We start from the raw sequence: 205559 nt of genomic DNA, 5'->3' as shown, positions 1-205559 counted from the left end.
TACATCCACTGGTACAACACCAAAAGAATCTCAACAAAGCTAAAGGGCCTGAGCCCGGTGGAATACCGTGCTCAGACCCTCGCGGCCTAGCATCTATTTAGCGGTCCAACTTTCGGGGACCACTTCAAAGAGGTGGGGCCCGCTTTCACGACTAAGGGCTATGCCTTGGTCTTGGACTTCTTTTCAGGCCATGGGCCAACGGGCTCCTTGCGGGCACCGTCGTCGGTCTTGGAGGTGTCGGCAAGGTCGCCTACCTTGTGGACCTTCAGGGAGTTGGTGGAACCGGCCTGTCCGGGAGGGGAACCGGCGGCGATCACAACCAGGTCGCCTTCGTCCACCAGGTCCATTTCCAGCAGGCTCTTGTCTACCTGTGCGGTCATTTCGTCGGTGTGGCCCACCGACGGGACCAGCACCGGCTGGATGCCCCACGTGAGGGCGAGCTGGTTCCAGACGTGCTCAACCGGGGTGAAAGCGAAGACCGGCTTGACCGGGCGCAGGCGCGAGAGGCGGCGTGCCGAGTCACCGGACTGGGTGAAAGTACAGATGTACTTTGCGTCCAGTTGGTCGGCGATTTCGACGGCGGCACGGGTGATGGCGCCACCGCGGGTCTTGGGCTTGGTGCCCAGCGGGGGGACGCGCTCGAGGCCGTGAACTTCGGTCGATTCGATGATCCGAGCCATCGTCTTGACGGTTTCGATCGGGTACTGGCCCACGGAGGTCTCGCCGGAGAGCATGACTGCGTCGGCGCCGTCGAGCACTGCGTTGGCGCAGTCGGAAGCCTCGGCGCGCGTCGGGCGCGGGTTGTCGATCATGGATTCCAGAACCTGGGTGGCCACGATGACCGGCTTGGCCCAACGGCGTGCCAGTTCAATGGCGCGCTTCTGGACGATCGGCACCTCTTCGAGCGGCAGCTCGACGCCGAGGTCGCCACGGGCAACCATGATGGCGTCGAAGGCGTCGATGATTTCGTGGAGCTGGTCCACGGCCTGCGGCTTTTCGATCTTGGCGATCACCGGCACGCGGCGGCCTTCTTCGTCCATGATCTCGTGGACGCGGGTGATGTCGGAAGCATCGCGCACGAACGAGAGTGCGATCAGGTCCGCGCCCCGCTTGAGGGCCCAACGGAGGTCGTCCTCGTCCTTTTCGCTCAGCGCGGGGACGTTGACTGCAACACCAGGCAGGTTGATGCCCTTGTTGTTGGACACCTTGCCACCGACGGTGACAACGGCGACGACCTTGACGTCGTCCACCTCAACGGCGCGCATTGCTACCTTGCCGTCGTCGATCAGCAGGGCGTCGCCGACGTTGACGTCTTCGGTAAGGCTCTTGAGCGTGGTGGAGCAGATGTCCTTGGTTCCCGGGACGTCTTCGGTGGTGATGGTGAACGTGTCGCCGACAGCCAGTTCGTGGGGGCCGTCAACAAAGCGACCCAGACGGATCTTGGGTCCCTGGAGGTCGGCCATGATGGCCACAGGCTTGCCCAGCTGGGCCGCGGCCTTGCGGACGTTCTCGTAGGTGTTGTCGTGGACGGAGTAGTCGCCGTGGCTCATGTTCATACGGGCAACGTCGACGCCGGCCTCCAGCACCGCGAGGGTGTTGTCGAAGCTGGAGATAGCCGGGCCGAAAGTTGCCACAATTTTCGCGCGTCTCATATACCTACCCTAAGTAGTTCATGCTGATTGAGTAAAAGAAACGTTCCTGCCGGCGCTATAAGACCGCTATCGCCCGGTCGGTGGGGGCGACCGGTGCCGGGAGAATGGTGCTTCCCATCAGGAACTTGTCCACTGCGGCCGCGCATGCACGGCCTTCCGCAATGGCCCACACAATCAGTGACTGGCCACGTCCGGCATCGCCGGCGACGAACACACCCTCGGTGTTCGTCATGTAGTAGCCGTCGCGGGCAACGTTGCCCCGACCGTCGAACTCTGCGCTGACCTGTTCTGTGATCCCTGCCGGCTCAGCACCGGTAAAGCCAAGGCTCAAGAACACAAGATCAGCAGGAATAACCCGCTCAGTACCGGCCTTGGGCAGGCGTTTGCCGTCCACGAACTCGGTTTCAGCAACCTTGACGCCGGTGAGTTTGCCGTTTTCACCGACAAATTCAACGGTGGATGCAAGGTAAGTACGTTCGCCGCCTTCTTCGTGGGCGCTGGCGACCTCGAACAGGGTGGGGAATGTTGGCCAAGGCTGGTGGCTGGCACGCTCCGCCGGCGGCTGCTTGCCGATCGCGAGCGTGGTCACCGACGCTGCCTGGTGGCGGTGGGCGGTACCGATGCAGTCGGCACCAGTGTCGCCACCACCGAGGATCACCACGTGCTTGCCGCGTGCGTCAATGTGGTTCTCGGGGGTCTCCCCTGCGACGGCCCGGTTCGACGGAACCAGGTAGTCCATGGCGAAGTGCACGCCGTCAAGGTCACGGCCGGGGATGGGAAGATCACGCGGAACGGTCGCGCCGGTTGCAACAACTACCGCGTCGTAACGGCGGCGCAGCTGCTCCCAGGTGACGTCGGTGCCAACTGCGACTCCAGTACGGAACCGGGTTCCCTCTGCCTTCATCTGCTCCAGGCGGCGGTCAACCTGTTCCTTCTCCATCTTGAAGTCGGGGATGCCGTAGCGGAGCAGGCCACCGATTTTGTCATCGCGCTCATAGACGGCAACCGTGTGGCCCACGCGGGTCAGCTGCTGTGCGACTGCCAGGCCGGCCGGACCCGAGCCAACCACGGCCACCGTCTTGCCCGTGAGGCGCGTCGGCGGAAGGGGCTGGACCCAGTCGTTCTCGAAGGCCTGGTCGATGATCGAAACCTCAACCTGCTTGATGGTGACGGCGGGCTGGTTGATCCCCAGCACGCACGAGGCCTCGCAGGGCGCCGGACACAGGCGGCCGGTGAACTCCGGGAAGTTGTTCGTGGCGTGGAGGCGCTCAATCGCTTCTTCACCCTTGTCACGCCACACGAGGTCGTTCCACTCCGGAATGAGGTTACCCAAAGGGCAGCCCTGGTGGCAGAACGGAACGCCGCAATCCATGCAACGGCCGGCCTGGCTCTTCAGGACACCCTTTTCCTGGGCCTCGTACACTTCTTTCCAGTCCATGATGCGGACGGGAACGGGACGGCGTGGCTGCGTCTCGCGCTGCCGGACTTTCAGAAATCCGCGTGGATCAGCCACCGGTTACCTCCAGGATTCGGGACCATACTTCTTCGCCATCGGGGTCAAGGCCCTCTTCAATGGCGTCGAGACGGGTCTGCAGGACTGCGGCGTAGTCGCGCGGCAGTACTTTGGTGATGCGGGCGGCGGTGTCGTCGAAGTTCTCGAGCAGACGGCCGGCCAGGACGGATTCGGTTTCCTCGACGTGCTTGGTGAGCAAGCCGTGGACAATGTCGCGGTCCTCGGCGTCGAGCTCCAGGAGTTGGAGTTCGCCGGTGTCGAGGGCCAGCTTGTTGACGCGCTCGGGCTGGAGGTCCAGCACGTAGGCGGTACCACCGGACATGCCGGCACCGAAGTTACGGCCGGTGCGGCCGATGATCAGCGTCTGGCCACCGGTCATGTACTCGCAACCGTGGTCGCCAATTCCCTCGACGACGGCGGTCGCACCGGAGTTGCGGACCAGGAAGCGTTCGCCCACCTGGCCGCGCAGGAACATCTCGCCGCTGGTGGCACCGTAGCCGATGACGTTGCCGGCAATGACGTTGCGCTCAGCCTGGAACACGTTGGTGCGGTCCGGACGGACGATGATGCGTCCACCCGAAAGGCCCTTGCCAACGTAGTCATTGGAATCGCCGAACATGCGCAGCGTGATTCCGGCAGGCAGGAATGCGCCGAGGGACTGGCCCGCGGTGCCGTTGAGCGTGATGTCGATCGTGTCGGTTGCCAGCACATCGACGCCGAAGGTCTTGGTCACTACGTGGCCGAGCATCGTACCCACGGAACGGTCCGTGTTGATGACGTCCAAGGTGATCTTGACGGGCATGCGGTCGCTGAGCGCTTCCTGGGCCATGGTGATCAGGCGCTGGTCGAAGTGCTTGTCCAGCTCATGGTTCTGGCCGGTCATGTTGCGCAGCGGCACGTCGTCGTCGAACTCAAGGCCGTGCAGGATCGGATCCAGGTCCAGCCCTTCGGCCTTCCAGTGGTTGATCGCTTCACGGGTGTCCAGTACCTCGGCGTGGCCGATTGCCTCTTCAAGGCTGCGGAAACCAAGCTCGGCGAGGATTTCGCGGACTTCTTCTGCGAGGAACTCGAAGAAGTTGACTACGAACTCGGGCTTGCCGTTGAACCTGGAGCGAAGCTCGGGGTTCTGCGTGGCAACGCCCACCGGGCAGGTATCCAGGTGGCAAACGCGCATCATGATGCAGCCCGAAACCACCAGCGGTGCGGTTGCGAAGCCGTACTCCTCGCCACCCAGAAGGGCAGCAATGACGACGTCACGCCCGGTCTTGAGCTGGCCATCGACCTGGACCACTACGCGATCACGGAGACCGTTGAGCATGAGGGTCTGCTGGGTCTCGGCCAGGCCGAGTTCCCACGGCACACCCGCGTGCTTGAGCGAGTTCAGCGGCGAAGCGCCGGTACCGCCGTCGTGACCTGAAACAAGCACGACGTCGGCCTTCGCCTTGGTGACGCCGGACGCCACAGTGCCGATCCCGACTTCCGAAACAAGCTTGACGTGCACCCGTGCCGAGGGATTCGCGCGCTTGGCATCGTAGATGAGCTGCGCGAGGTCTTCGATCGAGTAGATGTCGTGGTGCGGGGGCGGGGAAATGAGCCCCACGCCGGGAGTGGAGTGACGGGTCCGGGCTACCCAGGGGTAGACCTTCTGCGCCATCAACTGGCCACCTTCGCCGGGCTTGGCGCCCTGGGCCATCTTGATTTGGATGTCCTCGGCGTTGGTCAGGTAGAGGCTGGTCACGCCGAAGCGGCCCGAAGCGATCTGCTTGATGGCAGAGCGGCGCTCCGGATCCAGCAGGCGGTCAACGTCCTCGCCGCCTTCACCCGTGTTGGACTTACCGCCCAGACGGTTCATGGCGATGGCCAGGGTCTCGTGCGCTTCCTTGGAGATTGAGCCGTAGCTCATGGCCCCGGTGGAGAAACGCTTGACGATGCTGGAGACCGGTTCGACTTCCTCGAGCGGCACAGCCGGGCGAACACCGTCCTTGAACTTGAGGAGACCACGCAGGGTCATCAGGTTCTCGGACTGGTCGTCGATGCCCTTGGTGTAGGACTTGAAGATGTCGTAGCGGCGTTCGCGGGTAGCGTGCTGGAGGCGGAACACCGTCTCGGGGTTGAACAGGTGCGGTTCGCCGTCGCGGCGCCACTGGTATTCGCCGCCGCCAAGCAGCGGCTGGTGCGGGTGTTCGATGCCGCCCTCCGGGTACGCCATCTGGTGGCGTGCCGAAACTTCGGCGGCGATAACGTCCAGGCCAACACCACCGAGCTGGGAGTGCGTGCCGGAGAAGAACTCATCCACCAGTTCCTGGGACAGGCCCAGGGCCTCAAAGGTTTGTGCGCCCGTGTAGGAAGCCACCGTGGAGATGCCCATCTTGGACATGATCTTCAGGACACCCTTGCCGAGGCCCTTGATGAGGTTGTAGACACCATCCTCGGGCGTGACGCCAACGACGTCGCCGTTGGAGATCAGCTGTTCCACCGATTCCATGGCCAGATACGGGTTCACGGCCGACGCACCGTAGCCGATCAGCACAGCCACGTGGTGCGTCTCGCGGACGTCGCCGGCCTCGACCACCAGGGCGGTCTTGGTGCGGTTGGCGCTGCGAAGCAGGTGGTGGTGGACAGCGCTGACAAGGAGCAGCGACGGAATCGGCGCCCACTGGGCGTTCGAGTCACGGTCGGACAGCACGACGTACTGCACGCCGCGGTTGATCGCACCGGAAACCTGCTCGCAGATTTCGGTCAGGCGGGCACGCAGGGCCGCTTCCCCGCCCTCGGGGCGGTACAGGCCGCGGACCTTCATGGCGATGCGGTCGCCGTCGGGCGTTTCAATGTTGGCGATCTTGGCGAGCTGATCGTTATTGATCACCGGGAACGGCAGCGAAATCTGCGGCTGGCGGACCTGCTTGCCATCCAACAGGTTGCCGTTCGGGCCGATGGCACACTTCAGTGAGGTGACCAGTTCCTCGCGGATGGCGTCCAGGGGCGGGTTGGTGACCTGGGCGAACGACTGCACAAAGTAGTCGAACAACAGCCGCGGTCGCTTGGAGAGCACGGCGACGGGCGTGTCCGAACCCATGGCGCCAAGCGGCTCGGCACCAGTGCGGGCCATCGGACCAAGCAGGATCTTGAGCTCTTCGGTGGTGTAGCCGAAAGTGCGCTGGCGGATGTTCACCGACGCTGCAGTGTGGAGCACGTGCTCGCGCTCGGGGAGCTCGTTGATGTCGATCAAGTTGTCCTTGAGCCACTCGGCCCACGGATTGGCCGCAGCAACTTCCGCCTTGACCTCGGCGTCGTCGATGATGCGGCCGGCCTCGGTGTCCACCAGGAACATCTTGCCGGGAGCAACGCGGCCCTTCTTGACCACGTTGGAAGGCTCAACCTCGATCACGCCAACCTCGGAAGCGAAGATGACCAAGCCATCTTCGGTGATCCAGTAACGTCCCGGGCGCAGCCCGTTGCGGTCAAGGGTGGCGCCGACCAGGCTACCGTCGGTGAACGACACGGCTGCCGGACCGTCCCACGGCTCCATGAGCAGGGAGTGGTACTCGTAGAAAGCACGGCGGGCCGGATCCATGGTGGCGTGGTTCTCCCAGGCCTCCGGGATCATCATCATGATCGAGTGCGTGATGGGGCGGCCGGAAAGCCAAAGGAGCTCAGCCACCTCGTCGAAGGAGGCCGAGTCCGAGGCGCCCGGGGTACAGATCGGGTACAGCTCTTCAGGCACGGAGCCCAACAGGGGGCTGGCCAGCTGTGACTGGCGGGCACGCATCCAGTTGCGGTTGCCCTTGACCGTGTTGATTTCGCCATTGTGGGCGATGGTGCGGAACGGCTGCGCCAAAGGCCACGAAGGGAACGTGTTGGTGGAGAAGCGCGAGTGCACGATCGCAAGCTTGGTCTTGAAGCGCTTGTCCGAAAGGTCCGGGTAGAACGGCTCAAGTTGCGCGGTGGTGAGCATGCCCTTGTAAACGATGGTGCGCGAGGACAGCGAGGGGAAGTAGACGCCGAACTTGTTCTGCGCCCGCTTACGGATACGCCAGGCACGGGAGTCCAGCTCATTGTGATCGAGCTGTTCACCGTTGGCAGAGGCGAAGAACGGTTGTGAGAAGTACGGCATGCACGCACGAGCCATGGCACCGACGAGGTCGGCGACCACGGGAACCTCGCGCCAGCCGAGAACCGTCAGGCCCTCGTCAGCGGCAAGTGCTTCGATTCCGGCCTTAGCGTTGTCGGCTTCGCGTGATTCAGCGGGGAGGAAAGCTGTACCCACCACGTATTGGCCGGGGGCGGGCAGCTCGAATTCTGCAACTGCACGGAAGAACTCGTCCGGGACCTGCATGAGCAGTCCGGCGCCGTCTCCGGTGCCTTCATCGGCGCCAACAGCGCCGCGGTGTTCGAGATTGCGGAGGGCGGTCAGTGCCGCTTCCACGATGTCGTATCCCGGTTCCCCGCGGAGCGTGGCAATAATTGCCAGGCCGCAGGCATCCTTCTCCTTGTCAGGGTTGTAAAGACCCTGGGCCTCCGGGAGCGCAGCAAAGCGCTTGAACGGAGACATGGCACCCTGAGGTTCGATATTTTCGGACCAACCGGGGTTATGAAGATGGGTCATGGGAGACGTCCTTCCTCGAGATCGTGCGTATGGAAGGGACAACGTTGGCCCCACCTTGCCTACCCTGTGACGGGCATAACAAAGCGCTAGTACTTGGAATTGTAGGCCAGCCGATCCAGCGCAACGAACAGTTACGCAGACCACTGGCCCCGGCTTGACCAGCGAACATCGGTATGCTGCGGTCCGGTTTCCGGGGTGCCACGACGCTGTGGACTGGGCCCTACGAGCGGTGACTCTGTTGCCCCTGTACCGACGGCGACTACTTGGTGTCGTCTGCCTTCGGCGAGGATCCGGGGGCCTTCCTTACGGCAGTTGCGGCAGGTGTCGCATCCGCGGCGGACGTAGTGTCCTTGGCGGCGTGCCCTGCAGCATCCTGCGGCTCGTCAACGTGGCCCGGATCGCTTTGGTTATCACGGAGATTATCACGCGAACCAGTATCTGAGACAGATGCGTCCACATCATGACTGGTGACGCTCGTCACCGTAGCCGGTTCCTTTTCGACGCTTTTTTCCGGCTCCCGGCCCTTCAAGTACGGCGAGTCCGGCACCGGACGACCCAGACGTCCGAGGGCGACGAAGATCAGCAGCGCTGCGATGAAGACAAAAATACTGGTCCAGACATTGAGCCTGGTAGTAATACCGAAGAGGGTGATCTGTTCGGCATCGTCAATCCGGAGGGCTTCGATCCACACCCGGCCGAGGGTGTAGTAGACGGCGTAAAGCCAGAACAGGCGGCCCCAGCGGAACTGGAACTTCTTGTCGAGGAGCAGCAGAATGCCGACGCCGGCGAGGTTCCACAGCAGTTCGTAGAGGAATGTTGGGTGGAACAGGGTGTCCGCAGGCATGCCGGCCGGGAAGTTGGCGTTTGCGGGATCAATCTGGAGACCCCACGGGAGCGTGGTCGGGGCCCCGAAGAGCTCCTGGTTGAACCAGTTGCCCAGGCGGCCGATGGCCTGGGCCAGGAGTAGACCGGGAGCTGCAGCGTCCAGGAAGGCCGTGAGTTTCACCCCGGTGCGACGGCAGCCGATCCAGGCACCCACAACACCGAGAATCACGGCACCCCAGATCCCCAAACCGCCCCGTTGGATCTGCGGAATCAAGGAAAGGTCGCCAGTGCCGTCAAAACCAGGGCCGAAGTACGCATCCGGCGACGAGAACACATGGTAGAGGCGGCCACCGATGATACCGAAGGGAATCGCCCAGATGGCAATATCCCACAGGCTTCCCTCCGGAGCACCCCGCCGCTTCCAGCGCGCCGACGTCAGCCAGAGGCCAACGATGATGCCCGCAAGGATGCACAGGGCGTACGCGTGGATACGCAGCGTCCCCCACGGCAGCGGAATGTCGAAACCCGACCACGAAGGGCTCGGGATACTCAGGGGGACCATTGCCGCTGCGTGGAGGACGGTCTGCATTCGGTTCGCTGTTTCCTTTTCCTAGGCTTCTGCAGCCGCGCGGCCCAGACCGGCGCTGAGGTTCTTGGTAAGTTGCCCGACGGCGTCAACCCCGCCGTCGCGCAGTGCCGCCACCAACGCGGTACCGACGATCACACCGTCCGCGTAGGCGGCGATCTCGCGTACGTGGTCCGGGTTGGAGACTCCGAGACCAACGCAGACCCGCTCGGCTCCGGCCGCGTGGGCCCGGGCCACCACGTCCTCGGCACTGCTGCTGACCGAGGTGCGCGTTCCGGTGACACCCATGATCGAGACAGCGTAGACGAAGCCGCGGCTTGCCTTGACAGTCATGTCCAGGCGTTCGGGCGTGGATGAAGGTGCCACAAGGAACACCCGGTCGAGGCCGTACTTGTCGGAGGCTTCAAACCACTCATGGGCCTCGTCCGGGACGAGGTCCGGCGTGATAAGCCCCGCTCCCCCGGCTTCCGCCAGGCGACGCGAGAATTCATCTACGCCCATGCGCATGACGGGGTTCCAGTACGTCATCACCAGGACGGCCGCATCGGTGGCAGCGGTAATACCGGCCACGACGTCGAAGACGTTGGCAACACGGAATCCGTTGGAAATCGCCTCGGTCGTGGCGGCCTGGATGACCGGGCCGTCCATCACGGGATCAGAGTAAGGGATGCCGATTTCGATCAGGTCGGCGCCGTTGCGTGCCAGGGCGATGCCGGCCTCGATGCTTTCCTGCACTGTCGGGTAACCCGCCGGGAGGTAGCCTACCAAGGCCGCACGGCCCTCAGCTTTGGCGCGGTCAATGGCTTCAGCCGATTTGCTGGCGAATTGTTCAGTCATTACTTCTGGTCCTCGTTTCCGTCCGCATCAGCTTCGGCGGCGCGTTCGCTGGGCCCCTTTGGCTTACGTGTGGACAGGGTGGTGCCCTTGACGTGCCCTTCCTCGTCCAACATGTTGAACCAGGCAGCGGCAGTCTCCACGTCCTTGTCACCACGGCCGGAAAGGTTGACGATCACGGTCACCTCAGACGGGTTGTCCTTGCCCTCGGTGAGCCGGTGGCCAATCTTGATGGCGCCAGCCAAGGCATGCGAGGACTCAATGGCAGGGATAATGCCTTCGGTCCGGCACAGAAGGCTGAACGCGTCCATGGCTTCGGTGTCGGTGATGGCTTCGTAGGTAACGCGCCCGATGTCAGCAAGGTAAGAGTGCTCCGGACCCACGCTGGGGTAGTCCAGGCCCGCCGAGATGGAGTGGGACTCGATGGTCTGGCCGTCCTCGTCCTGCATGAGGTAGGACCGGGCGCCGTGCAGCACGCCGGGACGTCCCAAGGAGATGGCAGCCGCGTGACGGCCGGTTTCGACACCTTCTCCGCCTGCTTCAAAGCCATAGATCTTCACGGATGAGTCATCCAGGAAAGCGTGGAACAAGCCGATCGCGTTGGAGCCGCCGCCGATACAGGCAGCAATGGCGTCCGGCAGCTTGCCGGTCTGCTCAAGGATCTGGCTGCGGGCCTCTTCACCGATGACTTCATGGAAGTAGCGGACCATGGCAGGGAACGGGTGCGCACCTGCAGCGGTACCCAGCAAGTAGTGGGTGTGTTCCACGTTCGAAACCCAGTCGCGGAGGGCGTCGTTGATGGCGTCCTTCAGCGTCTGGGATCCGTTGGTCACGGGCACCACAGTGGCACCGAGCAACTGCATGCGGGCCACATTGAGCGCCTGGCGGCGGCAGTCCTCAGCCCCCATGTACACAACGCATTCAAGTCCCAACAGGGCCGCGGCCGTGGCGCTGGCAACGCCGTGCTGTCCGGCACCCGTCTCTGCGATGACGCGGGTCTTGCCCATGCGCTTGGCAAGCAGGGCCTGGCCCAGGACGTTGTTGATCTTGTGGGAGCCCGTGTGGTTGAGGTCCTCGCGCTTCAGGAAGATCCGCGCGCCGCCTGCATGCTCGGAGAAGCGCTTGGCTTCGGTCAGCAGCGACGGTCGGCCGGAGTAGTTCTTGTTGAGGTCCTTCAGCTCCGCGATGAAGTCGGGATCAGCCTTGGCCTTCTCAAAGGTATCCTGGACTTCGTCGAGGGCGGCGATGAGAGACTCGGGCATCCAGCGTCCGCCGTAGCTGCCAAAGTAGGGCCCCGATGCGTTGCGCAGCGAAGGGCCACCTTGCAGGAATGCGTCAGCCACATTCTCTTCTGAGCCGGCTGTTGGCGCGTCGACCATCAGTCTCACCGTCCTGTTCCAGTTAGTTCATTGGGTAGTTCTACTTGCCACAAGGCAGCCGCAGGCACATGCCCGGGCTGCCCTATGACTGTTCGCCGTGATTCAGTAACTGCCTCAGTTCCTGACGGCGATGGCGGCAGCTCCCGCTGCCTTGAATTCAGCAATGCGTTCGCGCGGCGTGGAGTCGCTGACCAGCGCCTCCCCCACCAGGATGGCGTTGGCGCCACCCGCTGCGTAGTGCGATACGTCATCGGCGCCCCTGACACCTGACTCGGCGACAATGACGGACTCAGCCGGAATCAAACCGGCCAGCGATCCGAAAACCGAGCGGTCGACGTCGAGCGTCTTGAGGTTGCGGACGTTGATGCCAATAATCCTGGCCTGTGCCGCAACAGCACGCTCAATTTCTTCCTCGGTGTGCGTTTCCACCAGCACGTTCATGCCAAGTTCGTGGCTCAACGCGCTGAACTCTGCGAGTTCGGAGTCGGACAGAGCTGCAACGATGAGCAGGATGAGGTCGGCGCCGTGGGCACGGGCTTCCCAAATCTGGTACTCGTCAACGGTAAAGTCCTTGCGCAGCAAGGGTGTTCCGACGGCGGCACGCACGGAATCGAGGTCGGCCAGCGAACCGCCGAAGCGGCGCTGTTCGGTCAGGACGCTGATAACGGAAGCTCCGCCGTCGGCATACTGGACCGCGAGGGACGCAGGATCCGCGATGGGCGCAAGATCACCTTTTGAAGGGCTGCGGCGCTTGATTTCAGCGATGACTTTGAGGTCGTTGCGAACAGATGAGGTACCGCCGAGGGCGGCCCACGCGTCACGTGCCGGAGCTGCGTCGGCAGCACGTTCCTTCAGCTCCACAAGGGATACGTGACGGCGACGGCCGTCCATGTCCTCCTTGACGCCAACAATGATGTCATCAAGAACGGTCACGGTTAGTGGCCGTTGTTCTGCAGCTTGCTGCCACCAACTCCATAGCCCGCGCGGCGCATTACCAGGCCCACGATGAGGCCAATGACCATGACGACCAGGCCGCCGACGAAGATCGGGGTGCTGGCAATCACGAAAGCGATGGAGGAAATCAGGGCGCCAACGAGCATCACAATCACGCAGGTCCAGGCAGCCGGGCTATTACCGTGGCCGATGGCGTCAGCGTGGCTCGCCATCTTGGATTCAGCTTGGTGTGCGGACACTGTGGTTTTGCTCATGTGAAATCTCCTCAGGATGAATACTGCTTACATTCTGCCATTTATTGACGGCGGCCGGGACATTGTCCGACGCCATGACGCGCTACGTGGGATCTTCACCCCGCGAGAGGCTGTCCCAGCTGTCGATCTCGTCCACCGGCCCGTTACCGCCTTGCTGACCTCCGGTACGGGTGTCGTACTTGGTCCGCGACTTCCAGTGGCGCCCGGCAACGGGCAGCACTACAGCGCAGACCGCCAGGAGCGCGCCCGCCACGACAGCCAGGATGGGGAATGCCGTGGTGGTGACACTGGCCTGCCCGCCGGAGACGCCTGTTGCTGCAGCGATGGAACCCTGTGCCGCGCCGAGCGGATCCACCGCCACCGTAATGGCGGCCAGGATGATGCCCACTGCGGACAGCCCGATGATGGCGGCAATGACCAGTCGCGCGATCTTCCCGGCGATGGAAGCAGCCAAGCCGCCCGCCAGGGCCACCAGGGCCAATGCCGTCACGGCAGTAGCAGCTTTGTTTCCTTGGACGTGGAGGTTGCTGTTGGATGCTCCGTTAGGGTCCAGCTGGACCTCGACCCAGGTCTGGGTGGTGGCCCCAAAGACCAGGAGGGCGAGCACCGTCATGGCCAGGACCAGGGTTGCCTTTCGGGCCCAACGGGGTGTCGTCGCCGTGCTCATGGTGCGGTTGTCCCGCCGTCGACCTTGTCAGTGTCGGGCACCGAGTCACCGGAGATGTTGTGCAGCGAGCCGGCTGTGTGGACGGCCCGCAGGGGTGCTGCTGCCTTGTTCACTGTTTCCAGCGCTTCTGAGGGTTTGTGCGAATCCGCCACAATCCCGCCGCCTGCCTGCACATAGGCGCGTCCTTCGCGCAGCAGGGCGGAACGGATGGCGATGGCCATGTCCATGTCCCCGGCAAAGTCCAGGTAGCCTACAACGCCACCGTAGATGCCCCGCCGGTGTGGTTCGAGCTCGTCCAGCAGGCGCAACGCTCGCGGCTTGGGCGCACCGGAGAGCGTGCCGGCCGGGAACGTGGCTTTGAGGACGTCGTAGGCCTTTGCATGCGGGGCGAGCTCGCCCACCACCGTGGACACCAGGTGCATGATGTGGCTGAACCGCTCCACTTCCATGAATTGCGTGACGTCCACGGTGCCTGCGACGCATACCTTCGAGAGGTCGTTCCGCGAAAGGTCAACCAGCATCAGGTGCTCGGAGCGTTCTTTCTCGTCGGCCAACAGTTCAGCAGCCAGGGCCTTGTCGGCCTCAACTGTCTTGCCACGGGGGCGTGAGCCGGCGATCGGGTGGGTGATGACTTCCTCACCGGTTACCGTCACCAGGGCCTCGGGCGAAGAACCCACAATCGAGTACTCGCGGCCGTCGGCATCCTCAAGGCTGAAGAGGTACATGTACGGGCTTGGATTGGTATTGCGCAGGACCCGGTAGACGTCCAGGGGGTCGGCCGCGCACTCCATTTCGAAGCGCCGCGAGATCACCACCTGGAAAACTTCACCGTCAACGATCGCTTCCTTGCCGCGATCAATCGCTTCAAGGTACTTGGCTTCGTCCCAGCGTTCCTGCACGCTCAAGCCGAAGTCCAGGGCTGCTTTTTCCAGCACGGAGACGGGCTGGGCCACCGGAGTGCTGATCTGGTCAAGCAGCCCCTTCACCCGCGCTACGGCGTCGTGCCAGGCGTCGTCCACGCGCTCGGAGCTGTCGTCAAAGTTGATGGCGTTGGCGATCAGGAGGACTGTTCCGTCCACGTTGTCGTGGACTGCCATGTCGGTAACGAGGTTCAGTGCCATCTCAGGCAGCTGCAGGTCGTCCTCCGGCGGGGACGTCAGCCGCTCCCAGTGGCGCACGGCCTCCCAGCCCAGAAAACCAACCAGGCCGGACGTGAAGGGAGGCAAGCCGTCAAAACGGTCCGTCTGGAGCGCAGCGATGGTGTCCCGGACGGCTTCAACCGGGTTACCGGTGACCGGCACGCCGACGGGTGGTTCGCCGATCCAGTGGGCCTGGCTATCCTTGGTGGTCAGCGTGGCCCGGGATTTGGACCCAATGAAGGAGTAACGGGACCATGCCCCGCCTACTGCTGCCGATTCCAGCAGGAATGTTCCGGGCTGCCCCTTGGCAAGCTTCCGGTACAAACCAATGGGGGTCTCGGCGTCGGCCAGGACTTTGAGTCGGACGGGTATGACACGGCTGTGGACGGCGAGTTCGCGGAACTCTTCCAGGCCCGGGCTGATGATTCCAAGGTCCTGCATGGCTATTTTCTCCGCCTTTTGGTCTGAGGTGGTGCGTCAGTGGAAAGTGGTGGGTGCCTTAGTCGCGGTGGCCCGTAACGACGCTGAAGTCGCGGCCGTCGAAGCACGTCCGGGTACCGGTGTGGCAGGCTGCGCCGATCTGGTCCACGCGGATCAGGAGGGCATCGCCGTCGCAGTCAAGGGCGACTGACTTCACGAACTGAACGTGTCCGGAAGTGTCGCCCTTGCGCCAGTACTCCTGCCGGGAACGGGAGTAGAAGGTGACGCGTCCGGAGGTCATGGTGCGGTGCAGCGCTTCGTCATCCATCCAACCGAGCATGAGGACCTCGTGGGTGTCGTACTGCTGAATGATGGCGGCTACCAGGCCAGCGGAATCGCGTTTGAGGGCGCTTGCTATCTCCTGGGGCAAGGGGCGCGTGGGGTCGCTGGAAAGCTCCGCGGCGGGAGAGGGGCTGGGGGCGGACTGCTCTGACATCAGATCAAGTCTAGTGCCTTTGGCGGGACCCGGATTCTGCGGCGGTTCCACTGCGCAAGAGAGCCCTGATCGTGCTAGTTTCACAAGTGATGCATTTCGTCGATCCTTCCCGAGAAGTACTGGCCGAGACCCTGCTTGCGGCCGGCCCTGACTCCCCCACGCTCTGCGAAGGGTGGCAGACACGGGATCTCGCTGCGCATTTGTATCTGCGCGAGCGGAAGATCGCCGTAGGACTGGGGCTGTTGATCCCCAGTCTTGGCAAGGCCTCCGAGAAGGCGACCTCCACTTTGGCCGCCAAGCTGAAGGACTCCGACGCGTACGCGGAACTTGTGAAGACGTTTCGGGCGGGTCCGCCGGCCCTCTCCCCTTTGAGGATCAAGGCGCTGGATGAGACGTCAAACCTCATCGAATACTTCGTCCACACTGAGGACATCCGCCGCGCCGGTGACCGCTGGGCTCCCCGCGCACTCGACGAAGCCTACTCTGACGCGCTTTGGGATGAGCTGATCAAACGCGCCGCCTTCCTTTATCGCGGCGTGGACCTTGGAATCGTCCTGGTCCGGCCCACCGGACCCCGACACGTGGCCAAGCGCGCGCCTGTTTCCGTTGCCATTGTTGGCGACCCCGGCGAACTCCTCATGCACGCCCACGGACGCACCAGCCAGGCCCTGGTCACCTACGAGGGCCAGCCGGACGCCGTCGCGCTTTTGCAGTCAGCGGACATCGGCCTTTAAGCAACAACGCGGGGTCACTTCCGGCCCATCCTCAAGGGGATCATGGGCCGGAAGTGACCCCGCGTTCGTGTCTGGAGAAGCTAGCGGACCTCGAAACCGGCCTCGCGGATGGCGGCTTTCACCTGGGCAATCATGTCGTCCGGGCCAAAGTGGAAGACCGAAGCCGCCAGGACAGCGTCCGCGCCTGCTTCCACCGCAGGCGGGAAGTGTGCAGGTTTTCCCGCGCCGCCGGAAGCGATGATCGGAATGTTCACCGCTGAGCGGACCAAGCGGATCAGTTCGAGATCGAATCCGTCCTTGGTGCCGTCAGCATCGATGGAGTTGAGCAGGATCTCCCCGACGCCCCGGTCGGCCGCTTCCTTTGCCCAGGCAATCGCGTCGATGCCGGTCCCCGTGCGGCCACCGTGGGTGGTGACTTCAAAACCGGACGACGTCGGGACGTCGCCTTCCCGGGTCCGGCGGGCGTCCACGGAGAGCACCAGGACCTGCGAACCGAAGTGTCGGGTGATCTCATCGATGACGTCGGGCCGCGCAACGGCAGCGGTGTTGATGGAGGCTTTATCCGCACCAAAGCGCAGGAGCTTGTCCACCTCCGCAACGCCACGGACGCCGCCGCCCACGGTGAGGGGAATGAAGACTTCCTCGGCGGTCCGACGAACGACGTCGAAGGTGGTCTCGCGGTTGCCCGATGAGGCCGTGACGTCGAGGAACGTGAGTTCGTCTGCCCCGCCATTGTCATAGCGGTGTGCCAGTTCCACGGGATCACCGGCATCCCGGAGGCCTTCGAAGTTGACGCCCTTCACGACGCGACCGGCGTCGACGTCCAGGCAGGGAATGACGCGTACGGCTACAGCCATGTGCTGCTCCTCAATTCTGCTGGGTCTGCTCGATGAATGCGGTGATCAGATCCGGCAGGCGTGGATGCTGCTGACCAGGATGGCTCGGGCCCCGAGGTCGTAGAGCTCGTCCATGATGCGGTTGGTTTCCTTCTTGGGAACCATGGACCGCACCGCAACCCACTCGGAGTCACGCAACGGCGATACCGTGGGCGATTCAAGCCCCGGGGTCAGCGCGGCAGCGTCTTCCACCAGGTCCTTGCGGATGTCGTAGTCCATCAGCACGTACTGGCGTGCCACGAGGACACCCTGCAGGCGGCGGATGAGGATGTCGATTTCCTTGGCGGTCCCGTTGGCGGCACCACCTGAACCGGATCGGCGGATCAGGACGGCTTCGGACTTCAGGATAGGGTCCCCGAAGATCTCCATGCCGGCAGCTTTGAGGGTGTTTCCCGTTTCAACGACGTCCGCAATGGCGTCAGCGACGCCGAGGCGCACCGACGATTCCACGGCACCATCGAGGCGGACAACCGTGGCGTTTACGCCGCGCTCGGCAAGGTAGTCACGCAAGAGGCCGTCGTAGCTGGTGGCCAGGCGTTTGCCTTCAAGCTGTTCGACGCCGGTGAAGTCACCGACGGGGCCGGCGAACCGGAAAGTGGACGGCGCAAAGCCCAGGGGAAGCAATTCTTCGGCTTCGACCTTGGCGTCGAGCAGGAGGTCCCGGCCGGTGATGCCAACGTCCAAGGTTCCCTGACCGACGTAAACAGCAATGTCGCGGGGACGGAGGAAGAAGAACTCGATGTCGTTGTCGGGGTCCACCATGACCAGTTCGCGGGAGTCGCGGCGCTGGCGGTAACCGGCCTCGGACAGCATGGCCGAGGCGGCTTCGGACAGGGATCCCTTGTTGGGGACTGCTACACGGAGCATTGGGGAGACTTTCTTTTTGGAATGGAGGTTTCAGGCACATCGGCCACGCAGCTGACTCCGCGACTGGGTCGCGGAGTGGCGTGGCTAGAGATGCTTGTAAACGTCTTCCAGGCTGAGGCCCTTGGCGAGCATGAGGACCTGCAGGTGGTACAGCAACTGGGAGATTTCCTCAGCGGCGGCTTCGTCCGATTCGTACTCCGCGGCCATCCACACTTCGGCGGCCTCTTCGACCACTTTCTTGCCGATTCCGTGGATTCCGGAGTCCAGTTCGGCAACCGTGCGCGAACCTGCCGGGCGGGTCGCTGCTTTCTCACTCAGTTCTGCGAACAGCGTCTCGAAATTCTTCACGCCCTCCAGACTACTTGCTCTGAGGCGGCCGCCGCTTGTTGGGGCGTTGCATGACGAAGGGGATGTGAGTGAAGACACACCCACATCCCCTTCAGCCGGCGGTTCTAGCTGTACTGCTTCAGCGTCACTGCCGTTGCGAGGGCAGCAGTTACTGCCTCGTGTCCCTTGTCCTCCTGCGAACCCGGCAGGCCGGCGCGGTCCAGGCCCTGCTGCTCGGTGTCACAGGTGAGGACGCCAAAGCCCACAGGCACGCCGGTGCGGACGCTGACGTCGGTGAGTCCCGACGTCGCTGCCTGGCAGACGTAGTCGAAGTGCGGGGTTCCGCCGCGGATGACCACGCCAAGCGCCACTACAGCGTCAAAGTGCGGAGCGAGCCTGGCCGCTGCGACGGGAAGCTCGAAACTGCCCGGGACGCGCACCAGGGTGGGCTCTGCGATGCCGGCTTCCTTGGCGGCGCGGAGGGCACCGTCCACCAGGCCGTCCATGATCTGGGTGTGCCAGCTGGCCGCGACAATGGCGAGCCTGAGCTGCGAGGTTTCCTCGGGGTTGAGGGTGGTGAGGTCGATAGTGGGCGCGCCGTGTCCGCTCATGGTGTTCCGTGGATCCGTTCAGTCGTGGTTCTTGTCAATGGGGCGTGCTGCCGGGGTTTTGCCGTTGCTGACGGGCTCTACATCAAGGGCCAGCAGGTGGTCCATCCGGTCTTTCTTGGTCTGCAGGTACCGCAGGTTCTGTTCGCGGGATGGAACCTCGGTGGGAACCATCTCCACAACTGACACTCCGGCCTGGGCAAGGCGGTTTTGCTTGTCGGGGTTGTTGCTCAGCAAGCGGACCTCGTGCAGGCCCATCTCGGCCAGGATCTGGCCTGCCGCACTGTAGGAGCGTGCATCCACCGGGAGGCCGAGCTGCTCGTTGGCCTCGACGGTATCGAAACCGGCTTCCTGAAGGGCATAGGCCTTGATCTTGTTGGCCAGCCCAATCCCACGGCCTTCCTGCCCGCGCAGGTACAGCAGGGTTCCACCCTCGGCGTGGATGAGCTCCAAAGCGAAGGCGAGTTGCTCACCGCAGTCGCAACGGTAGGATCCGAACACGTCTCCGGTGAGGCACTCGGAATGAAGGCGCACCAGCGGTGCCTTGCCGCCCTTGGGCGGGTTCGGTGAGCTCACGGCCAGGTGTTCATGACCCGTCTCATGATCGGTCCAGGCCTGGGCGATGAACTCGCCGAAAGCCGTAGGCAGCTGCACGATTGGCCCGCCGCTTACAGAAGGCGGAACGGGGTCCGTGTGGTCGCTGCTGCGTGTTGTCGATGCGGTCATCGCTTCTCCTCGTCTGCCTGTGAATGATGTGCCGTGCCGGACTCTGCCTTCCCAACATATGACACCAGGTCCTCAATGGAGATGAGGGGGCATCCATGTTCGGAGGCGAAGTCGCGCAAGCTGTCCAAGCGCATCATTTCACCGTCGTCATGTACCAACTCTGCGATCACACCCACCGGGGCAAGCCCGGCGAGACGACATAAGTCCACGGCAGCTTCCGTATGTCCCGGACGTTCACGCACTCCTCCCTTAACGGCCCGCAGCGGGAAAATATGCCCGGGCCGGGTGATGGAGGCCGGGGAACTGCCCGGGTCAGCCAGGATCCTGGCGGTAAGGGCGCGGTCGGTCGCCGAAATGCCCGTGCTGACACCGATGGCGGCGTCACACGAAACGGTGTAGGCGGTGCCTTTGGCGTCTTCGTTGATTTCCACCATGGGCGGCAGGATCAAGGCATCAGCCCGTTCGCCTTCCAAGGGGACGCAAATGACGCCCGACGAATACCTGATGGTCCAGCCCATCAGCGCTGGCGTGGCGTGTTGGGCAGCGAAGATGATGTCGCCCTCGTTCTCGCGGTCTTCGTTGTCCACCACAATGACCGCCTTGCCTGCGGCCATGGCAGCGACAGCGGCCTCCACCGGATCGAGGCCGGTACGACGGTTCGCCGGGGTTTCGGAGTGCGTGGGGACGCTCATCGCGCACTCCCCTGCTGGGGCGCAAAGGACAGCAGGCGTTCGGTGTACTTGGCGAGCACGTCCACTTCCAGGTTGACGCGGCCACCCACGGGCTTGGCCCCCAGTCCGGTCTCCTCCAACGTGGTGGGGATGAGTCCCACCTCGAACCATGGCGCGGTCTCTGCCGCCGCGCTGACGGCGGTCACCGTCAGCGAAACACCGTCGACGGCGATCGACCCCTTCTCGGCGATGTACCGTGCCAGCGGGGCGGGTACGCCGAAGCGGAGGCGGTCCCAGTTGCCCAGTGCTTCACGTTCGACGAGCTCGCCCACCCCATCCACATGGCCTTGCACCACATGGCCGTCGAGGCGGCCACCGGCAGGAACGCAGCGCTCCAGGTTGACGGTGTCCCCCGGCGCCAGCTCACCAATGGTGGTGCGGACGAGGGTCTCGCCCATGACGTCGACACTGAAATCCTGGCCGTCGATCCGGGTGGCAGTCAGGCACACCCCGTTGACGGCAATGGAACCGCCCAAGGCGAGGCCGTCGGTGGTGGTGGGTGCCTTCAAGCGAAGGGTCGCGCTGGCATCGCCTTCGTGTTCAATGCCCAGCACAGTGCCTTGTTCGGCAACGATTCCCGTAAACATCAGTGTCCTCCTGTGACATATTCCGCAGCTTCCCGGCGCGGAACGGAATTCTTGGTGGTGACGGCCCGGGTGGGCCGCAGGTGAAGGCGAAGATCATTGCCCAGGGTTCGGACAGCTCCGCCGCCGGCGTCGTCCCACGACCACTGCTGGGCGTCGGCCAAGGTAGTGATCCCCAGGTCATTCAGCGCGGCCGTTCCGGAACCCAGCAGTGTTGGCGCCAGGTAGATGATCAGTTCATCCACCAGGCCGGCGGCCAGGAAGGTGCTGAGGATGCTCGAGCCGCCCTCCACCATCACGTGCCGGGCGCCTTCAGCGAAGAGTCGGCCAAGGGCCTCGGCTGGATCCCTGGTGGGCAGGTGCACGAATCGTCCGTCGCTTCCCCGTACGGCGGCGTCCTCGGGAACTTCCCTCAGTCCCATGACTGCCCGCAAAGGCTGGTGCTGCGACAACTCCCCGTCCGGTGTGCGTGCCGTAAGCCGCGGGTTATCAATCAGCACCGTTCCGGTGCCCACCAGAATCGCGTCAATCAACTCACGGAGGCCGTGGTTGTCTGCCAGTGATTCCGGGCTGGAGATCCATTGGCTTGTGCCGTCGACGGCGGCGATCCGGCTGTCCAGGGTCTGCGCAATATGCAACGTGACGAAGGGACGCTTGGCGGCAACGGCGTCGAACCATTCCCGGTTCAGGTCCCGCGCCTGCTCGGCCGCCAGACCTGAGTGGACCTCAACTCCGGCGGCGCGCAACGTCCGGGCGCCGCCCGCGGCGGGGTCGTGGGGATCGTCGACGGCGTAAATCACCTTGGCGATTCCGGCGGCGATGATGGCCTGCGCGCAGGGGCCGGTGCGGCCTTCGTGGTTGCACGGCTCGAGGGTCACCACCATGGTGGTCCCGGCCGTGTCGATGCCCTGCCGGCGGGCTTCGGAGATGGCGTCGGCTTCGGCATGTGCCGTCCCGGCGCCACGATGGTAGCCGGTAGCCAGGTGCTCGCCTTCCGGGCTGAGGATCACTGCACCCACCAGTGGATTCGCTCCCCTTGGGCCGCGAAGCGCGGCGGCCAGTGCGGCTTCCATGGCCTGCTGCCCGGCGGCGTTTTTGAGCATGTCCAGGTGGTTCATCGGGCCGCTCCCACCCGGGCAGCCCCGGGTTGAAGGAGTGTCCGTTCGCGCTTCTCAGCACGCCACCACACGAAGAATCCGGTAAGGGTGAAGAATCCATAGAAAAGGTACATGACCGCGCTGGCGTAGTAACCGGCACTAAACAGGAGCGGTACGCCCACGATGTCCACGGCCACCCATATGAGCCAGAATTCGGTCCACCCCTTCGCCATGCCGTAGGTAGCCAGCAGCGAGCCCATGAAGGTCCACGCGTCGGCCCACACCGGCGGGTAGGAACCCAGGGAGTCGAACAGCGGCGTCAGGGCCGCGGTTCCGGCGATCATCGCGGCCACCAGAGAGAGACGGACCTTGTTGCTGGCCCACCCGGGAACTACGGCACGCCCCATGCTGCTGGACTGCCGACCCTGCCTCCACCGCTGCCAGCCGTAGATGGCCACAGCAATGAACATGATTTGACGCCCCGCCTGTCCCCACAAAGTCGCAGGCGCAGCGGCACCAAAGACATTGCCCAGGAAGACCGTCAGCAAAAGAAGGTTGCCGATAATGCCGATTGGCCAGGCCCAGACTTTCCGGCGCATTCCGCCGAGGGCGCTGAGCAGCCCAAAGATGTTTCCAAGCACTTCGCGTAAGACAAGAGCAGATCCTCCAACGGGGATCTGAGCTTCGAAGAGCCATCGCAGTAAGTCCATGCCGTTCCTTCCCAGTAAGCCGCGATGACTCCGGGGGTGTACGACAGCGCAACGCCGGGCGTTCACTGATGGAACGCCCAAGGCATGACTGTACGTGCTTCTCCCATCCAGACTTTAACTGTCGGTATCGGAATTTCACCGATTCAACCGTTCGCCTCCAAGGCCCAACAATCTGGGCCCTGACGGCTTACGGGTCGCGGACTATAACCGCCGGTTCGGACTTACACCGACCCCGGAGCACGTATGTGTGTTGTTATTCTGCCACAACTACAAAGAAGCCCAGGCTATTCCCAGCCATCTTCGTAACATCCGTGACAGGTGTCAGATGTTCTGTACAGCGGCCTGGCCGGCAGCCCGGAGACGGTCGATTGCTTCCGCCGGATCCTGGTGTCCGTAGACGGCGGATCCCGCCACGAAGACGTTCGCGCCGGCTTCAGCCGCGCGGACGATGGTCTCTTCGGTGATTCCGCCATCCACCTGGATGGCCACGCCAATGCCCGATCCCTCAATCGCCGCCCGGGCGCGCCGGATCTTGGGCAACGTGATGTCGAGGAACGACTGACCCCCAAATCCCGGCTCCACGGTCATGATCAACAGCATGTCCAGCTCACTGAGCATGTCCAGATAAGGCTCCACCGGGGTGGCCGGGCGCAACGCCATCCCCGCCTTCGCCCCACGGGCGCGCAGCTCGCGCGCCAGCTTGACCGGTGCCATCGCCGCTTCTGCGTGGAAAGTCACTGAGGCGACGCCTGCATCAGCGTAGGCAGGGGCCCAGCGGTCGGCGTCGGAGATCATGAGGTGGGCATCCAGCGGAACCGGGCTGACTGCCTGGATCCTCTCAACCACGGGCAAACCCAGAGTCAGGTTGGGCACGAAATGGTTGTCCATGACGTCGACATGAACGGCGTCGGCGTTGCTGATGCGCTTCAGCTCCGACTCAAGGTTGACGAAGTCCGCGGACAGGATGCTCGGGTTGATACAGCACTGGGACAAGGCAGGCCCTTCGGGTAGATGGTGAACGGGCTGCCGCAACGGACACATCGTCCGTTGCGGCTGCATGTATGTGACTAGGCTTTCTTGCGGATAACCGCCATGAACATCGCGTCCGTCTGGTGGATATGCGGCCACAGTTGGGCCGTCTGCTCGTGGCCGGCACCGAGGCTGCCGGTGAGGCTGACATGGTCGAGTGCCAGTCCGGCGTCGAGCAGTTCAAGATCCTCACGCTTGCCCAGCACGTCGCCCACAACAGCGGTTGTTTCCGCCGGGTGCGGCGAGCATGTCACATAAGCCACCACACCGCCGGGCCTGACCGCGTCAATTGCCGACTTTAAGAGGTCGCGCTGCAGTGGGCCGAGGTCGCCGATGTCCTTCGGTGAGCGGCGCCAGCGCGATTCCGGCCGCCGTCGCAGAGCTCCCAATCCGCTGCAGGGGACGTCCACCAGTACACGGTCGAAGGCCTCGGGCTGCTCCGTACCAACCTCCCGCCCATCGCCGGTCCGCACAGTCCAGCTCTCAGCGGGGACAGCTGATAGCGCTTGTTGGACAAGCTTCGCGCGGTGCGGTGCGGGTTCATTAGCCAGAAGGGTGGCCCCGTCACGATGGGCCAAGGCGGCAAGCAGCGCAGCTTTGCCTCCGGGTCCGGCACACAAGTCCAGCCACCGTTCCCCGTCCTGCGAAGCACCGTCGAGGTCTACGCCGGCCAAGGCGCGGGCAACCAACTGCGAGCCGACGTCCTGGACCCGGGTGGTGCCGCGGCGGACAGATTCGAAGCGGCCCAGGTCGCCACCGGCCGAGAGGGCAGAACCTTCCACCAGCTCGCCTGCAGTGGCACCGTTATCAAATGCTTCGTCCAGGTCTCCCAGTCCGGGCAGCGCCACCAAATTAACCACGGGCGCCGCATTGTCGGCCTCAAGGAGTGCGTCAATCTCGGACTTTGGACGACCATGGTTCACCAAGGACTGGCGCAGCGCACGAACAATCCACTCCGGGTGTGCATGGCGCAGGGCGGCGATCCGCGTCTCATCCGTTTCCTGGTCGAGGAGCGTATCCAGCCACTCATCCCAAGTGTGTGCCGTGACCTTGCGGAGCACGGCATTGATAAGCGCCGACGGACCGGCACCGATGACCGCACGGGCCAAACCGACCGTCTGGTCCAAGGCTGCGTGGGCAGGCACCCGCATGGACAGCAGTTGGTGCGCGCCAATTCGCAGCGCATCCAGGATGGCCGGATCAAGCTGTTCGAGTGGCCGGTCCACGCACCGGGCCAGGATCGCGTCGTAAGTACCCTGGCCGCGCAGCGCGCCGTAGCTCAGCTCTGTGGCGAAACCGGCATCGCGACGATCCAGGCGGTGCTCGCGGATACGGGCCGGGAGGACAAGATTCGCGTAGGCGTCCTCGGAAGCGACCGCCCGGAGGACTTCGAAAGCCACCAGTCGCGCCGGGTCGGCGCGGCGCGTGCGCTGTGCGGGAGCATTGGTGGAGAACCCGCGCTGCGGTCCCCTGTTGCGTTCCCTGCCCTGGGCATTGCGCTTGCTCCCCTGTCCGCCACGGTTCGCTTGCCCGTCACGGTTGCCCTGTCCGCCACCGTCCCGGCTCCCGCTGTTGTTGGGGCCTCGCCGGCCGGACTCGCTCATTCGAATACCACTCTCTCGGGTGCTGCCAAGCCGCGGGCCCAATCGGCCGGCGACATCATTTTCTTACCGGCCGGCTGAATCCGGCCAAGCTCTACGGCGTGGGAACCCGTTCCCACCAGAACAGATTTTGCTTCCACACGGATGGTCCCCGGCGCCAGGTCCTTCACATCGGGCCTTGGCAGCACGGGTTCAAGTTTGACCCGCTGGCCGTCCAAGGTGGTCCAGGCCCCCGGTTCCGGTGTGACACCCCTGGCCCTTCGATTCAGGGCAAGGGCGGGCTGGCTCCAGTCCAGACGCCCATCATCCAATGTCAGCTTGGGAGCCAACGACACTTCACCGGTCTGCGGGTGGGCCACGGCCTGCCCGGCTTCAATCGCGGAAAGCGTCTGGCTGAGCAATACGGCACCGCTCACGGAGAGCCGGTCCAAAAGGTCGCCGGCGGTGTCTTCCGGGCGGACGGTTTCAGTGAGCGTCCCGAAAACGGGGCCGGTATCCAGCCCTTCCTCAAGTTGGAATGTCGCCGCCCCGGTGATGTCGTCGCCGGCAATGATGGAACGCTGGACAGGTGCAGCACCGCGCCACGCCGGCAGCAAGGAGAAGTGCAGGTTTATCCAACCGTGGGTGGGTACGCCCAACGCTGCGCGCGGGACGATTCCCCCGTAGGCAACAATCGCGGCCACGTCGGGAGAAAATTCCGCGATGCGTGCTGTTGTATCAGCGTCTACCTTCGCCGCCTTGATGACGTCCAGTCCCAGTTCCGCGGCACGTGCCGCCACCGGCGATGGAGTCAGGATGCGTTTGCGGCCCACCGGCGCGTCGGGTCGCGTCAGGACTGCCACGACGTCGAACCCGGCTTTGACAAGAGAATCCAAGGACGGGACGGCGACGGCGGGTGTGCCCGCGAAAAGTACCCTCACTCGGAAACCCCAAAGCTGCTGCCACCGAAACTGGAACCAACCGAGTTGGCACGCTTGGACGTGGTTTGCTCCGTGATGGCGTGGTAGTTGGCGTTACGGATGGCCCTGAGGGCCGCTTTCCGGTCTTCGCCCTCCAGCCGGTCGGTGTACAAGATACCGTCCAAGTGATCGGTTTCATGCTGGAAGCACCGTGCCAACATACCTTCGGCTTCCACCGAAACGGGGTTGCCATTCAGGTCCACGCCGGTTGCCCGGGTGGTCCGGTACCGACGCACCGGGAAGCCCAAACCGGGGATGGAGAGGCACCCTTCAACTTCGTCGGGCTGGAAATCCTCACTGTTTTCCAGGACGGGGTTGATGATGTGGCCCTCCACGCCACCGATGCGGTACGTGAAAACGCGCTGACTAACTCCAACCTGGGGTGCGGCCAGGCCTGCGCCCTCAACGTCTTCCATGGTTTCGGTCATGTCTGCTACCAGCTTGGCGAGCTCCGGACCGAATTCAGTAACGGGATCGGCTACGGTGCGCAACACCGGATCCCCAATGATTCGGATACTCATAATTGCCATGTGCTGTCAGTCCTCACGTTCGTCAAACCCGGCTCCGGGTGATGCGGAGCCTAAGCCAGTTTAGTTGAGGTCACCGTGCCGCTGCTGTTCCCTGCCCTGCTCCGGCCGTCGCGAACACAGGCGGGGCGATGGGCAGCAACGCCTGTCCGGCGGCAGCAACTTCCGCCGACATCTCCCACACCCGGCGCAAAGCGCAGAACTTCCACCAGTGATGCTTGAGGATCTCAGGGTTGGCCCGTTGCGGCCGCACTTCAGTTTCGCCTACTGCGACAGCGAGCAGCATGGGATTGTCACCATACTTCCAGGGCTCCCATTGGCCAGCCACGGGGTCCACCAGGCTTTCTTCGGCCTTCATTCCGGCCGTGAGCTGCATGACCACCTTGTCATCAAGGGCTTTGACAGTCCCATCACGGGTTGTCCCCTTGGTCTTGTAGTCGATGAGGCAAATGCGCCCATTGATACGGGCAACAAGGTCCAAAGTCCCCGCGTAGCCCACGGTCGAGTTCCAGACCGTAATCTCGGGAGCCAGCGGCTCAACCTGGTAGAGATCCCACCACTCGTCAAACCGGGCCGCGAAGGCCTGTTCGCCGTGTGCTGCCAGGTCTTCCCGGCATTCCTCCATGCGGTGCGGCCGCCCCATCGCCCTCAACGCCACCTGCTCGCAGTATGTATGCACCCTGTCACCGCGGGCAGCGGCCTGGTCCCGGTAAAGCTCCGCAGACTTGGATGCTTTGTTGATCGCTTGCCGGATTTTGGCCGGACTTCCGAGTATGGCGGGAAGCTCAGGGTCGGCAGCCAGGCTGCTTGCGCCCATGTAACTGAACCATCCGTCCAAGGTGTGGGCCTGTTGGCCGATCACTGTGGTGATGGATGGCACGGAGAATTGCTCAGTGGTGGAGCGGGCGTACATCCGGCCATAGTCAGTAGCGTGGGCAAGCAGTGGAGCAGTCATATAAAGACTGTGTCATAAAGGACCGACATTCTCCGAGGGGAAGAGAATGGCGAGCTGCTCCGGCGGCAGTCGCCGCAGCTTTGCGGCAAGGATCGGGGCAGTCAGAGCCAGGTCTCCCAGGCACAGGGAAGACTCTGGATCTGTGTGGGGCTCTTCGGGTACTTCTTGTATGCGCACGTTGGGGAAGTGCGTCGGGTGCGTATTTCGTGTCGCATCTGTCCGGACTACAAAGAAACCCAAGACAGCAAGAAACCCCCCGGACAAAAGTCCAGGGGGTTTCTCTTGGTGGGCGATACTGGGTTCGAACCAGTGACCTCTTCGGTGTGAACGAAGCGCGCTACCACTGCGCCAATCGCCCGGTGCATAGAAAACACTAACGGACCAGCGCCGGAATGCAAAACGGGTCCGGCATTCGCCGCCGCACCCTAACTACAGCCGTGGAATTACAGCCGTGAAACTCGCCAGGAACCGCGTAGTTGCAGGGATCCGGCCACGTCCAGACCCAAAAGCAAGCGACCGATTTGGAGTTTGCAGGAACCTCCTATAGAGTTTTTACTCGTCGGAAAGCGACGGAATGCCTGAAGGGCTGCCCGCCAAAACGACACTGCGGACGTAGCTCAGCTGGTAGAGCACCACCTTGCCAAGGTGGATGTCGCGAGTTCGAATCTCGTCGTCCGCTCGCAAGGCACTGTCAAGGCAAGAATTCCCCGGAATCCTGCTTACACGGTGGGTTGGCCGAGAGGCGAGGCAGCGGCCTGCAAAGCCGTATACACGGGTTCGAATCCCGTACCCACCTCGGTGAAAACCATGTCTTCCGGCTTTTGTCGGATGCATGGGCGATTGGCGCAGCGGTAGCGCGCTTCCCTGACACGGAAGAGGTCACTGGTTCGATCCCAGTATCGCCCACCAGAACAAGGCAACTTGTTTGTTGTTGAAAGCCAGGCATCAGCTTGGCAGGCAACATGTGCGGACGTAGCTCAGCTGGTAGAGCACCACCTTGCCAAGGTGGATGTCGCGAGTTCGAATCTCGTCGTCCGCTCTCCTTCGATGAAGGACCCGGTAACGGGCGATTGGCGCAGCGGTAGCGCGCTTCCCTGACACGGAAGAGGTCACTGGTTCGATCCCAGTATCGCCCACCAGAACAAGGCAACTTGTTTGTTGTTGAAAGCCAGGCGTCAGCTTGGCAGGCAACATGTGCGGACGTAGCTCAGCTGGTAGAGCACCACCTTGCCAAGGTGGATGTCGCGAGTTCGAATCTCGTCGTCCGCTCCACATAAAGAAGCAGCTCTTCGGAGCTGCTTTTTTTGTGCCCATTTTTCGTTGAATTCCCATTCATTATTTGAAGTAACCGATACACCTCAGAAGAAGTCGCTTTATCTAATGTGATTGGGCTCGCATAATGTACTGCGAGCTCATCACCGTTCCACGCCAACCGGCAGGAGTACCCCCATGAACCAATTGACGGCATCCAAGTCCGTCCTGAGGCGCAAGCCCATTGACGACATCGAAGAAGAAAGCAAGCACAGCGGACTTTTTAAAAGTCTTGGCCTCTGGCAACTGACTGCCATCGGCGTCGGCGGAATTATCGGCGTCGGGATTTTCTCCCTGGCGGGCCTGGTGGCCCACGGCAGCGAGGGAAACCCGGGTGTCGGTCCTGCCGTCCTCTTTTCCTTCCTGATCGCCGGGCTGGCCTCGGGAGCGGCAGCGCTCTCCTACGCAGAGTTCGCCGGCATGATTCCCCGCGCAGGCTCGGCCTACACATACGGGTATGTAGCCCTCGGGGAGATCATCGGCTGGTTCATTGGCTGGGATCTTTTGCTTGAATACATTGCCATTGTGGCCGTTGTGGCGATCGGCATCTCCGGCTACTTCGACGCCTTCCTTTCGGGCATCGGAATCCACATGCCCACGTGGATGACTTCCACCGCAGACGAAGGCAAGGGCGGAATCATCAACTTGCCGGCCATTCTGGTCTGCCTCCTCGTCACCTGGATCCTGAGCCGGGGCACCAAGGCGTTCGGCAGGTTCGAGCTCGTCGCGGTCGCCATCAAGGTGATCCTGATCCTGTTCATCATCGGCTTGGGCATCTTCTACGTGAACACCGAGAACTACAACCCATTCATGCCCAGCGGCTTCGGACCTGTCGTGGCAGGCGCTGCGACCGTCTTCTTCGCAGTGTTCGGCTACGACGCCATGAGTACCGCCGCTGAGGAGGCCAAGGACGGCAAGAAGCACATGCCGAAGGCCATCATCCTGTCCCTGATCATCGCCATGCTGCTCTACGTAGCCGCAACCCTGGTCCTCACGGGCATGCAGAACTACAAGGACATCAACCCCACGGCCGGGTTTGCCTCCGCCTTCACCGGCGTGGGACTTCCGGTCATCGCAACCATCATCTCGGTGTTCGCTGTCCTGTCCATCCTGACCGTGATGCTGACCTTCCTCCTGGGCGTCACCCGCGTGTGGTTCTCCATGAGCCGCGACGGACTGCTGCCCGGATGGTTCGCCAAGACCGACCGGAACGGCACTCCCCAGCGTGTTACCTGGATTGCCGGCATCGCCTCGGCATTCCTGGCCGGCGTCTTCCCCATCAAGGAAGTCGCCGACCTCACCAACATCGGTATCCTCGCCGCCTTCGTGGTGGTCTGCGTTTCGGTGATCGTGTTCCGCTACACCAAGCCGAATGCACCCCGTACGTTCCGTCTGCCGCTGATGCCCCTCGTCCCGGCATTCGGCGTCCTGGCTTCGGCCTTCCTGATGTTCCAGCTCCACTGGGAAACCTGGGTTCGGTTTGGGGTGTGGCTGGTCATCGGCTTGGTGATCTACTTCTCCTACGGCCGTAAGCACTCACTCATGAACCCGGACAGCCCCCGCCACAAGACGGTAACTACGCCCTCGGCGTAGTTTGTCCACAGGCCTGCGTTTAAGCCTTGGCACCTCTGTCAACTGGTGTTAGGGTCGGACGCGGAGGAGCGAACTGGCTCCGCGAAGGAAGGGAGGTGCCCGTGGGTATAATTGACGACCTGAAGGGCAAGGCTCAGGGTCTCATTCAAGGCAACGAGGAAGCCATCAAGAATGGCATCGAGAAAGCCGGGGACTTCATCGACGAGAAGACAGGCGGCAAGTTCGCCGGTCAGGTCGATTCGGTCCAGAATGCCGCTTCCGACTTCGTGGCTAAAAATGACGGCGAGCCACAGGCTCCCGTCGCGGATGAGCCGAAGCAGCCGTAGCTGCCTGAGCCGCCGTACCAGATACGTCAAGGGGGCACCGGTCCCGCCGAGAGGCGCCACCGGTGCCCTTGGCGTTTAACAACTCCGATGGTCGGGTATTTTTGTGCCTATGCCTTCCCCTTCCCCGACGACCACTGAACGCCATGTCCGCAAGGAGGCCTTGGGACCGCCGGTGACCGCAGGAATTGTCACGGCACTGGTTGGTTTCACCTCATCATTTGCCGTCGTCCTGGCAGGGTTGAAAGCCGTCGGCGCCAACCAGGGGCAAGCGTCCAGTGGCCTGCTGGCGCTGACACTGACTTTCGGGCTCGGTATCCTATGGCTCTCCTGGAGGTCCAAAATGCCGGTCACCCTGGCCTGGTCCACGCCCGGAGCAGCGCTTCTCGCCTCCGCTGGGATGGTCGACGGCGGCTGGCCGGCAGCCGTGGGAGCGTTCCTGCTGGTGGGGGTGCTGATCCTCCTGACCGGATTGCTCCCTGTTCTTGGCAGGATCATGGCAAAGATCCCCACGGCTCTGGCACAGGCCATGCTGGCTGGCGTTCTGCTTCCCCTCTGCCTGGCCCCTTTCAAGTCCCTGGGCTCGGCGCCACTGCTGGTCGCCCCGGTGCTCCTGTGCTGGATCGTCCTGATGAAATTTGCACCCCGCTGGTCTGTTCCAGGGTCGCTGCTGGTGGCCTTGGCCGTCATCGGCATCCACATCGCCTCCAGCGGTGCCAACATCCCCGCTGAGGGCTTCCTCCCCCGGCTTGAGTGGACAACGCCCGCGTTCACCGTGGAAGCTGCCGTGGGGCTGGCCCTGCCACTCTTCATCGTGACCATGGCCTCACAGAACATCCCAGGGGTGGCCGTCCTGAAATCATTCGGCTACACCACGCCGTGGCGGCCGTCCATGCTGGTGACGGGGGCCGGAACCGTTGCTGGAGCCCCTTTCGGTGGCCATGCCATCAACCTGGCAGCCCTCAGCGCGGCACTGGCAGCCGGCGAGGAAGCCGGAAAGGACCACGATCGGCGCTGGATCGCGGCCTTTGTCTCGGGACTGGCCTACCTGGCTTTGGCAGCTGGTTCTGCCGCACTCGTCACCATCGTGGCAGCGGCCCCGCCCGGACTGCTTGAAGCGGTGGCAGGGCTTGCGCTCCTGGGCACGCTTGCCTCGTCGATTTCTTCGGCACTGGCCGCAGCGGAAGAACGCATACCGGCGTGCATCACGTTCCTGCTCGCAGCGTCAGGCTTGAGCTTCGCTGGAGTGGGCGCCGCGTTCTGGGCACTGGCCGGTGGCATCCTGGTGCGGTGGATGCTGAAGAGCCGGACACCACTTCCGAAGGACTGACTCAGGCAGGTTCGTGGTTTTGTGCCTCACGGGCCAGCGCCGTGAGCCTGGAGACCGCCCGGAAGTACTTCTTCATGTAACCGCCGGTCATCATCTCTTCCGTAAAGAGCTGATCGAACGGGACTCCGCTGGCGAGAATTGGAACATCCTTGTCGTAGAGACGGTCCGCGAGCACTACGAACCTCAGTGCAACGGCCTGCTCAGTGATGGTTTCGACATCGCTCCACACCACTGCCTCCACCCCGGAAAGCAACTGGCGGTACCGGCTCGGGTGGACCGCGGCCAGGTGGTTGACCAGGGTGCGGAAATCGTCGACAGCCACTGTCTTGCCGTCGAATTCGGCACGCATGCGATGCTTCAGCTCTTCGGTCTTCAGGGGTGCAGGTGCCGCAGGAAGGCCACGGTGGCGGAAGTCCTCGCCGTCGATCCTGACGACGTCGAACTGGTCGGCGAGCACCTGGATCTCGCGCTGGAAGTCGACGGCGGCAAAACGGCCTTCACCCAGGGAACCGGGCAAGGTGTTCGACGTCGCGGCGAGCTTGACCCCGGCGTCGGCCAGTTCGCGCATGAGGCGCGACATCAAAACGGTGTCGCCTGGATCGTCGAGTTCGAATTCGTCGATGCAGACCAGTTTGTAGCTGCTCAGCGCTTCCACGGTCTTGCGGAACGAAAGAGCGCCAACAAGGTTGGTGTACTCCACAAAGGTTCCGAAAGCCTTAGGCCCCGGTGAGCGGTGCCACAGCGACGCCAAGAGGTGTGTTTTGCCAACACCGAATCCGCCGTCAAGGTAGATGCCCGCCCTGGTGGCAGGGGCCTTTTTGGCGAACAACTTCTTGAAAAGCCCACCACTATCGTCCGAGCCCACGCCATCGGCAAAGGCGGACAGCAGTTTCACGGCGTTGGCTTGGCTCGGCTGCGAAGGGTCCGGCCGGTAGCTGTCGAACGATACCTCTCCGAATCGCGGAGAGGGGTAGAAACCCTTGAGGAGTTCCTCCACGGAGACTGCCGGTGTGCGGGCAGCCAGTTGTTCGATCTGTACCACTGTGATCCGTTCCTTCGGTTGTGGGTCCCCAGCAAGAATACCGGCATAAGGAACGGCAGAACGGCCACGTGACCAAAGCCATGTTTCACCATGTGACCGCTGGGGAAGCAATCGCACCGGGCCGTGGTTAGTGTTGGAAAGGCCGGGCGGCCACCTGATGAACCAAGGCCCGGCTCCGTCCGTTGTCAGTGAAAGGCCATCAAATGTCCTACCCCGTTGAACAGAATGAAAAGTTCGCCGCCTACGCGAACCCTGAACGCCTCGTCTCCACTGAGTGGCTTGCGGCAGCACTTGCCGATGGCGCCATCGCCGACGGCAAACTGGTAGTCGTGGAGTCCGATGAAGACGTCCTGCTGTACGAAACCGGACACATCCCGGGCGCAGTGAAGATCGACTGGCACACAGACCTGAATGACGAAGTCACACGCGACTACGTAGACGGTGCCGCTTTCGCCGCCCTCGCCGCATCCAAGGGCATCTCCCGCGACAGCACCGTTGTCATTTACGGTGACAAGTCCAACTGGTGGGCCGCCTACGCGCTGTGGGTCTTCACCCTCTTCGGCCACAGCGACGTCCGCCTCCTCGACGGCGGCCGTGACAAGTGGATCGCCGAGGGCCGCGAGCTGACCACCGATGCATCGCAGCCGGCCCCAGGCGAGTACCCCGAAGTCGAACGCAACGATGCTCCCATCCGCGCCTTCAAGGAAGACGTCCTGGCGCACCTGGGCAACCCGCTGATCGATGTCCGCTCCCCCGAGGAATACACCGGCCAGCGCACCCACATGCCCGCCTACCCGGAAGAGGGAGCCCTGCGCGGCGGCCACATTCCTACTGCTGCTTCGATTCCCTGGGCACGTGCCGCAGCCGAAGACGGCACCTACCGCAGCCGCGAAGAGCTCGAAGCACTTTACCTTGGCGAGGCCGGCCTTGAACCCGGTGACGACGTTGTGGCCTACTGCCGCATCGGCGAGCGGTCCAGCCACACCTGGTTCGCCCTGAAATACCTCCTGGGCTTCGACACCGTACGCAACTATGACGGTTCCTGGACTGAGTGGGGCAATGCCGTCCGCGTTCCCATCGCCAAAGGCTCCGAGCGCGGTTCGGTTCCAGCGGCACTGGTCCGCAACTAACGGCATCCCATGGCCCCCGTAGTGTTCCGGCCGGCACGATGCATTTGCCGTTGTTGTGCGTAAGCTGGAAAAGATGAGTACCCATACCTTGCCCGCCGCGCTGGCGGAAATCGTCGATGACTTCCAGGCCCTGACGGAGCCTGACCGCCTGCAGCTGCTCCTTGAGTTCTCCAGGGGTTTGCCGGAGCTTCCTGAGCGCCTGAAAGACCACCCGGAGCTGCTGGAGCAGGTAGTCGAGTGCCAGTCCCCCTTGTTCCTGACCATTGAGTCGGAGAAGAACGGGGAAAACCCTGGCGGCCCCCGCGCCTACCGGTTGTTCTTCAAGGCTCCGCAGGAAGCACCCACAACGCGCGGCTTCGCTGGCGTGCTCCATGAAGGCCTGGACGGACTGACGGCCGAGGAGATCCTTGCGGTTCCGGATGACATGCCGGAGCTTCTCGGGTTGACGCGGGCCATCACGCCCCTGCGCATGCGCGGAATGACCGCCATGCTCGGCCGGATCAAGCGGAAGGTCTCGGCGGCGCACCGCCTGGAACACTGAAAGGCACCCTCACACGGTATGGCCAAGAAAATGGCTTCACAGGGAACGCCGGCCACTGCAGCACTCGCTGCGGCCGGCGTTCCTTTTGTCCTGCACCCCTACGCCCATGATCCGTCGGCCCCCAGTTATGGACTGGAAGCGGCCGAAGTCCTGGGGATCGATCCCGCACGTGTCTTCAAAACACTCATGGTGGAGGTCGAGGGGCGTTTGGCGGTCGCCATCGTGCCGGTATCCGGGAATCTTGACCTGAAGTCGGTAGCTGCCTCCCTGGGCACCAAGAAGGCAGCAATGGCGGACCCCAAAGCGGCCGAACGCCGCACAGGCTACGTTCTCGGCGGCATTTCGCCGTTGGGGCAGCGCCAGCCCTCCCCCACTGTCCTTGACGACTCAGCCTTGGCTTTCGAGACCATCCTGGTTTCAGGGGGCCGAAGGGGTTTGGACATCGAACTTTCACCCTCTGACCTTGTCAGCTTGACCAAGGCCATTACCGCATCGATCGGCACGGGCAAGTAGCCTCGTTCAGCCAACCGGCCCTGACCCGGTGCCGTGCCCTGTTGAACCGCTCCGGCCGGGGTTGTTCCGGGGTGCCAGTTGCCGTCGCAGCCAGGACCGGACCAGCCGCTCCCAGCGTTCGGGATCAACGTTCCACTCTTTCGTGTGCCTGGCACCGTCAAAAGGCTCGAAGGTGACCATTTCCGGGTTCTTCTCCGCAAGGCTGGCTGATGGCCCGAACGGTACGTAGTCGTCGTCCACGCTGTGAATGAGCAGGGTGGGCGTGCGCAGCTCAACGGCGCGGGCCTCCCAATCCATGGCCTTCAGGTCCACCGGGGCAGCCAGCCCGGTGAGCCGGCGGCCCAGGGGGTGGGTCAACATCATCTGGCCGTAACGTCCCACGGTGTAGGGGATCCTGTTCATCTCGGCATGGTGGGCCATCACATTAACCCAATTGATGACCGGGGCATCCAGCACCATCGCCCGAATAGCCAGGCGATGCTTGGACAGATCCGCGGTTTGCAGGCTGATGGCACCACCCATGGACCAGCCGAACAACACGATTTCACGTGCGCCGTTTTCCAGGGCGTAGTCGATGGCGGCCTCCACGTCGCGCCATTCCGTGGATCCCAGGCCATACCGTCCGTCCAGAGCCGAAGGAGCAAGCCCGTCATTTCGGTAGGAAATCAACAGGCTGTCCATGCCAAGCTCCCGTGCAACGGGCACCGCACGGAGCCCTTCAATGCGGGTGGCACCCCTGCCGTGGACCATGATGGCCCAGACCGGTGCCGGCGCCGAGGCTTCGGCGCGGATCAACCACGCAGGCGCCTTGCCGCCGTCGACCTCTATGTCCACATTTTCGGCCTTGAGGCCCATGGCAGCCGGGTCCGGATAGGTAGCACCGCTCCACCAGGCCCGGCGGGCTTCGGAAAGGTTGCCGCTGTAGACTTCCTCGACTTCCCGCAGCACGGTCTGTTCGGCGGGCGAATACGAGACGATCCGCCCAATCCTCGCGTGCCCTGCACCCCCTGAAAAGAAGAGGCTGTAGGTGCCGTCGATAATGCTGTCCGGGGTGGCCGCAAGGATGACTTGGGGCCCGTCGTCACCGCGGATGACGGCCAGGACTTCCTGGTCTTCGTGACGGGCTGCGGGGGTAATGACTCGACGGGCAAAGTAGACGGCGAGCGCCGAGGAGCCGGCCCCCAGCAAGCCAGCAACGGTCCCGCCTGCCAGGAAGCCGCCAATGGCCCATTTGGTGCGGGGGGACAGTTTCTTCTCTGCAGCGTCGCTCGCTGACCGGGATGTCGATGCCATGGTTCCATTGTTGCCTTTTCCGGGCACCGTCCAGTGCAGGCAAGGACCGCGCGGCGTCCTGTTCGGGATGTTGGGCGCCGAAAGCCTGCGGGTCAGGTTGCCCGGGACTACGCTGTAGCCATGAGCGATCCCATAGTCATCCTGACAGAAGAGCCCCTTGGCCCCGAAGACCGTGTAAATATTTCCAAACTGCTCGACGGCGGTGACTCGCCATTGGTTGTGTTGGTCCCTTCCAATACCGAACGGCATCTCCTGGTGGACTTCCTGGAGAACCTCTCGTTGCTTGATATCGCCAAGGCGTTCCGCGACCTCACTGCGCAGTCGCCTGACCCCGAGGTGGAGCGGGCGGAGGCTTCGGAGACATTAGCGGCCTCTCTGGCGGCTTTGGCCGGCTTGGGCGGTGGCGTGGCCGGGGAGGTAGTCGACGGCGATGCCGTGGCCGGCTTGGTGTCGAAGGTGCGTTCGGTGAACGCTGCCCAGGCCGTTGTCGTGACGCGGCCGCATGCCATTGCGGACACCTTCCACACGGACTGGGCCAACAAAGCACAGGATCAGCTGGGCCTCCCCGTATTGCACCTGTACGCAGGTTCGGGATTTATCGGCGACTCGTGAGCGTTGGAGAAGACATGAACACTCCTGAGAACACCAGCAAGACATCATCTGCGGCCGTGGAGAAGACCGACGCCCAGTGGCGTGAGGCGTTGACGCCGGAGGAATTCCGGGTCCTGCGGCAGGCGGGTACCGAACGCCCCTACACCGGCGAGTACTGGGATACGCATACCGAAGGCGTCTATCAGTGCCGGGCGTGTGGCAGCCAGTTGTTTACCAGCAAGGAAAAGTTCGATTCCCACTGTGGCTGGCCGTCCTTCTGGGCCCCGTTGGCTGAGGGCACTGTCCGGTATCTCCATGATCGGACCATGGGGATGGACCGGGTGGAAGTACGCTGCGCCACGTGCGATTCCCATCTGGGGCACGTTTTCGATGGCGAGGGTTACGACACCCCTACGGACCAGCGCTTCTGCATCAACTCCATCTCGCTCCGCCTGGTAAATCCGGAAGAGAGCTGACCGGGCTCCGGACGGATCGCCGCGGCGGTCCGTCCGGAACTTCACTGGCCGGCTTCAACTGTTGTGTCCTTGACCTCAAATGCCTTTCACTGATGCCATGACCAAGAGTTTCTTACGCTCAGCCTATTTTTGAATTAGCAATACTTTTCGCTTGCTACGCTCGGCCCAGAAGCAATTACTACTTCGAAAGGGCCGAGTTCCATGACGATTACCGCCACCCCCACCCTCCCGCGTGTCACCGCCGACAACGCCGAGTGGACTTCACTCAAGACTGCGGCCACCGCCCTGCAGGCGCACCAGGAACAGGACGGCTCCATTGCCGATCCTGCAGCCCACGGCGAAGCCGGCCGCCTCATAGCCACGATCTCGGAGGCCATCACCGCACTGGCCCCACACTTTCCCCATGACGCCCGATACCTCCAACTGCTGGTCGAAGACTTCGGCCGGTGGGCAGCCGAAGGCTTCGGCGTACCGGACTTCCTGGACTCACTCCAGGCCTTCCAGCCGCAGGAGCAGCGCGTTGACGGCCTGCAGCACCTGGTGGTCTTCCCCATGTACACGCAGAACGGCAGCACCAACCGGCTGGTCGAAGCAGTCCTGATCGAGGTCATTTGGCCGGAGTTCATTGGTGGCCTGGAAGCAGGCGACTACTCGAACAAGCTCTTCGTCCCCATCCGCTTCGTGGACTTCACCCCGGGCTACGACACCAACTCGGCGGTCCTCTTCCCCGAGACCGTCGCCGTCCGCGAGACGCCCACCTTCACATGGGGGGCCATTTTCGCCGACCGCGAGGCCGCCCGCTTCCGCCGCGTGCTCAAAGCCGCTGCCGAGACCACGTCCCTGGAATTGCCGGCTGACGCAGCCCAGCTGATCTCCGACCAGGAGCTCACCCAGCGGACGTTCGTGATGTGGGACCTGATCCACGACCGCACGCACATGCGCGGCGACCTGCCCTTCGACCCGTTCATGATCAAGCAGCGGATGCCTTTCTTCCTCTACTCGCTCGAGGAACTGCGCTGCGACCTCACCGCTTTCCGGGAATCCGTCCGCATCGAAAAGGACGAGACCGCCGATCCCGATGCCCGCAAGCACGCAAAGCTTGTCCAGTACGCCGTGATTTTCGACCGGATCTTCCGCTTCGCCATCACCGGCAGCCGTGTACGCAATTACGACGGACTCGGCGGCCAGCTCCTGTTTGCCTGGATGCACCAGCACCGGGTCCTGCACTGGACGGACAGCAAGCTCAGCATTGACTGGGACGAAGCAGCCGCCGTCGTAGTGGAGCTTGGCGCACAGATCGAGGAACTATACTGGCGTTCCATTGACCGTCCCAAGGCAGCGCACTGGCTGGCCGCTTACGAGCTCATTTCGAGCACCGTGACCCCGCACCCGGCGTCCGTTTGGACGAAGGGCCCGGACGCCCTTCCCCTGGATGGACCGCCGCGTGGCCTCACGGACCAGGTCCTGGACGATGAATTCCCGCTGTCCATGTTCTACGAAGCACTGGAGAAGAAAATGCGCCCCGTGATCGAATCCACCACCGGCATCACCGGTTCGACGGCGGCCTGATGACCGCATTGACCATTTTGGTGACGGGCGGCAGCAGCGCTTCGGGCGTTGCCGCCGCCCGTGCGCTGGCTGCAGCAGGGCACCGTGTCATCACGGTGGGATCGGATGAAGCCCGCATCAAGGCCGCCGCGGCTGAAACCGGCCAGGACGTCACCCCCTTGGTGTGCGACCTCGCCAGCCTTGAGGCGGTTCGCGAACTGAACTCCGATATCGAAAAGCTGCACATTGGGGGCGTCGACGGAGTGATCCACCTCGTCGGCGGTTGGCGCGGCGCAAAGGGTATCGAGGATCAAAGCGACGACGACTGGGACACGATGGAACGCAATGCCGTCACGACCCTGCGCAACGTCTCCAGGGTCTTCTACGGCCAACTCGAAGCATCTGCGCACGGACGGCTTGCAATGGTGTCATCCACAAGCGCCTCGGCCCCAACCGCTTCAGCCGCCAGCTACGCTGCCGCGAAAGCTGCAGCGGAAGCCTGGACCCTGGCGGTAGCCGATGGATTCCGCCGCGAACAGTCGGGCACCAAGGACGCTCCCACCGAGCAGCACAGCGCCGCGGTGGTCTTCGTGGTGAAGGCCCTCGTCGACGCCGGCATGCGGGAGGCGCATCCCGAACGGCGATTCCCCGGGTACACGGACGTCGAAGACCTGGCTGCTGCCGCCGTCGGCCTTTTTGAACAAGCCGCCAGCGAACTGAACGGCCAGCGCATCCTGCTGGCCAAATAGACTTGAAAGCGTGAACGAACCAGTGACAAGCACAACAGAGGCAATCCTCAGCGCGCCCGGCACGGCCGGGCCGGTACAACTGCACGATCCGGCGGTCCGTGGATTTGCATCGGATAACTATTCCGGCGTGCACCCCGAAATTCTTGCTGCCTTGGCCGCCGCCAATGGCGGACACCAGGTTTCCTACGGCGAGGACGTGTACACGGCCAGGCTCCAGGAGGTCCTGGAGCAGCAGTTCGGGCCTGGTATCGAGAGCTTCCCCGTCTTCAACGGCACGGGCGCCAACGTCCTGTCCCTGCAGTCCCTGCTCCCACGGTGGGGCGCTGTTATCTGTGCATCCACCGCGCACATCAACATGGATGAGAATGGGGCGCCGGAGCGCATCGGTGGAATCAAGCTCCTCCAGGTGCCTACGGACGACGGCAAGCTCACTCCTGAGCTGATTGACCGCGAAGCATGGGGCTGGGGCGATGAGCACCGCGCCCAGCCCCTGGTCGTCTCCATCACCCAAACCACTGAGCTGGGCACCTGCTACACGCCCGAGGAAGTACGCGCCATTGCCGACCACGCCCACTCCAAGGGCATGAAATTGCATATGGATGGAGCCCGGCTGGCCAACGCAGCGGCCCACCTTGGGGTGCCCCTGCGCGCATTCACCCGCGACGCCGGCGTGGACATCCTCTCCTTTGGCGGCACCAAGAACGGGCTGCTCTTCGGTGAGGTCGTGGTGGCTTTGAACCCCGAGGCAGCGGACGGCCTGAAGTTCCTGCGCAAGATGAACATGCAACTCGCATCCAAGATGCGGTTCATCTCCGCCCAGTTCATCGCCTTGCTCGAAGATGGACTCTGGCTGCGCTCCGCTGAACACGCCAATGCCATGGCGGCCCGCCTCCGCGCCGCCGTGGAAGAGATCGACGGCGTTGAACCTACCCAGGCGACGCAGTCCAACGGGGTCTTCGCTATCCTCCCCGAGGGCGTAGCCGACCGGCTTCGGAAGTCATTCGCGTTTTATGACTGGGACGCCGCCCGGCGCGAGGTCCGGTGGATGTGCTCCTTCGACACCACGCCAGAGGACATCGATGCCTTCGTTGAAGGGATCCGGCGCGAGCTTGGGTCCAAGTAACCCTTGCGCTTCGGGGCGGCGAGCCTGCACAGAATCGCCGCCCCGAACGCATAATCTGCGAGGGTGAACGCCCTCGCACAGGTTCCCGCGGATTTTCTCTTCGCCCTGGGAACGCTACGCAAAGCACAATGCCGCAGCGAATTGCGGCTTGAGGAGATCCCTGCCCCGGCCCGGCTGGCGCCCTATGCCGTGGCCTTGGGCGCGGAAGTGTTCAGTCCCACCGCAGCCACCCGGCAGGTTCCAGTCCACGGGCCAGCCGCCAAAGCCTTCGCCCAAAGCCACGCCAACAGTCCGTCCACGGACGACGACGACGAGCTCGCCACGGGCCGCTTCATCCTCCTGCACGACCCCGACGGATCCGCAGTGTGGGAGGGCGAGTTCCGCATTGTCACATACATCCGGGCCCAAATGGACGCCGAAATGGGCAATGATGCCATGCTGGGCTCCGTAGCGTGGACGTGGCTGGTGGATGCGCTCGAGAACCATGCGGCTCCCCATCGTGCGGCCGGAGGCACGGCCACCAGGATTCTTTCCGAGAGCTTTGGCACCCTGGCAGAACGACCGGACACCATCGACATCGAACTCCGCGCCTCCTGGACGCCGGCCAGCGCCGACGTCCAGGCCCATCTGGAAGCCTGGTCCGACATGGTCTGCACCTTCGCGGGACTGCCGCCCCTGCCCCCAGGGGTTACCGGACTACCCAACAGGAGGCTCAATTGACCCCGGAACATTCCACTGGCCACCTCACCGGCGCCCGCGAAGCATACCGTTGTGACGGGAATCGGTAAGCTTAAGCCACCATGACCCCTGAAAATCCGGAAAACACCACAGCCGGCGATCCGGCTGCTGAAACCACCACCCACATCAAGGTCGACGGCTTCGACAGCCACGTCCCCGAAATCATTGATCTTGACACCCCGCGCGAAGGCGTGCCCCTGGTTATCGACACCCCGGCGGGATTGGAGCGGTGCGCCGCTGCAATCGCCGCGGGCACTGGACCGGCAGGAGTGGACGCGGAGCGCGCCTCAGGCTTCCGCTACGGCCAGCGCGCCTTCCTGGTCCAGATCCGGCGTGAAGGCGCCGGTACCTGGCTGATCGACCCCGAGCCCTTTGACGACCTGACGATCATCAACGACGCCCTCCGGGGCGTCGAATGGATCCTGCACGCTGCAACCCAGGACCTGCCCTGCCTGTCAGAGCTGGGCATGTGGCCTGACAAACTTTTTGACACAGAACTGGCTGCCCGCCTGGCAGGCCTCCCCCGCGTCGGGCTCGCCGCAGTGATCGAGCAACTCCTCGGGTTCGGCCTCGCCAAGGAGCACTCCGCTGCTGACTGGTCCACCCGCCCCTTGCCCGAACCGTGGCTGCGATACGCCGCCCTGGACGTCGAGGTCCTCGCCGAACTCCGCGAAGAACTGATCGAACTCCTCGAAGCGGACGGCAAGCTCGAGTACGCCGAACAGGAATTCGCCGGGATCCTCGCTGCAGGCATTTCCCCGCCGCGGGTCGACCCTTGGCGCAAGACCTCCGGCCTTCACCAGATCCGCGACCGCCGCCAACTGGCCGCAGTCCGTGAACTCTGGCAGGAACGCGACCAGCTGGCCCGCAAGCGCGACGTCGCACCCGGCCGGCTGATCCCCGACTCCGCCCTCGTGGCCGCCGCCAAGGCGATGCCCACCACAGTCCCCCAACTGCTTGCAACCAAGGGATTCCATGGCCGCTCCGCCCAACGCGAGGCACCCCGCTGGCTGCGATGCATCACCACCGCCAGGACCCTCACGGACCTCCCTCCCCTGCACCTGCCTACCAACGCACCCCCGCCCCCCAGGGTTTGGGTAGACCGGGATCCCGAGGCGGCCGCACGCTTGGCTACCGCGCGGCCCGCGCTGCAGGCCCTGGCAGAGGAACTCAATCTTCCTGTCGAGAACCTCCTGACCCCCGACTACCTGCGCCGGATCACCTGGCGTCCACCGGCGGACGTTTCACTCGAATCGGTCTCCTCTGAGTTGCGGACACTTGGCGCGCGGGAGTGGCAAATCTCCTTGACGGCCCCGATCCTTACCGCCGCGTGCCTGAATCCGGATCCGCTTCCAGCCAAGGAATCAAAACCCAAGGAAGCCAGCTGAACATGCCGCTGAAAGGCCCGCCACCCGAACCACGGTTCGGGTGGCGGGCTTTTCGTTTTCCCGCACCGGGCTTCGAGCAGCCTTGCAAGCTAAGTTACCCACGAGTAACATTGCCATCAATGCCAACCGGATGTCCGCAGTGCGGGCTCCGGCGCCATGTCTCAACGAGGAGTTAATACATGAGTCCAGCACGCAGCGCCCAGAGGAACATCCGCGACGTCGTTTTCGTCGACGGAGTCCGTACCCCCTTCGGCAAGGCCGGGGAAAAGGGCATCTATGCAGGAACCCGCGCCGATGACCTCGTGGTGAAATGCATCCGTGAACTGATGCGGCGCAATCCGTCACTGCCCGCCGACCGTGTGGACGAGGTCGCCATAGCGGCAACCACCCAGACCGGGGACCAGGGACTTACCATCGGCCGCACTGCCGCCCTGCTGGCCGGACTCCCCCGCACAGTTCCCGGTTTCGCGATCGACCGCATGTGCGCGGGAGCCATGACAGCAGTCACGACGACGGCGAGTGGCATCGGCTTCGGTGCCTACGACGTCGTCATCGCAGGCGGCGTCGAACATATGGGAAACCACCCCATGGGGGCTGGAGCGGACCCCAATCCGCGGTTCATGTCCGAGCGCCTCGTGGACCCGGCGGCCCTGAACATGGGAAACACTGCCGAGAACCTGCACGACCGCTTCCCCGCCATTACCAAGGAGCGGACCGACGCCTACGCCGCCGGATCCCAGGCGAAGCTGGCAGCCGCCTACTCCAACGGCCAAATCCAGCACGACCTGGTACCCGTCGCGACCATAAAACCCGGACAGGGCTGGGCCCTCCACACCACCGACGAGCCCCCGCGCCCCGGGACCACGGTTGAGGACCTTGCAGGGCTCCGCACACCATTCCGCGCGCATGGGCGCGTCACCGCAGGCAACGCCGCAGGGCTCAACGACGGCGCCACGGCCGCGGTGCTCGCCTCGGCCGATGCTGCCGAAGAACTGGGGCTCCCGGTCAAGATGCGCCTCGTCTCCTACGCCTTTGCCGGCGTCGAGCCTGAAGTCATGGGCATCGGCCCGGTTCCCGCAACGGAGAAAGCACTCCGGAACGCCGGCCTCGGCATCGAGGACATCGGATTGTTCGAAATCAACGAAGCGTTCGCCGTCCAGGTCCTGAGTTTCCTTGACCACTTCGGCATTGCCGACGACGATCCCCGGGTCAACCGCTACGGTGGCGCGATCGCCGTCGGCCATCCGCTGGCTTCCTCGGGCGTTCGGTTAATGAACCAGCTCGCACGCCAGTTCGAGGAAGACCCGTCGGTCCGCTACGGCATCACCACCATGTGCATCGGACTGGGCATGGGTGCCACCGTGATTTGGGAAAACCCGCACCACGCCGAGTACGAATCTTTTGCCACCGACCAGGCCACCACTGCCACCACCGAAGGAGCCGCAGCATGAGCGCCGCCGAATTCCAGAAGCTCGCCGCCCTCTTCCCCGACGAAGTCGTCACACATTCCTACGTCCAGGACATCGACCTCCCGGGCGGCGTGGGAAAGTTCGCCCTGATTACCCTCGACAACGGGTTGGACCACTCCAAGCCCACCACTTTGGGCCCCAACACGCTGGTTGAGCTCGGCGGCGTCCTGGACGGCCTCAAGGATCGGGCATCCAAGGGCGAAATCGTGGGCGTGGGCGTAACCGGCAAGCCATACTTCCTGGTGGCAGGTGCGGACCTTTCAGCTGTGAAGACGCTGAAAGAGCGCGAGCATGGACTATGGATGGCCCAGCTCGGCCACGCCGTCTACGCCACCCTCGCCGACCTCGGCGTTCCAAGCTTCGCCTTCATCAACGGCCTCGCCTTGGGCGGCGGGCTCGAGATCGCACTGCAGTCCACCTACCGCACAGTCTCCACCGGCGCTGGTGCCCTTGCCCTTCCTGAGGCCTTCATCGGACTGGTCCCCGGCTGGGGCGGCGTGTACATCCTCCCGCGCCTCATCGGTCCGGAGAACGCCGTCAAGGTGATGATCGAGAACCCCCTGAGCAACAACAAGACGCTCACCGGACCTCAGGCCTTCGAGCTCGGAGTTGCCGACGCGATCTTCGAACCTGCCGACTTCGTTGAACAGTCGCTGGCATGGGCGGCGCGCGTTATCTCCGGCGAGGTCACGCCTGAGCGGAAAAACTCGGTGGACGCCACCGAAGAAAGCGTTGCCACCCGGTGGGCGGCGTCGGTCGCAGCAGGACGTGCCTTCGTCGAGGCGAAGACCTCCAATGCCTCCCCCGCGCCGGCCAAGGTCCTGGATGTCATGGAAGCCAACCGCACCATGACGCAGGCCGAGTCCGCCGCACTCGAATGTGAGACACTCGCCGGACTCATGCAGACCGACGAGTTCCGTTCCACGGTGTACGCGTTCCTGGATCTGGTGCAGAAGCGCTCCAAGCGTCCTGCCGGTGCCCCTGACCGTAAGCTCGCCCGTCCTGTAACCAAGATCGGCGTGGTCGGCGCCGGACTGATGGCCAGCCAACTCGCATTGCTGTTCGCCCGGCAGCTCAAGGTGCCCGTAGTGATGACCGACATCGACCAGGCCCGCGTGGACAAGGGCGTGGCGTACGTCCACGCCGAGGTGGACAAGATGCTGGCCAAGAAGCGCATCAAGCCCGACGCCGCCAACAGGACCAAGGCACTGGTGACCGGTTCCGTTTCCAAGGAAGCCTTCGCCGACGCCGACTTCGTCATTGAAGCCGTCTTCGAAGAACTCCACATCAAGAAGCAGGTCTTCGCCGAGGTAGAGGAGATCGTCTCCCCCGAGTGCATCCTCGCCACGAACACGTCTTCTCTGTCCGTGACCGCCATGGCCGAAGACCTGAAGCACCCTGAGCGCCTGGTGGGCTTCCACTTCTTCAACCCCGTGGCCGTGATGCCGCTCCTGGAGATCGTGCGGGCGCCCAAGACCGACGACGCCGTCCTGGCCACTGCTTTCGAACTCGCCAAGGGACTGAAGAAGACCGCTGTCCTGGTCAAGGATGCCGCCGCTTTCGTGGTGAACCGGATCCTCCTGCGCCTCATGGGCGAGGTCATCGCAGCGTTCGACGAAGGAACCCCGGCAGAGGTGGCCGACACGGCGCTGCGGCCGATGGGCCTGCCCATGTCACCGTTCACCCTGAGCGCCATGGTGGGCCTGCCAGTGGCCCAGCACGTCCAGGAGTCCCTGCATGCCGCCTTCGGCGACCGATTCCCCGTATCGCAGAACCTGCAGAAGCTCATCGACAACGGCGTGAAGTCCCTGTGGGTCACTGGCCCCGATGGAACCCCCTCCATCCCAGCCGAGACCCTCGCAATCATGTCCTTTGGAAACACCCCGTCCACGGGTGAAGAAGTCCTGCGACGTACCCAGGACGCCTTGGCCGAAGAGATCGGGCTCATGCTGGCAGAAGGCGTCGTCGCCGGCCCCGAGGACATTGACCTCTGCGTGATCATGGGCGCAGGTTGGCCGATGTTCCTGGGCGGGATCACCCCGTACCTGGACCGCGTTGGCGCCTCGGAGCGAGTCAACGGCAAGCGCTTCCTTGCTCCGGGAGTTGCTTCAGCCCCCGCCTAAAACAGAACGCTCAGGCAATCCCGAGGCAAAAAACGGAACGCTCCCTCACCACGGTGAGGGAGCGTTCTGCTTTTAGGGCTGTTTTGTGAGCGAGGGATGCAAGATAGCGGGCGGGATGTGAGCGAGGGCTAGAAGAGGGCGACCTTCGGGGCCCTCGGGAAGATGTCGTCCAGTTCTGCCCGGTCGTCCTGAGTGGGGACCCAGCGTACGGCTTCGGCGTTCTGGCGGATCTGCTCGGGACGCGTGGCCCCGGCGATGACGCTGCTGACACCAGGCTGGGCGGCCAGCCAGGAGAATGCGAGCTGAAGTTCGGTGATGTCCCGCTCCTTGGCGAACTGGCCGAAGCGACCCAGCTGCTCCCAGTCCGCGTCGTGGACCAGATTGGTGCGTGTATGGCTCAGCCGCGAGCCTTCGGGTGCCTTCCCCGCCGAGTACTTTCCGGTGAGCAGCCCGTTGGCCAACGGGAAGTACGGCAGGACACCCAGGGAGAAAGCTCCGGCCGCGGGGAGGACTTCGAGCTCGGCACGCCGGTCCAGCAGGTTGTAGTGGTTCTGCGTGGAAATGAAGCGGGTTCCGCCGGCCTGGCGGGCAACATACTCTGCCTCGGCGATCTGCCAGCCGGCAAAGTTGGAATGGCCGATGTAACGGACCTTGCCGCTGGAAACCAGGTCATCCAAAGCAGCCAACGTTTCGTCGATGGGAGTCCGGGGGTCCGGGGTGTGGAACTGGTAGAGGTCGATCCAATCCGTGCCCAGCCGGCGAAGCGATGCCTCGGCGGCCTTCACGATGTACCGGCGCGAACCGCGGGCGCCAAAATCGTTGCCGTTGACTCCGCCCATGTCCATGCCGAACTTGGTGCCGATCACGACGTCGTCGCGGCGGCCCTTCAAAGCCCTGCCCAACATGGTCTCGCTCAGTCCGGGCTCACGGCCGTACACGTCGGCAACATCGAAGAACGTCACCCCCGCGTCCAGGGCAGCATGGACGACCGCGTCCGTGCCTTCCTGCGTCTCCGTAGGTGTGTTGGCACGGCCCAGGTTGTTACAGCCCAGTCCAACTACTGACACGGTCAATCCGGAATGGCCAAGGCGTCGGTATTCAGTCATGGGTTCAGCCTATATCGGCGATCCAAGCAGCTAGTAACCCCAGGCAACAAACACCCTGCCCGCTAGCTCCGGCCGTAGGTGATTCCCGATTCCTCCATGGCGTCCTCAAGCTGGGCAATGGCCACGGGTCCCATCCCATGGAGTTTGGTGGCTTTCAACTCGCCGAATTCGGCCAGCTGCTCCAGAGTCTCGATCCCCTCGTGGGCCAACGCACGCTTCGCCGGCGCCGCAAGGCCTTTGGGCAAGGGGGTATGGCCGGGCCAATTGCTTTTGGACGACATGGAGTGATCCCTTCTGGGCGCAATGGTGCTTACTTAGAGAGTAAAGCCCACACCTTGCTTCGGCGAGTGCTTAATCTTGAAAGCGCTCGGGTCACTGTGCGGGGCCGCAGCGATGGTGAGCTTGGTGAAGTCCAGGTCTTCACCGCGGACACAGATCTTGATGGCGTTCACGGCTTTGTTGACGTCCGGGCAGAGGCAGAAGATGTTCAGCCGGGAGTTGCCGATTTCAGAACGGTCCACCACACCAAGGCCCCGCCACGCCAGTTCGGCGGTCAGCGCAGTCTTGGCCTTGCGTTCGAGGTGGCGGTCCCGCTCGGTACCCTCCTTGGTCTTGAGGGCCAGCTGTGCCACCACCCAGAACTGTTCGGATTCGGGAATTTCCGCATAGCCGTCTTCTTCGCATTGCGCGGCAAAGGCCGCCATGAGACCTTCCACGGAGGAATCGTCGTCGACGGCGGTTTCATCGGTGCTGCTCTGGTGGCCGACCACTCCGTGATTGATGACGAACTGCTGGTCCTCGTCGTCGTACCAGGCTTCCCGGAAGTGAAGAACCCCGTCGTCGTCGCGCTTGTACGTGCGGATAATGCCGCTCATGCTCGTCCTTTCCTGAACCACTCTGCGCTGGTGCTGCCGGCACCGGCCATGTCGAAGGGGGCTTCCATTTGTTGTACCGCCTGGAAAAGGGCAGCGCATTCCGCCCGCATGGCCGCAACCGTGGTTTCCGGGTACGCCATGTCGGTCCGATGCTGTTCGAATTCGTCTTCGTCATCCACGAAAACGCCGTGCTTGGTGGAGCGGATGACGTCCAGGTCCATGTCGATCATATGAAACTCGGTCACGCCCGGTTTCAGTTGATTCCAGCCATGGGCAGTGGCGAGGTCCACGTAGATCCGGAAATCGCCGGGGTAGCTGTCGTCATAGAAGGTCGCCACGTACTCCCCCGTGCGGGGGATGAGCAGGACCGCGTCCGACGCCGTATAGAAGGCCGCGCCCGGACGGGAACAGAATTCCCCAGCCCCTTGGAAGACCCACCAGCCGTGGATGTCCTCGCCCAGGTAGGTTCCCGGGACCACCCAGTGGGCCTTGCCGTTCCATTTCCGGTTCCTCGACACCACGAGGTCGCCGGGCTGCAGTGAGCCCGGCCCGCGGTCCCCGCTCACAGGGTGGGCATACTTCCGGTGGTGGGGTGCTCCTGGCCCGGCAACGGCCGGGCAAACGGGACCTTTGTCCCCAAAACCTGGGCTACGACGTCGTGGGTTATTTTCTGGGCAGTGAGTCCCACGCGCTCCAAAACCTGGCTCCGCGCTCCATGCACCAGGAACTCGACAGGAAGCCCAACCTCGTTGAGGGCGGTATCAACGCCCGCGGCGCGCATTTCTTGCCGGATCCGGGAACCGACCCCCCCGGCCCGTACGCCGTCTTCGATGCAGATGACCAGTCGGTGGCGGGCGGCCAGGGCGATGATGGACTTGCGGACCGGCAATACCCAACGGGGGTCGACCACCGTGGAACTGATGCCTTGGGCGCCCAGGCGATCGGCGACGTCGAGAGCGATTTCCGACATGGCACCAACGCTGACGATCAGGACGTCGTTCTCGGTTGAACCCTCGGGTCGTCGGGCGAGGATGTCCACGCCGTCATGCAGGCGCTCAATGGCCTCGACTTCAGAACCGACGCTGCCCTTGGAGATCCGGACCACGGTGGGGGCGTCGTTAATGGCCACGGCTTCGCGGAGTTCCCCACGGAGCCGGGAAGCGTCGCGTGGAGCAGCCAAGTGAAGTCCGGGAACAATCTGGACCATAGCCATATCCCACATGCCGTGATGGCTGGGCCCGTCCGGGCCGGTGACCCCAGCCCGGTCCAGGACGATGGTCACGCCGGCCTTGTGAAGCGCCACATCCATGAGGAGCTGGTCGAAGGCGCGGTTGAGGAACGTGGCGTACACCGCCACAACGGGGTGGAGACCGCCAAAGGCCATGCCCGCGGCGGAAGTCAGTGCGTGCTGCTCCGCGATACCGACGTCGATGACGCGCTCCGGATGGCGCTCAGCAAACTTGTGCAAGCCGACCGGAATGAGCATGGCTCCGGTGATCCCCACGATGTCGGGGCGTTCGTCGGCGATGTCGGCGATCTCCTCAGCGAACACCGACGTCCAGGACCTGGCACCGGGCATCTCAGTGGATTCGCCCGTTTCGGGGTCGATGATGCCCACCGCGTGGAATTGGTCAGCCTCGTTGGCGAGGGCCGGCGCGTAGCCGTGGCCCTTCTCCGTCATGGCGTGCACGATCACAGGGCCCCCGTACGCCTTCGCCGTGCTGAGCGCATGTTCCATGGCCTGGAGGTTATGCCCGTCGACAGGGCCGATGTATTTCATGCCCAGGTCTTCGAACATGCCTTGCGGGGCCCACCAGTCCTTGATGCCCTTTTTCATGGCATGCAGGCTCTTGTAGGTGAACTGGCCCGCCGGGCCGCCGTTCTGCAGCCTCTTCTTCCACCAATCGAGCATGCCCTCATAAGCCGGGGCTGTCCGCAGCGAATCGATGGTGGGGCGCAGGGACGCCAGGTAATCGGCAAAGCCACCGACAGTGGGGGCGTAGGAACGTCCGTTGTCGTTGACAACGATGACGACCCGACGCCGCTTGTCCGCGGCAATGTTGTTGATCGCTTCCCACGTCATGCCGCCGGTCAACGCGCCGTCACCGACCACCGCGACGACGAACCGGTCACCTTCGCCGGTCAGTTGGCGGGCGCGCGAAATACCATCAGCCCACGACAGAGACGAGGAAGCGTGCGAGCTCTCCACGATGTCGTGTTCGGATTCGGCGCGTTCCGGATAGCCCGAGAGTCCGCCTTGCTGGCGGAGCGTGCTGAAGTCCTGCCGGCCCGTGAGGAGCTTGTGCACGTAGGACTGGTGACCGGTGTCAAAAACAATGCTGTCCCGCGGGGACTCAAAGATCCTGTGGATAGCGAGCGTCAGTTCCACAACGCCCAGGTTGGGTCCCAGGTGTCCACCTGTGGCGGCTACGTTGGTGATCAGGAATGCCCTGATTTCTCCGGCCAGTTGTTCCAGCTCGGTGCCGGACAGTTTGGCCAGGTCCTGTGGATCCTTGACGGCTTCCAAAAGTCCCAACGGCCCTCCTTAGGGTGTATGACGTGCTTGTTAACTTTAGCGCGTGCCCGGCTTCCGCGCGTTTCACGCGCAGGCGGCTCGCGGACGGGTGTGTTCCGGACGCCAACAGCCCCGGCTGGTCAGGCGACCGGCCGGGGCTGTCTGGCACTCGGAATCAGCTGAAAACCAGCGTGTTCCTTATGCGGAGATCTGGCGGAGGACGTACTGCAGGATGCCTCCGTTGCGGTAGTAGTCCGCTTCGCCCGGGGTATCGATACGCAGTACGGCATCGAAGGACTTGGCGGATCCATCTTCGGCCGTGGCCGTCACCTTGAGCGTCTTCGGCGTGGTGCCGTTGTTCAGCTCGGTGACGCCCTCGACGGAGAACGTTTCCGTTCCGGTCAAGCCCAGCGTTGCTGCCGACTCGCCAGCGGGGAACTGGAGCGGGAGGACACCCATACCGATCAGGTTGGAACGGTGGATGCGCTCGTAGCTTTCGGCAACGACAGCCTTGACACCCAGGAGCGCGGTACCCTTGGCTGCCCAGTCGCGGGACGAACCGGAGCCGTATTCCTTGCCTGCCAGGACTACCAGCGGAGTGCCGGCTGCCTGGTAGTTCTGGGCGGCGTCGTAGACGTATGCCTGCGGTGCGCCTTCCTGGCTGAAGTCGCGGGTGAAGCCACCCTCAACACCGTCCAGGAGCTGGTTCTTGATGCGGATGTTGGCGAACGTACCGCGGATCATGACCTCGTGGTTGCCACGGCGTGAGCCGTAGGAGTTGAAGTCCTTGCGCTCCACGCCGTTGGCCAGGAGGTACTGTCCAGCCGGGGTGTCCGACTTGAAGGAACCTGCCGGGGAGATGTGGTCCGTGGTGACGGAATCGCCAAGCTTCAGGAGCACACGTGCGCCCGAGATGTCCTGGACGGGATCCGGCTGGGCCTTCATGCCTTCGAAGTATGGGGGCTTCCGTACGTACGTGGAATCCTCGGCCCACACGAAGGTGTCGCCGGCGGGCGTGTCGAGCGCCTTCCAGCGCTCGTCGCCGTCGAAGACGCCTTCGTAACCCTTGGCAAACATGCCCTCGTCGATGGAGGAGTCGATGACTTCCTGCACCTCAGTGGGGTTCGGCCAGATGTCCTTGAGGAAGACCTCGTTGCCCTCGGAGTCGGTGCCCAGGGAATCGGTGTCGAAGTCGAAGTCCATGGTACCGGCCAGGGCGTAGGCGATGACCAGCGGCGGAGAGGCCAGGTAGTTCATCTTGACGTCCGGGTTGATACGGCCTTCGAAGTTGCGGTTGCCCGAGAGCACTGCGGTGACGGAGAGGTCGTTGGCCTGGATGGCTTCGGAGATTTCCGGCTCCAGCGGGCCGGAGTTACCGATGCAGGTGGCGCAGCCATAACCAACGATGTAGAAGCCAAGCTTCTCCAGGTACGGCGTGAGGCCAGACTTCTCGTAGTAGTCCGTGACGACCTTCGAGCCCGGGGCTACGGAGGTTTTGACCCACGGCTTGGACGTCAGGCCCTTGTCCACGGCGTTGCGGGCCAGGAGGGCAGCCGCAAGCATGACCGAAGGGTTGGACGTGTTGGTGCAGGACGTGATCGAAGCGATCGACACTGCGCCGTGGTCCAGTTCGAACTCACGGCCGTCAGCCGTGGTGACCTTGACCGGGGAGGACGGACGGCCATGCGCACCGTTGGCGGCCGAGAAGACCCGGCTGGTTTCCGTGGTGTGCGAGTCGGCGTGCGTGAAGGATGGGGCGTCCGAAGCCGGGAAGGATTCGTCCAGTGACTCGTCCACGCTGCCGTCTTCGATGGCGACGTAGTTGTGGATGTCCTTGCGGAACTGTTCCTTGGCATCCGTGAGCTCGATGCGGTCCTGGGGACGCTTGGGGCCCGAGATGGACGGAACAACGGTGGACAGGTCCAGCTCGAGGAACTCCGAGAAACGAAGTTCGCGGGAAGGATTGTGCCAGAGGCCCTGTTCCTTGGCGTATGCCTCCACGAGGGCGACATTCGCTTCGGAGCGGCCGGTCAGGCGCAGGTAGTCCAGCGTGACGTCGTCGATCGGGAACATGGCAGCCGTGGAACCGAATTCCGGGCTCATGTTGCCGATGGTGGCGCGGTTGGCCAGCGGCACAGCTGCGACGCCTTCGCCGTAGAACTCGACGAACTTGCCCACGACGCCGTGCTTGCGCAGCATTTCGGTGATGGTCAGGACGACGTCAGTAGCGGTGGCGCCTGCGGGGATGCTGCCGTTGAGCTTGAAGCCTACAACGCGGGGAATCAGCATGGAGACGGGCTGGCCGAGCATCGCCGCCTCGGCTTCGATGCCGCCAACGCCCCAGCCCAGGATGCCCAGGCCGTTGACCATGGTGGTGTGCGAGTCCGTACCGACACAGGTGTCGGGGTAGGCGCGGAGGACTCCGTCGACCTCACGGGTCATGACGGTGCGTGCCAAGTACTCGATGTTGACCTGGTGGACGATGCCGGTTCCAGGGGGAACGACCTTGAAGTCGTTGAAGGCGGTCTGGCCCCAGCGAAGGAACTGGTAGCGCTCACCATTGCGCTGGTATTCGATCTCCATGTTGCGCTCCAGCGCGCCGGAGTTACCGAAGGCGTCGATCTGGACGGAGTGGTCGATGACCATTTCTGCAGGCGCCAACGGGTTGACGCGCTTCGGATCCCCACCGAGTTCCTTGACGGCTTCGCGCATGGTGGCGAGGTCGACGATGCAGGGAACACCGGTGAAGTCCTGCATGATGACTCGTGCCGGGGTGAACTGGATTTCCGTGTCGGGCTCCGCATTGGGATCCCAACCGGCCAGGGCGCGGACATGGTCGGCCGTAATGTTGGCCCCATCCTCAGTCCGCAGGAGGTTTTCAAGCAATACCTTAAGGCTGAACGGAAGGCTGTCAGCGCCTTCTACGGAGTTCAACCGGAAAATTTCATAATCGGTGCCGGCTACATTCAGTACGCCTTTGGAACCGAAGCTGTCCACAGTGCTCATGGCAGGACTCCTCTCGCAACAGTTTCATCTTTGTCGCGTGGTTGGCCGCTAGCCAGTTAGGCGGACCTTACTTAGCCGGGCGGCATCATTGTTGGTCATCCCGGTCCGCCGCCGTGTTTCCAGCGGAGCGGGACTACTAAGCCCATCGTAGTGGCATAAATCCCGCCAGGGGCAGGTGCCCGGACAAAGCCAGTGCCGCCCGCACTGATCCAGCAGGCGGGCGGCATCCGGCTTACTGGGCCGGAACGATAAGCCCCACGGTCTCCAGGTGGTGGGTGTTTGGATAGAGGTCGAAGGCCCGCAACGACTCGAGCCGCCACCCACCCTGCTGGAAGTAACCCAGATCACGCGCAAAGGAGGCTGGATCGCAGGACACATAGGCGATCGCACGGGGTCCGGAGGCCATGAGTTGCTTGACCACGGCTTTGCCGGCTCCGGCGCGGGGCGGATCCAGCACCAGGGAATCGAAACTGCGTGGACGCTGGTGCAGCACCCGCTCTACCCGCCCCTGGACGATCTCCACCTGCGGTTGGCCATGCAGGTTCTTTCGGGCATCGCGGCTTGTTCCGGGCGATCCTTCCACCGAGAGTACAGATCCGGTGACCCCGACGGCGTCGGCCAGTGGGGCGGTAAACAGCCCTGCACCGGCATAGAGGTCTGCAACGGTGGAGCCAGGTTGCAGGTATCCCCCGCCGGAGAGGAAGTCTGTCACAGCACCTACCAGGGTCTCCGGAGCGTCCTTATGGATCTGCCAGAAACCCTCGCCGGACACCCGGTACTCGTGACCTGCCGCGCTTTCCTGCACCCACGTCCGTCCCCGCAACTGCAGGACTTCGCCCTTGCCGGGATCGAAACTGGCGACCGAGACGTCGTGGGGCAACTGCGAAATGATGCTGTGCAGCCGTTTGGGACCAGTTCCTTCCTCCGGGGCAAGGAGGATCAGGGGCCGCGACCCGTTGGCAGGCACCGCGACTTCGACGCGGGCGATGCCTGACAAGTCCACATCCCACAACCGGAGTTCGTTAATTCCGTGAAGAGCCAGCGGCATCTCCTTGACGGGGACCACCACATCGGAGCGGTGCGCATGCATGCCCAACCGTCCTTTGGAGGTCACCGCAAAGCCGGCGCGTGTACGCCAGCCGAGTCCGCCGTCGTCGTTCCGGCCGACCGCCTCCACCTCGGTTGTGAGGTCCCTACCAGCCAGCCGCTTGAGCTGTTCGGCCAGGACCTCCGACTTGAGTGCGCGCTGCCGCGCAAGCGAGATATGGCCGAGCTCCGCGCCGCCTACGGGCGGTACGCCCCGCCGCCAGGAACCCAGCGAATCGGCCGGCTTCCAGAAGTGCGGAACACGGTTCGGCGAAGCCTCCAGGACCTCGACGACGTCGGCGCGCCAGAAGCGCGACGAGTCGCCGGAGTCGGTCAGCCGGACCCGGACCTTCTCGCCGGGGATCCCGTGGCGGACAAAGATGACACGACCCTCATGGCGCGCAATGAAGTGGCCGCCGTGGGCGATGGGCCCCACATCCACCACGAGTTCACGCCCGGGCCCTGCCTCTTCCTTGCTGTCTTGGTCATGGGGGGAATTGCTGTGGGACGTCATTTAGGTATCCTGCAGTGCCTTTGCTTCTTCGGACGACTTCAGCTGCCACGGAACGCTGGCAACCATGACTCCAGGTTCAAAGTGGAGCCGCGTCTTGATTCTGAGTGCTGTCTGGTTATGGACCAGTTGTTCCCACCATTTACCCACGACGTACTCCGGGATGTAGACCACGATCAGGTCCCGGGGCGAATCGCGGCGCATGTTCTTGATGTAGTCCATGATGGGGGTCACGGTTTCACGGTAGGGGCTCGCGAGAACGGTCAGTGGAACCGGAATTTCAAGCTTCTCCCAGTCCCGGACCGTGTGTTCTGTCTCCTCGGAGTTGATGTCAACGGTGATGGCGTCCAGGCGCGATGGCCGTGACGCGCGGGCGTACGCCAATGCACGCAGCACCGGCTTGCGCACATGCGAGACGAGGAGGACAGCGTGCACCCTGGTGGGAAGCGCCCGTGGTGAGGAGTCTTCGTCCACCGCGAGTTCCTTGGCCACATTGTCATAGTGGGCCCTGATGCTCCACATGATCAGGAACAGGATGAACATGGCGAGCAGCGCGATCCAGGCGCCCTGTTCGAACTTGGTGATGAGGACGATCACCAGCACCAAACCCGCCATGCCGAAGCCCACCATGTTAATGGTGCGGGACTTGATGATGCGCCGGCGGATGGCCTTGTCGCGGGCAAGTTTGAGCTCGCGCCCCCAGTGCCGGATCATGCCGAGCTGGCTGGCGGTGAAGGAGATGAAGACGCCAACGATATACAGCTGGATCAGCTTGGTGACATCTGCGTTGAAGGAAAGAATCAGCACCAGCGCTCCGGCAGCCAGGGCCAGGACACCGTTGCTGAACGCGAGCCTGTCGCCGCGGGTCCGGAGCTGGCGGGGAAGATAGCCGTCCTGGGCCAAGATGGATCCAAGTACAGGAAACCCGTTGAACGCCGTGTTGGAGGCGAAAACCAGGATCACGCCGGTGGCAGCAACCACGATGTAGAACGGAATGGAGCCGGCACCAAAAATGGTGTCCGCGATCTGGCTGATGGCAGGATTCTGGATGTATCCCTCCGGCAGCGGCTTGCCATCAACCAGGAACTCGGTGGCGGGGTCCAACACAATGTGGACCTTGGTGGCGTTGGCCAGGAAAAGGATGCCGGCAAGCATCGCCGCCGCGATGGCACCGAGCAGCAGCAAGGTAGTGGCTGCGTTCTTGCTCTTGGGCTTCTGGAAGTTGGGCACGCCGTTGCTGATGGCCTCGACGCCGGTCAAGGCTGCGGCGCCCGAGGAAAACGCCCTCAGCAGGAGGAAGGCTCCGGCCAGGCCCACCAGGCCTTCGTCAAAGCCGGATTGCGGGACGATGGTGAAGTTCGCTGACTGCGCTTCTCCCAACTGCCCTGTAGCAAACTGGAAAATGCCGACGGCTGTCATGCCCAGAATTGAGGCCATGAAGATATAGGTGGGGACGGCGAAAACCGAGCCGGCTTCCTTGATTCCCCGCAGGTTGACCAACGCCAGGATGACCACGCCCACGGTCGCGATGAGGGCCTGCTGGCCGTGCAACGAGGGGATGGCGGTGGTGACATAGGCGGCGGCGGATGACATGGACACCGCCACGGTCAGGACGTAGTCCACCAGCAGCGCCGAAGCCACCGTCAGTCCCGCGTACTTGCCAAGGTTGACGTTGGCGATTTCGTAGTCGCCGCCACCTGAAGGGTAGGCGTGGACATTTTGGCGGTAGGACGCCACAACTGTGAGCAAGACCACCATGACGGCGAGGCCCACCAGCGGGGAAAACGCTACTGCGCTGACCCCGGCAAGGGCCAGCGTCAGCAGGATTTCATCCGGGGCGTAAGCCACCGAGGACAAGGCGTCCGAGGCGAAGATCGGCAAAGCAATGCGTTTGGGCAACAAGGTGTGGGACAGTCGGTCGTTCCGGACCGGCCTGCCCACCAACACCCGCTTCGCGGCATTCAAAATTGTCAGCACTCCGCAAAGCTACTCTGAATCCCCAGGGATGTCATGACGGTCGGAGCGGGCTTAGGCCCGTCTCGGCGGTAAAGTCATACCGAGCGGCACGGACAACACACATAAGGAGACATGGTGGCTCACTTCGTGATCATGGGTTGCGGGCGTGTTGGCGCCACCCTGGCACATACTTTGGAGGATGCCGGCCACTCAGTGGCCATCATCGATCAGGATGAGCGGGCCTTCCGCCGGTTGCGCCACACTTTCGGCGGCCGGAAGGTCACCGGCGTTGGCTTCGACCGGGACACCCTCAAGCAGGCGGGCGTGGAAGACGCGTACGCTTTCGCAGCCGTTTCCAGCGGCGACAACTCGAACATCCTGGCTACCCGGGTGGCCAGGGAGACGTTCCATGTGGCCCACGTCGTGGCCCGTATTTACGATCCCGGCCGCGCCGAAATCTACCAGCGGCTGGGCATCCCCACCGTTGCTGCCGTGCGCTGGAGCGCGGACCAGGTGCTGCGCCGGATACTTCCCGAGCAGCACTTGGCCGGCGACTACCGCGAACCGTCCGGCCGGCTCATCCTTGCCGAAGTGGACCTGCACGAGGCCTGGATCGGACACAGCTTGTCCTCCATCGAGGCAGCTTCGGGGATCCGCATCGCCTTCCTGACGCGCTTTGGCGAAGGCCTCCTCCCCCACCCAGGTACGGCTTACCAGGAAGGCGACACCGTCCACGCCATGGTGAGCCTGGACCGAACATCCGAGATCACCCGGATCCTCGCCAAAGCACCCGCCAAGGAGTCTTAGTGAAAGTTGTCATTGTTGGCGCAGGCAGCGTCGGCTCATCCATTGCCCGTGAGCTGCTGTCCCACAAGCACCAGATCCTGCTCATTGACCTCAAGCCCGAGGTCATCGGCCGCAGCGGGCTCCGGGGTGCGCGTTGGCTGGTGGGTGATGCTTGCGAACTCAGCACGTTGCAGGACGCCAAACTGGAGGATGCCGACGTCGTGGTTTCCGCCACGGGTGACGACAAAGTGAACCTGGTGGTCTCCTTGCTCGCCAAGACCGAATTCGGCGTCGGGCGCACAGTGGGACGGGTCAATAACCCCAAGAACGACTGGATGTTCAACGATTCCTGGGGCGTCGACGTCGCAGTGAACACCCCGCAACTGATGACCGCACTGGTGGAAGAAGCGGTGGAGATCGGCGACATCGTGCGCCTGCTGACCCTCCAGACCGGCGTTGCGTCGATCGTCGAGTTCACCGTTCCGCATGACTCCCACGTCATTGGAAGCACCGTGGGCGACATCGACTGGCCGGATGACTCCACTTTGGTGGCCATCCTGCGCGATCAGGCCCCGATCACACCCACCCGCGACGACGTCCTTGACGGCGGCGACGAACTGTTCTTCGTCACCACCATCGCTGCGGAGGATGGCCTGCGCGCCCTCCTGTCACCGGGCTCGGAGCTCGGCGGCCAGGACGGCAACGGTGTGCTGGATCATTCAGCCGACGACGACGGCTTCGACGGCTGAGTTGCCGGTTTGGTGACCAGCCAGGCTACCCAAAGGCCGAGGATATACAGGGGCGCACCCATCAGGAGCCTGGTGGTGGCCAATGCCGTCAAGCCTGCTTCGCCCATGAAGTAGAGGGGCACCTGGACCACGAGGCGCAGTGCCAGCACTGCTACCACGATCCAGGTTCCCAGTTGGTAGGCACGAAGCCGTTCCGGGTCCTTGCGCCAGTCCAGGCCCTCGTTGCGCACGAAGCCGAAGAGCAGGCCAGCCACGGGCCACTTGAAGGCGATCGACAGCACCATGGCCGCAATGTAGGCGATGTTGGTGAAGAAACCAAGAACGTAGAAGTCTTCAGCTTTGCCGGTGGTGTTGGCCAGCCAGGCCGAAATACCGACGCCGACGATGCCGGCAACGGCCTGCGTCAGGGGGCGCCGTTGAACCAGCCGAACCACGGTGAAAATCGCTGCCGACGCCAGGGCGGCAATGAGGGAAGGACCCAGGTCCCGGGTGATGGTGAACACCACCAGGAAGACCAGTCCGGGCAGAATGCTCTCGGCGATCCCTTGGATTCCTCCGGCGGACTTGAGCATGTCCACGTGGCCCGCACTGTTCCGCTGGAGGCCCGCTTTTCCCGCGTAGCCTGCAGCGAGGTCGGACATGCTGGGCCGGTCGTCGGGGGTCACGGCCGGCGTTTCATCGCCGCGCGGCGTCGCCCCTGCGTTGTCCTTCGGCTCTGAACCGTTGGCCACGGTCATAGGTGCTCCTGACGGGAGAGAATTTCGTAGCGTGGATTGAACATGGCCGGCAGGCCGTCGAGCTGGGTCACCATACCGTTCAGGCGAAGCCGTACACCGGCCTCGATGCCGGGAACACGTGTCCTGCCCAACCAAATGACCCGGAGTCGGTCAAACGGCCTCCGGGCGCCCTTGGACGGGAGCAAGGACTCGCTTCCATGCTCCAGTGCGTCCACGACCACTGCGGAGAAGAAGGGCTGTTCGCTGGGTGGCTGGTGCGTAACCGACTCGATGTAACCCGTACAGCTTGCCCTGCCGCGGGTGGGCAGGTCCCGCACGCCCTCCCCCAGCGGCGAGCGATCTGCAAACCCGTTTCGGGCGGGCTTGTCAGCCAATCTGGGTAATCTCCGGACCACGTTCGGGCTGCTGCAGGCCGGGTGCACCGTGCGGAACCCCGGGCTGCCCGGCCGCGGTCGCGTCCTTTGGCAGGCGAAGCTGCAGCAACTCACGCGGGGGCATCGGGTTGTCGCCCCGGACTACGACAACACGCCGGAAAAGCTCTTCAAGGCCAGCCGCTGCGTCGCGGTCCAGGGCCGCTTCTCCTCCGAGCACTCCCCGGAGGAACCAGCGGGGACCGTCCACTCCCATGAAACGCGCCGCCCGGAACCCTTGGCTGCCGTCAGAGGCTTGCGCCGGAAGCTTCGCTACCAGTTCCGTGCCGAACGCCCCGGAGATCTCCTCGGTTTCGCCGCCCTGGCTGACGACGGATTGGGTGATCTGCTCACGGATTTCATCCCACAGGCCCTCTGACCGCGGGGCGGCAAAAGCCTGGAGCTGCAGGCTGGACCCGGCAAGGTCCATGGTGACGGCGACGACGCGCTGGGTGGCTTCTTCCACCTCGAGCCGCAGCTGCAGCCCTTCGGCGGGCGCGATCAGCAACGCGCCGAGGTCTACGTATCCGTCACGGTCCTCGATTTCATCGATATCCAGTGGACCCTTGCCGAGCCGGAAGTCACCGGGCGTGCCAGCTTCCGGGCTTTCTTCTGCCGTGCCGGTTTCATCGACGGCGGCAGCGGTTTCCGCTTGCTCGTCCTTGGACTTCTTGCCGCGCCCAAAAAGCATGGGGTTTTCTCCTTAGTAGTGGTCTATCCCCAAGTAAACCGCAACCACGTAAAACAACTGCAATGCGGGGATTCAGATGCCAGCGCTTGCCAGGTTCAGTGGTTTGCAGGGGTGGTCGGTGCGTTGAAGCCGCCGGTGGAACCGAAACCGCCGGTTCCCCGAACGGAATCAGAGAGCTGGTCGACAGCCACGAACCGCGCATATTCGACGCGCTGAATCACCATTTGTGCAATTCTATCGCCGCGTTTGAGGTCGATGGCGTGGTTCTGGTCGGTATTGAGCAGGGTCACGGCGATTTCGCCGCGGTAGCCCGCGTCCACCGTTCCTGGGGCGTTAACGACTGTCAGTCCGTGCTTGGTGGCGAGGCCCGAGCGCGGGTGGATAAGGGCCACGAATCCGTCCGGCAGCGCAATGGACACGCCCGTCGGCACAAGCTTCCGCTCACCGGGGGCCAGGTGCACATCCTCGCGGGACCGCAGGTCGGCTCCCGCGTCTCCGGGGTGGGCGTACGAGGGTGCTTCCAACCCGGCGTCGAGCATTTTAAGCTGCACCTCCAAAGTGGGGGCGCCGTAGGAAGGGGCGGTGTTGCCGCTGTCCGCGTTGACGGAGGCGGCCTCTGAACTGAATACTGCGGTCTCGTTGCTCACAGTCGTCCATTCTACGGGGACCGGGCCCGGCGGGAAGGTCCCCGTCCATGGGCACCGTTGCCTGTGAACCCGCTGGGAGTCGATCGCCCGATAAGCTGGTCCCATGCCTACGCCTGACCAGTCTTCACCCGTGCCTGCCCGGAACACCCCCTCATCTTCCGGGGTCCTGTACAGCGAAAAGCTGTGGCCGTCACCGTGGATCTGGATTGTCGTTGTTGGCCTTTCCAGCGCAGGCCTTCTCATGTTCGGCCCCATCAGCGTGGCGACCGGAATCATCGCAGCTATCGCACTCCTGGCCATCATGACCGTGATGCTGGTGCTCTCGACCCCCACCATCACCGTTACCGCGGACACCGTGCGCGTAGGCCGGGCAAGCATCGACCGCAGGTTCGTCGGCACCGTGGAGGCCTTCAGGAAGGGCGAAGCGACGGCGGAACGCGGCCCGCGCCTCAACGGCCTGGCGTACATGTGCTTCCGCGGCTGGATCGACCCCGTGGTCAAGATCGAGATCACGGATCCCGCAGACCGCACCCCCTACTGGCTCGCATCGTCCCGCAGGCCGGAGGAACTGGTTTCTGCCCTCACGGCGCGCCCGTCCTGAGAAACGGGCGGCCGGCCCCTCAGCTTTCGCACTCCGTGCAGTAGAGGTGACCGCCCCGTTCTGCGGCAATTTGTGACCTGTGCTTGACCAGGAAGCAGTTGAAGCACGTAAATTCGTCAGCCTGGGGAGGCATGACCTGAATCAGGAGCTCCTCCCCCGACAGATCGGCTCCCGGGAGCTCGAAGCCATCGGCGAGCTCGGCCTCGTCGACGTCGACCGCTGAGGATTGCTTCCCTGACTGGCGCGTCTTGAGCTCCTCAAGGGAGTCCTCGCTGGCGTCTTCCTCGGTCTTGCGAGGGGCATCATAATCCGTTGCCATGGTCCTGCTTCATCCTCCGTACCTGCTCCGGTTGGGTTCCCGGTCGGGCGGATCAGTCCCCGCCGCCGGTAACGGTGCAACGCCGGACGCCTTGGTTTTGTGCCCGATATCGGGCAGATTTTCCTCCCCCCACCACTGAATGTCCAGAGGTCCGGCCTTGGGTCAACCTCTTCGCCGGGGCTGATTCAGGGGAATATCACGGCACGCCCTTTGTCCTAGTAGGAAAAGAGCGTGACGGGTGGCAGAGTTTCGAATGTCAGTTATGCCATGTGGTGGAGGGTGTTATGCAGGATCTACGACTGGTAGGAGTCCACGACGACGGCGGGCATCTCCTGCTCAGCGGCCCCGGTGGGGCGATGTTCCAGCTTCCGATCGACGAGGCCCTCCGGGCCGCGGCGAGCCGGACCCCTGCCCAGGTGGCGGCGCGGGCCTCGAATACTCCCATTGCCATGTCCCCCCGGGATATCCAGGCCAGGATCCGGAGCGGGGCCACCGCAGCGGAGGTCGCCGAACTCTCCGGGCTCCCCCTGGCGAACGTACAGCGTTACGAAGGCCCCGTCCTTGCCGAGCGTGAGTATGTGGTCCGCCAGGCACGCGGAATCGAAGTCGCTTCGCCCGCCCCCGGTCACGACATGTACCGTTCGGTTTTTGGCGACCAACCGGCCACGCTTGGCGACATGGTGGATCACCGGCTGTCCGCCCACGGCATTGACTCGGCCACGGTCGAATGGGACTCCTGGCGCCGTCCGGACGGTTCCTGGACCGTCGTCGCGCGTTTCGAAACGGTCCCTGGAACCCACGGAAACATCGGCGAAGAGCCGCCCCCCATGTGGACCTTCAGCCCCCAACGCAAGTCACTCCAGAACGCCAACCGTTGGGCCCAGCAGCTCAGCGAGCTCGAGCCCCTGGACGGACCGGTTCCTGCCCGGCGCCTGGCCGCGGTTTCGGACCGGCCCTTCGATTTTGAGAACGACGCCGATTCCGCAGCGCGTGCCTCCGCCAAGGAATCAGACAGCCTGCTGGAGATGCTCCGCTCACGCCGTGGGCAGCGATTGGGCGTGGACGAAGACGGCGATGACGCCCTGGCAGTCCTCCTGAGCAATGTTCCGGCGGCCCACCCGCGGCCAGGCGAAGAAGTTGAGGAAGTCCTCGCAGAAGCCGCCGAAGATGCCCCTGAACCGGTCCCTGCAACCCCGGAAGAACCTGCCCGCAAGGACGGCCGCCCTTCCATGCTTTCCCGTCTGAGCCTGGCGCCACGGCATGCTGGTTCCGAGGATGACGACGATGTCTTGAAGCTCCACCAGGGCGTCAGCACTGATACCCGTGAGATCACGGTCGTGGCCAGTCCCCTGCGCCCTGTCACGTCCTTGACGGCACGCAAGCCCGCTGGGCTGGATGAACTGTTGGGCGGCAGCACCCAGGCCCCTTCAAGGAGCGATGAGGGGTCCACCGGCGATGAGGCGGAAGGCAGCCTTGTGCAGCCGGCACCGGCTGACGACGCCAAGGACCGTGAGGGCGGCAAGGACGTTGAGGCTCCTGCTGAACGCCAGCCGTCACGACCCAAGAGGTCCAGCATCCCGAGTTGGGACGAGATCGTCTTTGGAGCCCGGGGAGACTGACTGCTCAGGCACCTACGGCCGCGGAAGCTCCCCGGCCCCGGGCCACAGGCAGGCGTCGACGTCGAACGGAAGCGGCTGGTCCCCTCCCGCCATCAGGTTGGCACCGTGCGCTGTGACGCGCCGCATGTAGTGGCGGCGGCACAAGGTTTCATAGCCCACGACGCCCGCAAAAGGTGCATCGTCAGCGGCAGCAACGTCACCCACCATCACCTGCTCACCTTCGACCACCATGATGCCGTTCACGGTGCGTGCGTTTTGGGTTGCCCGGCGGCCGCACCAGCACAACGCTTCGACCTGCAGGACCTGCACTTTGTCGGCAAGCTCTATGAGCCGCTGTGAACCGGGAAACAAGCGCGTGCGGAAGTCGGATGTGATTCCGAAAGCGAAAACGTCCACATCCATCTCGTCAACAACGCGCGCCAGTTGCTCAACCTGGGAGGGTGAGTAGAACTGCGCCTCGTCACAGATGAGGTAGTCGACGCGGAGTCCGCTGGTACGCCGGACCACCACTTCGTCCCAAAAATCCGTAGCGCTTTCCACCTCCACGGCATCGGTACGCAGTCCCAGGCGGCTGGAAATTGTGGAGTCGCCGGCACGGTCATTGCAGCTGAAGCGAATGCCGCCGCGGCCGCGTGCGCGGTGGTTGTGGTCCATTTGCAGAGCGAGCGTGGACTTTCCGCAGTCCATGGTGCCCGAGAAGAAGACCAGCTCAGCCACGCTTGCCCTTCCTGCCGGCAGCGGTAAAGCACAGCAGTGGCACTTCCCGCTCCGTTTTGGTCAGCGATCCATGCTGCCCTACGACTTCAAGGGACGCGGGGCGGACTCTGCGGGTGTCGTACAGTGCCAGGGTGTCGCGGGCCGCGATCATCACATCACCGATGCGGGGAGCGACGTCCGGACGCACTGCACCGAACAAACCGGCATCCACTGCCTGTTTTCTGGTGAAAGCCCAGATACGCTCGCCAAACCGCTTCCGCCAGGCGGCAAGGAGCGCGTCCCGGTGGGCCTCGGTGGCGTCGGGTTCGAGGTAGAGATGCACCATGCGGGGTTCACCGGCTGTGTGCCGGACACCAGCTACCAGCGACTCATCGGCAGAGTAGTCGATCCGTTGGGATTCGGGAACGTCCAGCATGCCGTGGTCACCGGTGAGCAGGATGGTGGTTCCTGCAGGAAGAGTTGCGGAGAGCCTTTTCACGGTGGAGTCGAGTTCTTCGAGCTGATGCTCCCAGCGGTCCGACTGGCAACCATAGCGGTGTCCGGCCTTGTCGAGCTCGTTGAGGTAGAAGTACATCAACGACTTTCCACCTCCGGCCATGGCTTCCGCCGCGGCGGCAGTCCGGGCATGCAGGGTGGTGCCGCCCACGAAGCGGCTGCCACGGAGTGCCGCCTGGGTCATGGGAGAATTGCCAAACTGTGGCAGGCTGACGGTCACGACGTCCAGCTCGGACGCCACGCGCTCAAAGACGGTGGGATTGGGCTGCCACTGCCCCGGATCCACCTGGGCATCCCAATTGCCCAGGAGATTGACCACTTTGTCCTGTGCGGGGTCAAGGACGTCGTAGCCCACCATCCCGTGCTGACCCGCGGGCAACCCTGTACCAAGGCTCGCCAGGGAGGCCGCCGTGGTACTGGGGAACGCGGAGTCGATCCATTGCGGGACATTGCGCTGGCCCCCGGCAATGACGGACCGGAGAAAGGGAGTGTGGGAGGCCTTCTGCTTCAACAGGCTCCGGCCCAATCCGTCTGCGAGGACGACGCAGACCCGCTGTGAGGCGGGCAATTGAAGCTGGTTGGTGAAGCCCGGCAAGCCAAGCGCAGCGGCGGAACTGGTGAGAACCTCGGCTATCGACTTGGTCCCGAACAAGGGGGGTGCGGGAATGTCGATGGATCGGCCTGTCTGTGCCGTTTCGCTCAACGCTGGTGTCCGCGGCTCAAGCGGTTGCTGAAGACCCCTGAACGGGGCCTCGGAGCGGGGATGGTGGCGTGCTGGACGGGAGCAGGGTTGCCGGTGTTCACTGCGCGCAGGGCACGGGCAAACAGCTTGGCGTCCTGGACTGCCTGCAGGCCGTCGGCTTCGGCGCTGATGCGCAGGACGATGTCCTCCTGGGCGATGGTTCCGCTGTAGCCGTGATCAGCCTCGCACTGTGGATCCCCGCAGCTGGCGGGTCCCATGTCGAGCCTTTGTCCGCCTGACCAGGCAATCGAGACGGTCAGTTCGCGGACGGGGTCCGAGGACTTGTAGTTCTGCGGCTGGGAGTACATGTAACTTAGGACCACAGAGCGGATCTGTGCTACGGGCACGGACTCGGTGGAGATCTGGGCTACGATCTGCTCCCCCGCTTCGTCCAGTTGCTGATCGTCAACGTGCGTGATGACCAGCATGTCCTCGGTCAGCACCAGGACGGTGATGTGGCGGCGGACCTCTGCCCGGTCGAAGTGCGTTTCCAGGTGGACCAGATGGGACAGGCACTCACGGCCGTCCAGGGCATCATCAACGACGTCGGCCACCAACCGCGGATAGAACCCCGCCTGCTGCAACGCCTGGTCCAGGCTTTGTCCCTGCGTGGCGTGGTTGTGCGCGGCAGGGTTCCCGGTGGTGGACGGGCGGGATTGAGGCGTCGGAGACTGGGTGCTCATACCCCCATTTTCACAGATCGCCGGGTGACTTCCTAACCGCGATGGCCGTCCCTGTGGCTAACCCCGCATGGCCCGCCGGGCACTGTCCGTGCGCTGGGCCGCGTTGCCTATCCAGACATCGGCAGCCAGGATCGTGGCCCCTGACGGCCCGGCCAGCACCGGATTGAACTCAACGAGCGCAATGCCCGGGTGGTCGTCCTTGAGCTTGGCCAGGCGGGCGGCAACGTCCTCCAACGCTTCAACGTCCACTGCCGGCAGCCCCTGGTAACCGAAGAGTTTCCGGGACGCGCGTGGTGAACGGATCACGTCATGCAGGTCCGCCGCGGAAAGAGGTGGGACCCTGTGTGCCCAATCGTCAAGCAGGTTCACGGCATCACCGGCAAGCCCAAAGGAGAGCACCGGGCCGAGCAGGGGGTCTTCCATGGCACGGAAAGTGCACGCCTGCCCCACCGGTGCCATGGCCTGCACTTCCAGCGCCGGTGAACCGTAGGGTTCGAGCGCGCGACGCATCTGGGCAATGTTTTGCCGCAGCGATTCAGGGTCCTGGATGTCAAGCCGGACGCCGCCCAGGTCCAGCCGATGCCGCAGGGCTGGATCCGTGGTCTTCAGGACCACAGGCCATCCGGCCTTGTCCGCTGCGGCCACGGCCTCGTCCGGCGTACCGAAACCGTAGGTGGGGACCACCTCAATGCCGTAGCCGCCCAGCAACGCGGCGGCAGCACCGGCGTCGAGCTTCCGCAGTTTCTCGCCGGTCACTCCGGCGAGCATCGCTGCGAGGGTCTCGCGCGTGCCATCCACGTCGCAGCCAACAGGTTCGACGAAAAGCCCCTGGTCACGGTCACGCCATTGCGCGTACCGGACGATAGCCGCCAAGGCAGCGACGGCGGCGCCGGCGTTGGAGAAGCACGGCAGCGCCGGTTTCCCCGACAAACCCACCATGCCCTCCACATGAACCGAAAAATCCAGGATCCCCGTGAAGGCCGCCACCACCGGCTTGCCCGCCTCGGCGCTGCATTCGGCCAGTACTCCCGCCAAGGCCTCCACTGTGAGGCCACGGGCCGGGAGGAGGGCTGCAACCACTGCGTGGACGGACTCGTCCGCCAAGCTCTCCTGGAGGCTGGCCCGCAGGGCCGGCAACGCCAACGACATGCCGGCGTCAAGATCGACGTCGGTCACCAGGCGGTTGACGTCCAATCCGAGCGGAACCGCGGTGTCGGCGACCACTTTGCCGAGCGCCACGGAATTCGAATACACAGCAAGTCCCGGCCCTTTGGGCAGCGCCTGCGTGGACACGATCTGGGCGATGTCCATGAGCTGCTCGATGGTCTCGACACGAATGACGCCCGCCTGCCGCATCATGGCGTCCACCGCCGCTCCCGGTGCCTGCGTGGTCCGGACCTCGTGGCCCGGCGGCAGGCTGAGCCCGGTGACGTCGGACTTGGACACAATGACCGGTTTGCTGCGGGACAGGCGCCGTGCCAGACGGGAGAACTTTCTGGGGTTGCCGATCGATTCCAGGTAGAGGCCCACAGCGGAGGTATCGGCGTCGTCTTCCCAATACTGCATGGCGTCGTTGCCTGAAACGTCCGCGCGGTTGCCGGCGGAGAGGAAGGAGGACAACCCGAGCCGACGGCGGCTGGCTGCCGCGTAAACCGCCACTCCGACCGCTGCCGATTGGCTGAACAAGCCCAGGCTGCCCCTGGGCGGCATGGTGGGGGCCATGGAAGCGTTCAGCGACACGGACGGGTGGGTGTTCAGGATCCCCAGGGACTCCGGACCGATGACGCGCATGCCATTGGCCCGGGCGCGCCGGACCAACTCGTGCTGGCGGAGCAGCCCTCGTTCGCCATCGTCGGCAAAGCCGGCCGTTGCCACCACAATGCCCTTCACGCCCGCTGCGGCGCAGTCGTCCACCACCTTGGGCACCTCGTCGTAGGGAACGGCGATGATGGCCAGCTGCACCGGGTCGGGGATCTCGGACAACTTGGCATAGGACATCATGCCGGCCAGTTCCAGCGCTTCCGGGTTAACGGCGTACACCGGCCCCGTGAAGCCCCCTTCGATGATGTGTTCAAGCAGCTGGTAGCCCACCGTCCCCCACTTCCGGCTGGCACCAATAACAGCAACCGACGACGGCGACAAAAGGTCGCGCACGCTGCGCGCCTCGGCGCGGTGCTCACGGGCCTCCATGACGGCACGGGATTTCTCCGTGGGGTCGATGTTGAATTCAACGCTGACCACGCCGTCGTCGAATTGCCTTTTGAGGTCATAGCCTGCGTCCGCGAACACCATGAGCATCTTCCGGTTGTCCGGAAGGACCTCGGCGGTGAAGCGGCGGATGCCGTTTTCGCGGGCGGCTACGGCCAGGTGTTCCAGGAGGATCGAGCCAATGCCCCGGCCCTGGTGTGCGTCGGAAATGTTGAAGGCGACTTCGGCTTCCAGCGGATCGTCCAGCCGGTCATACCGGCCAATGCCCATGATTTCGCCGCCGATGGTGATCACGAATGCCACCCGGTTGATGTGGTCCACTTCGGTGAACCGCCGCACCTCCTTGCCGGAGAGCCTGGGCTTGAAGGAAAAGAACCGCATGTAGATGGACGCCTGGGACTGGCCGGCGTGAAAGGCCTGCAGGGCATCGGCGTCCTCGGGGCGTATCGGCCGCAGATGCGCCGTACCGCCGTCGCGCAGGACGACATCGGCCTCCCAATATTCCGGATAAATGCCGACGCCGGGCTGATCCACCATAGGCTTAGCCTAGCTAAAACATCCGCAGTACGACTTTCAAGGATCCACCAACCACATGGCCCGCAGCCAAACTCCCGCACGCAAAGGCGAGCCCCTCGGCGATTTCACCGAGAACATCGTCGATATCGACGTCACTTCCGAGATGGAAGGCTCCTTCCTGGAGTACGCCTACTCGGTGATTTATTCGCGCGCCCTCCCTGACGCACGCGACGGATTGAAGCCTGTTCAACGGCGCATCCTGTACATGATGGCGGACATGGGTTTGCGCCCTGACCGCGGGCACGTCAAGAGCGCACGCGTGGTGGGCGAAGTCATGGGTAAGCTCCACCCGCACGGCGACGCCGCGATCTACGATGCCATGGTGCGCATGGCCCAGGACTTTTCCCTGCGCCTGCCGCTGATCGATGGTCACGGCAACTTCGGCTCGCTCGACGACGGTCCAGCCGCCCCGCGTTACACGGAGGCCCGGCTCGCGGCCGCTGCCCTGACCATGACCGACCACCTCGACGAAGACGTGGTGGACTTCGTCCCCAACTACGACAACCAGTTGACGCAGCCGGACGTCCTCCCGGCAGCATTCCCCAACCTGCTGGTCAACGGCACCACAGGTATCGCTGTGGGCATGGCCACCAACATGGCTCCCCACAACCTGGTGGAGGTCATCGCCGCTGCGCGTCACCTGATTGCCAATCCCGACGCCACGCTCGAGGACATCATGCGTTTCGTCCCCGGACCTGACCTCCCCACGGGCGGCCGGATCGTGGGCCTGGACGGAATCCGTGACGCCTACGCAACGGGGCGGGGTTCCTTCAAGACCCGCGCCAAGGTGGAGGTGGAGCAGCTCTCCGCCCGCCGCACCGGGCTTGTGGTCACTGAGCTCCCCTACATGGTGGGCCCGGAAAAGGTCATCGAGAAGATCAAGGACGCGGTCAACGCCAAGAAGTTGACGGGTATCAGCGATGTGGTGGACCTCACGGACCGCAACCACGGCCTCCGCCTGGTCATCGAACTGAAGAACGGTTTTAACCCCAACGCCGTCCTCCAGCAGCTGTACCGCTATTCGCCGATGGAAGATTCCTTTGGCATCAACAACGTGACCCTGGTGGACGGCCAGCCACAGACACTGGGCCTGCTGCAGTTGCTCCAGGTGTACGTTGAGCACCGCCTGAACGTGGTGCGCCGCCGGACCTCGTTCCGCCTGGGCAAGAAGAAGGACCGCCTCCACCTGGTGGAGGGCCTGTTGATCGCGATCGTGGACATCGACGAGGTCATCCAGATCATCCGTTCCTCCGACGAGGCCTCGGCTGCGCGCGAGCGGCTGATGTCCATCTACGACCTCACCGAAATCCAGGCGAACTACATCCTGGAACTGCGCCTGCGGCAGCTGACCAAGTACTCGCGGCTGGAGCTGGAGAAGGAACAGGACGAGCTGCGCCGCGAAATCGAAGCACTCGAGGCCATCCTCGCCTCCGACGAGCTGCTCAGGGACCTCGTGTCCGGCGAGCTCGGGGTCATCGCCGAGAAGTACGGTACTCCCCGGCGCACCGTACTCCTCGAATCCGAGGCTGTGTCGCCCACCGTGGCCGCCGCCCTCGCGGCAGCGGCACCGGGGCCCAAAGGCAAGGCGGCGGCACTTCCACTGGAGATCCCGGATGACCCCTGCTGGGCTTTGCTCAGTGTCTCCGGGCAGATCGCCAGGACCTCCAACCAGGAACCGTTGGCGGAGGCCGGACCGCGGGCGAAGCACGATGTCTTCCGTTCGGTCGTGAAGACCACAGCCCGCGGCGAAATCGGTGCCGTAACGTCCCAAGGCCGGATGCTCCGGCTGCAGGTGATGGACATGCCCGTTCTGCCACCCGTCTCTGGCCTGCCCAACCTGGCGGGAGGCGTGCCGGCCAGGGACTTCATCACCTTGACCAAGGGCGAGACCTTGGTCGCGTTTGTGCCCTTGGACTCCGTCCTTGCGATCGGAACGGTCCAGGGCGTCGTCAAGCGCGTACAGCCCGATTACCCGCTTAACCGCGAGGATTGGGAAATCATCGCGCTGAAGGACAAAGACTCGGTACTCGCCGTGGAGCCTGCGCAGGAGGACGACGTCGATCTCGTCTTCGTGACCAGGCAAGCCCAATTGCTGCGGTTCAGTGCCTCCAACGTCCGCCCGCAGGGCAGGACGGCAGGGGGCATGGCAGGTATCAAGCTCGCACCGGGCGACCAGGTCATCCACTTCGGTACTGTGCGCGCCAACGATCCTGCCGCCGTCGTGGTGACCATTGCCGGCACTACTGGCGCCCTTCCCGGAACGGCACCGGGAACCGCCAAGGTGACGGCGTTCGAAGAGTATCCCGCGAAGGGCCGCGCGACCGGCGGCGTCCGTGTGCACCGCTTCCTCAAGGGCGAAGACACGCTGCTGCTGGCCTGGGCTGGCCATGGCCCGGCCAAGGCGTCCTCCGCTGCCGGTGTGGCCAGGGCACTGCCCCACGAGCATGGGCGAAGGGACGGTTCGGGAGTTCCGTTGTCACAGCCTGTGGAAGCAATCGGTCCGAGCATGGCTTGGCCGGAAGAGGGCAACACAGAGGCATAAACAAGGGCCGGCGGTGACTAACCGCCGGCCCTCATTTATCTGCCAAGCTAACCGTTTCCACCCATTTGGTTCAGGCTCAGTATGTTCCCCTCGGTGTCCAGGAACCACGCGGCGGCGCTTCCGTCGGGCATGGTGGCGATGCCGTTTTCCGTCTTGAGACCAGGGAAGTCGTAGTCTTCGAAGGCCACTCCCTTCCCGCGCAGCTCCTCGACGGTGGCTGCGACGTCATCGACCATCCAACCCATCTGGGTATTCTTTGCGGTCCCCGCGTTCGGTGTCTCGTACAGAAGGAAACCGGTGCCATCACCGCACCTGTACTGGAGGTTGTCATCCGCGTCCGGATTGTCTGGCTCGAGTCCGAGTTTCTCACTGTAGAACCCGCGGGCCCGCTTCAGATCCTGCGCCGGTAAAACGGCAGCCACTTGCTGATCTTTGAGCATGATTCTCTCTTTCCGGCTCTCCTCCCGGAACGAACTTTACTCCTGGCCGTGATGGGAAGTAATTGGAAACCGACACCGTTTTTTGGCTTTGGCCGGGACGTCCGCGCAGTTCAGCTTAGACTGGCGACATGCCGATCATCCCTGATGAAAAAGACTGGACCTGGGTACTCTCAGAGCCCTGCAATGAGTGCGGTTTCGATCCCGCTACGGTGACCCCGTCGACAGTGCCGGGCACCGTCCTGAACATGCTGCCGAGGTGGCGGGCTGTTCTGCGCCGCGAGGACGTTGCGGTACGTCCCAACGACCACACCTGGTCCACCTTGGAATATGCGTGCCATGTGCGCGATGTTTTTAGCCTGTTTGACCAGCGGTTGAACCTGATGCTGACCGAGGACGACGCACAGTTCGCCAATTGGAACCAGGACCAGGCGGCCATCGACGGCGAGTACGGCTCGGCGGATCCCCGGACCGTCGCTGACGAACTGGAAACCGAGGGCGCCACCATCGCTGAGTCCTTCGCCAGGGTCAGTGAAGAAGAGTGGGTGCGGACCGGGACGCGCAGCAACGGCTCGGCCTTCACCGTACTCACATTCTCCCAATACTTCCTGCATGACGTCGTCCACCACCTGCACGACGTGGACGGCTAGAGCATCTTCTCCCACGTCATGCTGCGGTTGACCGGCTCATAGCCCATACCCAGGTAGAGCTCCAAGGCGCCGGTCGGGTTGGCCGAGTCAACGTCAAGGGAGGCCACATCCATACCGGCCAGCGAGTATCGCCGCATGGCGTCTGCCAGCAGGGCCTGGGCGATTCCCCTGCCCCGGTAGGCTCGTCGAACGCCCAGGAGTTCGGTGTAGCCCTCCTTGAAACCGCGGCTACGTGCCGCCTCGGGGTCGTGGCTGGCCAGTTGGTAACCCACAACGTCTCCCGTGGCCTGGTCCAGCACGACGGTGCTCAGATCATGCCTGGCGGTGGGTTCTTCGATAGTGAACCGCCATGCTTCCTTGTCCCTGGGTTCGCTCCCCCAATGGTCACGGAAAGCATCGTTGTGGGCCTGCCGCACCGATTCGAACAGGGGCGGTTCGAGCGTCCGCAGTTCGAGCCCGCTTCCCAGGGGAGCATGGGGCAGTTCAGTTGCCAACGTCCGGTGCATCTCGTTGAACCAGCGCACCGCTCCGTATCCGTGCCCCATCAGCAGGGCGGCTTGGTGTTCGTGTTGCTCTTCAGTGCGGATGCGAAGCCTTGGCGGCGCCGTCGTGTGTCCCGCTTCCTGGTCCTCGTCGAAGCGCTGGCGCACTTGCGCTTCCTGCCACAGCAGGATGGTGGAGCCTATGCCGCGCTGCTGCCAGGCCGGGTCAACGCACGCCATTCCCGTGGCTTTGTCGCCCTCCGGGTTCTTGGTGATGCGCCCGTAAGCCCGTGCCACGCCGTCGGCGTCGAAGCCCAGGAGCGTACTGGCCTGCGGAGGATTCCTGCTGGACTCGAGGACATGGATCAGGTCCCCTTGCTTTTCGTACCAGGCAGGATGTTCGACGGCGGCCGTCCTGGCGATCAGCCCGGCCCAATTGTCCAGGTCCTCCATGGAGGCAGGCCGCCAGTGGAGGCCTGTCATGGCGGCGTCGGGCATGGCTTGGCGTGCTGCTTCGAAAGGCATGCCAACAGGCTACTGAGGGGTAGTCCTTCCCACCAGCTCCGCCGCGCCCGCGCCGGGGCCCACGGCAGGACCCACGGCAGCTACCGACGAGCCCAGCTCCAGGCGTGCGTCCGAGGGATCGATATCCTCGGGATTGTGGGTGACAAGGACCACGGTGACGTCCTTGAGTCCTGCCCGGAGGATCGCCATCATTTCGCGGGCTGCGCCGGCATCCAGATGCGCCGTTGGCTCGTCCAGAAGCAAAATGGAGGCCCCGGTGAGCAAAGTCCTTGCCATCGCGAGCCGCTGCCGTTCGCCGCCGCTGAGGAAGGACCCTTCGGGTCCTATCCGCGCGTCGAGCCCGCCGGGCAGGGTCTCCACCAAAACGTCCAGTCCGACGTCGGCCAGCGCCTTATGCATGTCCGCCTCCGTCGGTTTCGCCGCCGCAGGCCGGCTCAGCAGGAGGTTCCCACGGATGGTGGAATCGAAAAGGTGCGCCTCCTGCGGGCACCAGGCCGCCGTCCCCGTCATTTTCGCCGTTCCTTGCGTCAATGGCAGGAAGCCCAGGAGCACCGACAGGAGGGTGGATTTTCCTGCCCCGGAGGGCCCTGTCACCGAGAGCCAACGGCCGGGTCCGGCCCCCACCGTGAGGCCAGCGAACACGTTCGGACCCCCGGGCCATGCTGCGGCCGCGTCCCTCAATTCGAGTCCCGCTTTGCCGTCGCGTTCAGGCAGCGGCCGCGGGCCGCCGTCGGGGTCTTCCGGAGCGGTCCCGGATGCGGCGTCCAGGGCTCCGGACGCGGCAACGCGGCCCAGGACGGCTGCGAGCGCGGGGGCTTGACGCACCGAGGAGACGATGCCCCCGAAGGGTTCAACCAGCGCCAGCAACATCAGCACAATCACGGCTACGAGTTCGGGTGCTGCGGAGCCGTCGGCGACAGAGGGGGCGGTGAGGACACCCGCCCACAGGGCTGCCAGCGAGCAGGCCAGGACGATCGCAGCTTGCCCGAGCCCCTCGGCCCATGCCGAACGCTGGGCGGAGACGGTGGCTGCGCGGTCCTTGTTGCGGAGTTCCCGAAGGACGGGCTCCCCCACTCCGTTGGCAGCGAGGTCTGCCCGTGCGTCCAGTGCCGCAGCGACTCCCTTCAGTACCACTGAGCGCATCTGCTGTTCTGATGTTGCGGCGTTCCTGTCGGCCAGGACGGCGAGTAACGGAGCAATTGCCAGGCCGATGACCGACGCCAGCACCACGGCGGGAACTGCTGCGGGCATGACCAGCGCAGTGGCGATGATGGCTGCTGCGCTTACTCCCACTGCGGTGACCGGAGGCAGTGCAACGCGGGGCAGGAGGTCGCGGAGGGTGTCGACGTCGTCCACCACCGACCCCAGGACGTTGCCGCCCTGAAGGAGCCGGCGAAGGGACAGCGCCCTCCGGCTCAGTGTTGCCCACAGTGCGCCCCGGAGGCGGGTCATGGCAGCGAAAACGGCGTCGTGGGTCAGCAGGCGCTCGCAGTACCGCAGGACTGCCCTGCCAATACCGAAGAACCGGACACCCACTATTGCGCCGAGCAAATAGAGGATGGGCGGCTGTTCGCTGGCCCTGATGATCAACCATCCTGACAACCCGGAAAGGGCTACGGCGAACAAAGCGGCAAGGACTGCAACGGCACCCGCGGCGGCGAACTTCCAGCGGACGGGCTTCAGGACCCCCAGCAGGCGTCGCAGGCTTCCCGTCCGCTGCATGGCCGGATTGATGCCGTCCGGCCGTGCGGAAGTACCCGCGACGGTTCCACGCATGGATTCCTCGTGGTTCCCAACGACGGCGGGGCGCACGGGGCCCTCCCCCGCCCGTGGTGCCGGCAAGGGGTGCTTGCGCCCAACGGACACCACGTGGTCGGCGAGCGCCCGGGTGGCGGCGTCGTGGGCCACCAGGATCACCGTGACCGAACCGCGGAGTGATTCCATGGCGTTTCGCACGACGCTGGCAGAGTAGTGGTCCAGGTGTGCGGTGGGTTCGTCGAGCAGCAGCACGGTGGCTCCGGCTTCCACGCGCGCGAGCCCGCGGGCGAGGGCTACACGGCGCAGTTCACCGGGGCTCAGCTCAGCGGGGTGTTTGTCGGCGAGATGGTCCGCCGCGGTCCGTTTCAGGACACGTGCCACAGCTGCGTCACTGTTGCCGGTGTATCCCTCCAGGTAAAGCTCGACCTCCTGCTGGACGGTTTCCGCTGCCATGACAGGATGCTGCGGCACCCATGCCACGCTCCCTTGTCCTGCTCCCCTGGTGTGTCCAGTGACTGCGGTGCCCGTCCCCGGACCGATCAGCCCGGCCAGGACGCCCAGGACTGTGCTCTTCCCTGCCCCGCTGTCCCCGTCCAGGGCGGTGATCCTGCCCTGTTTCGCGGTAAAGCTGAGGGGTCCGACGGCGGCCGCTGACCTGCCGCTGTACGTCACCGAAAGGTCAGTCACCACGGTGTCTTCCGGCCCGGGAAGGGCGGGAGTTTCCTGCAGTCGCTGGTGCGCGGGTGCTTCCAGCACGGCATGGGTGGTTTCGAGCGCGGCTCGGCCATCGTCGCTGGCGTGGTGGGCCGTACCCAGTTCCCGGAGCGGCAGGTAGCAGTCGGGGGCAAGAATCAATGCCAACAAGCCTGCTTCGAGTGCCATGTCCCCGGCCACAAGCCTGACACCGATGAACACGGCCACAACGGCTACGGAGATCGTGGCTATGAGTTCCAGGGCAAGTGCCGAAAGGAAGGCCGTGCGGAGAGTTCCCATGGTGCGGCTGCGGTATTGCTCGGAGATATCCTCCAAGGCTGCGCGTTGCTCACTGGCGCGGCCCAGGCCCACCAGGACCGGCAGGCCTTTGGCGAGTTCAAGAATGTGCCCGGACAGTTTCCGCAAGGTGGTCTGCGCGTCGCGGACACTGTCCTCGGTGTGCCGGCCAATCAGCACCATGAACAGCGGAACCAGGGGCACGGTCAGGACGATCACCAATGCGCTGACCCAGTCGGCGAACAGGATACGGGCGCCGATCAACAGGGGCACCGTTGCGCAGTTCACCAGCGCCGGCAGGTATTGCGTGTAGTAGTCGTCCAGGGCGTCCAGTCCGCGCGTCGTGAGGATCGCCAGGCCGCCGTCGTTCATTCCCTCCACCGGCGAGGCGGCGCCGTCACCCAGTGATCGCCGCAGCAGGCTGGCGCGCAGCTCCTCTTTGACGCCCAAGGCGGCCCGGCGGGAGGCAATGCCCTGCCCCCACACCGTCAGCGAGCGCAGGACAGCTCCCACGGCGCCCCAGATGAGTCCGCTGTTCCAATCCCCGGACCCGGACGCCAGGCCTGCCAGCATCACCGCCACGGCCTGCGCCATCAGCACCAGGGACAGGGCCTTGAGGGCGGACAGCAGCCCGATCGTGTAGAGGGCGGATCGGGTAACCGGGCCGGAAGGGAACACGGGTTTCATCGGCGTTCAGGCTCCCGGGTGGGTTGGCTTGCCGGACTGGGTACCGGCCGGACCCGGTTCCTTGGACACCAGGACTTTCGCGGCGATCGCAGGCAGGAACCCGTGCGCCTCGGGGATGTGCGCTGCACTGACGCGACGCCGGAATACCCAGTACGTCCAGGATTGGTAGGCAATGACCAGCGGCAGCCCCACGGCGGCAACGATACTCATCAGGCCCAACGTGTAGTCCGAGGACGAGGCGTTGGAGATGGTCAGGTTGAAGGCGGGATCGATCGTGGAAGGAATGACCACCGGGAACGCCGCACCGAAGATCGAGGCCGTGGCGCAGACAATGAAAGCGCCGAGGGCGCCAAATGCCCGGCCTTCGGATCCTGCCCGGGCCAACTGCCAGGCCAGGACCACGGCTACCACCGCGGCTGCCACCAAGGCCCAGGTCCACGGCTTCCCGCTCAGGAACTGCACCGCCAGCATCCAGCCGAACATCGGCAGCACGGCAACCGGGACCAGCCGCACAAACCAACGGCGCGCCCGATGCCGGACATCGCCGTCGGTCTTCAGGGCCAGGAAGGCGAGGGCATGAACCAGGGCGAACGCCACAACGCCGAATCCGCCCAGGAGCGCGTACCCGCTGAACCAGGACATGGGACCGCCCACACGGTCACCGTTATCGTTCAACGGCAGGCCCGTTGTTGTCAGCGCCAGGGCGGCGCCGATACCGAAGGCGGCAACGAAGGAGCCGACGGCGATGGCCCAGTCCCAGCGGTTGCGCCACCGCGCGGAGTCAACCTTGCCCCGGTACTCGAAGGCGACCGCGCGGAAAATCAGGGCCGCGAGAACACACAGCAGCGGCAGGTACAAAGCCGAAAACAAGGATGCATACCAGAGGGGGAATGCGGCGAAAGTAGCACCGGCCGCAGTGAGCAGCCACACTTCATTCCCGTCCCATACCGGACCAATCGTGTTCAACAGAACACGGCGGTCGGTGTTGTTGCGGGCGAACAGCTTCATAAGCATGCCGACGCCGAGGTCAAAGCCCTCCAGGAAGAGATAGCCGGTCCACAGAACGGCGATGGCCACGAACCAGATAGTTGGCAACAGTTCCATTGTCAGTTTCCCTTGGCTTCTAGTAGGCGAATGCCAGGACGTCGTCGCCGGACTTGTCCGGGCCGTCGTCGCTCTTGTCGTGCTGGTCAGAGTCCTTGGCATGCGCAAGTTCAGGCATCGCCGACGCCACTCCGCCGCGGATGTACTTGACCAGCAGCTTCACTTCAACCACCAAAAGCACGGCGTAGATGGCGGTGAGGACCACCAGCGAGGTCATGAGCTCTCCCGCACTGACCCCCGGCGAGACAGCTGCTGCTGTAAACATGAAGACCTGGTCGATGCCGTTCATGTCAGGATTCGGGGCCACCACGAACGGCTGGCGTCCCATCTCCGTGAAGATCCACCCGGCCGCATTGGCACCGAAGGGAGCAAGAATCCCGAAGACCGCCAGGCGCATGAGCCACCTGGACTGGGGCACCACACCCTTGCGGGTGACCCACAGGGCCAGCAGGGCCGCGAGGGCTGCGATGCCACCAAAGCCGATCATCATGCGGAAGCCCCAGTAGGTCACTTCCATCACGGGAACATACTGGATCTCCTGGCCGGCGCGCTCGCCGTACAGCGGGTTGTCAGGCAGGTGGGTGCCGTACTTTTCCTTGTATTCACCGAGCAGGCTGTTGACGCCCTTGACCTCGGTGGTGAAATCGCCCTTGGCCAGGAAGGACAGGATGCCCGGGACTTCGATGACGGCCACAATGTCGTCACAGTTCGAAGCACCGAGGTTGCCCACGCTGAGCACCGAGAACCCGGTGCCATCGTGGCAGGCGGCTTCCGCGGCGGCCATCTTCATGGGCTGCTGTTCAAACATCAGCTTGCCTTGGAGGTCGCCGGTAATCGCGGTCCCCGCGAAGGAAATCATGGCCACTACGGCACCGATCCTCAGCGACCTCATCCATACCGTGTAATCGGCCTCGTCGCGGCCTGGAATTGCAGCCTCGCCCGGAATCAGCTTGCCGTCGGCACCCACAACGTCTATTCCGTCGTGACGCCTGCGCCACAGGTGGTACCAGGCGATTCCCAGCAGGAAGGCACCCGCAACGGCCAGTGCGCCGAACAAGGTGTGCGGCACTGCGACCAATGCTGTGTTGTTGGTAAAGACTGCCCACGCATCTGTCATGACGGGTCGGCCATCCACCATCTCCACACCAACAGGGTGCTGCATCCAGGAGTTCGCCACGATGATGAAGTAGGCGGAAAAGACCGATCCGATCACTGCGATCCATAGGCAGGCCAGGTGCACGCCACGCTTGAGCTGTTTCCAGCCGAAGATCCACAGTCCCAGGAACGTGGACTCCACGAAGAAGGCGAGCAACGCCTCGAGCGCCAGTGGCGCGCCAAAGACATCGCCCACGAACCGGCTGTACTCACTCCACGCCATCCCGAACTGGAATTCCTGCACAATGCCGGTTGCCACGCCCATGATGAAGTTGATGAGGAACAGCTTTCCCCAGAACTTGGTCATGCGCAGGTACTCGGCCTTACCCGTGCGGTACCAAAAGGTCTGGATGATGGCTACCACCAGGCCGAGGCCAATAGTGAGCGGCACCATCATGAAGTGGTAGACGGTAGTGATGCCGAATTGCCAGCGTGCGATTTCCAAAGCGTCCATGGCTGTCCTTTGTGCGGTGGACCGAAGTGCAGTGACGATACTTCTACGTTGCGTAGAAAACGTATCTTCTACACAGTGTAGAACAAATGGCGGTCGACCCAACCCATTCTTCAAGTGGCGTTACGCACGCGCAAGGCCTTCCTCCAGCCGGCGACGCGCCGACAGTTCTACTTGACGTAGAATGGAGAGTTGAAAAGCGGTAAATTAGTGAATGAATATTGGATCGTCGCACCGGGCAGCAGAAGTGCTGTTGTTGGGATGCGGAAGGTAGGGACGTATTGATGGCAAGTCTTGGGGAACTGGAACGGGCAGTCATGGATCTGCTCTGGGCAGGCCAGGAGGCTGCAACTGCCAACACCCTGCGCGATCTCCTCGCGCAGGATTCCGAAGCCGGCGATGGCTCGGCAGGGCACCAGGGCAAGGACCTGGCCGTAACCACGGTTCTTACTGTCCTCTCCCGGCTGGAAAAGAAGGGCCTTGTGGAGCGTGAGCGCGGAACCCGCCCGCACCGCTACCAGGCCGTTTCCAGCCGCGCAGACCACACCGCCGAGCTCATGCACGAAGTCCTTGGCTCCGCTCCGGACCGGGAAGCCGTCCTCGCCCGATTCATTGGCTCCGTCACTGAAAGCGAAGCCGCAACACTGCGCAAACTGCTCGGCTACAATTAGCCACTATGTTCTGGACCTCATACCTGCTTGCGGTCCTGGCATTGATCCTGGCATGGCCCGTGCCCGTTCTGCTGTCGCGAGCACAGTGGCCTGCACGCTCCCCCTTCACAGCCATGGTGCTGTGGCAGGCGATCGCCCTGGCCGGTGGGCTTTCCATGATCGGCGCCATGCTTGTTTATGGCCTGGAACCCGTGGGCGACAACCTCCTCGCCGGCCTCCGGAGCCTGGCAGGAATGGTCTTCTACAACGAACCCACCACAGCGCTGGGATTCTGGCATCTCTTCGCCCTGTCGGCAGCTGCCCTTCTGACCGCGCACCTGGTCTTCACCCTCCTGCTGACCTACTACAAGATTGAACGCCAGCGGCGCCGGCACCGCGAACTACTGGCCCTGCTGGCATCACCCTCCGACGACGGACCGGGAACCGTGGTAATCAGCCATGACTCGCCAGTGGCGTACTGCCTGCCCGGCGGCGCCCGCTCAGTGACCGTGCTCTCCGATGGCCTCATGGCAGCCCTTGAACCCGCCGAACTCCGCGCCGTCCTCATTCACGAGAATGCACACCTGTCCCAACGCCACGACCTCCTGCTGTGGGCCTTCGCCGCCTGGCGGCAGGCCTTACCGTGGTTTCCCACCACCCGGCTCGCCCAGACCGCCGTGAACTCCCTGATCGAGATGCTGGCCGACGACGTCGCCCTCCGAACGGAAAGCAAAGGGACACTCATCAAGGCAATCGCCATTGTCGCCAGCGGTTCGTCCCAGCCGACCGTTGGAACCCACGCCTTCACCACAGGAGGCGCGGTGGTGGAGGGCAATTCAGTCAGCGCTACCGGCGGCGCCGACTCACCACGTACGACGGCGTCCCGCGTCAGCCGCCTTCTCTCGCCGCAGCCTCCGCTCACCAAGGGCCTGCGGATCCTGGTCCTCGCGGCCTCCATCCTTCTGCTGGCCGTACCGACAGCCCTGCTGATCGTGCCCGGGCTCCTGGGCTAGTGCCGGGACCGGCACCTGGCTACTGCTGCAGTGTGACTTCATAGACCCTTGAGGCATAGCGCTCAAGGGCGGTCCCGCACCGCGCAAGATGGTCGGCTGCTTCTCCCGCCTGTGGAAGGTGCAGGACATCGCGGGACTTCAATTCGCGGAACCAGCGCCTCAGGCGTTCCAGGCTCTGTTCCTCCTCCTCCAGCTCGGCGAACGTAAACTTTTCGTGGGCAACTTCCTTCGCGATTTCCTGCTCGAACTTGCCACAGTCCGCCATGAACTCGGACCATTCCTCCAGTCGGGCAGCTTCGTACGCACTCCGGAAGGTGTCCTCGCCTTGGTTCCGGGGAGAGGCGTCCACCAACGTCCAGGAGCCACCGCCCTTGGCAACAAGCTCTTCTGCTCGGGCCAATCCGGCGTCGAAGGCCGGATGGACGGGAAGCACCCAGGTCCCGGGCGACAGCGGTACCGCGCCAATCCGGCGAAGTTCACGCCAGACCGCCACCCTGTGTCGGGACGGCTGCGAAGGTACCTGGACGAGGATCAGTAGCCAACGTTGATCAATCACAATTCCGAATGTAGCAGCTGTTACATTGGTTTCGTGAATGCCTCAGAACCGTCCCACTCAGCGCGCTTGGTCGCGGCCCATCGATGGCCCCTTTATGCAGCAGGATTTACCACCGCGTTCGGCGCCCACGCCGTCGCCGCCGGGCTGGGGGCCGAAAGCGCGGACATCGGGCTCAGCCTCCTGGGACTCGGCGTCCTGCTGGCCCTTTACGACATCGCCGAGGTGTTCCTCAAGCCCGTCTTTGGCGCGCTCAGCGACCGCATCGGCCCCAAGCCGGTGATCGTGGGCGGTCTGGTTGCTTTCTCCGCCGCTTCCCTAATCGGCCTCTGGGCAGATCAGCCGGCAATGCTTGCCGCAGCCCGCCTGGGACAGGGAATGGCAGCGTCGGCGTTCTCCCCCGCCTCATCTGCGGGCGTTGCCCGGCTGGCCGGGGGAAGGACCGGTCGCTACTTTGGCCGCTACGGCTCGTGGAAAGGACTGGGCTACGCCATAGGGCCACTCCTGGGGGCCCTGGCCATCGTGGCCGGCGGCTTCGCCTTGCTGTTCCTTGTCCTGTCGGCCCTGGGCCTTGTGGTGGCAGCGTGGGCTGCGTTCGCCGTTCCGCCGCTGGCACCGCTTCCCCGGCCCAGGTACACCATCGTCGATGTGTGGCACCAAAGCACGGAGCGCTCGTTCCTGGGACCCACGCTGGTCCTCGCCGCCGCGACGGGAGCCCTGGGTGCCGCCGTCGGATTCCTCCCGGCTCTTGCTGCCCGCGAAGGCCTCGGCACCTCCGGCAGTGTTGCCGTCGTGACGGTGCTCGCCGTTGCCTCATCCCTGGTACAGCCACGGATTGGCAGCCTGCGGGACCGGGGCCGGCTTGCCGATAGGCCTGGCATGATGGCCGGACTGGGGGCCATTGCCGTCGGCACGCTCGTAGCCGCGCTCCTTCCCGGCGCCGGCTGGACGTACGGCGCCGCTGTCCTGATCGGGCTCGGAATAGGCGTCGCGACGCCGCTGGCCTTTGCCCATCTCGCCGACTCGACCCCTCCGGAGCGCCTGGGCCGGACCATGGGGTCGGCGGAGCTCGGACGCGAGCTTGGCGATGCAGGCGGCCCGTTGCTGGTGGGCGGAGTTGCGGTCGGCGCCGGGCTGCCATGGGGACTGGGTGCGTTGGCCCTGGCCGTGGGAGCAGCAGCCGTGGCGGCCCCCGCCGGCCGCACCGCAAAGGACAACGACGCGCCGGCTACGCCCAGCGCCTAAGCGTCGATACGTTCCCTGTCGAGTGTCGCTGCCCCGGCAATAATGAACTCCTTGCGCGGTGCCACGTCCGAACCCATCAAGAGGTCGAACACTTCTTCTGCCCGCTGCGCGCTGTCGATGCCCACCTTCCGGAGGGTCCTGTGCCGCGGATCCATGGTGGTCTCGGCCAGTTGTTGAGCATCCATTTCACCAAGGCCTTTGTACCGCTGGATGGGCTCTTTGTAGCGCTTGCCCTCCTTGGCGAGGTTGTTGAGGAGCACGTGAAGCTCAGCCTCGGAGTAGGTGTAGATCATCTCGTTGGCCTTCTGGCCGGGGTTGATGACCTCAACCCTGTGCAGTGGCGGAACGGCGGCAAATACCCGGCCGGCTTCAACCATGGGACGCATGTAGCGGAAGAACAACGTCAGCAGAAGGGTGCGGATGTGCGCGCCATCGACGTCGGCGTCGGTCATGAGGATGACCTTGCCATACCTGGCAGCGTCAATATCGAAACTGCGGCCCGAGCCTGCCCCCACCACCTGGATCAGTGCCGCGCACTCAGCGTTGGAGAGCATGTCCCCCACCGAGGCCTTTTGCACGTTGAGGATCTTGCCTCGAATCGGAAGCAGCGCCTGGAAGTCGGATGAGCGCGCGAGCTTGGCGGTACCCAGCGCGGAGTCGCCCTCAACGATGAACAGTTCCGAGCGGGCAACGTCGTCGGTGCGGCAATCCGCGAGCTTCGTGGGCATTGACGAGGTTTCCAGGGCGTTCTTGCGACGCTGGGTTTCCTTATGGACACGGGCCGAGATGCGCGACTTCATCTCGCTGACCATCTTCTCCAGAAGAAGCGCCGACTGGGCCTTGTCGTTGCGGTTGGCCGAATTCAGCCGGGAGGTGATTTCCTTTTCAACGACCTTCGCCACGATCGCCCTGACCGCGGAGGTGCCGAGAATTTCCTTGGTCTGCCCTTCGAACTGGGGCTCGGCCAAACGCACTGTCAACACGGCGGTCAGCCCTGCGAGGATGTCGTCTTTCTCGATCTTGTCGTTGCCGGCTTTCAACTTGCGGGCATTGGTCTCCACCGCTTTGCGGAAAGTCTTCAGGAGGGCAGCCTCAAACCCCGACTGGTGGGTGCCGCCTTTGGGGGTGGCGATGATGTTAACGAAGCTGCGCATGGTGGTCTCGTACCCGATACCCCAGCGCAGGGCAATATCCACCTCGCAGTCGCGCTCGACTTCCGCAATCTTGCTGTGGCCGTTTTCGTCCAGGACGGGCACGGTTTCCTTGAACTTTCCTGAACCATGAAGACGCCAGACGTCAGTCACACCGGAATCGGCTGCAAGGAATTCGACAAACTCGGAGATCCCACCGTCGTGGTGGAATACCTCTTCGTGGGCACCGTTCTCGCCTGGCGTCCCGGCCAGCTTCCGCTCATCACGGACCGTAATTTTCAGGCCCGGAACCAGGAAAGACGTCTGGCGGGCACGCGCCGCCAGGTCGTCATAGGAGAACTTTGCGTCAGGAGTAAAAATCTGGCGGTCTGCCCAATACCGGATGCGGGTACCGGTCACGCCACGCTTGGCCTTCCCCACGACATCCAGCACGGACTTCTCCACGAAGGGCTCAAACGGGGCGTCGGGCCCGGGCTTGGAACCTGGGTCCACGAACCGGCCGGGCTCGCCGCGGCGGAACGACATCTGGTAAGTCTTGCTCCCCCGGTCCACCTGGACGTCCAGCCGGCTCGACAACGCGTTGACTACCGACGCACCCACGCCATGCAGGCCACCGGAAGCAGTGTACGAACCGCCGCCGAACTTGCCACCTGCGTGCAGTTTGGTAAAGACCACCTCGACGCCGGAGAGTCCGGTTTTTGGCTCGACGTCCACGGGGATGCCACGGCCGTCGTCGTGAATTTCGACAGAATTGTCGGCATGCAGGATCACCTTGATGTCGTGGCCGAAACCTGCCAACGCCTCATCCACCGAGTTGTCGATGATCTCCCACAAACAGTGCATGAGGCCGCGGGAGTCGGTGGAACCGATGTACATGCCCGGACGCTTTCGAACGGCTTCCAGGCCTTCAAGGACAGACAGGTGCCGGGCGTTGTATTCAGAACTCGGTGCCACTCGCGGTGTGCTCCTTCAGGGGTATATCTCAGGGTGTTTCCCAGCCGTGATATCGCTGGTAATTCAAGGCAAACACTGCCAATACTAGGCTAGCTGCGGCCACCGACAGGTACGGGTTGCCACTCCCGGGCCAGGGCAACCCGGAAGGTTACGTTACGCACATGTGATACGCGGACAGCGAAAGTGACCCATCCTTGCCATGGATCTGCATCGAATGCTGGTTATATGGATATACAGAACTACTAAGGAGGCCGACATGACAACAGCAGTTGCAGACCGCACGCTGAACGCAGCTGACCGGTGCGATCGTTGCGGAGCCCAGGCGTATGTCCGCGTTGTACTCGAGTCCTCCGGTGGTGAACTGCTCTTCTGCGGCCACCACGCACGTGCAGTAGAAGCTACGCTTCGGCCCATGACTTCGGACTGGCACGATGAGACCGAGCGCCTCAACGAGAAGGCTCCCGTCCCCGTCGACTAAGGCAGGGCACACCGGCAAAGTCCGGAAAACCGTTTGAGCGCACAGGGCTCCTCCCGATCGGGAGGAGCCCTTTTGCGTTGTCCCCACCCAGGTTCAGACGCCGGGCGCGCCGCGGGCAAGAAAGCGGCCCAGCCGGAGATCCGACTGGGCCGCACACTGGGTGCATCGAACTGTTTAGTCCAGGTAGTCCCGGAGGACCTGTGAGCGGGAGGGGTGCCGCAACTTGGACATGGTCTTCGATTCGATCTGACGGATACGCTCGCGCGTCACTCCATAGACCTTGCCGATTTCGTCTAAAGTCTTCGGCTGGCCGTCGGTCAGGCCGAAGCGCATGGCCACGACGCCGGCTTCACGCTCGGAAAGGGTGTCCAGGACGGAATGCAGCTGCTCCTGGAGGAGGGTGAAGCTGACCGCGTCCGCGGGAACAACAGCTTCCGAGTCCTCGATCAGGTCACCGAACTCCGAGTCGCCGTCCTCACCCAACGGGGTGTGCAGGGAAATAGGCTCACGGCCGTACTTCTGGACTTCGACGACCTTCTCGGGCGTCATGTCCAGTTCCAACGCCAATTCTTCCGGCGTAGGTTCGCGGCCGAGGTCCTGGAGCATCTGCCGCTGGACACGGGCCAGCTTGTTGATGACTTCCACCATGTGCACCGGGATACGGATAGTGCGGGCCTGGTCAGCCATCGCGCGGGTGATGGCCTGGCGGATCCACCAGGTGGCGTAGGTGGAGAACTTGAAGCCCTTGGTGTAGTCGAACTTCTCCACGGCGCGGATGAGGCCCAGGTTGCCTTCCTGGATCAGGTCGAGGAAGAGCATGCCACGCCCGGTGTAGCGCTTGGCCAGCGAAACAACGAGTCGCAGGTTGGCCTCAAGGAGGTGGTTCTTGGCGCGCTTGCCGTCGTGGATCACGAATTCGAGTTCGCGCTTGAGCTTTGGGTCCATGGATCCGTCGTCAGCGTTGATCTTTTCTTCGGCGAAGAGTCCGGCTTCAATGCGGAGGGCGAGGTCGACTTCCTGCTCGGCATTCAGCAGGGCGACCTTACCGATCTGCTTCAGGTAGTCCTTGACGGGGTCGGCCGTAGCGCCGGCCGACATGACCTGCTGCACGGGAGCATCGTCATCATCGGCATCAGAGTAAACGAACCCCGAACCGGACGGAGCTGCCTTTTCCTTGGGGGCAGCGGCATCCTCTGCGTCGTCATCTCCGACTTCAACCTCTTCCGCTGCAGCGGGATCGAAGTCTTCGTCTTCGGCGTTGGCGTCCTCGGCGTCTGAGGACTGGTTCGCGGCTTCAGCGGCGGCCTTCGCGCCGGGCTTGGGTCCGCGCTTCTTGGGTGCAGGCTTGTCAGAGCCAACCTCTGAGGCTTTGTTGGCAGCACGCGTAGCGGCGCGCTTTGCCGATGTGGCCGCCTTCTTTTCCTCAGCGGACAGTTCGGCCAGGTCGGCGGGTTCCTTCTCGACGGAAGACGGGGTCACAGAAAACCTTTCTAGCGGCGGTCTGTGGAATCACCATACGGGCAACACCACTATGACCCTGTCAAGTCCGCGATCAATTTCAAATGTGATCGCCGCCTGCAGAGTCCTTATGTAGAACTCCCGACGACGCTGTTATGTTCCCGATCTCCGGGACACTTCAGGCATTCGAACGCGGACCCAACCGGGTCTCGGCATCCATTGTCTCACGATTTTGGAAAACCCACGCCTGATAAATGGTCAAGCACTACAGAGAAAGGTCACGCCGCCCCCGCCAGGCCGATTCAGGGCGCCGCGCCCACTCGCAAATGGCACCCTGCGCCAGAACGTCAGTGAGCAATTCTGCCAAGCGGTAGCCGGGACACGCTGACTCTGCGAGCTCCAGACTGGCATGGGCTATTGAGCCCCTGCCTTTGCACCAGGAAATCCAGCCTTGGATGGTCAAGGCTGCCGCAGCCACGGCACCGTTTTCCTCTTCGACGCACAGAGTCGACATAACCTGTTGCAGCGCGTGGAGCTGAGGCCAAAGGGGCACCTCTGGCCGCATTCCCAGGAGTACATCCCCATAGGTGTACACGTCCACCGCGCTCCACGACCCGGCCGATGACGCTTCGGACGCTGTGGCAGCAACGGCCGGCACCCCCACCTCGCACGGATCGAAGACGGGGTCTTCCCCGCCTTCATCATCGAAGAACCCGTATGCCGCGGCTCCGGACTTTGCCGACTCGATTCCGGCGGCTGCCATGACGATGACAGCGTCCCGCCACGCCGGGACCTTCAGTGTCATCCGCAGGAATCCTACAAGCCCGGCATCCTGTCCCGGGTGTAACGGATTACGTTCCCCTCGGGTGCTGATGACATGCTGCCAAACGGCCAGGACCGCATCCAAGCACCGCTCGCTGCGCCACAGGCTGAGCATCCGCTCACCGTAGTGCGTCTCCGCCTCAAGGACTCCCGCATCAAGGCTCCCGGGCCGGGCGAGGGACGACGTCCCTGGGCCCGCTCCCGGTGGTGGACCGACCATACTCCCCTGGTACACCAACTCTGCGCTCAGCCTGCTGTCCCTAATGCTGTCGACGGAGCGGCCGGGCACCGGGCAACAACCTGTATCAGTGCAGTAAGCGCTGCGCCAATAGTCCTTTCCCACCAACCACGCGTCCCGAACAGATAAATCCACCTCGTCAAGGCATTGGCGCAGCTCCTCGAGTAGCGGAACCATGGTGCGGACCACGGCACCGTCTGCCCAACCGGAATCGGAGTAGAGGGCCAGGAGAACGCCATCCGCTTCTTCGTCAGCGATCAGGTAGCTGCGGACCCGGTCGGCAAATCCGGCAAGGACCTGCGGCGTATGTCGGGCGGGAAGGTCGACGCGCAGTGTCGCGCCGAGAACCTTCCCCTGCATGGTGATCGCCACGAGGCTGTCTTCAGGCCAGTAGCCCAACATATGCGGAATGTAGCCGAGGACGTCTTCGGGTTGGCGGATGCTCAGGATCTTGTTGGTTGTCATGGCTCCAGCCTGCGCAGGCCAGGCCGGCGGCACCAGAAACCTTTCGCCGTATGTGGAAAAGCTGTTGCCGCGGGTGCGCTAGGCCCGGTTCGTCCCGTCGCCCGCAGCTTCGGCGCGCTGGCTGCGTCGCCGCTCTATCCGTTCCCGGCGCTGCTTGGCGAGCGTAGCCACCAAGGGAGGCACGTGGATTCCCTGGGCTGCCATCTGCCGGCGGACCTTGCGCCGGGTCATCAGGATCAGGACCGTTCCAAGCCCAAGGAGCACGAACTGAACGCTGAGGGCGATGCGGAAGGACGCCAAGCCGTACAACTCACCACCGGAGAAGCCACTGGCGTTGAGCAGGTCCAGGACAAGGCCAATGAGGTAGATCGCGACGAGCGCCGCAATGAAGCCCCCGACGTTGACGATCCCTGTAGCCGTGCCGATCCGATGGGAAGGGTTGAAGGTGCGGGCGAAGTCGAATCCAATCATGGATCCAGGGCCACCAATGGCCAGCACAACCACGAGGATCACCAGGAGCCAGAGCGGAGCCCGTTCAGGCAGGGCCAGGACCGCAGCCCATGCCAGGGCCGTGGCGAGCGTAATCAGCAGGACCAGCGCAGATCGTCGCATGGGATGCTTGGCGACGAAGCGTCCGAAGCCCGGACCTGCCACGATGGCCGTAGCCACGAAGAGTGCCATCAACGCCGAAACCGTGCCAGCGTCCAGGCCTTGGGCGGAGAGCAGGAACGGGTAGCCCCAGGTCATCGCAAAGAGGTTTCCACTGAATTGCACGGTGAAGTGGCTCCAGAGCCCGAGCCGGGTGCCGGGCTGCTTCCAGGCACGCGACAGCGAGACACCGGTAGCCCTGAGCCCTTGACCTTCCGCCCGCGGCGGGTGCCCTGGAGGCGCGTCCCGCAGTAGTGCAAGCACAAGAACGACGGCGAGCACCGACATTGCGGCCAGCGTCAGGAACGCCGGCGTCCAACCGGCGGAATGCAGGAGCAGCGCGAAGGGAACGACGCTGAAGAGTTGTCCCAGTTGGCCGCACATCCCCGTGAGCTGGGTAACCAGCGGCACCTTGGCCGGGGCAAACCATAAGGGGACCAGGCGGATCACGGAGATGAAGGTCATGGCATCGCCTGCCCCTACCAGGACCCGGCCCAGGACCCCGCCGGGAACACTCTCAGCGAAAGCCAACTGCAACTGTCCCAAGCCCATGAGGACGGCACCACCGGCCACCATGGCACGGGAGCCGAACCGGTCCACGAGGACACCCACCGGGATCTGCAGGCCGGCGTAAACCAGCAACTGCAGCACCGTGAAGAATGAGATCGCAGCGGCACTGGCGTCAAAACGTTCCGTGGCTTCCAGGCCTGCGACACCAAAGGATGTGCGCTGCGCGACTGCCACGAGGTAGGCGAACACGCCGATTGTCCAGATGAGCCAGGCGCGGGGAGCATTCACCCCCCAATTATGCCTCCCACGACTTCAAAGCTGATTTATTGCGGCGAGTCTTTACGGGCCAGGTATGCCTCCACGGCCGCACCGATGTCCTCGGCGTTGGGCAGCTCGTCATTCTCGTCGGCCAGCAACGAACGGCGCACAATGCCTTCGGATTTCTCGTCGTACCGGGTCTCCAGGTTGGAGACCACCGCCTGCACCTCTTCGGAGGCCTGGATCTGCTCGGCGATCTGGCGGCCCACTTCGCGTCCCGCTTCACGCAGCCGGTCGGTGGGCAGCATCAAGGATGTTGCGGCACCCAGGTACTCCAACCCTGCCACGGCGGCTGGCGGGTACTCGGCTTCGGCAAGGTAATGCGGTACGTGGATGACGTAGCCTGCCACGTTCCGCTCCGCTTCAGTAAGTCGAAGCTCAAGGATGTGGCCAATTGCGGCGGGCACGTCGACGGTGGGCTTCCAGCTGGAGATGCCATCGATCAGTTCGGGCCGGTTTCCGTGCACCGTGACGCCAATCGGTCGCGTGTGCGGCACCGGCATGGGGATGGAATGTATCCACGTCACCAGGTTCACGTCCAGCTTCTCAACGATTCCGACGACGGCCCGGGAGAACCGCTCCCACTGAAGGTCCGGTTCAAAACCGGCCAGCAGCAGGAAGGGCTGGCCGAGGCCGTCGTTCAACTTGTACAGGCCGAGCTTCGGCGCCTGGTAGTCCTCAAGATGGTCTTCGATAAAGCTGATGTGCGGCCGCCGCGAGCGGTAGTCGATGAGCTGGTCGGCGTCGAACATGGCAACTACCTGGACGTCGTCTCCATCCAGGAGCTCGGCGTTGATCTGCCGGACCACGTGACCGGCATCGGCGAAGCCCGTGAAGCCCATGACCATGTCCAGGCCCCGGAGTTCAGGGCTGTGGAACGTCTCGATGTTGCTCGCATAGAGCGACTCGGGGTCCAGGAGGGAGCCGGATATCCGTTCAAACACGGCATGTTCCTTTCACGAAGACAAACTTCACGACAACGACAAATTTCAGGGTGGCCAGCTGTTGCCGGAGGTTGGGACCAGGGTCTCCCCCGCCCGGCAGCGGCACTCTTCTCTAGTTGTACAACGCACCACTTCGACCGGGCATTCCTGCCCCCGTTGTGCTGCAGCTCTCATTTAATTGCTGTCCAAAGCACCCGAGAGACTACGATCGAAACGGACCGGCGCCTGTGCGGCGCCGGCCCTGAAGACCAAGGCCGCCGTCGCAAGATGACGTGGGGCGACAACCGGGGCAGGCCGCCAAACATGCGGCCCCGCCATGCAATGCAGAGAGAAGTGAGGACAGATCCTCGTGGTCAAGACTACTGACATCATCCTGGGCATCATCGCCAAAGACCTGAAAAAGTCCCCCAGCGACGCCCTTGTGCTTGGCGTTGCGCAGGGAACGGACGGCCCGGTGCTGCTGTCCAACCCGTTGAGCGCCAAGGCGGCCGAGTCGGTAGCCGGCTCCCTGCAGCTGCTGGGGATCACAGGCGCCGCTGATCAGGTCCACCGGCTGCCGGGGCTCCCGGAATCAGGTTCGGAGATTCTGGTCCTGGCGGGCGTGGGCAAACTGCCCGACGGCGGCAGCCTCACCGAAGAAGCCCTGCGCCGCGCCGCCGGGTCTGCCGTCCGGCAGCTGGCCGGCGTCTCTTCGGTAACCCTCGCGTTCCCGACGACCACCGTCGCCGACGTCGCAGCACTGGCCGAAGGTGCAGCCCTGGGTGCCTACTCCTACACGGAGCACCGCTCCAGCAAGGACGGACTCAAGGCCCCGGTCGCCAAGGCCTTGATCTTCTCTGACGTGGATGCCAAGGAGGCACAGCCCGCACTGGACAGGGCCACCGTGCTGGCACGCGCAGTCAATGCCACCCGGACGCTGGTCAACCAGCCGCCCAGCCACCTGTATCCCGAGTCGTTTGCAGAGTCCGCCAAGGAACTCGCCAAGGGCCTCCCCGTGAAGGTAACGGTCTGGGACGAGAAGCGACTCGACAAGGAAGGCTTCGGCGGCATCATGGGCGTCGGCAAGGGGTCAACCCGCCAGCCGCGACTGGTCAAGGTCGAATACGCGCCCGCCAAGGCCACCAAAAAGATCGCCCTCGTCGGCAAGGGCATCACGTTCGATACCGGCGGCATCTCGATTAAGCCGGCCCTCGGAATGGGCGACATGAAGAGCGACATGGCCGGTGCCGCCGTCGTACTTAACGCAGTCCTGGCCATCGCCTCGCTTGGCCTTCCCATCAAGGCGACCGCGTGGCTCTGCATTGCGGAGAATATGCCGTCCGGTGCCGCGCAGCGGCCTGCCGACGTGCTGACGGTCTACGGCGGCAAGACGGTTGAAGTCCTTAACACTGACGCCGAAGGCCGTCTGGTGATGGCCGACGGCATCGTTGCTGCCAGCCTGGAACACCCGGACGCCATCATTGACGTGGCCACCCTCACCGGCGCGCAACTGATCGCTTTGGGCCTGCGTACTGCCGGGGTCATGGGCTCCGACTCCGTCACTGCAGCCCTTAAGTCAGCCGCTGACAGGGCCGGTGAGCTGGTTTGGCCCATGCCCCTGCCCGAAGAACTGCGGCCGAGCCTGGACTCACAGGTTGCGGACCTGGCCAACATCGGTGAACGCAACGGTGGCATGATGACCGCTGCGGTCTTCCTGCGCGAGTTCGTGGGCAAGAACGGCGACGGCCAGCAGATCCCGTGGGCCCACGTGGACATTGCCGGGCCGTCGTTCAACAACGGCAGCCCGTACGGCTACACCCCCAAGCAGGGCACCGGCTGCACCGTGCGGACCCTGGTTGCCTACGCCGAGGACCTCCTGGCGGTCTCCGCCTAGCAGCATTCCCTGCCCTCCGAGGGCGTGCGGGCCCCTGCGCATCCATGACCAGGGGCCCGCACAACCCCGGAATTATGCGGCGTGTAGGGCTGTGTCACAAGTGAACGTGAGTCTCGACACAAGCACACCACAAACGCCCGCGGAGGGTGGAGCATGGGTAGGTGGTTCGCTAAGGTGAACTCGGTAGTCACAAATGCAAGAGAACTTAGGTGCTGGCATAATCACGGCAGAACAAGTTCCAAAGACCAGATGGCACGCAGTCCCGTGTCATCACTCACGCGAGGGAGCGTTTTAGTGGCCGATCAGGCAACTGCGCAAGAATTCGACATCCTGGTACTCGGTGGCGGCAGCGGCGGCTACGCCACTGCCCTGCGGGCCGTGCAGCTTGGGTTCACCGTTGGCCTTGTGGAAAAGGCAAAGCTCGGCGGGACCTGCCTGCACAACGGCTGTATTCCCACCAAGGCCCTCCTGCACTCGGCCGAACTGGCCGACCATGCACGCGATTCCGCCAAGTATGGCGTTAACGTCACGCTGGACAGCATCGACATGCCGGCCGTCAACGCCTACAAGGACGGCATCATTGCCGGAAAGTACAAGGGCCTCCAGGGACTCATCAAGTCCAAGGGCATCACCGTCATCGAAGGTGAAGGCAAGCTCCAGGGCAACAACACCGTCGTCGTGAACGGCACGTCCTACACGGGCAAGAACATCGTCCTTGCCACGGGTTCCTACTCCCGTTCACTGCCTGGCCTCGAAATCGGCGGCAAGGTCATCACCTCGGACCAGGCCCTCACCATGGATTACATCCCCAAGAGCGCCATCGTCCTGGGCGGCGGCGTCATCGGCGTCGAATTCGCTTCCGTCTGGAAGTCCTTCGGCGTTGACGTCACCATCATCGAAGGCCTCCCCTCCTTGGTTCCCAACGAGGACGCCTCAATCGTCAAGAACCTCGAGCGCGCCTTCAAGAAGCGCGGCATCAAGTTCACCACCGGGATCTTCTTCCAAGGCGTCGAGCAGAACGACGACGGCGTCAAGGTCACCTTGGTTGACGGCCAGACGTTCGAAGCCGATCTCCTGCTCGTAGCAGTCGGCCGCGGTCCCGTGACCGCAAACCTGGGCTACGAAGAAGCCGGCATCACCATCGACCGTGGCTTCGTCATCACCAACGAGCGTCTCCACACCGGCGTTGGCAACATCTACGCCGTGGGCGACATCGTCCCGGGCGTCCAGCTTGCACACCGCGGCTACCAGCAGGGCATCTTTGTCGCCGAGGAAATCGCCGGTCTCAACCCGGCCATCGTCGAGGACATCAACATCCCCAAGGTCACGTACTGCGAGCCTGAAATCGCCACCGTCGGCTACACCGAAAAGGCCGCCAAGGCCAAGTTCGGCGACGACCAGGTGCAGACCCAGGAATACAACCTTGCCGGCAACGGCAAGAGCTCCATCCTTGGTACCGGTGGCATCGTCAAGCTCGTCCGCCAGAAGGACGGCCCCGTAGTTGGCATCCACATGATCGGTTCGCGCATTGGTGAGCAGATCGGTGAGGCCCAGCTGATCGTGAACTGGGAAGCCTACCCGGAGGATGTGGCCCAGTTGGTCCACGCCCACCCCACCCAGAACGAAGCACTGGGCGAAGCCCACCTCGCCCTCGCGGGCAAGCCGCTCCACGGCTAAGTCTTTACCCAAGACAAACGGGTCGGGTGCATGCGGCGGAACCAGCCGGATGCACCCGACCCGGACCAGCAGAATTCATCCGCACAAAGATCAATAAGGAGAACGGGGACGACATGTCTGAATCCGTTAACTTGCCCGCCCTCGGTGAGAGTGTCACCGAAGGAACCGTCACCCGCTGGCTCAAGCAGGTTGGTGACCGGGTGGAGATCGACGAGCCGTTGCTCGAGGTTTCAACCGACAAAGTAGACACCGAAATCCCTTCTCCGATCTCAGGCGTCATCGAAGAAATCCTCGTCGCTGAAGACGAGACGGCCGAAGTTGGCGCCCCCTTGGTCCGCATCGGCGACGGCTCAGGCTCTGCTGCCGACGCCGCGCCGGCCCAGGAGGCTCCGGCTGCGCCCGCAGAGGAAGCACCCGCTGCACCTGCGCCCGCAGAAGAGGCTCCCGCAGCGCCTGCTGCCGAAGCTCCCGCAGCCTCCGGCGGCGAAGGCCACGAAGTAACCCTCCCGGCCCTCGGCGAAAGCGTCACCGAAGGAACTGTGACGCGCTGGCTCAAGGCCGTGGGCGACACCGTTGAGGTTGACGAACCACTCCTCGAGGTTTCCACCGACAAGGTCGACACCGAGATCCCCTCCCCCGTTGCCGGCACCCTTCAGGAGATCCGCGTCAACGAAGACGAGACTGCTGAAGTCGGCTCTGTCCTGGCCGTCATCGGCTCGGGCGCGGCACCTGCGGCGGCTCCGGCCGCGGCACCTGCGCCTGCTGCCGAGAAGCCCGCTGAGGCACCGGCTGCCCCCGCCGCTGCGCCTGCACCGGCTGCACCGGCTCCCGCTGCTGCGCCGGCACCTGCTGCACCGGCTCCCGCTGCTGCACAGGCACCGGCCGCCGCACCCGCCAGTGACACGTCTGCCTCGGAGTCCGGCTACGTCACTCCCCTGGTCCGCAAGCTTGCCAACCAGCACGGCGTAGACATCACCTCCGTTGCCGGCACCGGCGTCGGTGGCCGCATCCGCAAGCAGGACGTCCTTGCTGCCGCTGAAGCCAAGCAGGCTGCAGCTGCACCGGCAGCCCCGGCCCCCGCTGCAGCGCCCGCTGCCAAGTCGGCTGCGCCGGTCGTGGCTTCGTCCCTGCGTGGCACCACGGAGAAGGCCCCGCGTATCCGCCAGGTCATCGCCCGCCGCATGCGCGAGTCCCTTGAGGTCTCCACCCAGCTGACCCAGGTGCACGAGGTCGACATGACCAAGATCGCCAAGCTCCGCCTCAAGGCCAAGAACTCGTTCCAGGCCCAGAACGGTGTCAAGCTGACCTTCCTGCCGTTCATCGCCAAGGCAGTTGCCGAGGCCCTGAAGCAGCACCCCAAGCTGAACGCTGCGTACGATGAGTCCAAGCAGGAAATCACGTACCACAACGCCGAGCACCTGGCGATCGCCGTCGACACTGACAAGGGCCTCCTGGTCCCCGTCATTTCCGACGCAGGCAACCTCAACCTTGCTGGCCTGGCCGGCAAGATCGCCGACGTCGCGGGCCGTACCCGTGATGGCAAGATCGGTCCGGACGAACTGTCCGGCGGTACGTTCAGCATCACCAACATCGGTTCCGTTGGTGCACTGTTCGACACCCCGATCATCAACCAGCCGCAGGTTGGCATCCTGGGCACCGGCGCGATCGTCAAGCGCGCCGTTGTGGTTGCCGATGAGAACGGCGACGACTCGATTGCCATCCGCTCCATGATGTACCTGTCGCTGACGTACGACCACCGTCTGGTGGACGGTGCCGACGCCGGCCGCTTCCTGCAGACCCTCAAGGCCCGCCTTGAGGAAGGTGCTTTCGAAGCGGACCTGGGTCTCTAGGATCACGAACCCGTAAGCACTGCGGAACTGAAAGGGCAGGTTGCCGGATATCGGGCAACCTGCCCTTTTGCTTTAACCACCTGCGCGTGGCTTTGCTACGCGACGTAGAACCCTCTGGATAAGCTGGAGCCATGAGTATTCTGTTCAGCATTCTGGTGTTCTTCCACATTGTCGGCGCAGCCATGATCGTGGGTTACTGGATCGCGACCCTCCGGGAGCCCACGGTCCACCCCCGCCAGCGCGACGGCGCGTTCCTCCAGCTCCTGACGGGCATTGCCATGATGGGCGTCCTGCCGATGCTTCCCAACGCCGATCCCAACTACTTCAAGCTGGGCGTCAAGTTCGCCATCGCAGTGGCTGTAGCGGTCCTCGCCGTCATTGGCTCCCGCAAGGTCAAGAACGGCGAACCGGTGTCCACCGGCCTGGCACACAGCGTGGGTGGCCTGGCCCTGGTGAACATCGCCATCGCCACTCTCTGGAACTGAACCGGATTCGATCCGCGGTAGCTTTCCCGTAGAAAGCACTGCCGTCCCGTCCTGCAAGCCTGCAGGGCGGGACGGCTGCTGCGTTAAGAGGTAGGGACGCTGACGCAGCCACGCTGGTTACCGGCGCTGGCTACTCCTGGGCAATGCAGAATTCGTTACCCTCGGGGTCACGCATCACGTCCCAATGGAAATCTGCAATATCGTGGCCCTCGACAAAAGTAGCCCCCAGCGACTCGGCCTTCACCCGCAAAGCCGCGGCGTCGGCGTCGTGCAGGTCCAGGTGGAGGCGACGTCGGCCCTCCGTTGGTGCTGCGACTTGTTGAAAAGCCAACTGCGGCAGGCCAGGCTCCGTGGAACGCAACCATATGAATCCCTCATGCTCCGCGGCTATGGGCATCTCCAACAGGTCCGACCAAAAAGCGGCAAGGCGGGAAGGGTCCACCGCGTTAACCATGATCGAAGCTATTCTCGGGGCACGGCGTTGGGCGCCGGATGATTTTTCCTGTGTGTCCATTCGGCCAGTCTAGGGGTCACAATCCACTGTCAGCAGAATGGCCGTGCAGTCCTGCCGCCAAATCCCTAGGATTGATCCCGGTGGCACCGGCCCATGCTGGTTGCCGACTCACAACGACCCCAAGGAGTGGACATGGCAGCAACACGTACCGCACACACGGTTTGGAACGGCACCCTCATCGAAGGCGCCGGCAACACCACGCTGGACAGCTCAGGCCTGGGCACCTTCGATGTCACCTGGAAGGCACGCACCGAGCAGTCCGGCGGCAAGACCAGCCCTGAAGAACTCATCGCCGCAGCCCACTCCGCTTGCTTCTCCATGGCTTTCAGCCACGCCTTGGCCGGAGAGGGATTCACCGCGGAAGAGGTCAACACCAAGGCTGATGTAACTTTCGTCCCGGGTACCGGTATCACCGGAAGCCACCTCACCATGACGGCAAAGGTTCCCGGCCTCTCGGAAGAGGACTTCCGCCGCATCTCCGAAGACGCAAAGACCGGCTGCCCCGTATCCGGCGCCCTGGCAAGCATCGAGATCACCTTGGATGCCACCCTCGCCGCTTAGGCTTCCCCTCAGCACCAGATACGTGAAAGAGCCCCGCCGCTTCCTTGCGAAGCGGCGGGGCTCTTCCATGCTCGGGGATGCGCGCTAGCTTTGCGGACGCGACGGCAACGGCGCCGGACGCACCTTCCGGTAACCTTCACGCAGCGGAGGCCGATCGGTGGGCAATTCCTGGATCATTTCCTTGAGCGCCCCGATGCCGTATTCCAGCTGCGGATCCGTACCGGCCGCGTAGGCGTGCGGCGGGAAGAGGACCTCAATGTCGGGCTCCACTCCGCGGTTCTCCACGTCCCACCCGATGCCCCCGTTGAACCACGTGGCGTACCGCGGCTGCGTGACGCCCGTTCCGTCTGCCAAGGCGAACCGGTTGTCAATGCCCACGACGCCGCCCCAGGTCCGGGTGCCAATAACAGGGCCAATGCCGCGCAGCTTCGAGACCTGCGTGATGATGTCGCCATCGGACCCGGCAAATTCGTCGGTGAGGATGATGACCGGTCCCCGCGGGGCGTGATCAGGGTAGGTTCGGGGCTTTTCACCGCGTGGCATGCTCCATCCCGTGACCTTGCGTCCGATGAGTTCGGCCACCAGCTGGGAGGTGTGGCCCCCACGGTTGCGCCTTACGTCGACGATCAGGCCGTCCAACGCGGTTTCCGTATCAAGGTCCCGGTGGAGCTGCGCCCAGCCATTGGCCATCATGTCCGGGACGTGAAGATAGCCGAACTTGCCGTTGGATGCCTCCCGGACAGTCCGCCTGTTGGCACGGACCCAGTCCTGGTAGCGCAGCCTTTCCTCGTCGCGCACCGGAACCACCGCCACCCGGCGCTGCTGTCCGGCTGCTTCGCCGTGGCCGGCGCCGTTCAACAGCGTCAGTTCCACAGTTCGGCCCGCCGCACCCACCAGCTGCATGGCTGGAGTCAGTACAGCGGAAAGTTCGACGCCGTCGATCGCCAAGAGCACGTCGCCCACCTTCGCGTCCGCGCCGGGACGCGTCAACGGCGAAGTAGCCAGCGGATCGGAGGACTCCCCTGCAAGGATCCTGGTAATCTCCCAGCCCTTCGTGCCGAGCTGCAATTCGGCACCGAGCCGGCCCTGTCCATTCCGTCCGGCCTCCGTGACCGCTGCCGGCTTCACATAGGCGTGGGACGTGCCGAGCTCACCATGGATCTCCCACAACAGGTCAACAAGGTCGTCGTGGGTACCGAGCCGGTCCACGATCGGGCGGTAAAGCTTGTACACCGAATCCCAATCCTGCCCGGCCATGTCTGCGGTCCAGAAGAAATCGCGCTGCAACCTCCAGGCCTCCTCAAATGCCTGGCCCCAGGCAGCAACGGGGTCCAGGATGACACGGATCCTGTTGAGCTCCACCTTGACCAGCTCGGCGGAATCGTCGTCCACTTTGCTGTCCGCAGGCACTGATGTGACCTGCTTGTCCAGGACATAGACGATGCGGCTCAAGTCCCCGGACAAGCGGTAGCTGTCCACTGCCTTGACGAGGGTGGCCTGCTTACGCTTGCCGAGGTCGTAACGCACCAGGGACGGCGCCGTCTTCTTGTCCTGCAGTGTTCCCTTGCCCTCACCTGTGACACCCGTGAGCTCAGTGTCCAACCACAACAGTGCACCGTCCGCGGCGGAAAGGTCCGAATAGTTGCCTTGCGGAACCGGGACGGTGATAACGCGGTGCGCCAGCCCGTCGGCGTCGACGCGAACGGTGGCGACAGCGCCGTCGTCGGACTTCTCCTGGGTGGGGACCTCATCCTCAAGCGTGTCAATCGAGGGTCCAAACGGCGACGGCGTGTCTGCCGCCAGCGCCACCAGGTACGGCTTGATGGGGCTCGGGAAGGACAAATCGAAGGAGTGGCCGTCGTAGACGGGGTCAAAACTCCGGTTGGACAGGAACGCGAGGAACTTTCCGTCCGGCGTAAACCGCGGCGAGGTATCGCAGAAGCGGCCATCCGTGACATCCACGATTGCGGACTCCTTCCCGCCGGGGCGGGTCATCCTGAGCTTGCTCCGCGACCCGAACGAAGTCACCGGTTCGGACCACGCAAGCCATTCCGAATCGGCAGACCACGACAACTCATCAATGCTCCCCTCTCCGACGCTCACGAGACGTGTCAGCGCCCCGGTGGAGGTATCGGCAACGAAGACGTCACCAAACGATGTGCCTACAGCAAGCCAGCGGCCGTCCGGGCTGGCCTCCTGCGCACTTGTCCGGGTCAGGGCCGGAAATTCGATCCGGAGCTGCGCGGTGTTTTCCGCAGCTGGGGCTGCCGGCGATTCCATACCGCCCACGGTGTCCGCGGACTGGCCCGCACTGGCGTCATCGCCGGCGTTGCCCGTTGCTCCAACGGTGGCCACCCCGTGGGCGCCCTGTTCGACTCCCGCAGCAACTTTGTCCTGCCCCAGGACGTTGGACGCCGATACCGGCTTCGGCAACGGGTCGGCGTCGTTTGTGGGCTTGGGCTGCTCAACGGCCGCCTTGGGCACTTCGACTGCAGCCGACAGAGGTGTGGCAATGCGCTTGATGTACAGCGCCTCCACTCCACCGTGATCTGCGACGTAAGCGATCCGTCCCTCTGTCAGCGGACGAGGTAAACGGGCACGGACACCGGGAGTAGCCTCAACCACACGCGAGGGACCGTCCTTGTGCCGAAGCCAATGTACGGTGCCGTGCGATTCCACGGCGCTGGCAGTTCCGGTCAGGTTCGGCACAACATCGCCAAGGTGGGCGGACACTTTCAGGGGCGCCGCGCGGCGTGCCGGGGACGCCGAACCCAGGCTGATGTCCAGCTTTGTGGCCTGGACATCAGCGTCGAGCGACGGAAGAATCCACAACTCGCCAGCGGATTCGAAGACAACCCGCTGGCCATCGGTACTGGCATGGCGGACATAGAAATCCTCGTGATCGGTGTGCCGCCGCAGTCCTGAACCATCAGGCAAAACCGAGTACAGATTTCCGTACCCCTCATGGTCTGAGAGGAAGGCAATGCGGCCCTGGATCCACAGAGGGTCCGTCAGGTTGCCTTCGATCTCCGGAAGCAGCCGTTCGAATTCTCCGTTGCCGTCGGCGTCGATCCATAGCTTGCCCGCCGTGCCGCCGCGGTACCGCTTCCACCAAGCCGGCTCGCGGGACAGCACGCTGGCCAGTACCACTGGCTTCTCGTCACCGACCTCGGGCCCATAGGCAACGGCCTCGACCGGTCCGAAAGGAAGTTCGACGGCGGAGCCGCCGTCCAGCGGAAGGCTGTAGGCGTACGTGTGGCGGCTTTCGGACTGCTGAAACGCAGTGGTGACAATGACATGGCCCGAGGGGGTGAACCCCTTGACCTTGGTGGTGCTGTGCCCGAAGTAGCTGAGCTGCCTGTACCCTCCGCCGTCGACATCCGCCGTCACCACTTCCGGTGACGTTCCGACGATAACCGTCCACACCAGCCGCTGGCCGTCCGGGGTAAACCGCGGGTTCCGTGCAGGCAATTGCTGGGAGGAAACCCGCCAGGCGCGGCCGCCGGAAAGGGGCGCGACCCAGATGTCGTCTTCGGCCACGAAGGTGACCAGATCGCCGTGCACATGCGGGAAACGGAGGTAGCTGGAGGAGGTCATTGTTCGATCATAGTCAAGACCCACCCGACGTCCCGGGCATCGACGGGCGTTTCCCCCGCGTGCCTTCGCCATGGTGAGATGGGTCATGCGAATCGTGATGTCCGGAGCGTCGGGAATGATCGGGACGGCCCTGTCGGAGCAACTGGCCAGCCAGGGCCACGACGTCGTCCGGCTGGTCCGCCGGCCTGCCAGGAATGCAGCGGAGTGGGCCTGGAACCCCGCCGCTGGAGAGCTGGACGAAAAAGTGTTCCAGGGCGTCGATGCCGTGGTGAACCTCTCCGGGGCCGGCATAGGTGACCGCCCGTGGACGAAGAAGCGAATCCAGGTGCTTCGGGATTCACGCCTCCAGCCCACCCGCACCCTGACTGAGGCCATGGGGCGGCTAAGCGAACCGCCATCGGTATTCATCAGCCAATCCGCGTCCGGCTACTACGGCGCAACGACAGATGGCCCACTCCGGGAGGACTCGGGCCCCGGCGGAGGCGTCCTAGGCCCCCTCTGCGTGGAGTGGGAGCGGACTGCGAGGACCGCGCCGCCGGGCGTGCGCGTAGTAACGCCGAGGACCGGCGTGGTTCTCAGCCTGTCAGGTGGAGCCCTGGGGCCACTGCTCCCCCTCCTGAAGCTCGGGCTCGGAGGCCCCTTTGGCAACGGACGCCAATACTGGCCGTGGATCACGCTGGCCGATGAAGCTGCCGCGTTGGCGTACCTTTTGACGGCCGACATCGACGGACCGGTGAATGTCTGCGCTCCCGAAAGCGCTGATGTGAACACCATTGTGTCCCACCTGGCAAAAGCGTTCCACAGGCCGGCGTTTTGCCGGGTCCCCCGTCCGGCGCTTCGGCTGGTCCTCGGAAAGCTGGCGGACGAACTCGTGCTGGCGAACCAAAGGATGGACGCCGGACGCCTGGCGGACGCCGGCTTCATGTGGCAGCACCCCTCGCTTCCTCAAGCGATGGAATGGCTGACATCGGCAAAGGACCACTAGGGACTTCAGCAAGCTCAGCCCGTGGTGCCGGCCAGGATCTCTACGATCTGCCATCGCCCGTCGCGACGCTCCAGATGCAGCCGGAGATGCTGCGGCGTCCCCGCCGGCTCTGAACGGACCACCGAACCTGAGGAGAGTCGCTCCTCATAGGCCGACGTAGCGGCTACGAGCCCCACCATTGCGTGGTCGGGCTGAGGGGGTTCCTCGATGGTCACCGCCGTCACGGTGGTGGCGAGTCCGGCAAACACCGTGCCGGCTGTTCGAAGGTGGTCCCCCACTTGGTGGTCGGCGGCTTCGGCCGGTGATCCCGGTGCGTTGATCACAGCCAGCAGCTCCACAGGGCCTTCACGCAACGCCACATCCCGCACAGTCGCCAACGCCGGCACAACGACCGCCAGGTCATCGGACCGAAGCTCCTGTTTGAGGCCTTCCTGGAGGCGGGATGACTCCAGAATGTCCGCCGTCAGGCCCTCACTGGACGCGCGAGCACCGTTCCCCACTCCGGACGGCGTCGCCGATGGCTTCCCCTGCGCCCACAGGCCCCACGCAGCGGCACCGACGAGGACTCCGATCCCGAGAACCACGGCTGCCCGTACGCGCCCCATGTTTTTGCGTGGCTTGGGCGTCCGCCGTGGCCGGGGTGTCGCAGCCTTTACCAACCGTCGGGGCGAGTGCAGCTTCCCGAACTTCCGGGCACGCTGGCGTGGTTTTCGATCCAGCGCCTGCCGCCGGGTCAGCAATTCCGGAATGACGGACGCGTGCACCGCCCCTGCCAGGTCCACTCCTTGCGGGGCTGCACTGCGGAAAATCGCCGTCGAAAATTCCCTAGCGGATGGCCGCATCCGGGGGTCCGGATCCAAAGCGGCCTCCAACGCGCCGGCGATGGACCGGGGAACATCGTCGGCTACAAATGACAAAGGCGGTCGGTCCGCTGCCTGTTCGGGGACCGAGCCCGTCAGGCAGAACCATCCGACAGCCGCAAGGGAATACACGTCGCGTTCCGGCCGCAATGCCCCCTCGTCGTGGCCCTCGGAAACGACGCCCACAGGGTCGATGAAACCAGGCGTACCCACGTCCAGGCTGTTTTGGGCGTCGCCCACCCTGGACGTGATCCCGAAATCTGCCAGCAGCGGCATTCCTTCGGCCGTGAACAAAACGTTTCCCGGCGAGACGTCCCCGTGCACCAGTCCCTGGGAGTGGAGGTAGTCCAAGGCTTGGGCAAGGGGCCCCAGAACAGTTACAACCTCCCCCACCCGGAGCCGGCCCCGACCGGACAGCAGGTTCGCCAACGAGCCCCCCGCGGCATAGTCCATGACAATTCCTTGGGCTCCATGTCCATCGATCTCGAACTGGACGACGTCGTGAATGCCAACCAGGTGCTTGTGTTTTACCCCAAACAAGATGCCGGCCTCGCGGGAAACGCCGCCATCAATCCCCTGCGCCTCCGCGGGACCATGGGCGGCCACCGTGACGCATTTGATGGCGAACCGCTCTCCGTCTCCGTTTCTCCTCGCCAGCCACACCGTGGAGCTCGCGCCCGTGCCCAGTTGACGGCTGATCCGATACCCCGGCAGGTTGGGAGGCATATCAGCAGAATCGAGAGTTTCCATGGATAAGGTCTACCGGAGACCCGGGATCGGTGCAGAAGTTATCCACAGGGCCACCTTCGTCACTGTCCAATAGCGGCGATGCGACTGAGAGGTTCACCACAAAACCATGGCCAGTCTGCTGCGGGGTCTAAGCTTGAACGCATGACTCTTGAGTTTTCACAACTGGGTCTTGCCCCTGATTTCGTTGACTACATGCAGGGCTGGGACCTGCAGCGCGAGATCCACAACAAGGTTGTTGCGGGCGAGAAGAACAGCACCGTACTGCTTCTGGAGCATGCCGCCGTTTACACGGCCGGCAAGCTCACGGAGGACCACGAGCGTCCCTTTGACGGCACTCCTGTCGTTCCCGTGGACCGGGGTGGCAAATTGACCTGGCACGGGCCGGGACAATTGATCGCCTACCCCATCCTGAAGCTCAAGAACCGTGCCGGAATCCGCGACTACGTTGAGCGCCTTGAGGCAATCATGATCGCCGTGATGAAGGACTACGGCATCAACGCTGTGACCGTCAAGGGCCGGGCCGGGGTCTGGATCCTCGCCGACGAAAAGGGTCCGGACCGCAAGATTGCGGCCATCGGGATCCGAGTACTCGACGGCGTCACCATGCACGGCGTGGCCATCAACTGCAGCAATGACCTGGCACCCTATGCACAGATCATTGCGTGCGGCATCACCGACGCCAGCGTCACCACCATGTCGCTGGAAACAGGCCAAACCATCAATCCGGCCGATATCGTTGACCGCTTCGTTGAAGAATTCAGCAAGCACGAAGAAGCACTCGTTTCCACCCCCGAAGGAGCACTCCAGTGACCTTGGCACCTGAAGGCCGTAAGTTGCTGCGCGTTGAGCAGCGTAACTCGGCGGTACCGGTTGAACGTAAGCCTGAGTGGATCAAGGCCAAGGTCCAGATGGGTCCTGAGTTCGTCCAGCTCAAGAACCTGGTGAAGAAGGAAGGGTTGCACACGGTCTGTGAAGAGGCCGGCTGCCCGAACATTTTCGAGTGCTGGGAAGATAAGGAAGCGACGTTCCTGATCGGCGGGTCCGAGTGCACCCGGCGCTGTGATTTCTGCCAGATCGATACCGGCAAACCTTCCCCGGTGGACATGTTCGAACCCACGAAGGTGGCCCGCTCGGTGCAGGCCATGCAGTTGCGGTACGCCACGGTGACCGGTGTGGCCCGTGATGACCTGGCCGATGAGGGTGTGTGGTTGTACGCCGAAACGGTGCGGAAGATCCACGAACTGAACCCGGGCACCGGGGTGGAGTTGCTGATCCCGGACTTCTCCGGCAAGCCCGAGCACATCGCGGCGATCTGCGATTCCAAGCCCGAGGTGTTCGCGCACAACGTCGAGACCGTGCCGAGGATTTTCAAGCGGATCCGGCCGGCGTTCCGGTATGAGCGGTCCCTGGATGTCATCACCCAGGGCCGGGACCTGGGCATGGTGACCAAGTCCAACCTGATCCTGGGCATGGGCGAGACCCGTGAGGAGATTTCCGAGGCCCTGCGTGACCTGCACGCGGCCGGGTGTGACCTGATCACGATCACCCAGTACCTGCGCCCCTCCGAACGGCACCTTCCGGTGGACCGGTGGGTCAAGCCGCAGGAGTTCGTGGACCTGCAGCACGAGGCCGAGGAGATCGGATTCCTCGGCGTCATGTCCGGCCCGCTGGTCCGCTCCTCCTACCGTGCCGGGCGCCTGTGGGCCACCGCGATGCGCAAGAAAGGCTGGGAAATCCCCGCCGCCCTGGCCCACATCGAGTCCTCCGGGACCACCCGCCAGGAAGCCTCCACCATCCTCGCAGCCCACAGCTAACCGGCCTGCCGCACCGCACGGACAGTGCGGTGCGGCAGAATCGGTTTAACCGAGGTAGAAGCGGTTCTTGCCTTCCAACTGGTCCAGTTGGGTGCTTTCAGCGGCAACGGCTCGCGAAGTTCAAGTGCAGGACGCCGCAGAATCATGACGTGGAATTCGAAAATCGGTGGGCCCGAACGGCATGGGTATACCTCCGCTCACCGGCACAGGGGTTGATTGATCACCTGAGTCTGGCGGCTAAGTTTCGGTGTAACGTCCTGGGGCTTACCGGATATCACGTAGAATTGAGGCACTATGGCGAACTCCCCTGATTCCAGCAAATCGACCCCATCGGCCGACGCACCCAAGCGTGGGCTGTTCCAGCGCAAGCCCAAGGAAACGAAGGCCAAGAAGCCGAGCCAGCTGAAGCAGATCGCTGAAGTCTTCAAAATGACCCGGCGGAATGATCCCCAGGTTGTTTGGATCATGCTGCTGGCGTTCCTTGCAGTCGTCGCGGTTGCCTTCCTCATCGGCTACCTGCTGGAGAACTGGGTTACCGGCCTTATCATCGGCATCCCTCTGGGGCTGCTCGCCGCCGTTTTCATCCTTTCGCGCCGCGCCGAGAAGGCAGCATTTGCGCAGATCGAGAACCAGCCTGGTGCCTCCGGTGCTGCTTTGGGGACGCTCCGGCGAGGCTGGATCACGCAGGATCAGCCGGTTGCAGTGAACCCCCGCACCCAGGATGCTGTCTTCATGGCCATCGGCCGGCCCGGTATCGTCCTGGTCAGTGAAGGACCGAGCCACCGTGTCAAGCCGCTGGTGGACGCCGAACGCAAGCGCCTTGCACGTATTCTCCCCAACGTCACCATCCGTGTCCTGGAGTCGGGTCGCGGCGAGGGCCAGGTCCCGCTGAACCAGCTGGCCAAGACCATGGGGAAGATGAAGAACGAGCTCACCAAGGTTGAAGTCAACGCCGTCAGCAAGCGGATCAACTCCCTTGGCAACCGTCTGCCGATCCCCAAGGGCATCGACCCCTACAAGGCCCGCCCGGACCGCAAAGCCGCCCGCGGCCGCTGACCCGGCAGGACCCAGCAGAACGAAAAAAAGCGCGCTTTCCCATTGCGGGGAAGCGCGCTTTTCTTTATGTGTTGTCAAGGTCGAGGGCCGACCCGTCTACCTTCTGATGAGGATAGTGTTCATGGCTTTATCGTGGAGTCCACGCTGGTCCGGGTCGAAGACGACAGCTGGGATAACCAGGCAAAGCAGCAGGGTCCTCACCACAGCGGCCAGTGGACCTGCAGGCCCTCCCCCAAGGCGTACCACGTGGATACCCATGATCCTGTGACCGATGCTGTACCCCAGCGTGCCGATCAGAAGGATCTGTTCGATGGCGAAGATGGCGAGAGTCGCCCACTGGTTACCGCCGAACGCGAAATTGCTGATCACCAACGCTATGGTCCAGTCGATGACGATGCCGAAGATGCGGCGCCCGGCACGGGCAATGGAGCCAGGGCCGGACTCGGGCAGGCCGAGCCTTTCGCCTGGATATTTGGAGATGCCGGATGTGTCCGGGCCTGTCAACCACGAACCAATGTCTTTTCGATCTACCACCTATCAAGCCTAACGTCTGGTGTAGGTTGTGCCCGACCGGGACGGGCAGCAAAAACACCTTCCATGTTCGCCCAATGGACCCGCTTGGACCGAACACCCGCAAGCCGACTACCGTTTACACAACAGACGATTCTGTAACCTGCCGGAAACAATACTGACACCCCCGGGAAATCCCATCTCCCTAAGGTGGTATGAGTTGCCAGCCACCATGGCAAGGGGACACTTTTGTGCCGCCTGCCGTCGGTTTGGCTGCACCACGCGGCCTTCCGGGCCTGTTACTTGATATGCATAAGGAGCATAGATGTTCAAGACTGCGGACGAAGTCCTCAAGTTCATCAAAGAAGAAGATGTCAAGTTCGTCGATATCCGCTTCACAGACCTTCCTGGCGTCCAGCAGCACTTCAATGTGCCGGCCAAGAGCGTTGACCTCGACTTCTTCGTCAACGGTCAGCTCTTCGACGGATCTTCCATCCGCGGCTTCCAGGGCATCGCTGAGTCCGACATGCAGCTCATCCCGGATGTAACGTCTGCCTTCGTCGACACCTTCCGCATCGAGAAGACCCTCGCGTTGAACTTCTCCATCGTGAACCCCCGCACCGGCGACCCGTACCACCGCGACCCTCGCGGCGTTGCTGAGAAGGCCGAAGCCTACTTGGCATCCACCGGCATCGCCGACACCGCATTCTTCGCTCCCGAAGCTGAGTTCTTCGTCTTCGACAACATCCAGTACGAGTCCTCCCCGCAGGGCAGCTTCTACAAGATCGACTCCGAGGAAGCACACTGGAACACCGGCCGTAAGGAAGAGGGTGGAAACCTCGGCTACAAGACCCCCGTCAAGGGCGGCTACTTCCCCGTTTCCCCCACTGACAAGCAGGCGGACCTCCGCGACGCCATGTGCGTTGAGCTGGACAAGGCCGGCCTTGAGGTTGAGCGCTCCCACCACGAAGTCGGTTCTGCCGGCCAGGCTGAGATCAACTACAAGTTCACCACGCTGACCGCCGCTGCCGATGACCTGCAGAAGTTCAAGTACGTCATCAAGAACACCGCTGACGCTTGGGGCAAGTCCGTCACGTTCATGCCGAAGCCTGTTTTCGGTGACAACGGCTCGGGCATGCACTGCCACCAGTCGCTGTGGAGCAACGGCGATCCGCTGTTCTACGACGAGAAGGGCTATGCCGGCCTTTCGGACACCGCACGTTGGTACATTGGCGGCCTGCTGAAGCACTCTTCCGCCGTCCTCGCCTTCACCAACCCGACGGTTAACTCCTACCGCCGCCTGGTCAAGGGCTTCGAGGCTCCCGTGAACATGGTTTACTCGCAGGGCAACCGCTCCGCAGGTATCCGTATCCCGATCACGGGCACCAACCCCAAGGCCAAGCGCATCGAGTTCCGCGCTCCGGACCCCTCATCCAACCCGTACCTGGCATTCGCTGCCCAGCTGATGGCCGGCATCGACGGCATCCGCAACCGCATTGAACCCCCGGCTCCCATCGACAAGGACCTCTACGAGCTCCCTGCCGAGGAAGCCAAGGACATCCCCAAGGCTCCGGGCTCCTTGGAAGAGGCTCTCGAGGCTCTTCGCGAGGACAACGAGTTCCTGCAGGCCGGCGGTGTCTTCACCCAGGACCTCATCGACACGTGGATCGACTACAAGTACGAGAATGAGATCCGCCCGCTGTCGCTGCGCCCGAACCCGTACGAGTTCGAGCTCTACTACGGCGTCTAACTGGATCGCGCGGCAGAAGCGACCGTAGTCCGCAGACCGCCCGCACGAATCAAGACACACGAAAGGCCGGCCCCAAGTTTCACTACTTGAGGCCGGCCTTTTTGGCGCGATCCTTCTACTGACGGGCGTTCCAGCTTTATTCTCGGATGGGCGGGTCCTTTCGAACCACGACGCCTTCGTCCCCGGGGAGTACCTTCCCCTGATCCCGCTCGGTTTGATCCTCAACGTTGAGCTCCCAGGCGTCGCCCGGCGAGCAGTGCGCAGTAGCACCAACGCCGTCCGACTTGTCAGATGCATCAGTATCGAACTCAGCCCGGAGGACCGACAAGAAGGACTCCGGAGCCTTCCCACCTTAGACAGCTACGCGCCGCCGCCAGCCGAGAAAATATCCTGCGAAATCTTCTGCAACTGACCCCGCAACTGCTCCAACTCCTCCTTGGCCTTATCCAACGCAGCCTTCGTCTCCGGCCACGTCGAACCACGGAACTCAGCAGCCAACGGACCATCCCACACATTCGGATCCGACAACACACGACCCTGCGCATCCAACGCCGAAATCTGATCCGTAAAACCACCAGTAATAATCGACTGCACCTGACCAATAGCAGCCTTGGCCTGCTCAGTAGACAACACACGCGACATAGAAACCCCCAAAGTGAAATTAGTAAACCGGCGTCGCAACACCACCGGGCTGGACATGCCCGACACTATCAATACCCAACCAATAAATCCAACAACTGGGGAAATTGCTCGCCCTTGGTGCACGCATGCCGCAGAAGAAGGCCAGGGCCAGTCTGAAAGGACTGGCCCTGGCCTTCTCCGTGTGTGCAAGTGCTACTCGGACTTTTCGTGCTCACGTTCGCGGATGTTCCGGGTGATTTCGTCGAGTTTGTCCTTGACGAAACTGGCGGCGTCCGTCAAACCCTTTTCAGCGCTGCCGAGCGGGTCCAGCTGCAGGTAGACCTGCTTGTCGATGGGCAGGTCGTATTCGTCCTTCAGATGGGTGCCGCCACCAACGCCGTTGAGGGACAGGTAGACCAGCGCCTCGGTCCGGGCGATGCCTGCGATCGTCCCGAAGACAACAGTGAAGTCGTTGGGCTGAAAGCTCACGGACTGTCCGACGTGGCGCCGGTCCAGCTCTCCGGCGGTGATCGCCTTTTCGGTAGGACTTCCGTTGTATTCCATGTACTCCCCCTATGCGTCGAGATCAGTGACAGAAGAAGTCTATAAGGTTACTTAGCGTCAGGCATCCCACATCAGTGCTTGGTGGTAGGGGCTTGTCCTGGTTGCTCTGGGGCTGCGCAGTCCGCACAGAACACCTGGTCTGTTTCTTCACCGCAGCACTGGCAGCGATGGAGCAGGGCCGCTGATTCGATCACATAGGCTGTCATAGGGACCATGCTGCCCGCCTGCGCCCCTTCGGGACACGAGTAGTGTGTACTCGTTTTTTCGTTACGGCTGGCCGCGACTACTTGGATTCGAACAACCGGACCCCCTGGCCTCCCGGCACACTGCCGGCGCCGGCCCCCTCGCCACCAGTGCTTGCCTCGGCGTCGGCAAAGGTTGCGAAACACCGCCGGCAAGCAAATGTCCCGCCCGGACTGTGGCGCGACGCCCAGTGCGGCCCCGCCTGCTTGCAGCGAAAGCAGCACGAGTCGGAGAAGGCAGCCCCCTCAGCATCCAGCATCACTGTCACGGAAGAAGTCTAGGTGACACGGTGGGTCCAGGGACAGGCCACTGAAGCCCGCCTACTGCTTTCCGTACTTCTTGTGCACAGCCTGCTTGCTGACGCCCAGGCAGAGGGCTATCGCTTCCCACGACAACCCCGCTTGCCGGGCAGAACGAACCAGCGAGGCCTCGGTACGGCCCACTTCCTTCTGCAACTCCGCCACGGCGTAGAGTGCCTCCGCCGGCCCCATTCCGTCCATCGATCCCACAAGCGTCTTCATTCGATCCACCTCCATGCCGTCAACCATAGTTGACGGAGGCGGAAGTCGTCAATCAACGTTGACGCCTCCGTTAGCCCAATTCCCTGTACATGGTCCGCTGCGGACCGGCGGTGCCCCCGAGGTATTGCCCGGTGTCCACGAAGCCCGCCTTGCCATACGCGGCAAGCCCCGCCGGGTTGCGCTCGTTGACGGAAAGTACGACGCCGGCCTGGCCGCCACCCAGCCTTGCCGTCAGCTTTCGCGCCTCCTCCACCGCGGCGCGCGCGGCCAGGGAGCCCAGGCCGCGCCCTTGGCTCCGCGAGTCGATAAGGAAGCCCCTCAATAGCCACGCAGACTCATCGCCTGCCCAGCCAGCGAGGCTCGCCGCCCCGGATTGAAGCGTCAGCACGCCCACTGCCGCTCCCCCGGATTCGATCACGTAAGGAAACCGGGAATCTTCTTCCAGGCCAATCAGCATCATGCGCAGCGGATCGCCCACGAAGCTGCGCTGTGAGTCGTCGACCGACATCGCAGCCACCGCGCCCAACTGAATGGCGCGGGAGTCGTCGTCGAGCATTTTGAGGGGAATCAACCACACATCACCCAGCCAGTCCTGATCGCTGCCGATTGAAATCTGTTCCTTGGAGTCATCTTCGAGCATCTTCGTCTTTTCTCCCCGTAGGGTTATCCCAACAGTGTCCAGCAACGGAGGCATCGCGTCGTGAACCAGCCCAACGTCATCCTGATCTGCGTCGACGAGTGGCGGGGCGACTGCCTGTCCGCGGACGGGCACCCCTTCGTGGAAACTCCGCACCTTGACGAATTGGCCAGGCACGGCGTTCGCTTCACCAAAGGCTATTCTGCTACCCCGTCGTGCGTTCCCGCTCGCGCAGCCCTGTTCACGGGACAGTCACAGGAACGGCATGGCCGGGTTGGCTACAACGACGGCGTACCTTTCCACGCCGTCCACCCGGTGACCGTACAGGATGAGTTCCGGAAAGGCGGCTACCACACGCAGGCCATAGGCAAGATGCACGTGTGGCCCGAACGTTCCAGACTCGGTTTCGACGACGTCATCCTGCATGACGGATACCTTCACCACGCCCGTCAGGAACACCGACAACAGTTCGGCATGTTCGACGACTACGTCCCCTGGCTCCGAAGGCAACCCGGCATGGGCCCCGACGCCGAGTACTTCGACCACGGCGTCAACTGCAATTCGATTGTCGCCCGGCCGTGGGACAAGGCAGAGAATCTGCATCCCACCCACTGGATCGGCACGCAGGCCATCGAATGGATGCACCGGCGGGACCCCGTCAAGCCCTTCTTCCTCTACCTTTCGTTCCATCGGCCGCATCCGCCGTACGACCCGCCGTCGTGGGCCTTTGAGCAGTACCTCAACCTTCCCCCCTATGAAGCCGTCACGGGTAACTGGGAACATCATTGGGACGAGCACCGCCAGGACGGGGACTATCAGGCCAGCTACGGCAAGATTCCCGACCACGTGGTGCACCGGGCACGAGCGGGATATTACGGGCTGATGGCCCAGATCGACCTGCAGATCAACCGGATCAAGGAGTCGCTGGCTGACTTCGGGTTGCTGGAGAACACTGTCATTGCATTCACCAGCGACCACGGCGAAATGATGGGTGACCACCACATGTTCCGTAAGGCAGTTCCGTACGAGGGTTCCGCCCGGGTGCCTTTCATCATCGCCGAATCCCCTGCTGCGGAAACCGCTGCGCGTGGGATAGTCGTGGAGCACGTGGTGGAACTCCGGGACATCATGCCCACGCTGCTGGACCTCGCCGGACTGCCGATCCCGGACTCCGTCGACGGCAAGTCACTGGCGTCGATCGTCCGCGGCGAAAGCAGCCACGCTGTCCGCGACATCCTGCACGGCGAGCACGTGTATTGGGGACAGAACCTGCACTGGCTGACGGACGGCCACCATAAATACATCTGGGGTTCCGGCCAGGGAACGGAAGAACTATTCAACCTCGACGCCGATCCCCAGGAGCGCTTCAACCTCGCCGATGACACCGCCAACCAGGGAGAACTGCAGCTGTGGCGCGAACGCATGGTGGAGACGCTGCGTGACCGCGAAGAGGGCTACGTCGTTAATGGCAAGCTGACGCCTGGAGCCCCAGTGGTGGCCATGTTGCGGCATGCAAGGGAGAAGGCAGCGGCGTGCCGGTGAAAAGGCCGGCAGAGCTAGTTGCCGTAGAACCGTCTTTCGAACACTCCCCTGGCACGACGACTGAGCCGTAGGTAATCCTCCTCGAACTGCCCCGCGTTACCGGGTGCGTACCCACACCAGCGTGCTGCCGCTTCCAGGTCCTTACGCGAGGACGGAAGGAGGTCCGAAGCCCGGCCTGTCACGATGACGTTCGCGGAACGGATTCGGCTGGCAAGCTGCCATGCCTCCCGCAACAGCGCGGCGTCGTCCCCGTCGATGAGATCAAGTTTTTCGGCGGCCGCCAGTGCCTCCACGGTTGAACTGGTCCGGAGCTCCGGGTGTTTTCCGGCATGCTGGAGCTGAATCAGCTGCACCAACCACTCAACGTCGCTCAGCCCACCACGGCCCAGCTTCACATGCCGCGCCGGATCAGCACCGCGAGGCAACCGTTCGGACTCCACACGTGCCTTGACACGGCGAATCTCCCGAACATCTTGCTCGGCAAGTTCCTCCGGGTAACGGATGGGATCGATGAGCTTGACGAAATCTGCGGCGAGCTCATCCGAGCCTGCCATGGGGCGGGCGCGCAACAGCGCCTGGGCCTCCCAGATCAGCGACCACCGGCGATAATACTCTGCATACGAGTCCAGCGAACGCACCATGGCACCGTTCTTGCCCTCGGGCCGGAGATCGGCGTCCACCATCAGGACCCGCTCCGCCATGATGGCCGGCTTGAGCGGCTGGGTGAGGAAACTGGAGATCTTGGCGACAATCGTCGTCGCCTGTTCCTGGGCCTCCGCATCACTGAAACCGGGGCGGGCGCGGTGGACGTACATAACATCCGCGTCTGAGCCGTAACCGATCTCGCGTCCGCCTTGCCGACCCATCGCGACCACCAGGACATCCGTCTTCAACGGACCTTCCGCTGACACCACCGATTCCGCGACATGCAAAGCACCAAGGACGGCTGCCCGGTCCGTCTCGGCCAGAGCGAGCCCAACGGCGTCCTGATCCAGCAACCCGGCACTGTCCGCAATGGCGGTCCGCAGGATTTCCCGACGCCGGATCAACCGGATAAGCCGCATGGCGCTTTCAGGGTCGGGGTGGCGGGACAGCTTGGACTGGATTTCCTGCCATTGGGCCTCAAACCGGATTGGCGCAAGTTCCTTGTCGCTCCCAAGCCACGCCACGGACTCCGGCGAAACCTCCAACAGGTCCGAAATCAGCCTGCTGTTGGCCAGGACCTGGCACAGCCGCTCGGCGGCCGCCTGGGAATCGCGAAGCAACCCCAAATACCAGTGCGTGGTTCCAAGGGCCTCGCTGACACGACGGAAGGCGAGTAGCCCGGCGTCGGGATCCACTCCTTCGGCCAGCCATCCGAGAAGGATGGGAAGCAGCTGGCGCTGCAGCGCCGCGCGCCTGCTGACTCCTGCGGTAAGCGCCTCGATGTGCCGCATCGCCCCTTGGGGATCCAGGTAACCGAGTGCGGCGAGGCGGCCTTGGGCTGCCTCAGGAGTAAGCCTGGCGTCCTCGCTGCTCAGCTTCGCCGCAGTATTGAGCAGCGGCCGGTAGAAGATCCTTTCGTGCAATTCGCGGACCGACTTCTTGGTCTTCTGCCACGTCCCCATCAACTGGTCGGGATGCGGGCGCTCAAGCGAGAACGGCCCCAGGACAGCCTTGGCAAGGAAACGCTGGGCGTCTTCAGTGGCCGGCATCAGATGGGTCCTGCGCAACTGGAACAACTGGATGCGGTGTTCGAGCAGGCGGAGGTACCGGTAGGCGTTGTCGAAAGCAGCGGCGTCGGCGCGGCCAATGTAGCCTCCGGCGGACAGTGCTGCGATAGCGGAGGTGGTGTCCCTGCAGCGCAGGGATTCATCGGACTTGCCGTGGACCAGCTGCAACAACTGCACGGTGAACTCGACATCCCGGAGTCCGCCGCGACCCAGTTTGATCTGGCGTTGTTCCTCGGCCGCTGGAATGTAGTCGGTCACCCGGCGGCGCATAGCCTGCACGGATTCAACAAAGCCGTCACGCCCCGCGGAGGACCACACCAGTGGCTCCACGGCTTTCTCGTAGCGCTGGCCAAGTTCACGGTCCCCGGCGATGGTACGCGCCTTGAGAAGTGCTTGGAATTCCCAGCTCTCGGCCCACCGCGCGTAGTAGCTCAAGTGCGATGGCAGGGTGCGGACCAGGGGCCCTGACTTGCCTTCCGGCCGCAGGTTGGCATCGACCTCCCACAGCCCGGGCTCGGGAGCGGACGACGAGATGGCCCGGGAGATCCCTGACGCCAGGGCCGTACCGATGGTTGAGGCGCGCGCGTCGTCGAGCTCTCCTGATTCAACGACGTAAATGACGTCGACGTCGGAAATATAGTTCAGCTCGCGGGCACCGCATTTGCCCATCCCAATGACCGCAAGTCCGACGTCGGCAATCTCCGCCGGGTCGTACTGGGCTGCCGCTTCGGCCCGGGATACAGCCAGCGCCGCCTCGATCGCGGCACCAGCGAGATCCGCCAGCTCGGCACCGGCCGATGGCATGAAATCCTGTGGCGAGGCAGCACAGAGGTCCTTGATGGCAAGCTCTGTCAGCCCCCGCCGATACGCTGTGCGCAAAGCGGCGTAAGCCGGCATCCCGGTGATTCCAGCAATCGGACGCTGGGCACCGGGTTCGGCTTTGACTGAGCGCAGAAGCATAGTCCGGAGATCTTCGCTGGAGGCCTGAAGGGGCTCCGGGCTGATGCGGACATCAAACACATCCAGGTGCTCCGGGTGCCGGATGAGGAACTCCCCCAGGGCTTCCGAGGCGCCCAGAAGCCGGTACATGGGCTCACTGGCATCCTGGTGTGCTGCGGCCAGCTTTTTCAGTCCGGGATTCTTCTCAATGAGCCTGACCAGCGATTGGAGTGCCGTGTCCGGGCTGGCCGCCATGGCAAGCCCGACAAACAGCGCGTCCTCGTCAATCCCTTCAAGTTCCGGGGCAGCGAGGAAGCGTTCGCCCTTTTCGAGGTCACTGAATCCGGCTGAGATGAGCCGACGTGCGAGGCTCATTGGCCCCGCCTACAGAATGCCGAGGTTGCGCTGCAACTCGTACGGCGTGACCTGGAGGCGGTAGTCCTGCCATTCCGCACGCTTGTTGCGCAGGAAGTGCTCAAACACCTGCTCGCCAAGGATCTCGGCAACCAGCTCGGACTCTTCCATGGCGCGGATGGCATCGTGGAGGCTGGCCGGCAGCGGTGCGTGGCCCATGGCTTTGCGCTCGGCCGTGGTCAGCGACCAGATGTCATCTTCGGCTGCGGCGGGAAGCTCATAGCCTTCCTCGATCCCCTTCAGGCCGGCGCCCAACAGCACGGCATAGGCCAGGTAAGGGTTGGTGGCTGAATCGATGCCGCGGTACTCGATGCGGGCAGACTGCCCCTTGCCGGGCTTGTAGAGCGGCACGCGTACCAGGGCAGAACGGTTGTTGTGGCCCCAGCTCAGGTAGCTTGGTGCCTCGCCGCCGCCCCAAAGGCGCTTGTAGGAGTTCACGAACTGGTTGGTCACAGCCGTGAATTCGGGTGCGTGCTTGAGGATGCCGGCAATGAACTGGCGCGCCGTCTTGGACAGCTGGAACTCCGCCCCGGCCTCGAAGAAGGCGTTAGTGTCGCCTTCGAACAAGGAGAAGTGCGTGTGCATGCCGGAGCCCGGGTGGTCGGTAAACGGCTTGGGCATGAAGGTGGCGTATGTCCCCTGCTGCAGGGCGACCTCTTTGATCACGGTGCGGAACGTCATGATGTTATCCGCGGTTTGAAGCGCATCCGCATAGCGGAGGTCGATTTCATTCTGTCCCGGTCCGCCTTCGTGGTGGCTGAACTCCACTGAGATGCCAACCGACTCGAGCATGGTGACCGCAGTGCGTCGGAAGTCCTGCGCTACGCCGCCGGGAACGTGGTCGAAGTACCCGCCTTCGTCCACGGGGACCGGCGATCCGTCAGGACCGAGGTCCTTGGACTTCAGCAGGTAAAACTCAATTTCCGGATGGGTGTAGCAGGTGAAACCCATGTCCGCGGCTTTGGCCAGGGTCCTCTTGAGGACGTTGCGGGGATCGGCAGCCGAGGGCTCGCCGTCCGGCGTCAGGATGTCGCAGAACATCCTGGACGTCTGCTCGGTTTCACCGCGCCACGGAAGAATCTGGAAAGTCGACGGGTCAGGCTGCGCGAGCATGTCGGACTCGAACACGCGGGCCAGGCCCTCGATGGCTGAACCATCAAAGCCAAGGCCCTCCTCGAAGGCACCTTCCACTTCAGCCGGCGCCAGCGCAACAGACTTAAGCGAACCTACGACGTCGGTGAACCACAAGCGTACGAAGCGCACGTCACGCTCTTCGATTGTCCGCAGAACGAACTCTTGCTGGCGGTCCATAGGGCCTCTTTTCCGATTCGGTGTCCATGCCGCTGGTTTCACTTGGAGTGAAGCCACGGCAGCTCAGCCTTCACTCTACTAAGAGTTCCGTGCTAATGCCGCAGCAGTAGCTGCGCGTAACACAGCGTTTACACAAGGTGACGCCGGGCACAGTGGTGGCAGGCGTCGTCGGCACGGCTTAGGCTCTATCCATGGCCCCGAGCAACCTTCCTGAGTCCAACACGCCCACCGAAGTTCCCGCCCCGTACGGCAACGGCCCCTCGGCAGCGGCACAGCAGCCGTCGGCAGCCGGGAGGAAGCCCGCGGGCAGGGTCCGGATCCACCACCTTCAGCAGGCCAAGGACAACGGCGAGCACTTCGCCATGCTCACCGCCTATGAGCAGTACACCGCCGAGATTTTTGACCAGGCCGGCATCGAGGTCCTCCTGGTGGGTGACTCTGCATCCAACAACGTCTTCGGCAACGAGACCAGCCTTCCTGTCACCGTCGATGAACTCCTGCCGTTGTGCCGTGCCGTTGCCAGGTCGGCCAAGCGCGCTCTGGTCGTCGCCGACCTTCCGTTCGGAAGCTACGAGGTTTCAGCTGAGCAGGCGGTCGCCACAGGTGTCAGGTTCCTCAAAGAAGGCCTCGCGCACGCCGTCAAGATCGAGGGCACTGCCTACTACGCGGACACCGTGAAGGCAATGGTCCAGGCGGGCATCCCCGTCATGGCCCACATCGGGTTCACACCCCAAAGCGAGCACTCCCTGGGTGGTTACCGGGTCCAGGGCCGCGGGGACGACGCCCAGCGCCTGGTCGATGACGCTGTGGCCCTCCAGGACGCGGGCGCCTGCAGCGTCCTCATGGAGATGGTCCCGGCGGACACCGCGGCAACCGTGGACGCTGCCCTTCGGGTTCCCACTGTCGGCATCGGAGCGGGCAAGAGCACAACAGGCCAAGTACTCGTCTGGCAGGACATGGCAGGCCTGCGGGGCGGAAAGATGGCCAAGTTCGTCAAGCAGTACGCGGACCTTCGCACCACATTGAGCGATGCCGCAGCAGCGTACGCGGAGGACGTCCGGTCCGGGCAGTTCCCCGGACCGGAACACTCCTTCTAGTCCTCGTCCTGGGCGTCCCAGGCGTCATTGCGCGCTTTGACCTTCTCCAGGGCGTGCTCGGCTTCTTCCCTGGTCTTATAGGGGCCAATCAGCTGGGTCCAGTCGGACATTGCGTCCTCTTCGATCTCGTGCGTCTTGACGTTGTACCAGTACTCCGTCACGTCTCCTCCTCGGTCCTTGGGCTATTGGACGCGTAACGTTGGCGGGGTCACAGGAACCCAATCACATTTTGTTACTTGCGTCTCTTGCGTGCCTTATATGATCAATCTATGCCTTCTCTAGCTTCGACTGCACCCATTGGCGCCCTCACCCCGGGAACCATCAGCCCTGAACGACCCGTCCCGGCGTCGATCCCCCGGCCCGAGTATGTCGGCAAGAAGGCACCGGCCAAGTTCACGGGCTCCGAAGTGAAGTCTGCCGAGACCATCGAGAAGATCCGGATTGCCGGCAAGATCGCGGCACAGGCGATTGTGGAAGTTGGCAAGCACATCCAACCCGGAGTGACCACCGACCACTTGGACAAGGTCGGGCATGAGTTCCTGCTGGACCACAATGCCTACCCCTCAACCCTCGGCTACCGGGGCTTCCCCAAGTCGCTGTGTTCCTCACTCAATGAGGTCATCTGCCACGGCATCCCGGATTCCACGGTGGTGCAGGACGGCGACATCCTGAACATCGACATCACGGCCTTCATAGGCGGAGTCCATGGTGACACCAATTACACATTCCTGGTTGGCGACGTGGACGAAGAATCCCGTCTGCTGGTTGAGCGCACGCAGGAGTCGCTCAACCGGGCCATCAAAGCTGTGGCCCCGGGCCGCGAGATCAACGTCATCGGCCGGGCCATCCAGTCCTACGCAAAACGCTTTGGCTATGGCGTTGTACGCGACTTCACTGGCCACGGCGTGGGTGAGGCGTTCCATACCGGCCTCATCATCCCCCACTACGACGCAGCCCCGGCGTACAACACCGTGATCGAGGCAGGCATGGTGTTCACCATCGAACCCATGCTGACCCTTGGCACCATCGAATGGGATATGTGGGCCGACGACTGGACGGTCGTCACCAAGGACCACAAGCGCACGGCCCAATTCGAACACACCCTGCTGGTCACAGAGACCGGCGCGGAAATCCTGACCCTTCCCTGAGCCCCTCCGGAAGGTCCCAGCAGCCCGGGAGGCTGCGCCATGCCCATCCCCTCCTGCCACGATCGGAAATGCATTGTCCAAGAAGGATGAGAAGACCCACAAGAACGCCCCGCTGATCGGAATCGACATCGGCGGCACCGGCATCAAGGGCGGCATCGTCGACCTGAAGAAGGGCAAGCTGATAGGTGACAGATTCCGGGTCCCCACTCCGCAGCCCGCAACGCCCGAGGCCGTCGCCGACGTCGTCGCCCAGATCGTTGAAGAACTGTCCAGCCGTCCCGACGCACCTGCAGCCGATTCCCCGGTGGGCGTGACGTTCCCGGGCATCATCCAGCATGGCGTGGTCCACTCAGCGGCCAATGTCGACAAGACCTGGCTCAATACCGACATCGATGCCGCTTTCACCAAGCGCCTGGGACGCCCCGTTGAGGTCATCAACGACGCCGACGCCGCCGGCCTTGCCGAGGCCCGTTACGGCGCAGGCGAAGGCGTGGATGGAACAGTCCTGGTGATCACCCTGGGCACCGGGATTGGATCTGCTTTCATCTTCAACGGCCAGCTGGTCCCCAACGCCGAACTGGGTCACCTCGAGGTGGACGGGTTCGACGCCGAAACCAAGGCATCGGCTGTTGCACGCGAACGCGACGGCCTGAGCTGGGACGAATACGGTGTCCTGCTGAACCGCTACCTGCAGCACGTGGAGTTCCTGTTCTCCCCTGAGCTCTTCATCGTGGGCGGCGGCATCTCCAAGCGCTCCGACGAATACTTCCCGCACCTGCAGTTGCGCACCAAGATCGTGACTGCCAAGTTGAAAAACGACGCCGGCATTGTTGGCGCTGCACTTGAGGTGGCTTTGCACCACAAACTCGCCAAGTAGGGGCGAATGCCCGAAAAGTCTGGGAACGGCGTCGCGACTGTCAGCGGTGCCAGCCGTGGCATCGGCGCAGCAGTCGCCCATGCCGCGGCAACGGCCGGTTATGGCGTCGTGGTCAATTACTCAGCTGATGCCGACGGCGCCCACGCTGTAGTCCGTCGCATCGTTTCCCAAGGCGGCCGCGCACTGGCCGTACAAGCCGACGTCAGCCAACCGGCCGACGTCGTTCGCTTGTTTGACCAAGCCGCGACCTGGGGCACGGTGACCGCGGTCATCAACAACGCTGCCATCACCGGCGACCAGATCGGCACCCTGGTGGAGGTGCCTGCCGAGAAGGTACAGCGGGTTGTCGACGTCAACGTCTCGGGCATGATTTTCATGTGCCAGGAGGCTGTGCGGAGGCTGTCAACGGATCATGGCGGCAGCGGTGGGAACATCGTCAGCATCTCCTCGACAGCCACCAAAGCCGGCTCGCCCGGCACCTGGGTGCACTACGCCGCAACCAAAGGGGCTGTGGATGTCCTGACGGTGGGGTTGGCATCCGAAGTGGCCAAGGAGGGAATCCGGGTCAACGCAGTGGCTCCCGGCAGCACCATCACTGGGCTCCATGCGGCAGCAGGTATGCCGGACCGTGTGGAGAAGCTGAATCCAACCATTCCCATGGGTCGCGGTGCCGAACCCGAGGAAGTCGCTGCCGCAGTGATGTGGCTGATGTCCAGCGAAGCCGGCTACATCACCGGGGCCGTTCTTCCTGTTTCGGGCGGGCGATAGACCGGCCCTTTGCCACGCGACGGTCGCTGCTTGGTGCCGGTGGCGGCTGCGGCTTCCCCTCCGCTGCCGCCACCGGAGCTAGAGTTGGCTCTTCTCGGAGCCTTTGGCTTGCTTGGTGCCTGCCTTGGCGTGGGCCTCGGCCTCATGGCGGAGCAAGGAAATGGCAGATTCGAAGTCCTCCAAGGACTCGAATGCCTGGTACACGCTGGCAAAACGCAGGTACGCTACCTCGTCCAGATTCCGCAGCGGTCCGAGAATCGCCAGGCCAACCTCGTGGGCATCGATCTCTGCTGCGCCCGACGAACGGATGTTCTCTTCGACTTCCTGTGCAAGCATGGCCAGATCATCCTCAGTGACGGGACGCCCTTGGCATGCCTTGCGGACGCCACTGATGACCTTAATGCGGCTGAAGGGCTCTCCCACGCCGGATCGCTTGATGACGGAGAGGCTGGTCGTTTCCACGGTCGTGAAACGCCGGCCGCATTCCGGGCACTGGCGTCGCCTGCGAATGGAGGAGCCGTCGTCGGCCATTCGACTGTCAACAACACGGGAGTCAGGATTCCGGCAGAACGGACAATACACGCTGGGCCTCCCCTGACAGCTCCGGCACAGGACTTGCCGGCAGGCCGCCGGATACGCAAAGGTGCCGGAAGATAACTTCCGGCACCAGTTTACGGTCCATCACACGGTAATGACAAGCGTGTAACTACTACATGTAGTGGTAGGCACCCTTATATATAGTGGTTTACGGTCAAGCGAACCGGATCCGCACGGCGTCGCCATGACCCGGCAGGTCCTCCGCGCCCGACAAGCTGACGATATGCGTGCTGACCTGCTGCAGGGCATCGCGGTCATAGTTGATGACCTGCACTGCGCGCAGGAAGGTGGTCACGTTCAATCCGGACGAGAAAGCGGCGGTGCCGCTGGTGGGCAGAACATGGTTGGAGCCTGCACAGTAGTCGCCCAGGCTGACAGGGCTGTACTCACCGACAAAGATCGCCCCGGCGTTCCGTATCCGGGACGCGACCGAAGCTGCGTCCGCAGTCATGATTTCCAGGTGCTCGGCCGCGTAGGCGTTGCATACGGCGATCCCCTGCTCCAGGTTATCGACCAGGACCACCCCGGACTGGGGCCCGGACAGCGCCTCAAGAACCCGGGCACTGTGCTTGGTGGCAGCAGCCTGCCGTGCAAGTTCACGCACGACGGCGTCGGCCAGGTCCGCGGAGTCCGTCACCAGGACAGAAGCTGCTTTGGGATCGTGCTCGGCCTGGCTGATCAGATCGGCAGCTACAAGGGGTGCCTGTGCCGTGGCATCGGCAAGGACCGCAATCTCAGTGGTCCCGGCTTCAGAGTCGATGCCCACAACGCCCTTCACCAGCCGCTTGGCGGTGGCCACGAAAATGTTGCCGGGACCGGTCACAACATCGACAGGTTCGATCGGCTGTTCATCACCGGATCCCGGAATGCCATAGGCAAACGACACAATTGCCTGCGCGCCACCAATGGCATAGACCTCGTCGATGCCCAGGAGCTTGGCTGCCGCCAGGATGGTGGGGTGCGGCAGGCCACCAAAGTCCTTTTGCGGAGGCGAAGCCAAAGCGATGGACCCGACGCCGGCAGCCACAGCCGGGACCACATTCATGATCACGGATGACGCCAAAGGAGCCAGGCCGCCAGGGACATACAGCCCAACACGGCCCACGGGAATCCAGTTCTGGCTGACCACTGCACCGTCGCCCAGTGAAACGTCCACATTGGCGGGCCGCTGCCGGTCCGCGAACCGGCGCGCCCGACTGATCGATTCTTCCAAGGCCGCGCGAACCTCTGGGTCGAGCTCTTCCAGCGCCTGCGTCAGTGCTTCGGCCGGGACCCGGGGGTGGGACTGTTCCACGCCGTCGAACGTCCTGGCCAGCTCGCCCAGGGCAGCGAAGCCCTCGCTGCGAACAGCAGAGATGATGTCCTGGACCTTTTGCTCGGCGTCGGCCATTGTCTGATGGCGTGCCCTGGGAACGGCTTCGCGCAGTTCGGCAAGCGAAAGGTGGCGGCCCCGGAAGTCGATCGTGCGGAAATCGAGGGCAGCTGCTGGGGCGGAAGTATCCGGGGAAGTGGTCACCCGGCTATTTTACGGGCTTCTTCGAAAGAACCCCGAACAGCGCCAGGACAAACGTCATGAAGGCCAAAGCTCCTGGCCACAAGACCAGTACCGCATAAGAGCGCAGCGTGAAACCGTACCCTGCACCGAGGGCCGGGTCCGGGGCCTGGCTCCACAACTGACCGGCCAGCAAGCCAACAAGCCAGGCGATTACGGCGCCCACCGCCCCACCGAGCAGCGCGAAAGCCAGCAGACGCGGCGCATCGATGCCCTGCAGCTTCCCGTCCAGGGCAAGCCCGGTTGCACACCCGGCGAGGAGCACCAGGGCGGCGAGCACCAAGTCCCGCGGAAGCCACGACTCCGGGTCCGCGGGATTAGCCAGGTCCGGGTTACCCGAAAGGAGGTTGAGCCCGCCCGGGGCCAAGAGCCACCAGAGCACGCCCAGGACCACGCCCAAGGCTGCGGGAAAGGCCACCCAAAAAAGTACGTCCTTCAACTGCCGCGGGCTACGGGCCGGAGCCGGTTCGGAAACGGAAGGAAGGCTCACACTGGGCTCGGTCATGCAACCCACATTAACAAAGGTTCACGCTGGCCCGGCAAAAGACGGGGGTGGCGCACCCGGGGAATACCCTGAGAGGAAGAAACACAACCAGTCCAGGAGAACAACAACGTGGCAAGCGAAGAACCCGGCTTCGAGCAGACCTTCAGGGAGATGTTCCGCCGGCATGCAGCAGGGGTGGCCATCATCACCGCCAACCTCAACGGCAAACCATTCGGTTTCACCGCAACCTCAGTGGCCTCTCTGTCCGCCGAACCGCCGCGCTTCACCTTCAACATGGCCCGGAGTTCCAGTTCCTGGCCAGCAGTGGCCAACGCGGAATACATTGGCGTCCACATGCTCGGTCTTGAAAACCAGGCCTTGGCCAATCGCTTCGCCCGGACCCGCGACCGCTTCGAAGGCGACCACTGGGAGCCTGGCCCACACGACGTGCCGATCCTCAAGGACGTCAGCGGCTGGCTCGTTGGAAAGATCCAAATGCGCTTGTCGTTCGAAAACAACGCGGTGGTGGTGGTTGAGGTCGTCGACGGCCAGGTAGGCGACGACGGCACTCCCCTGCTGTATCACAGCGGCACGTACAGCAAGCCGGCGCCGCTCGATTACGAGATCTGAGCCCTCCCGGGCCCGCCCTCCTAGTTATCCAGGCAGGCGGGGCCCAGGAGGACCTTGAGATCTCCGAACAGTGACGGGCTGGGGTTCACCCGCATGTGGACCGGCAGCCCCATGACCTCCACCTTGGTGTCGCCCATCAACTTCAGCCGGACTTCCGAGTTTCCGCGATGTGTCCGGAGCACATCGCGGAGGTCGGTCACTACCGCTTCCGTCGCCTTGAACGTGGGGATGGTGATCACCACGGGCCCGTTCACGCTTTCGCTGAGGTCCGGCACGGAGAGCTCCATGCAGTTCAGCGTCACAGCTCCGTCATCACGCCGTTGCAAGCGTCCCTTGACCACCACGATCAGGTCTTCCGCCAGCACGGAGGCAATCGGGCCATAGACCTGCCCGAAGAACATGACCTCCATCGAGGCGCCCAGGTCCTCGATTTCCGCCCGGGCATAGGCATTGCCGCTGGCCTTCGCGATTCTTCGGCTCAACGAGGTGATCATCCCCGCAATGGTGACAATCGCGCCGTCGTGCGGTCCGTCCTCGGCGATGATCGACGTGATGGATTGTTCGGCATGCTGGCTGAGGACGCCCTCCAGCCCCTGGAGCGGATGGTCTGAGACGTAGAGGCCCAGCATGTCGCGCTCGAAGGAGAGCTTGTCCTTCTTCTCCCACTCCGGAAGATCCGGAATTTCGGTGGTCAGCGATGCTTCGGGTTCCTGATCCTCGAAGCCCGCGAAGAGGTCGAACTGGCCAATCGCTTCATTCCTCTTCAGGGTGATGACCGAGTCGATGGCCTCTTCGTGGATCATTGCCAGCGCGCGCCGGTGGTGGCCCAGGGAGTCGAACGCGCCGGCCTTGATCAGGGATTCAATGGTTCTCTTGTTGCAGACGACGGCGGGAACCTTGAGCAGGAAATCCTTAAACGAGGTGTACTTGCCTTCGGATGTCCTGGCCGCAACCATGGCATCCACCACGTTCACGCCAACGTTGCGGATGGCACCCATGCCGAAGCGGATGTCCGTTCCCACAGGCGTGAAGTTCAACGAGGACTCGTTGACATCCGGCGGCAGCACAGTAATGCCCATGCGGCGGCACTCATTGAGGTAGATGGCGGATTTGTCCTTGTCATCGCCCACCGACGTGAGCAGCGCCGCCATGTACTCGGGCGCGTAGTGCGCCTTCAGGTAGGCAGTCCAGTAGGAAATCACGCCATACGCAGCGGAGTGGGCCTTGTTGAAGGCATAGTCGGAGAACGGGAGCAGGATGTCCCAGAGCGTTTTCACGGCAGCCATGGAATAGCCGTTGTCCTGCATACCTTGCGAGAAGCCGGCGAACTGCTTGTCCAGCTCGGACTTCTTCTTCTTGCCCATTGCGCGGCGGAGGATATCGGCTTGGCCGAGTGAATAGCCGGCCAGCTTCTGCGCCACGGCCATAACCTGCTCCTGATACACGATCAGGCCGAAGGTGCCGCCGAGAATCTCCTTCAGGGGTTCTTCCAGCTCCGGGTGGATGGGAATGACCTCTTGGATCCCGTTCTTGCGCAGGGCATAGTCGGTGTGGGCGTTGGCGCCCATGGGACCCGGGCGGTACAGAGCCAGGACTGCGGAGATGTCTTCGAAGTTGTCAGGCTTCATCAGCTTGAGCAGGGACCGCATGGGTCCGCCGTCGAGCTGGAACACGCCCAGGGTGTCGCCCCGGGCCAGGAGTTCGTAGGAAGCGGCGTCGTCGAGCTCCAGGTTTTCCAGATCCAGGTCGACGCCACGGTTCATCTTGATGTTTTCGAGCGCATCCGAAATGATCGTCAGGTTTCGAAGGCCCAGGAAGTCCATCTTGATCAGCCCGAGGCCTTCAGATGTCGGATAGTCGAACTGCGTGATGACCTGGCCGTCCTGGAAACGGCGCATGATCGGAATGACGTCAATGATGGGGTCCGAGGACATGATCACGCCTGCTGCGTGCACGCCCCACTGGCGCTTCAGCCCCTCAATACCCAACGCCGTCTCGAAGACCTTCGCGGCCTCGGGATCGGTAGCGATGAGCTGCCTGAAGTCCCCCGCTTCGCTGTAGCGCTTCGACTCGGGGTTTTGGATATCCGCGAGTGGGATGTCCTTGGCCATGACTGCCGGCGGCAGGGCCTTGGTGAGTGTCTCGCCCATGCTGAACGGGTATCCAAGCACACGCGAGGAGTCCTTGAGCGCCTGCTTGGTCTTGATGGTCCCGTAGGTGACGATCATGGCCACTCGTTCGTCGCCGTACTTCTTGGTGACGTAATCGATCACTTCGGAGCGGCGGCGATCATCGAAGTCGACATCGAAGTCAGGCATGGAAACGCGGTCCGGATTGAGGAAGCGTTCGAAGATCAAGCCGTGCTGCAACGGGTCGAGGTCGGTGATTCGCATGGCGTAAGCCACCATGGAACCTGCACCTGAGCCACGGCCCGGGCCCACCCGGATGCCATTGTTCTTGGCCCAGTTGATGAAGTCGGCAACCACCAGGAAGTAACCGGGGAAACCCATGGAGGTGATGACGCCGAGCTCGTAGTCGGCCTGAGCGCGTACCTTGTCCGGTATGCCCTGGGGGTAGCGGTATTTGAGTCCGGCATCGACTTCCTTGACCAGCCAGGACGTCTCGTCCTCCCCGGGCGGGCAGGGGAAGCGCGGCATGTAGTTGGCACCGGTGTTGAACGATACTTCGCACCGCTCGGCGATGAGCAGGGTGTTGTCGCAGGCCTCGGGGTGGTCGCGGAACAATTCACGCATTTCCTGCGGCGACTTCAGGTAGTACCCGCTGCCGGAGAACGCGAACCTCGAACCGCCGTTGTCGTACGTCGGTTCCAGGAGGGTTGAACCCGATTGGATGGCCAGGAGGGCCTCGTGCGCCTTGGCGTCGTGCTCGTGCGTGTAGTGGAGGTCGTTAGTGGCTACAAGCGGAAGGTTCAGCTCCTTGGCCAGGCGCAGCAGGTCGCCAGTGACGCGGCGTTCGATGTCCAGGCCGTGGTCCATCAACTCGCAGAAGTAGTTCTCCGCGCCGAAGATGTCCCGGAACTCCGCGGCGGCCTCCACCGCCTCGCGGTAGAGCCCCAGTCGCAGCTTGGTCTGGACTTCCCCGGATGGGCAGCCGGTGGTGGCAATCAGGCCCTCGGAGTAGGTGTTGAGCAGTTCACGGTCCAGCCTCGGCCATTTGCCGAACACGGAGTCCAGGGAGGCAATCGAAGAGGCCCTGAAGAGGTTCCGCATGCCCACGTTGTTGTAGCTCAGCAGCGTCATGTGGGTATAGGAGCCACCACCGGAGACGTCATCTTTGCGCTGGCTTTCGTCGCCCCAGCGGACGCGTTCCTTGTCGCCGCGGGCCGTACCCGGGGTTACATATGCTTCAACACCAATGATGGGCTTGATGCCCTTGTCCGTGGCCTTGCGCCAGAAGTCGAACGCACCGAACAGGTAGCCATGGTCCGTGGTGGCCAGGGCGGGCATGCCCAGCCGTTCGGTTTCGTCAAACAACTCACCCAGCCTGGCGGCTCCATCCAGCATGGAGTATTCGGTGTGGGTGTGCAGGTGGACGAACGAATCATTGCTGGAAGTCACCACGACAGTCTACCGTCCCCGGTCCAACAGAACGTGGAGCCGGGGACTCTGAGGGCAATCTAGGCGGATCCGCTGGCCAGCAGGTCCAGTGCGTATTGGAGGTCTGCAGGATAGTCGCTGCGGACCTCTACCCACTCTCCCGTGCGGGGGTGGTTGAATCCCAGCTGGCGGGCGTGCAGCCATTGCCGGGTGAGGCCCAAGGTGGCGGCCAGGCGAGGGTCCGCGCCGTAGGTGAGATCACCGGCACAGGGATGCCGGAGAGCCGAGAAGTGGACGCGGATCTGGTGGGTACGTCCCGTTTCCAGGTGCACCTCAACCAACGTCGCCTTACCGAAGGCCTCCAGTACCTCGTAATGGGTGACCGACGGACGACCATCCTCAATGACAGCGAACCGCCAGTCGTGGCCGGGGTGCCGCCCAATGGGGGCATCGATGGTCCCTTCAAGTGGATCAGGGAGGCCCTGGACCACTGCATGGTAGACCTTGTCCACGGTGCGCTCCTTGAACGCCCGCTTCAGCACCGTGTAGGCATGCTCTGTTTTTGCCACCACCATGACACCGGATGTGCCGACGTCGAGCCGGTGCACGATCCCTGCACGCTCAGGAGCTCCGGACGTCGAGATCCTGTATCCCGCCCCGGCGAGGCCACCCACCACAGTGGGGCCCACCCATCCGGGAGACGGGTGGGCGGCGACTCCCACCGGCTTGTCGATGACAACGAATTCATCGTCATCCAGCAGGATTTTCAGGCCTTCCACAACTTCCTCCACGACTTCCAAAGGGTCAGGCCGTTCCGGAACGGTGACGTCCAGAACTGTGCCTGCTGCAAGCTTCGCCGATTTGCCAAGGGGCACGCCCCCGACAGTGACGTTGCCTTCGGCGATCAGCAGTGCCGCGGCAGACCGTGAGATGTCCAGCAATCTCGCCAACCCGGCGTCCGCACGTGCTCCAGCCAGGTCCTCGGGTACCACCACGGAGTCACTCACTGGCGGAGTCCCCTTTGGAACCGCCGGCCGGCTTGGCCTCACCGCTTGGCTTCGGCGTTTGGACATGGCGGGACCCGTCCATGCCAACGCCGCGGAGGGTAAGCAGGCAGATGATGGCCACCCCGGACACCACAGCCGAGTCGGCGATGTTGAAAATGGCAAAATTCGGCAACTGAATAAAGTCCACAACATGTCCCATGGCAAAGGACGGCTCACGGAACAAGCGGTCTGTCAGGTTACCCAATGCGCCGCCGAGCAGCAGACCCAGTGACAATCCCCACCAGGCCGAGCCCAGCCGGCGCAACTGGAAGAGGATCGCAATGGAAACAGCCGCCATGACGATCGTGAAAATCCATGTGACGTTCTCACCGATGGAGAACGCCGCCCCGGAGTTCCGGATGTAATACCAATGAAGCAACGGAGGCAGCACGGGTATCCGTTCGCCCTCGGTCATGGTGCTGGTTACCCAGAGCTTGGTGAGTTGGTCGAAGGCGTAGGCGAACACGGCGAAGCCGGCAAAAAGCCAGAGTACGGCCGGCCGCCGCTTTCGGCGTGAGCCGGGCTCCGGCTGTGAAGCGTCATCGGTGAAGTCGTCGGTCATTATGGCTTTCATTCGGTAAGCGTGGTGGCCTGCTGCGGTGGGTTAACAGCAAAAGCCGGTGGCCGAGGAGTCCTCAGCCACCGGCTTTTAGAATACTTGCTATACGTCTGCGGTTGCTTCGCCGACCTCAGGGGCAGCGACGGAACCACGGGCGTCGAGGTCACGCAGCTGGCCTTCGATGTAGGCCTTCAGGCGTGAGCGGTAGTCGCGCTCGAAGCCACGGAGCTGCTCAACCTTGCGTTCAAGGACGGAGCGCTGCTGCTCGAGGGCACCGAGGATCTTGCGGGACTTCTCCTGGGCGTCGTTGACGAGGCTGGAGGCCTCGATCTGCGCCTCGGCGATGATCTTTTCTTTCTGCTGCGCACCGTCGGAGACGTGCTTGTCGTGCATCTGCTGTGCCATGGCAAGCAGTCCTGCAGCCGACTCGGCAGAGGGGGTGAGGCTGTTGTTCGCAGCAGGAGCCTTGGCAGCGGCAGCAGCGGCCTGGTCGGCTTCCTTCTTCTTGGCAGCCTCAGCGGCAGCCTTGGCTTCAGCTTCTGCCTTGGCCTCGGCTTCCTTGTCGACCTTGACCGGAGCCGGCACCTTCTCGACGACCGGAGCCGCAGTGGTTGCAGCAGGCACAGCCGAACCGGCCTCGGCGAGCTTCTTGCGAAGCTCGTCATTCTCCTGGTTCAAGCGGCGAAGTTCCACCACGATCTCGTCGAGGAAGTCATCGACCTCGTCCTGGTCGTAGCCTTCGCGGAACTTGGTCGGCTGAAAGCGCTTGTTGACAACGTCTTCTGGCGTCAAAGCCATCTGGTCACCTCGTTGGTCTAGTTAGTCAGTAGGCCTTCCGGCCGTTCAAAACTACGGTACCTAAATATCATCTGGTTCCTCCAATTCAACACCATCGTGTTGAATTGGAGAGAATTTGCGGCCTGTGGACCATCGGTGGTCCGGGGTTCCGCGGTGCAGCTAGGCCAGGCTGCTGGTTACGGCCATCGCAATGCTGACCGCAATGATCAGGATCAAAAAGCCCAAATCCAGCGAAATTCCGCCCATTTGCAGGGGCGGAATCAGCCGCCGAAGCCTCCTCAAGGGCGGGTCGGTTACGGAGTACACCACATGGGCTGTAACCAACGCCACACCCCGGGGCCGCCATTGTCGGGCGAACATCTGCACCCACTCGAAGATGAGCCGGATGATCAGGGCAATGAAGAACAGCAACAACACTATGTAGATAAGGCCGAAAACAATGCCCACGAGTTAGCTCAGATCTCCCACTTGTTCCGGAATGCCGATCGGTCCATAGTATGCAACGCCGATCGGTCCTTACTATTGCAACACAGATGCCAGGCAGGTAGACCCGCCTGGCATCCTTGAAAGACTCTTGTCAGCTTTGGTTGAAGAAGCTGGCCTGCGTTTCGCTGGCCTTCTTGTCATCTCCGATGACCTCGACATACGACGGCGACAGCAGGAAGACCTTGTTGGTCACCCGCTCGATGCTGCCATGCAAGCCAAAGACCAGTCCTGCGGAGAAGTCCACAAGGCGCTTCGCGTCCGCTTCGCCCATGTCGGTCACGTTCATGATGACGGGGATGCCATCCCTGAAACTTTCACCGATGACTTTGGCGTCGTTGTACGAGCGGGGATGGACGGTGGTGATCTGCCTCAGGCCAGAGGCATCTTCGCGGCTGGACGCCGCACGCTTAATGGGTGTCACAGGTGCGCGGTATTCCTCTTCGGCGTCAACAGTGGGCATTTCACGGACAACTTCCCGGACGGGAGCAGGCGCACGGCGCTCTTCCCGTTCCTGTGCCTGGGGGCGTTCTTCGTCGGGGTGCGAGGCGGCTGCCTGCTCAGATTCGTAGTGTTCATCGCCGTCGGCGAGCCCAAGATAGATCATTGTCTTGCGCAGAGCGCCAGCCATGGTGCACTCCTATCGTTTCTGCAGTAGGCGGGCCGCCATGACTTGACACATCGGAACCCCGGCCCGTCATTCCAATACTTTGACGCTACCCCACGGCCGGACGGGAACCGAGAATATCGGAGCCAATTCTCAGGTGTGTCGCCCCGAACTTAATTGCGGCTTCCAGGTCCTGGCTCATGCCCGCGGACATGGCCGTCGCATCGGGGTGGATTGAGGTGAGGGCGGCCGAAATTCCTGCGAGCTTTTCGAAGGCCGCCTCGGGATCGGCACCCAAGGGTGCTACGGCCATCAGGCCGGAGAGCTGCAAGCCGCCGGCTGATTGGATCTTTTCGGCGAGAACCTCGACGTCGGCCGGGCCGGCACCGCCACGGTGAGCACCGGCGTCGTCCTCCAGGCTGACCTGGATGAAACAGTCGAGGTCCGCGCGGCCCGTACCATCCTGTTCGCGCGCCATGGCTTTGGCCAGCGCATCAACGAGTTGGACGCGGTCGATTGATTGGACGGACGACGCGTACTTGACAACCGACTTGGCCTTATTGCTTTGGAGCTGCCCGATAAAGTGCCATCGGACATCAACGCCAGCGAGCTCACTTGATTTGGCAGCGGCTTCCTGGTCACGGTTTTCGCCGACATCCGCGACTCCCAGGGATGCCAGGCGCCGGACGTCCGCGGCGGGATGGAACTTGGTGACCACGATCAACCGCGGCGGATCGGTCCGATGGGCGGCCGCGGTTGCCGTTTCGATCCTGCCCGCCACGGCGGCCAGTCGTTCCGCCAGTTCCGCGGTACGAGGATCGTTGTCAGAGCTAGTCATGCGTCCACACCAAACCTGCGAATCGACCGGTACGGTTGTCCCTCCGGTACGAGAAAAGATTGTCGTTTTCCAACGTGCACTCCCCCGAATACTCCACAGCCACGTTCGCCGCGGCCAATTGGGAGCGCACTCCGGCTGGAAGATCCAAGGCCGGGGTTCCCCATGACGTGGATGCCCACGCCGCGGGCACGTCAGCGGCCACGGTGGCCCGCAATTCTGCCGGCACTTCATAGCAGGAACCGCAGATTGACGGGCCCAGCCAAGCCCTGATGCTCGTAGCTCCCCGCCGGCGCATCTCCGCGACGGTTGCGGGGATAACGCCCGAGGCGACACCTGGACGCCCCGCGTGGGCTGCGGCAATGATGGGCTGGTTTCCGGAATCCGCACCCACCAGGACCACAGGCACGCAGTCTGCAACCATCACCGCCAAGGGTTGCGGTGCCGTGTGGGCGTAAGTCCCTCGGGAGACCATGGCATCCGCGGTGGGGCCCTGGCCAGGGACTTCGATGAACTCCACCGTGTTTCCGTGGACCTGATTCATGTACTGGAAGCGCCCGGCGCCCAAGCCAACGGCTTGGTCGAGGCGGGCCCGCCGGTCCAGGACCTCACCGGGGTCATCCCCGACGTGGAGGGCCAGGTTCCCGGCGTCCCTGTCCGTAAAGGCTACGGAGACGCCGGGCAGTACTTCATTACGCCACCAAAACACCAGGTACTGACTCTCCGGACGCGGCTTTACTTCAGGAAGTCGGGAACGTCGAGGTCATCCGAGCGGCTTCCGGTGAGATCCGGTTCCACCACGGCGGGAAGGTCGACGTCGAAACCTGAGTCTGCGGGCAGGGCGGCGGGACGCTGCTGGCCCCAGTTGCCCAATCCTGCGGCACCGATGCCGGCCGTCGCGTGCTGCGGTGCAGCTGCGCTGGAGGGAGCGCTGTTCGGAGCAGCGGGACGCTCGGCGGGGACGGGGTTCTGGGCCGGGCGCGACTGGTCCATCGAAGGAGAAGTTGCCTTGACGTCGTCGAAGCCTGCAGCAATGACAGTGACGCGGGCTTCGTCGCCCAGGGCGTCGTCAATGACGGCACCGAAGATGATGTTGGCCTCGGGGTGGGCCACTTCCTGGACCAGGCGGGCGGCCTCGTTGATTTCGAACAGGCCGAGGTCCGAGCCGCCCTGGATGGAGAGCAGGACGCCGTGGGCGCCGTCGATGGAAGCCTCCAGCAGCGGGGAAGCAATGGCCAGTTCCGCGGCCTTGACAGCACGGTCTTCGCCACGGGCGGAGCCGATACCCATGAGGGCTGAACCTGCGCCCTGCATCACGGACTTCACGTCGGCGAAGTCAAGGTTGATCAGGCCGGGCGTGGTGATGAGGTCGGTGATGCCCTGGACACCGGACAGCAGCACCTGGTCCGCGGAACGGAAGGCGTCCAGGACGGAGACGTTGCGATCGCTGATGGACAGGAGGCGATCGTTGGGGATCACGATCAGGGTGTCGACTTCATCGCGCAGAGCGTCGATGCCGGCCTCTGCGGAGCCCGCGCGACGACGGCCTTCGAACGTGAACGGCCTGGTCACCACGCCAATGGTCAGCGCACCCAGGGAGCGGGCGATGCGCGCGACGACAGGGGCGCCACCGGTTCCGGTACCGCCGCCTTCGCCAGCGGTGACGAAGACCATGTCCGCACCCCGGAGAACTTCTTCGATCTCGTCGGCGTGGTCTTCTGCGGCCTGCTTGCCGACCTCAGGGTTTGCTCCGGCGCCGAGGCCACGGGTGAGTTCGCGTCCGACGTCAAGCTTGACGTCGGCGTCGCTCATGAGCAGCGCCTGCGCGTCGGTGTTGATGGCGATGAACTCGACGCCCCGAAGGCCCACCTCGATCATGCGGTTGACTGCGTTCACGCCACCGCCGCCGATGCCGACGACCTTGATGACGGCCAAGTAATTCTGCGGTGCTGCCACGTTTCGTGCCCCTTGCTTGTGTCCTATAGCGAAACTGATCGAGTCCAACTTGAATACTTGGACCTTAACCCTCTAGTTGAAGGTTATAGTTATGTCAAGTAACTCTACAGCGACGGTATTTCCTCTGGTTCCCACATGCAATGACCGCTTGCGCGTGTCGTGTCATTGCCGTGAAATAAGGCTGCCGCCGGCGCGAGTCTACTTTCCCTGTGCTGCTCTATTTGGTGAACGGATGCCGCGGGACACTGACGTCGTAAACGCTCACGGGTACCTTCGGGTCCGCAGGCATCTTCAGCAGCGCTTCAAGTGCCTTCGCCTTCAGTTCCCTGTCCTCGGCATTGCCCCACACTACCGTCTTTCCGTCCACGAGTTTTAGTTCAACCGCATCCGGGGACGCTGCGGATGCTGTGGACATGCGGGCCAGGACGTCGGGAGGCAGTGTGTCCAAAACGGCGGCTATCGCCTTGAACAACTCCGTGTTGGTTGCGCCGGCGCCAGCGTCGATCAAGGGCAAAGCCACAGCGGCCTGGTCCTTGGTGGCACCCAGCTGCACGCCGTCGACGTCGACCATCACATAGCTGTCACCCTGTTTCAACAAGGCCACAGGTACCCGTTCGTTGACGTGCACCAACAACTCCGACGGCGGCCGCGCCTCGATGGTGGCCGACCGGACCTGGATCAACGGCTTCAGGAGCTCGTTGACTTCCTTCTCGTTGACTTGTGGAAGCGGTTTGCCGTCCAGGCCTGACAGCGCTTTTTGGACGGCATCAGGTGTCAGGAGCGTGGTGCCGTCCACGGTGATGGTCCGAACGGCAAGGGCCGGGGAAAAGACCGCCGCCGCCATGAGCACGGCAACGAAGGCCACGACAAGCGAGACCGTCCACAGCACGATTCTTCGCTTGCGTTTCCCCTTTGGCTCCGGAAACGCAATGACGTTATCCGACGTTTTTTCTTCAGGCTCGACGGACCGTTGGGCGCTGATGACACCGCCCGGGCCCTCGCTGCGCGGACCGCCGGCCTTGCCCACGGGCGAGTCCGCCCCGGGCCTGAACGTCGGTTTGCGGGTGCTAGCCACCCAGGGCTCCAACGATCGCTGGCCCGTAAGCCGTGACGTCGCCCGCCCCTACCGTCAGGACCACGTCGCCCTCAGCTGCCGCAGCAACCACTGCTTCCACGGCCTCGTTGGCCCCCACAAGGCGGCCGTTGGTCAAATGATCGGCGATCAATGCGCTGGTGACGCCCGGAACAGGGTCTTCGCGGGCTGGATAGATATCCAGGACCAGGGCAGTGTCAGCCGCGGCCAGTGCCTCTGCGAACTCGGTGGCGAATTCACGCGTCCGGGAAAACAGGTGCGGCTGGAAGAGGACGTGAACTCTGCTGCCACCGGCTACGGAACGCGCGGCCGACAGGGCAGCGCGGACTTCCGTGGGGTGGTGGGCGTAGTCGTCGTAGACCCGCACTCCCCTGCCTTCTCCCTTGAGTTCGAACCTTCGCGAGGCTCCGGTGAAATGCCCCAGTGCCGCTGCCGCTGCTTCGGGGGCCACACCAAGTTCGACGGCGACCGCGAACGCGGCTGCCGCGTTCAGCGCGTTGTGCCGCCCCGGTACCTGAAGGTCCAGCGAGTGGGTATCGGCGCCAACCGCTACCGTCACGGCACCCGGACCGTCGTCGTGAAGCCTGATGTCGGCGTCGTCCGCTGTTCCATATGTGAGAACGCGGGTGGCCCCCTTCGCGGTTGTGCGTTCCGCCAGGGCGCGGGCACCGGCGTCATCAGCGCAAGCCAGCAGCACTCCATCGGCCGGCAGGAGCGCGGCAAAATTGTCGAAGGAAGCGAACACGGCCTCGGGCGTGCCGTAATGGTCCAGATGGTCGGCTTCGACGTTGGTGACAACAGCAATGAGGGGGCGGTAATTCAGGAAGGAGCCATCCGACTCGTCGGCCTCCGCCACGAAGATATCCGAGGCTCCATGGGCGGCATTGACACCCAGGGCCGGGACATTGGCGCCAATGGCGAAAGAGGGGTCAAGCCCCGCTTCCTTGAGCAGGACCGCGATCATGGAGGTGGTGGTGGACTTGCCATGCGTGCCGGCCACCGTGACCACGCGGTGCCCGGCCATGGTGGCTGCCAACGCCTCGGACCGGTGCAGGACAGGCAGTCCCGCAGCCCTCGCGGCGGCCAGTTCAGGGTTATCCGCGCGGATTGCCGAACCGGCCACGATGGTTTGGGCATCGCCCAGGTTCCCGGCGTCATAGCCCACTGCAATACGGGCACCCGCCGCGGCGAGGTCATGCATGACGGGCAGGTCCTTGGCGTCCGTGCCGCTGACGGGCACACCCCGCGCCACCATGATCCGGGCCACGGCGGACATACCCACGCCGCCGATGCCAATGAAGTGGACACGGCCGAGGGACTCGAGGGGGGCGATGCTGTTGGTCATGCGGATACCGCTTCCAAGACAAGATCAGCCATGCGCTGATCGGCGTTTCTGATACCAAGGGCCTCGGACTTGCGGGCCATGTCGCTGAGCCGTGCTGGGTCCGACAGAAGCGGAATGAGTTCCGTTTCCAGCCACGCCGGACTCAGGTCTTTGTCGTCAACCAAGAGGGCTCCCCCGGCGTCCACCAAGGGAGCAGCATTCAAGGCCTGCTCTCCGTTCCCGATGGGCAAGGGCACGAACACCGCAGGAACTCCCACGGCAGCCACTTCGCTGACCGTCCCGGCGCCCGCGCGGGCCAACAGGACATCGGCAGCGGCATAGACGTTCTCCATCCCGTCGACGTACTCCACTTGCCGGTAGCCGGGAGCGGCGAGGAGACCGCCGTCGTCGTCCAATACCGACTTGCCGTTGCCGGTGATGTGCAATGTCTGGATCCCGGCCGCAGCCAGTGCCGGCAAGGAGGCGGCGATGGAACGGTTGATGCTCTGGGCGCCGGATGACCCACCGGTGACAATCAGCGTCGGTTGCACCGGGTCCAAACCCAACGACGCCTTGGCCGCAGGAGCTGCCGCGGCCCGGTTGAGTCCGGAGATGGCACGACGCATGGGCATGCCTACGTGCCGTGCGCCCCGGAGGCGGGTCCCGGAGAAGGCGACAGCCACATATTCGGTGAACCTCGCGCCCACCTTGTTGGCCAAGCCGGCCTTCATGTTGGCCTCGTGGATGACTATGGGGATCCCCAGTTTCCGGGCTGCCAGATACATGGGTGTGCAAACGTAGCCGCCCACTCCCACCAGGACATCCGCGTCCGCATCAGTCAGGATTCGCCGGGCCTGCTTGATCGCGGCACCCATGCGCCCGGGAAGCCTCAGCAGGTCGGCGGAAGGTCGCCGCGGAAACGGGACCCGGTCGATCGTTGACAGCTCGTAGCCGGCGGCCGGCACGAGCCGGGTTTCCATGCCCGACGGCGTACCGACAGTCATGATGGCGGCGTCGGGTCGCCTGTCCCTCAAGGCATCAGCGATAGCCAGCAGGGGGCTGATGTGCCCTGCCGTTCCGCCGCCGGCCAGGACAACGGACAGGGGCTTGCGGGCAGTAAGGGATTCAGGAGTCATGAAGTGCTAAGTACGCTTTCGTGCGGTTTTCGGAGAACGGCGCGGGAGGAAACGGGGCCGCTGCTGCGGCGGCAACTGGCTTCGGGCCAAGGACAAGACTACGCCCACGCCACATAGGGACATCACCAGCGCAGAACCACCGTACGAGATGAACGGCAGTGGAACCCCGACGACGGGAAGCAGCTGGGTGACGACCGCCATGTTCATGCTTGCCTGGCCCAGGAGCCACACCATGATGCCGCCAGCGAGCGTGCGCTGGAACGGGTCCGTCTGCCGGACCACGACGCGGAAGATGGCGATGCCAAGGATCGCGAAAAGGACCAGGACCACAATGGTGCCCACCAGGCCCAGTTCCTCGCCGATGATGGCGAAGATGAAGTCATTGTGTGCTTCGGGAAGCCAGTTGTACTTCTGCCGGCTTTGTCCGAGGCCCAGACCGGTCCAACTTCCCTGTGCCAGGCCGTACATGCCGTTGGTGGATTGGAAGTCGAAATCGAAATCGGCCTTGCAGGAGGCGGAGGCAGTACCAAGCCAGGAGGTGATACGACAGATCCGGTTCGCGCTGCTGACGGTCCCCAGGATGGCGCCCGCGACCCCGACTGCGCCGGCGAGGGCAAGCATCTTGCCGGGAACGCCGGCGAAGAAGAGCCCCGCCGCCGTGATGGCGGCAATAACAATCACCGTTCCGAGGTCGTTTCCGAGCATCACCAGGGCGATCACCAGCCCTGCGCCTGGAACGACTGGAATGATGACGTGCCACCAACGATGCAGGAGCTTCTGCTTGCGGGCCAGCACGGCGGCGATCCAGACACAGAGGACCAATTTGGCCGTCTCGGAGGGTTGGAGCGTCACGCCGCCGATGTCGATCCAGTTCTTATTGCCGTTGACGCTGTTGCCCATGACCTGGACGAGCGCGAGGAGAACCACCACAGCGCCAAGTGCCCACCATGACAACCGTTTCATCCAGTTCACGTTGGTTCGCGAGATGACGTACATGGCCAAAGCACCCAGGACTCCGAACATGGCCTGCTTCAGGGCATCGGCGTAGGGTGACTTGCCTTCGGAAATTGCCTCGACACTGGAAGCGGAGAGGACCATCATGACACCGATGGCCGTCAGTGCCAGGGCGCAACCGAGGATCAGGTAATAGGTGGAGCTGTTCGGAGCCCTGTCCTTGCCCTCGAGGCTGTCCCAAAAGTTGCGCAGGAGCCGGCGGAGCCCGGAAGGCTTCTTCGCCGACGCGGGCGACGCCTCGGGTTTCCCGTCCCGTGGCGCTTTGCCGCGGGTGCGGGTGGGCGTGCTGACCATTGTTACTCCTCGGTGGTCGGTGCCTGCCCTTCCACAAGCTCGCGAACTGCTTGGACGAAAGCGTCGCCACGGTGAGCGTAGGAAGAGAACTGATCCATGGATGCTGCCGCCGGTGCCATGAGCACGGTGTCGCCTGGCGCTGCAACAGTGGCAGCAGCAGCGACGGCTTGGGCCATGACAGCCTCGCCGTAGATAGGCGACGCGGCATTACCGGCTGCGGTCTCCACCCTTTCAGTGTCGCCCTTGGGCTGCACGATCACGGGGACATCCGCTGCGTGTCGCTGCAGGGAGCCTTCCAGTGCTTCAGTATCGGTACCTATCAGCACCACTGCCTTCAGGCGGCGGGCATGCTCTTTGACCAGGTCGTCATAGTTGACGCCCTTGGAGAGGCCACCGGCAATCCACACGACGTTCTGGAAGGCCGAAAGTGCCGCGGAGGCAGCGTGCGGATTGGTGGCCTTTGAATCGTTGATCCAGAGGATGTCGTTGTGTTTGGCCACCAACTGGATGCGGTGGGCGCCCGGCAGGTAGTTGGCCAGGCCCTGCTTCACTGCTGCCGGCTCAACCCCGTACGCGCGGACCAGCGCGGCGGCGGCCAAGGCGTTGGCCACCATGTGGCGCGGAGCCACCGGACCGAGATCGGACATGGCGGCGAGCTCGGCGGCGGAGTCCTTGCGTTCGGCAATGAAGGCACGGTCCACCAAGAGACCATCCACCACGCCCAGCATGCTGATCGACGGGGTGTTGGTGGTGAACCCGATGGCACGGCAGCCTTCTACGACGTCCGCATTCTCCACCATCCGCTCGGTTTCGATCTGCTCCGCGTTGTAGACGGCAGCTTTCTGGGTGTTCTCGTACACTTTGGCCTTATCAGCGAGGTACGAGGCATACGAACCATGCCAGTCCACGTGGTCTTCGGCCACGTTGAGGCAAACGCTCGCCACCGGTGACAGTGAGTGGCTCCAGTGCAGCTGAAAACTGGAGAGCTCGACCGCGAAGGCATCGTAGTCCACGGGATCCCGGAGGGCATCGAGGATCGGGGTGCCTACGTTGCCGACGGCGATGGCCTTCAGCCCGGCTGCTTGAAGCATGGATTCCGTCATGCCAACAGTGGTCGTTTTGCCGTTGGTGCCGGTGATGGCGAGCCAATCGGCTGTTTTGTGTCCCGCCCGGACGCGCAGGCGCCAGGCAAGCTCAACATCGCCCCACACGGCAATGTGCTTGCGCTTGGCCGCGGCCAGGAGGGCCTGGTCCGGCCGCCAGCCAGGCGATGTCACAACAAGCTCGGGAAGTTCGCCGTCGATCAGGGGAAGGGTGTTGACCGCTTCCTCGCCCAACAGCACGTCGACGGCACCCACGATTTTCAGGGTGTCGGCCTGGGCTTTTGCACGGCTTGTCGTGGCAGCATCAACCACCACCACTTTCGCGCCGAGCTCGATCAGGGTGTCGGCGGCTGAGAAGCCTGACACGCCAATCCCCGTGACCACTACGCGCAGGCCGCTCCAGTCGGCGTCCCAGCTGGTGAGTCCGTCCAGCCTGTCAGCGACTGAATCTTCGGCGGACGCGATTGATTCCGGGCTTTCATTCACAGCAGTACCACCCATTCAGCGTAAAAAACTCCCAAGCCTGCGGCCACGAAGAGCCCGGCAAGGATCCAGAACCGGACCACTACCGTCACTTCGGCCCAGCCCTTCAATTCAAAGTGGTGTTGCAGGGGCGCCATCTTGAAGACACGCTTGCCACCGCTGAGCTTGAAGAAGCCCACCTGGATGATCACGGACAAGGTGATCAGCACGAAGAGGCCGCCGATGAGGGCCAGCAGGAGCTCGGTACGGGAGAGAATGGCGAAGGCTGCAACGGCTCCGCCAATGGCCAGGGAGCCGGTGTCTCCCATGAAGATCTTTGCCGGTGACGTGTTCCACCAGAGGAAACCCACCAGGGCCGCGCTGAGAATGGCAGCCAGCAGGGCCAGGTCCATGGGGTCGCGAACCTGGTAACAGCCGCTTCCTGCCTCGCGCGGGGATCCACAAGCCTGGTTGCTTTGCCAGATTCCCATGATGGTGTAGGCGCCAAAGACCATGATGGATGCGCCCGCCGCCAGACCGTCGAGTCCGTCGGTGAGGTTCACGCCGTTGGTGGCAGCGGTGATGATCAGGTTGGACCAGAGCACGAACAGGATGGCGCCAACCACGGTGCCACCGAAGGCAAGGTCAAGCCAGGGAATGTCCCGCACGAGGGAGATCTGGGTCGAGGCTGGGCGGAGCCCGTTTTCGTTGGGGAACTGCAGGACCAGGATCGCGAAGATGATGCCGACGGCTGCCTGCAGGATCAGCTTGGCCCGGGCATTGAGGCCCAGGCTCCGCTTGTTGGAAATCTTGATGTAGTCATCGAGGAAGCCCACAAAGCCCATGCCGACCATAAGGAACAGCAGAAGCAGCCCGGAGGCGGATGGTCCCGGAGAGCGGGGATTCATCATCCACATGACCAGGTGGGTAGCAAAGTAACTGATGAGGACAGCAGCCACCACCACGGTCCCGCCCATAGTGGGTGTGCCGCGCTTGGTGTGGTGCGATGTCGGTCCGTCGTCGCGGATGAACTGGCCGTAGCTCTTGGCCACAAGGAACTTGATGAACAAGGGCGTCCCGATGAGGGCGACCAGGAGGGCGACGCCGGCGCCGATCAAAAGTGCAATCACAGCAGCTCGTTCCCTTCGCTTGCGGAAGCTTCGTCCGCGGTGTCTCCGGTGGGCTCGGCCCGTGGAGGTAATGCTATCCGATCACCCAAATGCCGCAGGCCCACCCCATTGGAGGACTTGAAGAGGACCAGGTCACCGGGTTTCAACTCGTTGCGCAGGAGCTCGTAGGCCTCCTCCACGGTTTCGGTGAATGAGCACTCGTCCCCCCAGGACCCTTCCTGGATCGCGGAGACGTAGAGGGCCCGGGCTTCCCGACCCACTACGACAAGCCTGGAAATGTTCAGGCGCACCACCTGGGTGCCCACGGCCGTATGCTCACGGATGGAGTCCTCCCCCAGCTCGAGCATGGCGCCCAGGACAGCCCAGGTTCTCCTGCCCTGTCCAAGGTCGGCGAGCGTCCGCAGGGCCGCGCGCATGGATTCGGGGTTGGCGTTATACGCGTCGTTGATGATGGTGACGCCGTCTTCGCGCTCTGTCCGTTCCATGCGCCAGCGGCTGGCCGCGGACTGCGAGCTGAGCGAGGAAGCGATGTCAGCGGCCGGAATTCCGGCCGCGAAAGCTGCGGCGGCTGCCGCCAACAGGTTGGTCACGTGATGGCCACCGATCAGCCGGCTGCGCACCTGAACGGCGGGGCCGCCGTCGGGAAGTATGAGGTCGAAGTCCGGGTAGCCCTGGTCATTGACAACCACGTTCCTGGCCTCCACCTCTTCGGTGGTGGCCGGTGAGGCAGTGAAACCCAGGACCTTGGCTTTCGTCCGTGAGCGCATGGCGGCGACGCGGCCGTCGTCGAGATTGATCACCGCGGTGCCATTCTCGCTGAGGGCCTCCACCATCTCGCCCTTGGCTTTGGCAATGTTTTCCACGCCGCCGAATTCACCAGCGTGAGCAGTGCCGACCACCAGGACAACGCCAATGTCAGGCTTGACCATGTCTGCCAAATACTTGATGTGGCCAATACCGGTGGCGCCCATTTCGATGACCAGGAAGCGGGTGTTCTCATCAGCGGAGAAGACGGTCAGCGGTACGCCGACCTCGCCGTTGTAGGAACCCTGTGGCGCAACTGTAGGTCCCGCAGTGGACAGCACGCCCGCCAAGAGGTCCTTGGTGGTGGTCTTGCCCGCGGACCCGGTGATGCCGATGACCGTGGTTTCCTCGCCGCGCTGCTGCCTCGCTGCGCGAATCCGGCGGACGGCTTCGGCCGCCAACGCGCCCATCGCAAGGACCGCGTCCTCAACCACGACGGCGGGAATCGGGTTTCCGTCCGGACCGGCGACTTCGTGTTCGGCAAGGACAAGGACGGCGCCGCGTTCGAAGGCAGCATCGACGAAGTCGTGGCCATCGGCGTGCTCGCCGGGCTTGGCAACGTACAGCGAACCCGGGGTTGCCTCCCGTGAATCAGTGACGACGGAGGTGGGCACGATGTCCGGAGCTCCGGTCAAGCGGCCATGGGTGATGTCGGCGATTTCCGCCGCAGTAAGTGCAATCATCTCGGTTTAGGACTCTATCCGCTGGTCTGTTGAAACGCTGAATCCCTTGGATGTCAAGGCGGCGCGCAACTCCACCCTGTCGTCCAGCGCCAGGTTCACTCCCTTGACTTCCTGCCAGACCTCGTGGCCGCGGCCGGCGATAAGGATCGTGTCTTCCGCTGTTGCCTCGTCGACGGCCAACCGGATGGCAGCATCCCTTGGGTAGGACTCGATGATTTCGCACGCCAAGCCCTCGGCGTCACGTGCCGCCACGGCGCCCTGCATGACGTCGGCGCGGATTGCCGCCGCATCTTCGTCGTGGGGATCGTCATCGCTGACAATCACGACATCGGCCAGGCGCGCCGCGATGGCGCCCATGGTCGGCCTCTTACCTTGGTCCCGCTGGCCTGTGGCACCGAAGACCACGATCACGCGCGATCCCTCCTTGGGCGAGCGAACCGCTTCCAAGGCACGGGCAAGGGCATCAGGATTGTGGGCAAAATCAACAACGGAGGCAGGTGCGGTGGAGACGAGCTGCATGCGGCCGGGAACGTCCACGGTGAAAGGATCGTGGGAGTCCAGGGCAGACTGAAGCTCCTTCACGTCGACGCCAGACTCCAGGACCATGATGGTGGCCAGTGCGGCGTTGGCCACATTGAAGCCGCCGGGCAGGCCGGTGTGGACGCGCAGGGCACGTCCGTCGGTGTGCCTGAGTTCGAATTCCGAGCCGAGTCCGCGTGCGGTGCTGGACGCAACGCTCCAGTCGGCGTCGGCGCCCTTGGCCGAGAGAGTGGTCACCGGAACATCGGCGGTATCGGCCAGCTTGCGTCCCCAGGCATCGTCAACCGTGACCACGGCGCGTCGGGCCCTGCCGCTGGTGAACAACTCAGCCTTGGTGCGGAAGTACTCTTCCATGCTTCCGTGCAGGTCCAAATGGTCCTGGGTGAGGTTGGTGAAGCCAGCTACTTCGAACATCACTCCGTCTACCCGGTGGTAGGCGATGGCATGCGATGAAACTTCCATGGAGGCGGCATCGAGCCCGCGTTCGCGCATCAGTGCAAGCAGCGCATGGACGTCCGTGGATTCGGGCGTGGTCAGGAGACTGGGGATAGGCTCTGCGCCGGCGACGATCTCGATGGTGCCGATAAGCCCGGGCTTCTTCCCGAGGGCACGCAACAGCGAATTAATGAAGTAGGTGGTGGTGGTTTTCCCGTTGGTGCCGGTGACACCGTACAAGGAGGGGAAACCACCCTCGGCGGGCTGGCTACGGTAAATCAGTGCAGCCAGGCGTCCGACGACGGTACGCGGCTGGTCGACGACCAGTACGGGCACTGGCTGCTCACCGGCCAGGGCAAGCTGGCGTGCCCCGGCGTCGTCCGTCACCACAGCGACGGCGCCGCCGTCGATCGCCTGCGCCACGAAGTCGGCGCCGTGCCGCGAGGCACCCGGCAAGGCAACGTACAGGTCCCCGGCCTCGACGGTCTTCGAATTGAGGGAAATACCGGTCACGCCGGCCTCACGGCTGGCGTCCGGGGCCGCAAGCCCGAGCGACTCAGCAATGGTGGCCAAGGACACCGCAGCAACGGACCCGGGCCGGAAGCCCGATCTGCCGGAATCCGGGGTGCTGGCTTGGACATCTGCCTGATTGTGCTCTGACACGTGGTTCTCCGTTGGTGCTCGTGGAACGACCGGCCGGGGGCCAGCGGCGCCCGGGCCGTTAGTGGTGGATCGATATTTGGCCGAAACAGACGCCCAAAAAGCTTACTTGACGAACTGGGGCAGCCGCGCGGGGGTGCCCGTTGACGGCGGCACGTTGTACGTCCGGAGGACCTGTGCCATAACGGAACGGAACACCGGCCCGTTGGTGATGCCATAGATGCTTCCCTTGGGGCGCTGGAGCACCACTTCCACGATGAAACGGGGATCCTCCATGGGAGCCATACCCACCATTGAGGCCGTGTAACCATCGAAGCCGGGCAAACCGTCCTCACGGGGCGCCTGGGACGTTCCCGTCTTGGCACCGACGCGGTAACCGTCGATGGCCGCATCTTTGATCTGGCCCTCGGTCACGGCACTTTCCAGGATGTCCTGAACCTGTTTCGCCGTCTCTTTGGAAACGACCTGGCGGGGGTCCTTGGCGGGAACCTTGTGCTCTTCCCCGCCGGGGGCAATGTAGCTGTCAATGAGCCTGGGCTGGAGCATGACGCCGTTGTTGGCGATGCTCTGGTATGCACGGACGGTCTGCAGCGTCGATTGCGACACGCCCTGCCCAAAGAGCACTGTGTACTGCTGGCGGTCATCCCACTGCTCCGGCTTGGCGAGGATGCCGGTTGCCTCGGCAGGGAGGCCGATGTCGGTCTGCTCCCCCACGCCGAACTTCTTGAGCCAGTCATAACGCTGCTCTTTGGTCAGGCGGCTGCCTGCCATCACGGTTCCGGTATTCATGGACCAGCCCAGGATGCCGGCCAATGTCCGCTCCTCGGTGCCGTGCTCGAACGCGTCAGTGAAGGTCTGGCCATCGATGGTGTACGACGGCGGGATAGTGAAATGGTCCAGCGGGTTGGACTTGCCCTCTTCGATGACAGCCGCGGCGGTGATCATCTTCTCCACAGAACCCGGCTCGTAGGCGGCTGTCACCGAGCGGACGCCGCGGTCCTTGGCATCGACCTTGCCCGGATCATTCGGATCGGGTGCGTTGGTGTCGGCCAATGCGATGAGGTTTCCGGTCTTGGTGTCCATGACGATGATCACGCCCCACTCGGCGCTGAGCTTGTCGACCTGGTTCTGAATCGCTTGCTGGGCAAAATACTGGATGTCGGTGTTGAGGGTCAGTTTGACGTCGCTGCCGTCCACGGCAGGGGTCAGCTCGTCCGTTGCCACCGGAATCCGGAGGCCATCTGCACCAATTTCAAAGACGCGCTTTCCCTCGGTGCCACGCAGCACATCATCCTGTGTCTGCTCGATGCCGGCCTGACCGCTGGTGCCGTCCTGCAGGAACCCTATGACTCCGCCGGCCACGCTGCCATTGGGATAAACCCGCTTGCTGACACCTTCGGCCACGATTCCAGGAATCAGGAGTTTGGAAATCCGGTCTTCGAGCTCCGGTTTGACGTCCTTGGCCACCACCGCATACTTCTTGTCGCCGGTCAGGGCGTCACGGACTTTGCCCTCGTCGGCTCCCAGCAGGGCAGCCAGTTCGGAGATTCCCTGGTCCCGGGTGACGACGTCGAGTTCTTCGGTCTTCTCGTTATAGCGCTTGAACGAAGCCGTGTTGGTGTTCTGGACCTGGTCCACCACGATGTTGTAGCGAATCACGCTGCTGGCCAGGACCGTGCCTTTGGAATCCACAATCTTGCCCCGTTCGGCGGGCAATACCTGGGGTGTCAGCCGGCTCGCAAGGGCGGCTTCGGCCATTCCGCCCACGTCAAGTCCCTGCACCATGAACAGCTTGCCGCCCACTACAAGCAACAGCGTCAGCATGATGCCAAGGCCAACACGCAGCCGCTTCCTTGCCGCCGGCGTCTTCGGTTTTTTCGATGTGCCGGGGTTCTGCGCCACGTGGATTCCTTGCTGCTGGCCTTAATTCAATGGACTGATGGACTACTGCCCTGGTGCCTTCTGCTGCGGAGCAGGTACCGATCCCCCGTGCAGTTCCACCGGCGGGGTTGCTGCTGTCCCAGCCGCCGGAGCGGCAGGCGTGGGAGCCGGAGCGGCCGGTGTTACTGGCTTGAGGTTCTCCAGCGGGTCCTTGGTAGTCACCGACGGAACAACATCAAGCATTCCTGCCACAGCGGGAGGAGCGAGCTGCGCACCGGGTTTGTCCCCCTTAACCGCAGGAGTCGCCTTTCCCGTAACTGTCATGGTGTCCACATCGATCTGGCCTTTCGCCGTGGACGGTACCATTCCCAATTCTGCAGCCTTCGCGGCCAGATTCTGCGGAGCCTCGTAGTTCTGCTTCTTCTGTGTCAGATCCTGGTTCTCCTTGTTAAGGGACGCGGCTTCCGCTTTGAGCTGCACCAGTTGATACTGCGCTGTGGACACTGAAATGTTGAGCACCAGGACGGTCAGCAGTGCAGCTGCCATGGCCACGAAGCACAGCACGACGAAGGGCGTCCTCCGCTTTCCAGGCGCACTGCGGACCAACGAGAGCGGCGTACGGGCCTTCCTCGGCGCGTCCGGCTTTCCCGCAGGAACCGGCAAGGCGCGTGCCGTGTTGCCCACTACGGAGGGCGATGTCTTCGCTGCGGCGCTGCTCATGCGTCTCTCCTTGGTTTGATACGCTCCACTGCCCTGAGGCGGGCAGATGCCGCACGGGGGTTTTCAGCGATTTCTGCTGCTGTGGGCACTTCCGTGCCCTTGGTGATGGTCTTGAGTTCGGGTTTATGCTCTTCGAGCTCAACCGGGAAGCCGAGTGGTGCGGAGGACTTCGATCCGGACTGGAAGACAGATTTGACGATCTTGTCCTCCAGGGAGTGGTAGGACATCACCACGATCCGTCCGCCCATGGCCGTGGAAGCAACGGCGGCCGGCACCGCTCTCTCCAGGACGTCGAGTTCTTCGTTGACTTCGATCCTCAGGGCCTGGAACGTTCGCTTCGCGGGGTGTCCCCCACTTTTGGCAGCGGCGGCGGGTACTACGCTGCGTATTTGCTCCACCAGTTCCCCAGTTGTGGCAAAGGGTTTTTCGGCCCGGGCGCTGACGATCCTGTTGGCGATCCGGCCGGCAAACTTTTCCTCACCCCATTTGCGGATAATGCGCACCAGCTCGTCTTCGCTGTAGTTGTTCACCACATCTGCTGCTGTCTGGCCACGGCTGGTGTCCATCCGCATGTCCAGCGGAGCGTCGTAGGAGTAGGCGAAACCGCGTTCACGCTCGTCCAGCTGCAGGGAGGAAACCCCCAGGTCCATGAGGATGCCGTGCACCTCCGGAATGCCGAGATCGGCGAGAACGTCCTCGATCTCGTCGTAGACGGCGTGGACAAGGTCTGTCCTGTTCGAGAACGGTTCCAAGCGGGCCCCGGCGAGGGAGAGGGCCTCTTCGTCGCGATCGATGCCAACAAGGTGAAGATCGGGAAAGCGCTGGAGCATCGCCTCGGAGTGGCCACCCATGCCCAGCGTGGCGTCGATGGCAACCGGCGTCCTGCCCAGCTTCCTCGCGGCTTCGAAGCCAGGGGCCAGCAGGTTGATGCAGCGGTCTTTCAGGACGGGCACGTGGCGCTCCGATGTGGGCTTTGCCGCGTCCTGCTCTTCCACGCTGCCTCCTCTTTCCTTAGTGCTTGCACGCTGATTCTTGAATCGGATCCCCATCCGCGCCTATTGTCCTGCCGGCCTGGCTCAGGGGAAGTTGAGCCAGGAAGACTGTCCAATGGGCGGCTGGAGATCCCATCCAAGAAGCGGGATCCCTGCTCACTCAGCCCGGTTAGAAGAACCCGGGCAGATTGTCGTCATCCGTTTCCGAGAAGGCTGCTTCCTTCTCGTTGAGGTACTCATTCCAAGCTTCTGCATCCCAGATCTCCGCTCGGGTACCGGCACCAATCACTGCCAGTTCCCGACCGAGGCCGGCATACGTCCGGAGCGCCGGCGGAATCGTCACGCGCCCCTGCTTGTCTGGTACTTCGTCCGAGGCCCCAGACAGAAAAACCCTGATGTAGTCGCGAGCCTGCTTGGAGGACAGTGGTGCCTCCCGCATCGACTCGTGAATGCGCTCGAATTCCTTCTGGCTGAAGACGTAGATGCAGCGCTCCTGGCCCCTGGTGAGGACCAGTCCCTCGGCAAGCTCCTCACGGAACTTGGCGGGAAGAATGATTCGGCCCTTTTCGTCGAGACGCGGTGAGTGAGTGCCCAAGAACACTGGCCCCACCGCCCCTCAGTCAAGGTGCCCGCACATGCCCAACACTGCCACTACCCTCTTATGTTCTCCACTTTACTCCACAACGCCCCACAGTCAACGCACGTTTGGACGTTTCTCCACCACTTTGAAATTCGAGCGGCCACTAAACCCGCGGATTTCGGGGAAGGGAGCACAGTGGAGGGCTGCGGGAGGCCCGTCCCGGGCCGCGGTAGCCCGGGGGCACGCACGGGCGCCCCAACAGCCGTAATGGCACTAAATGATGGGCTGGGTGGTGGGACGTGGAGTGCCGCATCTGGAGCCAGGGAATGCCCTGACCGGCATAAGCCGTATGCAAGCGAGCGAAGACGCAAAAGGCCGGTTAAACGCGGAAAGACCCGCAGGGCGGGTCTTTCGTTATCCCCTGGCAGTAATCAGGAGATGCTTGGATCACTTGCTGTGAGCCTTCGGCGGCCGAACGACGCCGGAGTTCAGTTGTCGTCGCGGCGGCGTTCGTCCCAGCGTTCTTCGAGACTGCTCATGAACGTGCTCTTGGGCTTGGCCTTCCCTGGCCTTGCCTTGCCGCCTTTGCCGAAGGCCGAACCACGCAACGTGGCGAAGTAGACCCCTGCGCCCATGACGACGAACCCCAGGACACCTATGGGAATGGCTTGGATGGACACCCCAACCAGCAGGAGGAGGATACCTGCGATAGCGCCGAGCACACCGATGATCACATGCCGGGTTGACCAGCTGCGTATGGGATCCGAGCCCATTGTGTTGGCAAACTTCGGATCGTCCTCATGAAGTTGCTTCTCCAGTTGCTCAAGCAGCTTCTGTTCGTGCTCCGAGAGGGGCATCGCGACCTCCTTTAGTCAGCCAGCGTCTGGACATAACGCGTCCTGTGCGTCTGTTACCAAAACGATCGGACCAAGGGAATCGTTCCCAAAATACTCTCTGGGTTCAGCGGGCATTCGGGGACCGACTGTTGAGGAAACAGTTTGTCCAGACGATCTAAATCTCTGTAATAAATAGGATAGTTTGTCGGACGCCGATCTGAAAGACACGCATCAGGCGAGCAAGGCGCCCTCCCGGAGATCAGGTCCCCGCCGGAGGCTTCCCGGGTTCCAAAAGCCGGGCAGGCAGCAAAGTCCTGGAACCAAAGCGTTCAGACACGCGGTCCAGAGCCTGCTCCGCGGCACGCCAATTATCGTCCCTGCGGTCAAGGCTCAACTGCATGGACGTCTGCCCGGCCGGCTCCAGTTGCTCAGCCCGTACCCCTACCAGGCGGACGCTCATGGATCGCGGCCCCAGTGACTCCAGCAGCTGCACCGCGACCTGGTAGATCAACTGGGCGCTGTCCACGGGAGTCTGCACAGTCCTGCTCCGCGAAACAGTGGAGAAGTCGGAGTAGCGAAGCTTGAGGGCAACAGTCCTCGCGAGCATGCCGGAGCTGCGAAGCCGCGAAGCCGTCCTATGCGACAGCCGCAGCAACTCCCGGTGCAGCAACGCGTTATCTCCCGTGTCCACTGCAAACGTTTCCTCCGCGCCGATGCTCTTTTCGAGCCGTGTCGGGGTTACCGGACGGGGGTCTATTCCCATGGACAGCCGGTGGACGTGCTCGCCGCTGGCCCCAAGCACCTTCCTCAAAGATGCGAGCGGCGTCGCGGCGACATCAGCAACGGTCCGGATACCCAGCCGGGCCAGGACTTCTCCGGTCTTTCCACCAACACCCCACAACGCATTGACGGGCAGGCTGTGCAGGTAGGGAACCGTGTCATCGGCATTGATTTGCAGGATCCCGTCCGGCTTGCAGCGCGTTGAGGCGATCTTGGCCACGAACTTGGAGGCAGCAATGCCCACGGAGGCAGTAATCCCCAGCTCCGATTCGACCCTGCGGCGGATCAGGTGCCCGATCTCAAGCGGCGTTCCCAGCCGCCTGATGGCACCACCCACGTCAAGGAATGCCTCGTCGACGCTCAGGGGCTCCACCAGGTCAGTGATCGAGGCGAAGATCTCCATCAATTGTGCCGAGACCTCGTAGTAGACCTTGTGCCGGGGATTGATAATGACTGCCGAAGGGCACCGCCTCATGGCGATGGACATGGGCATCGCGGATTTCACGCCAGTCGCCCGGGCCTCATACGAGGCGGACAGGACCACCGAACGTTCAGCCGGGAAACCAACGATCACCGGCTTGCCGCGAAGCTCCGGGCGGCTGCGAAGTTCCACCGAGACAAAAAATGCATCCATGTCCACATGAAGTATGCTGGTTCGCCTCAGTTCCCGCAGGGCATCTCCAGCGCTGCGGGCGGATCCGTTGCCGGCACCTTGGGCGCTACCGAATGCTTCCTGCCTCACAACGGCAATACTATGCCCGCCCACTGACTAAACTGGAGGCACAATCCGGCTCAGCCCCAGGAAGGATACCCTGTGAAGCTCTTTGGAACTCCTCAAACGCGAGGGTTTGCCCTGCTCGCAGTAAGTGTCGCAGTGGCGGCCTCAGCCTGCACACCGTCGACCGGGGGTTCAGCAGCTCCATCCCCAAGCGACGCGGCTTCGGCGTCGTCCTCGTCCTCATCGAGCGCCGCGTCGACTCCGTCCGGCTCCGCCACCTCCTCAGCCACAGCATCCCCGGGCACCACCGCTCCGGCTCCCGATGCGACCGCCACAGTGAATGCCTTGGTCCCCGGCTTCCCGCAGCAACTGATTCCAGTCATGCCCAACACGTCGGTCCGCTCAAGCAGCGTGGACAAAAAGGACACCCTGACCAACGTTGCGCTCGTCGGCACTGTCAAAGCGCCTCCGGAAGGGGTGGTGGACTACTACAAGGCATCACTGGAAGCCCAGGGATTCAAGCTGGTTCCCGGCCCCGAAGCCGTGGGCAATGTCACCTCCCTTGACTTCATCCGGGGCGACGGGGAGACCGTCAACGTCTCCATCCGGCAGAAGGAGGGTGTTTCCACCTTCACCATCGGAGCCAATGTGGCAGCAGGATCGGTCAAGTGACGGTTTCCGCCCAGGTGTCCTCTGAACAAACAGAGTTCGTCAGTGCCGTTGCCGGGAAACTCAACGGCTTCCTTTCGGGCCAGCAGGACCTCATGGCCGGCGTCTCGGCCGACGTCGCACCACTCATCGGTTCGATTTCCCAGCTGGTCACCGGAGGAAAGCGCCTGAGGGCGCTGATGTGTTACTGGGGTTGGCGGGGCGCGGGCGGCGGTGCCGGCGATCCTGACATCGTCACGGCCGGGTGCGCCCTTGAACTGTTCCAGGCCGCAGCGCTTATCCACGACGACATCATCGACCGTTCTGATACGCGGCGGGGCGGGCCCAGCGTCCATAAGAGATTCAGCCAACTCCATGAGGCCCAGGGGTGGGCCCTGGACAGCGGGCGATTCGGCGACGCCGCGGCCATCTTGACCGGGGATCTCTGCCTGTCCTTCAGTGAGGAGTCCTTCACCGGTATCGGGCCACGTGCGGCGTCCGGCACCCCGGCCCGCGGGATCTTCAACGTCATGCGCGCAGAGGTGATGGCCGGCCAGTACCTGGACATCCTTGAAGAAGTGGCAGGACCCGTCCGCGACCGCGCGGGATCCGTGGACCGGGCGAAGTCGATCATCCGGTACAAGTCTGCGAAGTATTCCACCGAACATCCCCTTGCCCTCGGCGGGGCATTGGCGGGAGCCCCGGCGGAGCTCCTACGGGCCTACTCGGAGTTCTCCTTGCCGCTTGGCGAGGCCTTCCAGATGCGGGACGACGTCCTGGGAGTTTTCGGCGATCCTGAAACCACCGGCAAACCAGCCGGGGACGACCTCCGCGAAGGAAAAAGGACGGTCCTTGTAGGTTTCGCCATCAACCAGGCCGGCCCAGCCGAAGCCGATTACCTTGACCGCACCTTGGGCAATCCCGGGCTCGGAGCGGAAGAAGTGGAAGCGATCAGGCGAATCATTGTCGAAAGTGGCGCGCTCGAGGCTACGGAGGCGCTCATTGCCGAACTCAGCTCGCAGGCCTTTGCAGCCCTGGAGCGATTGCCCCTTCAGGAAGTCCCGCTGACGGCGCTCAGCCAGCTTGCCGAAGCAGCTGTGAGCCGCGCGGCCTGACCGCCGACGCACGTTGCGCCACAGAGTCAGCCGGCCCCAACAAAACATGACGCGTACGACGACGGTGGAGACCGTCGTCGTACGCGTTTAAGTGTGTTTTACCCCAGGGGGCGCGGCTTTACCAGGCCAGTGACTGGGCGCGGCGCCTGATCTCGGTCTTGCGCCCTTCCCGCAAGGCGTCGATGGGCCGCCCCCGCAGCGACTCGTCGGGGGTGAACAGCCAAACAATCAGCTCTTCGTCGGTATATCCGGCGTCGCTGAGAACCGCGACCGTCCCCTTCAGGCTGTCAACGACGTGACCGTCCTGAATAAACAGGGCCGGGATCGAACGGACATTCCGTTCTCCCCGCCTGATGGCAACAATGGCCCGCTCGTCCAGAAGTCCGTGGACCTTGGTGATGGAAACTTCCAGCAGTTCGGCGACATCCGGCAAGGGCAGCCAGTCGGAAACAAGGCTTTCTACATTACTCACGGAACAAGGTTGCCACGCCGCCCCGCCCCTCGCCTAGCCGGAGGACGACGGCGATACCGGCCGATGCGGTGCAGGCCGCCAATTCTGTCGGATAAATCGGGAAGCATAATCCATTACGTCCCGAATTGTTGTGCCGATGGAATAAGTGTGAGAGATTCACACTGATCACTCTTGCACCATTGATAACATCAGTAACATTGGTAACACTGACAACAGCGCTAACAATCGCCCCGCTGTTGAGATGAGGACACTTTCATGACGACGCCCCGCTCGCCGAAACGAACCATGAGCATGCCGGTCATTGCGGCAACCACGGCTGCGCTTCCCGCCGTGGTCTTGTCCTCTTTGGCCTTGGCGCAACCTTCAATTGCGGCACCGGCCCCGCAGCAGCCCCGCAAGATTCCGGCCACCCTTGCGGCAGCCATGAAGGCCCAGGCAGCCAATACCGGCACCGTGATACCGGCCCAGGCCGTCGCGGCTACGCTTCCCGCGGCCCTCCGCCCGATGGCGCCGTCGGTACCGGACACCTACACCATCGTCCGCGGCGACACCATCAGCGCAATTGCCCGCCGCTTCAACCTGGACACCAACGCGGTGCTGGAACTGAACAAGCTCACAGCAACCACGCTGATCTTCCCCGGACAGACGATCAAGCTCACCGGGACCGCTTCGGCCGCCCCGGCAAAGCCTTCCGCTCCGGCAGCACCCAGCACGCCCAGCACCCCGGGGAACGGCGCTGTCTACACGGTGGTCTCCGGCGACACCCTGAGTGCCATCGCCGCCAAGCACGGTGTGCCGTTGTCCAGCATTTTCAGCTGGAACAACCTCAGTGGCAGCTCCATCATTTACCCGGGACAGAAGATCAAGGTCAGTGGCGGGTCCGCTCCCGCTGCGCCCACGGCGCCTTCGGCCCCCGCAACACCGGCTCCCGCACCCACCACCGGCGCAGGTTCGTACATCATCAAGGCCGGCGACACGCTCAGCTCCATCGCCTCACGGAACGGCGTTTCCCTGGCTGCGTTGATGAGTGCCAACAACGTCACGGCCACCACCGTGATCTATCCCGGCCAGAAGCTCACCATTCCCGGCGCGGGCACCAGCCTCCAGCCCGCGGGTGAGACCAAACCGCTGGTTCCCAGCACCTTCCTTGGTTTCACCTATCCTCCGGCGGTCGTCAGTTCCGCCAACGAGAACAAGGCGCTCCTGAATGCCTCCCCGGTGCCCACCCGCGCCGAAATGAAGGGCATTGTGGCCGACACCGCGCGGCGTATGGGTGTGAGCCCATCCTTGGCCTTGGCCTTCGCCGAGCAGGAGTCAGGCTTTGACCAGCGGGCCGTATCACCGGCCAACGCGATCGGCACCATGCAGGTCATCCCATCCTCGGGCCAGTGGGCATCCGATTTGGTAGGCCGGAAACTCAACCTCCTGGACCCGTACGACAACGCCACCGCAGGCGTTGCCATCATTCGGGCGCTCATTGCCACGAGCAAGGACCTGGACACCGCAATCGCCGGCTATTACCAAGGCCAGTACTCAGTCAGCAAGTACGGAATGTACGACGACACCAAGCGCTACGTCGAGTCGATCAAGGCCCGCCAGCGCACGTTCGGCTAGGTCTTTCCCAGCACCTCGGAAGGGGCCCGCATCCTGCCTGGATTCGGGCCCCTTCCCCGTCTCGTTTAGGATCGTAAGGTGCAAGAACCAACGCAGGACCACCTCATCGGGACAACCGTGGACGGCCGATATACGGTCCGCTCACGCCTCGCCAGGGGCGGCATGTCCACCGTGTACCTGGCTACGGACCAGCGCCTGGAGCGGGACGTAGCCGTCAAAGTCCTGCACCCGAACCTGGCCAACGATCCCACTTTCCTGCAACGCCTGAGCCGCGAAGCCAAGGCCGCCGCCAGTCTCTCCCACCCACACATCGTGGGGGTCCTGGATCAGGGCGAGGACGGCCATATCGCCTACCTCGTCATGGAATACGTCAAGGGACACACCCTTCGCGACGTCATGACTGAGCAAGGGGCCCTCCCGCCGCGACTCGCGTTGGCGCTGATCGATCCTGTCATTGAAGGACTCGCCGCCGCCCACGGCTCCGGACTGATCCATCGCGACATCAAGCCCGAGAACGTCCTCATTGCCGACGACGGGCGCATCAAGGTAGCCGACTTCGGATTGGCCAGGGCAATCTCAGCCAACACCAGCACGGGCGCCCTGATCGGCACCGTCGCTTACCTGGCCCCTGAACTCGTTCTGGGCCAGGCCGCTGACGCCCGCAGCGACATCTACTCCGCCGGCATCATGCTGTACGAAATGCTGACCGGGAAACAACCCTACGCAGGCGACTCCCCCATCCAGGTGGCGTACCAGCACGTCAACTCCGTTGTCGGGCGGCCGTCGGACGTGGCTCCTGGACTGGCAGACGACCTGGACGAACTGGTTCAGTGGTGCACCGCCACAGATGCCGAAAACCGCCCCGTCGACGGCACTGCCCTGTTGACGGAGCTGCGCCACATCCGAACCACCCTCACCGATGAGCAGCTGGACCACAGGCAGTCCCCTGCCCCTGCTCCGCACTCCCCTGCCTACGCACCTGAGACGGCACCGTTAGGCAGTCCGGCCGGAAATCCCACCGAGGCCCTGGCGACCACGGCGTCCCCCACTGAGTTCATCTCACAGCAGCGCAATCCCACCACCATCATGGCGGCGGGCACGGGGCTCCAACGTTCCACACAGGATCCCACCGACCACGAACTGAACCAGCCCGGCAAGCGTGAGCTGAAAAGAATTGAACGGCAGCAGGCAAAAGACCGCGCCAGGGCCGCGGCGACTCCGGTCCGCCAACTACGGGAAGGCAACCCACGCCGCCGCGGCATAATCTGGACCATCGTCATCGTCATCCTGGCATTGTTGGCCGCCTCTGCCGGGTGGTTCTTCGGCATGGGTCCCGGGTCTCCCGGAACCATCCCTGACGTCAAGAACAAGACCGTGGCGGAGGCCCAGCAATTGCTCCGCACAGCCGGCTTCCAGTCTGAGCCGCGGGACGTGTTCGACGACGACATACTGCCCGGTTACGCTGTGGGAACGGAGCCCAAATCCGGCGCGGAAGTCCGGAAATTCCAATCCGTCACAGTCTTCGTTTCCAAGGGTGCACAGCTCTTTCCGCTGCCGGCGCTCACGGGAGGCACACTTGCGGAGGCCAAGACCGCCCTGAACGCGGCGCAAATGGCGCTTGGCAACGTGACCGAAGCCTTCGACGACAAGGTGCCGGCCGGCGTCGTGATCTCACAGGACCCCGCAACCGGCAAGGAGGTGCGGCATGGCACACCTGTGGCTTTGGTGGTGTCCAAGGGGCCGCAGCCGATTCCCGTCCCTGACGTCAGGGGCCTGACGAAGGACGCCGCCATCAAGGCGCTCCAGGACGTGGGATTGAAGGCTGTGGTCGCGCCGGACGCGGTACATGACAAGAAGGTCCCCAAGGACGCCGTACTTTCCCAGGCGCCGGCAAGCGGAAACCTCGTCAAGGGAGACACTGTAACTCTTACCTTGTCTGATGGACCGCGGATGGTGAAGGTTCCCAGCTTCGTCGGCAAGCAGGCAAAGGATGCCCGCAAGCAGCTCGAAGACCTGGGGTTCGAGGTGAAGATCAACGAAATCCTGGGCGGCTTCTTCGGGACTGTCCGTGATCAGAACCCTGTCAACATCGAGGTGGCAGAGGGTTCCCTCATCACACTGACAGTCGTCTGATACCTGGCGAGACAACAGAAGGCGCGGTCCCGTATCAAGGGACCGCGCCTTCTGCTTTGTCAGTTCATGTCGTCAGCGCTTGGAGAGCGCCCCGGCCACCAGGAACGCCATCTCCAACGACTGCATGTGGTTCAGGCGCGGGTCGCAGACCGACTCGTAGCGGTCCAGGAACGCGTCCTGGTCGATCGGATCGGCACCGCCCAGGCACTCCGCGACGTCGTCGCCCGTCATCTCGACGTGAAGGCCGCCCGGGACCGTACCCAGCGAGTGGTGGACCTCGAAGAAGCCACGGACCTCGTCAATGACGTCGTCAAAGTTGCGGGTCTTGTAGCCGTTGGGCGAAGTGACCGTGTTGCCGTGCATCGGGTCCGTGACCCACAGGACCTGGGCACCGGAGGCAGTCACACGCTCGACGACGGCGGGCAGCTTCTCGCGGATGTTCTTGGCACCCATGCGGGTAATGAAAGTGAGACGGCCCGGTTCGCGGTTGGGGTCCAACTTATCGATCAGGCGCAGGGCGTCGTCACCGCTGGTGGTCGGACCAAGCTTGACGCCGATCGGGTTCCGGACACGGGACAGGAAGTCCACGTGGGCGTGGTCCAGTTCGCGGGTCCGCTCACCGATCCACAGGAAGTGCGACGACGTGTCGTACGGCAGGCCCGTGCGTGAGTCGATGCGTGTCAGCGCGCGCTCGTAGTCCAGCAGCAGTGCTTCGTGGCTGGCGAAGAATTCGACGCGCTTGAGTGCCTCAAAGTCGGCGCCACACGAATCCATGAAGCTGATGGCCCTGTCGATGTCCCGCGCGAGGGACTCGTAGCGTGCGTGCGCAGGGTTCTCTGTGAACCCCTTGTTCCACTGGTGCACCAGGCGAAGGTCAGCAAAGCCGCCCTGTGTGAACGCCCGGATGAGGTTCAAGGTGGATGCGGAGGTGTGGTACGCCTTGAGCATGCGGCTTGCGTCGTGTGCGCGTGACTCTGGAGTGAAGTCGTAACCGTTGACGATGTCGCCGCGGTACGCGGGGAGGGTCACGCCGTCGCGCGTTTCATCGTTGGAGGAGCGTGGCTTGGCGAACTGGCCGGCCATGCGGCCCATCTTGATGACGGGCATGGCGGCACCGTACGTGAGAACGACAGCCATCTGGAGGATGGTCTTCACCCGTGCACTGATCTTGTCCGCCGTTGCTGCCTCGAAAGTCTCGGCACAGTCTCCGCCCTGGAGGAGGAAGGCCTTGCCCTGGGCAGCGGCTGCGAGCCGTTCCCGGAGGACGTCCACTTCACCGGCGAAAACCAGCGGCGGCACCGCTGACAGCTCTTTGACGGAAGCCTTGAAGACCTCGGAGTCCGACCATGTTGGCTGCTGGGAGATCGGCAGGTCCCGCCAGGCGTCAAGCCCGGGATAGTTCGCAGCTCCGCTCTGGGCGGTGCTTGCGAGGGGGTCTGCAATGGCGGGTGCGGTGTTCGCGGTTAGCTCAGTCACCCTTAAAGAGTAGTAGCCTCCGGCAGGGTTGCGGGACTGCAGCCGTAACTGACGATGGCCGGGGCGTCACAGTTTCCCTGCTGATCCGTTCGCCCCGCTCCGGGGTTCATCCCTGTCATCGGAGATGTCGGGGGTCGAGTCCTCGGCAACCTCGACTTTCCGGACCGGCTCAGGGCCTTTTCCGGCGAGCTGGGCCTTGACCACTGCTGCGTACTCATCCACGTATTCCTGGCCTGAGAGGCGCATCAGGCTGGACATGATTTCATCGGTAACGGCCCGCTGGACCTGGCGGTCGTCCTCCAGGCCGTAGTAGCGGCTGAAGTCCATCGGCTGCCCAAAGATGATGCCGATCCGGCGGATATTTGGCAGTCTCTTGCCGATGGGCTGGACCTTTTCGGTCCCGATCATGGCTACCGGCACTACCGGCACCCGCGTCTGAAGGGCCAGCTTGGCGACGCCCACCTTGCCGCGGTAGAGCCTGGCATCGGGGCTGCGGGTGCCTTCAGGGTAAATTCCCAACAATCCTCCGGACGCCAGCACATCCTTTCCTGCCTGAAGGGACATTTCCGACGCAGCGCCGCCCGAACGGTCCATGGGGAGCTGGTTGCTCAACCGGAAGAACATCGCAGTCAGCCGTCCCTTGATGCCTTTCCCGGTGAAGTACTCGGACTTGGCCAGGAAGATCACGGGGCGACGAACCATCAAGGGAAGGAAGATGGAGTCGGAAAAGGACAAGTGGTTGGAAGCAAGGATGGCTGCGCCGTTGTCGGGAACGTTATCCACGCCCTTGACCCAGGGACGGAACAGAAGCTTGAGGATCGGACCAAGGAAAATCCTCTTCATGACCCAATAGAACACGTTAGTCCCCTCACGGCCGACGGTTGGCATGCTTCCGGCAACCCGGCCGGCACTCAACAGCAACCCTACTCCAGTGAGAAATCTCCGGAACAGTGACACGATGGGACGCATGACGGAACGCCCTTCACCTGCTGCGACGCTCGCCTTTCACTATGCCGGGCATGGACCAAACGCCTCCACGGGCGTGGCCATCTGCCACGGTTTCACGGGCAGCCCCCTGAGCATGCTCCCGTGGGCTGAGTATCTGGCCTCCCAGGGATTTGCCGTCTCCGTGCCGCTCCTCCCCGGCCACGGGACCAGCTGGCAGGACCTCGCCTCCACCCGTTGGCAGGAGTGGTACCGGACCTTCGAGCAGAGCTACCTTGAACTTGCTGGACAGACCAGGACCTGTTTCGTTGCCGGGCTGTCAATGGGAGGTGCCGTGGCACTTCGGGTTGCCGCAGTCCACGACGTGCCTGGCCTGGTGCTGGTCAATCCCGGCCTCAGCTTCTATGACAGGCGGGTGAAGTACGTGGGCGCCCTGAAGTATGTCATGCGGACCACCACCCCCATTGTGGAGGACTCACCGGCGCCGGAGACCGATGAGACGGGCGACTACTCCAAGACTCCCTTGAAATCAGTGCACGAGTTGAAGAAGCTTTTCCGCGCCGCGACCCGTGGCCTGCCGGAAGTGCAGGCACCTGCATTGGTATTCAAATCGGCGGTGGATGGCGTCATCCCTCCAAGTTCCGTGGCCACCATCGAACGGCACATCGCTTCCTCGCGCCTGAAGGTCGTGACGCTTCCCCATAGCGGGCACGTAGCCACCCTGGATGTGGACGCGCCCACCATTTTCGAAGAATCCGCCAGGTTTTTCCGTCAGCACGCCTACGACAGAGTAGCCTCAGAGTCATCATGAACATGCTTCCGGATTTCTCGCCGTTCTCCAGCCAGTGGAACGGGATCGGGCCACGCGTTGGCGTTGTGATGTCCCATGGCTTCACCGGCAGCCCGCACAGCGTCAGGCCGTGGGCTGAACACCTGGCCGCTGCAGGCTACGCTGTCCGCCTGCCCCTGCTTCCGGGCCACGGCACCACCTGGCAGGACATGGCCACCCGTTCCTGGCGGGAATGGCACCGGGCAGTTGACGATGCATACCTCGAACTGGCGGCCGAGTGCGACTACGTCTTCGCTGCAGGCTTGTCCATGGGCGGTACCCTGGCCCTGCGGATCGCGGCCACCCGACCCGTAGCCGGAACTATCGTGGTCAACCCGGGACTGGTCCTCGATGACCCGCGTGCAGTGGTCGTAGCGGCGTTGAAGTATGTGGTGAAGTCGACTCCGGCCATCGCCAACGACATCCTCAAGCCGGACCAGGATGAAGGTGCCTACACCCGAACGCCGGTGGCTGCAGCCCATCAACTCAAGAAGATGTACAAGGACACTGCTGCCCTTCTCCCCCGCATCAATGCTCCTGTTCGTGTCTACAAATCAACAGTGGACAACGTCATCTCGAAGGCAAGCCTGGAACTCCTTCGTTCCCGCTCCAGCGCCCCTGTCGACATCCACTACCTGGCCAACAGCTACCACGTGGCCACGCTCGATAACGATGCCCCCGAGATCTTCCAGGGCACGGTGGACTTCATCCAAAAAACCGTTGCGAACCTGGCCGGACACGGAGCTTCCCCCGAAAAGGACACCGCCCATGAACAGGCCTGATCCCAACTCCGCCGATCAAAGCGCGAACAAGGATGACGACGCCGTATGGCTGGACCTCGTGGCCAGGCTGGAGGCCACGCCCTCGTCGTCCACGGAACACTCGGACCCACCACGTGAGGAGCCCGAGCCCGGCGACGGCGGACGGCCACAGCGGGGTACCGGCAAGGCGTTCAAGGACTTTGATCCGCTGGGACTAACGACGCCCGCTACTGAACCTTCGCCCGACGCGTCCGCGGTCCCGGACACGGGTGAGGGTGCAGGCCGGCCTTTGGGCCCCCGCGATTTTGAGGTCGAGGACCTGGACGATGCCTTTGTCCCCGAAGAGCCACCCAGTTTGGCGGGCACCGAGCCCTTGATCATGCTGGCATGGGTCGGCGCAGTGGGAGGTCCTTTGGCACTGCTGTTCACGGCCATGTTCTGGCGGTCCGCGCCACTGACCGCGGTGATGGGGATCGTCGCGGCCTTCGTGGTCTCGGTCGTCTACCTCATCATGCGGCTTCCCCAGGAAAAGAATGAGGACGACGACGGCGCCCGCCTCTAGGTGCCTACGCCCCCCCTTTTGTCCTACGTCCCCTTTGGTCCTGCGGACTTAGCTGTGCGCGCGTCCGCTGACCCGCGATAGGTCTGCAGCACCGATCATTCCGGCCCGCGGACCGAGGGCAGCCAGGTCAATCCTGGCCATGGGGCGGAATCCGCGCCCGGTAAGGTTCTTGGCGAACGATTCCCGCGCCGGGCCAGCGAGCAACTCCCCTGCATCGCACAGTCCTCCGCCGATTACGAACGTTCCGGGGTCGAGGGCAGCTGCGAGATTGGCCAGGCCAAGTCCCAACCATTCTCCCTGGTCTGCCAGAAGCTCCCGGGAGGTGGCGTCGCCGGCCAGGGCCAGGGATGTGACGGTGGCCCCGGTCATGTTCTCGGCCGTGCCACCTGCCCTTTCCAGGAGCGCCCGCCCCTCGGGAGAGTTCGTCCGGACCAGTTGCCGGGCTTCCCTTCCCAGGGCGTTGCCTGAGGCATACTGCTCCCAGCACCCTCGGTTACCGCATTCGCATCGGTGCCCTCCGGGGAAAATGATCTGGTGGCCGAATTCGCCGGCCACGCCATATCGGCCGCGCTCCACCTTGCCATCCATCACCATGGCACCACCAATACCTGTACCCAAGGTGATGCACACCAAGCGGCTCTCGCCGCGTCCTGCACCGAAGCGCCACTCTGCCCAGGCCGCCGCGTCGGCGTCGTTGGTCAGCAGTACCGGCCGCCGGAGCAGTTTTTGCAGGCTGTCCCGCAGGGGCTCATTGCGCCAGGCCAGATGGGGGCTGAAGAGGACCGTGCCGCCGTCGAGGTCCATCCACCCTGCGGCACCGATTCCCACCGAAGCGACACGGTGCCCGGCGCTGAGCTCGTCAACGAGCTCCACAATGGTCTGTTCCACAGCCCGCGGGTCGGACCCTGGGGTCGAGCGTCGGGCTTCAGCGAGGACGCGCCCCTCCGCGTCCACCACGCCGGCCGCCACCTTGGTGCCGCCTATGTCGATCCCGATCGCCAGCCCCCGCCGGCCCATGTGGCTGCGGCGCGCACCCCAGGGAACATCCTTGAAGACCGGCGCTGGAGGCCTGAGTCGGGCACGGGAGCTGGACCTAAATGCGGGCATCCCCTCATCCTATTCGCCAGCCCCCTCACTACGGGAACCGGGCGCCCCCAAAGGGCCCGAGTTGCTTGAAATGACGGGTAATCCGTAAAGTTACTCGCCAGTAGGTGAAATAGAACACACCTCCATGAGCGGGCATACTAGAGTGAAAGCAGCCCCTCGTGGCCCGTGCATATCAAAGGAGCTAGCGTGCGTGAAATCAGTGTTCCTCCCCTCGTGAGCATCGCTCCGGAAACCAACATCACGGACTTCGTGATTCGGGCAGCGGAGAAGGCATCCAACCCTGCACTGTTTTCCAAGCTGGACAGCAACGCCCAGTGGCAGGACATTCGCGCCAAGGATTTCCTCGCGGACGTGCAGGCCCTTGCCAAAGGCCTGATTGCCAGTGGAGTAGGGCAGGGCGACCGAATCGGAATCATGTCCAGGACCCGGTACGAATGGTCCCTCGTAGACTTCGCCATCTGGTTTGCCGGCGCAGTCTCGGTGCCCATCTATGAAACGTCCTCTCCCTCGCAGGTGGCGTGGAACCTGGGCGATTCCGGCGCAGTGGCGGCCTTTGGCGAAGCAGCCCACCACGAGGACATCATCCGCCAGGCGGTTGCCGCGGAAGATATCAGCTCGGTAGCCAACGTGTGGCAGCTTGAGGGTACGGGACTGGATGCACTCCGCGCTGCCGGCGCGGGAGTATCCGATGACGAACTCGAATCACGACGTTCCGCCGCGGGGCTGGCTGACCTTGCCACCATTATCTACACGTCAGGCACCACGGGCCGTCCGAAGGGGTGCGAACTGACCCATGGCAACTTCGTGGAGCTTTCAGAGAACGCCCGTGCGTCCCTCCCGGGAATCATCAACGAAGACGGCAAGACCATCATGTTTCTGCCCCTGGCCCACGTCTTTGCCCGCTTCATCTCGGTCCTGGCCGTGGCCGGTGGAGTCAAGGTGGCCCACACCCCCGATATCAAGAACCTGCTGGCCGATCTGCAAAGCTTCCAGCCCACCTTCATCCTTGCTGTCCCCCGCGTCTTTGAGAAGGTTTACAACTCAGCGCTGACCAAGGCGGAGGACGGCGGTAAGGGTGCGATCTTCCACCGGGCCGTGGACACGGCGATCGCCTACTCCAAAGCCCGCCAGTCCGGGTCACTGGGGCTCGGGCTGAAGATCAAGCATGCCGTGTTCGACAAACTCGTCTACGCAAAGCTCCGGGATGCCATGGGCGGCCACGTGGCCCATGCCGTGTCCGGTGGCGGTCCCTTGGGGGAACGCCTGGGCCACTTCTTCCAGGGCATTGGGCTCCAGATCCTGGAAGGGTACGGGCTCACGGAGACCACTGCCCCGATTTCGGTCAATACACCCTCCATGATCAAGATCGGCACAGTGGGCGCTCCCCTGCCCGGTAACTCCGTGAAGATCGCTGACGACGGCGAAATCCTTGCCAAGGGTGTATGTGTGATGCGCGGCTACTTCAACCGGCCGGACCTGACTGAAGAGACCTTCACTGATGGATGGTTCCGCACGGGCGATATCGGCGAACTGGACAGCAACGGGTTCCTGAAGATCACTGGCCGGAAGAAGGAAATCATCGTCACCGCCGGCGGCAAGAACGTGGTTCCGGCCCTCCTTGAGGACCAGATCCGCGCCGATGCGCTGGTCTCACAGGTCCTGGTGGTTGGCGACAACCGTCCCTTCATCGGCGCTCTGGTCACCTTGGACGAAGAGGCCCTGCCGGGGTGGCTGGAACGTCACGGACTCCCCGCTAAAACCTCACTCGACGAGGCTGCCGGGCACGCGGTGGTCAAGGCCGCCGTGCAGGAACTGGTCAGCAAGGCCAACCAGTCTGTTTCCCAGGCCGAGGCGATCAAGTCCTTCCGGATCGTCACCGCCGACTTTACAGAAGCCTCAGGGCACCTCACCCCCTCCCTGAAGGTCAAGCGCGCCCAGGTCATGAAGGACTTTGACGCGATCATCGAGGAGATGTACTCAGCGCCCCGCGCCTCCTAGCGAACGCAGCCCACGGCGAACAAAAAAGTACCCCGTCCCACATTGACCAAGTCAATGCGGACGGGGTACTTTTTTGGCCGATTGCTAGCCGATCACCAGCAGCAGATCGCCACCTTGGACCTGCTCCACCGAAGAAATGGCGAGCCGCGAAACCGTGCCTGCCACCGGCGTCGTAATTGACGCTTCCATCTTCATGGCCTCAATGGTGGCAACGGTGTCGCCTGCGTTGACGACGTCCCCTGCCTTGACCGTGACGGTGACGGCACCGGCGAACGGAGCCGCTACCTGGCCCGGCTGCGCGGGGTCGGCCTTCTCCGCAGCCTTGACGTTGCTGACCACGGATCGGTCCCGGACAACCACGGGGCGGGACTGGCCGTTGAGGGTACACATGACGGTACGCATGCCCTTCTCATCGGCCTCGGACACAGCTTCCAGCTGTGCGATGAGGCGCACGCCCTTCTCCAGCTCGATCACGTGCTCTTCGCCGTGCTGGAACCCATACAGGTAGTCACGGGTATCGAGCACCGAGATGTTTCCGTAGCTTTCAACACTCTTCAGGTAGTCCTTGGTGGGCCCTGCGAACAGGAGCCGGTTCAGTGTGTGCTGTCGGGTCTTGGAGTCACCCTTGAGGGCTGCACTGTCCTCGGCGCTGATCTCCACGTCGCGGACCTTGACGCTGCGTCCCTGGAGGGCCTTGGTGCGGAACGGCTCGGGCCAACCTCCCGGAGGATTACCGAGTTCGCCCGACAGGAAGCCGATCACGGAGTCCGGGATGTCGTAGTTCTGCGGATTCTCGTTGAAGTCCGCAGGATCTGCGTTCAGTCCTACCAAGTGCAGTGCGAGGTCGCCCACCACCTTGGAGGACGGCGTCACCTTGACCAACCGGCCGAGGATCCGGTCAGCTGCGGTGTACATATCCTCGATGGCTTCGAACTGCTCCCCTAGGCCAAGGGCAATCGCCTGCTGGCGGAGGTTGGACAGCTGGCCACCAGGGATCTCGTGCTGGTAGACACGGCCTGTGGGACCCGGCAATCCTGACTCAAAGGGAGCGTAGACCCTGCGGACCGCTTCCCAGTAGGGCTCCAGGGCACCCACATTGTCCAGGCTCAATCCGGTGTCACGGGGAGTGTTGGCCAAGGCCGCAACCAGTGCAGACGCTGCGGGCTGGCTGGTGGTTCCTGCCAGGGAAGCTGCTGCTACGTCAACGGCGTCCACGCCTGCGTCCACGGCCGCCAGGAGGGTTGCCAGCTGGCCGCCCGCGGTGTCGTGCGTGTGCAGATGGACCGGAAGGTCGAACCGCTCACGCAGCGCCGACACCAGCTTCGCGGCGGCTGCGGGACGCAACAAGCCGGCCATGTCCTTGATCGCAAGGATGTGCGCACCGGCGTCGACGATCTTTTGCGCGAGGTCCAGGTAGTAGTCAAGCGTGTACAGGTCCTCGTTGGGATCGAGGAGGTTACCCGTGTAACACAAGGCCACTTCGGCCACAGCCGTACCGGTCGCACGCACAGCGCGGATGGCCGGCGCCATCTGGTTCACGTCATTGAGGGCGTCGAAGATACGGAAGATGTCGATGCCCGTGGCGGCGGCTTCGTTGACGAATGCCTCCGTCACTTCTTCCGGGTAGGGGGTGTAACCGACGGTGTTGCGTCCGCGGAGCAGCATCTGGATACAGGTATTCGGCAAAGCCTGCCGCAGAGCGGCCAAACGGTCCCAGGGGTCTTCGCCAAGGAAGCGGAGCGCGACGTCGTACGTCGCTCCACCCCATGCTTCGACGGAAAGAAGTTCCGGCATCAGGGCCGTCACAGCGGGGCCCGCAGCCACCAGGTCCCGCGTACGGACGCGGGTGGCCAGCAAGGACTGGTGGGCGTCCCGGAACGTGGTGTCCGTAACCGCCAGTGCCTGCTGTTCACGCAGCGCCTTCGCGAAGCCTTCCGGCCCCAGTTCCTGCAGTTTCTGGCGCGAGCCGGAGGTGGGAACCGGACCTTCAATGGCCGGAAGTTTGCTGGCCGGGTCGGTGTGGACCTTCAGCTCGCCGTTGGGCTTGTTCACCGTGACGTCAGCGAGCCAGGTGAGGAGCTTGGTTCCACGGTCTGCTGAGATGTGGGACTTGAGGAGTTCGGGGCGCTTGTCGATGAAGTCCGTAGCCACGTTGCCCGCGTTGAAGTCGGGATCGGCGAGAACTGCCTGGAGGAAGGGAATGTTCGTGGAAACGCCGCGGATGCGGAACTCCGCCAGCGCCCGTCGTGCGCGGGCTACAGCAGCGCCATAGTCCCGGCCACGGCAGGTGAGTTTGACCAGCATGGAGTCGAAGTGCGGGCTGATCTCGGCACCCGAGTAGACGGTACCGCCGTCGAGCCTGACTCCAGCGCCGCCAGCGGAGCGGTATCCGGTAATCTTTCCGACATCCGGGCGGAAGCCATTGGCCGGGTCCTCCGTGGTAATGCGGCACTGAATAGCCGCTCCCTTGATGGAGACCGAGTCCTGGCTCAGTCCGAGATCCACGAGGGTTTCCCCCGAAGCAATCCGCATCTGGGCCTGCACGAGGTCGACGTCCGTGATCTCTTCGGTCACCGTGTGTTCCACCTGGATACGGGGGTTCATTTCGATGAAGACGTGCTGGCCGGCCCGTTCACCCTCGGTGTCCACCAGGAACTCGACCGTTCCGGCATTGACGTAGTTGAGGGCTTTCGCGAAAGCGACAGCATCGCGGTACAGCGCCTGGCGGATGTTCTCGTCCAGGTTTGGCGCAGGAGCGATCTCCACTACCTTCTGGTGGCGTCGCTGGAGTGAACAGTCACGTTCAAAGAGGTGCATGACGTTGCCCTCGGCGTCGGCCAGGATCTGCACCTCGATGTGGCGGGGGCGCAGCACGGCCTGCTCAAGGAACATCGTGGGATCGCCAAAGGCGGCGTCGGCCTCGCGCATGGCGGACTGCAAAGCCTCGGGCAATGCCTCGCGTGTTTCCACGCGCCGCATTCCACGGCCGCCACCACCAGCGACGGCCTTGGCGAAGATGGGGAAGCCGATCTCGTCTGCGGCGGCAATGAGCTCATCAAGGTCCTTGGAAGGCTTGCTCGACTTCAGGACCGGGACGCCGGCTTTGCGTGCCGCTTCCAGGGCTGCAACCTTGTTGCCTGCCAACTCCAGCACCTCGGCCGGAGGACCAACGAAGGTGATTCCGGCGGCTTTGGCAGCACGCGCCAGATCCGGGTTTTCCGAAAGGAAACCATAGCCGGGGTAGATGGCGTCAGCGCCGGCTTCCTTGGCGACGCGGACAACCTCCTCCACGTCCAGGTACGCGCGGACGGGATGGCCCACCTCGCCGATCAAATAAGCTTCGTCGGCCTTTTGCCGGTGGATCGAGTTGCGATCCTCATGCGGAAAGACGGCTACGGTCTTGGCGCCCAGTTCATAACCAGCGCGAAACGCCCTGATCGCGATTTCGCCGCGATTGGCCACCAGAATTTTCGAAAACATACTTCTCCTGCATCATTGCGGGTGGATCGGTCGGTGGTCACAGTGTGTAGTGCCGCCAGCATCAAACACAAATCTTTGTGGCAACCATCACAAAGGAATCGTCATGTGGACTGTATATGCGTGCGCGCGACCCGACGCCGTGCTATCGGGATAGGTTCCGTTGGCTGCCCTGGCGCGTAGAAAGCGGGAATCCGTGGCGATGCACCATATGATGTTGAGGGGGTTCGGCAAACCCCGGCTCCGGTGCGTCCGGAGCCGAATCAGCGCGATACGGCAACCGGCGTTAGGTTTTGGTTTTTCAAGTGCAAGTAGTCAGCATCAGCAGCCTCAAAGGTGGCGTCGGAAAGACGTCCGTGACCACTGGCCTGGCGTCCGCGGCCCTCGCAGCCGGCATCCCCACCCTGGTGGTGGACCTCGACCCGCACGCCGACGCCACGACGGCCCTTGGCGTGCAGCCGGGCTCGCAACTGGACATCGGCAGGATGCTGAAGAGCCCCCGCAAAGCCAAAATCCAGGAGAACGTTGCCAGCAGCAGCTGGGTTTCCAACGGCTCCAGCAACGGCACGTTGGATGTCGCCGTCGGCTCGGCCTTCACTGGAATCTATGACCGCCCGGACCTGGGGCGCCGCGATCTTCGCAGGCTGTCCACGGTGCTGGCGGGTACTGCCGCCTACGAACTTGTCCTGGTGGATTGCCCTCCGTCGCTCAATGGCCTGACGCGCATGGCCTGGAGCGCCAGTGACCGCGTGGTCCTGGTCGCTGAGCCGGGCCTGTTCTCCGTGGCCGGCACCGAGCGCACAATGCGCGCCATTCAGCTGTTCCGCCAGGAGTTCGCGCCCAACCTGGCCCCCGCCGGCATCGTTGCCAACCGGGTACGCACGGGATCGGCTGAGCACACGTTCCGCTTGGCCGAGATGGAATCCATGTTCGGGGAACTGCTTTTGACGCCCCACATCCCCGAACAGGCCAACTGGCAGCAGATCCAGGGTGCCGCGCATTCGGTCCACCACTGGCCCGGCGACTCGGCCAAGAATTCCGCCAAGCTCTTCGACGCCCTGCTCCAAAACCTCGTGGAAGGCCAATCCGCCGTGCGGGACCGCCGTCAGCGGTAGCCTCCCCGCTCCTACGCAACACAAAAAGGGCCTCTCCCCTGTGGGGAAGAGGCCCTTTCTGTGTCCTGCGAATTCTTTGTGGTTGGTTCCTAGCCGATACGGCGCGCTACCCGGCGCTTGCTCAATTCGTCGTCCGGAAAGGACTGCTCGGCGGCGTGCTCGCTCGGAAGAGCGGCCAGGCTTCCCTCAACTTCCCGCCATACGCGCCCCACGGCGATACCGAACACACCCTGTCCGCCCTGCACCAGATCAATGACTTCATCAGCGGACGTACATTCATACACGCTGGCGCCATCGCTCATCAGGGTGATTTGGGCGAGGTCCTCGACGCCGCGCTCCCGCAGGTGCTCCACCGCGGTCCGGATCTGCTGAAGTGAGACTCCAGTGTCGAGCAGGCGCTTCACCACTTTGAGGACCAGGATGTCCCGGAAGCCATACAAACGCTGCGAACCGGAGCCGGCGGCCCCGCGGACTGCAGGTTCAACCAGGCCCGTACGCGCCCAGTAGTCGAGTTGCCGGTACGTGATGCCTGCGGCTTTACAAGCGGTGGGGCCGCGGTAGCCCGCGTCCTCGTCCAGCACAGGAAGGTCCTCTGTGAAGAGCAAACCTTGGGCGCCTGATGCGGGCGCAGCAATGGTGGCAGAGGACTGCTTCAGCTCGCCTGCTTCGCCTTTCGGACTCACGTGACCTCCTTGTTCTCAGTTCCCTTGGGGACGGTGCACACACCCATACAACACCGAAATGCAGCATTGTAATTCCCACAAGACGGCACCTTCCAGTGTGACTTGCGTGGGCAGCGGATGCAACGGGAACTTGATACCTTCGACGTTAGGCCCGCGGAGGTCCGAAATCAAAGACCTTGGGCCCGAATTCACATCGTGTCGAAAGTTTCACCCTCAACTTTAGGCTTAGGGTGCCGTCAGCCCTCGAAATCCTCGGGCTCAACGTCATCGAGGAACTCACGGAAGCGGCGCATCTCACGCTCTTCGTCCACCGTTGGATCCGGTTCCGAGTCTTCGCCTTCGTCGTGTTCGGTAATGCGGACGCCGGCTTCTTCCATCACGGCATCGGCACACCAGATACGGCATTTGGCCCGCAAGGCAAGTGCCAACGCATCCGACGCGCGCGAACTGACTACCGTGCCGTCGTCGAACTGCAGTTGTCCGTAAAAGATGTTGTCCTCTACAGCGACAATGTTGACGCTGATAATCGAATGCCCCAACGACTCCACCACGTCCACCAGGAGATCATGGGTCATGGGCCGTGGAGGGACGACGCCCTGCTGGGCAAGGGCAATGGCGCTGGCCTCAGGGGTACCTATCCAAATGGGAACATGACGCTCGCCATTGAGTTCCCGCAGGAGGACCAGCGGCTGGTTGGACGGCAGTTCGATCCGGACGCCGACGATTTCGACCTCGATCATCAGCCGTCCATCCGGGAAATATGTCCGTGGACCAAGGCCCTGTGAAGAGTCAGGCAGAGGTCACTGATCTCGCGGGCGGCCTCGGCTGCCCGCGCTTGGGACGCCGCGTCGCGGCGGGATGTCAACGGAGCGACGGCCCGTTCGACCAACCCAAATTCTCGTTCCGCAGCAGCCTGGAAAGGACGGAGGTGACGCGGTTCCAGTCCATGGCTCTCCAGTTGGACACATGCCCTGGCGACCTGAAGGGCGTGTTCATCGAACCTCCCGCCGCTATGGCTGATCAGTCCGAAACTCAGGAGCGACTCCAACAACGGCACGCTGGCGCCGGACTCGGCACGCAATTGTTCCTCCGTCAGGGCGCGGGCACGCCCCTGCACGTCTGCCGCCATCTCGGCGGAGACCACCCGGGGAGAAACCGTGACGCCCGGCGGGAGGTTTTCGGGGCGCTCTCCACGGTCGATGGCGTCGAGGTAGTCCTTGATGACTTTGAGCGGCAAGTACTGGTCCCGCTGCAGGGCCAGCACAAAACGGAGCCGCTCCACGTCGTGATCGGCGTACTGCCTGTAGCCGGCAGGAGTCCTCTTCGGGTTTATGAGGCCCTTTTCCTCGAGGAAACGGATCTTGGACGCAGACATCCCCGGAAAGTCGTCGCTCAGCTGAGCAAGGACTTCCCCGATGTTAAGGACCTGCGGTCCGCGGCGGTCCGGCTGGGCAATAGCCACAGGCAGATACCCCGTCAGACTTGGCCTGCAGCGCGGACAGGGCTCAGGTAGTAGGTCAACCGGAACTTGCCGATCTGGACCTCGTTGCCGCTCTTGAGCTGCACGCGGTCCACGCGGTCGTGGTTGACGTACGTTCCGTTGAGGCTGCCCATGTCCACCAGCTCAAAACCGGTAGCCGTCCGGAGGAACTGGACATGCTTCCGGGACACGGTGACATCGTCAAGGAAGATGTCCGCATCGGGATGGCGTCCAGCCGTGGTGGTGTCTGCATCGAGCAGGAACCTGGCACCGGCGTTAGGGCCGCTGTGCGCGATCAGCAACGCCGAGTTCGGCGGCAGGGCGTCAACCGACGCCCGCTCCTCGGCACCCAGCTGGGGTGCGATGCTGGGCTCATCCCACGTTGGCGTGATGCTGATCGAGGTGGTCTCCGACGTAGGCTGCTCCTCCGCGCCGTTCCCGACATTGGCTTGATTCTGTTCGCCGCCAACCATGGAATTTCCTCCTCATCCGCTGGCATTTCCAAACCTGCCAGCACTTCCGCATCCCGGTACCGCCGGGCAAATCGGTTCCCGGCCCGCCGTACCCCCTCCCACAAGGGGAAACGGCCTGACGGGCCAGATAACTTTAGCCTACCTGTTGTTCGTACTCCGATGCACTGAGCAGGGAATCCACGGCATCTGCCTCGGCCAGTTTTACTTCGATCAGCCAACCTTCGCCGTAAGGGTCGGAGTTGATGAGGGCAGGATCAGTATCAAGGGCGTCATTGCGGTTGATGACTTCTCCCGTCACCGGAGCGTAGATGTCACTGACACTCTTGGTCGACTCGACCTCCCCCACCACTTGGTTTCCGGTGACTTTGGTGCCCGGTTCGGGCATCTGGGCGTATACGACATCGCCCAGCGCGTCCTGGGCGAAGTCCGTGATGCCAATCCGCACCACCCCTTCGGAGTCCGGGGCGGATACCCATTCGTGTTCCGCGGTGTAGGACAGGTCTGCTGGAATATTGCTCACGGGTGGCCTTTCATCGGGATATTGACGAATCTCGACGGCGGCCCGCAATGCTGGCCACCGCTGAAAGTATAGGCACATTTCCCCTGCACCCAAGGGGGTCTCTGCCATGATTGACCCATGACTGAACAAGCACAAGTACCAGCTCGGAAAAAGGGCAATGCGGGGGTCAAAGCCATTCTGGTACTGGTGGCACTGCTTGTCGCCACGGGCGCCTGCTTTATCCTCGGCGCAGTACGGCAGAGTCTTGGAGCGAGCGTCCCGGCCGGGATGTTTTAGAGCTTCGTCTTCACCTTCTGTCAAAACCCGCCACGGAATAGTCCGTGGCGGGTTTACTTTTCGCCGGGTGGCTGAGCCTCAGGCGACAGTCGCCCGGCGTGGTTCGCGCTCGACGTCGGACGCTGCAGCAGGTGCCGGGACTCCCCCGCGCTTGGCTGCGGCTGCAGCAATGACCATGACCACAAGTGCTGCGACAGTGATGCCCGCGCCGGCCCAGATGGGAGAGGTGTAGCCGAGACCGGCTGTGATGGTGACCCCACCAAGCCAGGCCCCCAGCGCATTGCCCAGGTTGAAGGCACCAATGTTCGCACCGGACGCCAACGTGGGCGCTGTGGAGGCGAAGTGCATGACCCGCATCTGCAGGCCCGGAACTGTCGCGAACCCAAACCCGCCCATCAACGCCAGGGATACCAGGGTGGCTATGCTGTTGGACGCAGTGAGGGCGAAGAACACCAGCACGAGGACCAGCCCCGCGAGAATTACGATGAGCGTCTTATCCAAGGCTTTGTCAGCTGCCTTGCCGCCGAGGAAGTTCCCCACAAAGAGTCCGCCTCCGAACAGCACCAGGAGCCACGGCACCGCACTGGACTCAAAACCGGAGACTTCGGTCAGGGTGAAAGCAATGTAGGTGAAAGCGCCGAACATTCCGCCGAAGCCCAGAATGGTGACCAGGATCGAGAGCCAGACTTGGCCGGACTTGAAGGCACCCAGTTCGCTGCGAAGGCCCTTGGTAGGTTCCGTGCTGGCCTTGGGGACCATGAGCGCGATGCCGAGGAGGGCGATGACGCCAATCGCAGTGATCGCCCAAAACGTGGAGCGCCAGCCGAAGTTCTGGCCCAGGAGGGTTCCAAAGGGCACGCCCAGCACATTGGCGGCGGTGAGGCCGGTGAACATGATGGCGATGGCTCCGGCCTTCTTGTGGGGCGCGACCAGACTTGCGGCCACTACCGACCCGATACCGAAGAAGGCTCCGTGGCATAGCGCGGCGATGATGCGTCCAATCAGCATGGCCGTGTAGCTGTCGGCGATGGCCGACAGGAAATTGCCGGCGATGAAGAGGACCAGCAACCCCATAAGGACGGGTTTGCGTGGCAGGCGGGTTACCGCAGCCGTCACCAGCAGGGCACCGACGGTGACGCTCAGGGCGTAACCGGAAATGAACCATCCGGCAGATGCCTCGCTGACGTGGAAGTCGGCAGCAACCTCCGGCAGGAGGCCCATGATCACGAATTCGGTTAATCCGATGCCGAATCCGCCTAGGGCGAGGGCAATCAACCCTGCAGGCATGTAAAGCTCCTTATCTGGGTGGTTTCCGGGAAGTGGAAGTGCGCCGCCGGGAACCGTAGAATAATAGTTGCAGACGCTCTATATATAGTTGCACACGCTAGATACTTGCGCAAGCAACTACATTTGGGTGAGTCTGTCGGAGGCCGGCTAAACAACGGAGGAGCACAGCAAACATGGGCATCAAGGATGACGCCGTCGAGGTTCGGGCACAGGGCTGGCGGACCCTTGCGGCCCTGCATGGAAGCATCGAAGCGGAACTGGAGAAGGCACTCCAGGCTGCTAGCGAGTTGTCCGTCGTCGAATACACGGTCCTGGACGCCTTGAGCCGCCAGGACGGCTGGCACATGCGGATGCAGCAACTGGCCCGCGCCACGGCCCTGTCCAGCAGCGCCACTACCCGCCTGGTCAATCGGCTTGAAGATCGCGGGCTCCTCACCCGCATCCTGTGCGCAGACGACCGCCGGGGCATCTACACCGAACTGACAGGGGCCGGGCAGAAGCTTCTCGAGGCAGCCAAGCCGGTCCATGACGACACCTTGGCAGCTGCATTGGATGCCGCCGAGGCCGTGCCGGAGCTTGAACCCCTCGTCCGGGCGCTCGGCGCGCTGCAGAAGGCCTAGCCAGGTCCCGGTCTTGTCCGTTTCCCCCGGGCGTTGAACGCAGGGATTAGCGGACAAGCCCGGGTGAACTTGGCATGTTAACGACCAAAGGCCGGAATCAACGCGTTTCCGCGTGATTCCGGCCTTTATGGTCGGGCTGACAGGATTTGAACCTGCGACCCCTTGACCCCCAGTCAAGTGCGCTACCAAGCTGCGCTACAGCCCGCTGGTTCCACCGTTCTCCGCCTAAGTTTTCCTCCGAAGAGTCCCACCTAAGCAGTCCGGCCGAACCACCTCCAAAAGCTTACACGAAGTTGGAGGGTGCCAACGCCATCTCAGCCAAACTCGGCTGTGATGCCCGTCTCACTCAGCGCTTCTTGCCACGCTTCTCGCGGACGCGCATGTTGACTTCGATGGGCGTGCCCTCGAAACCGAACGTTTCGCGGAGGCGGCGGGTAATGAAACGGCGGTATCCCGGGTCCAGGAAGCCGGTGGTGAACAGTACGAACTTCGGCGGCCGGCTGGATGCCTGGGTGCCGAAGAGGATACGCGGCTGCTTGCCACCACGGACGGGGTGCGGATGCGCAGCGACCAGCTCGCCCAGGAACGCGTTCAGGCGTCCGGTGGGAATGCGGCGGTCCCAGCTCTCCAAGGCCGTGTCCAGGGCAGGGACCAGGCGGTCCTTGTGCCAGCCGGTCTTGGCTGAGATGTTGACGCGCGGCGCCCACTCGACGTGTGCCAGGTCCTGCTCGATTTCGCGCTCAAGGTACCGGCGGCGTTCGTCATCCAGCAGGTCCCACTTGTTGAACGCGAGAACCAGCGCACGGCCGGACTCGATAGCCAACTGGAGGATGCGGACATCCTGTTCACTGAGGACTTCGTCGACGGCAAGAAGCACGACGGCGACCTCCGCCTTTTCGAGCGCAGCCTGCGTACGCAAGGAGGCGTAGAAGTCAGCACCCTGCGCCATGTGCTGGCGACGGCGGATACCGGCAGTATCCACGAAGCGCCAGGTGCGGTCGCCGAGTTCGATGAACTCGTCAACCGGGTCACGCGTAGTACCGGCCAAGGTGTCAACCACTACGCGCTCGGAGCCCGCAAGCTTGTTCAGGAGCGAGGATTTGCCCACGTTCGGGCGGCCGATCAGTGCGATACGACGAGGTCCGCCCGTGCGGTCCACGCCTTCAACCAGGGAATATTCGGGCAGCGTGTCCATGACGTGGTCAAGGAGGTCGGCGACACCACGGCCGTGGAGCGCGGAAACGGGGTACGGCTCGCCAAAGCCAAGGCCCCACAGGGTAGCCGTATCGGCTTCCTGGGCGAAGTCGTCAACCTTGTTGGCCACCATGATGACCGGCTTCTTGCTCTTGCGGAGCATCTTCATGACGCCCTCGTCCGTGGCGGTCGCGCCCACGGCGGAGTCCACCACGAAGAGCACGGCGTCGGCGAGTTCCACAGCCATCTCGGCCTGCTCGGCGACCCGGGCGTGGATGCCCTTGGCGTCGTGCTCCCATCCACCGGTGTCCACGAGGGTGAAGTTGCGGCCGTTCCAGTGGGCCGAGTACATCACGCGGTCGCGGGTCACACCGGGGGTGTCTTCCACGACGGCTTCACGGCGGCCCAGGATGCGGTTGACCAGGGTGGATTTGCCCACGTTCGGCCGACCGATGATCGCAAGGACGGGGTCCAGCTTCAGGGGGCCTTCGTCGCCCTCGTCGCCGTACTCGCCACTGAGCAGTGCCGCATCTTCTTCATCGAGCTCGTAATCGTCCAGGCCCGCCCGGAGCGACGCGGCGCGGAGTTCGGCCTCCTCGTCATCCAGGGCAGCCAGGTTCTCCGCCACCTGGTCGGTGCCGGTGGGCGTGTATTCGTCGTCGCCGGCTCCGTGGAGTCCGGATTTTTGAGTCGTATCGCTCATTGCACTTTCCTTAGGGGTGGTCTGCCGGCGTCCCGGCTACTGCTGTTTGGCGGTGCTGCGAAGTGGGCGCTTCGGGCGCAGGCTCGCTGGGGAGGTCCTGGCCCGTGGCCCGGATGGCGTCCTGGACGTGTTCAGCCAGGGCCTCGCGGATGTCCGCAGCCGCCCTGTCCATTGAAACACGCCCGGGTTCGCCCTTCCGGCGCTTCACCGTGACTGGTTCGCCGAAGCTGACATAGAGCTTCCGGCGTGGTTTGGGGATATGGTCCCGATGCTCATCGCCCTGGCGGGTTCCAAGAATGGCGACCGGAATGACTGTCGCGGCGGAGTTCAGTGCCAGCCAGGCAACTCCGCTGCTGATGCTTTCCGCGGATCCGCTCCCCCGGCTTCCTTCCGGGAGAATACCGACGCAGTGACCGGCGTCGAGCAGTTTCTTGCCCGAATGCAGGGCCGCGCGGTCGCCGGAACGGTCCACGGGGATCTGCCCGGAGCCCCTGAGGACCTTGCCGAGGATACCCGTGAACATCTCCTTCTTGACCAGAATGTGCATGGGACGGGGCGAAGCACCGAACATGACCGGGCCATCGAGCAAGCTGATGTGGTTGGCGGCGAAAACCACCGGGCCTGCCGCGGGCACGTTGCTTTTGCCTGTAACTACTGTCCGGTAGACAACATGGTCAATGATCCATCCGATGGGTCGGCTCCACAGCCGGCTCCATTGCGCGGGGAGCTGGTTCTTAGTCGCCATAGATGACCTTGCTGACGATAGCCAAGGCGGTATCCACCGTCTCCTCGAAGTCCAGGTCCGAAGAATCAAGTGTCACTACGCCGTCGGCTGCCTGCGTGAAGTTCACTACCGTGGAGTCCTTGGCATCCCGCTGGATGACCTGGGCGGCAAGTTGTTCCTTGCTTTGCGTACCGCCCAACTGGATCCCACGACGCCGGAGCCTGGCTTCCTCGCTGGCTGTCAGCAGCATGCGGACCTCGGCATTGGGTACCACGACGGTGGTGATGTCGCGCCCCTCCACCACCATGCGGTGGTGGTGCTGTCCGATGAGCTCCCGCTGCCGGCGAATGAGTTCCGTGCGCGCACCAAGGGTGGTGGCGACCGCACTCACGGAAGAAGAAATCAGGGGGTCCCGGATCTCTTCCGTGATGTCCGTTCCGTCCACGGCTACGTACTCCGTGGCTGTGGACGTGCTGATTTCCAACGGAATCTTCTTGGAGGCGTCCTCCACCGCTGCGCCGTCGTGAAGGTCCACACCGGTCTTGAGGCAGTACCACGTCAAGGCGCGGTACATGGCGCCGGTGTCGAGGTACGCCAGCTTCAAACGCCGGGCCACCTCTTTGCTGACGCTGGACTTCCCCGAACCTGACGGGCCATCGATGGCTATCACCAAAGGCTTGCCGGGGCGGGCAACCGTTTCCGGGCCAAAGAATTCTCGTGTCATTACTGGAGTACCCGCCATCCACGGTCAGTCAGGGCTTCAACAAGGAGGTCGTGTTTGCTGGGAAGCACGGAGAGCTCCACCATGCCCACGTTTTGGCCCGACGAGTGGTCCAGCCGGAGGTCTTCGACGTTGACACCGATTTCCCCAATCTCCGTGAGGAGGTGCGCGATCTGGCCCGGCTTGTCGTCCACCAGGATGGTGAGCCAGGAGTATGCCTGCGGGGGCCCGCCGTGCTTGCCCGGAATCCGAGCCTGCCCCGCGTTGCCCTCGCTGATGAGTTGCGCCAGGTCGAGGCGGGCACCGGGCGCCAGCGGCTCTTCCAGGGTTCCGATCAGGCGGTTCAGGTCCTCGCGGACACCATGCAGGATCGACACCACTTTCTCCGCGTTGCCACCCAGGATCTGCACCCACAGGGTGGGATCGCTGGCTGCGATGCGGGTGGTGTCCCTGAGCCCGTTGCCGGCCAGGGACAACGCATGGAGCGGGGTCCCCTGAAGACGGCTGGCGAGCAGGGATGACATGATCTGCGGCAAATGCGACACCAGGGCAACGGCTTCATCGTGCTCGTCCGCGGTGAACTGCGAAACAGTCGCACCGAGGTCCCCCGCCAGCGAACGGGCTGCCTGCAGGGCCGCGCTTCCGGTCTCCTCCGTGGGGCAAACAACCCACGGCATGGACGTAAAAAGCTCACCGCGCGCTGCGACTGGACCGGACTTTTCACGGCCGGCCATGGGATGGGTACCCACGTACCGGGTGAGATCGACGCTCCGCTCCCGGAGTTCACCCTGGATGCCGGCTTTAACGCTGGCGATATCGACGACGACGGCGGACGGGTAGTCCACCAGCGCCTTCTCCACCACATCGGCCGTGACGTCAGGCGGTGCGGCAACCACGACAAGCTGAGGCTGCTGGTCCAGCTCCGCCAACGGGCGGCCCGCGCCGATATCCACGGCGACCGCCTGGTTGGTCGGTGACGGATCAAAAAGGAACACGGGAACCCCGCGCCCGCGCAGGCCCAGGCCTATGCTGGCCCCAAGCAGGCCTGTACCGAGAACGACGACCGGGCCATCGAGATGGCCCCGGCCGTGCGTACCGAATGCCGACATGCCCTAGAGCCCTACGGATGCCAGGAGGTGTCCGACTTCCTGCCTGCCAAGGTTGCGGATGCTGCCCTGTCGCTGGTCGCCCAAACCGATGGGGCCGACCTTGACGCGGACCAGCCGCTCCACCGGGAAGCCGACGGCGTCGAACATGCGGCGCACAATACGGTTCTTGCCGGAGTGGAGGACAACCTCGATCAGGACGTGGCCGGGAGTGGAATCGACCAGGCGGAAGGAATCCACTGCGGCGACACCGTCTTCAAGCTCGACGCCGCTCTTCAGCTTCGCGCCAACACCCTGCGGGAACGGCCCGCGGACCTGGACGAGGTACGTCTTGGGTACCTCGTAGGAAGGGTGCGTGAGGCGGTTGGCGAGTTCGCCGTCGTTCGTCAACAGCAGCAGTCCCTCGGTGGCGACGTCCAAGCGGCCCACATGGAACAGGCGTTCGCCCTTGTTCTTGTTGTTCTTGAGGAAGTCGCTGATGCAGGGACGACCCTCCGGGTCTTCCATGGTGGAAACGACGCCCTTGGGCTTGTTGAACACCATGTAGACGAGTGTTTCGTCGAGCTGGATCCGGATGCCGTCAACGTGGATCACGGCAGCCGTGGGATCCACGCGCATGCCAAGCTCGGTGGTCACTACACCGTCAACCTCGACGCGACCTTCGAGGATCATTTCCTCGCACACGCGGCGGGAGGCCACGCCGGCCTGCGCCATGACCTTCTGCAGGCGTACGCCGTCTGCGTCGTGGAGGTCAGACTGCGGGACTTCCTGGCGCGGGCCGCGGTTGCGTCCCGGCTTACGGATGGGACCCAGGTTCTGGCCGAATCGTTCGCTGCCGAACGCTTTGGAGCCGAACTGCTTGGCCTGCTTCGGTTTGGGCTTCAGCGCACCCGGAGTACCGGGTGCCTTGCCAAAGCCGGGCTTGTTGGAGCCGGGCTTACGGAAAGGCTTAGCAGGCCGGGCAGCCTGGCCGCGGTCGTAATCGCCGGCCGATGTGGGGTTGTCGGGATCAAAGGGAGCCGCTTCGCGCGGCTTCGAAGCCTTGAAAGGGCGACCCTCGCCCTGGGTGAAGTTGCGCTTCCCAGCGCCGGCGCTGCCGCCGCGGCCCGAAAAGCCGCCGGCGTTGGAGCGGCCTGCGCCGCCCTTGGCCTCATTGCGTCCGGAGCTGTTGCGTCCCGAACCGTTACGTGGTGAACTCTGGCGTCCCGCCTGTGTCATGACCCGTCCTTGTGTAGTAATGGCCAGCTTTCCGTGCTGCAATCAACACTAGCCAGCCGGACAGACATCGTCTGCCCCTTGTTGCTGTGCACCTTTTGCGGTGCTTGTATCCGTATTAAGTTCTGGTGCCGCCGTCTGTGGCCGTTGGCTACATCCGGGTGGCGTCGTAGTACTCGTCGATCCCTTCCAAACCAGGAAGGTGGGGCGAGAGCTGGGGCAGTTCCGCCACCGAGCCGATGCCCATGCGTTCGAGGAAGTATGAGGTTGTCCTGTACAGGACCGCCCCGGATTCGGGATCGTTTCCGGAGTCCTCGATCAAACCACGCTGGGTAAGAGTCCGGACAACGGAATCAACGTTGACGCCTCGAATCGCGGACACCCGGGCCCTGGAGACCGGTTGCCGGTAAGCAATAACCGCCAGGGTCTCAAGCGCAGCCTGAGTCAGCCTGGTGGTCTGCCCTTCAAGGACGAACCTGCCCACGATGTCGGCAAAATCCGACCGCGAATAGATCCGCCACCCTCCGGCGACGTTCCGCAATTCAAAACCCCGGGGTGCAGTGCTGGCATCGGCAAAGCCGACAGCATCCACGTCCGGGGCTTTAACAGTATAGCCGCTATACTCCCGCTGCAGGTCATGCAGCAAATCCTCGACGACGGCGACCGTCACGTTCAGTCCTGCTGCCAGTTCTTCGGTGGTGGCGGGTTCGTCGATGACCATAAGGACAGCTTCCAACGCAGCACGGGCTCCACCTGGCAGTCTTTCGAGCGCAGCCAGCCCGTCCGGCTCCATTTCCTGCTCACTCATTGTTACTGTCTCCATCGTTCCCGGATTCGTCGGCGCCTGGCATTGGCCCGTATTCCTCACTCAGGCTGGAACTGTCCCACGCGGCATCATCACCGGTCCAACGCACCGTCAGCACGGCAAGGGGCTCGGGCTGCTCGAAGGCAACCACCCGGTCCCGGAACATCTCCAGCAATGCCAGGAAGCGCGCCACCACTGTAAGGGTGCTCTCGGCATCGGCTGTCAGCGCGTTGAAGGTCAGGGGTGCGCCCAGCTTCAAGCGATATCCCATGATCTCCGCCTGCTCCTTCACGCTGACCGGCGGGGCATGAAGGTGGTCCAAGCCAACTTCCGGGGCCACCGTGTCCTTGGGCTTGAGTGCCTTGGCCGCCAGTTCCGCGAACTGTCCGGGCGTGTGCCGCCACACGAGTTCCGGGAGCAATGCCGCGAAATGGCTTTCCAGGGCCACCTGCCGCGGGTAGCGGAGTGCCTCCTCTTCCAGGGTCCCGCCCAGTATCCCGGCGATTTCCTTGAAGGCCTTGTATTGCAGGAGCCGGGCAAACAAAAGGTCCCGGGCCTCGAGGAGTGCAATGTCTTCCGCGTCTTCCACCTCGCCGGCGGGAAGGAGGCGCGCCGCTTTCAGGTCCAGCAACGTAGCGGCGATGACCAGGAACTCGCTGGCTTCGTCCAACGCCCAGTCCTCCCCCAGTTCCTGCAGGCGGCGGATGTACTTGATGAACTCATCGGTGACGGTGGCCAACGCGACTTCGGTGATATCCAGCTTGTGCTTGGATATCAGGCCCAGAAGGAGGTCGAAGGGCCCGGTGAAGTTGGCCAGCCGAACCTCGAAGCCCGGCTTCCGGGCCTCGGAGGTGCCGGCGTCGGACGCGGTCTCCCCTACGGCCGGTGGCGCGGCCGTGGGAGTGTCAGTCATCGGGGCGAGCGACGGTACCACCGTCGGCTACGGCGCGCCGCCGCGCGAAATCAGTTCCTTGGCGAGGCGGCGGTAGGCGTCTGCGCCAATGTGGTTACCGGCGTAGCTGGTGATCGGCTCGGCCGCTACGGTGGCATCGGCGAACTTGATGGAGCGTTTGATGACGGTCTCGAAGACTTTGTCGCCAAAGGCCTCAACCAGGCGGGAGATCACTTCGCGGCTGTGCAGCGTGCGGGCGTCGTACATGGTTGCCAGGACACCGTCCACCTGCAGGCGCGGGTTGAGGCGGTCCTGCACCTTTTCGATGGTCTCCACCAGGAGTGCTACCGCGCGCAGGGCGAAGAACTCGCAGATCAACGGGATGATGACGCCGTGTGCTGCCGTCAGCGCATTGACGGTCAGGAGGCCCAGCGAAGGCTGGCAGTCGATCAGGACGACGTCGTACTCATCTTCGACGCTCTTCAGTGCGCGGTCCAGGACCTGCTCGCGCGCTACTTCGTTCACCAACTGGACTTCGGCCGCGGAGAGGTCGATGTTGGCAGGCAGGAGGTCCACGCCTTCCACTCCGGTCTGCTGGATGGCGTCACGGATACTGACCTTGCGGTCCATGAGGACGTTATAGACGGTGAGGTCGAGCTCGTGCGGATTCGCACCCAGCCCAGCGGACAGGGCTCCCTGGGGGTCGAAGTCCACCAAAAGGACACGCCGGCCGTACTCTGCGAGCGCAGCCGCGAGATTGATGGTGGACGTGGTTTTGCCGACGCCACCCTTTTGGTTGACCATGGCGATGACTCTCGCCGGGCCGTGGGAGGCCAACGGAGCGGGTTCCGGAAATTCCCGATAAGGGCGCCCGGTGGGCCCCATGACGGCGTCTTCCAGATCGAGCCCGGTACCTTCCAGCGTTGCGGAACCCCGTTCGATGCTCACGTATCCAACCACTCTTTCGACGACGATCTTCCCTGCTGCTGCGCCCCCGGCTACAGCGCTACTACCCACCTAGGCTACAGGCCCCGACACGGTATTCCGGGGAACTTGACATTGGCCGCGTATTGAGCCTTGACCCTCTAGTTGAAGTCGAAGGTTCCGGTTCACGACGCCGGGCCGGGCCTTGGGAGCACCGAAGGCCGGCACCCCAACAGGTGCCGGCCTTCGTTTCATTACGTGCTTCGCGGTGTGGTGCTAGACCGTTGCTTTTTCCCGGGACTCACCTTCGGGGGCAGTTTCCTCGTCGCTGCCATGGGCGATCATGGTCTGCTCGTCGAAGGGTTCGTTGCCGGAGAGGACGCGCTCCACCTGGCTGTTGTCGATTTCCTTGACCCAGGTGCCGATTAGGACCGTGGCCACGGCGTTGCCCGTGAAGTTGGTCAAGGCGCGGGCTTCGGACATGAAGCGGTCGATTCCGACGATCATTCCCACGCCGCCCAGGAGCTCCGGCTTGTGTGCCTGAAGGCCGGCGGCCAGTGTTGCCAGGCCTGCACCGGTGACACCGGCAGCGCCCTTGGAGGCGATGATCATGAAGATGAGCAGGGAGATCTGGGCGCCGAGGTCCAGCGGCGTGCCCATGGCGTTGGCGACGAACAGGGACGCCATGGTCAGGTAGATGGCCGTACCGTCCAGGTTGAAGGAGTAACCCGTGGGGACCGTGACGCCAACAACCGGCTTGGAGACACCCAAGTGCTCCATCTTGGCGATGAGGCGGGGCAGGGCAGCTTCGGAGGAGGACGTGGAGAAGATGAGCAGGTATTCGCGGGCCAGGTACTTCATGAGCCGGAAGATGTTGACGCCAGCGACAACCCGGAGCAGCGTTCCCAGGATGACCACGATGAACAGTGCGCAAGTGATGTAGAAGGCCAGCATCAGGGTGAACATGCTGAAGATGGCTTGTGCACCAGTTGCACCGACGACGGCGGCGATGGCCCCGAAAGCGCCGACGGGAGCCAGCCACATGATCATGATCAGGATGCGGAAGACCAGCCGTTGACCGTGGCCGATGGCCTTCAGGATGGGAGTGCCTTCCTTGCCCATCTTTTGCAGGGCGAAACCAACCAGGATGGCAGCCAGCAGGGTGGGCAGGACGGGGATGTCACCGGGGATAATTCCGAGGAGGAAGTCCGCGGTGCTGTCCGTTGCGGCCTTCTTGTTCGGGTCATAGGGGGTCAGCTTGAGTCCCTCGCCCGGGTGGATGAGGTTTCCGACGACCAGGCCGATGGCCAGGGCGAAGGTGGACATGGCCACGAAGTAGCCCAAGGCAAGTCCGCCGACCTTACCGACGGTTGCGGCCTTGGCGATCGAACCGATGCCCAGGACGATCGTGCAGAAAATGACGGGGGCGATCATCATCTTGATGAGCTTGATGAAACCGTCACCCAGGGGCTTGAGGGATTTTCCGACCTCGGGGAACAGCAGGCCGACTACGGCGCCCAGCACCACGGCCAGGATGACGGCGATATACAGGTAGTGGGACTTGTCGAGCCCCTTACGTCCACCTTTGGCAGCGACTGCCGACTCTCCTCGTTGAGAGGTCATGGGATTCTCCTTCTGGATACTGTGTAAGGCGCTGCGGTCCTGCACTGATGTCCAATCCGCTGCCCTTGTGTGATATCCATCATTGAGCCGTTGGTGACACACATCACCGTTGCGGTCATATTGGTCATGGGAGGTCCACGTGTTTCACAGCTGGAGCATCGCCCGCCGTCTGTTTGTGGCGAACCTGCTGTTCGTTCTGGCGCTGACGGCGGCTTTCGGTGCATTTTCCTTGCTGGAGGCCAGGGACCGTGCATACGGAGACGCCGGCAGCCGAATGCGTGCCATATCGACATCCATTGCCAACAATCCGCTTGTCCTTCAGGCCGCGTCCTCGGGGGATCCCTCGGCCGTTCTTCAGCCGTATGCCCTAAAGGTCATGAGTGAGGCCGATGCGGACTTCATCACGATCATGGCTCCGGACCGGACGCGCTGGACCCATCCCCGGGCCGAGGAGCTGGGCAAGCCGTACATCGGAACCATTGAACCGGCCCTGAACGGCAACACGTTCACTGAGGTCACTGCAGGGACCCTGGGGCCCTCGGTCCGGACCATCTCGCCTGTCAAAGACCAGGACGGCACGGTCAAGGCGCTCGTGGCCGCCGGGGTGACCGTGCGGACCGTGGACACTGACGTTGCCGATCGTTTGGGGGTGATCGGCGGCATAGCACTTGTGGTGCTTACCTTCGGCTCCATCGCGTCCTGGCTGCTGGGACGGTACCTGCGTTCGGTGACACGCGGCTGGGGTCCGGAACAGCTGGCCCAACTCTTCGCCTACTACGAATCCGTCCTGCACTCCGTGCGCGAGGGACTCATCCTCGTGGATACCCGTGGCAAGGCGGTGATGTACAACGACCAGGCGGCGGAACTGCTGGGCCTTGAACCGTCCGACGCCGATCGGTCCCCTGCTGCTGCCCCACGGCTGGCCGACCTGCCGTTCGATGGAAGCCTGCGGGCGCTGTTCGAGTCCGGGCGGCCGGCCCATGATGAAATCCACCTCACGGGCTCTCGGATTTTGGTGGTCAACCAGGCCCCGGCGGTGGCGCCTGTGCCTGGGCGCAGCAGGCAGAAACCGGCCGTTTACGGCACGTTGGCGACCATCCGCGACCGCACCGAGATTGAGTCCTTGGGCACTGAGCTGCAGACCATGAAGACGTTGTCCGATGCCTTGCGGGCCCAGACCCACGAACACGCAAACCGGCTGCACATGATCGTCTCGCTGCTGGAGTTGGGCCGCACTCCGCAGGCCTTGGATTTCGCCACGAAGGACCTCGAGTTGAGCCAGCAACTCACCGATGACATGGTGGCGTCCGTTGACGAACCGGTCATGAGTGCCCTGGTCATGGGTAAGGCTGCAGAAGCCCATGAGCGCGGGGTGGAACTGGTGGTCCGCACCTCCGGAAGCTCCGGTGTCCGCGGGCTTGAGATCCAGGACCTGGTAACCATCCTCGGCAACCTGCTGGACAACGCGATCGACGCCGCTGCCGCCGGTGAGTCCCCGCGTTCGGTGGAGCTGGTCGTGGAAGCGGGCGCTGCCGCCGTCGAATTTACGGTGCGGGATACCGGCAGTGGCATCAATCCCGATTCCATTGACGACGTGCTCCAGTACGGCTTCAGCACCAAATCGCCGGCAGCAAGTACGGGAGGAGCCCATGGCCGCGGGGTCGGGCTGGCCTTGGTCAGGCAGGCTGTGCAGCGACTGAACGGTACGATGACCATCAGCAATCCCGGCGGTGCACAGTTCCATGTTGTGCTTCCTGTGCCGGATCCCGAGGAAGAGCAGGCATGACAGACATCCGCGTCCTGGTGGTTGAGGACGAGCCGATAGCGTCCGATGCCCATTCCGTCTATATCGGCCGCCTCGACGGTTTCACCTTGGTGGGCACCGCACCGGATGGACAGTCGGCCCTGCGGATCCTGGGCGAATTCGCGGCATCCGGCGAACCGGTGGACCTGGTGCTGCTGGACATGAACCTGCCTGACCTGCACGGCCTGGACGTGGCCCGCCGCATGCGGTCGGCGGGCGTATTTGCCGACATCATCGCCATTACGGCTGTCCGGGAATTGAACATCGTGCGCAGCGCCGTGTCGATCGGCGTCGTGCAGTACCTCATCAAGCCTTTCACTTACGCGACATTCGCCGACAAGCTGGGCAGCTACCGGACGTTCCGTGACCAGCTGGCAGGTTCCCTGTCCGGGATTTCCAAGGCCGGGGCGTCCCAGAGCGACGTGGACCAGGCGTTCGCGAGCCTTCGCGCCCCCACGGAATTGCCCTTGCCCAAGGGGCTCTCCGGCTCGACACTGGAGTCCGTGAAGGACCTGGTGAGGTCGCGGCAACAGCCGGTCTCGGCCAGCGAAGTCATGGAGGCGCTAGGAATGTCCCGCGTCACCGCCCGCCGGTACCTGGAGTACTTGGCTGACGCCGGGACGGTTACCAGGGCAGCGCGGTACGGCACCCCGGGGCGCCCCGAAAACGAATACGGCTGGAACCGAAGCTAGTTTCTGTATACACAAAGAGCTGAAAACCATCCAACTGTCGCTTTGACACCAAGCTGTGTATACACTGATGCTATGCGCGCCAGTGACCGGGCCTACACTGCCCTCAGGGAAGACATCATCGAATGGCGCCTTCGGCCGGGCACGGTCCTGGCGGAGGTGGAGCAGTCCGAGCGCCTCGGCGTGTCCCGCACGCCGGTCCGCGAGGCGCTGGGCCGGCTCACCGCTGAAGGATTGACGACGGCGGCAGGAGGCCGCGGCGTCGTCGTTACCGATATCTCACTGGAGAACATCGACGAACTGTTTGAGTTGCGCGAGACCCTCGAAGTGCGGGCCGCGGGCCTGGCCGCCGAACGCGGCGAACCCGGGATCTTCGCCGAACTCCACGCCCAATTGCTGCTGGCTCCCGGGCTCCTCAACGAAAACGACCCCGCACGGCATGACTACTACGCGCTGGTTGGCCGGCTGGACGATGCCATAGACGCCGCCATTTCGAACACGTATATGGCCCACGCCATGCGCAGCCTCCGCGTCCACCTGGTCAGGGTCCGCCGCCTGGCAGCCGACGACTCCGCCCGGCTTCACGCGGCCGCAGCAGAACACGCCGCCATCGCAGAAGCCATCGCCGCCGGCAACCCCCGGCTGGCCGAAGCCGCAACCACACTTCATTTGCACCGCAGCCTTACCCACGTCAAAGCCACCCACACGCCTGCCTAGAAACACCACTGCCTAGAAGGAGCACCATGGTTAAAAACAATCACGTCCGTGTCTACAAGAGCGAAGAGAACCTCCCTCGCGAGGAACAACTGGCCCACAAGATCGCCGTGGTCGCCGCCGACCCCGTTGACGTTACGCCCGAGGTCACCGACATGGTGATCAACCGGATCATCGACAACGCCTCAGTGGCCATCGCCTCGCTGAACAGGGCACCGATCGTCGCTGCCCGCGCCCAGGCCCTGACCCACGGCCCGTCCGCCAACGGCAAAGGCGCCCACATTTTCGGTATCAGCGAGCAGGTCTCCCCCGAGTGGGCGGCGTGGGCCAACGGCGTGGCTGTGCGCGAACTGGACTACCACGACACCTTCCTGGCTGCGGATTACTCCCACCCGGGCGACAACATCCCGCCGATCCTGGCAGTCGCCCAGCACGTGGGCTCCAACGGCGCCGACCTGGTCCGTGCCATCGCCACCGGTTACGAGATCCAAGTGAACCTGGTCAAGGCGATCTGCCTGCACAAGCACAAGATCGACCACGTTGCCCACCTCGGCCCGGCCGCCGCCGCCGGTATCGGCACGTTGTTGGGTTTGGATGTTGAGACGATTTTCCAGTCCGTGGGACAGGCCCTGCACACCACCACCGCCACCCGGCAGTCCCGTAAGGGCGAAATCTCCACCTGGAAGGCCCACGCCCCCGCGTTCGCAGGAAAGATGGCCGTCGAGGCCGTGGACCGCTCCATGCGCGGGCAGACTTCCCCCGTGCCGATCTACGAAGGCGAAGACGGCGTGATCGCCTGGATGCTGGACGGCCCGGACGCCTCCTACGAGGTCCCCCTGCCGCTGCCCGGCGAAGCCAAGCGCGCCATCCTGGATACCTACACCAAGGAACACTCCGCTGAGTACCAGGCCCAGGCGTGGATCGACCTCGCCCGCAAGCTGAACCGCGAGCACCCCGAAACCACGGACCCGGCCAACGTAAAGTCCGTGCTTATCAAGACCAGCCACCACACCCACTACGTGATCGGTTCCGGGGCAAACGATCCCCAGAAGTACTCCCCCACCGCATCCCGCGAAACCCTGGACCACTCCATCCCGTACATCTTCACCGTCGCACTCCAGGACGGCGCATGGCACCACGTGGACTCCTACGCCCCCGAACGGGCCGCCCGCCCGGACACCGTGGAACTGTGGCACAAAGTCACCACGGTGGAGGACCCGGAGTGGACCCGGCGTTACCACTCTCTGGACATCGCCGAGAAGGCCTTCGGCGGGTCCGTGGAAATCACGCTGACCGATGGAACAGTCATCACGGATGAGATCGCCGTGGCGGACGCGCACCCCCTTGGCGCCCGGCCTTTTGCCCGTGAGCAATACATCAACAAGTTCCGCACACTCGCTGCCGGGCTCGTGGAGGACGCCGAAATCGAAAGGTTCCTCACCGCCGTCGAACGCGTCACTGAACTCGGAGCCGGTGAACTGGACCAACTCAACATCACCGCCGCCCCCGGCGTGATCAACCTCGACGCAGCCCCGAAGGGACTGTTCTAAATGCTGTACTCCACAACGACGCCGGAGCAGAAGAGGGTCAAACTCCGCGAGCTGCTCAACTCGGGTACCGTGCAGCAGTTCCCGGGAGCGTTCAACCCGCTCTCGGCCCGGCTGATCGAAGAAAAGGGCTTCGCCGGGGTCTACATCTCCGGTGCCGTCCTGGCCAACGACCTCGGCCTTCCCGACATCGGACTGACCACCCTCACCGAGGTGGCCACCCGCGCAGGACAGATCGCCCGTATGACGGACCTGCCCTCACTGGTGGATGCCGATACCGGTTTCGGTGAACCCATGAACGTGGCACGGTCCATCCAGGAACTCGAAAACGCAGGCCTGGCCGGCTGCCACATCGAGGATCAGTTCAACCCGAAGCGCTGCGGACACCTGGACGGCAAGAACGTCGTTGACATCGACACCGCTGCCAAGCGCATCCGCGCCGCCGCAGACGCCCGCCGGGACCCGAACTTCCTCATCATGGCGCGCACCGACATCCGCGCAGTCGAAGGAATCGAGGCTGCACAGGACCGCGCCCGTGCTTTGGTGGACGCAGGCGCCGACGCCATCTTCCCCGAAGCCATGCGGGACCTTGGCGAGTTCCAGGCCATCCGTGACGCCGTGGATGTGCCCATCCTGGCCAACATGACGGAGTTCGGAAAAAGCGACCTTTTCACCGTCGACCAACTCCAAAGCGTTGGCGTGAACATGGTCATCTACCCCGTGACGCTCCTCCGCATTGCGATGGGCGCTGCAGAGCGTACTCTGGAATCGATCAAGGCTGCGGGGACCCAAGAGGCTGAAGTGGAGAACATGCTCACGCGTGCCCGCCTCTACGAACTCGTGGACTATGAGGCATACAACCAGTTCGATACCGGCGTATTCAACTTCAAGGTTCCTGGCATCCGCTAGGTTCCAGTTTCATCAAGGGGAACGCAGGGTCCCATCACCGGGCCCTGCATCATGAACGAAGGAGTTCAGCATGGCAGCTGAAGACATCAAAAAGGGCCTTGCCGGCGTCGTGGTGGACTACACCGCCGTCTCGAAGGTCAACCCGGACACGAACTCGCTGCTGTACCGCGGGTATCCCGTCCAGGAACTCGCCGCCAAATGCAGCTTCGAAGAAGTTGCCTACCTGCTGTGGAACGGCGAACTGCCCAACGAATCGCAGCTCGCCGAATTCACGGCCCGCGAACGCGCAGGACGTGCCCTCGATCCCGTCGTCAAGACGGTCATTGATACCCTGCCCACCACGGCACATCCCATGGACGTCTGCCGTACGGCAGCGTCCGTGCTTGGCGCCAGGCACGAACTGGCCGAGGATTCCTCACCCGAAGCCAACATGAAGAAGGCCATCGACCTCTGGGCTGCCATGCCTGCTGTCGTGGCGTACGACCAGCGTCGCCGGCGCGGCCAGGACGTCGTGGAACCACGCGAAGACCTCGACTACTCGGCGAACTTCCTGTGGATGACGTTCGGCGAAGAACAGGTTCCCGAAGTGGTTGAGGCGTTCAACGTCTCGATGATCCTTTACGCAGAACACTCCTTCAACGCCTCCACCTTCACCGCCCGCGTGGTCACCTCCACCCTCGCGGACCTGCACTCGGCCGTGACCGCCGCGATCGGCGCTCTCAAGGGTCCGCTGCACGGTGGTGCCAACGAGGCCGTCATGCATACCTTCGATGAGATCGGCATCCGCAGCGAAGAATCGCTGGACGAAGCAGCATCCCGGGCGAAGACCTGGATGGAAAACGCCTTGGCACAGAAAAAGAAGGTGATGGGCTTCGGGCACCGCGTGTACAAGCACGGCGACTCCCGGGTACCCACTATGAAGGCCGCGCTGGACAAGATGATTGCGCACTACGGCCGGCCCGAACTCCTGGGCCTTTACAACGGCCTTGAACAGGCCATGGATGAGGCGAAGGCGATCAAGCCCAACCTTGACTACCCGGCCGGCCCCACGTACCACCTCATGGGCTTCGACACGCAGGCGTTCACTCCCCTGTTCGTGGCCAGCCGCATCACGGGATGGACCGCGCACATCATGGAGCAAGTAGCTTCGAACTCCCTCATCCGCCCGTTGAGCGAATACAACGGCCCGGAAGAGCGGCACGTGCCCTAAGTTTTGCGACCTTAAAGCAGAAAAGTACGACGGCGGTCCGGTCACCGTGAGGTGACCGGACCGCCGTCGTCCGAGGTACTAAACCGGACCCACCCAAGCCTCGGTGCGGACGTCCGCCACGTTTTCGTTGTCGGCGGCCAAGGCGACGCGCACCGCGATACGCTGCCCGGAAATCATGGCCGGCAACCAGTGCTCAGCGTCTGCCCACATACGTTCCACGGGAAGGCGGTCAACAGGGAACCAGGCGGGCGCGATCTCCACGCTTTCGATGGGCTCCCCGTCCCAAGCGCGGGTGAGGAACACGGTAGTGGCCATGTTCCACTCGGGCCTGGCCGGAAAAACAAAATCAACTGTCCCTGCCGGAACAAGGTCCTCCGGTGCCACGACGACGCTGATTTCCTCCATGACCTCACGACAGGCAGCCTGCTCTGCAGTTTCGCCCTTTTCCAGGTGTCCTCCGACGCCCACAACCTTGCCGCGGCCGAAGCCTGTCTTCTTGGTGCCGAGCAGCACGTACTCACCGTCCGCGGCATTACGAAGGAGGAAGCACAAAGTCACCTGGGCTGCAGTCATGGTGACTACCTTAACCTGTACTCCCGCAGCCATGGCCACCATTGCTACAGTGAGCCCATGAGCGAAGGCGTGGGTGACGTGGGCGCCGTCGTGGGCGACGTCGATGAGGTACCTGAGGCGTCCAACAAAGGCGGGGCCGCTGCCCTGACACCCGGCACCGGTACGACAGAACGGGACAGCTGGCTTCCGCAATGGCTCGTGGCCCAACCGCTTTACGCGGGCTGGGCCTGGACGGTCCTGTGGGCCGGCCTCATTGTCCTGGACGAGGTGGTGGATCTGGCTGGCTGGACCTGGTACCTGCTGGTCCTCGCCGCCGCATTGCCCACCTTGATCTCAACTTTGGTGGTCCTCTATGCCACGCCACGCCGGCACCTCAAGGCAGTGGACGCGACGGTCCTGGGGCATTTCTTTGTCCGTTTCCTGGCGCTCGTCGCAGCCTTCATGGTCTGGGCGGCCTCGGTGGTCATGAGCGCATCGATCTCCACCACCGTGCAGTCCGTGATCGGTGACTCGGAGAAGGAAGTCACGGCGCTCGGGTTCAACCTGATGCTTGCTGCCGTTCCGCTGGTTCTCTCCGTGCTCTGGATGGCGTTCATTGTCAGGTGTGCATGGTTCCTTCGGCGGCTCCGCGGCTGGCGGCAAACACCGGTCAAGACCCGGGTGCCCAAGAAGTTCCTCAAGGGACGCCCCAGGCTCAAGCGGGTAGTGGTTGGCCTGGCCCACCCCGGGCTGTTGCTTGTCGCGGGTCTGGGGACCTCTGTGCTGGCCCTGTTTATCGGGGCCGCCGAGTTCACGCTCAACGTCATCGGGTAGGCGCGGCGCCGGAATGATGTAGGCGGCGGAATGGTGTACTAGCCCAGTGCCCTTGGGTGGGCCGCTGCGTAGATTTCACGCAGAGTGTCCGCTGTGACCAACGTGTAGACCTGCGTGGTGGTCACTGACGCGTGCCCCAGGAGTTCCTGCACCACCCTGACGTCCGCTCCCCCTTCAAGCAGGTGGGTGGCGAAGGAGTGCCGCAGGGTGTGTGGTGAAACATCCTTGGTGATATTGGCTTTCTCGGCCGCTGCCTTGAGGATGGTCCAGGCGCTCTGCCTGCTGATCCGGCCTCCACGGGCATTGAGGAACAGCGCCGGAGTCCCTTTACCTTTGGCTGCCAGTAAGGGCCTGCCCCTGACGACGTACGCACCAACAGCCCGGGCGCCGTAGGAACCCATGGGCACCAAGCGCTCCTTGGAACCCTTGCCGAACAACCTGACGATCGCGGGTTCACCCCCGGAGTCCTCGAGGGATACGTCGTCCACGTCCAGGCCGACGGCTTCGCTGATTCGGGCACCCGTGGAATAGAGGAACTCAAGGAGCGCGCGGTCCCTGAGTCCGGTGGGCGTGTCCGTGCCGGCGGCCTCCAGTATCCGCGTGACTTCGCCTACACTGATCGCTTTCGGGAGCCTCTTGCCCGGCATCGGTGGGTGGACATCGCTGGCGGGGTCCGTCGTCGTGGTTCCTTCCAGCGCCCAAAACTTATGCAGGCCGCGGACGGCCACCACTGTCCGCGCTGCGGAGCGGACGCCCAGCGCCGCTGCGCCGTCCGAGCCATCGGACAACGCCTGGACGAATGCCGTGACGTGATGGCGCGTGATGTTGCCGGGACGCTCGATCCCTTGCGCAGCCAGGAAGTTCGAGTACCTTGCGAGGTCGCGACGGTACGCGGCCAACGTGTTCGCTGCCAGCCCCTTTTCCACACCCACGTGCTGCAGGTAGTCGGTGACAGCCCGGTCAATGGCAGTGAGGGTGCGGGCAGGCGCCTCCGCCATGCTCAGCGCTGGCTCGGATGTGCGGGCCAGGGCGCGTTCGCAGGACGGAGCTTGGTGAATCCATCGGCCTTCGCTGCTGCGACCGCAAGGATGCCCAGCACCGCCGAAGGGTTGTGCAGCCGGCCCTCGAGGACGGCTTGGACGGCATCTTCCAGCGGGACCCACTGAAGCTCGATCTCGGCCTCTTCGTCAGTCCTGACGTGCCTGTCCGCTTCCGGAACGTCCGTGATCCCGCGGGCCAGGTAGATCCGTACCGCTTCGCTGGAAGAGCCCGGTGAATTGAAGAAGTCCACCAGGACATTCCAGGTAGCCGCAACCAGGTCCGCTTCCTCGGCCAACTCCCGCGCTGCACCGACCACGAAATCTTCGCCTTCGACATCCAGCAACCCGGCCGGGATTTCCCACAGGTCCATGCCCACCGGATGCCGGTACTGCTTGAGCAGCAGGATCTCGCCGTCCACGTTCATGGGAAGGACAGCGACGGCGCCCGGATGGTCAATGTAGTCACGGACCAGGGTGTCCGTGTCTTCGCTGAGCTGGAACGAGTCACTGACCACGTCCCAAATGCGGCCTTCGTAAACCTTGTTGGTAGACAAAAGACGGCGCGGGCTCGGCATGTCCGAAACCTGCCTTGATGTGCGGGGGGTCTCAGAGATACCGGGCATCGCGCCGTCCTTCGCTAGTACGCTTATTTACTTGGCCGCTACCGCGCGGGCACCGGTCTTCGTTGCCACCGGTGCGCCTTCGCGACGTTCCAGGGCAGCCTTGACCAGGCCTGCGAACAGCGGATGCGGGCGCGTGGGACGGGAGCTGAGCTCCGGGTGCGCCTGCGTTGCAACATAGTACGGGTGGACTTCGCGGGGCAGCTCCACGTACTCCACGAGCTTGCCATCGGGAGAGGTACCGGAGAACACCAGGCCCTCGGCAGCAATCTGCTCGCGGTACTTGTTGTTGACCTCGTAGCGGTGCCGGTGGCGTTCGCTGACCGTGGTGGTGCCGTACGTCTCGGCAATGACCGAGCCTTCGTCCAGTTTGGCTTCGTAGAGGCCCAGGCGCATGGTGCCGCCGAGGTCTCCCTTGCCGTCCACAATGTCCAGCTGCTCTTCCATGGTGGCGATGACCGGGTACTTGGAATCGGGCTCGAACTCGCTGGAGGAAGCCCCTTCCAGGCCAACCACGTTGCGGGCATACTCGATCACCATGCACTGCAGGCCCAGGCACAGGCCGAGGACGGGGAGCTTGGATTCGCGGGCGAACTTCAAAGCACCAAGCTTGCCTTCGAGGCCACGGATCCCGAAGCCGCCGGGAACGCAGATGGCGTCCACGCCGGCCAGGGACTTGGTGGCACCCTCAAGGGTTTCGCACTCGTCCGAAGGCACCCAACGGATCTTGACCTTCGCTTCGTTGGCGAAGCCGCCGGCACGAAGGGCTTCAGTCACCGAAAGGTATGCATCCGGAAGGTCGATGTACTTGCCCACCAGGGCAATCTCGACCTCGTGCTTGGGGTTGTGGACAGCTTCAAGCAGCTTGTCCCACTTGCTCCAGTCGACGTCCTTGAACGGCAGGTCCAGTGCACGGACGATGTAGGAGTCCAGGCCCTGCGAGTGCAGTGTCTTGGGAATGTCGTAGATGCTGGGAGCGTCAGCGGCGTTGACCACGGCGTCGATGTCGACGTCGCACATGCGGCCGATCTTCTCGCGCATGGCCTCAGGCACCTCGCGGTCCGAACGGATCACGATGGCTTCCGGCTGGATACCAATGGAGCGGAGGGCTGCCACGGAGTGCTGCGTCGGCTTGGTCTTCAGTTCCTGCGAAGGGCCAATGTACGGCACCAGCGAAACGTGAAGGAAAAACACGTTGTTGCGGCCCACGTCCTGGCGGACCTGGCGGGCCGACTCAAGGAACGGCTGCGACTCGATGTCGCCCACGGTGCCACCGATTTCGGTGATGATGACGTCCGGAGCGTTCTTGCCCTCGGCGGGCAGGCGCATGCGGCGCTTGATTTCATCGGTGATGTGCGGAATGACCTGCACCGTGTCTCCGAGGTATTCGCCGCGACGTTCCTTGGCGATGACCGTGGAGTAGATCTGGCCGGTTGTGACGTTGGCCGAACCTTCGAGGTTTTCATCGAGGAAGCGCTCGTAGTGTCCGATGTCGAGGTCGGTTTCGGCGCCATCATCCGTCACGAATACTTCGCCGTGCTGGAAGGGGTTCATCGTGCCCGGATCCACGTTCAAGTAGGGATCGAGCTTCTGCATTGTTACAGACAAACCGCGTGCCCGCAGGAGGTGGCCGAGGCTGGAAGCCGTCAGACCCTTACCGAGCGAGGACGCCACACCACCGGTGACGAAGATGTGTTTGGTCGTCTTGGACGAGCCCGGGAACCGGGAATTTACACGGGAATTTGATCGCTGCACCACGGAATTCGAGCTTATCATCAATTACGCCTTCCAAGCGTCTGTTCGGATTCCCCAAATGGTCAATAGTTGCCCAGGACTGCCGGGCAATCAAGAGCCACCGGGGTTTGGAGAGCGGCGATGTGATGGTGCTCGCACTGCCCGTCGCGGTGTTCAAGCCCGCTGCGGCAGGAGTTTCGCGTCGTCCAACAATTCCTGGGCATGTGCCTGCGCGGACTCGGAGTCTTCTTGCCCGGCCAGCATCCGGGCAAGTTCCTTAACCCGTTCCTCCTCGCTGAGCAACTGAACGTCACTGGAGGTGAACCCGGTGGTGGTCTTCCCGTCAGATCCCCGCACGGAGGTTTTGGTGACACGGATGTGCTGATCGGCGAATGCCGCCACCTGCGGCAGGTGGGTCACCACCAGCACCTGGACGTGGCGGGCCAGCATGGCCAGCCTGCGTCCAATCTCGACGGCGGCACGGCCACCCACGCCTGCGTCCACCTCATCGAAAACAAAGGTCGGAACAGGGTCCACTGCCGCCAGCACTACTTCGATGGCCAGCATGACCCGCGAGAGTTCACCACCGGACGCTCCCTTACCCAGCGGCCGGGCAGGGGCGCCCGAATGCGGCTGGAGGAGGAAAGCGATCTCATCGGTACCCCACGGGCCCAACACGCCGCTGCCGTCCACCTCGATGACCAAGGTAGCGTCTGCCATGGCCAAGGCCTTCAGTTCGGCGCTGACGCGCCCTGAGAGGTCCTTGGCAGCCTTGAGGCGGGCTTTGCTGATTGCTGCTGCCTGCTTCCGGAGGGTGGCCTCCGCGGATGCCACCTCTGCGTCCAGGGACTCGATCCGGCTTGAGTCGTCCTGAAGCTCATCCAGCCGCGTCCGCGCCGTGGCAGCCCACTCCAGCACCTCGTCAATGCTCGGGGCATATTTACGGATCAGCTTGGCCAGCGCCGCCCTGCGGTCCTCGATTTCGGACAGCCGTTCGGGCCCTTCCGTATCCAATGCGGCCTGGTAGCTGGACAGGTCCGCGGCAATGTCATTGAGCAGGAACCCGACCTCCGCCAGCCTTGCAGCGGCAGATCTCAGCTCCTCATCATGATCAGCGACGTTCTCCAACGTTCGCTTGGCTGCGTCAACCATGGACGTGGCGTCCCCAGCGTCACCGAATTCCTCGGCGATGAGGGATTCATGGGCGGCCGCGGCCGCCAACCGGAGTTCTTCGACATTCGCCAGCTTCACAGCCTCGGCCTTAAGGGTTTCGTCCTCGCCAGGCTGCGGATCAACGTCATCTATTTCCGTGAGGGCAGCGTCCAGGGACTCCGCCTCACGGAGCCGTTCACGGGCCTCGCTGCGCAAGGTATCAAGTTCGGCCTGGATCGCTTTCCAGTGGTTGTACAGCTCCTGGTACTCCCCCAGGCTTTTTGCCAGGGGCGCACCGGCAAAGCGGTCCAATGCATGGCGTTGGGCTGAAGCACTCTTGAGCCGGATCTGGTCCGATTGCCCGTGGACCACCACCAGGCTCTCCCCCAGCTCGGCCAGCACCCCCACAGGTGCCGCGCGCCCGCCAACGTATGCCCGGCTGCGGCCGTCGGCACCAACGGTACGGGCCAGCAACAGTTCAGCCACGCCGTCGAACTCCTCAGCCTCACCGCCGGCCTCTTTGGCGCGCTCCACGGCGCTGTGCGCCGGATCAAGCTTCAGTACGGCCTCGGCGGACGCGGACTTGGCGCCGCTGCGAACAGCCCCGGCGTCAGACCGGGCACCGAGAAGAAGCCCGACGGCGGTCACTACCATGGTTTTACCGGCGCCGGTTTCGCCCGTCACGACGCTCAGGCCGGGGCCCAACGGCAGGGCGGCATCGGTGATGACGCCGAGGTCACGGATTCGGAGTTCTTCAAGCATGGTTCACTTCGCATTCGTGGGTTCGGAGGGTTCACCGTGCCCTGGGTCCCGCGGGCTGGGCAAAGGTGCCGGTGACAGCGTCCTGATCACCGGGATGGGGCCAGTGTGGACTTCGCCCCTGCGGGGAGCCGGGCCACGCCAGCCATGGATGGGAAGCTCGAACTTGCGCACGAGCCGGGCCGAGAACGGAGTCTTGTGTGTGCGGGCGAGCCGCACCGGAGTAGCTGAGCGCGTCACTTCCACGCGCGCACCCGGAGGCAGATCCACAGAGCGTCGCCCATCGCACCAGAGCACGCCCAACGCATCCGTCCGGTTCATGATTTCGACGGCCAGCTTGGAACGCGGCGAAACCACCAGGGGCTTGGCGAAGAGGGCGTGCGCGCTGATCGGAACGATGACCAGGGCTTCAACCTCCGGCCACACCACGGGACCACCCGAAGAGAACGCATAGGCTGTGGAACCCGTAGGAGTCGCCATGACCACGCCATCACAGCCGAACGACGTCAAGGGCCGCTCATCCACCTCCGTGACAACCTCCAACATGCGTTCGCGGTTGGCTTTTTCGATGGCGGCCTCGTTCAAAGCCCACGTGTGCCAAATCTTCTGGCCCTTGATCCAGACCTGGACGTCGATGGTCATGCGTTCTTCCACCGTGTACTGCCGGCTGGCGATCCACTCGACCGTTTGGGCGAGGTCGGCCCGTTCACTTTCTGCCAGGAAGCCCACGTGCCCCAGGTTGACCCCAAGCAACGGCACATCAACCTCCCGGACCAACTCGGCCGCGCGAAGGATGGTGCCGTCACCGCCCAAGACCATGACCAACTCCACGTCCTCCAGGCTGACGTGGTCATTAAGGATCTCGATCGGGGTATCCAGGGCGCCGAAGAACCGCTCGATATCGGCAAGCTCAGACTTTTGGAGCACGGGAACCAAGCCTGACGAGTGCAGCTGCGTACACGCATCCCACGCTGCGCGGAGCGATTCCTCCCGCCCTGTGTGGGCAAGGACCAGTACACGCCTGCTCATCGGGTTCTGCTTTCTAGTGGTTCGGCCAGAGTTTCTCGATCAACGCGGCAACGGCTGCGTCCCGCTCTTCGATCTTAGGCAACACCGCAGACATCCTGCGTTTCATCCACAGGAAGTATTCAACATTTCCGTCCTGGCCAGGCAATGGACTGGCCGCCAGGTCCTGCAGATCCAGCCCGGCGTCCACCGCAGCACGGGCCACCTGGGCAACCGCCCGGCGTCGTTCATTCTCCGAGGTGACCACTCCCGACCGGCTCAACCGCTCCTTGCCAACCTCGAACTGCGGCTTCACCATCAGGACCATGTCGCCACCGGGTTCAGTGCATTGGGCAAGGGGGTAGACCACCAGCGTCAACGAAATGAAGGACAGGTCCGCGACCGTCAGTTGTGACGGTCCGCCGATCTGTTCGGGCGTCATGTACCGGACGTTAAGGCCCTCATGGACGTCAACCCGGGGGTCCTCGCGCAGGTACGGGACCAACTGGCCGTGCCCGACGTCCACAGCCACCACCCGCGCGGCCCCTTGCCTCAGCAGCACGTCGGTGAACCCGCCGGTGGAGGCACCGGCGTCGAGACACCGCTTGCCGGCAACCACGACGGCGGGAAACGCCTTAAGCGCGCCGTCCAGCTTATGGCCGGCGCGGCTGGCGTAGATGTCCTCGAGGTGGGCTTCGACAATGAGTTCCGTTGCCGCGTCGACGTGGAGGGCAGCTTTAGCCAGGACCGTGCCGCCGGAACTGACCTTCCCGTCGCTGATGAGTTTGGCAGCGTGGGTCCGGGACCTCGCCAGCCCACGGGAGACGAGTTCCTGATCAAGTCGTGCCATGTGCTAGCTGTCGCCTTCCGGGCGGTTGTTCGAAGGTGCTGACGGCAGACCTGGTTCAGCATCCAGGGCTTCCAAGAGGGAGTCGTGGATGCCGGCGTACAGTTCGCCGTGGCCAGAAACCGGCGACTCCGCAACGTCCGCTAACAGGCCGAGGGCTCTGTCCACCAATGCGTCACCTGTCGGCGTCGTGTCGGCGGGCCACTGGACTACCGCATCCGCCTCAGGCACGGGGGCATTGCTGGGTTCGGTCATCGCACCAGTCTAGTGACTTTGCCATTCCAGCTTTGGAGCCTTCGCCACGTCGGACTCCGGAACGGCAGCCCACCAAGCGGCACACGCCGCCCGCCAAGCATCGATGTCCGCCTCGTCCCCGGTAACAGTGACCGTGCCGTCGACTGCAACTGCGGACGCTGCACCGCAACGGAACGCACCGTCCTCGCTCAGGACCTCCGGGTAAGGGACATAGAGCCCTTCCAGATCCGCCAACAGGTAGTCGGGGCGCTCATCCGTGCGCGCAGCCAGAATGGTGTGCGTGGTATCCACGCCGGTGAGGACAGCCGCCGTCGCAAATCCTGCGCGGTTGCCGCCCAAAATGTCCGTGTCCAAGCGGTCGCCCACCACCAGGGGACGATCCGCGTTAAGCCGCTTCGCGGCAGCATGGAAGAGCGGCGCCTCGGGTTTGCCGGCCACCAAAGGCGTCTTGCCCGTAGCGGCAGCTACCGCGGCGACGAGGGTTCCGTTGCCCGGCGCCATGCCCCGGGCCTGCGGAATCGACATGTCAGTGTTGGTCGCGAACCACATGGCTCCGCTGGCCACCACATACGAGGCCTCGGCCAGATCCTTCCAACCGATCTCCGGATTGAAGCCCTGCACCACAGCTACAGGGTCCTCGTCTGCGCTGTGCACGGGCTTGAGGCCAACCAGCTCGATCTCATGGGCCAGTGCTGCGCTGCCTGTTATCAGGACATGCGCCCCCGCAGGCAGCATGGAGGCAAGAAGCTCCCCTGCTGCCTGGGAGGAACTGACCACTTGATGGTCCTCAGCCGGAGCGCCCAGCTCACGCAAATGCGCGGCGACCTGGGCGGGGGTCCGTGAAGCGTTGTTCGTGACGTAACCCAGGCCAACACCCACGGTCTCGAGACGCTTCAAGGACTCCACGGCTCCAGGGATGGCGTGCGGTCCTGCATAGACCACGCCATCCAAATCGGAGAGGACAGCATCAAAGGATGAGATCAGCGAATCAGCCATTCCGGGAGTCGGCGTTCTCGTCGTCAGACTCTTCGTTGCCAGTCTCGTCAGCCTGGTCCGCCTCGTCCGCCTCCGCGGAATCGATATCCGACTCGGCATCGTTGGACTCAAAGTAGTCCGACTCAGCGTCATCGAGTTCGACCTCGTCGTGCTCAACATCCGCTGCCGTCGCCTCGACGATGACCGTCTCAGCGTCAGGCTTCACGACGTCGGCGTCCCGGACCGGCTTCTCGAAGCGCGGCTTACGCGCGGCTTCTTCTTCCCGCTCGTCCCAGCCCAGGTCAACAATTTCGGGTTCAGCAAAGTCCCCGACGCCCAAGGCATTCTCGGCAACCAAGGCCTGGCGGGCCCACTTCCCGGACTCCTCAGTGCGGCCCACTGCGGCCAAAGCCTCTGCGTAGGCGCGGAAAAGGCGCGGGCTGTACGAGAACGCCCTGTTAATGTCCAGCTGCGGGATCTCCAGTTCGCTGACAGCAGCGTCCAGCTGGTCCAGGTCCGCACGGGCGCCCGATGCCACAATGGCAAGCTCCACCTTGCCCGGAGCGTCAAGGTCCTGCGCCTCAGGAGAGCGAACCATATCCAGGGCACGGTCCGGACGGCCCAGGCCACGCTCACAGTCAGCCATCACCGGAAGGTGGACGTTCGAACCACTGATGCGGCGGTAGGTGCGGAATTCACGCAGAGCCTCACCATAGTGGCCGGCAGCGTAGGCCGTCAGCCCGACAGCTTCACGGACCACAGAGAGACGTCCACCGCGACGGCTTGCAGCCAACGCGTGCTGGAAAGCAAGCTCAGGCTCAATGTCGATCAGGCGGCCAGCCATGACCAGGTGCTTTGCAACCCAGCCCGCGCTCTGCTCCTCGAGGGTCTTGATCTGGTGGCCGGTGGCGCGGTCAAGTTCTTTGCCCGTAACGTCGTCGTCGATCTCCGGGGAACGTTCGCGGTCAGGGCGGTTCGCGCTGCGGATGTCCTTGGCGTTGGGAACCCGCGCCGGACGCTCTTCCCAGGAGTTGCCGCGGTCGCTGCCGAACGAGCGGCGGTCGCCATCACGGGCCGGACGGTCACCGAACGGCTTCCGGTCGCGGTCACCGTCGCGGCGGGGGCCATCGAAGTTCCGCGGGCCGCGCTCAGGACGATCACCGAACGGCTTACGGTCACCACGGTCATTGTTGAACGGACGGCGCTCACCATCACGAGCGGGACGATCACCACGATCACCAAACGGCTTACGGTCGCCGCGATCGTTGTTGAACGGACGGCGGTCGCCACCGTCGCGGCGGGGACCATCGAAGTTCCGCGGGCCGCGCTCAGGACGATCACCGAACGGCTTACGTTCACCACGGTCGTTGCCGAACGAGCGGCGGTCACCATCACGGGCCGGACGGTCACCGCGATCGTTGTTGAACGGACGGCGGTCGCCACCGTCGCGGCGGGGACCATCGAAGTTCCGCGGGCCGCGCTCAGGACGATCACCGAACGGCTTACGGTCACCACGGTCACTGCCGAACGAACGGCGCTCACCATCACGAGCCGGACGATCGCTACGATCACCGAACGGCTTACGGTCACCACGGTCACTGCCGAACGAACGGCGCTCACCATCACGAGCCGGACGATCGCTACGATCACCGAACGGCTTACGGTCACCACGGTCATTGTTGAACGGACGGCGCTCACCATCACGGGCCGGACGATCGCTACCGAAGGAACGACGCTCCCCATCACGAGCCGGACGATCGCTACCGTCGCGGTTGTCCCTGGAGCGGAATCCGCGAGGATCCCCACCGGAGTTGTTGTTGGGGCGGTACGAACCTCGGTCGTCCCGGTTCCCGCCGTAGTTTCCGCGATTGCCGCCGCGGTTGCCGCCGTTGTGCTCAGCCATGGTGGATTCCTCCTGTTGCGAGCCGACCACTGGCGCGTGCGTAGTCGCTCATAACCCGTATTTCGTTGTCACGCCGCCGGCAGCCCTAGGGTACCGACTCGTTTGTCTTATGCAATTCTATTCGACGCCGCCATGGCGACAGTACGTCCGGAGCGACTAAAGGGTCCGTGGTGGCAAGTCTCACAGCCATGTGTTGGGTGGTTAAATGTGGGAGACCCCCCGACCCGTGTGGGTTGGGGGGTCTCGACCTTAATGGTTGTCCGGCGGTGTCCTACTCTCCCACACCCTCCCGGGTGCAGTACCATCGGCGCTGTGGGTCTTAGCTTC

The 205559-nt window shown here is 63.5% G+C and carries 185 protein-coding genes, 8 tRNA genes and 1 riboswitch; of the genes, 68 read left to right on the top strand and 125 right to left on the bottom strand.

Translation table 11 applies throughout. The features are described from left to right. Positions 1 to 90: IS3 family transposase (locus tag LRQ04_RS12895; protein ID WP_235520549.1), on the top strand; the 90-nt coding region annotated here is incomplete at its 5' end. A gap of 68 nt (positions 91 to 158) precedes the next feature. Here LRQ04_RS12895 and pyk read toward each other — a convergent pair. The 11 genes from pyk to hisI all read right to left on the bottom strand — a co-directional run bounded on the left by pyk (position 159) and on the right by hisI (position 15325). After that, positions 159 to 1652: a pyruvate kinase gene (gene pyk, locus LRQ04_RS12890; protein WP_235520543.1), complete on the bottom strand. Its 1494-nt coding sequence runs from the start codon at positions 1650 to 1652 to the stop codon at positions 159 to 161. Positions 1653 to 1707: 55 nt separating this feature from the next. Then, the gene (locus LRQ04_RS12885) at positions 1708 to 3165 is read right to left on the bottom strand and encodes a glutamate synthase subunit beta (protein WP_235520542.1); all 1458 of its coding nucleotides are present in this window, start codon (positions 3163 to 3165) and stop codon (positions 1708 to 1710) included. Then, a complete protein-coding gene (gene gltB, locus LRQ04_RS12880; protein WP_235520541.1) occupies positions 3158 to 7771 on the bottom strand; it encodes a glutamate synthase large subunit in 4614 nt (1537 codons plus the stop codon). The genes LRQ04_RS12885 and gltB overlap by 8 nt, the downstream gene beginning before the upstream one ends. 259 nt (positions 7772 to 8030) lie before the next feature. Beyond that, positions 8031 to 9185 (bottom strand): prolipoprotein diacylglyceryl transferase, encoded by a 1155-nt coding sequence (gene lgt, locus LRQ04_RS12875; protein ID WP_235520540.1) that lies wholly within the window; start codon positions 9183 to 9185, stop codon positions 8031 to 8033. A gap of 21 nt (positions 9186 to 9206) precedes the next feature. Further along, positions 9207 to 10019, bottom strand: a complete 813-nt coding sequence (trpA, locus tag LRQ04_RS12870; protein ID WP_235520539.1) for a tryptophan synthase subunit alpha — start codon at positions 10017 to 10019, stop codon at positions 9207 to 9209. After that, a complete protein-coding gene (trpB, locus tag LRQ04_RS12865) occupies positions 10019 to 11395 on the bottom strand; it encodes a tryptophan synthase subunit beta (RefSeq protein ID WP_235520538.1) in 1377 nt (458 codons plus the stop codon). Before trpB ends, trpA begins: the two co-directional genes overlap by 1 nt. A 114-nt stretch (positions 11396 to 11509) precedes the next feature. Next, positions 11510 to 12328: an indole-3-glycerol phosphate synthase TrpC gene (gene trpC / locus LRQ04_RS12860; RefSeq protein ID WP_235520537.1), complete on the bottom strand. Its 819-nt coding sequence runs from the start codon at positions 12326 to 12328 to the stop codon at positions 11510 to 11512. Positions 12329 to 12330: 2 nt separating this feature from the next. Beyond that, the gene (locus LRQ04_RS12855; RefSeq protein ID WP_211714126.1) at positions 12331 to 12603 is read right to left on the bottom strand and encodes an HGxxPAAW family protein; all 273 of its coding nucleotides are present in this window, start codon (positions 12601 to 12603) and stop codon (positions 12331 to 12333) included. 82 nt (positions 12604 to 12685) lie between these two features. Next, entirely contained in the window at positions 12686 to 13270 is a 585-nt protein-coding gene (locus tag LRQ04_RS12850; protein ID WP_235520536.1) for a Trp biosynthesis-associated membrane protein, read from the bottom strand. Then, positions 13267 to 14850 carry an anthranilate synthase component I gene (locus LRQ04_RS12845; RefSeq protein ID WP_235520535.1) on the bottom strand — a complete coding sequence of 528 codons (1584 nt, stop codon included), beginning with the start codon at positions 14848 to 14850 and terminating at the stop codon, positions 13267 to 13269. Before LRQ04_RS12845 ends, LRQ04_RS12850 begins: the two co-directional genes overlap by 4 nt. A 58-nt stretch (positions 14851 to 14908) precedes the next feature. After that, entirely contained in the window at positions 14909 to 15325 is a 417-nt protein-coding gene (gene hisI, locus LRQ04_RS12840) for a phosphoribosyl-AMP cyclohydrolase (RefSeq protein ID WP_235520534.1), read from the bottom strand. Positions 15326 to 15414: 89 nt separating this feature from the next. Here hisI and LRQ04_RS12835 point away from each other — a divergent pair, with 89 nt between their 5' ends. Further along, positions 15415 to 16059: a TIGR03085 family metal-binding protein gene (locus LRQ04_RS12835; RefSeq protein WP_235520533.1), complete on the top strand. Its 645-nt coding sequence runs from the start codon at positions 15415 to 15417 to the stop codon at positions 16057 to 16059. Positions 16060 to 16139: 80 nt separating this feature from the next. On the opposite strand, the gene hisF is transcribed toward LRQ04_RS12835, so the two are convergent. From hisF to LRQ04_RS12760, 15 genes are all read right to left on the bottom strand, one after another. Further along, positions 16140 to 16916 (bottom strand): imidazole glycerol phosphate synthase subunit HisF, encoded by a 777-nt coding sequence (gene hisF / locus LRQ04_RS12830; protein WP_235520532.1) that lies wholly within the window; start codon positions 16914 to 16916, stop codon positions 16140 to 16142. Between the two features lie 45 nt (positions 16917 to 16961). Then, the gene (gene hisG, locus LRQ04_RS12825; protein WP_235520531.1) at positions 16962 to 17822 is read right to left on the bottom strand and encodes an ATP phosphoribosyltransferase; all 861 of its coding nucleotides are present in this window, start codon (positions 17820 to 17822) and stop codon (positions 16962 to 16964) included. An 84-nt stretch (positions 17823 to 17906) separates the two neighbouring features. Further along, on the bottom strand, positions 17907 to 18170 hold the full coding sequence (locus LRQ04_RS12820) for a phosphoribosyl-ATP diphosphatase (protein ID WP_018778638.1): 264 nt from the start codon (positions 18168 to 18170) through the stop codon (positions 17907 to 17909). Positions 18171 to 18274: 104 nt separating this feature from the next. Continuing rightward, positions 18275 to 18760, bottom strand: coding sequence for a 6,7-dimethyl-8-ribityllumazine synthase (gene ribH / locus LRQ04_RS12815; RefSeq protein ID WP_211714120.1), 486 nt, complete (start codon positions 18758 to 18760; stop codon positions 18275 to 18277). 18 nt (positions 18761 to 18778) lie between these two features. Beyond that, positions 18779 to 19483 carry a GTP cyclohydrolase II gene (gene ribA / locus LRQ04_RS12810; protein WP_211714119.1) on the bottom strand — a complete coding sequence of 235 codons (705 nt, stop codon included), beginning with the start codon at positions 19481 to 19483 and terminating at the stop codon, positions 18779 to 18781. Continuing rightward, complete coding sequence (gene ribB / locus LRQ04_RS12805) at positions 19480 to 20175, bottom strand: 3,4-dihydroxy-2-butanone-4-phosphate synthase (protein ID WP_235520530.1); 696 nt, start codon at positions 20173 to 20175, stop codon at positions 19480 to 19482. The genes ribA and ribB overlap by 4 nt, the downstream gene beginning before the upstream one ends. Further along, positions 20172 to 20801: a riboflavin synthase gene (locus LRQ04_RS12800; protein WP_235520529.1), complete on the bottom strand. Its 630-nt coding sequence runs from the start codon at positions 20799 to 20801 to the stop codon at positions 20172 to 20174. The genes ribB and LRQ04_RS12800 overlap by 4 nt, the downstream gene beginning before the upstream one ends. Then, positions 20801 to 21916: a bifunctional diaminohydroxyphosphoribosylaminopyrimidine deaminase/5-amino-6-(5-phosphoribosylamino)uracil reductase RibD gene (gene ribD, locus LRQ04_RS12795; protein ID WP_235520528.1), complete on the bottom strand. Its 1116-nt coding sequence runs from the start codon at positions 21914 to 21916 to the stop codon at positions 20801 to 20803. The genes LRQ04_RS12800 and ribD overlap by 1 nt, the downstream gene beginning before the upstream one ends. Further along, complete coding sequence (pnuC, locus tag LRQ04_RS12790) at positions 21913 to 22605, bottom strand: nicotinamide riboside transporter PnuC (protein ID WP_235520527.1); 693 nt, start codon at positions 22603 to 22605, stop codon at positions 21913 to 21915. The genes ribD and pnuC overlap by 4 nt, the downstream gene beginning before the upstream one ends. 90 nt (positions 22606 to 22695) lie before the next feature. Beyond that, positions 22696 to 22850, bottom strand: a riboswitch (FMN riboswitch). Between the two features lie 76 nt (positions 22851 to 22926). Further along, the gene (gene rpe, locus LRQ04_RS12785) at positions 22927 to 23598 is read right to left on the bottom strand and encodes a ribulose-phosphate 3-epimerase (protein ID WP_235520526.1); all 672 of its coding nucleotides are present in this window, start codon (positions 23596 to 23598) and stop codon (positions 22927 to 22929) included. A 74-nt stretch (positions 23599 to 23672) separates the two neighbouring features. Beyond that, positions 23673 to 25238 carry an RsmB/NOP family class I SAM-dependent RNA methyltransferase gene (locus tag LRQ04_RS12780; protein ID WP_235520525.1) on the bottom strand — a complete coding sequence of 522 codons (1566 nt, stop codon included), beginning with the start codon at positions 25236 to 25238 and terminating at the stop codon, positions 23673 to 23675. After that, the gene (fmt, locus tag LRQ04_RS12775; RefSeq protein ID WP_235520524.1) at positions 25235 to 26155 is read right to left on the bottom strand and encodes a methionyl-tRNA formyltransferase; all 921 of its coding nucleotides are present in this window, start codon (positions 26153 to 26155) and stop codon (positions 25235 to 25237) included. Before fmt ends, LRQ04_RS12780 begins: the two co-directional genes overlap by 4 nt. Further along, the gene (def, locus tag LRQ04_RS12770; protein WP_235520523.1) at positions 26152 to 26724 is read right to left on the bottom strand and encodes a peptide deformylase; all 573 of its coding nucleotides are present in this window, start codon (positions 26722 to 26724) and stop codon (positions 26152 to 26154) included. The genes fmt and def overlap by 4 nt, the downstream gene beginning before the upstream one ends. A 70-nt stretch (positions 26725 to 26794) precedes the next feature. Continuing rightward, positions 26795 to 27676 carry a cytochrome gene (locus tag LRQ04_RS12765; protein ID WP_235520522.1) on the bottom strand — a complete coding sequence of 294 codons (882 nt, stop codon included), beginning with the start codon at positions 27674 to 27676 and terminating at the stop codon, positions 26795 to 26797. Between the two features lie 283 nt (positions 27677 to 27959). Further along, a tRNA-Val gene (locus tag LRQ04_RS12760) sits at positions 27960 to 28034 on the bottom strand. Between the two features lie 248 nt (positions 28035 to 28282). Between LRQ04_RS12760 and LRQ04_RS12755 the strand changes: the two genes are divergently transcribed. The 9 genes from LRQ04_RS12755 to LRQ04_RS12715 all read left to right on the top strand — a co-directional run bounded on the left by LRQ04_RS12755 (position 28283) and on the right by LRQ04_RS12715 (position 32233). Continuing rightward, positions 28283 to 28355: transfer RNA gene (locus LRQ04_RS12755), tRNA-Gly, on the top strand. Positions 28356 to 28401: 46 nt separating this feature from the next. Beyond that, positions 28402 to 28472 (top strand) — tRNA-Cys (locus LRQ04_RS12750). A 38-nt stretch (positions 28473 to 28510) separates the two neighbouring features. Continuing rightward, positions 28511 to 28585: transfer RNA gene (locus LRQ04_RS12745), tRNA-Val, on the top strand. A gap of 57 nt (positions 28586 to 28642) precedes the next feature. Further along, positions 28643 to 28715 (top strand) — tRNA-Gly (locus tag LRQ04_RS12740). Positions 28716 to 28740: 25 nt separating this feature from the next. Beyond that, positions 28741 to 28815 (top strand) — tRNA-Val (locus LRQ04_RS12735). A gap of 57 nt (positions 28816 to 28872) precedes the next feature. Further along, a tRNA-Gly gene (locus tag LRQ04_RS12730) sits at positions 28873 to 28948 on the top strand. 177 nt (positions 28949 to 29125) lie between these two features. Beyond that, entirely contained in the window at positions 29126 to 30580 is a 1455-nt protein-coding gene (locus tag LRQ04_RS12725; RefSeq protein WP_235520521.1) for an amino acid permease, read from the top strand. 95 nt (positions 30581 to 30675) lie between these two features. Beyond that, positions 30676 to 30906, top strand: a complete 231-nt coding sequence (locus LRQ04_RS12720; RefSeq protein WP_235520520.1) for an antitoxin — start codon at positions 30676 to 30678, stop codon at positions 30904 to 30906. A gap of 109 nt (positions 30907 to 31015) precedes the next feature. Continuing rightward, complete coding sequence (locus LRQ04_RS12715; RefSeq protein WP_235520519.1) at positions 31016 to 32233, top strand: benzoate/H(+) symporter BenE family transporter; 1218 nt, start codon at positions 31016 to 31018, stop codon at positions 32231 to 32233. 1 nt (position 32234) lies between these two features. On the opposite strand, the gene zapE is transcribed toward LRQ04_RS12715, so the two are convergent. Then, positions 32235 to 33275 (bottom strand): cell division protein ZapE, encoded by a 1041-nt coding sequence (gene zapE / locus LRQ04_RS12710; protein WP_235520518.1) that lies wholly within the window; start codon positions 33273 to 33275, stop codon positions 32235 to 32237. A gap of 203 nt (positions 33276 to 33478) precedes the next feature. Between zapE and LRQ04_RS12705 the strand changes: the two genes are divergently transcribed. The 3 genes from LRQ04_RS12705 (at position 33479) to ybaK (ending at position 35459) form a co-directional block, all read left to right on the top strand. Then, positions 33479 to 34405, top strand: a complete 927-nt coding sequence (locus LRQ04_RS12705) for a sulfurtransferase (RefSeq protein ID WP_235520517.1) — start codon at positions 33479 to 33481, stop codon at positions 34403 to 34405. A gap of 73 nt (positions 34406 to 34478) precedes the next feature. Further along, positions 34479 to 34946 (top strand): SufE family protein, encoded by a 468-nt coding sequence (locus tag LRQ04_RS12700; RefSeq protein ID WP_235520516.1) that lies wholly within the window; start codon positions 34479 to 34481, stop codon positions 34944 to 34946. A gap of 18 nt (positions 34947 to 34964) precedes the next feature. After that, entirely contained in the window at positions 34965 to 35459 is a 495-nt protein-coding gene (gene ybaK / locus LRQ04_RS12695; RefSeq protein WP_235520515.1) for a Cys-tRNA(Pro) deacylase, read from the top strand. Between the two features lie 6 nt (positions 35460 to 35465). Here the strand turns inward: ybaK and LRQ04_RS12690 are convergent, their stop codons facing one another. Continuing rightward, positions 35466 to 36752, bottom strand: a complete 1287-nt coding sequence (locus LRQ04_RS12690; RefSeq protein WP_235520514.1) for a S9 family peptidase — start codon at positions 36750 to 36752, stop codon at positions 35466 to 35468. 120 nt (positions 36753 to 36872) lie between these two features. Between LRQ04_RS12690 and LRQ04_RS12685 the strand changes: the two genes are divergently transcribed. The 9 genes from LRQ04_RS12685 to LRQ04_RS12645 all read left to right on the top strand — a co-directional run bounded on the left by LRQ04_RS12685 (position 36873) and on the right by LRQ04_RS12645 (position 46957). After that, positions 36873 to 37364, top strand: a complete 492-nt coding sequence (locus LRQ04_RS12685) for a hypothetical protein (protein WP_235520513.1) — start codon at positions 36873 to 36875, stop codon at positions 37362 to 37364. A 14-nt stretch (positions 37365 to 37378) separates the two neighbouring features. Next, complete coding sequence (gene msrB / locus LRQ04_RS12680; protein ID WP_235520512.1) at positions 37379 to 37819, top strand: peptide-methionine (R)-S-oxide reductase MsrB; 441 nt, start codon at positions 37379 to 37381, stop codon at positions 37817 to 37819. A gap of 201 nt (positions 37820 to 38020) precedes the next feature. Next, positions 38021 to 39388: a DUF6421 family protein gene (locus LRQ04_RS12675; RefSeq protein WP_235520511.1), complete on the top strand. Its 1368-nt coding sequence runs from the start codon at positions 38021 to 38023 to the stop codon at positions 39386 to 39388. After that, positions 39388 to 40116: an SDR family NAD(P)-dependent oxidoreductase gene (locus LRQ04_RS12670; protein WP_235520510.1), complete on the top strand. Its 729-nt coding sequence runs from the start codon at positions 39388 to 39390 to the stop codon at positions 40114 to 40116. The genes LRQ04_RS12675 and LRQ04_RS12670 overlap by 1 nt, the downstream gene beginning before the upstream one ends. A 10-nt stretch (positions 40117 to 40126) precedes the next feature. After that, positions 40127 to 41239 (top strand): low specificity L-threonine aldolase, encoded by a 1113-nt coding sequence (locus LRQ04_RS12665; RefSeq protein WP_374111504.1) that lies wholly within the window; start codon positions 40127 to 40129, stop codon positions 41237 to 41239. A gap of 63 nt (positions 41240 to 41302) precedes the next feature. Next, entirely contained in the window at positions 41303 to 41959 is a 657-nt protein-coding gene (locus tag LRQ04_RS12660; protein WP_211714097.1) for a DUF3000 domain-containing protein, read from the top strand. 80 nt (positions 41960 to 42039) lie between these two features. After that, positions 42040 to 43365, top strand: a complete 1326-nt coding sequence (locus tag LRQ04_RS12655) for an HRDC domain-containing protein (protein ID WP_235520509.1) — start codon at positions 42040 to 42042, stop codon at positions 43363 to 43365. A gap of 179 nt (positions 43366 to 43544) precedes the next feature. Next, the gene (locus LRQ04_RS12650) at positions 43545 to 44816 is read left to right on the top strand and encodes an acetyl-CoA C-acyltransferase (RefSeq protein WP_235520508.1); all 1272 of its coding nucleotides are present in this window, start codon (positions 43545 to 43547) and stop codon (positions 44814 to 44816) included. Then, positions 44813 to 46957, top strand: coding sequence for a 3-hydroxyacyl-CoA dehydrogenase NAD-binding domain-containing protein (locus LRQ04_RS12645; RefSeq protein WP_235520507.1), 2145 nt, complete (start codon positions 44813 to 44815; stop codon positions 46955 to 46957). The genes LRQ04_RS12650 and LRQ04_RS12645 overlap by 4 nt, the downstream gene beginning before the upstream one ends. A 128-nt stretch (positions 46958 to 47085) precedes the next feature. Here LRQ04_RS12645 and LRQ04_RS12640 read toward each other — a convergent pair whose 3' ends face one another. From LRQ04_RS12640 to LRQ04_RS12605, 8 genes are all read right to left on the bottom strand, one after another. After that, positions 47086 to 48063, bottom strand: a complete 978-nt coding sequence (locus tag LRQ04_RS12640; RefSeq protein WP_235520506.1) for an aldo/keto reductase — start codon at positions 48061 to 48063, stop codon at positions 47086 to 47088. A 62-nt stretch (positions 48064 to 48125) separates the two neighbouring features. Next, complete coding sequence (locus LRQ04_RS12635; protein WP_211714092.1) at positions 48126 to 48344, bottom strand: hypothetical protein; 219 nt, start codon at positions 48342 to 48344, stop codon at positions 48126 to 48128. 33 nt (positions 48345 to 48377) lie between these two features. Then, a complete protein-coding gene (locus LRQ04_RS12630) occupies positions 48378 to 48938 on the bottom strand; it encodes a hypothetical protein (RefSeq protein ID WP_235520505.1) in 561 nt (186 codons plus the stop codon). Beyond that, a complete protein-coding gene (locus tag LRQ04_RS12625; RefSeq protein ID WP_235520504.1) occupies positions 48935 to 49504 on the bottom strand; it encodes a DUF402 domain-containing protein in 570 nt (189 codons plus the stop codon). The genes LRQ04_RS12630 and LRQ04_RS12625 overlap by 4 nt, the downstream gene beginning before the upstream one ends. Next, positions 49501 to 51474, bottom strand: a complete 1974-nt coding sequence (dxs, locus tag LRQ04_RS12620) for a 1-deoxy-D-xylulose-5-phosphate synthase (protein ID WP_235520503.1) — start codon at positions 51472 to 51474, stop codon at positions 49501 to 49503. Before dxs ends, LRQ04_RS12625 begins: the two co-directional genes overlap by 4 nt. Before the next feature lie 177 nt (positions 51475 to 51651). Continuing rightward, the gene (acnA, locus tag LRQ04_RS12615; RefSeq protein WP_235520502.1) at positions 51652 to 54459 is read right to left on the bottom strand and encodes an aconitate hydratase AcnA; all 2808 of its coding nucleotides are present in this window, start codon (positions 54457 to 54459) and stop codon (positions 51652 to 51654) included. A 232-nt stretch (positions 54460 to 54691) separates the two neighbouring features. Further along, positions 54692 to 56059: a class I SAM-dependent RNA methyltransferase gene (locus LRQ04_RS12610; protein ID WP_235520501.1), complete on the bottom strand. Its 1368-nt coding sequence runs from the start codon at positions 56057 to 56059 to the stop codon at positions 54692 to 54694. Continuing rightward, on the bottom strand, positions 56060 to 58033 hold the full coding sequence (locus LRQ04_RS12605) for an APC family permease (RefSeq protein ID WP_235520500.1): 1974 nt from the start codon (positions 58031 to 58033) through the stop codon (positions 56060 to 56062). A 114-nt stretch (positions 58034 to 58147) separates the two neighbouring features. Here LRQ04_RS12605 and LRQ04_RS12600 point away from each other — a divergent pair, with 114 nt between their 5' ends. Next, on the top strand, positions 58148 to 58819 hold the full coding sequence (locus tag LRQ04_RS12600) for a TrkA family potassium uptake protein (RefSeq protein ID WP_235520547.1): 672 nt from the start codon (positions 58148 to 58150) through the stop codon (positions 58817 to 58819). Beyond that, positions 58819 to 59547 carry an NAD-binding protein gene (locus LRQ04_RS12595; RefSeq protein WP_235520499.1) on the top strand — a complete coding sequence of 243 codons (729 nt, stop codon included), beginning with the start codon at positions 58819 to 58821 and terminating at the stop codon, positions 59545 to 59547. The genes LRQ04_RS12600 and LRQ04_RS12595 overlap by 1 nt, the downstream gene beginning before the upstream one ends. Here LRQ04_RS12595 and LRQ04_RS12590 read toward each other — a convergent pair. The 4 genes from LRQ04_RS12590 to dut form a co-directional block, all read right to left on the bottom strand. Beyond that, complete coding sequence (locus tag LRQ04_RS12590; RefSeq protein WP_235520498.1) at positions 59514 to 60284, bottom strand: DUF3159 domain-containing protein; 771 nt, start codon at positions 60282 to 60284, stop codon at positions 59514 to 59516. The two genes, LRQ04_RS12595 and LRQ04_RS12590, sit on opposite strands and share 34 nt — an antisense overlap. Further along, complete coding sequence (locus tag LRQ04_RS12585) at positions 60281 to 60658, bottom strand: hypothetical protein (protein WP_235520497.1); 378 nt, start codon at positions 60656 to 60658, stop codon at positions 60281 to 60283. The genes LRQ04_RS12590 and LRQ04_RS12585 overlap by 4 nt, the downstream gene beginning before the upstream one ends. After that, positions 60651 to 61385: a DUF3710 domain-containing protein gene (locus tag LRQ04_RS12580; RefSeq protein ID WP_235520496.1), complete on the bottom strand. Its 735-nt coding sequence runs from the start codon at positions 61383 to 61385 to the stop codon at positions 60651 to 60653. Before LRQ04_RS12580 ends, LRQ04_RS12585 begins: the two co-directional genes overlap by 8 nt. A 95-nt stretch (positions 61386 to 61480) precedes the next feature. Further along, positions 61481 to 62032 carry a dUTP diphosphatase gene (dut, locus tag LRQ04_RS12575; protein WP_235520495.1) on the bottom strand — a complete coding sequence of 184 codons (552 nt, stop codon included), beginning with the start codon at positions 62030 to 62032 and terminating at the stop codon, positions 61481 to 61483. Between the two features lie 103 nt (positions 62033 to 62135). Between dut and LRQ04_RS12570 the strand changes: the two genes are divergently transcribed. Continuing rightward, the gene (locus tag LRQ04_RS12570) at positions 62136 to 62633 is read left to right on the top strand and encodes a DUF3093 domain-containing protein (protein ID WP_235520494.1); all 498 of its coding nucleotides are present in this window, start codon (positions 62136 to 62138) and stop codon (positions 62631 to 62633) included. 19 nt (positions 62634 to 62652) lie between these two features. Here LRQ04_RS12570 and LRQ04_RS12565 read toward each other — a convergent pair whose 3' ends face one another. Continuing rightward, a complete protein-coding gene (locus LRQ04_RS12565; RefSeq protein ID WP_235520493.1) occupies positions 62653 to 62952 on the bottom strand; it encodes a DUF4193 domain-containing protein in 300 nt (99 codons plus the stop codon). Between the two features lie 284 nt (positions 62953 to 63236). Here LRQ04_RS12565 and sepH point away from each other — a divergent pair, with 284 nt between their 5' ends. Next, positions 63237 to 64571 (top strand): septation protein SepH, encoded by a 1335-nt coding sequence (sepH, locus tag LRQ04_RS12560; RefSeq protein ID WP_235520492.1) that lies wholly within the window; start codon positions 63237 to 63239, stop codon positions 64569 to 64571. 12 nt (positions 64572 to 64583) lie between these two features. Here the strand turns inward: sepH and LRQ04_RS12555 are convergent, their stop codons facing one another. Genes LRQ04_RS12555 through LRQ04_RS12540 form a run of 4 tightly spaced genes read right to left on the bottom strand, consistent with a single transcriptional unit; the run spans position 64584 to position 69953 of the window. Beyond that, positions 64584 to 65288: a thymidine kinase gene (locus LRQ04_RS12555; RefSeq protein WP_235520491.1), complete on the bottom strand. Its 705-nt coding sequence runs from the start codon at positions 65286 to 65288 to the stop codon at positions 64584 to 64586. Then, positions 65281 to 66486, bottom strand: a complete 1206-nt coding sequence (locus tag LRQ04_RS12550) for an alkaline phosphatase family protein (protein ID WP_235520490.1) — start codon at positions 66484 to 66486, stop codon at positions 65281 to 65283. The genes LRQ04_RS12555 and LRQ04_RS12550 overlap by 8 nt, the downstream gene beginning before the upstream one ends. Next, complete coding sequence (locus LRQ04_RS12545) at positions 66483 to 67208, bottom strand: DUF5998 family protein (RefSeq protein ID WP_235520489.1); 726 nt, start codon at positions 67206 to 67208, stop codon at positions 66483 to 66485. The genes LRQ04_RS12550 and LRQ04_RS12545 overlap by 4 nt, the downstream gene beginning before the upstream one ends. A gap of 57 nt (positions 67209 to 67265) precedes the next feature. Beyond that, on the bottom strand, positions 67266 to 69953 hold the full coding sequence (locus tag LRQ04_RS12540; protein WP_235520488.1) for a bifunctional GNAT family N-acetyltransferase/acetate--CoA ligase family protein: 2688 nt from the start codon (positions 69951 to 69953) through the stop codon (positions 67266 to 67268). Positions 69954 to 70008: 55 nt separating this feature from the next. Between LRQ04_RS12540 and LRQ04_RS12535 the strand changes: the two genes are divergently transcribed. Then, positions 70009 to 72534, top strand: coding sequence for a DNA topoisomerase (ATP-hydrolyzing) subunit A (locus tag LRQ04_RS12535; RefSeq protein ID WP_235520487.1), 2526 nt, complete (start codon positions 70009 to 70011; stop codon positions 72532 to 72534). A 47-nt stretch (positions 72535 to 72581) separates the two neighbouring features. Here the strand turns inward: LRQ04_RS12535 and LRQ04_RS12530 are convergent, their stop codons facing one another. Next, positions 72582 to 72974, bottom strand: coding sequence for a VOC family protein (locus LRQ04_RS12530; RefSeq protein WP_235520486.1), 393 nt, complete (start codon positions 72972 to 72974; stop codon positions 72582 to 72584). A 128-nt stretch (positions 72975 to 73102) separates the two neighbouring features. Here LRQ04_RS12530 and LRQ04_RS12525 point away from each other — a divergent pair, with 128 nt between their 5' ends. Next, on the top strand, positions 73103 to 73621 hold the full coding sequence (locus LRQ04_RS12525) for a DinB family protein (RefSeq protein WP_235520485.1): 519 nt from the start codon (positions 73103 to 73105) through the stop codon (positions 73619 to 73621). On the opposite strand, the gene LRQ04_RS12520 is transcribed toward LRQ04_RS12525, so the two are convergent. The 4 genes from LRQ04_RS12520 to LRQ04_RS12505 are packed head-to-tail and all read right to left on the bottom strand — an operon-like array spanning position 73618 to position 80776. Then, complete coding sequence (locus tag LRQ04_RS12520) at positions 73618 to 74628, bottom strand: GNAT family N-acetyltransferase (protein ID WP_235520484.1); 1011 nt, start codon at positions 74626 to 74628, stop codon at positions 73618 to 73620. The genes LRQ04_RS12525 and LRQ04_RS12520 overlap by 4 nt on opposite strands. 9 nt (positions 74629 to 74637) lie before the next feature. Next, positions 74638 to 78063, bottom strand: a complete 3426-nt coding sequence (cydD, locus tag LRQ04_RS12515; protein WP_235520483.1) for a thiol reductant ABC exporter subunit CydD — start codon at positions 78061 to 78063, stop codon at positions 74638 to 74640. Between the two features lie 6 nt (positions 78064 to 78069). Further along, complete coding sequence (cydB, locus tag LRQ04_RS12510; protein WP_235520482.1) at positions 78070 to 79167, bottom strand: cytochrome d ubiquinol oxidase subunit II; 1098 nt, start codon at positions 79165 to 79167, stop codon at positions 78070 to 78072. A 19-nt stretch (positions 79168 to 79186) separates the two neighbouring features. Beyond that, the gene (locus LRQ04_RS12505; RefSeq protein ID WP_235520481.1) at positions 79187 to 80776 is read right to left on the bottom strand and encodes a cytochrome ubiquinol oxidase subunit I; all 1590 of its coding nucleotides are present in this window, start codon (positions 80774 to 80776) and stop codon (positions 79187 to 79189) included. Positions 80777 to 81057: 281 nt separating this feature from the next. Between LRQ04_RS12505 and LRQ04_RS12500 the strand changes: the two genes are divergently transcribed. Further along, a complete protein-coding gene (locus LRQ04_RS12500) occupies positions 81058 to 81444 on the top strand; it encodes a BlaI/MecI/CopY family transcriptional regulator (RefSeq protein WP_211714067.1) in 387 nt (128 codons plus the stop codon). A 5-nt stretch (positions 81445 to 81449) separates the two neighbouring features. Beyond that, the gene (locus tag LRQ04_RS12495; protein WP_235520480.1) at positions 81450 to 82436 is read left to right on the top strand and encodes a M56 family metallopeptidase; all 987 of its coding nucleotides are present in this window, start codon (positions 81450 to 81452) and stop codon (positions 82434 to 82436) included. Positions 82437 to 82455: 19 nt separating this feature from the next. On the opposite strand, the gene LRQ04_RS12490 is transcribed toward LRQ04_RS12495, so the two are convergent. After that, entirely contained in the window at positions 82456 to 82992 is a 537-nt protein-coding gene (locus tag LRQ04_RS12490; RefSeq protein ID WP_235520479.1) for a Chromate resistance protein ChrB, read from the bottom strand. A 33-nt stretch (positions 82993 to 83025) separates the two neighbouring features. Here LRQ04_RS12490 and LRQ04_RS12485 point away from each other — a divergent pair, with 33 nt between their 5' ends. Continuing rightward, positions 83026 to 84234, top strand: coding sequence for an MFS transporter (locus LRQ04_RS12485; RefSeq protein WP_235520478.1), 1209 nt, complete (start codon positions 83026 to 83028; stop codon positions 84232 to 84234). Here LRQ04_RS12485 and LRQ04_RS12480 read toward each other — a convergent pair. Further along, positions 84231 to 86339, bottom strand: coding sequence for a type IIA DNA topoisomerase subunit B (locus LRQ04_RS12480; RefSeq protein WP_235520477.1), 2109 nt, complete (start codon positions 86337 to 86339; stop codon positions 84231 to 84233). The two genes, LRQ04_RS12485 and LRQ04_RS12480, sit on opposite strands and share 4 nt — an antisense overlap. A 256-nt stretch (positions 86340 to 86595) precedes the next feature. Here LRQ04_RS12480 and LRQ04_RS12475 point away from each other — a divergent pair, with 256 nt between their 5' ends. After that, positions 86596 to 86817, top strand: a complete 222-nt coding sequence (locus LRQ04_RS12475; RefSeq protein WP_018778705.1) for a hypothetical protein — start codon at positions 86596 to 86598, stop codon at positions 86815 to 86817. A 174-nt stretch (positions 86818 to 86991) separates the two neighbouring features. On the opposite strand, the gene LRQ04_RS12470 is transcribed toward LRQ04_RS12475, so the two are convergent. The 4 genes from LRQ04_RS12470 to LRQ04_RS12455 form a co-directional block, all read right to left on the bottom strand. Beyond that, the gene (locus LRQ04_RS12470; protein WP_235520476.1) at positions 86992 to 88296 is read right to left on the bottom strand and encodes an RNA polymerase sigma factor; all 1305 of its coding nucleotides are present in this window, start codon (positions 88294 to 88296) and stop codon (positions 86992 to 86994) included. Between the two features lie 244 nt (positions 88297 to 88540). Then, entirely contained in the window at positions 88541 to 89800 is a 1260-nt protein-coding gene (locus LRQ04_RS12465; protein WP_235520475.1) for a DUF4192 domain-containing protein, read from the bottom strand. A 78-nt stretch (positions 89801 to 89878) separates the two neighbouring features. Beyond that, complete coding sequence (locus LRQ04_RS12460) at positions 89879 to 91246, bottom strand: nitrate/nitrite transporter (protein WP_235520474.1); 1368 nt, start codon at positions 91244 to 91246, stop codon at positions 89879 to 89881. Between the two features lie 35 nt (positions 91247 to 91281). Beyond that, on the bottom strand, positions 91282 to 92220 hold the full coding sequence (locus LRQ04_RS12455; RefSeq protein ID WP_235520473.1) for a proteasome assembly chaperone family protein: 939 nt from the start codon (positions 92218 to 92220) through the stop codon (positions 91282 to 91284). Positions 92221 to 92569: 349 nt separating this feature from the next. On the opposite strand from LRQ04_RS12455, the gene LRQ04_RS12450 reads away from it, so the two are divergent. The 4 genes from LRQ04_RS12450 (at position 92570) to LRQ04_RS12435 (ending at position 98105) form a co-directional block, all read left to right on the top strand. After that, positions 92570 to 94093: a leucyl aminopeptidase gene (locus tag LRQ04_RS12450; protein WP_235520472.1), complete on the top strand. Its 1524-nt coding sequence runs from the start codon at positions 92570 to 92572 to the stop codon at positions 94091 to 94093. A gap of 294 nt (positions 94094 to 94387) precedes the next feature. Next, the gene (gene lpdA, locus LRQ04_RS12445) at positions 94388 to 95770 is read left to right on the top strand and encodes a dihydrolipoyl dehydrogenase (RefSeq protein WP_235520471.1); all 1383 of its coding nucleotides are present in this window, start codon (positions 94388 to 94390) and stop codon (positions 95768 to 95770) included. 113 nt (positions 95771 to 95883) lie between these two features. Beyond that, positions 95884 to 97620 carry a 2-oxoglutarate dehydrogenase, E2 component, dihydrolipoamide succinyltransferase gene (gene sucB / locus LRQ04_RS12440; protein WP_235520470.1) on the top strand — a complete coding sequence of 579 codons (1737 nt, stop codon included), beginning with the start codon at positions 95884 to 95886 and terminating at the stop codon, positions 97618 to 97620. A gap of 131 nt (positions 97621 to 97751) precedes the next feature. Further along, on the top strand, positions 97752 to 98105 hold the full coding sequence (locus tag LRQ04_RS12435; protein ID WP_235520469.1) for a hypothetical protein: 354 nt from the start codon (positions 97752 to 97754) through the stop codon (positions 98103 to 98105). Positions 98106 to 98235: 130 nt separating this feature from the next. Here the strand turns inward: LRQ04_RS12435 and LRQ04_RS12430 are convergent, their stop codons facing one another. Then, on the bottom strand, positions 98236 to 98619 hold the full coding sequence (locus tag LRQ04_RS12430) for a VOC family protein (RefSeq protein ID WP_235520468.1): 384 nt from the start codon (positions 98617 to 98619) through the stop codon (positions 98236 to 98238). Between the two features lie 132 nt (positions 98620 to 98751). Between LRQ04_RS12430 and LRQ04_RS12425 the strand changes: the two genes are divergently transcribed. Continuing rightward, entirely contained in the window at positions 98752 to 99180 is a 429-nt protein-coding gene (locus LRQ04_RS12425; RefSeq protein ID WP_235520467.1) for an OsmC family protein, read from the top strand. 84 nt (positions 99181 to 99264) lie between these two features. Here LRQ04_RS12425 and LRQ04_RS12420 read toward each other — a convergent pair whose 3' ends face one another. Further along, positions 99265 to 102777 (bottom strand): S41 family peptidase, encoded by a 3513-nt coding sequence (locus LRQ04_RS12420; protein ID WP_235520466.1) that lies wholly within the window; start codon positions 102775 to 102777, stop codon positions 99265 to 99267. 85 nt (positions 102778 to 102862) lie between these two features. Between LRQ04_RS12420 and LRQ04_RS12415 the strand changes: the two genes are divergently transcribed. Then, positions 102863 to 103762 (top strand): TIGR01777 family oxidoreductase, encoded by a 900-nt coding sequence (locus tag LRQ04_RS12415; RefSeq protein WP_235520465.1) that lies wholly within the window; start codon positions 102863 to 102865, stop codon positions 103760 to 103762. A gap of 14 nt (positions 103763 to 103776) precedes the next feature. Here the strand turns inward: LRQ04_RS12415 and LRQ04_RS12410 are convergent, their stop codons facing one another. Next, positions 103777 to 105372 carry a serine/threonine-protein kinase gene (locus tag LRQ04_RS12410; RefSeq protein WP_235520464.1) on the bottom strand — a complete coding sequence of 532 codons (1596 nt, stop codon included), beginning with the start codon at positions 105370 to 105372 and terminating at the stop codon, positions 103777 to 103779. Between the two features lie 78 nt (positions 105373 to 105450). On the opposite strand from LRQ04_RS12410, the gene lipB reads away from it, so the two are divergent. The 3 genes from lipB (at position 105451) to LRQ04_RS12395 (ending at position 108242) form a co-directional block, all read left to right on the top strand. Beyond that, a complete protein-coding gene (gene lipB, locus LRQ04_RS12405) occupies positions 105451 to 106182 on the top strand; it encodes a lipoyl(octanoyl) transferase LipB (protein WP_255774167.1) in 732 nt (243 codons plus the stop codon). Further along, entirely contained in the window at positions 106179 to 107186 is a 1008-nt protein-coding gene (lipA, locus tag LRQ04_RS12400) for a lipoyl synthase (protein WP_178995563.1), read from the top strand. The genes lipB and lipA overlap by 4 nt, the downstream gene beginning before the upstream one ends. Positions 107187 to 107480: 294 nt before the next feature. Next, a complete protein-coding gene (locus LRQ04_RS12395; protein WP_235520462.1) occupies positions 107481 to 108242 on the top strand; it encodes a DUF4191 domain-containing protein in 762 nt (253 codons plus the stop codon). A 96-nt stretch (positions 108243 to 108338) separates the two neighbouring features. On the opposite strand, the gene LRQ04_RS12390 is transcribed toward LRQ04_RS12395, so the two are convergent. Then, positions 108339 to 108776 carry an RDD family protein gene (locus tag LRQ04_RS12390; RefSeq protein ID WP_235520461.1) on the bottom strand — a complete coding sequence of 146 codons (438 nt, stop codon included), beginning with the start codon at positions 108774 to 108776 and terminating at the stop codon, positions 108339 to 108341. 301 nt (positions 108777 to 109077) lie between these two features. Between LRQ04_RS12390 and glnA (LRQ04_RS12385) the strand changes: the two genes are divergently transcribed. Next, on the top strand, positions 109078 to 110502 hold the full coding sequence (gene glnA, locus LRQ04_RS12385) for a type I glutamate--ammonia ligase (protein WP_211711292.1): 1425 nt from the start codon (positions 109078 to 109080) through the stop codon (positions 110500 to 110502). A 360-nt stretch (positions 110503 to 110862) separates the two neighbouring features. Here the strand turns inward: glnA (LRQ04_RS12385) and LRQ04_RS12380 are convergent, their stop codons facing one another. The 4 genes from LRQ04_RS12380 to LRQ04_RS12365 all read right to left on the bottom strand — a co-directional run bounded on the left by LRQ04_RS12380 (position 110863) and on the right by LRQ04_RS12365 (position 113091). Further along, complete coding sequence (locus LRQ04_RS12380) at positions 110863 to 111201, bottom strand: pyrophosphorylase (RefSeq protein WP_235520460.1); 339 nt, start codon at positions 111199 to 111201, stop codon at positions 110863 to 110865. Positions 111202 to 111336: 135 nt separating this feature from the next. Beyond that, positions 111337 to 111687, bottom strand: a complete 351-nt coding sequence (locus tag LRQ04_RS12375; protein ID WP_235520459.1) for a hypothetical protein — start codon at positions 111685 to 111687, stop codon at positions 111337 to 111339. A 563-nt stretch (positions 111688 to 112250) separates the two neighbouring features. Then, positions 112251 to 112466 (bottom strand): AsnC family protein, encoded by a 216-nt coding sequence (locus tag LRQ04_RS12370; protein WP_235520458.1) that lies wholly within the window; start codon positions 112464 to 112466, stop codon positions 112251 to 112253. Between the two features lie 55 nt (positions 112467 to 112521). Further along, entirely contained in the window at positions 112522 to 113091 is a 570-nt protein-coding gene (locus LRQ04_RS12365; protein WP_235520457.1) for a GNAT family N-acetyltransferase, read from the bottom strand. A 60-nt stretch (positions 113092 to 113151) separates the two neighbouring features. On the opposite strand from LRQ04_RS12365, the gene LRQ04_RS12360 reads away from it, so the two are divergent. Beyond that, positions 113152 to 114630: an arylsulfatase gene (locus LRQ04_RS12360; protein WP_235520456.1), complete on the top strand. Its 1479-nt coding sequence runs from the start codon at positions 113152 to 113154 to the stop codon at positions 114628 to 114630. A 14-nt stretch (positions 114631 to 114644) separates the two neighbouring features. Here LRQ04_RS12360 and LRQ04_RS12355 read toward each other — a convergent pair whose 3' ends face one another. Next, on the bottom strand, positions 114645 to 117656 hold the full coding sequence (locus tag LRQ04_RS12355; RefSeq protein ID WP_235520455.1) for a bifunctional [glutamine synthetase] adenylyltransferase/[glutamine synthetase]-adenylyl-L-tyrosine phosphorylase: 3012 nt from the start codon (positions 117654 to 117656) through the stop codon (positions 114645 to 114647). A gap of 9 nt (positions 117657 to 117665) precedes the next feature. Then, entirely contained in the window at positions 117666 to 119006 is a 1341-nt protein-coding gene (gene glnA, locus LRQ04_RS12350) for a type I glutamate--ammonia ligase (protein ID WP_090825698.1), read from the bottom strand. 191 nt (positions 119007 to 119197) lie between these two features. Here glnA (LRQ04_RS12350) and panB point away from each other — a divergent pair, with 191 nt between their 5' ends. Then, positions 119198 to 120103, top strand: a complete 906-nt coding sequence (gene panB / locus LRQ04_RS12345) for a 3-methyl-2-oxobutanoate hydroxymethyltransferase (RefSeq protein ID WP_235520454.1) — start codon at positions 119198 to 119200, stop codon at positions 120101 to 120103. Here the strand turns inward: panB and LRQ04_RS12340 are convergent. Then, entirely contained in the window at positions 120100 to 120264 is a 165-nt protein-coding gene (locus LRQ04_RS12340; RefSeq protein ID WP_235520453.1) for an SPOR domain-containing protein, read from the bottom strand. The genes panB and LRQ04_RS12340 overlap by 4 nt on opposite strands. Positions 120265 to 120372: 108 nt before the next feature. On the opposite strand from LRQ04_RS12340, the gene map reads away from it, so the two are divergent. The 3 genes from map (at position 120373) to LRQ04_RS12325 (ending at position 122896) form a co-directional block, all read left to right on the top strand. Further along, positions 120373 to 121251, top strand: a complete 879-nt coding sequence (map, locus tag LRQ04_RS12335) for a type I methionyl aminopeptidase (protein WP_235520452.1) — start codon at positions 120373 to 120375, stop codon at positions 121249 to 121251. Positions 121252 to 121324: 73 nt separating this feature from the next. Next, on the top strand, positions 121325 to 122128 hold the full coding sequence (ppgK, locus tag LRQ04_RS12330; RefSeq protein WP_235520451.1) for a polyphosphate--glucose phosphotransferase: 804 nt from the start codon (positions 121325 to 121327) through the stop codon (positions 122126 to 122128). 6 nt (positions 122129 to 122134) lie between these two features. Further along, entirely contained in the window at positions 122135 to 122896 is a 762-nt protein-coding gene (locus LRQ04_RS12325; RefSeq protein ID WP_235520450.1) for an SDR family oxidoreductase, read from the top strand. A gap of 78 nt (positions 122897 to 122974) precedes the next feature. Here the strand turns inward: LRQ04_RS12325 and nrdR are convergent, their stop codons facing one another. From nrdR to LRQ04_RS12310, 3 genes are all read right to left on the bottom strand, one after another. Continuing rightward, positions 122975 to 123478: a transcriptional regulator NrdR gene (gene nrdR / locus LRQ04_RS12320; protein ID WP_235520449.1), complete on the bottom strand. Its 504-nt coding sequence runs from the start codon at positions 123476 to 123478 to the stop codon at positions 122975 to 122977. 169 nt (positions 123479 to 123647) lie between these two features. Then, positions 123648 to 125009 carry a histidinol dehydrogenase gene (hisD, locus tag LRQ04_RS12315; protein ID WP_235520448.1) on the bottom strand — a complete coding sequence of 454 codons (1362 nt, stop codon included), beginning with the start codon at positions 125007 to 125009 and terminating at the stop codon, positions 123648 to 123650. A 4-nt stretch (positions 125010 to 125013) separates the two neighbouring features. After that, positions 125014 to 125550, bottom strand: coding sequence for a hypothetical protein (locus tag LRQ04_RS12310; protein WP_235520447.1), 537 nt, complete (start codon positions 125548 to 125550; stop codon positions 125014 to 125016). 108 nt (positions 125551 to 125658) lie between these two features. Between LRQ04_RS12310 and LRQ04_RS12305 the strand changes: the two genes are divergently transcribed. Continuing rightward, on the top strand, positions 125659 to 126159 hold the full coding sequence (locus LRQ04_RS12305; protein WP_235520446.1) for a flavin reductase family protein: 501 nt from the start codon (positions 125659 to 125661) through the stop codon (positions 126157 to 126159). A gap of 20 nt (positions 126160 to 126179) precedes the next feature. Here LRQ04_RS12305 and dnaE read toward each other — a convergent pair whose 3' ends face one another. The 24 genes from dnaE to LRQ04_RS12185 form a co-directional block, all read right to left on the bottom strand. Further along, positions 126180 to 129737, bottom strand: a complete 3558-nt coding sequence (dnaE, locus tag LRQ04_RS12300; protein WP_235520445.1) for a DNA polymerase III subunit alpha — start codon at positions 129735 to 129737, stop codon at positions 126180 to 126182. 59 nt (positions 129738 to 129796) lie between these two features. Beyond that, positions 129797 to 130723 (bottom strand): RluA family pseudouridine synthase, encoded by a 927-nt coding sequence (locus LRQ04_RS12295; protein WP_235520444.1) that lies wholly within the window; start codon positions 130721 to 130723, stop codon positions 129797 to 129799. Next, positions 130716 to 131324, bottom strand: a complete 609-nt coding sequence (lspA, locus tag LRQ04_RS12290; RefSeq protein WP_235520546.1) for a signal peptidase II — start codon at positions 131322 to 131324, stop codon at positions 130716 to 130718. The genes LRQ04_RS12295 and lspA overlap by 8 nt, the downstream gene beginning before the upstream one ends. A gap of 99 nt (positions 131325 to 131423) precedes the next feature. Further along, positions 131424 to 132119 (bottom strand): DivIVA domain-containing protein, encoded by a 696-nt coding sequence (locus tag LRQ04_RS12285; RefSeq protein ID WP_235520443.1) that lies wholly within the window; start codon positions 132117 to 132119, stop codon positions 131424 to 131426. A gap of 159 nt (positions 132120 to 132278) precedes the next feature. After that, positions 132279 to 132566 (bottom strand): YggT family protein, encoded by a 288-nt coding sequence (locus LRQ04_RS12280; protein WP_235520442.1) that lies wholly within the window; start codon positions 132564 to 132566, stop codon positions 132279 to 132281. 130 nt (positions 132567 to 132696) lie between these two features. Continuing rightward, positions 132697 to 133233: a cell division protein SepF gene (locus LRQ04_RS12275; protein ID WP_235520441.1), complete on the bottom strand. Its 537-nt coding sequence runs from the start codon at positions 133231 to 133233 to the stop codon at positions 132697 to 132699. A gap of 85 nt (positions 133234 to 133318) precedes the next feature. After that, positions 133319 to 134047: a YggS family pyridoxal phosphate-dependent enzyme gene (locus LRQ04_RS12270; RefSeq protein WP_235520440.1), complete on the bottom strand. Its 729-nt coding sequence runs from the start codon at positions 134045 to 134047 to the stop codon at positions 133319 to 133321. Beyond that, positions 134040 to 134753, bottom strand: coding sequence for a polyphenol oxidase family protein (locus LRQ04_RS12265; protein ID WP_235520439.1), 714 nt, complete (start codon positions 134751 to 134753; stop codon positions 134040 to 134042). The genes LRQ04_RS12270 and LRQ04_RS12265 overlap by 8 nt, the downstream gene beginning before the upstream one ends. A gap of 26 nt (positions 134754 to 134779) precedes the next feature. Next, positions 134780 to 136000, bottom strand: a complete 1221-nt coding sequence (gene ftsZ / locus LRQ04_RS12260; protein WP_235520438.1) for a cell division protein FtsZ — start codon at positions 135998 to 136000, stop codon at positions 134780 to 134782. Between the two features lie 217 nt (positions 136001 to 136217). Beyond that, the gene (locus LRQ04_RS12255) at positions 136218 to 137075 is read right to left on the bottom strand and encodes an FtsQ-type POTRA domain-containing protein (RefSeq protein WP_235520437.1); all 858 of its coding nucleotides are present in this window, start codon (positions 137073 to 137075) and stop codon (positions 136218 to 136220) included. Beyond that, positions 137068 to 138438, bottom strand: a complete 1371-nt coding sequence (gene murC, locus LRQ04_RS12250) for a UDP-N-acetylmuramate--L-alanine ligase (RefSeq protein ID WP_235520436.1) — start codon at positions 138436 to 138438, stop codon at positions 137068 to 137070. The genes LRQ04_RS12255 and murC overlap by 8 nt, the downstream gene beginning before the upstream one ends. Next, positions 138435 to 139553, bottom strand: coding sequence for an undecaprenyldiphospho-muramoylpentapeptide beta-N-acetylglucosaminyltransferase (murG, locus tag LRQ04_RS12245; RefSeq protein ID WP_235520435.1), 1119 nt, complete (start codon positions 139551 to 139553; stop codon positions 138435 to 138437). Before murG ends, murC begins: the two co-directional genes overlap by 4 nt. Before the next feature lie 6 nt (positions 139554 to 139559). Further along, positions 139560 to 140861: a putative lipid II flippase FtsW gene (ftsW, locus tag LRQ04_RS12240; RefSeq protein WP_235520434.1), complete on the bottom strand. Its 1302-nt coding sequence runs from the start codon at positions 140859 to 140861 to the stop codon at positions 139560 to 139562. A gap of 2 nt (positions 140862 to 140863) precedes the next feature. Beyond that, complete coding sequence (gene murD, locus LRQ04_RS12235) at positions 140864 to 142465, bottom strand: UDP-N-acetylmuramoyl-L-alanine--D-glutamate ligase (protein ID WP_235520433.1); 1602 nt, start codon at positions 142463 to 142465, stop codon at positions 140864 to 140866. Further along, complete coding sequence (mraY, locus tag LRQ04_RS12230; RefSeq protein WP_235520432.1) at positions 142447 to 143556, bottom strand: phospho-N-acetylmuramoyl-pentapeptide-transferase; 1110 nt, start codon at positions 143554 to 143556, stop codon at positions 142447 to 142449. The genes murD and mraY overlap by 19 nt, the downstream gene beginning before the upstream one ends. After that, positions 143553 to 145043 carry a UDP-N-acetylmuramoyl-tripeptide--D-alanyl-D-alanine ligase gene (gene murF / locus LRQ04_RS12225; RefSeq protein WP_235520431.1) on the bottom strand — a complete coding sequence of 497 codons (1491 nt, stop codon included), beginning with the start codon at positions 145041 to 145043 and terminating at the stop codon, positions 143553 to 143555. Before murF ends, mraY begins: the two co-directional genes overlap by 4 nt. A gap of 6 nt (positions 145044 to 145049) precedes the next feature. Further along, positions 145050 to 146681 (bottom strand): UDP-N-acetylmuramoyl-L-alanyl-D-glutamate--2,6-diaminopimelate ligase, encoded by a 1632-nt coding sequence (locus LRQ04_RS12220; protein ID WP_235520430.1) that lies wholly within the window; start codon positions 146679 to 146681, stop codon positions 145050 to 145052. Positions 146682 to 146783: 102 nt separating this feature from the next. Further along, positions 146784 to 148580, bottom strand: a complete 1797-nt coding sequence (locus LRQ04_RS12215; protein WP_235520429.1) for a penicillin-binding protein 2 — start codon at positions 148578 to 148580, stop codon at positions 146784 to 146786. A 42-nt stretch (positions 148581 to 148622) separates the two neighbouring features. Continuing rightward, entirely contained in the window at positions 148623 to 149279 is a 657-nt protein-coding gene (locus LRQ04_RS12210) for a hypothetical protein (RefSeq protein ID WP_235520428.1), read from the bottom strand. Next, positions 149276 to 150274, bottom strand: a complete 999-nt coding sequence (gene rsmH, locus LRQ04_RS12205) for a 16S rRNA (cytosine(1402)-N(4))-methyltransferase RsmH (RefSeq protein ID WP_235520427.1) — start codon at positions 150272 to 150274, stop codon at positions 149276 to 149278. The genes LRQ04_RS12210 and rsmH overlap by 4 nt, the downstream gene beginning before the upstream one ends. A gap of 166 nt (positions 150275 to 150440) precedes the next feature. Next, positions 150441 to 150872 carry a division/cell wall cluster transcriptional repressor MraZ gene (gene mraZ, locus LRQ04_RS12200; RefSeq protein ID WP_211711325.1) on the bottom strand — a complete coding sequence of 144 codons (432 nt, stop codon included), beginning with the start codon at positions 150870 to 150872 and terminating at the stop codon, positions 150441 to 150443. 467 nt (positions 150873 to 151339) lie between these two features. Next, entirely contained in the window at positions 151340 to 151708 is a 369-nt protein-coding gene (locus LRQ04_RS12195; RefSeq protein WP_235520426.1) for a DUF3040 domain-containing protein, read from the bottom strand. A gap of 238 nt (positions 151709 to 151946) precedes the next feature. Continuing rightward, entirely contained in the window at positions 151947 to 153209 is a 1263-nt protein-coding gene (gene dinB / locus LRQ04_RS12190) for a DNA polymerase IV (protein WP_308194926.1), read from the bottom strand. A 92-nt stretch (positions 153210 to 153301) separates the two neighbouring features. Beyond that, a complete protein-coding gene (locus tag LRQ04_RS12185; RefSeq protein WP_235520425.1) occupies positions 153302 to 153568 on the bottom strand; it encodes a hypothetical protein in 267 nt (88 codons plus the stop codon). Here LRQ04_RS12185 and LRQ04_RS12180 point away from each other — a divergent pair. Together LRQ04_RS12180 and LRQ04_RS12175 are read left to right on the top strand one after the other, a co-directional pair. After that, on the top strand, positions 153567 to 153857 hold the full coding sequence (locus LRQ04_RS12180; RefSeq protein WP_235520424.1) for a hypothetical protein: 291 nt from the start codon (positions 153567 to 153569) through the stop codon (positions 153855 to 153857). The genes LRQ04_RS12185 and LRQ04_RS12180 overlap by 2 nt on opposite strands. Next, positions 153854 to 154948: a polyprenyl synthetase family protein gene (locus LRQ04_RS12175; RefSeq protein WP_235520423.1), complete on the top strand. Its 1095-nt coding sequence runs from the start codon at positions 153854 to 153856 to the stop codon at positions 154946 to 154948. The genes LRQ04_RS12180 and LRQ04_RS12175 overlap by 4 nt, the downstream gene beginning before the upstream one ends. 118 nt (positions 154949 to 155066) lie before the next feature. Here LRQ04_RS12175 and LRQ04_RS12170 read toward each other — a convergent pair whose 3' ends face one another. Then, complete coding sequence (locus LRQ04_RS12170) at positions 155067 to 155420, bottom strand: Rv2175c family DNA-binding protein (protein WP_235520422.1); 354 nt, start codon at positions 155418 to 155420, stop codon at positions 155067 to 155069. A gap of 255 nt (positions 155421 to 155675) precedes the next feature. On the opposite strand from LRQ04_RS12170, the gene LRQ04_RS12165 reads away from it, so the two are divergent. Both LRQ04_RS12165 and pknB read left to right on the top strand, forming a co-directional pair. Next, complete coding sequence (locus LRQ04_RS12165) at positions 155676 to 157034, top strand: lytic transglycosylase domain-containing protein (RefSeq protein WP_235520421.1); 1359 nt, start codon at positions 155676 to 155678, stop codon at positions 157032 to 157034. Positions 157035 to 157112: 78 nt separating this feature from the next. Then, positions 157113 to 159167 (top strand): Stk1 family PASTA domain-containing Ser/Thr kinase, encoded by a 2055-nt coding sequence (gene pknB / locus LRQ04_RS12160; RefSeq protein WP_235520420.1) that lies wholly within the window; start codon positions 157113 to 157115, stop codon positions 159165 to 159167. Positions 159168 to 159239: 72 nt separating this feature from the next. Here pknB and LRQ04_RS12155 read toward each other — a convergent pair whose 3' ends face one another. Next, complete coding sequence (locus tag LRQ04_RS12155) at positions 159240 to 160643, bottom strand: class II 3-deoxy-7-phosphoheptulonate synthase (RefSeq protein ID WP_235520419.1); 1404 nt, start codon at positions 160641 to 160643, stop codon at positions 159240 to 159242. Between the two features lie 66 nt (positions 160644 to 160709). Beyond that, positions 160710 to 161501: a 1-acyl-sn-glycerol-3-phosphate acyltransferase gene (locus LRQ04_RS12150; protein WP_235520418.1), complete on the bottom strand. Its 792-nt coding sequence runs from the start codon at positions 161499 to 161501 to the stop codon at positions 160710 to 160712. Between the two features lie 109 nt (positions 161502 to 161610). Between LRQ04_RS12150 and LRQ04_RS12145 the strand changes: the two genes are divergently transcribed. The 3 genes from LRQ04_RS12145 to LRQ04_RS12135 are packed head-to-tail and all read left to right on the top strand — an operon-like array spanning position 161611 to position 163740. Further along, entirely contained in the window at positions 161611 to 162399 is a 789-nt protein-coding gene (locus LRQ04_RS12145) for a carboxylesterase (RefSeq protein WP_235520417.1), read from the top strand. Next, on the top strand, positions 162396 to 163199 hold the full coding sequence (locus tag LRQ04_RS12140) for a carboxylesterase (RefSeq protein ID WP_235520416.1): 804 nt from the start codon (positions 162396 to 162398) through the stop codon (positions 163197 to 163199). The genes LRQ04_RS12145 and LRQ04_RS12140 overlap by 4 nt, the downstream gene beginning before the upstream one ends. Next, positions 163186 to 163740, top strand: a complete 555-nt coding sequence (locus LRQ04_RS12135) for a hypothetical protein (RefSeq protein WP_235520415.1) — start codon at positions 163186 to 163188, stop codon at positions 163738 to 163740. The genes LRQ04_RS12140 and LRQ04_RS12135 overlap by 14 nt, the downstream gene beginning before the upstream one ends. A 48-nt stretch (positions 163741 to 163788) precedes the next feature. On the opposite strand, the gene LRQ04_RS12130 is transcribed toward LRQ04_RS12135, so the two are convergent. Then, a complete protein-coding gene (locus LRQ04_RS12130) occupies positions 163789 to 164847 on the bottom strand; it encodes an ROK family protein (RefSeq protein ID WP_235520414.1) in 1059 nt (352 codons plus the stop codon). 186 nt (positions 164848 to 165033) lie between these two features. On the opposite strand from LRQ04_RS12130, the gene LRQ04_RS12125 reads away from it, so the two are divergent. After that, entirely contained in the window at positions 165034 to 166845 is a 1812-nt protein-coding gene (locus LRQ04_RS12125) for a long-chain fatty acid--CoA ligase (protein ID WP_235520413.1), read from the top strand. Between the two features lie 84 nt (positions 166846 to 166929). Here LRQ04_RS12125 and LRQ04_RS12120 read toward each other — a convergent pair whose 3' ends face one another. After that, positions 166930 to 170325, bottom strand: coding sequence for a pyruvate carboxylase (locus LRQ04_RS12120; RefSeq protein ID WP_235520412.1), 3396 nt, complete (start codon positions 170323 to 170325; stop codon positions 166930 to 166932). A gap of 302 nt (positions 170326 to 170627) precedes the next feature. On the opposite strand from LRQ04_RS12120, the gene LRQ04_RS12115 reads away from it, so the two are divergent. After that, positions 170628 to 171437, top strand: a complete 810-nt coding sequence (locus tag LRQ04_RS12115) for a ParA family protein (RefSeq protein ID WP_235520411.1) — start codon at positions 170628 to 170630, stop codon at positions 171435 to 171437. A gap of 89 nt (positions 171438 to 171526) precedes the next feature. On the opposite strand, the gene LRQ04_RS12110 is transcribed toward LRQ04_RS12115, so the two are convergent. The 5 genes from LRQ04_RS12110 to gcvH form a co-directional block, all read right to left on the bottom strand. Then, a complete protein-coding gene (locus LRQ04_RS12110) occupies positions 171527 to 172120 on the bottom strand; it encodes a MerR family transcriptional regulator (RefSeq protein WP_308194925.1) in 594 nt (197 codons plus the stop codon). 236 nt (positions 172121 to 172356) lie between these two features. Beyond that, positions 172357 to 172860: a bifunctional nuclease family protein gene (locus LRQ04_RS12105; protein ID WP_231339091.1), complete on the bottom strand. Its 504-nt coding sequence runs from the start codon at positions 172858 to 172860 to the stop codon at positions 172357 to 172359. Continuing rightward, positions 172860 to 173576, bottom strand: coding sequence for a MerR family transcriptional regulator (locus LRQ04_RS12100; protein ID WP_235520544.1), 717 nt, complete (start codon positions 173574 to 173576; stop codon positions 172860 to 172862). Before LRQ04_RS12100 ends, LRQ04_RS12105 begins: the two co-directional genes overlap by 1 nt. A gap of 20 nt (positions 173577 to 173596) precedes the next feature. Next, positions 173597 to 174073: an FHA domain-containing protein gene (locus tag LRQ04_RS12095; protein WP_235520410.1), complete on the bottom strand. Its 477-nt coding sequence runs from the start codon at positions 174071 to 174073 to the stop codon at positions 173597 to 173599. Positions 174074 to 174206: 133 nt separating this feature from the next. Further along, positions 174207 to 174593: a glycine cleavage system protein GcvH gene (gene gcvH / locus LRQ04_RS12090; protein ID WP_211711344.1), complete on the bottom strand. Its 387-nt coding sequence runs from the start codon at positions 174591 to 174593 to the stop codon at positions 174207 to 174209. A 117-nt stretch (positions 174594 to 174710) separates the two neighbouring features. Here gcvH and LRQ04_RS12085 point away from each other — a divergent pair, with 117 nt between their 5' ends. Then, positions 174711 to 174869: a hypothetical protein gene (locus LRQ04_RS12085; protein ID WP_235520409.1), complete on the top strand. Its 159-nt coding sequence runs from the start codon at positions 174711 to 174713 to the stop codon at positions 174867 to 174869. 78 nt (positions 174870 to 174947) lie between these two features. On the opposite strand, the gene LRQ04_RS12080 is transcribed toward LRQ04_RS12085, so the two are convergent. Beyond that, entirely contained in the window at positions 174948 to 176156 is a 1209-nt protein-coding gene (locus LRQ04_RS12080; RefSeq protein WP_235520408.1) for an MFS transporter, read from the bottom strand. Positions 176157 to 176329: 173 nt separating this feature from the next. Here LRQ04_RS12080 and LRQ04_RS12075 point away from each other — a divergent pair, with 173 nt between their 5' ends. Then, positions 176330 to 176776: a MarR family winged helix-turn-helix transcriptional regulator gene (locus LRQ04_RS12075; RefSeq protein WP_235520407.1), complete on the top strand. Its 447-nt coding sequence runs from the start codon at positions 176330 to 176332 to the stop codon at positions 176774 to 176776. A 128-nt stretch (positions 176777 to 176904) separates the two neighbouring features. On the opposite strand, the gene LRQ04_RS12070 is transcribed toward LRQ04_RS12075, so the two are convergent. From LRQ04_RS12070 to LRQ04_RS12025, 10 genes are all read right to left on the bottom strand, one after another. Beyond that, positions 176905 to 176981: transfer RNA gene (locus LRQ04_RS12070), tRNA-Pro, on the bottom strand. 141 nt (positions 176982 to 177122) lie between these two features. Next, positions 177123 to 178673 carry a ribosome biogenesis GTPase Der gene (der, locus tag LRQ04_RS12065; protein WP_235520406.1) on the bottom strand — a complete coding sequence of 517 codons (1551 nt, stop codon included), beginning with the start codon at positions 178671 to 178673 and terminating at the stop codon, positions 177123 to 177125. 10 nt (positions 178674 to 178683) lie between these two features. After that, positions 178684 to 179418, bottom strand: coding sequence for a 1-acyl-sn-glycerol-3-phosphate acyltransferase (locus LRQ04_RS12060; RefSeq protein ID WP_235520405.1), 735 nt, complete (start codon positions 179416 to 179418; stop codon positions 178684 to 178686). Next, on the bottom strand, positions 179408 to 180121 hold the full coding sequence (gene cmk / locus LRQ04_RS12055) for a (d)CMP kinase (protein WP_211711350.1): 714 nt from the start codon (positions 180119 to 180121) through the stop codon (positions 179408 to 179410). Before cmk ends, LRQ04_RS12060 begins: the two co-directional genes overlap by 11 nt. Beyond that, a complete protein-coding gene (locus LRQ04_RS12050) occupies positions 180121 to 181227 on the bottom strand; it encodes a prephenate dehydrogenase (protein WP_235520404.1) in 1107 nt (368 codons plus the stop codon). The genes cmk and LRQ04_RS12050 overlap by 1 nt, the downstream gene beginning before the upstream one ends. Before the next feature lie 3 nt (positions 181228 to 181230). Then, complete coding sequence (locus tag LRQ04_RS12045; protein ID WP_235520403.1) at positions 181231 to 182442, bottom strand: pseudouridine synthase; 1212 nt, start codon at positions 182440 to 182442, stop codon at positions 181231 to 181233. A 148-nt stretch (positions 182443 to 182590) separates the two neighbouring features. Further along, positions 182591 to 183247: an SMC-Scp complex subunit ScpB gene (locus tag LRQ04_RS12040; protein ID WP_235520402.1), complete on the bottom strand. Its 657-nt coding sequence runs from the start codon at positions 183245 to 183247 to the stop codon at positions 182591 to 182593. Further along, positions 183240 to 184157: a ScpA family protein gene (locus LRQ04_RS12035; RefSeq protein WP_235520401.1), complete on the bottom strand. Its 918-nt coding sequence runs from the start codon at positions 184155 to 184157 to the stop codon at positions 183240 to 183242. Before LRQ04_RS12035 ends, LRQ04_RS12040 begins: the two co-directional genes overlap by 8 nt. A gap of 27 nt (positions 184158 to 184184) precedes the next feature. Then, complete coding sequence (locus LRQ04_RS12030; RefSeq protein ID WP_235520400.1) at positions 184185 to 185084, bottom strand: ParA family protein; 900 nt, start codon at positions 185082 to 185084, stop codon at positions 184185 to 184187. 252 nt (positions 185085 to 185336) lie between these two features. After that, positions 185337 to 186683 (bottom strand): cation:dicarboxylate symporter family transporter, encoded by a 1347-nt coding sequence (locus LRQ04_RS12025; RefSeq protein ID WP_235520399.1) that lies wholly within the window; start codon positions 186681 to 186683, stop codon positions 185337 to 185339. A gap of 139 nt (positions 186684 to 186822) precedes the next feature. Between LRQ04_RS12025 and LRQ04_RS12020 the strand changes: the two genes are divergently transcribed. From LRQ04_RS12020 to LRQ04_RS11995, 6 genes are all read left to right on the top strand, one after another. After that, positions 186823 to 188469 (top strand): sensor histidine kinase, encoded by a 1647-nt coding sequence (locus LRQ04_RS12020; RefSeq protein ID WP_235520398.1) that lies wholly within the window; start codon positions 186823 to 186825, stop codon positions 188467 to 188469. Continuing rightward, positions 188466 to 189179, top strand: a complete 714-nt coding sequence (locus LRQ04_RS12015; RefSeq protein WP_235520397.1) for a response regulator — start codon at positions 188466 to 188468, stop codon at positions 189177 to 189179. The genes LRQ04_RS12020 and LRQ04_RS12015 overlap by 4 nt, the downstream gene beginning before the upstream one ends. A 72-nt stretch (positions 189180 to 189251) precedes the next feature. Beyond that, on the top strand, positions 189252 to 189893 hold the full coding sequence (locus tag LRQ04_RS12010; protein ID WP_235520396.1) for a GntR family transcriptional regulator: 642 nt from the start codon (positions 189252 to 189254) through the stop codon (positions 189891 to 189893). Positions 189894 to 189919: 26 nt separating this feature from the next. Continuing rightward, positions 189920 to 191440 (top strand): MmgE/PrpD family protein, encoded by a 1521-nt coding sequence (locus LRQ04_RS12005; protein WP_235520395.1) that lies wholly within the window; start codon positions 189920 to 189922, stop codon positions 191438 to 191440. Beyond that, entirely contained in the window at positions 191441 to 192346 is a 906-nt protein-coding gene (gene prpB / locus LRQ04_RS12000; protein WP_235520394.1) for a methylisocitrate lyase, read from the top strand. A 70-nt stretch (positions 192347 to 192416) separates the two neighbouring features. Further along, a complete protein-coding gene (locus LRQ04_RS11995; RefSeq protein WP_235520393.1) occupies positions 192417 to 193556 on the top strand; it encodes a bifunctional 2-methylcitrate synthase/citrate synthase in 1140 nt (379 codons plus the stop codon). 78 nt (positions 193557 to 193634) lie between these two features. Here LRQ04_RS11995 and LRQ04_RS11990 read toward each other — a convergent pair whose 3' ends face one another. Further along, entirely contained in the window at positions 193635 to 194129 is a 495-nt protein-coding gene (locus LRQ04_RS11990; protein WP_235520392.1) for an 8-oxo-dGTP diphosphatase, read from the bottom strand. Between the two features lie 57 nt (positions 194130 to 194186). Here LRQ04_RS11990 and LRQ04_RS11985 point away from each other — a divergent pair, with 57 nt between their 5' ends. Beyond that, positions 194187 to 194942: a hypothetical protein gene (locus tag LRQ04_RS11985; protein WP_235520391.1), complete on the top strand. Its 756-nt coding sequence runs from the start codon at positions 194187 to 194189 to the stop codon at positions 194940 to 194942. 38 nt (positions 194943 to 194980) lie between these two features. Here LRQ04_RS11985 and xerD read toward each other — a convergent pair whose 3' ends face one another. From xerD to LRQ04_RS11940, 9 genes are all read right to left on the bottom strand, one after another. Next, complete coding sequence (xerD, locus tag LRQ04_RS11980) at positions 194981 to 195940, bottom strand: site-specific tyrosine recombinase XerD (protein WP_235520390.1); 960 nt, start codon at positions 195938 to 195940, stop codon at positions 194981 to 194983. A gap of 2 nt (positions 195941 to 195942) precedes the next feature. Then, a complete protein-coding gene (locus LRQ04_RS11975; RefSeq protein ID WP_235520389.1) occupies positions 195943 to 196605 on the bottom strand; it encodes an NUDIX hydrolase in 663 nt (220 codons plus the stop codon). Between the two features lie 27 nt (positions 196606 to 196632). Further along, positions 196633 to 198378: a CTP synthase gene (locus LRQ04_RS11970; protein WP_235520388.1), complete on the bottom strand. Its 1746-nt coding sequence runs from the start codon at positions 198376 to 198378 to the stop codon at positions 196633 to 196635. A 132-nt stretch (positions 198379 to 198510) separates the two neighbouring features. Next, entirely contained in the window at positions 198511 to 200250 is a 1740-nt protein-coding gene (gene recN, locus LRQ04_RS11965) for a DNA repair protein RecN (RefSeq protein WP_235520387.1), read from the bottom strand. Between the two features lie 3 nt (positions 200251 to 200253). After that, positions 200254 to 201276: an NAD kinase gene (locus LRQ04_RS11960; RefSeq protein WP_235520386.1), complete on the bottom strand. Its 1023-nt coding sequence runs from the start codon at positions 201274 to 201276 to the stop codon at positions 200254 to 200256. A gap of 13 nt (positions 201277 to 201289) precedes the next feature. Then, positions 201290 to 202102 (bottom strand): TlyA family RNA methyltransferase, encoded by an 813-nt coding sequence (locus tag LRQ04_RS11955; protein WP_235520385.1) that lies wholly within the window; start codon positions 202100 to 202102, stop codon positions 201290 to 201292. Between the two features lie 3 nt (positions 202103 to 202105). Continuing rightward, positions 202106 to 202354 (bottom strand): hypothetical protein, encoded by a 249-nt coding sequence (locus tag LRQ04_RS11950; RefSeq protein WP_235520384.1) that lies wholly within the window; start codon positions 202352 to 202354, stop codon positions 202106 to 202108. Between the two features lie 9 nt (positions 202355 to 202363). After that, entirely contained in the window at positions 202364 to 203350 is a 987-nt protein-coding gene (locus LRQ04_RS11945) for an HAD-IIA family hydrolase (protein WP_235520383.1), read from the bottom strand. Next, positions 203343 to 204173: a hypothetical protein gene (locus LRQ04_RS11940; protein ID WP_235520382.1), complete on the bottom strand. Its 831-nt coding sequence runs from the start codon at positions 204171 to 204173 to the stop codon at positions 203343 to 203345. The genes LRQ04_RS11945 and LRQ04_RS11940 overlap by 8 nt, the downstream gene beginning before the upstream one ends. Before the next feature lie 6 nt (positions 204174 to 204179). Between LRQ04_RS11940 and LRQ04_RS11935 the strand changes: the two genes are divergently transcribed. Beyond that, the gene (locus LRQ04_RS11935) at positions 204180 to 205286 is read left to right on the top strand and encodes a hypothetical protein (protein WP_235520381.1); all 1107 of its coding nucleotides are present in this window, start codon (positions 204180 to 204182) and stop codon (positions 205284 to 205286) included. Positions 205287 to 205559: the final 273 nt, after the last annotated feature.

The sequence above is a fragment of the Paenarthrobacter sp. AR 02 genome (genome assembly GCF_021538675.1).
Lineage (GTDB): Bacteria > Actinomycetota > Actinomycetes > Actinomycetales > Micrococcaceae > Arthrobacter.
Note: the sequence above shows the minus strand (reverse complement) of the source record. Positions and strands in the feature narration are given on the sequence as shown.

Bases quoted from the DNA above. Each gene is read 5' to 3' on its own strand.
- trpA (WP_235520539.1), bottom strand. From the start codon at position 10,019: ATGACTGAACAATTCGCCAGCAAATCGGCTGAAGCCATTGACCGCGCC.
- ybaK (WP_235520515.1), top strand. From the start codon at position 34,965: ATGGCCAAGAAAATGGCTTCACAGGGAACGCCGGCCACTGCAGCACTC.
- LRQ04_RS12505 (WP_235520481.1), bottom strand. From the start codon at position 80,776: ATGGACGCTTTGGAAATCGCACGCTGGCAATTCGGCATCACTACCGTC.
- gltB (WP_235520541.1), bottom strand. From the start codon at position 7,771: ATGACCCATCTTCATAACCCCGGTTGGTCCGAAAATATCGAACCTCAG.
- LRQ04_RS12430 (WP_235520468.1), bottom strand. From the start codon at position 98,619: ATGGACACACAGGAAAAATCATCCGGCGCCCAACGCCGTGCCCCGAGA.
- trpB (WP_235520538.1), bottom strand. From the start codon at position 11,395: ATGGTCGACGCGCCAACAGCCGGCTCAGAAGAGAATGTGGCTGACGCA.
- LRQ04_RS12495 (WP_235520480.1), top strand. From the start codon at position 81,450: ATGTTCTGGACCTCATACCTGCTTGCGGTCCTGGCATTGATCCTGGCA.
- LRQ04_RS12310 (WP_235520447.1), bottom strand. From the start codon at position 125,550: ATGACCGAGCCCAGTGTGAGCCTTCCTTCCGTTTCCGAACCGGCTCCG.
- LRQ04_RS12700 (WP_235520516.1), top strand. From the start codon at position 34,479: ATGAGTACCCATACCTTGCCCGCCGCGCTGGCGGAAATCGTCGATGAC.
- LRQ04_RS12675 (WP_235520511.1), top strand. From the start codon at position 38,021: ATGACGATTACCGCCACCCCCACCCTCCCGCGTGTCACCGCCGACAAC.
- LRQ04_RS12370 (WP_235520458.1), bottom strand. From the start codon at position 112,466: ATGGAGGTGGATCGAATGAAGACGCTTGTGGGATCGATGGACGGAATG.
- LRQ04_RS11995 (WP_235520393.1), top strand. From the start codon at position 192,417: ATGGCAGCTGAAGACATCAAAAAGGGCCTTGCCGGCGTCGTGGTGGAC.
- LRQ04_RS12530 (WP_235520486.1), bottom strand. From the start codon at position 72,974: ATGCTCAAAGATCAGCAAGTGGCTGCCGTTTTACCGGCGCAGGATCTG.
- LRQ04_RS12655 (WP_235520509.1), top strand. From the start codon at position 42,040: ATGACCCCTGAAAATCCGGAAAACACCACAGCCGGCGATCCGGCTGCT.
- prpB (WP_235520394.1), top strand. From the start codon at position 191,441: ATGCTGTACTCCACAACGACGCCGGAGCAGAAGAGGGTCAAACTCCGC.
- hisI (WP_235520534.1), bottom strand. From the start codon at position 15,325: ATGTCAGAGCAGTCCGCCCCCAGCCCCTCTCCCGCCGCGGAGCTTTCC.
- LRQ04_RS12685 (WP_235520513.1), top strand. From the start codon at position 36,873: ATGAGCGATCCCATAGTCATCCTGACAGAAGAGCCCCTTGGCCCCGAA.
- LRQ04_RS12850 (WP_235520536.1), bottom strand. From the start codon at position 13,270: ATGAGCACGGCGACGACACCCCGTTGGGCCCGAAAGGCAACCCTGGTC.
- LRQ04_RS12540 (WP_235520488.1), bottom strand. From the start codon at position 69,953: ATGGTGGATCAGCCCGGCGTCGGCATTTATCCGGAATATTGGGAGGCC.
- LRQ04_RS12845 (WP_235520535.1), bottom strand. From the start codon at position 14,850: ATGCAGGACCTTGGAATCATCAGCCCGGGCCTGGAAGAGTTCCGCGAA.
- LRQ04_RS12060 (WP_235520405.1), bottom strand. From the start codon at position 179,418: ATGGCGACTAAGAACCAGCTCCCCGCGCAATGGAGCCGGCTGTGGAGC.
- LRQ04_RS12325 (WP_235520450.1), top strand. From the start codon at position 122,135: ATGCCCGAAAAGTCTGGGAACGGCGTCGCGACTGTCAGCGGTGCCAGC.
- glnA (WP_211711292.1), top strand. From the start codon at position 109,078: ATGTTCAAGACTGCGGACGAAGTCCTCAAGTTCATCAAAGAAGAAGAT.
- LRQ04_RS12395 (WP_235520462.1), top strand. From the start codon at position 107,481: ATGGCGAACTCCCCTGATTCCAGCAAATCGACCCCATCGGCCGACGCA.
- LRQ04_RS12285 (WP_235520443.1), bottom strand. From the start codon at position 132,119: ATGGCTTTGACGCCAGAAGACGTTGTCAACAAGCGCTTTCAGCCGACC.
- lgt (WP_235520540.1), bottom strand. From the start codon at position 9,185: ATGCAGACCGTCCTCCACGCAGCGGCAATGGTCCCCCTGAGTATCCCG.
- sepH (WP_235520492.1), top strand. From the start codon at position 63,237: ATGCAGGATCTACGACTGGTAGGAGTCCACGACGACGGCGGGCATCTC.
- ribB (WP_235520530.1), bottom strand. From the start codon at position 20,175: ATGAGCGTCCCCACGCACTCCGAAACCCCGGCGAACCGTCGTACCGGC.
- LRQ04_RS12715 (WP_235520519.1), top strand. From the start codon at position 31,016: ATGCCTTCCCCTTCCCCGACGACCACTGAACGCCATGTCCGCAAGGAG.
- LRQ04_RS12435 (WP_235520469.1), top strand. From the start codon at position 97,752: ATGAGTATTCTGTTCAGCATTCTGGTGTTCTTCCACATTGTCGGCGCA.
- LRQ04_RS11940 (WP_235520382.1), bottom strand. From the start codon at position 204,173: ATGGCTGGCCGCCTGATCGACATTGAGCCTGAGCTTGCTTTCCAGCAC.
- LRQ04_RS12670 (WP_235520510.1), top strand. From the start codon at position 39,388: ATGACCGCATTGACCATTTTGGTGACGGGCGGCAGCAGCGCTTCGGGC.
- LRQ04_RS11985 (WP_235520391.1), top strand. From the start codon at position 194,187: ATGAGCGAAGGCGTGGGTGACGTGGGCGCCGTCGTGGGCGACGTCGAT.
- murD (WP_235520433.1), bottom strand. From the start codon at position 142,465: ATGGGTGGTACTGCTGTGAATGAAAGCCCGGAATCAATCGCGTCCGCC.
- LRQ04_RS11970 (WP_235520388.1), bottom strand. From the start codon at position 198,378: ATGATAAGCTCGAATTCCGTGGTGCAGCGATCAAATTCCCGTGTAAAT.
- LRQ04_RS12380 (WP_235520460.1), bottom strand. From the start codon at position 111,201: ATGTCCAGCCCGGTGGTGTTGCGACGCCGGTTTACTAATTTCACTTTG.
- hisF (WP_235520532.1), bottom strand. From the start codon at position 16,916: ATGGCTGTAGCCGTACGCGTCATTCCCTGCCTGGACGTCGACGCCGGT.
- LRQ04_RS11990 (WP_235520392.1), bottom strand. From the start codon at position 194,129: ATGACTGCAGCCCAGGTGACTTTGTGCTTCCTCCTTCGTAATGCCGCG.
- LRQ04_RS12570 (WP_235520494.1), top strand. From the start codon at position 62,136: ATGCCTACGCCTGACCAGTCTTCACCCGTGCCTGCCCGGAACACCCCC.
- acnA (WP_235520502.1), bottom strand. From the start codon at position 54,459: ATGAGCACTGTGGACAGCTTCGGTTCCAAAGGCGTACTGAATGTAGCC.
- LRQ04_RS12610 (WP_235520501.1), bottom strand. From the start codon at position 56,059: ATGACGTCCCACAGCAATTCCCCCCATGACCAAGACAGCAAGGAAGAG.
- LRQ04_RS12185 (WP_235520425.1), bottom strand. From the start codon at position 153,568: ATGACTGGAATCAGTTGCTGCGGGAAGCCGGGGACCAAGGCATTCACT.
- glnA (WP_090825698.1), bottom strand. From the start codon at position 119,006: ATGGACCGCCAGCAAGAGTTCGTTCTGCGGACAATCGAAGAGCGTGAC.
- LRQ04_RS12195 (WP_235520426.1), bottom strand. From the start codon at position 151,708: ATGCCCCTCTCGGAGCACGAACAGAAGCTGCTTGAGCAACTGGAGAAG.
- LRQ04_RS12270 (WP_235520440.1), bottom strand. From the start codon at position 134,047: ATGACTAGCTCTGACAACGATCCTCGTACCGCGGAACTGGCGGAACGA.
- LRQ04_RS12130 (WP_235520414.1), bottom strand. From the start codon at position 164,847: ATGCCCGCATTTAGGTCCAGCTCCCGTGCCCGACTCAGGCCTCCAGCG.
- LRQ04_RS12780 (WP_235520525.1), bottom strand. From the start codon at position 25,238: ATGAGCGAGTCCGGCCGGCGAGGCCCCAACAACAGCGGGAGCCGGGAC.
- LRQ04_RS12085 (WP_235520409.1), top strand. From the start codon at position 174,711: ATGACTGAACAAGCACAAGTACCAGCTCGGAAAAAGGGCAATGCGGGG.
- LRQ04_RS11955 (WP_235520385.1), bottom strand. From the start codon at position 202,102: ATGGCACGACTTGATCAGGAACTCGTCTCCCGTGGGCTGGCGAGGTCC.
- LRQ04_RS12425 (WP_235520467.1), top strand. From the start codon at position 98,752: ATGGCAGCAACACGTACCGCACACACGGTTTGGAACGGCACCCTCATC.
- LRQ04_RS12765 (WP_235520522.1), bottom strand. From the start codon at position 27,676: ATGACTGCTCCACTGCTTGCCCACGCTACTGACTATGGCCGGATGTAC.
- LRQ04_RS12275 (WP_235520441.1), bottom strand. From the start codon at position 133,233: ATGGCTGGCGCTCTGCGCAAGACAATGATCTATCTTGGGCTCGCCGAC.
- LRQ04_RS12040 (WP_235520402.1), bottom strand. From the start codon at position 183,247: ATGAGTGAGCAGGAAATGGAGCCGGACGGGCTGGCTGCGCTCGAAAGA.
- map (WP_235520452.1), top strand. From the start codon at position 120,373: ATGCCTTCTCTAGCTTCGACTGCACCCATTGGCGCCCTCACCCCGGGA.
- LRQ04_RS12050 (WP_235520404.1), bottom strand. From the start codon at position 181,227: ATGTCGGCATTCGGTACGCACGGCCGGGGCCATCTCGATGGCCCGGTC.
- hisG (WP_235520531.1), bottom strand. From the start codon at position 17,822: ATGCTCCGTGTAGCAGTCCCCAACAAGGGATCCCTGTCCGAAGCCGCC.
- LRQ04_RS12180 (WP_235520424.1), top strand. From the start codon at position 153,567: ATGCCCAACACGTCGGTCCGCTCAAGCAGCGTGGACAAAAAGGACACC.
- msrB (WP_235520512.1), top strand. From the start codon at position 37,379: ATGAACACTCCTGAGAACACCAGCAAGACATCATCTGCGGCCGTGGAG.
- LRQ04_RS12690 (WP_235520514.1), bottom strand. From the start codon at position 36,752: ATGGCATCGACATCCCGGTCAGCGAGCGACGCTGCAGAGAAGAAACTG.
- LRQ04_RS12075 (WP_235520407.1), top strand. From the start codon at position 176,330: ATGGGCATCAAGGATGACGCCGTCGAGGTTCGGGCACAGGGCTGGCGG.
- LRQ04_RS12375 (WP_235520459.1), bottom strand. From the start codon at position 111,687: ATGGAATACAACGGAAGTCCTACCGAAAAGGCGATCACCGCCGGAGAG.
- LRQ04_RS12520 (WP_235520484.1), bottom strand. From the start codon at position 74,628: ATGCCTTTCGAAGCAGCACGCCAAGCCATGCCCGACGCCGCCATGACA.
- LRQ04_RS12800 (WP_235520529.1), bottom strand. From the start codon at position 20,801: ATGTTTACGGGAATCGTTGCCGAACAAGGCACTGTGCTGGGCATTGAA.
- ribA (WP_211714119.1), bottom strand. From the start codon at position 19,483: ATGACCGCATCGACAACACGCAGCAGCGACCACACGGACCCCGTTCCG.
- LRQ04_RS12015 (WP_235520397.1), top strand. From the start codon at position 188,466: ATGACAGACATCCGCGTCCTGGTGGTTGAGGACGAGCCGATAGCGTCC.
- murC (WP_235520436.1), bottom strand. From the start codon at position 138,438: ATGACCAACAGCATCGCCCCCCTCGAGTCCCTCGGCCGTGTCCACTTC.
- LRQ04_RS12210 (WP_235520428.1), bottom strand. From the start codon at position 149,279: ATGAGCAGCGCCGCAGCGAAGACATCGCCCTCCGTAGTGGGCAACACG.
- LRQ04_RS12545 (WP_235520489.1), bottom strand. From the start codon at position 67,208: ATGAGCACCCAGTCTCCGACGCCTCAATCCCGCCCGTCCACCACCGGG.
- ribH (WP_211714120.1), bottom strand. From the start codon at position 18,760: ATGAGCGGACACGGCGCGCCCACTATCGACCTCACCACCCTCAACCCC.
- der (WP_235520406.1), bottom strand. From the start codon at position 178,673: ATGAGCGATACGACTCAAAAATCCGGACTCCACGGAGCCGGCGACGAC.
- cydD (WP_235520483.1), bottom strand. From the start codon at position 78,063: ATGAAACCCGTGTTCCCTTCCGGCCCGGTTACCCGATCCGCCCTCTAC.
- LRQ04_RS12120 (WP_235520412.1), bottom strand. From the start codon at position 170,325: ATGTTTTCGAAAATTCTGGTGGCCAATCGCGGCGAAATCGCGATCAGG.
- LRQ04_RS12420 (WP_235520466.1), bottom strand. From the start codon at position 102,777: ATGACCTCCTCCAGCTACCTCCGTTTCCCGCATGTGCACGGCGATCTG.
- pyk (WP_235520543.1), bottom strand. From the start codon at position 1,652: ATGAGACGCGCGAAAATTGTGGCAACTTTCGGCCCGGCTATCTCCAGC.
- ribD (WP_235520528.1), bottom strand. From the start codon at position 21,916: ATGAACCACCTGGACATGCTCAAAAACGCCGCCGGGCAGCAGGCCATG.
- LRQ04_RS12535 (WP_235520487.1), top strand. From the start codon at position 70,009: ATGGCCCGCAGCCAAACTCCCGCACGCAAAGGCGAGCCCCTCGGCGAT.
- lspA (WP_235520546.1), bottom strand. From the start codon at position 131,324: ATGACCGACGACTTCACCGATGACGCTTCACAGCCGGAGCCCGGCTCA.
- LRQ04_RS12005 (WP_235520395.1), top strand. From the start codon at position 189,920: ATGGTTAAAAACAATCACGTCCGTGTCTACAAGAGCGAAGAGAACCTC.
- LRQ04_RS12705 (WP_235520517.1), top strand. From the start codon at position 33,479: ATGTCCTACCCCGTTGAACAGAATGAAAAGTTCGCCGCCTACGCGAAC.
- LRQ04_RS12165 (WP_235520421.1), top strand. From the start codon at position 155,676: ATGACGACGCCCCGCTCGCCGAAACGAACCATGAGCATGCCGGTCATT.
- recN (WP_235520387.1), bottom strand. From the start codon at position 200,250: ATGCTTGAAGAACTCCGAATCCGTGACCTCGGCGTCATCACCGATGCC.
- LRQ04_RS12500 (WP_211714067.1), top strand. From the start codon at position 81,058: ATGGCAAGTCTTGGGGAACTGGAACGGGCAGTCATGGATCTGCTCTGG.
- xerD (WP_235520390.1), bottom strand. From the start codon at position 195,940: ATGGCGGAGGCGCCTGCCCGCACCCTCACTGCCATTGACCGGGCTGTC.
- LRQ04_RS12855 (WP_211714126.1), bottom strand. From the start codon at position 12,603: ATGAGCAAAACCACAGTGTCCGCACACCAAGCTGAATCCAAGATGGCG.
- LRQ04_RS12035 (WP_235520401.1), bottom strand. From the start codon at position 184,157: ATGACTGACACTCCCACGGCCGCGCCACCGGCCGTAGGGGAGACCGCG.
- LRQ04_RS12580 (WP_235520496.1), bottom strand. From the start codon at position 61,385: ATGCTTTTTGGGCGCGGCAAGAAGTCCAAGGACGAGCAAGCGGAAACC.
- LRQ04_RS12415 (WP_235520465.1), top strand. From the start codon at position 102,863: ATGCGAATCGTGATGTCCGGAGCGTCGGGAATGATCGGGACGGCCCTG.
- LRQ04_RS12010 (WP_235520396.1), top strand. From the start codon at position 189,252: ATGCGCGCCAGTGACCGGGCCTACACTGCCCTCAGGGAAGACATCATC.
- LRQ04_RS12025 (WP_235520399.1), bottom strand. From the start codon at position 186,683: ATGACCTCTCAACGAGGAGAGTCGGCAGTCGCTGCCAAAGGTGGACGT.
- LRQ04_RS12080 (WP_235520408.1), bottom strand. From the start codon at position 176,156: ATGCCTGCAGGGTTGATTGCCCTCGCCCTAGGCGGATTCGGCATCGGA.
- LRQ04_RS12410 (WP_235520464.1), bottom strand. From the start codon at position 105,372: ATGGAAACTCTCGATTCTGCTGATATGCCTCCCAACCTGCCGGGGTAT.
- murG (WP_235520435.1), bottom strand. From the start codon at position 139,553: ATGACTCCTGAATCCCTTACTGCCCGCAAGCCCCTGTCCGTTGTCCTG.
- LRQ04_RS12140 (WP_235520416.1), top strand. From the start codon at position 162,396: ATGAACATGCTTCCGGATTTCTCGCCGTTCTCCAGCCAGTGGAACGGG.
- LRQ04_RS12725 (WP_235520521.1), top strand. From the start codon at position 29,126: ATGAACCAATTGACGGCATCCAAGTCCGTCCTGAGGCGCAAGCCCATT.
- LRQ04_RS12365 (WP_235520457.1), bottom strand. From the start codon at position 113,091: ATGCTCGAAGATGACTCCAAGGAACAGATTTCAATCGGCAGCGATCAG.
- LRQ04_RS12525 (WP_235520485.1), top strand. From the start codon at position 73,103: ATGCCGATCATCCCTGATGAAAAAGACTGGACCTGGGTACTCTCAGAG.
- cydB (WP_235520482.1), bottom strand. From the start codon at position 79,167: ATGGAACTGTTGCCAACTATCTGGTTCGTGGCCATCGCCGTTCTGTGG.
- pnuC (WP_235520527.1), bottom strand. From the start codon at position 22,605: ATGGACTTACTGCGATGGCTCTTCGAAGCTCAGATCCCCGTTGGAGGA.
- LRQ04_RS12645 (WP_235520507.1), top strand. From the start codon at position 44,813: ATGAGCGCCGCCGAATTCCAGAAGCTCGCCGCCCTCTTCCCCGACGAA.
- LRQ04_RS12105 (WP_231339091.1), bottom strand. From the start codon at position 172,860: ATGATCGAGGTCGAAATCGTCGGCGTCCGGATCGAACTGCCGTCCAAC.
- LRQ04_RS11950 (WP_235520384.1), bottom strand. From the start codon at position 202,354: ATGACCGAACCCAGCAATGCCCCCGTGCCTGAGGCGGATGCGGTAGTC.
- LRQ04_RS12475 (WP_018778705.1), top strand. From the start codon at position 86,596: ATGACAACAGCAGTTGCAGACCGCACGCTGAACGCAGCTGACCGGTGC.
- LRQ04_RS12640 (WP_235520506.1), bottom strand. From the start codon at position 48,063: ATGACTGAATACCGACGCCTTGGCCATTCCGGATTGACCGTGTCAGTA.
- LRQ04_RS12355 (WP_235520455.1), bottom strand. From the start codon at position 117,656: ATGAGCCTCGCACGTCGGCTCATCTCAGCCGGATTCAGTGACCTCGAA.
- LRQ04_RS12590 (WP_235520498.1), bottom strand. From the start codon at position 60,284: ATGACCGTGGCCAACGGTTCAGAGCCGAAGGACAACGCAGGGGCGACG.
- LRQ04_RS12835 (WP_235520533.1), top strand. From the start codon at position 15,415: ATGCATTTCGTCGATCCTTCCCGAGAAGTACTGGCCGAGACCCTGCTT.
- LRQ04_RS11975 (WP_235520389.1), bottom strand. From the start codon at position 196,605: ATGCCCGGTATCTCTGAGACCCCCCGCACATCAAGGCAGGTTTCGGAC.
- LRQ04_RS12635 (WP_211714092.1), bottom strand. From the start codon at position 48,344: ATGTCGTCCAAAAGCAATTGGCCCGGCCATACCCCCTTGCCCAAAGGC.
- LRQ04_RS12465 (WP_235520475.1), bottom strand. From the start codon at position 89,800: ATGACAACCAACAAGATCCTGAGCATCCGCCAACCCGAAGACGTCCTC.
- LRQ04_RS12135 (WP_235520415.1), top strand. From the start codon at position 163,186: ATGAACAGGCCTGATCCCAACTCCGCCGATCAAAGCGCGAACAAGGAT.
- LRQ04_RS12565 (WP_235520493.1), bottom strand. From the start codon at position 62,952: ATGGCAACGGATTATGATGCCCCTCGCAAGACCGAGGAAGACGCCAGC.
- cmk (WP_211711350.1), bottom strand. From the start codon at position 180,121: ATGACACGAGAATTCTTTGGCCCGGAAACGGTTGCCCGCCCCGGCAAG.
- LRQ04_RS11960 (WP_235520386.1), bottom strand. From the start codon at position 201,276: ATGAGCAGGCGTGTACTGGTCCTTGCCCACACAGGGCGGGAGGAATCG.
- LRQ04_RS12630 (WP_235520505.1), bottom strand. From the start codon at position 48,938: ATGAGCGGCATTATCCGCACGTACAAGCGCGACGACGACGGGGTTCTT.
- LRQ04_RS11945 (WP_235520383.1), bottom strand. From the start codon at position 203,350: ATGGCTGATTCGCTGATCTCATCCTTTGATGCTGTCCTCTCCGATTTG.
- def (WP_235520523.1), bottom strand. From the start codon at position 26,724: ATGGCAATTATGAGTATCCGAATCATTGGGGATCCGGTGTTGCGCACC.
- sucB (WP_235520470.1), top strand. From the start codon at position 95,884: ATGTCTGAATCCGTTAACTTGCCCGCCCTCGGTGAGAGTGTCACCGAA.
- lipB (WP_255774167.1), top strand. From the start codon at position 105,451: ATGCGACTGAGAGGTTCACCACAAAACCATGGCCAGTCTGCTGCGGGG.
- LRQ04_RS12095 (WP_235520410.1), bottom strand. From the start codon at position 174,073: ATGGTTGGCGGCGAACAGAATCAAGCCAATGTCGGGAACGGCGCGGAG.
- ftsW (WP_235520434.1), bottom strand. From the start codon at position 140,861: ATGGTCAGCACGCCCACCCGCACCCGCGGCAAAGCGCCACGGGACGGG.
- LRQ04_RS12650 (WP_235520508.1), top strand. From the start codon at position 43,545: ATGAGTCCAGCACGCAGCGCCCAGAGGAACATCCGCGACGTCGTTTTC.
- LRQ04_RS12145 (WP_235520417.1), top strand. From the start codon at position 161,611: ATGACGGAACGCCCTTCACCTGCTGCGACGCTCGCCTTTCACTATGCC.
- murF (WP_235520431.1), bottom strand. From the start codon at position 145,043: ATGATTGCACTTACTGCGGCGGAAATCGCCGACATCACCCATGGCCGC.
- panB (WP_235520454.1), top strand. From the start codon at position 119,198: ATGGCCCCGAGCAACCTTCCTGAGTCCAACACGCCCACCGAAGTTCCC.
- LRQ04_RS12045 (WP_235520403.1), bottom strand. From the start codon at position 182,442: ATGACACAGGCGGGACGCCAGAGTTCACCACGTAACGGTTCGGGACGC.